The organism is Sulfuriferula nivalis (genome assembly GCF_009937995.1).
In the GTDB taxonomy this organism is placed as follows: domain Bacteria; phylum Pseudomonadota; class Gammaproteobacteria; order Burkholderiales; family Sulfuriferulaceae; genus Sulfuriferula; species Sulfuriferula nivalis.
On record NZ_AP021881.1, the window covers coordinates 2,239,062 to 2,469,747 of the forward strand.

The window sequence follows — 230,686 nt, forward strand, 5'->3', positions numbered from 1 at the left end:
AACACCACGCGCGAACGGGTTTGCATCAATCTTTTTCTGAATATTTTCAGGCTTGAATTCTTCCAGCGGGATTGGACCGATAATACCGTAATGGTTACGGGTCGGCGTAAGGAAGACGGGAATCGCACCCGTCATGATAATGGCGTGCAATACTGACTTGTGGCAGTTCCTGTCAACCACCACAATATCATCTGGTGCAACTGTAGAGTGCCAAACGATTTTATTAGAAGTCGATGTACCATTAGTGACGAAATACAAATGATCAGCACCAAAAATACGCGCCGCATTGCGCTCAGAAGCCGCAACAGGGCCGGTATGATCAAGCAATTGACCCAACTCTTCCACCGCATTACAGACGTCAGCACGCAGCATATTTTCACCAAAGAACTGATGGAACATCTGCCCTACAGGACTTTTCAAAAATGCCACACCACCCGAGTGCCCAGGGCAATGCCATGAATATGAGCCGTCTGAAGCATAATGCGTCAGCGCACGGAAAAATGGTGGCGCGAGTGAATCCAGATAGGTTTTAGTTTCACGCAATATATGTCGGGCAACAAACTCAGGTGTGTCTTCAAACATGTGAATAAAGCCATGCAACTCTTTCAACACATCGTTAGGAATGTGTCGTGAGGTACGCGTTTCGCCATAGAGGAAAATCGGAATTTCACTATTACGAAACCGAATTTCTTCAACAAACACACGTAACTGCGCAACAGCCTGGTCAGCTGCTGTAGGTGAAGAAAACTCTTCATCATCGATAGACAAAATAAAAGCGGAAGCGCGACTTTGCTGTTGTGCAAAGCTGGACAAATCACCATAGCTGGTTACGCCCAACACTTCTGTACCTTCACGCTCAAGCGCTTGCGCCAAGGCACGAATACCTAGACCACTGGCATTCTCAGAACGGAAATCTTCGTCAATAATTACGATGGGGAAACGAAATTTCATCACTACTCCCTAAAGCCACGTCAATAACGCAGCCAAGCTAAAAAATGAAACCGCCAAGATGGCATCTTGGCGGTTTGTTAAGATGCCGAGACATCATAGCACTCTATATTGTCGGCAATGTGACACCAGTCTGACCTTGATATTTACCACCGCGGTCACGGTATGAAGTTTCACAAACTTCATCACTTTCAAAGAACAATACCTGTGCCACACCTTCATTAGCATAAATACGCGCAGGCAAAGGGGTCGTATTGGAAAACTCCAAGGTCACGTAGCCTTCCCACTCTGGCTCAAACGGTGTGACATTCACAATAATGCCGCAACGCGCATAAGTAGATTTGCCCAGACATATCGTCAACACATTACGCGGAATGCGGAAATATTCGACCGTACGCGCCAGCGCGAATGAATTCGGCGGAATAATACACGAATCACCGACCACATCAACAAACGAATTTGGGTCAAAGTTTTTCGGATCAACGATGGTCGAGTTGATATTAGTAAACAACTTGAATTCATTGGCGCAACGAATATCGTAACCGTAACTCGATGTGCCATACGACACAATTTTATTACCATTAACTTCACGTACCTGGCCTGGCTCAAACGGTTCTATCATGCCGTGTTGCTCCGCCATCTTACGTATCCACTTATCTGCTTTAATAGACATGATCAGGTATTCTGAATAACAATTTTAGGGAACGCACTGCTATGGTCTTGTGCTTGTTCAGCAACCTTGACCGCAACACGGCGCGCAATTTGTTTATAAATTTCGGCAATACGGCTATTCGGTGCTGTCACCACAGTCGGCGCACCATTATCGGCTTCTTGACGTATGCGGATATCCAGTGGCAATGCGCCAAGGAATTCAATGTCATAATCACCCGACATTTTTTCGCCACCGCCTTCACCGAATATGTGTTCCTCATGACCACACTTGCTGCAAATATGGATGCTCATATTTTCAACCACACCAAAAATCGGAATTCCGACTTTTTCAAACATTTTCAGTCCTTTACGCGCATCTATCAGCGCAATGTCTTGTGGCGTGGTAACGATAACTGCACCTGTAACAGGTACACGTTGGGCCAAGGTCAATTGAATATCACCTGTACCTGGTGGTAAGTCCACCACCAGATAATCCAGATCTCGCCAGCGAGTATCGTTCAACAACTGCTCCAGCGCCTGCGTCACCATAGGACCACGCCACACCATAGGTGTTTCCGCATCTATCAAAAAACCTATCGACATGACTTGCAAGCCATGCGCTTCCATCGGCTCCAGACTTTTGCCATCGCGTGATTCAGGACGGCCTTGTATGCCTAACATGGTGGGTTGTGAAGGCCCATAAATATCCGCATCGAGCATACCCACCTTGGCACCTTCAGCAGCCAGGGCCAGCGCCAGATTCACTGCCGTAGTCGATTTACCCACACCACCCTTACCAGACGCCACAGCAATGATGTTTTTCACATTTGGTATCAGCTTCACACCACGCTGCACACTGTGGGTGACTATTTTAAAGCTCACATTAATTTCAATACGGCCTATACCTGTCACAGTCTGAAGTTTATCAACCACAATTTGACGTATCACATCCAACTGACTCTGCGCTGGATAAGCTAGTACCACATCAAGCACAACGTTATCGCCATCAATTTTGATATTGCGTATTGCTTTACTGGTAACAAAATCCTTACGTGTATTTGGATCAATTGCGGTTTTTAATGCGGTTTGTATTTGTAACTCTGAAATTGCCATATTTATCTAATAACCTTAAAAAATCTCAATCAAATACATGCGCCAACTCGCGCTGTATTGCAACATCCGCACCAGGGCCATATTGGCTGGCTTGCGGGTCAAAATCGTCAGTAAATGCATATTCAAATTTCACGTCTTGCAAACCCAATGTGCCGAACATGCGATTTTCAAATGAATAATCATTATCTTGTGCGGCCAATGTCGGCCAGCCTGACTCACCCATCGACAAGATAGGGCCGAAGAACACCATGCCCGGTTTATTTTTGCAGCGCAGTGCACAACTGCTCTCAGTACGTCCTGACATAGGCAGAAAATCAATAGTGCGTGAAAAACGATTTTCTCTGTCCAGCACCAGATCTATCGCACCTTTAATACGTTTTGCCTCATGACCATAAGCCATGGACTGTGCACCACTTGCAGAGCGCCAGACATCCACATCCTGCGCGCCAAAATAACTGGGATAAAAAATAAACTTGAGCGGCATTATCACATTGACTTCCGCCAATAACGCATCAGAAAACGATGGGGTATTAATTAAAATACCACCACCTTCTTTATCCGCTAAATAAAACACCGCAGGGCTCGTATTTTCTACATAGTAAACAGCACGATCAAATGACTCAAATATCAACTTCATCATTTGGATGCATCCACCAACAAGCCAACCTCACCGTGTGGTGTGTGGCGACGCTCATGATCCCTATCCAGATAATGCGCCAACTCTGACAACGCCGCGCGATACACATCACGTTTGAACTCAACTACTGTATCCATTGCCACCCAATAACTATTCCAACGCCAAGCATCAAACTCTGGATGTGTCGATGCGCGTAAACACACATCGCAATCACGCCCAGTCAAGCGCAACAAAAACCAGATCTGCTTTTGTCCACGATAATGCCCACGGCAATCACGCCGCGACCAATGCCGTGGCACATCATAGCGCAGCCAGTTCTGTGTACGCCCAAGAATACGTACATGCTCCGGCGCCAACCCCACTTCTTCCATCAGCTCCCTGTACATTGCCTGTTCAGGACTTTCACCGTGGTCAATACCGCCTTGTGGAAACTGCCAAGCATGTTGCCGTACTCGCTTACCCCAAAACACCTCATTTCTGGCGTTACAGAGAATGATGCCGACATTGGGTCTGTACCCATCCTTGTCGATCATATTCGCCACCTAAATTTAATCCGTTACAATATAGGTACATTTTTTCATAGTTCGTTCATATTGGAAAGCTAGGATTTCAAGAATGCCTCATTTAGAAAAACAATACAAAGCACTCCCCCTCGCAGAGCGACTCGATTTAGCGCTGAGCGACAGTCTACCAGAGGCTTACCGCCCTTTTATGGTCCGAGAACAATGGATGGTCATTAAATGCTATTTTGCACGCCGTGCCGACCTGAACATGGATGAAATCACCGCCCTTATCGCTGATCAGGATCACGTCATCCGCCTGTGTATAGCCAAACGCCCCGACCTTACCCCAGAAATGATAGACATGTGCGTCAATGACCGCGATCCTAATGTACGCCATGCCATCTGTCGCAATGCCAGTTTAACCACTGCGCAACGCCAACAATTACAGCAAGATGTAGATCCGCTGGTGGCGCGTGCAGCAACTAAGCCACCCAAAGAAACCCAGTATCGCCAGCGCCCGGGGCAAACACGAGTTATTAAATAATCTACACACTGTTGCAATTACGCTAGTATCAACTATCGCTTATCCTAGAAACGGCGGTTGAACACGTTGAAGTGTGCGCACATCGGGGTGCAGGGCAAGGCGCGACAATCCTGAATGGTCATTCCATTCAGGTGCGAAGCAACGCCGCCATGTGCCGTGAGGGGCGTGCAATTCAACGGGTAGCGTAGTCACCAAACAGGTGACAAGTAAATCACCAAAATAAGCGTTAAACATGATGATGATGTTAACTCAACAAACTAGCGGTCAACTGCCGTTTCTAGGATTATAATACCGCGCTCACAGGAGCTAGCCATGTCGCACAAAACCACCGCTATTTTGTTAATCAGCTGCCCAGATCAAAAAGGTCTGGTAGCTGCAATTGCTGATTTTTTATATCAGCACAACGCAAATATCCTGCATGCAGATCAACATCAAGATGCAGAGTTAGGTTTGTTCCTGATGCGGGTGGAGTGGGATTTACAAGGTTTTGATCTCGATCTTGTCGATTTCAACACTGCGTTTGCGCCGATTGCCACACGTTTTCAGATGCAATGGCGCTTGGCCAGTTCTGGCAGCAAGCCTCGACTGGCGATCTTTGTCTCTCGCTACGATCATTGTTTAGCTGATTTGCTTTACCGTTATCAGGCAGGAGAACTCAACTGCAACATCCCCATTATCATCAGTAACCATACTGACACAAAATGGCTAGCCGATGCCTACGGCATTCCGTTTCAACACGTCAGCATCGATAAAAACAACAAAGCGGATGCAGAAGCTACCCAACTCGCCATCCTGCGTCACCATCACATAGATTTCATCGTACTCGCGCGATACATGCAGGTATTATCATCCGATTTTATTCGCCATTATCCAAGTCGGATTATCAATATCCACCACTCATTTTTGCCTGCATTTCATGGTGCTAAGCCCTATCACCGCGCATTTGAACGTGGCGTTAAACTCATAGGCGCGACCAGCCATTACGTTACCGAAACACTGGACGACGGCCCCATCATTGAACAAGACGTCGCCCGCATTTCGCACCGAGACGATCTGGATGATTTAATACGTCGCGGTGCGGATTTAGAGAAAATAGTACTGTCCCGCGCTGTACGCTGGCATATCGAAAACCGCGTTTTACTCTACGCCAACAAAACAGTGGTATTTGATTAAAAACAGTATTTACGGGCGAATATAAGCGTAACCAGCCAGCTCTTTACGGGCAATTTCTACCACACCGGCTTTAACATAACCAATGCCAACCTGCATATCCTCTGGTTTTAATTGCATTCCGTGCATACTGTTTTCACATGCCACAATCTTAATCCCCGCGGCCAAAGCATCCTGCACTCTGCCACCTACTTCGGAATCAAATTTCAACATATTGATACCTGGCCCAAAAGCGACAATCTCAATGACACTACCATCTTTACCGAGTTCTTTTTGCACATTCATCGCATTATTTAAGCTCAGATTCCATTTTTTAGCGTCAGCATCACTCACCTGTATCACCATTTTCAATGGGGCGGCCTGTACAACCTCCGCAGGCGATGCGGCAAAACTCACTACTGGTACGGAACAACCCAACATGACACACAACAATAACTTGTTCATCTAATTCTCCTCGCTTTAACGTAACTGACCATCGCCCTGAAAAAACTCACGCAGCATGAAGTCTTCCAATCCCGCATTATCAACTGGCTTGGCTGACAAAGTAACAACACGATGCAACCGCTGCGAATCCCACTGAAAATCGCCTTTATAATAACGCCGAATCAAGTCTATCATTTTATGAATAATCGCACGTTCTATATCAGGACTATCTCCCTTCTCAACTTCTATTACTTCCCGCCGCGCATTACTGTAATCATTGGTCCAGCCTCGGAACGAAAACTCAGCGGTATAACTATCCATACGTATTATTCTAAATATCCCATTCGTCCCTCCCGATTTCAGATTACGTTTAATCACATCATCACGCGTTTGCTCAGCGCTAGGCGCAGACACGGCCTCAGCACCACCCGCCGCAATACGCTGCGCTGCAATATATGACTGCATATCTGGGAAATCGTTGGGATTTAACTTAGATGGCGTAGCTTGCACAACATCAGGCGGTGACTTCGGCACGACAAAAGTCGCATTAGCTTGATTCGTGGCTAAAACAGGTCTGGACAGATGCGCCTTCGTCCTTACTGGTGTAGCCTTGCTTGGTTTAACAGCAGGCTTGCTAGTTGGCACAGGAGGCTGTTGATGAGACGGTTTGTCTGGCGGAGCCAGCTGCACCGCCAACACCGAGTCCCCACCCTGCACACCACTTTCAGCAGATTGCGGTGGTAATTTTGGCACAAAAACCAAAACTGCCACATGTATCAATAATGACAATACCCCTGCGACCAGCACACTGCGTCGCACCCGCAATTCCAGATAGGCGCGACGTGGACGCTCGGATGCAAACATTGCAGTCGAGGAAAAGGGGTTAGTCATTCAATTTAACATTCAAATTTATCAACGAAAAATGGACACCATACGATGTCCATTAGTTCATATTAGGCGCTTATCCTGTTTAATGCCCATGCACCACAGTACCGGCTTTTAGTTTGAATGTCGTGCCGCAATACGGACACAATGCCTCACCTGTATCCACCACATCCAGAAATACACGTGGATGCGAATTCCAGGCTATCATCTCTGGCGTAGGGCAATGCAAAGGTAAATCTTCTGCACCGACTTCTATGAAACGTTCTGTATTATCGTGTTGTGCCATGTTCATTCTCAAATATAACTTAACCAGTCAGCATGCTTAGGCGCTTTGCCTGTCACACAATCAAAATACATTTTTTGCAGCTGGGTTGTAACAGGGCCACGCTCACCCGTACCTATCATACGATTATCCAGTTCGCGTATAGGCGTTACTTCAGCAGCGGTACCCGTAAAGAAAGCCTCATCCGCACTATAGACCTCATCACGTGTAATACGTTTCTCTACAACTTGCAGCCCTATTTCACCCGCCAATTGCACTATGGTGTCGCGGGTAATGCCTTCCAGCGCACTGGTCAGGTCAGGCGTATAAAGTTTGCCATTACGAACGATAAATACGTTCTCACCCGAACCTTCAGCCACAAAGCCATCCACATCCAGTAACAAAGCTTCCTGATAACCATCTTGTACCGCTTCCTGATGTGCCAGGATAGAGTTCATGTAGTTACCATTCGCCTTGGCTTTACACATGGTGATGTTGACGTGATGACGTGCAAAGGATGAAGTTTTAACGCGAATACCTTTTTCCAGTGCCTCAGCACCCATGTAAGCACCCCAAGTCCAGGCGGCAACGATCACATGCGTAGATAAATTCTTGGCAGAGATGCCCATCGCTTCCGAACCATAAAATGCCATCGGACGTAAGTAGGCAGATTCCAGATTATTTTCACGCACCGCTGCCAACTGCGCAGCTTTCAGCGTTTCCTTATCAAACGGCAATTTCATACCCAGAATATGCGCAGAACGGAACAGTCTGTCAGTATGTTCCTGCAAACGGAATATTGCCGTACCTTCAGCAGTCTTATACGCGCGCACGCCTTCAAACACGCCCATACCATAATGCAGAGTGTGAGTTAAGACATGGGTAGTGGCATCACGCCAGGCAACCATTTTGCCGTCATACCAAATTAAACCATCGCGGTCAGACATAGACATTGCATATACTCCAGAGACTTTAAGATAATTTTCAATTGTAACTTATTTTGCGGCGAATATATGCATCCACAACGCTTTAACCGCCTCCGCATGTGGTGCAATTTGCGCATATTCTACACGGGCGGCATCAACACCCTGCAAACGTAATACATGCTGCAGCTGCCTGAACTGGCGATAAGCCATACGCACAGACTCAGCCTGCGCTGTATTGATCAGATCCAGCTCTGCTGCTTTTTTAAGCAACGCCAGATTACCGATATTGCCAGTCAAATCACAGTGTGTAGCGCTGTAAGCCAATATCAGATATTGAACAATGAATTCAACATCCACAATGCCACCTGCATCATGTTTAATATCAAACAGTTCACTACGATTAGGATGCCCATCATGCATTTTCTGACGCATGACACTAATATCGTCTCGCAGCTTTTCCCTATCTCGCTGCTGTCGAAGAATTTTGCAACGGATAGGTTCAAACAACTCACCAACCCGCTTATCCCCAGCAACAAAACGTGCACGAGTCAGCGCCTGATGTTCCCAAGTCCAGGCGTGGTGTTGTTGATAATCGCTGAACGCTTCTATATTACTTACCAGTAAACCTGAAGCGCCATCAGGTCGCAAACGCAAATCCGTCTCATACAACATGCCCGCAGCAGTCGTACTCGACAACCATGTATTGATACGCTGTGCCAGGCGTGCATAATGCACGGCAGCATCAGGCGCGTCATCCTCATATAAAAACACCACATCCAGGTCAGAGGCATAACCCATCTCACGGCCACCCAGCTTGCCATAACCTATGATGGCAAATTTTGGATAAGGATAATGACGGTTTTGTACACCAGCCCACGCCAACGGTATGACTTCCTCCAGTATGAGCGCTGCCAGATCAGACAGATAATCCGACAACTGCTCCAATGGCAGCACCCCCGCAATATCCTGCGCCAGCAAATGCAATGTCACACGCTGACGGAAATGGCGCATTGCATCCATTTGACGTTCAGTATCACCATCCAGCTCCAGCATTTGCTCATGCAAGCTTTGTCGCAGCACACTTAAATCAGGTAGTGCATAAAGCACCCGCGCATCAATCAACTCGTCCAGCAGCATGGGATTATTCGACAAGTACTGCGCTGCCCAAGGACTGGCTGCACATAATTTCGCCAACTGACGCAAAGGTGCGGGATATTCAATAAGCAGCGCTAAGTAAGCAGACCGCCGTGCAACAGTTTCGAGCAAATCCAGCATCCGCGACAGCGTCGCGTCGCGTGGCGGCAAGGTTGCTGCTAATGCGATGATTTCAGGCACCAGCACATCAAGCCTATGCTTAGCTTTGTCGGGCAATTGCACATATCGTGTACCACGCCGCGTTAATTGCAAACGTTGATAAACACCAGCAGCATCGTCATATCCCAAATTTTCAAGTCGCTCAACAGCAGCCACTTCGCTCAAGGCACCCAGCCATAGGGCACTTAACGGATGCGTTGCACCATCGTCTTGCGGTACTGAAAAAACCTGATCAAAATGTCGAGTGACATTAGCACGATGCTTGTTCAGCTCAACCAAAAATTGGACATAATCAACAAAATCCATACTCGCTGCAATTCGTGCCTGATCCTCAGGTAGCTTGGGCAGTTTCTGTGTTTGTGCATCATCTATATATTGCAACCTGTGTTCCAGATTACGCAAAAAATAATAGGCTTCCAACAACTCACTCGCCGCTGCGGGGGGCAAACTGCCGATTACCGCTAGCATCGGCAACACTGCTCGAGTGGATTTGTTTTGCAACTTGCTTAACTGCCCGCCACGAATCAACTGGAATACCTGAGTAATAAACTCTATCTCGCGTATACCACCCGGACCCAGTTTAATATTATCGACCCTATCATGACGAACAACCTCACGACGGATCTGCGCATGCAAATCACGCATTGCCGAAAAAGCATTAAAATCCAGATATTTACGATACACAAATGGTCGGACTATCGCATTCAGTTCAGAAAGATGGCTACCTGATAACGCTCGACCTTTGATCCATGCATAACGCTCCCATTCCCGCCCATGTACTAGCAAATAGTCTTCAAATGCACCATAGCTCATCGCCAGCGGCCCTGCGTCTCCCCATGGCCGCAGACGAGTATCAACACGGAAAACAAAGCCGTCAGCGGTAATTTCAGAAATCGCCAGGCCTATTTTTTTAGCCAGCAAAACAAAAAATTGATGATAAGAGAGCGGCTTATCGCCAGTGGTTTCACCTTCATCGGCATAAAGGTAAATCAAGTCTATGTCCGACGACACATTCAGTTCGGCACCGCCGAGCTTGCCCATACCTATCACTGCCAACTGCATAGGCGTGCCATCGGCATTCATGGGCTTGCCGTGAACTTGTGCAAGCAACTCGGTATGAAATTTCAGTGCATGCCGCACGGTGACTTCAGCCAAGTCTGTGCACATCCGCATGACTTCATGCACATCCGCCAGCCCAGCCAAATCCCGCACTATCATCTGCGCCATCACAGCCTGGCGGAGTTTACGCAACACATGCTGCAAACTTGCCACATCAGTAATAGTTGCTGCATCTATCATGGCTTGCATCGCGGCAGCATGCCAAGGCGTTGCCAAACGTTCAGCTAACTGTGTCGCAAAGTCAGCGTCAGCTGCCAACAGCCGCGCTAAATAACGCGAATGCTGGCTGGCTGCTAGAATCTTGTCCATTAACACCTAGCGCATTACGCGCCGGCTTTTGCTGCTTGATAAACAGCCGAACCCACTCGTTCTTTCAAACGTGGATCAGTCAGTTTCGGCAAGATATACTCGCGACCAAATGACAGCTCGGTCAGGTTATATGCACGCAACACCTCATCTGGCACAGGTTCATGCGCCAATGCTGCAATCGCGTGTACCGCCGCCATTTTCATTTCATCGGTAATCGCCTTCGCGCGTGCATCAAGTGCCCCACGGAACAAATAAGGGAAGCACAACACGTTATTTACTTGGTTCGGATAATCCGAGCGCCCAGTCGCAATAATCACATCATCGCGTGTCGCCTTGGCCAGCTCAGGTGTAATTTCCGGATCAGGATTCGCCATCGCGAATACCACAGGATCAGCCGCCATACTGGCCAGCATCTCAGGTGTCAGCAAATTTGGAGCTGACGTACCAATAAACACATCAGCACCCACACACGCATCCGCCAAGGTACGCGCGTCTGTATCCGCCGCAAAAAACGCATGGTGCGGAGGCAAATCCGTCATCCCCGTATGCAACACGCCGACCCTGTCCACCACCAGCAATTTGGATTTATCTGCACCCAACGTCAACAACAGGCGCAACGATGCAGTTCCTGCTGCACCCGCACCCACCAGCACGATACGCACATCTGATAGTTTTTTACCTGAGATTTTGAGTGAATTAACCAGTCCTGCTGCAACAATAATCGCTGTGCCGTGTTGATCATCGTGGAATACAGGTATATCAAGCATGGCCTTAAGCCGATTTTCTATTTCAAAGCACGCTGGCGCGGCAATATCTTCCAGATTGATACCACCGAAGCTGACTGCAATATTGGCAACCGTACTAATCACCGTCTCAATGTCTTCACTCGACACTTCGATATCAATTGCATCAATATCTGCAAATTTCTTGAACAACAACGCCTTACCTTCCATCACAGGTTTGGAAGCCAGTGCGCCTAAATTCCCCAGACCCAGTATCGCCGTGCCATTGGAAATCACCGCCACCAGATTACCTTTCATAGTGTAACGATAGGCATTTTCAGGATCAGCCGCAATTTCACGAACAGGCTCGGCTACACCAGGACTGTATGCCAGCACTAAATCTCGTTGCGTTGCCGCTGGTTTGGATACTTCTATCGACAACTTTCCCGGGATAGGAAACTCGTGGTAGTACAAAGAGTCAGCGCGCAAATCGCCTGTATTTCCCGGATTTACTTCATTGGTCATATTCAATCCTGTTCATGGGCTACGCCCGCATAATCGGTTTCATCAAATACTGCTGTTAATTTCACACCCGCCTGGGCGATATTTTGCAAAGTGTCCGCTAAATGCAGACGTAATTCTGATAAATATTGATTATCAGGCACCAGCCCTAGCCACTCATGTGCTTGATAACTATCAAATTGGTAACTGGCATATGGTGCAATTTTGTCACCTATATCTGCAGTAACCACGGTCAGCCGATAACCATGGACGCCATCGACAAGTTGCTCAATTTCAACAAATTCTTCATCCAGTGTGGGCAGATATCCATGTATCTGCGCCAGTCGCGCAACCCAATAAGCATGATCTGGTTTGACCTGTAACGCAGCACGGTATTCATCTTCATCTATCAGCCACTGCGCGACAAGAATCTGCTGTTCATTTTCAACTGTGCCCGACAACAAACCTCGGACATTAATCTGGTCTGCGATGTTCACACAGAACATTTCGGGAGTGAGACCGCGTAAATTAAAACGCGCTAAATCTGCTGTTGGAAAAATCTGTACATAAGGTAATGCCGCTATAGCTGAACGTGCCGTACTCAAGCGCATCTGAAATGGCAAAATCAGAGTTTTACCCAGTATGCGTACGAGCACCTTATTCAACCTCGTTCGCATCCATATGTTCAGCCGCATCCAGCAAGGATTTCACTGCACGTTCAAACAACATTTCATCCTCGAGGAAGTGCACACGTCCATGATTATAAAGCCGCCTGAATGCCTTAACGCTCATCACCATAGGCAGTTTTGCATCATCCAGCGTTAACAATAAGTTGCCCGCATCTTCACTGACCCAACTCAACTTGGCTCGTGTTGGTCGAACACTCAATTTGATTTCAATATTGATACCATTATACAAACGCTCACTGACGCTTTCATCTTCATAAGCGTCAACAGCATCGGTACCAAAATCAACACCTTCTATATCATCCAGATTTAATTCAGCCAATAACTCATGTTCAGCGAACTGGTTAACTGTTGCTATGGCAGCATTTGGCACCAACGCAGCGGCATCGGTCAGCACCTTCTCAGCAGCGCGTAACTCGCTGGCTGTCGGTGGAACTGTTTTAACCACAGCATTGCTAACCAATGATTCAAAATTCGTATGCATGTTTGGCAAACTAGGCACCTGAAAGGTGTCCGTATCCACCGTAATCCGCAACGCCCTGCCATGCGCATCGAACAACCAATCTATCATTTCACGTTGCTTGTCAGCAGGCCAGGCTATCATAGACAAACCATCGCGCAACGTATTAATCATGATAGGCAAAATCGCAGCCAGCTCTTCACGGTCATACACATCAATTTTAGGCGCGATACTCCATACCAAGTCAGGCACTAACGCACGATAGCGTGTAGCGCGCGCCATATCGACAGTTTCGGCGCGCTCGATGACCTGCACCCAAGTATTGGAAAGAAACTCGTAGAAATACGTATCCAGCTTCACCCCAGACAGTATTTCTGCCATTTGTGCAGAAATATGGGCAAAACGTAACGTACGATTTTTAATATCCTCAATCGCAGCGACAGCCTGATTGACCTGCTCATCATTCTTACGTAACTCAGCCGCCACGAACACATCAAAATCATCCAGCATACGGGCAAAATAGGCAGAAAACTCAGTCGGGTTCTGTGTTGCGTTGTCCAGCAAGGATTCAACTATGTGGCAAATTTCATTGCTGACCCGTTCACTGCTGGGGTCGATTTTCTTCAAACCAACTGAGATACTACCAATACGGTTAATCAGCAAACGTACTGGGTGCCCTTTTTGCGTCAACAACGTCGGATCGCGCAACGCCATTTTCAACACCAGGAATTGCAAGCGACCCAATTGCGCCCGTACTTCAGCAGGGACGCGATGATCCTGCAGAATAAACTCAAACAGCATCGCTACTACGTCTATCGTCATTTGCTCATCGACGACTTCAGTTTGCTCAGTCAAAGCTGCACGTTGCTCCAGCAACAGGTTACGAATACGCCCCTCACTATTGGTCATATCCTCCGTGCTAGGGGTTTGTGTATGCAGCAAATCATCAACTGACTGCGCTAATTGCACAGTGACTATACGTGGACCGGCTCCCATCGAGTTTGCATGAGGATTACTTGTTCCCGATGTAAAGAATTGTTTTAATGCAGCGCCTACTTTTTGCACGCCGCCCATCCAGCCAGTTGCACCTGACGTAGACTGCGCAGCCGCAGCACCACCCGCATTATCAGACTGAAATGAAGCAGCAGCTCCCGCAGACGCGCCACTCCCTGCCTGCGCCGCCGATGCACCCATGACACCACCCGTAGCAAGGGCGCGCAGATTATCCATAATACGTGTCATCATCGCAGGCGGTTGTGTATTGGCAGCTGTCGCAGCTGAAGCAGTGGCCGCAGGAGAAGTTAAGGCGCCTGGGGTTGCCGTTTGCTGACTATACTGTTGCATCATCGCCAGCAACTTATCGATACGCGCCTCATCCGAAGCTTGCGTCACACCATTCGGTGCCTGACTAGCTGGCTCAGGTGAGCCATTAGATTGCTCGCCCACTACGTTTTGTGCCACAGCATCCGCCATTGCGCCTACGGCCTGTGTGCCCGCATTGGCCACCATGGATTGTATATTCTGCAAAAACTGGTCTATGCCTTGTGCCGCACCTGAACCTTGAGCAACTTGTCCTGACTGACGTGGCATATTCGCAAATTGAGGTGTTGTACCAGGTGCAGCCTGTGGTGGCACAGGACTCGACGTGGCAGTACCTTCATCTGCAAAACCAGCATCCTCATTCAAGGGTAATGGTGCAGTTGCATTCGGTGATTTTCTGATTTTAAGGGGCAATTCTGCCGCAACGCCATGCTGTGACATGAAGGCATTAACGCTGGCATAAATACCATCAACCTGCGTCGCCATTCCATCCGCCATCAATATTGTTAACCTGTGCCCAATATCGAGTGGCACAGCCAACATACCAGTTGCGTCGGCAAGCGAACGGGAAATCAAATAAGGCCTGAACGGATTTTCACGTTCTTTGATATCATCCTGACCAAATAGCAATGCTATACGGATATTCAGATCCCGTAGCTGCTCTTCAGCCTCTTTCCGAAATTGATCGGTAAACGCACCCAGCTGCAATTCATCTTCAAAATCAGCGGTATCAACCAGTGACAACGCATTGGTATTTTTTTGAAAAATCGGGCGATCATGGCTGTACGTTGTTTGCAAACTACGATTCAGCAAATGTGCCATTGCCGCCAATAAATTCTGCCGCAGGATGGTGTGGCGCTCCATCAATATGCCACGTGCGGTTAATAAATGATGTTGCTCAACTGAAGAATGAGTTGTGTCTGCCTGATGAAATGCATCTTCTATGCACTTAGGGCGGAATATATCAAAAGCTTCCAGATACACCCGCTCAAATTCAGCTCTGGTCGCCAGCAATAAGCTATTTCTATCTTTCATAGTTATCGTTCCCTAAATCCCCTACACTGATTGCATCGACATACCAAGCCTCAACTTTAGCGCGTGCCCAAGGTGTACGACGTAAAAACTTCAAGCTGGATTTAATACTGGGATCATGCGTAAAGCAGCGTATATTGATCTGCTGACCCATTTCCGCCCAACCATAGTGCGCGACCAACTGCGTCAGTATCATTTCTAACGTCACGCCATGCAAAGGATCTAGCGCAGCCACTTTCCGTTACCCTCTCAAACGCAAGCTCAATCCACGTAAAAAATATCGCAATAACTGATCGCCGCAATGACGATAATTTTTACTGTCAGTACTTCTGAATAATGCGCTCAGTTCTGGCTTGGACAACTCAAAACCTCCCAGCGCAATAATGTCATGCATATCATCTTCTTTTAATTCAAAAGCAATACGCAACTTTTTAAGAATCAGATTATTACTTAATTGTGCTGGCACAGCAGGCTTGTCACTGGGGCCACGGTTTTTAATAATGAGCCCATCCAGAAATCGCATCAATAATTCATCTTCACAGGGAACAAAGTCCGCGTCATCTTCCTTTTTCAGTAACCCTGCAATTTCAGCCACCGCCAACTCGCCGCCTGCAATTTTCACCATGTCAGCAATCGCCGCATCAGGCAAATCCATGGCGTAACGAATACTACGCAGCACATCATTGTTATTTGTATTCAAAGCAGCATTCCCATTGATATTAAGCTTACATCATACCACGGCGTTTATCACCGCTAACATCCCCGCCCCATAAGCTTCCAGCTTGCGCACACCGATACCCGAAATCTCACCGAGTTCAGCCAGTGTCGCGGGACGACGCTGCGCCACTTGCGCCAAGGTTGAATCATGAAAAATCACGTAAGCAGGTACATTATGCTCACGCGCAGCAGCCTGTCGCCACACTCGCAATTTTTCAAACAACGCATCATCGGCGGCATCCACAGGCGCGGCAATAGGCCGACTCGAACCACGTTTAACAGGTTTAATTGACGAGCTCTTACGCATCCACACTTGCGTCTCGCCCTTAAGCACGCTGCGACTGGCTTCCGTTAATACCAGTGCGCCAAACGCATCGTGGTCAACGCTCAAATAGCCATGCGCCATCAGCTGACGCAACACACCTTTCCAGGTTGTTTCGTCCACACCCTGACCAACACCAAACACACTCAGACTTTGATGCCCCCATTGCTGAACTTTCTCTGTACTCCGCCCTAACAACACATCAATTAAATGCCCTGAACCAAAACGCCCGCCGGTACGATATACCGTTGATAACGCCTTTTGCGCTGCAACCGTACCATCCCAGGTCGCGGGGGGTGACAAGCACACATCGCAGTTACCGCATGGTTCAGCCTCTTCACCAAAGTACGTCAGCAAATGCACACGCCGACAACGCACTGCCTCACACATGGTCAGCAACGCATCCAGTTTAGTTTGCGCAACACGCTTAAATTCCGCATGCGCTTCACCGCTCTCTATCATTCGTCGTTGCTGTACCACATCATTCAAACCATACGCCATCCAGGCATTGGCAGGTGCTCCATCACGCCCTGCCCGCCCTGTTTCCTGATAATAGCCTTCTATACTTTTCGGTAAATCCAGATGTGCAACAAAACGTACGTCGGGTTTATCAATACCCATGCCAAACGCGATAGTCGCCACCATTACCACGCCTTCATCACGCAGAAAAGTGTCCTGATGCTGCCGTCGCGTATCGACATCCATCCCTGCGTGATAAGCCAATGCACGGATGCCATGTTTTTCCAGCCACTCGGCCGTTTCCTCAACCTTGCGCCGCGACAAACAATAAACGATACCCGCATCACGCGGATGTTCATCCTGTATGAATGCCAACAATTGCTTGCGCGGGTCGTTTTTCTCAACGATTTGATAACGGATATTTGGACGATCAAAGCTGGATACAAACTGCTGCGCATCTTCCAGCTGCAAGCGACTGATAATTTCTGCCCGCGTTGCCGCATCTGCCGTTGCTGTCAGCGCTATACGCGGCACATCAGGAAATTGCTCATGCAACACCGACAGCCCTATATATTCAGGACGGAAATCATGCCCCCACTGTGATACGCAATGCGCTTCGTCGATGGCAAACAACGCCACTTGCGCCCGCGCCAACAACGCCATAAACCGCGCCGTAACCAATCTTTCAGGTGCAACATAGAGCATATCCAGCTGCCCCTGTATGAACTCACGCTCCACTGCATTTGCTTCTGTCGCTGACAATGCTGAGTTCAGATAAGCCGCGCGCACACCCACCTCACGCAGTGCCATGACCTGATCATGCATTAGCGCGATTAGCGGGGAGACCACAACACCCGTGCCCACTCGCAGCAATGCAGGTATCTGATAACACAGTGATTTACCACCCCCTGTCGGCATCAGCACCAACGCATCCCCACCACCCGCAACATGCGCGACTATCTCCGCCTGACGACCACGAAAGGCAGGATAACCAAAAACCCGATTTAAAATAGACAGCGCAGTAGTCATTAACTCAAAAATATTTGGACAGCAAACCCATTACTATACTTGATTTGCACGCCCTCTAAATCCCTCTTCACAGAAATTCGCCACTCACCTCAGCCAGCAGCGTCGGTTTACGGTAAAATTATGTTTTTATCACTCATTACTTCATAATTATGAGCCTGTCAGCCCTCACCGCACTCTCTCCACTCGACGGCCGCTATGCCGCCAAAGTCGAAGCTTTACGCGCCCATTTCAGTGAATTTGGCTTAATTCGTAATCGCGTTACCGTTGAAATCGAATGGCTCAAAGCACTTGCCGCCGAACCGAACATTACTGAAGTTCCTGCTTTCTCGGTTGAAACCATTGCTGAGCTTGATGAATTAGTTACGAACTTCTCAGAAGCCGATGCCGAAAACATCAAGGCAATAGAACGCACCACTAACCATGATGTCAAAGCAATAGAATATTTCCTGCGTGAGCATTTCTCCAGCAATCCTGAAATCGCCAAGGTAAATGAATTCATCCACTTTGCCTGCACTTCAGAAGACATCAACAACCTGTCTCACGCGCTCATGCTCAAAGCCGCACGCGAAAAGGTCATGTTACCTGCGCTCAACAGCGTCATCAGCCGTTTAACTGAACTTGCTCACGAACATGCAGCCGTACCCATGCTTTCACGCACCCACGGTCAGCCTGCTTCACCCACTACACTGGGCAAAGAAATGGCCAACGTTGTTTACCGTCTGCAACGCCAGTCCGATCAGATCAAGAGCGTGCCTATGCTAGGCAAAATCAATGGCGCTGTAGGCAACTACAATGCTCACTTATCCGCCTATCCTGATCTCGACTGGGAAAATTTTGCGCAACGTTTTGTCACTGGTTTAGGACTGACTTTCAATCCCTACACCATACAAATCGAACCACACGACTACATGGCAGAATTATTCGACGCCATCAGCCGTGTGAACACCGTGCTCATAGATTTGAATCGTGATATCTGGGGTTATATTTCAGTTGGTTACTTTAAACAGAAAGTTAAAGCGGGTGAAATCGGTTCCTCAACCATGCCACATAAAGTCAATCCTATAGACTTTGAAAACGCAGAAGGCAACCTTGGTATCGCCAACGCACTACTACGCCATCTTGCAGAAAAGTTGCCTATCTCACGCTGGCAGCGCGACCTGACCGACTCCACAGTACTCCGCAACATGGGTGTGGCACTCGGTTATGCACTACTGGGATTTGATTCATGCCTACGCGGATTGAACAAGCTCGAAGCCAATCCAGCACGTCTGGCTGATGATCTGGATCACAACTGGGAAGTATTGGCCGAGCCTATCCAGACCGTAATGCGCCGTTACAACGTGGCGAACGCTTATGAGCAACTAAAAGAACTCACTCGCGGCAAGTCAGGAATTAATCGTGAAAGCCTGCATCAGTTCATCAATGGCCTGGCGATTCCTGATGCCGACAAACAGCGTCTGCTGGCCATGACTCCAGGTAGTTATACGGGCAAAGCCGCAGAGCTGGCATTACGCATCGGTAAGTAATATTCCATATACGCCATACTACTCAGTATGGCGTTTTACTTTGTATCCGCCATTTCCGCAGCTTGCAGCGTATTTTCCAATAACATCGCCACCGTCATCGGCCCTACCCCGCCTGGCACAGGCGTAATCCATGAGGCTCGTTCTGCGGCAGGAGCGAACTCCACATCACCACACAAACGTCCGTCATCCAGACGATTGATACCCACGTCAATAACGGTTGCGCCTGATTTAACCCAGGCACCCTTAACCAGTTCTGGCTTACCAACCGCTACCACCAAGACATCAGCCTGAGCAACCATACCCGCCAAATCCTTGGTAAAACGATGACAAGTGGTCACCGTACAACCCGCTAGCAACAATTCCAGCCCCATGGGTCTTCCCACATGATTCGATGAACCAACTACCACCGCGTTCAAACCTTTCAAATCATCATGCGCCAACGCCAGCAAACGCATCACCCCATAAGGCGTACACGAGCGCAAAGTCGGCATACGCACCGCCAGACGGCCTATGTTGTAGGGATGAAAGCCATCCACATCCTTATTGGGATGGATACGCTCTATCACCAACTCAGGGTCTATCTGCGCTGGCAAAGGCATTTGCACCAATATTCCATGCACGGTTGCATCTGCATTCAGTTTATCAATCAATGCCAGCAATTCAGCCTGCGTAGTTGTTGCTGGCAAATCATAAGACAACGAACGCACACCCGCCTTCTCACAGGCATTCCGCTTATTCCGCACATAAATACTCGAAGCAGGATCAGCACCTACCAGTATCACCGCCAGCGCAGGAACAACCAATCCTGCTGCCGCCCGCGCATCCACCCGCGCACGAATTTTAGCGACAATATCTTCAGATAATTTTTTGCCATCGAGCAATTGAGCAGACATAGTTTTTTCAGCAATTCGAATCAAAGATGTAATCATCTCATCTTTACCTATCACTCTTCAACCTGAAATAACCACCCCAAAAACAAATCGTAAAGCCAGTAGTAATTCTTAAACAATAGTTGACATTTTAGTGCCACGCTCGTATAGTAGCGGTCTTCGGGGCGTAGCGTAGTCTGGTAGCGCGCCTGGTTTGGGACCAGGATGTCGGGAGTTCGAATCTCTCCGCCCCGACCAAGTTAAGGTCATACTTCAGGTCATTCGTGACTTCCCAATTTCGTCAGGCGGGTTATCATCATCGGGTTCATGAGCTGCCCGTAGCTCAACCGGATAGAGCACCAGCCTTCTAAGCTGGGGGTTACAGGTTCGATTCCTGTCGGGCAGGCCAATAAAGTTTCAACGGTGGATGTAGCTCAGTTGGTAGAGTCCCGGATTGTGATTCCGGTTGTCGTGGGTTCGAGCCCCATCATTCACCCCAAAATTAAAAGCACCTAGCGCTTAATTGCCTAGGTGCTTTTTAATTCTTAGCTTACAAAAAACATCAATCGCGCCGCAATATTGATTTCCTCACATACCTGCACCCCATACCCAAGACCTCCAAACTAAAAATTTCCCTACCTAACCCTTTTGCCAAGGCCACACACAAAAATGATCATAATTTCATAGTTTTCTTGATTAGCTTGAATTAACGGGTACGTAGGTGAATTTAAAGCTCAAGGCAAAACAGCCGTATTTGTGCTGATTGATGGCCAGTTGTTATGTCTGCAGCCTGATTCAGAAGCCATTCGCCTGGTAAATCTGCGCGAGTAATGTGGAGAAGGCCGATAGCCTTTCCGGTCTAGTCGGATTAAGCACACCTTGCTCTTGTAGCACAGCAATAAGTTTCGTTGGTGCAACGTGTTTGTCGCCAACGATCTCGACATGACCGGCATGCACCTCTACTCGCCGGGTGCGCACATCTGTTTTGTGTAAAGGACTCCGCTGCTCTGCCAACGAGAAAATGTCGTCGCTCTCTACGCAGCGCCCATCTTTTTCCCGTCGACAACTGCCACGCTCGTCAGTATCAATTTTAAGATAACTGCTGACTTGAGGGACAAGCACTCCCGGCTCAAGGATGAATCGCGACGAGTAGGTTATATCTTCCCACTTTGCTCCCGTTACCAGATAGCAGCTGGCTGGGAGCAGACCGAGCGTGAGCGGATATAGCCAGGTTTTGCCGCACGTGTTTGCCGATGCGATCCCGGAGAATGGACCAGAGATGGTTACTAAACGCAGATCAGGTCGGCGAACAGGTGGTGATGTGAGCGGCAGCTCGGTGAGCGATTTGCGTGCAATCAATGCGCCCTGGCTGTGGCCGATCACTGTGATTTTTGGAATATGCGTCTGATCAGCGAGCTGATTGATTGCATCGCGCAATTCGGTAGCGCTGCGCGTAAGTTTGTTGCGATCATCGTAGGTGAAACATGCCGCCTGCTGGCCATGAAAGGCCAGCACCTGAGCCAGACCACGAAACTCGCCTGACGAACCGAAACAACCATGTACCAGCACATTGACTGACTGACTGGAATCAAGATGCAGGCTCCGATCCGGGTTGTCGGTGCAAGGGCCGAGGCCGGGAATATTAAGCGTGATATCTGCCGGTGGCAGGCGACCCTGTTCGATAGTGAACAAGGCCGGGTCCAGTGGTTGATGAGTTGCACAACCACTGAGCAGGGTTGTGAGTGCTATGAGCGAGGCGATACGTTTCATGGCTAACCTTGTGTGCACGCATAAATGCATGGATTAAAGTTGGACGTCCATAGCAAATGCTACAGCAACAAAATCTGGTGCTTCAGGCACCGTCTTTGCGTTTCACACCGCGAATCAAATGTCCCAGCGTCAATCCCTGCACCAGTACTGAGAAAACCACTACCACATAAGTAACAGACAGAATCAAGTCACGATATGGCGATGGAGGAAGTGAAAGGGCTAAAGCAATCGAAATACCGCCACGCAGCCCACCCCAAGTGAGTATCCTGACAGCACCACGGGTGAAGGGGCGATACAAGCGCATTATTTGCATAGGTAGCGCCACGCTAACAAAGCGAGCAATTAATACAACTACAATCGCAATCAAGCCTGCTTCCATCATCTTCCAGTTCAGGGTAAGCGCCAATACCTCCAGCCCCATCAGAACAAACAGTACCGCATTAAGAATTTCGTCGATCAATTCCCAAAATGTATCGAGGTGCTCACGCGTTTTTTGCGACATGGCGAAGGCCCTGCCCTGATTACCGATGACCAACCCTGCGACCACGATTGCTATCGGTGCGGATACAGCAATAGCCTCGGCTAGCGTATAGCCCCCAGCAGCGAGGGCAAGGGTCAGCAAAACCTCCACCTGGTAGTTGTCTACAGATCGCAACAATCGAAATACCACCCATCCCAAAATCAGCCCGAGACCAACACCACCTACCGCCTCCTCCAGCAGGAACATGGCAACTTCAGACGCAGGCGGCTCATGGCCACTGACCAGAATAGCCAATATGGTCAAGAATACGACAACACCAATACCATCATTAAATAGAGACTCACCAGTAATCTTGATTTCCAGACTCTTAGGTGCGCCAGCGCTCTTGAGAATACCGAGCACCGCAATGGGATCAGTCGGTGAAATCAGCGCACCAAACAGCAACGCGTACATAAATGGCATTTCGAATCCCAGGCTATGCATGCCAAACCAGAACAGCCATCCTGTAACGAATGTTGCGATCACCACACCAACTGTTGACAGCACCGCTACGGGCAATTTCTGTGTCGCAAGCTCGGTCAAATCAACATGCAAGGCACCCGCGAACAATAAAAAAGCGAGCATGCCATGCAGCAGCGTTTCACTAAAATCAATAGAGCGGATAAAGCTGACTGAGTGCCTTAATTCCACCAATCCTAGCTTGCCAAGCACTACGAAGCCGAGGGACATGAGGAGAGCAATCACCATTAAGCCGATCGTTGACGGCAATCGTACGAAGCGATGATTCAGATAACTGGCAATAGCCGCCAGCGTGATGAGTACAGCAATAGTTTCAAATATGGTCACGGAAATCTGTCGCTTTTTTTGAAGACGGAGTCTACACGGTACTGAATTGTTCAGCGTTTAGCAATATGCGATAGAATAAGATGCTTCTACTTTAGCGGAAACGATCAGTCATGAGTCGTGAACACCTATTTTTACGCGAATTGCGTTCTTCTTTCGATTTGCGCGGCGATATGGATGATCCAGCTGATATCGAAGCCAGCATTCGTCAAGGTATAAAAACTCGCGGAACCAATATGTGGATTCTGATGTTTGCCATTTTAGTGGCATCCATCGGGCTGAATGTAAACTCGACCGCCGTGATTATTGGCGCCATGCTTATCTCCCCACTGATGGGACCCATCATGGGCATAGGATATGGAACCGGCGTACATAATTTTCAGCTAATCCGGCAATCGCTGCGCAGCCTGGGAATTTTCATTTTTCTTAGCCTGCTGACATCCACATTGTATTTTCTTCTTACTCCGCTAACGGAAGCGCAATCTGAACTGCTTGCCCGTACTGCGCCCAATCTATGGGATGTCTTGATAGCCACGTTTGGCGGCATGGCAGGGATCATCGGTGTTACACGCCGAGAAAAAAGCACGGTCATACCTGGTGTCGCCATTGCCACTGCATTAATGCCACCCTTATGCACGGCGGGATACGGTCTTGCTACTGGCCAGCTCATATTCTTTTTAGGTGCATTTTATTTATTCACTATTAACGCTGTTTACATCGCTTTATCGGCATTGCTGTTCGTCAAACTCATGCGCTTGCCGCAACATAGCTTTCTTTCTATTGAAAGCCAGAAACGGGCAAAGTTAATTATCGCCACCGCCATAATTATCACCATCGTCCCCAGCGTTTATCTGGCTTTCCAACTGGTAAGACACGAAGTATTCAAAACCGAGGTCAACCATTATCTTGAGTCAGTGACACGTACCGAAAAGAATTTGTTTATCCTGGAAAAGAAAATTGACCCCGTCAGTCAGGAGATAAACCTAACGATCGCAGGCAAAGCTTTAGACAAAAATACGATGGAACGTCTTAATGCCCAGCTTAAGGAATATCAACTCAATTCTGCGAAATTAATAGTACATACCTTTGAACAGAATAACGACGTCAATTTAAGTATGGTAAAAACCGAAATACAACAGGATCTGTACCGCAATAGCGTACATTTACTGGAAGCTAAAAACGCCAAAATTCAACAACTTGAGGCAACGATACAAAGTGAAATTAACAAACAGCAGAAACAGACTGAACAAATGGGAGAATACGATCAGGTCAGGGCTGAATTACAAGCACAGTACCCAGAATTAAAAACGGTAATGATTACCCATGGCAGAAGCCAGGCTGCAACAGCTCAGGATAATACCACCCAGCCTATCATGCCCGCTGATGACACACTGATCGTCTATCTGGAGGCTCGCAGACCAGTTTCAAAAACAACACAAACGCGCATACGTAATTGGCTGAAAACCCGTTTCAAATTGGAAAACGTGTATGTTGTTAGTAAGACCACCTGACCTGACTGTGTATAACCATGTAATTCCCAGCTAGCATGCGGATTACATGGACAAGACGAGTAGCGAAATTAATCTCCAGACCGGTAAAACAACACCCTGTTCCGACCAGCCTCTTTCGCCTTATACATGGCAACATCTGCGCGGCGCAGTACTTCATCCTGACCGCACTCATTATTAAAAAACAGCACGACGCCAACGCTTGCACTGCAATGATGTTCAACTATGGCATCGGCCTGACCATCATGGGTTGATCCCAGCAAATAGGGCTCGGCCAGACTTATGCGAATTTTCTCTGCAACGTTGCTCGCCTGCACTTCAGATTCCACTCTGTCCACATCTAATGCGGCAAGCATCACTACAAACTCATCACCACCAATACGGGCAACTGTATCAGTCTCACGCACGCATTTTTTAAGCCGGTTTGCCACTTCGATTAACAACATATCACCCATACCATGCCCATGAGTATCATTCAGTGGCTTGAAGTTATCCAAGTCGAGATACATCACAGCGCCATAATAGCCAGTACGTTTACTGCTAGACATAGCCTGTTGCAACCTGTCACTGAACAGACGGCGATTAGGCAGCTCGGTCAAGCTGTCATAGAAAGCAAACCACTTGATTTTCGCCTCGGACTCTTTACGCTGAGTAATATCACTTAATAGATGCAACGAGTAGCGCAACTCGTTATTTTCACCACGGACAACATAACCCGTAGAAAGAAAATGCTTCGTGCCGACCAAAAATTCGTCATGCACGCCATCATGCCCGAATTCCGCCATTTCTTTACAGCCTGGCAATGGCCCAGTACCGAGCGGAAAAACTTCCCAGTAAAATTTACCCAGCACATCTGCCTCAGCCATATCCGCTTCCTCACAGTAGGCACGATTAACCAGCAACAATCGATAATTCTGATCATGCAGAAAAATTGGCGCTTCGACAGCATCAAAAATATAGCGCCATATATCTGCAGTCATGGTCGCACTCCACTGTCGGGCCGCGTTTACCACAGCTGCATCATTTAGCTGATTTGTATTCATTTTCCCGTTTCCCTGAAGTGGCTACCGAACGGCTACCCATAACTAGTACTAATATACTAATCAATTCTACTATACACCTGCTTACCCGTCACCCCTGCAATCAACAACAGAATAGCACTGACGATAACCGTCATCACTAACAAATAACTTACAGGCAGCACCCCAAAATGAAACAACGAAGTCATGAAGGGTAGAAACAGCGCCATACCAAGCATTGCTAACGCACCCGCCACTACCCACCACAAAGCCAAATTAGGCAATGTAATAGCTGCACGCAATGGCAATGACCAAGAACGATTAATGAAAACCAGCCATATATCACCGATTATCATTGCACTGAAAGTCAACGCACGCGCCTGTCCAACTTCCAATCCTATCCACTGTGACAACAGATAAACAGCTAGTAGAATCATGAATAAAATCACGCCCTGCTGCAAACCCAGCATCAACAGTTTCCGATCAAATATCTTGGCATTATTAGCGCGTGGGGGTCTGCGCATCACATTAGCTTCTTCTGGCTCTGCTTCAAAAACGATAGAACAAGTCGGGTCTATCATCAACTCAAAAAAAACGATATGCACAGGAAGCAGTATCAACGGCCACCCCATCATCACTGGCAGCATAGACATACCCGCAATCGGAATATGTGCCGCGACAACAAACACGACAGCTTTACGAATGTTGTCAAAGATACGACGACCCGATCTGACCGCCGCCACAATGGAACTGAAATCGTCATCCAGCAACACCAGCGCAGCAGCCTCACGCGCCACATCAGTGCCACGACCGCCCATCGCAATACCAATATGCGCAGCCTTTAACGCTGGCGCATCATTAACGCCATCGCCAGTCATTGCGACGATTTCACCCGCACGCTTCAGCGCCATTACCAATCGCAATTTCTGTTCTGGCTGTACACGACAGAACACATTGATCTGATTCGATGTCTGCATTAATCGCTGCTGTAACTGCTCGTCATCCAGCTTTTCCAGATCCGCGCCGGTTATCACCCCACCTGGAGAATTCAACCCACTTTGCGCTGCGATACTTAGTGCGGTAGCAGGATAATCTCCCGTTATCATGATGACGCGGATACCAGCTGCATGACATTCCTCGATTGCTCCGCGTACTGTTGGCCGCAACGGGTCGGCGAGCGCAATCAAGCCAACAAATTTAAACTCAAAATCATGCTGAATAGCAGGCAATTCGGACTGTTGAAATGACGCCTTGGCGACAGCTAAAACCCTGAGTCCCTGCGTTGCCACCAAATCGACTTGTGCACTTATAAGCTGTGCTTGCGCACTATCCAGATGGCATAAATCCATAATCGCTTCTGGCGCACCTTTGGCAGCAATGACGAAATCAACCAAGTCAGGCGAGCGCCAGACACGCGACATCGCTAATAACTCAGGTGACAGTGGATACTCCTCCACCAGCGTCCAGCCGTTGTGTATATGCTCAGTGCCAGCAAGGGTTACAATACCAGCTTCCTGTATCGCTTTTTCCATGGGATCAAACGGATCGCGATGACTGGACAACATGGCAAATTCCAGCGTTTCATGAAAAATTTCTGGAAAATCTTCTGGCACAGCAGCCGTTTTGAATTCATGCACATCATCATCCACCACGATCTGCGCGACGGCCATACGATTTTGTGTCAGGGTGCCGGTCTTATCTACACATAACACAGTCGCTGCGCCCAGCGTTTCTATCGCCGAAATCTGCCGAGTCAGCACATGCTTCTTGGCAATACGCCAAGCGCCCAAACCAAGGAAAATAGTCAATATCAACGGGAATTCGGCTGGCAATATAGCCATCGCCAACGTCAGCCCTGCCAAAATCCCATTGAGCCAATCGCCCCTGCTGAGGCCATACCAGACTGCTAACAGGATAACGAGAACAATGCTGGACAAGGCAACTACTTTGACGGCATGCGCAGTCTCCTTCTGCACATGACTGGATTCCGACTCCAGTGTGTATAAAGCTTGACCTATCTGTCCAAGTGCCGTTTTTTCCCCTGTCGCCGCAACACGCGCACGCCCTGTTCCCTGCACCACCAACGAACCGGAATACACAAATGGTTGATCATCACCACCTGGTGGCGCGAGTACATCCGTAGTAACAGCACTTGCCAGTTTCCTTACGGGGACGGATTCACCGCTTAATAATGACTCATCAACGGTCATGTTCTGGCTAATAATCAGGATGGCATCGGCTGGTACACGGTCGCCTTCAGCCAGCAGGACAATATCTCCCACCACCACATCTCGACTGTGAATACGTTGTTGCTCGCTATCACGTAGCACCAACGCAGTTGGACTGGACAAGTCACGTAAAGCTTCAAGTGCACGCTCGCTTTTACGTTCCTGAGAAAAGCTCAACGCCATGATTACGACCACAGACCCAAGCAATATGAAAGCATCCTCCATACTGCCCAGCAACAAATAAATGCCACCACAGGACATCAACAGGATAAACATAGGTTCACGCAATATCGCCCAAGCTATCGCGAATAACGAACGCGGTTTGGCCGAAGGTAGCTCGTTCCATCCCGATGTGTTAAGCCGTTGTTGCGCCTCAGCGGTACTAAGGCCCTTCACCGCATCAGTGGTGTCCGACATGTTTTTCTCCTGAACAATCGAAACAGCACAGAATGACTCTGATTAATCCTGCCGGCTTAAATTAGCGATCTTTCCTGATGCAATAATGCAACTTACCATCGGCTTCGCTGGTAGACAGTATCGTTTTGCCTGTAGATGCACACCACGCAGGTACATCAACGCGTGTACCGACATCTGTTGCAATGAGTTCCAGAACTTCACCAATCGCCATTTCCTTCATGGTTTTGTTGGTTCTGAAAATAGGCATAGGGCAGCAAGTGCCACAAGTATCAAGGGTAGAAGTAATATGAATTTCACTCATTTTGAATTCCTTATAAATAGTTAGTAGATTGAAACTAATTTACCTCACCCCCAACAGCATCCCAACACTAAAATGGCTGGTCTGTGCATCATAATACCGCACTCTGTAGTAATACAACGCCCCATCATTACCCCTGACCAGCGTTGTCAATGACCATGCCGCTTGATGTGCTGTCACCAATCTGACTCCAGCGGATAACCATCTGCTTATTTAATGCGTAGAATTTATATGTGTAAATTGTGAAAAATGCTAGTATTAAAATACCTCTGCTGGTAAACAAAAAAAACAGATATCCCAGTATTTTTCAAAATCTGACAATACAAACATTTCAGCTAGAAACTTATATAGGAATTGCTCGTTATGGAAGATACATATAGTCATATTAGCAGCAGACGTCCGCAATTATTGATTGTAGATGACGAGTATGTGAACAGGAGCATCCTGAAAGCATTGCTTAACCTTAATCCAGATTATGAAGTATTTAGTGCAGAATCTGGCACAAGTGCACTGCAACTGATTGCTGAACATCCCGAAATTGATCTCGTACTTCTGGATATATTGATGCCCGGCATGAGTGGTTATGAGGTGTGTCAGGCACTGAAAAGCAACCCTGAAACCGCGCATATCCGAGTGATATTCGTAACCGCCATGTCCCATGATATTGACGAAGAGTATGGTCTTAAATTAGGCGCCGTTGACTACATCACCAAGCCATATTCCCCTACGATAGTGCTTGCGCGCGTACATACCCATCTCACGTTAGCGGCAATCGAAGATGCACTACGTCATCAAAATGAACTGCTCGAAGTAAGAGTACAAGAACGCACCCAGGAGCTGCAACGTACTCAAGACGCAACCATATTGTGCCTCGCATCATTGGCGGAAACCCGTGACAATGAGACAGGTGCACATATACTGCGAACACAAAACTACGTGCGAGCACTCGCGATTAAACTGCAGGATCATGATCACTTCCAGGCTCAATTACCGCAGCCTGTTATTGATTTACTATATAAATCGGCACCACTCCATGATATTGGCAAAGTGGGTGTACCTGATTACATCCTGCTTAAACAGGGCAAGTTAACGCCCGATGAATGGCAACTGATGCGCCAACACACAACCTATGGTTACAACTCATTATTGATGGCCACTGATTATTTAGGCTCCAGCTCTTTCCTCAAACTGGCAGCTGAAATTGCACTTACTCACCATGAAAAGTGGGACGGTTCAGGCTATCCACAAGGTTTGAAAGGTAACGATATCCCGCTTTCTGGCCGCTTGATGGCGCTGGCTGATGTTTATGATGCTTTAATCAGTCGTCGCTGTTATAAGGAACCATACCCACATGAAGAAGCCGTGCGCATGATAGTAGCAGGCAGTGGCACACATTTCGATCCAGATATTGTCAACGCTTTTCTTGAGCTCAAATCCAACTTCAATGACATTGCCTTAGCCTACACAGATGCAGCACATGGCACGCCTCCACACCCCACAGGTAAATTGCCTATGTAAGGCTAGTTACAAGACCGAATCAAATGTAATTAACATTGTCACTTCCCAGGATTAACTATGAAATTACATAATTTTACGATTATACAAAAAGCCCTGTTTATGAATGGGGTGCTATTGGTTTCTCTCTTGGGCTATCTGTTTTATCTGAATACCGCAATAAATCGAGTAAAAGTAAATGGTGAAATTTATCAGGAAATAGCACAAGGAAAAAATCTTATTGCCGACGTGTTACCGCCGCCAGAATACATCATTGAATCTCAATTAACTGTCTACCAAATACTTGATGCTGCCCAGCATGATGAACAAATTGAATTGCAGATACGAATAGCAAAACTGACTACTCTGGCTAAGGCCTATGAGAGTCGCCATCAATACTGGATGCACTCGCTCCCACCGGGCAAACTAAGAACACTACTACTATTTGACTCCTACCAACCTGCCACTTTGTATTATCAGGAATTATTCGAACGTTTTATTCCATTACTCGAAAGGGGCGACATTTCATCTGCCGAGTATCTGCTAAAAACGCGCATCATACCGCTCTACCGGGAACATCGTAGGCTGATTAATCAGGTAGTAAGCGTTGCGAATCAGGAAAATGCAGCGCGTGAAAAAAGAGCTGAGACAATAATCACCCAATCCAAGTTTGCGCTTCTAGGTATATGGTTACTTATCTTGCTTGGTTTGTTCTGGAGCATGAATCGAGTGCTAGTGCGTCCGGTTATCAAAGGCTTTAAGCGTATCAGTGAAATCATGAGTGAAATTGGCAAAGGTAATTACAACAATACGATAGCAGTCGGCCGCCACGATGAAATAGGTTTAGTGCTGAGCTCAGTAGAACAGATGCAAACACGACTGTGCGAACTGGTATCCCACCTGGAAGAAAATGCAGCCACCATGCAGTACCAGAGCGAGCAATTCCGACGCATACTCGAACTTAGCCCAATTGCGGTCGCCATAACCGATTTGTCTGGCAATGCTATACGTTTTACAAATCGCCAGTTTTCCGAATTGTTCCAGATGACACCAGACCAATCAAATGGATGCAACATGGGTGACATCGTGCCACTTACACCAGCGCAACAGAACAAAATCAATCTGGTCGGGAATACGCATAACAGCTTGTTAAATGAAGTGATTGCTATTTATGTCAATGGTAACCAACCCAAATGGCTCACACTATCGGTATTTGTGATTGATAACAATAATGAACCAGCACGATTATCGTGGTTTTATGACATCAGCGAAATCAAAATGGCACAAATCGAGCTAGAGCAGGAAAAACGTACACTACAAAACTATCTCGATGTCGCTGGTGTCATGCTGCTGGTACTTAATCCTGATCGAACCGTGGCAAGCATCAATAAAATGGGTTGTCACATCCTAGAGGGTGATGAGTCTGAAATATCCGGTCAGGACTGGTTTGAGAACTTCTTGCCAGAAGATGATCGCGCAAGCATGTTATCTCTCTTCAACGATATCCTGCAGGGCGACACCCCCCCACCCAACGATTTTGAACATGCCGTTCTGACCTGCAAGGGTAACAAACGTCTAATAGCTTGGCACACTGCGCTGTTGCGGGATGATGCTGGCGTGATTCAAGGCTTACTCAATTCAGGCGAGGACATTAGTGAACGCCGTCAAGCGGAAATCGCTTTGCAGAACCATAGGCAACAACTGGATACCACGCTCAATACTGTAATGGATGGAGTCATTTCCGCTAATGCAAACGGCACTATTCTTACGTTCAATCATGCAGCAGAAAAAATCTTTGGTTATCAGGCTCTGGAGCTTGTAGGGAAAAACCTTGCTGTACTGATGCCATCACCACATCGTGAACAACATGACCAATATATGCATAACTACTTAGTTACCCGTCAGCCTCACGTCATCGGCGTGAGGCGTGAAATGACCGGTATTGATCGACAAGGGCGCCACTTCCCCATGGAACTCACTATTGCCGAAATGGAACTCGATGGTGAAATAGCATTCACAGGCGTGGTACGCGACATCACTGAACGCAAAAAAGTTGAAGATGCATTACAAGTCAGCATGGGCAAATTCCGTGAGTATTTTGATCAACCACTCACGGGCATGGCGACTCTGACCCCGGATATGCATTGGCTGGAGGTCAACCAGAGGCTGGCAGACATGCTGGGTTATCCACGAGAAGAACTTGTCAAATTAAACTGGAGCGACCTGATACACCCGGACGACAAGGATGATATGGTGCATTTGTTACAGGACACACTTCAGGGCACTACTGCTGGCGAATCCGACCAGCGCATGATACGCAAAGACGGGCAGATACTATGGACCAGCCAGGTAATACGCAGCGTACGGCGAACTGATGATAGCGTACTGTACTTGATCGCGTTGATTAACGATATTAGTGAACGCAAGTTAATCGAGCAACAACTACGCACTGCCAGCAAACTAGCCAATGCTGCATCCCAGAGCAAGAGCGATTTTCTAGCCAATATGAGTCATGAAATTCGCACGCCTATGAATGGCATCATCGGTTTGACCCATTTGGCGCTACGCACACAATTGACCATGCAACAACAAGACTATCTGAATAAAATCATGCATTCCGCACAATCATTGCTGACTATCATCAATGACATTCTGGACTTTTCTAAAATCGAAGCTGGCAAGCTGGAACTCGAAGCCATTAATTTTGATTTGGATCAAACATTTTCAAATATCATCAATCTGGTCGGACAGCATGCCGCAGAAAAGGGTCTTGAACTGGTTATCCGTCATGCCACTACAGTACCAAACGAGTTGATTGGAGACCCACTCCGACTCGGTCAGATATTGCTTAACCTAACTTCCAATGCCGTCAAATTTACCGAACGAGGTAATATCATGATAGGTGTTGCTCCCGCTGAAACTCACATATCTGGCGTACCCGCATGGCGTTTCTATGTTACGGATACTGGCATAGGCATGACACCAAAACAGCTGGAAAATTTATTTGAAGCCTTCACTCAGGCGGACACCACCACTACGCGCCAGTACGGCGGAACTGGGCTTGGTCTGGTCATCTGCAAACGGCTGGTTGAAAAAATGGGCGGCAGCATCTCTGTTGAAAGTGCGCCTGGACTGGGCAGTACCTTCTTCTTCACCATACCATTACCTGTTTCAACACTATCCAAACCACCATTACGCTTATCCAATGAATACATATCCAGTATTCGCGCATTAGTAGCTGATGACAATCCTGTTGCCTTGCAGGCAATTGTTGAAATGTTGCATGCTTTCGGTATCGAAGCAACGGGCGTCAGCGATGGCTATGCCGCAGTTGAGGAGGCACAACGCTCAAATCAAGCCGGACAAGCATACAACCTCGTATTAGCCGACTGGAAAATGCCGGGGATGGATGGTTTTGAATTAATCGAGCAATTAAGATTGAAATATCCTGACCGCAGCATGTCGTTTATTATGGTTACCGGGCATGATCAGTCAGAAATCATGAACCGCCTACCTGAAGCCAGACCTGAAGGTTTTATCCAAAAACCGATTACCCCATCTATATTGCTGAATACCATCATGAACGCACTGAATCCCACTTCACCATCAGTGTCATCACTAAACAGCAATGCTCTCCCACAACTTTCCCCCACCCTGCAACATCTGAAAATACTGCTGGTCGAAGACAATTTGATTAATCAGCAGATTGCAACTGAGCTGGTTACCAGTATGGGCGCAGATGTTACCGTTGCCAGCAGTGGTCATGAAGCACTGACACAGCTATCCCAGCAAGAATTTGATCTGGTATTGATGGATATACAAATGCCAGGTATGGATGGCTACCAAACTACCCGTGCTATCCGAGAGAATCAACATTTACTTCATCTCCCCGTTATTGCCATGACAGCACATGCCTTGTCCGGAGACAGAGAAAAGTCACTGGCTGCGGGAATGAACGACCATATCGCCAAACCCATCAATCCAGAAGAACTGTTCACTGTAATCAGCCGCTGGATAAAACCAAATAACGTGATACAGGCGCCACCTACAACACCAGCACCCACCGATATCACACTATTGGCCGCTGCATTACCCTGTCTGGATCTACACGATGCGCTTACGCGGTTAGCGGGAAACAGCCAGCTGTTGTTGCATCTGTTAGGCGTATTTATTGCAGAAAACACACATACCTTCAGCGATATTAAAAACGCACTTATCAGTGGCGATCAAGTTCAAGCACAAGCACTGGTTCATCGTTTAAAGGGAACAGCAGGCAATCTGGGACTCACTCGTGTTTATAAGGCAGCGCTAACGTTGGAAGCGGATATGAAACAAGACCATCCTCTCGACTTAGACCACCAATCTTTACAGGAACTGGACACCGCGCTGACTTTGGCATTATCCGAACTGAGAAATAATGGGATTACAGCAAGCGCACAAACTTAAACTGCAAAACCACACTGCCTGAACTAATGGTGATTGCGCATTATTTCCGTCAAGACTTGTTTGGTCAAAATGCTACAGACTCTATTCATACCCATCACTCTGGAACATATAAATGAATGACCCTCACGTAATGGAAGCGTATCATGGTTACGAACAACACTAAGAACGTTTAATACTATCTTGGGTAACCAAGGGAGGTATATAAACGCCAGTCGAAAAATAACACATTACAATATTCACTATAGAGCGCCCAACATGTTCACTCGTTTATTGCAAATATTCACTGGCAAAAAGCCCACTCAGACTTCGTCAGAACAACAACCCACGGCACCCACAACGAGCAGCGCCGAATTCAACCAGCTCAATCAGCTGGCGCCCGTTTTAAATCAGGATATATCTTTACCAGACGAAGATGCAGCTAGCGTACCAGCCGTGCACTCATCTGTAGTCTGCCGCGAAGCCGTGTTAAATAAAGCACAAAAAGTAGCGGGGTATTCTTTCGCATTAAGTCGCAATGTCAATGAGCGTGTACGCTCGTCCTCCACACTGGTGCAGCGGTTATATGACGAAGTGTTGCTGCGGAATATATTGAACATGGATATACACCGCCTACTGGGTCACCGGTTGGCCTTTATCCCAATTTTACCGTCAACACTCACCCACCCCCTGCTCGCTCAACTCCCTCCGGCAGGAACAGTGTTGATTGTAAATTCACTAGAACAATTACTCATTGATGCTGAAACCACATTAAAACAGCTGGAGACACTCAAACAAGCAGGATTCCACATAGCCTTACAAGGCAATATCAATGCGGCAGGCATGCAACCTTTTTTAGAGTTAGCCGAATTTATTTTTATCGATATCGGTGGTAGTGATCTGCCAACAATTACCGGGCAGATCAATGAAATCAATAAAAGCACCTTCAATAAACAGTTTGTGGCTACCAACGTCAAAACGCTGGAGGAATATCATGTTTGTGCAAGCCTGCCATTTACCTACATACAAGGGACATTCGTCACCAGCCGAGAAGCCTGGACCAAGCCCAGCATGGATGCGGGGCGCATCAAGATACTGGAATTACTTAATCAGATACGACAAGACGCAGAAAATGCAGAACTAGTTCAAGCTTTAAAACTCGATCCTGCTTTATCTTTCAAAATATTGCGCTACATCAATAGCGCAGGGTCAGGCATTACCACTAAAATCAGTACCATTGATCAGGCATTACTGGTACTGGGTCGACAAAATCTTTATCGCTGGCTAACGCTGCTGCTGTTTACCAGTGGCACTGGTGACGATCTGGACTGGGCGCTGATGGAAAATGCACTGGTACGTGCCAGGTTAGCTGAATTAAGTGCAGGCGACACATTGCCAACCAAAGAACGCGACGAGCTATTTGTCACGGGCATATTCTCATTGCTGGATATTCTGCTGCATTTACCCATGGAACAGGTACTGGCACAAATCAGCTTGCCACCTGTCGCTGTCGAGGCACTACTGCACAAAACTGGCAAATACGCCCCCTACCTGGAACTCGCAATTGCCTGTGAGGCATTTGACCAGGAGCGCATTACAGAAATAGCAACCCAGATTGGCATAGACGTGGCACATGTAAATGCCCACCATGCGGACGCACTGATATGGGCGGAACAAGTTAGCAGCTAGCACTAAACGCAACAGAGATAACGACTTACCTGTCACATTACTCTAAGAGACCTCAACATGTTTAGTCGCTTATTTAATCTATTTACGCGTAAACAAAAAACGCCTGCTCGACCTAAACAGGCAATTCACCCCATCACAACTGATGACCATGCATACACCCAACTCAATCAGCTTGCGCCTGTTCTCAACCACGATGACATGCGATCATCACTCTCAAACAATGACGCAGATGTCATCAATGCCAACGCCACACATACTTCTGTCGTCTATCGTGAAGCCATCTTAAATAAAGCACAAAAGATTGCCGGCTACTCTTTTACCCTGAGCCGCAAGATTAATTTGCGCATGTTTGCTTCCTCCAATGACGTACAGCGTTTGTATTATGAAGTACTGCTCAAGAACATTATCTCCATGAACATACAGCGATTGCTGGGACATCGGCTCGCATTTATTCCAATTTTTCCGGCAACACTCACCCACCCATTATTAAAAAAATTGCCCGCTACGGGCACAGTACTTGTCGTCAACAATTTGGCGCAACTCACCACCGAGAACAAAACCACGCTCCCTCAAATACTCGCACTTAAACAAGCTGGTTTCCACATTGCATTACAAGGCGACATTCACACCCCAGGCATGCAACCTTTTTTAGAATTAGCAGAATATATTTTCATCGATATCGGCGGTAGCAACCTGCAAGCCATCACCAGTCAAATCAACGAAATAACCACACATCTATTTAATAAAAGACTGGTAGCCACCAATGTAAGAACGCTGGATGAATATCATGTTTGCGCAAATCTTCCCTTCCATTACATACAAGGGACGTTTGTTACCAGCCGTGCGGCATGGACTAAACCCAGCATGGATGCGGGTCGTATCAAAATACTGGAGCTACTCAATCGCATACGACAAGACGCAGAAAATTTAGAATTAGCACAGGCAATTAAACTGGATCCTGCTCTCTCTTTCAAACTGCTACGTTATATCAACAGTGCGGGAACCGGACTTACCACCAAAATTAGCGCCATAGATCAGGCACTCATGGTACTGGGACAGCAAAACATTTATCGCTGGCTAACCATGCAGTTATTCATCAGCGGAACTGGCAGCGCACTGGATTTAGCATTGATGGAAAATGCACTGGTACGTGCTCGACTGGCCGAACTATGTGCAACTGACGCGTTATCAATGAAGGAACGTGATGAGCTGTTTGTCACTGGCATTTTTTCACTGCTGGACATCCTGCTGCGCATCCCCATGGAACAAGCGCTGGCACAGATCAGCCTGCCGCCTATGGCTATCGAAGCACTTCTGCACAAAACGGGTAAATATGCACCTTATCTAGAATTGGCAACCGCCTGTGAAACTTTCAATCAAGAACATATTGCAGAAATATCCAGCCAGCTTGGCATCGACATAACCCAAGTTAATACTTACCATGCAGACGCGCTCATCTGGGCCTATGAAGTCAGCAATTAATCCGTAGTAACTAATGACCTGCGCGCCTTTATCAACGATAATCGCCACCTGACTCTATCTACTGAAAAGAAGCAATCTGCTAATGCAAAAAGAAACCCAAGAAAAACCCATGCGTGCAGTCGTAGCTGCCGTACAACTACCCAGCGTGACCGATCTGGAATTTGACGCGTCACTCACCGAGCTACGCGAGCTGGCAAAAACGCTGGGCTACGAAGTCGTACAGACATTCATACAAAAACGCACCAATTTCGACACCACAGCCTACTTAGGTATCGGCAAGCGCGAAGAAATTCAACAGTACATCAATTACGATGCTGAATCTGCCGAGACTGAAGCAGACCTCATTGCAGCTGTTTTAGTCGATCACGAAATATCTCCATCACAAGCCCGCAATCTGGAAAAAGATGTAGGCTGTGCCGTGATGGATCGCACCATGGTTATCCTGGAAATTTTCCATCGCAATGCCCGCTCACCTGCGGCACGCGCACAGGTGGAAATCGCACGCCTGGGTTACATGGCTCCCCGACTGCGCGAAATGGCCAAGCTTGCAGGTCCACAAGGCCGGCAACGTAGCGGCACGGGCGGCCGTGGTGCTGGTGAATCCCATACAGAGCTGGACAGACGCAAAATACGTGACCGTATTGCTGAATTGCAGATGGAAATCATCGCAATGGAAGCTGATCGCAAAATCCAGCGCTCACGCCGACAAGAACGCCGCAGCCAGGCTTCCGTTGCGCTCGTCGGCTACACCAACGCCGGTAAGTCCACATTGATGCGCGCACTCACCGGTAGCGAAGTACTGGTTGCCAATAAACTTTTTGCTACGCTGGACACCACCGTGCGGGTGCTTCAACCCGAAAGCGTACCGCGCGTGCTCGTCAGCGACACCGTTGGATTTATCAAAAACCTGCCTCACGGACTGGTCGCATCATTCAAATCCACACTGGACGAAGCGCTTGATGCCTCATTATTACTGCACGTCATCGACGCCAGCGACCCCGGATTTGAGCGCCAGCTCGAAGTCACCAACGATGTACTGGAAGAAATCAGCGCACAGGACGTCCCACGCATCCGCGTCTTTAACAAGATAGACCACGTCGGTGATGCCGAAGCACAAGCTGAATGTGAAGCTGCTCTCAAGGCAAAATACCCATCCTGCATCGTCATGAGCGCACGTCGTCCCGACGATGTCACCAGACTGCATCAGGCGATCATGACGTTCTTCCAGCAAGATCTCATTGAAGATGACTTATTCTTGCCCTGGTCAACGCAGCAACTACGTAGTGAAATTTACGAAAGCTGCAAAGTACTGGAGGAACGTGCGGATGCTGACGGCGCTTACTTCCGCGTCAGAGGTGATGCTGAAGTCCTGAAAAACCTGCACGAGAAATTTGATCAGGTGCAATAGACAAATAAAAAGCCTTGCATTGCTGCAAGGCTTTATTTTTTCTGGTGCCGGGAGGGGGACTCGAACCCCCACAGTGTCACCACCGGCGGATTTTGAGTCCGCTGCGTCTACCAATTCCGCCATCCCGGCTAGGACTGCGTTTGAAGCCGTGCATTATCCACAAAATGACCGTTAATTGCAATACATTCTTCATATTCAGAGTCATCGACCTATTTGCATTTTTGAAATATCGCTAGTAAACACAAGCAACTCTTTGTAAACTTGCGGGTTTATTGCGCACTTTACGTGCCTGACCCTACTACAGCTATGCGTACCGAAGATTTTAACTTTGATTTACCCGATGATTTGATTGCGCAGTTTCCACCCGCAGTGCGTACTGCCAGCCGCTTATTACGCATAGAAGGCAACAAGTTGACGGACAAATCATTCACCGACTTGCCCGAGTATTTACGCGCTGGTGATGTACTGGTATTCAATGACACCCGCGTCATCAAGGCGCGTTTATACGGGCAAAAAGCCAGCGGTGGTCAGGTAGAGCTATTGATCGAACGTGTTATAGACGAGCACGAAGCGCTGGCATTTATCCGTGCCAGCCATGCACCCAAAGCGGGTTCGCAAATTATTATTGGTAATATGGCACCGCTCACCATTATAACCCGCGAACATGACTTATACCGCGTGCGCTTTGACGCCTCCGCTACCGTGCTCGAAGTGCTGGAGCAATACGGCGCGCTGCCGTTACCTCCCTATATCACCCGCGCTGCGGATGGCGCTGATGATGCCCGTTATCAAACGGTGTACGCGCAACATCTGGGCGCTGTCGCCGCGCCCACGGCAGGGCTGCATTTTGATCAGGCCATGCTGGAAAAGCTGGATGCCATGGGTGTGGTGCGTGCGCATGTCACCCTGCACGTAGGCGCAGGGACATTCCAGCCTGTGCGCGTCGACAATATTGCAGATCATGTCATGCACAGCGAACGCTACACTATCCCGCAGGCGACTGTCGATGCAATACAACATGCACAGTTACATGGCCATCGCATCATTTCTGTAGGCACAACCAGCTTACGCGCACTGGAGTCCGCCGCGCAATCAGGACAGTTAGTCGCAGGCGAAAACGAAACCAGCATATTTATCACACCTGGCTATCAATTCAAGGTGGTTGAGCACTTACTAACGAATTTCCACCTGCCGAAATCCACATTACTCATGCTAGTATCTGCGTTTGGCGGTTATGAAGCCATGCGTCACGCATACGCTCATGCAGTTGAACAACACTATCGGTTTTTCAGTTATGGCGACACCATGCTGATTAGCCGCTCAGATTTAACCCAATAAGGTCACCCATGCAATTTCAACTTCATCAAACTGACGGACTCGCCCGACGCGGCACCGTCACACTGGCGCACGGCAAAGTCGAAACGCCTGCGTTTATGCCTGTGGGCACGTATGGCACAGTCAAGGCCATGTCGCCTGACGAGCTCAAAGAAATCAACGCCCACATCGTACTCGGCAACACCTTCCACCTCTGGCTGCGTCCCGGACTGGAAGCCATCGAAGCGCATGGTGGCCTGCATCAGTTCATGCACTGGGATCGGCCTATACTCACGGACTCAGGTGGTTTTCAAGTATTCAGCTTGGGCGCGCTACGTAAAATCACCGAGCAAGGGGTGAAATTTTCATCCCCTATCAACGGTGACAAAATGTTCCTCACCCCAGAAGAATCCATGCACATCCAGAAAGTGCTGAATTCCGACATCGTCATGATATTCGACGAATGTACGCCCTACCCTGCTGAACACGATGCGGCGGCTTATTCCATGCGCTTATCATTGCGCTGGGCGGAACGTTCCAAAACCGCACATGCAGGCAATCCCAATGCGTTATTTGGTATCGTTCAGGGCGGCATGTATGAAGACCTGCGTGATGAGTCTGTACGTGAATTAGGACAAATGGAATTTGATGGCTATGCCATTGGTGGCTTAAGCGTAGGCGAACCTAAGCCTGACATGCGCCGTATACTTGCGCACACCGCCCCGCAACTGCCTGCCAATAAGCCGCGTTACCTCATGGGCGTTGGCACACCTGAAGATATTGTCGCTTCAGTGCAAAATGGCGTGGACATGTTTGATTGTGTACTCCCCACGCGTAACGCGCGCCACGGCATACTATTTACCCAGTTTGGCGACATGCGCATTAAAAATTCACGCTTCCGCACCGACATCAGACCTGTAGATGAAACTTGCAGCTGTTATTGTTGCCAAAATTTCAGTCGTGCTTATCTTAATCATTTGATTCGTTGCGGCGAAATACTAGGCGCACGCTTAGCCACCATCCACAATCTGCATTACTATCAGCAGCTCATGGCAGGCTTGCGTACAGCGATAGAAAACCAGCAACTCGATGATTTCGTCGCCAAGTTTCATGAGCAGCGTGCGCTATCATGCTAAAATCTAGAAATTATTTACTGACCCACTTGGAGTAACTATGTTTATCAGCAACGCCTATGCCGCAGCAACAGGTACATCTAGCCCTACCGAAGCCCTGATGAGCTTTTTACCGCTAATCGTTATTTTCGTTTTATTCTGGTTCATGATTATTCGTCCGCAAATGAAACGCGCGAAGGATCAGGGAAAAATGCTGGAAGCGCTGCAAAAAGGTGATGAAGTCATCACCTCGGGTGGACAAGTAGGCCGCATCGTTAAAGTCAGCGAACAGTTTGTCAGCCTGGAAATCGCCGACAACGTGGTTACCAATGTGCAAAAAAGCACCATCACCACCATGTTGCCTAAAGGCACAATCAAATCCATCTAAACTTGTTACCTTCAACCGCCTCTGTGCGGTTGAACTTATTTAGGCAATAAAATGAATCGATTCCCGCTCTGGAAATACCTGCTCATAGGCGCAGCCTTACTCATTAGCACTATCTACACCCTGCCTAATTTTTATGGCGAAGTCCCCGCTGTGCAAGTATCCCCGACACGCTCAGTGATTAAAGCCGACATCACCATGCAGCAGCAGGTTGAGGATGAACTCAAAGCAGCTCACATTCCTTATACACTCGCATTTATCGATGGCGACAGCATCAAAGTCAAATTCAGCAATACCGATATTCAGCTCAAAGCCGAAGATGTATTGCAAGCACGTTTCCGTGATGGCTACAGCGTTGCGCTTAACCTTATTTCCGCCTCACCAGACTGGCTTACTGCCATCGGCGCCAAACCTATGAATCTGGGTCTGGATTTGCGTGGCGGTGTACACTTCCTGTTGCAGGTTGATATGCCAGCTGCACTGGACAAAGCCGCAGAGCGCTATACCGGCGATATCCGCAGCCAACTGCGTGATCAAAAAATACACTACTCATCAATTAATCGTGATCATCAAACAGTAATCGTCCATTTCAGCGATGCAGCGACTCGCGCTTTGGCAAGTGATTACATCGATAAAAATTTCTCGGATTTAGTCATGACCGAGGCTGATGCCAACAACGACTACACCATCGTTGCCAGCTTGCGTGCAGAAGTGCAGAAACGTACGCAGGATAATGCAATTCAGCAAAACATCACCACACTGCGCAACCGTATCAATGAGCTCGGTGTAGCTGAACCTGTAATCCAACAACAAGGTGAAGATCGTGTAGTAGTACAACTTCCGGGTGTGCAAGATACGGCTAAAGCCAAGGAAATTTTAGGTCGTACTGCAACGCTGGAAGTACGTCTGGTCGATGAATCTCACGACATTGCTGCTGCCGTGCAGGGACAAGTACCGTTTGATGACGAACTGTACACCGAGCGTGGTGGTTTACCTATTCTGGTGAAGAAAACTGTTTCGCTCACCGGTGATTACATCACGGATGCTTCACCCAGCTTTGACCAGCAATCAGGTCAATCTGCTGTCCATATTGACCTCGACTCACGCGGTGCACGTATATTCCGTGACGTCACCCGTGAAAACGTAGGTAAACGCATGGCGATCTTGCTGATAGAAAAAGGCAAAACTGAAGTCATTACGGCACCTGTTATCCGCGAAGAAATTGGCGGTGGTCGTGTACAAATTACAGGTATGGAATCCACTCAGGAAGCAACCGACGTAGCACTGCTGTTACGTGCAGGTGCATTGGCAGCCCCAATGAACATTGTTGAAGAACGCACCGTAGGCCCAAGCATGGGTGCTGACAACATTGCCAAAGGCTTCCATTCCAACTTGTGGGGTTTTGTTGCTGTTGTCATTTTCATGATGTTCTACTACCGTTACTTCGGCGTTTTCTCAAGCTTGGCACTCACCGCCAACGGTCTGTTTCTGGTGGCCTTGCTCTCCATGATGCATGCAACCTTGACCTTACCAGGCCTGGCAGGTATCGCGCTGACGCTGGGTATGGCGATTGATGCCAACGTACTGATTAACGAGCGTATCCGTGAAGAACTGCGTAATGGAAATTCGCCACAGGCCGCTATCCACGCCGGTTACGACCGCGCATGGAGCACGATACTTGACTCCAACATCACCACCTTTATCGCAGGTATCGCTTTATTCTGGCTGGGTTCTGGTCCTGTGCGCGGCTTTGCTGTTGTATTGTGCCTGGGCATCTTAACCTCGATGTTTAGCGCGGTGACTATCTCCCGCGCCTTGGTCAATCTCACATATGGTCGCCAGGCTCGCGTAGCTAAGCTGTCTATTTAAGCGAACTATTTAGGAATTATTATGGAATTTTTTCGGATTAAACAAGACATCCCCTTCATGCGTTATGGCAAGATCACTACTGCCATTTCCATGCTCACTTTTTTATTCGCAATCTGGGCATTGGCGTATAAACACCTGAATCTGGGTGTCGATTTCACCGGTGGTACAGTCATCGAAGTCGCTTATCAACAAGATGCGAATATTGAAAAAATCCGCTCAACATTGGCGCAAACTGGCTTCACCGAAGCCAGTGTTCAAACTTTCGGCACAACCAAAGACGTAACCATACGCCTGCAATTGCATAAAGACAGCACCAGCGCCAAAACCAGTGACATCGTCATGACTGCGCTCAAGGCTCAGGATGCGAACGTGGTCCTCAAGCGAGTTGATTTCGTCGGCCCACAAGTAGGTAAAGAGCTTTATGACAATGGTGCTCTGGCGCTGTTAGTTGTTGCATTAGGCATTCTGGCTTATCTGGCAATACGTTTTGAATGGCGCTTTGCGCTGGCTGCGATTATTGCAAACATCCATGACGTGGTCATTATTCTTGGCTGCTTTGCTTTTTTCCAGTGGGAATTCAGCCTCACCGTCTTAGCTGGTGTACTTGCTGTGCTCGGTTACTCGGTCAACGAATCTGTCGTCGTATTCGATCGTATCCGTGAAAACCTGCGCAAAATGCGTAAAGCTACTATCCCCGACATTATTGATAACGCGATCACCACCACCATGAGCCGCACCATCATTACCCACGGCATGACACAAATGATGGTACTGTCCATGCTGTTTTTTGGTGGCGAAGCATTGCACAACTTTGCACTCGCGCTCACCATCGGTATTATGTTCGGTATCTACTCATCAGTGCTTGTTGCCTCACCACTGTTGTTAATGTTTGGTGTAAAACGCGAACACTTCATTAAAGAAACCAAGCCTACTGAAGGCGTGACTGCCGACGGCGCGCAAGTCTAACCTAAGGAGTCGCCATGAGTAATGCAGACCAGCTAGAAATCGACAAATTCAGTGCGCTTGCGCATAAATGGTGGGATACCAATAGCGAATTCAAGCCACTGCATGAAATTAACCCGCTACGTCTGGATTACATCGATGACCATGCCCACATCGACGGCAAAACCGTGCTCGATGTTGGTTGTGGTGGTGGCATCTTGTCTGAATCCATGGCTAACCGTGGTGCACAAGTCACAGGCATAGACCTTGCGGAAAAATCACTCAAAGTAGCCAAACTGCATTTGCTGGAAACAGGCGCGCAGGTCAATTACCAGTGCATCGCCGTAGAGACATTAGCAGAACAACAGCCAGCCAGCTTTGATGTTGTCACCTGCATGGAAATGCTGGAACATGTTCCGGACCCTGCATCCATCATCCGTGCTTGTGCAACACTGGTAAAACCGGGGGGCTGGGTGTTTTTCTCCACATTAAACCGCAATCCTAAATCCTATTTATACGCTATCGTCGGTGCAGAATACGTGCTTAACATGCTCCCACGTGGCACCCATGATTATGCAAAATTCATCAAGCCTTCCGAATTGTCACGTCATGCTCGTGACGCTGGGCTGGCTATCAACGACATCATCGGCATGACTTACAATCCGGTTACCAAGATTTACAAACTCGAAGCCGATACCGACGTCAACTACATGATTGCCTGCCAACGCCATGGTTGATGCAGTTCTATTCGACCTTGATGGTACACTCGTCGATACAGCGCCCGATTTAGCGCTGGCACTTAATCAACAACGGCAGATGCATGGTTTGCCTGAAATGCCATTTGAACTCATCCGCCCCTACGCCTCACACGGCAGTGCCGGGCTGCTGCAAATTGGCTTCGCCATTACCCCAGACCACCCCGCATTTGAAGAACTGCGGCGTGAATACCTGCAAATCTTTGAAGATAATGGCAACCCCTACAGCGCACTCTTTGAAGGCATGCTTGAACTGCTTGATGAACTTGAAACTCGTGCTATACCGTGGGGTATCGTCACCAACAAACCCGCACGGTTCACCGATCCATTGTTAGAACAACTAGGTCTCAACTACCGCGCTGCCAGTGTCATCAGTGGCGACACTTGCGCCCACACCAAACCGCACCCGGAACCCATACTCACGGCTTGCCGCGAGATGCATGTACTGCCCAGCACCAGCGTCTACATCGGTGACGCCGAGCGTGACATCGCTGCCGCTCACGCCTGCGGTATGCCAGCAATACTCGCCGAATACGGCTACATCGGCCCGCACGACGCACCACAAGAATGGCAAGCCGATGCCTACATCAAATATCCCACCGCCCTACTTGATTTCCTCGGTTACTGACCCATATAAGTAGTGTTGATGTATAATCAATGATCGGATGAGAGCATGATCGAACTCATCCGCTGTAGTACCAGCATCGGGGGCGACATGGCTTCGACGTGGGTTGCAAAGCAGCGCAGGGCATACCGAGGACGGATTACCTCGTAAATACAACCCGAATCGTTTATAACTGCAAACGACGAAACTTACGCTCTAGCCGCTTAGTCGGTTAGACCCTACACCAGCTTGCATACGAGTTGGGCTGAGCAATCGGCAGTAGGGTAATCTCAGTATGCTCGCGGTAATCAGGGTTACTTTGATTACTGTTAAAACCAAGGTAACTCGCTTGTTTCCAGCCTGTTTGGTGGGCGTGAAACAGGTCAAAGCCAAATCACCAAACTAAGTATGTAGAACTGTCTGTGGAGGGCTTGCGGACGCGGGTTCGATCCCCGCCGTCTCCACCATTTCACCGTTTGAGAACATCCAACACGGTATATCTAACCCGCCTAAGTGCGGGTTTTTTATTGCTTTTTTGCCTTTTACGGGGTAATGTAGTCCAACAACAGCCAGATATTTATAGGGGTAACCTTACGGGGTAACCCTGAAACTGTAAAAGGACTTACCCCTAAATGCCACTAACCGACACCAGCGTTAAGAACGCCAAGCCTAAAGCCAAGCAATACAAGCTATTTGATGAACGCGGCTTATTTTTGATTGTTACCCCAAACGGGGGTAAGTGGTGGCGGTTTCGCTATAAACTCGATGACAAAGAAAAGCTATTATCCCTAGGGGTATATCCTGACGTGGGTTTGAAAGCCGCTAGAAAGCTACGTGATGATGCACGTGAGCTATTAGCGCAGGACATAGACCCAAGCATTAATCGCAAAGTACAAAAATCCGCCAAACAAGAAAGAGCCGCCAACAGCTTTGAAGTGATAGCGCGTGAGTGGTGCGCAAAGAACGTACATACATGGGCGGCAAGCACTGGCGACAAAACCATACGCAGATTTGAGCGCGATATATTCCCATTCATAGGCGGGCGACCCATTGCGGATATAACCTCAATGGAATTACTCGTAACCATGCAACGCATCGAGAAGCGCGGCGCAGTTGAGACAGCACACAGAGCATTAGCTAATTGTGGGCAGGTTTTCCGCCATGCAATCGCAACAGGACGGGCAACCTATGACCCTGTACCCCCTTTACGTGGCGCACTTACCCCTGCTATTGAGGGACACTTTCCAGCCGTAACAGAACCCAAGCAAGTAGCAGAACTATTACGCACGCTAGACGGCTATACAGGCACGTTTATAGTTAAGTGCGCCCTAAGCCTCGCCCCGCTGGTTTTTGTGCGTCCTAGCGAGTTACGCAAAGCCTTATGGGCAGATATTGACCTAGATAATGCTGAATGGCGTTACCACGTCACTAAAACTAAGTCAGATCACATTGTGCCATTAGCTACGCAAGCAGTAACCACATTACGAGAGCTACACGCATTAACTGGACAAGGTGCGTATGTGTTCCCTAGCGCAAGGGGTAACGCCCGCCCTATGAGTGATAACGCTATCCTTGGAGCGATGCGGCGCATGGGCATACCCAAAGATGAAATGACTGGGCACGGTTTTAGAGCAATGGCCAGGACGATATTAGATGAAGTGTTAGGGGTGCGCCCAGACTTGATTGAACACCAACTAGCCCACGCAGTACGCGACCCGCTAGGACGCGCCTACAATCGCACGTCACACCTACCAGAGCGCAGAAAGATGATGCAACAATGGGCGGACTATCTGGACAAGTTGAAAGCGGGTGCAGAAGTGATACCACTACATAGCAACCTAGCTTAATTATTCAGCCAATTACATAAATAACATATTTATTAGCATTTCATAGGTGGAAAAAATGAAGGAAATAAAGCTGTTTATATTAGCAATATTTACATTACTGACTGGTTGCGCAAATCAACCTAGCCAAAATTATTCAGATGCGATTCTTAATCGCCCCCTACCCGCAAATAATGACCAAAGAATGAAGGAATGCAATTGGATCAGAAGTGAAATCGCACGACAAGATGTTCTTGGAACTACTCTTGCCTCGCAGCAAACATCTCCTTTTATGGTTATGGCATTCAAAACAAGATCACAACAAAATATTGCCGCGTTAGAGTCAAGAGCGGCGAATATCCAATGCAATGCAGCATTTAGCAATGTAGTTATCGCGCCAACACAAACTACATTCGACCAATGCTTTTCAAAATGTCAGCAATATACAGATCGAAACAAAGACCAATGCTTTGACGCATGCAACAAATGAAATCACTTATGAATAGCCAAACTTAGTGCAGAACAAGCCGCACCTGCCTCGACGGAGGGAAAACAGGGTTACCCCGCCCTGCTGGTGCGGATATTGTGACGTTTAAGCGGGCTTAATGAAAAAATTTTTACAAAAAATGATGTTTTTTTTTGAAATCATTAAAAGCATATCAAAACTATATCAAAGTTGATTAAAACAAAACTAACATATTGGTTAGTCATAGTTAAGCATAGTTCGTCAAATCGAAATTATTCAAAAACTCACCATTTAATGCTTGCGGCACTGATGTATTGTTAATAGAATTGAATCAATTGAAGAACACTACAGCTAGTTTTGGAAGCATAGAAAATAACTAGATGTGGTTTATTTGATAGGTTCGGGAATCTTGTTTACTGGACATAAACAAGACCCCGATTTTTTGAAGCAGATTTGGAACAGATAAAAATTGCCTAGCAGCATTTTTAAAAGCGGATGTTATCGCAGGGATAACAATACAACAGATTGTTTAAATTTGGCAAGCTAAAGTTGACTAGCATTGCTATAGATATATCCCTGTTACAACGCAGCTAATCGCGTTGGGAAATGCCGCGTATTTGTTCCTGATTAACTTAATCAGGAGTTCACTGTATGCCGTTACAAATTCAAGAAACACCAAAGCAACTAATCAAACGTAAAAAAGTTGAATCACTAACCTCATTAAGCAGATCGAGCATTTACCGCCTGATGGCCGAGGATAGCTTCCCCCGCCCAGTCCGTCTTGGCAGCAAGTCGGTTTCGTGGGTACTAGCAGACGTTGAGGAATGGATTAACACCCATATTGCAGCAAGCAAGGGGGTGCAGCCATGAAAACAACAATTAACACACTACCAGAAACAGGCTTTATGCGCCTAACCCAAATTATCGGGAACAGCAAAACCAATACCCCCGCAATTATTCCAGTCTGTAAATCTACATGGTGGGCTGGCGTTAAATCAGGACGCTACCCCAAGCCTGTTAAATTGGGCGAACGCTGTACCGCATGGCGTGTTGAAGATATACGCAATCTCATAGCGGGGGCTTAATTATGGCAAAGATCCCACCACGCAGAAACGACGAAGCCAGGCGGCAACCTGGCGACGAAGGGAAAAAGAGCAAACTCAATCCAAATGATACCAGCACAGAGAATCAGCGTGCAATTATCCTTGCAGCTCTACAGATAGCACCACGAACTACTGTAGAGCTTCGGCATGACTTCGGAATCATGCAACCAGCGCCACGCATACATGAGCTTATCAATCGCTTTAATTATCGGATTGACAGTGTGCGGTTGACTGCTGTTACCCCTGACGGCATAAAGCACCCGCGAGTGGCTTTGTATGTATTGCAGCCTGGAGGTGCTGTATGAGTAGAGCCACCAAAAAGAAGCCCACAGAAGCCGCACAAGGCAGATACAGCGCAATTCCTCACAGCCTGCTTGATAGTGTTGCTTATCAGGGTTGCAGTTTCTCAGCCAAGTCATTACTGCTTGAGTTAGCTAGACAGCATACAGGCTCAAATAACGGACACCTGCACTGTGTTTACACCTGGCTAAATAAGCGTGGCTGGCAAAGTTCAGCTACTTCTGCCAAAGCGTTATCCGAGTTGATAGAGCGTAAGCTAATCATCAAAACCAGACAAGGCGGTTTTAATGCTGGCGCGTGTAAATACGCCCTAAGCTGGCTTGCGGTAACTAACTTTGTCGGGCTGGACATAACACAGCACACCTATCGACAAGGTGCATATTTGCTGATGGATGCGCTACCCAAAATTAAAGGGGTAAGTTCAGTTTCTGATAGAGCAAAGCCCATTATCAATTCAGATTCTGAACCGACGAGTAAAGCGACTCTATCAGCATCTGAACTGGTAGAGGGATGTTTTGGAGCATGGACTCCCCCAGAATCTGAACACAATGAATATCACCATATACATGCACCTGAAATTAATGCACCTGATGTCACGCCAAAACGCTATGAACCGTGGCCATGGGAGTTTGCAGAATTTACTGGACAAGGTTTCCAGTTAGCCAACGCACATTTTATCAAGTCGGCAACGATTGGAGGCATCACATGGCACTAACGACAATTAAGCATTAAACACATCATAGGCGAATGAATAACGCGGCTTGGGTGAATGTATGCCTAAGCCGTTTTAATTGATTAGTTGGCGTTATGGCAAAGAGTGGCTGTATAAAATGCGACAGTAAAACACTATGCAACGTGGACGCATGATGGACACACATAATCAAGTATGGCGCGGTTTATCGGTTCATTGTGGACAGAAAATGCTACAACAAAAAGCCACAGCAAAGTGAACGGATGGTGAACGCTAAAACGTAAGCATGGTGCGGGTTTCCGTCCCATGCTGAACGCAAAGTGAATGCAAATGAGACACTTTTACGAACAGTCCAACTATTAACGAATAATTGCGCGACAAAGCGAACACCGAAAGCCAGTGACGGCGCTGGTTTGGATGGTAAAGCGAATGAATAAGTTCGCACTTTTGAAAACATCTAACTATTATTGGAGTTTAATATCATGGCGAGAAATTGGACACCCGAAGCAAGAGCAAAACAATCTGAATTGATACGCACCTGGAAGCCTTGGAAACGATCTACAGGCGCGCGTACTCCACAAGGTAAGGCAATATCAGCACAGAACCGTGTTAAGTCACTGGCAGCGGCTAAACAGCGTATTGAAGATGCTAGAAAAGCCTTGCGTGAAGCAGAAGCCGAACACACCCGATTAACTGGGCGTGATACCGTTTCACCATTCGCACAATTGGCCACTGAAATGAATAGGCTGGCTAAAATTCGTCGGTAACTAAATTGCAGTAGTTCCGAATTGAATGGGCTTTTTACATCGATCGGAATGCACCATGAGCGGCCATTAAGGAATGACAATTACAGTGGCTATTACAACGTCAACGTAAAAGTAAGATGCAGCACGCTTTGGCACAACCACTCTCGAATGTGGAGTTGAACGAAGCCGCTATCGCGGAGAAATATTCCCGAACCATCAAATTACGCAGCATAATTTCGTCTCCCCCAGCAATGGAATTTTGATTACTGTACCACGAGGAGACGACATTGACAGCCCCCACACCCATCCCCGCGCACTTCGAGCACAATCACCAGCGACTGCTGAATTGCCTCAAGCTCAGAGGCATGCAGCCTAAAACCATCGCCTTGTATTCACACGGCGTACGGCGCGCAGCGGTGTATTTTAATGACCAGATAGACGCGCTCACCAAGCCACAATTAACCGACTATTTTGTTCGCATCCTGGATACCCATTCATGGAGTACGCTCAAACATGATCTGTATGGACTGAAGTTCTATTATGCCCATGTACTCAGCCAACCCTGGCCAGGTGCGGATCTGGTTAAACCACCCAAGTCATATAGCCTGCCCGACATCATTACCGTCGCCCAGGCACAACAAATCTTCATGGCCACCCGCGTATTGAGCTACCGCGTATTCTTCTTCACCCTCTACAGCCTGGGCTTACGATTAGGCGAAGGCTTACGCTTGCAGGTAGGGGATATCGATGCGGATCGGATGCGGGTGCAAGTACGCAACGCCAAAGGCAACCGTGATCGATTGGTGCCGTTATCAGAGAACACCTTGCAGGTATTGCGCCGTTTCTGGCTCACCCATCGCAACCCAAGCTTGCTCTTTCCTAATCGACACGGCGGTCTTGCCAAATCGCACTTGGCACGCACCCCGCTGGATCGTGGTGGTATCCAGACCACCTTGGGTCAAGTGACCCGTGACTGTGGCTTAAAAAAAGAATTACACCACACAGCCTGCGCCACAGCTATGCCACCCACCTGATAGAAGCTGGCATCGATTTACTCGAAATTCAGCAGATACTCGGACACCAGTCCATCCTCACCACCATCCGCTACACCCACCTCACCGAACAACGCCATCAGAGCGCACACACTCGCCTTAATCAATTAATGGAGAAATTCCACATTCATTGGGGCAAAGTCAAATGATCAGACTGGCGCACATCGTAGCAACCTACGCAGCTAAACTGCTTGCACAACACGGTCATCACCTATTGCCCAGCCAGCAAGCTGCCTTAACCGCCTTTCAAACCTGCCGTAGCCAGATGAGCCCGAGGATGCAACTTGCCTGTGATGATTGTCAAACACCCAGCTACCTGCCACATTCCTGCGGTCATCGGCATTGCCCGCATTGCCAGGCGCACGAATCACAGCGCTGGATAGACCAGCAATTACACAAATCCATCCCCGCCAACTACTTCATGCTCACCTTCACCGTGCCCGCCCAGTTGCGCACACTGGCCTGGCAACATCAGCGCGTCATGTATGACTTGATCACACGCTGCGCGTGGGAAACAGTCAACACCTTCAGCCAAAACGACAACAAGCTGCGCGGCAGCGCAGGGGCGGTGACTGTACTGCATACCCATAACCGCCGACTGGACTATCACCCCCATGTGCATCTCGTCATGCCCGCTGTCGCCTTTAACCCCAAACAGCGACGCATGCGTCATAAACACGGCAACTACCTGTTTAACCACAAAGCCCTGGCCAAAGTATTTCGTGCCAAATTACTGGCAGGCATCAGACAAGCAGGACTCACCCTGCCAAACGATTACCCGACCGATTGGGTGGTGGATTGCAAAGCCGTCGGCACTGGACAGCACGCTCTGATCTACCTTGGGCGCTATCTGTATCGGGGGGTGATACAGGAGAAAGACATCCTCTCCGACCGGCATGGTCAGGTCACCTTCCGTTACCGGAACAGCCAAACCAAACAAATGGAAACCCGTACCTTGAGTGGTGTAGCCTTCCTGCGACTGATACTGCAACACATTCTGCCCAAAGGCTACCGCCGCGCCCGCAACTTTGGCTACCTGCATCCCAATAGCAAACTACTCACCCAGCTACAGCTGACCCACCTATGGCGACGGAACAATCCGCCGCCAGCGCAACCCAGACCAGCGATACGTTGCCAATGTTGCGGTGGGGTGATGAAGATAGTGCGCACACGTATCAAAGCGATACCGCTAGCCACATCAGCCCCATCTATAAAACGGGAACACAGAGCAGATGACACAGGGTGGGAGACCATGCGCTAAACCAGCCCACACCGCCCACCTGCCAGACTAGGCAGGTATGGCCGTGCTCGCCCTGAAGAAGGCTGAAATTGGGTTAACATGCCCGAAAAGCCGACTAAAAACGGTGAGTTGAATAGAATAAGTTGCTGCAATGGCAACGTGAAGGTCGTGAAATGGCGGGTGGGATGCGTAACGCGTCCAGTTATGCCAGCATAGTCAAAAAGATATTTCCATAAGCGCTCAAGCAACACCCGCCCCAGCCATGCCGGGCTTGTCCAACAAACGGTTCAGATTGTGGCTCGCTTCGCGATCACAATCTAACCTTATTCGTTAGGCATGACAGACAAGGCCGGATATGCCAGCAATCAACAAACCGAACCAAGCCATTACCACAACGGCAAAAACCGCACGAACTGCGAAAGTTGCCGACAAAATGCTCCTGTTTTTTCGGTGTAAATACTGATGCATACCTAATTCGAGTTCAATTTGCTCGGCACGTTTGTAATAACGATTCCACCAGTCTGTTGATCGCTCCTCCATTACCCAGAAAGCCATGGAAATCAGAAGCCCAAAAAACGCAACGGCTAGTTTTTGACACGCAGACAAGCCAATATCCTTACTGAAATTAGCGGCAAGGAGACCACCCGTAACTGCGACAAAGAGTGTCAATTGAGCAAAGCGCATATTTCCATATTGGCGGAGATTTGCGCCAACTTCCTTGTACTCTTCAAGAAAGATGCTTATCTGGTGTGGCGGACTAGGACTCGTCATTGTGGTTAATACCTAACATTGTAATTTAAAGGTAAGGAGCACACTTTAGCGCATTCCGCATCGAACGATGCGTTAGGCATCTCAACGCTCCGAATCAATATTGAACCACGGTCGCCAAATTCCAACAAGCCTGTCTTCTTCGAAAAAGCGTTCAGCAATTGCGTTGTCTAAAAAATCAATGCGATATGAAAAACCAACCGATCACCGATCCACCAGAAGGCATACACTCCCGGCCCCTCTGGTAGAGCAGATGGCCGTGCTGCAGTTAACTGAGCGACGCTCTGTATGGACTCTCTGATGTGCATTTGAATTTCCTAACGTAAAATTAAGGGGCGCCGATAGGCGTCTCTATCAACAAGAAGCATGAAAACTACAGTTTAGAAAGGACTGATAGTTTCCGATAGTGTTTCCGTACAATTTCTAAACAATTTGTTCGCAGCTATATTCAAGCATGGCGCGGCATAGGCAATAATACTGCAATAGTTAGGTACGCAGTAATTAAACGATTTATGCGCAGGTTTCCGATACAAATAGATTTTGTCCTACGGTTAGCAAATAATGGTGCAACATTGCACCCTTACCAGATCAAGTGGACAGAGTTCCTCTTGATTCTGAGCGTTCCGCGCGCGCACGCGAGAGTATTGAGGTGTGGCCATACGATGTTACCGCACCTAAGGAACATTCCGGAGTAATAACATCGCTTATTTCTTGCCCGCGAATCTACTACACGCAAAGTCGACATCATAGCTCCCAACTGTCCCTGGGTAATCCCCCCAGCAAATAAGTGCATTTAAAAGTAGAATTTTCTTAATTAGGATTTGAGGATTTTTTACATGAAGACTACCCGATTTAGTGACAACCAGATTATGCAGATATTGAAGCTGGCGGAGGCAGGCACGCCAGTGCCTACACTATGCCGAGAGCACGGCATGAGTTCAGCGACATTTTACAAATGGCGCGCCAAATTTGGCGGCATGGATGCCTCCATGATGGCCAGGCTCAAAGAGCTGGAAGACGAGAACCGTCGGCTTAAAAAGATGTATGCTGAAGAACGCCTCAAAGCCGAAATCGTTTCAGAGGCGCTTGCAAAAAAGTGGTGAAGCCATCTCTGCGCCGCGAGATGGCTGTGTTGGTAGTGCAAACTAGGCAAATCAGCATCAGTACTGCCTGCGCTGCCTTTAATATCAGCGAAACCTGCTATCGCTATCAGGCTAAGCTGTCGTCAGAGAATGCCCTCATCGCCGACTGGCTGATACGTTTGACCACCAACCAACGCAACTGGGGGTTTGGCTTGTGTTATTTTTACCTGCGTAATACCAAACAGTTTCGTTGGAACCACAAGCGGGTTTACAGAATATATCGCGAGCTGGAATTGAACCTACGCATCAAACCCAGACGTCGTCTGGTACGGGAGAAACCAGAGGCGCTTGCCGTACCAACACAAATCAACGAAGTCTGGTCAATGGACTTCATGCACGACCAGTTAGCGGATGGCCGCTGTATCAGGCTATTCAACGTCATTGATGACTTTAATCGTGAAGGTTTGTGTATTGATGTGGATTTCTCGCTGCCGTCAGAACGTGTGATTCGGTCACTGGAACAAATCATCGAATGGCGTGGCGTACCCAAGGTGATTCGATGTGACAACGGCCCTGAGTACATCAGCAATATGACTAAGGAATGGGCTGAACAGCGGGGTATCAAACTTGACTTCATTCAGCCAGGCAACCCCCAGCAGAATGCTTATATCGAGCGCTATAACCGCACAGTGCGCTATGACTGGTTGGCGCATTACTTGTTCGATACCGTCGAGGAAGTGCAAAACTTTGCGACAGCTTGGTTATGGACTTACAATAACGAACGACCAAACACGGCGATTGGCGGTATCCCGCCTAAACACAAACTCGCTATGGCCGCTTAACCTCTACTTTTAACTGCGGTTATTAATGGGGGGATTACCCCTGGTATCGGGTACGAAAATAAGACGGCGGCATCTGGTGTCGTGGTGCTACCGAGGAACTCACCTTTCATATTTTCTTCGGTGTAGAAAGCGGTTTGCAACGTGGCCAGCTTTCCAGCCTTGCAGTCAATTGAGTCAAGTTCAGTAATGCTTTTGTAGAACGTTGTTCCGTACATCACTCCTGGACGTGCATATGGATATATCTCTGCTTTTGCCATGTTGTGGATGATCCAAACAAGAAGCTTTCCGTCGACATGCTTGGCGGAGGCTGTATCAAGCCAGTCGCCGTTGTCAGGTGTGATGGCGACCCAGTTCGGTTGCGCGGCAAGCGACAAGTCTGAGGTGAAGACTAGAACTACGAGTGCAAATAGAGATTTGAGCGTGTGCATGCGTATATCCTTGAGGTCTAAGGTGATGTAATAGTAAGGTAAATCAATGACGTTCGCCTGACTGGAATGGAACAGGAACATTCTGCGCACGCACAAGAAAACATAAATCCCGACATTCTCAGACCAGTACGCGCGCGCACGCGAGAGCATTACCAAAACGATAATATTTTGTGATTATAAAAACACCCCATGAAAGACCGTTTACGGGTTATTGAAACAACCCCATGAAAGAGTAAATTAGACCCATAGGAATAGAGTTTGATTTGCAAATAGTAGAAATTGAACTATTTTCACAAACAGGGGCAGCATCGTTTTTTTAGGGGTAACTTTACGGGGTAACTGCAAAACTAGAAAAGCATAGAACCAATATTTATAGGGCTTGTAGGCAATGATTCGGGTGACGCCGTCCCACCAATAACGAACCTCAACCGTTCTCGGTTGGGGTTTTTTTTGCCCGGAGCACCAGTTCCGGCAAGTTGGCGGCTGAGGTAAGTTGACAAAAATGGTTACGATCGTTTTGATAAACTTGGAACGTGTCAGTATCACATGAAGCAACGAATTCCCAACGGGATATACAACAAGAAATTTTAGAGCGCAGGCTGTGCAGCAAGTACCAAGTGCTTAAAGAAAATGTAGCAATCTAATAACAACAGTCCTTTGTGCCATATTTTCAGCTTTGCCCCATAAGTACTCTGACCATTTCCACCTTATCGCTACGTAGCTCCAACTCAGGTATATATCTTGCTTGTGAAATTGAGGTCACAATCAATCAGAACAACAATGAACTCATCCATCGAAAAATTGGAGCAATATTACCAACAGGTCACACGGATTATTCTTTCCAGGCAGAACCCGATTACTGGCCTGCTACCCGCCAGCACTGCCATTACCGCTCACGGCGACTACACTGATGCCTGGGTGCGCGACAATGTTTACAGCATATTGGCCGCATGGGGTTTAGGTCTTGCCTACCGCCGCCTCGACGAAAACGCGGGACGCACTGTGTTGCTTGAGCAGAGCGTGGTCAAGCTGATGCGTGGCCTGCTGATTGCCATGATGCGACAATCAGCCAAGGTGGAGCGTTTCAAACAGACTCAGGATCCGCTCGATGCTCTGCATGCTAAGTACGACACCAGCACTGGTGATCCAGTGGTGGGCGATGATGAATGGGGTCATCTGCAACTTGATGCCACCTCGCTGTTTCTGCTGATGCTGGCACAGATGACGGCTTCTGGTCTGCGTATTGTGTTCACCACTGACGAAGTCAATTTCGTGCAAAATCTTGTGCACTATATCGGCCGCGCCTATCGCACGCCAGACTATGGTATCTGGGAACGGGGCAATAAAATCAATCACGGTATCGCCGAGATCAACAGCAGTTCAGTGGGTATGGCCAAGGCAGCGCTGGAGGCAATGAACGGATTCAATCTGTTTGGCGCGGGTGGCGGACAGGCATCGGTGGTGCATGTCGTACCCGATGAAGTGGCACGCTGCCGTATTACACTGGAATCCAGTCTGCCCAGTGAATCTCTTTCCAAGGAAGTGGATGCGGCTACACTCAGCGTGGTTGGCTACCCGGCTTTTGCAGTAGAAGATACTGCACTGGTGGAAACGACTATTAACGAGGTGGTGACCAAGCTGGAAGGCCGTTATGGCTGCAAACGTTTCCTGCGTGACGGTCACCAGACGGTCATCGAAGACCACAACCGACTGCATTACGAGCCTGAGGAGATGTTGCAGTTTGAGCATATTGAATGTGAATGGCCGCTGTTTTTCACCTACCTGCTGCTTTATCATCTGTTCCGTGGCAACGACACCCAGGCCAGAATTTACCGCGACAAGCTGGAAAATCTGCTGGTAGCACACGATGGCAACATGCTGTTGCCTGAGCTGTACCGCGTACCAGCAGATCGCATTGATGCCGAACGCCGCAATCCCCATAGCCAGGAAAGGGAACCAAATGAAAACGTGCCGCTGGTCTGGGCACAGAGTCTCTACATCCTCGGTGCGCTAATTCAGGATGGCCTGCTCGATGCAGCCGACATTGACCCACTTGGCCGACGTTTGCGCATCGGGCGGCAGCGTGGTCGGCGGGTACAGTTTGCCCTGCTGGCAGACACACCCGATGTTCAGCAACGTCTTGAAGAACAAGGCATAAAGTCAGAAACCCGCAATGAAATTTTGCCTATCGAGGTACATGATGCGGCCTCTCTGGCGCAGGCTTACTGCCAGCTTGGCCGCAACCCGCGCCTGGGTCTCAGCGGTCGTCCGCTAAGGTTGTTGCGCGGACTGGCTACCAGCACTGTCTACACTTTTGAAGGCCGACGCATGCTGTTTCAGCCACAATTCATGAACCGGCATGATTTTTATCTGAGTCTGGATAATGGGATGCTGGTAGAGCGCCTGAAAATGGTGCTCGCCTATGTCAGCAAGCAGTGGGATGCGTTAGGCAGGCCGCTGGTGGTGCTGGTGGTTAATGAACACATGCTCAAGGACAAAGGCAGCACAGCCCTGCTCCAGTTCATGGACGAGTGCCGCGAGGGTCAGGTAGGCAGTACGCCTGTGCAGCTTGGCCGGGTTGCAAATTTCCTGCCAACAGCTGGGCGTGAACGTATCGACGTACTGCACGGCTACCGCTTCCCCGATGGCAGAGGCACTACCGAAGATCGCCCATGTGCTGCAATATTGCCAGGCACAGGCCATAGCTATATGCAAGCAGACGAGCCTGTGCAAACCGAAACACTGGACGATGCTGAACTGATAACACTGATGACCAGCAATGCTGACCTGCAAGTCCAGTTTGACAGTTTGCACCAGCTAACATTGCGACACAGTCTTGACTTTGACACTGGTCTGCACGATGCGACAGATCACCCCGTGCATGTCCGCGACCTGCTAGAGGAGGTTTACCTGCGCGCCTGTGAGGCTCGTAACTGGCGTCTGATCCGCCTCAGTGCAGCAATACTGGGCAAGCAGGAAATCAATCTGGAAGGCGCCGCCACTGAAATCATTGTGCACCAGATGGCGCTCAGCGTATCGCGTTCCTACAGCAGCCGCTCCACCTTCCGCCGACCTATGGGCGCCGAGGAACTCCTGCAAGCCATCCGCGAATTCAACCCTGACGATTTGCGTGCCCAGATTCTGACGCAGGAACTGATTTTCAATCTGGGGCTGTTGCTGCGCTCACATCCAGCCTATTTTGAGAACATGACCCTGATCCGTACTGGGCAACTGTTACAGCTGATAGCGGTACGATTACGCCCGGAATCGCGCCTGTCTATTAACCAGGGGCTGGATGAACTGATGGAAATGCCGCCGCATCAACTGGCCAGAACTGTGCGTGACGTACTCACTCACTATCAGGATGCCAAAGCTACGCTGCTGCAACAAGAACTCATGCATGTATCGTCTGATTCCAGCGGCATGGTGACGGTAAAATTCGACAGCAGCATGGATCCGGATCTGGCCAACATAACTGACTGGCATGAATGGCGTTATGCCCAGGGTAACCTTGGCCGTTATAGTGAAGGATTTTTTGAAGGCGTCTGGGATATTGTTAACCAGAGCGGTGGCCTGGTAATCGGAGACCAGTGGAATCCCAAACTCTGTCTCGATCATTTTCTTTGCGCCAACATGACGCGTGGCGAAAAGCAGTTCCGTGATCGCGTCACTCACATTCTTAACAAGGTACCCGCCCCCGACAGCCTGCAACTTTACAAAGAAGCGTTACAGGTGTTGATGATAGTGATGCGCAAGAGTTCCAACCTGAAAATTGCTGATACGCTATATCTTGATGTTATCATCGGCCACGCGGTACGATTGGCCTGGAGCCAGCGTCACCCGGAGAATGCCACCGAGGATTACGAACAGCATCGCGGCAATGCCTGGCGTGAATTCTACCTTGACCCACCATCCAAAGTAGCAAACCACATCATGGTAGCATTAACCTATCTGCTGTACAGCAACATATCGGGAACCATATGAACCATATACTCGCAGGAGACGTAGGTGGCACCAAGACGGTGCTGAGCCTGTATCAAATTGAACATGGCACGTCGGGTAACGTGTCGCTGACAGCAATCCACAAGGCGACCTTCGCCAGTGCCGATTACCCGGAGTTTGAACAACTCATCACCACCTTTATGGCTGACGCACCAGCAATCCAACCCGCAGCTGCCTGCCTTGGCATTGCCGGACCAATTGCGAACCAACGCTGCAATGCGACCAATCTGCCCTGGTTGATCGACGCTCAGGTGCTGTCCAGCCAATTTGGCATTGCCGATGTATACCTGATCAACGATCTTGAAGCCGCTGCTTACGGCATGGTGCATTTGTCCGCAAACGAGTTTATCGAGCTTAATCCGCAAGCTGTGCCACAATCCGGTCATGCCGCAGTCATAGCCGCAGGCACTGGCCTGGGACAAGCCATCATGGCCTGGGATGGACAGCGTCACATCGTACTCCCCAGCGAAGGCGGACATTGCGATTTTGCCCCCAACACTGCCGAGGAAGATGCCTTGCTCGTGTTCCTGCGTGCTCGCTTCAGTGGTCATGTCAGCGGCGAACGTATCCTCGCTGGTGCTGGCTTCGGCAATTTATACGATTTCCTGTGTGACTCTGGGTATGCCACCCCTAATCCAGTTATCGAGGCAGAAATGATGCAGACAGATCGCAATGCTGTCATCAGTAGCCACGGACTCACAAACGACGACCCGCTATGCGCTGAAGCGCTACGCCTGTTCGTGCGTATTTATGGTAGCGAGGCGGGTAATCTTGCCCTAAAGTGTCTGCCACGCGGTGGGCTTTACATAGGTGGTGGCATCGCTCCAAAAATCCGTCAGGCGCTGGAATCGGGTGTTTTCATGCAGGGCTTTCTCGACAAAGGGCGCATGTCCCGTGCTATCCAACACATTCCAGTGCGCCTGTCACTGAACCCCGAAGCACCGTTGCTCGGCGCAGCACACATGGCCGCTTTTCGTTTGCAGCAGGCTTGACGCGCCCGCAGCCAGCGCATCGCCAAGACTGCAAAATTAAGGGAACAAAGCCATCCCCCACATCGGGGTCAGGTCTAAAACAGATGCAAAAATGCTACAAAGCTAGACCCGACCCCGATACTTGTTAAATGAACACTGGTTTTCAATGTGAATTTATTTATGGGTACGATTAGCTTTGCATTCGTGAGGTAGTTTCTATATGCTGGACATGGCCTGATGTTCTTCCAACTGAAGCATACATAGATGTATTTTCTAAGTTAAAAAATGTCAAAACAACCACCAAACGCTCAATATATTTCTCCTCAACAATTATGTATTGGGCTATATATTCATCTTGATCTGGGCTGGATGGAGCATTCATTTGCTTCCAGCCATTTTAAAATCAAAAATCAGCAGCAAATTGACGATATCCGCAAACTCGGATTAAAGCGCATACGCTATGATCCAGCGGTGAGCGACGTAAAGCCCATACCAATTGAAGATAGTCCTCCACCTCCGGTGATAACTGAAACATGGAATGCGGAAGAAGAAGCCGTTTTAGCGGAAAAACAATCCAGAATTGAGCAGTTAAAGTCCATACAGAACAATATCGCCCGAGTCGAACACTCGTTTGTTCGATCCGTCGACACCGTCAGAAATATCACACGTGATATATATTCCAGACCTGCAGAAGCCTATGCGGAAACCAATACGCTAATTAACAAAATGTTAAGCTGCATGGTCGACCATAGCGACATACTCATACACGCTATGGGGAACCACCTGGGTAACAATATTTATTTTCACTCTATGAATGTGACCGTGCTGAGCCTGATGCTGGCGAAATCATTAGGTTTCAGTAACACGGATATGCAAGATCTGGGCATGGCAGCGATGCTGCACGATATTGGCAAACACGATATCCCACATAAAATACTGGCGAAAACCGAACCGCTCACTAAAGCAGAGCAAACGATAGTTGAACAGCATTCTGGACTTGGTGCGGCTGCCGCCAAAAAAATGGGGTTATCAAATGCTGCCTCACTAGCCATACTGCTACACCATGAATATGTTGATGGCAGTGGTTATCCTCGCCAGCTGACTGGGGATAAAATGACGCCGATTTCACGTGTCTTATCGCTAGTTAATGCTTATGACAACTTATGCAATCCAGCTAATGGTTCGCCCGGATTAACGCCCGCTGAAGCATTGTCTCGCATGTTTATTAAACAGCGCGCGAAGTTTGATGATGAGATGCTTAATGCCTTTATCAAAGGGTTGGGAGTATATCCACCTGGCAGTTTAGTGCGACTGTCTAATGACTTAGTGGGGCTGGTTCTATGTGTAAATTCGTCCAACCCAATGAAACCGGATGTATTGATTTATGATGCTGACACACCAAAAAATGAAGCGGTGATACTGCAACTTGCCAACGAACCGGAAATTAAAATCACCAAAAGTTTACGTGTGGCAGAATTGTCACACGAAACAGTTGAATATCTCAATCCACGTACGCATGTAACATACGGTATGGATACAAAAACCAAATCCAATTCGTATTAATCACCATCAAGGAATGTACACTAATTCGATAGCCCAACGCTGTCAGCTAATTGAACCGCAGTTATAGCCTGCCCATAGCCGACTATATCTGCGTTGTTACATCGCTGAAGAACAGCCTTCAAACCTCGCTCTGACGCCACACCAGATCCAACTCACGTGCCGCTTTTACATCATCCAACCGACGTACAGGCTGAGTATAGGGCGCACCTTTAACTAGATCGGGCGTTGCATAAGCTTCTGCCAAGATAGTTTTCATAGCAACGACGAAACCATCCAGCGTTTCCTTGGATTCGGTCTCGGTCGGCTCGATCAGCAAGCATTCTGGCACCAGCATAGGGAAATACGTAGTCGGTGCGTGGTAGCCGTAATCCAGCAGGCGCTTGGCGAAATCCATCGCGCTGACACCAGTTTCATCTTTGAGTTTTTTCAAGGTAATAATGAACTCATGACTGGCACGACGGGTGGGGAATGCAATATCAAAGCCCGCTTGCTGCAATTCTTTCAGCAGGTAGTTGGCATTCAGTGTGGCAAATTCAGACACGCGGTGCATGCCTTCTGCGCCCAGCATGCGTGCATAGATGTAAGCACGCAACAGCACGCCTGCATTGCCATGATTGGCGCTCATGCGACCGATGGTGGCGGGTATGTCACCTTCTACCAGCAAACGATACTGATCATTTTCTTTGGTCACCACAGGCACAGGCATGAACGGTAACAAACGGGTAGCGACACCCACCGGACCCGCACCTGGACCGCCACCGCCGTGCGGGGTTGAAAAGGTTTTGTGCAGATTCATGTGGATCACATCAAAACCCATATCACCTGGCTTAACTCGTCCTAGAATCGCATTCAGGTTTGCGCCATCGTAATACAGCAAACCGCCTGCATCGTGCACTATCTTCTGGATATCCTGGATCTGCTTTTCAAATACTCCCAGTGTAGATGGATTGGTGAGCATCAAGCCAGCCGTATGTGGCCCGACTGCCGCTTTCAACGCTTCCAGATCAACGTCGCCTTCTTTATCCGTAGGTATCTCACGCACGGTATAGCCGCACATCACGGCAGTTGCAGGGTTGGTACCATGCGCTGCATTGGGCACGATAATTTCACGACGTGCGGTGTCGCCACGCGAGTCGTGGTAAGCACGTATCATCGCCACACCAGCAAATTCACCCTGCGCACCCGCCATCGGTGCCAGCGAAACACCCGCCATACCAGTGACATCTTTGAGCATCTCCTGCAGCTCATACATAGATTCCAAATAACCTTGACCAGTTGCTGCTGGTGCGAACGGATGGCGCGCAAGAAAGCCTGGCAACATCGCCAGACTGTTACAGGCACGCGGGTTGTATTTCATGGTGCAGGAACCCAGCGGGTAGAACTGCGTATCTATGGAAAAATTCTTCTGACTCAGACGGGTGTAATGACGCACGACGTCCATTTCTGAGGCTTGTGGCAATAGCGGCACATCTGTACGTAACAAGTAGGCAGGCAGGTCGCTAGTATCAGCAGCATGTGCAGGCATTTGTGCGTGAGCAGCGCGATTAGGACGGGAATGTTCAAATATCAGCATGTTCGTATCTCTCTTATTTGCTCAGGGCTAGGCTTAATTGCTGCGCATAACGCTGCAAATCAGCAGCGGTCTTCGTTTCCGTGGCACAGATCAACAACGCATTACCCAGTTCAGGATAATCTGCGCTGAGATCGTGGCCGCCCAATATTCCCTGTGCTTGCAATACGGCCAACACAGGCGTAACCGGCCTATCCAGCTGCACTACCGCTTCATGGAAGCCGTAGCCAGTAAACGCCTGCGTTACGCCAGCTATGGCACATAGCTGCGCCAGCAGACTGCGGGTATTGGCATGCGATGCCGCTGCTACCCGCTTCAAGCCTTCAGGCCCCAGCAGACTCATGTAAATAGTAGAAGCTGTCACCACCAAGCCCTGATTGGTACAAATATTAGATGTCGCTTTAGAACGGCGGATATGCTGTTCACGCGCTTGCAGGGTAAGGGTAAAACCTTGCTTACCCTCTAAATCAACTGTGCGCCCCACGATACGCCCTGGCATTTGCCGCACCAGTGCCTGCTTGCAGGTCATGAAACCATAATATGGCCCACCATTGGACAACGGCGCACCTAATGGCTGACCATCGCCCACTGCGATATCAGCACCTGTTGTACCCCATTGACCCGGCGCCTTGAGCAAAGCCAGACTGGTTGGGTTGGTCAGCGCAATCACGCGGCCGCCGTTAGCATGCGCCCAATCAGTCAGGGCATCAACGTCTTCCAGCACGCCAAAGAAATTCGGCTGCGGGATGACCAATGCAGCAAAATCACCCATGTCCGTTGTGGGCACAAGTGTTATCCCACTAGCGGGATCGTAATCCAGCTCTACCAACTCGATATGCTGGTTCTTGACCATCGCACGTACCACAGCACGATACAGTGGCGACACAGTTTTTGGCATCAACACGCGCATTGCACCTTTGTGTGCACGCACGGCCATCAGCACCGCTTCAGCCAGTGCCGAACCACCGTCATACAACGAAGCATTAGACACATCCATACCCGTCAGGCTCGCCATCATGGTCTGGTATTCGTAGATCAATTGCAACGTACCTTGCGAAGCTTCTGCCTGATACGGGGTATAAGCCGAATAGAACTCACCACGTGTGGTGATTTGCCATACTGCGGCTGGAATATGATGTTCATAAGCACCCGCTCCAATGAAGTTAAGCTGACGCCCATCCATATCAGCGCGCTCATGCATAAGTCGGCTAATTTCCATTTCGGTCATCGCCTCAGGCACTTGCGTCAGCTTGCCGCTACGCAGCGCAGTTGGAATTTCATCAAACAATGCGTCTATAGATGGCGCGCCTATCGCGGCGAGCATCTGCGTCACATCTTCATCGGTATGCGGTATAAATGGCATGGTGAGTCCTGTGTTTGTTATCGGATATTAATGTGAGACCTTTGCACGATGTAGCGAGCGCAAGCATCGTGCGAGTAGGTATCAATGTGCTTCTGATTCAACCAACGCCTGATAAGCGGCGGCATCCATCAAGCCAGCCACATCAGCGCTGTCAGTTGGTTTAATTGTAAACATCCACGCTGCATAAGCGTCCTGGTTAATGGCCTCTGGTGCAGATTCCACTTCGCTGTTAGACGCAACGACTACACCTGCTATTGGTGCATACACATCGGAAGCCGCTTTCACTGACTCAACCACTGCGCATTCTTCGCCTGCGGCCAAAGTGCGACCCACGACCGGGTTTTCCACAAACACCATATCGCCCAATAAATCTTGCGCATGCGCGGTAATGCCAACGGTCACAGTGCCGTCTGCATTGGTTTTAATCCATTCGTGTGAAGCGGTATATTTCAAATCTGCTGGTATGCTCATATGTGACTCCTAAATTGAATGTCTAAATGTGTGTTTCGTTTATGCCCTGACGAGCGCAAATCTTAAATTGAGACCTTTGCACGATGTAGCGAGCGCAGTTCAGATGAGGCGGAAATCAGGGAAAAAGCGGAGTGTACAATTAGTACATGAGCATTTTGAGCTGATTTCCAACGAAATATGAACAAGCGCAGTAATCGTGCAGAGGTCTCAAATTAATGAATGTCCATTACGCGCGAAAGGATAGCTTACCACTTTCGCTTTAAGTTGTTTATCGCGCACGGTCACGGTGACTTCAGCACCAGGTGCAATGCCCAGCGGTATCCGTGCCAGCGCAATGGATTGCTGTAATGTAGGAGAAAAAGTGCCGCTGGTGATTTCGCCTGCGCCGTGTTTGGTATTGACCACTTGATGTGCACGCAACACACCTTTATCCAGCAATAACAGACCAACTAACTGCATATTGATATCACGTGACTGCAGTGCAGACTTGCCGATAAAATCACGCTCACTTTTCAGGTCTATCGTCCATGCCAAACCTGATTCCAGCGGGTTGGTGGTTTCATCCATGTCCTGACCATACAGGTTCATCCCCGCTTCCAGACGCAAGGTATCACGTGCGCCCAGACCTATAGGTTTAACGCCCAAACCTGCCAGCTTACACCACATGGCATCGGCTTCAGCAACCGGCAACATGACCTCGAAACCATCTTCACCGGTATAACCGGTACGGGCAATATAGTATTGCTGAAACTCCACTGCATTAAACGGCTTCATCGCTTCGGTCACTGACTGTGAACCCGGAATAGCTTCCCATACCTTGGCACGGGCATTCGGCCCTTGCACCGCAATCATCGCCAGATCACGACGTGGAGTAATGGTCAGCGCCCGACCAGCTGCTTGCTGCTGCATCCATGCGACGTCTTTTTTTGCGGTGCCCGCATTGACCACAATACGGAACCAGTCCTCAGTCATAAAATAGATAATCAAATCATCTATCACCCCACCTTCAGGATTGAGCATGCACGAATACAACGCCTTGCCGCTGACGGTGAGCTTGTCTACATTATTAGCAACCAATCCACGCAAGAAACCGCGTACATCGCCACCTTTCACATCAACAACCAGCATGTGGCACACGTCGAACATGCCGACATCGTTACGCACCTGATGATGTTCTTCGATCTGCGAGCCGTAATTAACCGGCATATCCCAGCCACCAAAATCGACCATCTTTGCACCCATGTCACGGTGCGCTGCGTTAAGTGGAGTCTGTTTTAACATGTATGTCCTGTCTATAAAATATCAGCGTGGAAATAGTTTAGCGTGATTGTTGTTGAATTTCTTCAGCGTAATAACTGCTGCGCACCAATGGCCCGGCCTTAACCCAGTCGAACCCCATGGCACGGGCGGCCTCTTCATATTCGGCAAATTCATCGGGATGAACGTAGCTGATGACGGGTAAGTGATCCAGTGACGGGCGCAGATATTGTCCCAGTGATACACGTGATACGCCTGCTACCCGCAAGTCGTGCAATACCGCCAGGACTTCGTCACGGGTTTCGCCTAAGCCCAGCATCAGTGCAGACTTGGCGGCTACGCCAGACTGCTGCGCTGCCAATGCCAGCAGGCTTAATGAACGCACATATTTGGATCCACGGCGTGCGGTCTGGTACAGGCGCGGCACGGTTTCGACATTGTGCCCCCACACCAGATCGTGGCGCACATTATCTGGCAGCTCGTTTAACATCGTCATCACGGTGCTGACGGCTGCGGCCTGATCCTGACGAAAATCCGGGGTAAGAAATTCCACACCTATCTGCCCATCACGCAAACGCAGCTGGCGCAAAGTTTCGGCAAATATGCCTGCGCCGCCATCAGCCAGATCATCACGGTTTACTGAGGTCAGCACGATATAACGCAATTGTAATTCCATCACCGCTGCGGCCACGCGATTAGGCTCATCTGCATCCAGCCAGTCGGGTTTGCCTGTTTTTACTGCACAGAATCCACAAGCGCGAGTACAAGTATCGCCGAGCAACATGAATGTCGCTGTACCGCGACTCCAGCATTCACCGCGATTGGGACAACGCGCTTCTTCGCAGACGGTATGCAGACGATGCTCATGGACGGCAGCATCAGTTTTGCCATAATGCACATCCTGCCCCAGATTCTGACGTATCCACACAGGCATACGCACAGCATTGGGCTGACGGGTAGGTTCGACATTGATAGGGATGATGGTCATAAGTTGGTCTATAGGTTAAGTGGTAACGATACGCAATCATCACCCCTCTGTCCTATTTACCTGAGAGATTACAGCGCGATGATCACGCTGTGTGCCCCTTCGGTGGACGCCTACGCGTCGCTCTCCAGAGATGCCCTGTATTTACGGTTCGGGGGCCTGAGCGATTCTGGGTGAATTACGCCTTCGGCGGCAATCGCGGGACGAACTCTTCAGCGCGATTACACTCTCCCGCAAACACTACGGACAAGCCAGCATTATACTCAAACTGACTGAAAAATACTTGCAGAATATCGTGAATTATCGATCTAAATGATATGCCCGCAGCAGCGCTTGTTTGAGTGAGGCATGTTCGGAAAAATCAGCAATACCCAATTCTTGCTGTGCAATTTTTTGCAGCTGACTGACTAAATTACCTTCGCTGTTCGCCGCCAGAAACCCAGCGAAATCAAATTCGGCATCCACTACAAACTCCGCAGCCAAACCGGTTGCATTGCTATAATACAGCGGACTATCAAGCAAAATTTCATATTGGTAGGAATAGCTGTCGATACGATTGGCCTTTGCCAGCAACACGGGAATCGCAGATATATCTTCCAGCGACTTGATATACACATCCAGATCCAGTGTCATGGTCGGTTTGAACGACGCGCCTTGATAATCAAACTCGGTATATACCTCTACAGTATTTTTCATTTTAATCTACCAACAAACCATCATCTAGGTGCAACACGCGCTGCATTTTACCGCCCAACTCCGGATCATGCGTCACGATTAAAAAACTGGTTTGATGCTGTTCATTCAATTTCAGCATCAGCTCATGTATGCCTGCCGCTGTATGTCTGTCCAGATTACCCGTAGGTTCATCCGCCAGCACACACGCCGGCTTGGTCACCAATGCCCGCGCAATGGCGGCACGCTGACGCTCACCACCTGACAACTCGCCTGGTGTATGCGTGAGCCGGTGACCCAAGCCCACTTCATTGAGTAAATCAGCGGCCTGTTCGCGCGCCAATTTAGGCGCAACCCGGCGGATCAGCAACGGCATCGCAACGTTATCAACAGCACTGAATTCAGCCAGCAGATGATGAAACTGGTACACGAACCCCAACGAACGATTGCGCAATTCACCCCGTGCGACCTCACTCATGGACTGGATATCCGTCCCCATGATATTCACCGAGCCATGAGTCGCATCATCCAGACCACCCAGTAAATGCAGCAAGGTTGACTTGCCTGATCCCGAAGCCCCCATAATTGCCACGCGCTCGCCTGCTGCAATGCTTAAATCTATACCTTTGAGCACAGTCACGGTCGTTTTGCCCTGCTGATAGATTTTTTGCAACCCCTGACAACTAATGACGATATTACTCATAGCGCAATGCCTCCGCAGGATTGGTTCTGGAAGCACGCCAGCTCGGATACAGCGTTGCCAACCAGGACAACACCAATGACACGCCAGCAATCACGCTCACATCATGCCAGTCTAATTTAGACGGCAATTCACTGATCTGATACACATCAGCCGACAAAAACTGTACGCCAAACGTGTGCTCAATAAACGGTACCACTACGCCGATATTCAACGCCAGTAAAATGCCCGCAATTAATCCCAACGCAGTCCCTACTATGCCTATCACGGCACCCTGCACCATGAAGATTTTCATGATACTCATGGGTGATGCACCCAGAGTACGTAGTATGGCAATATCGGCCTGCTTATCGGTCACCACCATCACCAGGGTAGATACAATATTAAACGCGGCCACCGCGACAATAAGCAGCAAAATCACAAACATTACGCGCTTTTCCATCTGTACTGCGCGGAAGAAATTACTATGCGATTGCGTCCAGTCACGTATGTAATAATCGCCAATCAAGCTTTTGCTCAATGTCACCGCCACTTGGGGCGCACGATATAAATCAGCAATTTTCAGACGCACACCCGAAACGCTATCACCCAGACGGAATAATTTTTGCGCATCCGGCATGGCGATCAGCGCTAAACCCGCATCATATTCATACATGCCGATTTGAAATATGCCAACCACGGTAAACTGTTTCAAACGCGGCACCATGCCAGCTGGTGTTACCTGCCCTTGGGGTGTAATCAGCGTAACTTTATCGCCCATCTGCACACCCAGATTACGTGCCAAATCCGCCCCCAGCACTATGCCCCATTCGCCCGCACGCAAGCTACTCAGCTTACCTAGTTTCATTTTGCGGCCGATGTCAGCCACGCTATCTTCAGCTTCAGGCACGATACCGCGCACCATGGTGCCTTGCACGGCTTCGCCATAAGCCAGCAAACCTTGCCCTGCGACGAACGGCGCAGTGGCTTGCACTTCTGGCACTTTTTTGCTTTGTGTCGCAACGCTTTGCCAATCCGCCAGCGTGTTATCAAACCCAGTAATCTCAATATGCGCCGCCACCCCTAAAATGCGGTTACGTAACTCATCCTGAAAGCCGTTCATCACTGACAGCACTGTAATCAACGCCGCCACCCCCAGCGCAATACCAAGCATGGATATCAGGGAAATAAAGGAAATAAAATGATTACGCCGTTTAGCGCGGGTATATCGCAACCCGATAAATAATTCGTAAGGTTTCACATTGATACTCTAGATAAATTCAGACTGCGGATACCCAAATAACTACATGCAGGCGCGTCAAACAGATTAACGTCCTGAGCGCCATATCGAGACAATAACCCATAGACTATTAAAGAATGCTAACAAGAACCCAATAAATCCCATAAACCGCCAGCCATCGACAGTCATCACGATGGATGAGCCTATCACCAGCGATGCCGTCAATATACCCATGGTGATCCGATTACTGGCACGATCTAATTGCTGGCCGAATTGATCCAGCCGTTTCAAATCCAGATCAATACGTAACCGCCCACGCCGCGCTTCGCGCATCAGTCTGGCTAAATCACGCGGCAGACCTGCAACTACCTCAAACGCTTCTTTTAAACTCTTGCGCCCACGTTTCATCAAAGCCGCAGGCTGATAACGTTCCGCAATTACATCACGCACAAACGGTGTAATGTGATCCACCATATGAAACTCAGGGTCTAATTGCTGCCCCAGACCTTCCAGCGTAATCAGTGCTTTAAACAGCAACGTCAGATCTGCAGGCAGAACCAGCGCATTATCACGAATCACAGTTGTTATTTCATTTAACATTGAGCCAAGATTCACATCCTTGAGCTCAAGGTTATCGTAACCAAACATCAGCTCCGACACATCGTAGCCCAGCTTGGCCTCATCGATCTCGCCGTCACCGGTCCAGTCCATCAACACCTGCAACATGGCGTCTTCATCTTTATGCGCGAGCGCGTCCAGCATATTAACCAATTGCTGGCGGCGATAATCTGTTAAACGACCTACCATACCAAAATCTATCATGCCGATACGATTATCAGGCAGGTAAATCACGTTACCTGGATGTGGGTCCGCATGGAAATAGCCATGTACCAGTATCATCCGTAACACCGCATCTGCACCACGCGCTGCTAGCAGTGGTAAATCAAGTCCAGCTTCTCGTACCAACGTCAAATTGGTGCCAGGCACGCCTATCAATTCCTCTTGCACGATCATCGTCGTACAGGTGTATTCCCAATAAACCTGAGGGATATGCACAGTTTCATCACCCGCAAAATTTGTCGTGAAGCGCTCCATATTGTGCGCTTCCATGAGCAAATCCAGCTCACGACGCAAGGAACGGCGGAAATACGACACCATCATCACTGGCTGATAACGTCGTGCTTCCGGCATGTCATGTTCTACTAAGCGCGCAAAATGCTGCAGGATGCGCAAATCAGCTTCTATTTTTTTGTCGATGCCGGGACGTCGCAGTTTTACTACCACTCGCGTGCCATCAAACAACTGCGCTCTATGCACTTGCGCCATGGACGCCGCTGCAAAGGGTTCACGGTCAAATTGCGCAAAAGCCTCATTTATAGGCTTGCCCAGCAACGCCACCACATCCGCTTCTATTACTTCAAAAGGTACTGGCGGCACATGCGATTGCAATTTTTCCAGTTCGACTATCCATGCAGGTGGCAGCAAATCCACACGTGTCGCCATCAACTGACCTAATTTGACAAAGGTAGGGCCGAGCTCTTCAAGCGCCAAACGTACACGTATCGCTGGATCCATATCTGCAATATCATTGTGCTTACTAGATGTATGTAATATACGTCCGGCACGTTCCAGCATAGTGCCTATCCCCAGCACCCGCACAAAATCACCCCAACCGTATTTAATCAAAATACTGGCGATTTCATGCAAACGTGATAAATCTCGCACTACACTAAAGGTTTCCCACAACATACGCTACACCCTCGATAAAGTCGGCTTATTTTAACCTGATACCTAACTTATCATCGAAATAAATCCAGTAAATCTTTGACCTAATTGAAAAACTCAATTAAATTGAAGCCTATGCGCATTTTTAAACACCTACTACTTGCTATTCTCATCTTTACCCAAACACCGAGTTGGGCGGATGATGACGCCGCTAATTCGACCCCTACCCGCACTGAACTGGCGATGTTTGCAATGGGTCTGGTGGGTGCGGTATATAAACCTGGTGGCGACAATCCGAGCACAGGCATGGACTGTAGTGGCTTTGTGAAATATGTCTTCAGTCAGGTAGCTGGCTTGAAATTGCCACACAATGCATTAGCAATGAGTAAAATCAGCACTGAAATCAGCAAAACCGAACTCAAGCCCGGCGATCTGGTTTTTTTCAAAACTATGAAAGCTACTTTTTCACATGTAGGTATTTACCTGGGCGAAAACCGCTTCATTCACGCCGCCAGCAGCAAAACCGGGGTAGTCATGATATCGCACCTGGACGATCCCTACTGGAGCAGCAATTTCAATGGCGCCCGCCGCCTGCTGAATCCTATTGCAGCACTCTCCAGCACAGCCAATGCGGCGAGCACACCCAACCTCCCAACCATTACCGAATAATCTGCCAGCATGAGGCAGGTCAACCTCAAACTCAGTTTAGTCACTTCCTTTGGCTTGATGCTGGCATTATTGCTTGCGTTAACCTTGATCGGGCTGTCAAAAATGCGTACGATCAATGCACAATTGGTCACCATCGTCAGCGTCAACAACTATAAAACCGAGCTGATTAACATCATGCGCGACGCACTGCGTGATCGCGCCCTGATCCTGCACTCACTCACGCTAAACACCCAGCCATTCGAGCAAAATAATGAGCTTTATGAATTTCAGGAAAGCAGCGTAAGATTTTCCGACGCGTTACAGGCATTAAAACTTTCAAAATTAAATAGCGACGAAAGATCACGCCTGGATAAAATCGGTACTTATGCCAATATTGCGCAACCACTAGGGCGACAAACAGTTTCCTTAGCACTCGACAACCGCAACAGCGAGGCATTGTACTTATTGCAAAACAGCACTATTCCCGCTCAAACCAATGTACTTACAGAGCTGAACAATTTGCTGCACTTACAACGTAGCGCCAATGCTGAGGCGGCTATTACCGCTTTTCGAACCTATGATGAAACACGCAATTTTGTCATCATTATGGGGATCGCAGCCGTTGGGCTAGGCTTAGTAATTGCTGGCTTTGTTACACGCCGTATCAGCCAACAAGCAGAAGAAATCGCCAAACAGAAACTCAAGTTCCAGACATTATTTGAAACTAATTATGATGCAATCGTGCTCATAGGCGAACAAGGTTTTACTGACTGCAACCCGGCCGCGCTAAAACTTTTTGGCATAGCCACAGTTGCCGAATTCACCCAAAAAAATGCTGCAATATTGGGTGCATCCATACAACCAGATGGGCGAACTGCCACTGAGGTTGCTAATGAAGCTATCGCCATCACCAAAGCTGCAGGACACTACACCTTTGAGTGGTTAGGATTACGTGCAGATGGCACCACTTTCCCATCAGAAATTGACATGTACACCTCACAGCTTAATGGCAAGCCAGTTATACAGGCTATCATGCGCGACATCACACAACGTCGACTAACTGAGCTAAACCTGCAACAAGCTCGTGATGCCGCTCTGGATGCTGCAAGAATAAAAGCTGAGTTCGTCGCCAATGTAAGTCATGAAATCCGCACACCAATGAACGCTATCATAGGCATGAGCAGCTTATTGCTTAAAACACCGCTTAACGCCGATCAACGAGATTATGCGCGTACTGTTGATAGTGCCGCAAAAATGTTGCTCAAACTCATTAATGACATACTTGATTTTTCTAAAATAGAAGCAGGCAAACTGGATATTGAATATATCGCCTTTGATCTGCACCAACACCTGCAGGACACCTACCAACTATTCCAGCTGCGCGCGGCAGAAAAGCAACTCAATTACCTGTTAGACATCAGCCCCAGCGTGCCACGCTATGTCACCGCGGACCCCTGGCGCATCCGCCAGGTACTCACCAATCTGATCGACAACGCAATTAAATTCACCGCTGCTGGATCAGTACGCATCGCTGTTGATTATGACCGAGCCCTGCTCAGCATACGTATAGAAGACAATGGCATCGGCATTAGCGATGAAGCCAAATCTCGTTTATTCCAGGCATTTTCTCAGGCTGATGGCTCAACGACGCGCAAATACGGTGGCACAGGTCTGGGACTGACCATTTGTAAACAATTAGTCGAACTTATGGGTGGCGAAATTGGGGTTAATGACCAACGCACACAAGGGAGTTGTTTCTGGTTTGTGTTACCAACAGCTATCGCTGACGCCAGCGAAATTGAGCCATTACAAGCGACCATGACTCCGATATACAACCAGCAATCCGTTTTAGTCGTTGATGACAATGCCGTCAACCGCAAAGTCATGCTGCATTTATTATCCGCTTTAGGTTTAGATGCCAGCACAGCGGCAAATGGTCTCGAAGCTATGCAGTTATGTCAGCAGCAACACTATGATTTAATTCTGATGGATTGCCAGATGCCTGAAATGGATGGCTATACCGCCACCACAAAAATACGCGCTACCGCACCAGACACCGGCGCCATTATCGCCATGACCGCTGACACCCAACCCGACACCCAAACTAATTGCCTGTTGGCCGGCATGCAAGACTATCTGAGCAAACCCGTGCTGGAAGCCGACTTGATCAATACACTCAATCGCTGGCTGTACCCAATAGATACGGGCAAGCTGCGCGTTACCTGCCGCCATGACAGCGCCCTGATCAAGAAGATGCTGCAACTCTTCATCGATTCCAGCATCCCCTTACTCTCCGAACTCAACGCAGCGCTTCAAGCTCAAAACCGCCAGACAGCAGCCCGACCAGTCCACGAACTAAAAGGTGCCGCAGGTTATATACACGCTCACCAAGTCGCGCACAGTTGTATGGAATTGGAAAAGCTAATACGGACTGAAAACTGGGCAGCTGCAAATTCACAATACTTGCAGCTGAGCATCGCATTTAATCAGGCAAAGAATTACATTATTGAAATAGCGCTCGCACAACCCTAGAAATGTGCTTATTGCGGAGGAATAAACTTCTGAGAAAGTGCGTGGTATAGCGGAACAGGTGAAATCAACTTGGAAGCCGCACTTGCCACTACCGATGCCGCCATCAGAGGTAACAACATGTGATGACTATCCGTCATCTCCATCATGATAATAAAAGCGGTTACTGGCGCCCGAGTAACACCTGAAAGATAGGCTGCCATCGTTAACAATACTATGGCACTGTGAGGTGCATAGGAAGTTGGTAACAATGCCGCCAGATTATCACCGATACCGGCCCCTACTGCCAACGATGGTGCAAACACGCCCCCTGCAATGCCACTCATGGATGACAACAAAGTCGCTAACAGTTTTGCTATACCAAAATACCATGGCAATGAACCACTTTCTTCCAGCATACTCCGCGTTGGTTGATAGCCTGTACCGAACACCAGATGATCAGTAGCTAAACCCAGCAGTGCCACACCCAAGCCACACAGCGCGGCAAATGCAAGGGGACGTCGTCCAATAAATTTTGCCAGTTTTGATGTCGTATCAAATGACACTGCAAGCAATATGCGACTAAAAACCCCACCTGCCATGCCACCGACTATGCCGCAAATTAATATGGTCGACATACCAGAATCCCATTCCAGATTCGTGCCTGATGATCCAAAGTATGTATAGTTACCCAACAGGGCAAGCGGAATCAGACCGGAAACAATCACCGTCACCAAAGAAGAGCTATTCGCATTAAACACATGGTGTTTACTCAATTCTTCAATCGCGAACATAATACCAGCCAGCGGCGTATTAAACGCCGCAGCAATACCCGCAGCACCTCCGGCCAATAGCAGTATGCGCCGTTGTTCGGTGCCCTGAAATGGGCCTCGCCCATAAAACATATGCATGATAGAAGCACCGACCTGCACAGTTGGTCCTTCTCGGCCGATAGATGCACCCACTGCCAGCCCACCGACGGTCAGCAGTATCTTGCCTATCATGATACGCAAAGACAGCAAATAACTGGTCTTGCTATCAGACACTTCGTTAATTGCAGCTATGGTTTGTGGAATACCGCTACCCTGTGTCCCGGCAAAATAGCGACGACTAACATAGGTCAGCAAGACAAATCCCAATGGCACAATCAGGATGGGTGCGAGAAAAAAAGTGTGAAATAACTTCGCATTGAGCTCATTGGCATAATCACTCGCCGTGGCAAGCACAACGGCAACCATACCTATCAGCAAAGGGCCTAATATCCAGGCTGAGCCGCGATGCCACATATCAACCGACTTAGCCTCAAAATCAGAAGCGACTGGTGCGCTATTTGTTACACTTGATTCTGGCGTTTGTACGGACATGGCTTGGTCACAAGGTAAATCATGGAAGGGAACTTGTTATTGAATATACACGAGTCGGCATTGACTGTCACATGCCTGAACTGTATGCATCACATTGGAATATCCGTGCAAAAACAACAAAAACACATTGCGTGTCTTGTTAGGCTCGCCCCAAAAACATCATAGCGAGTACTGCTATCACGACAATACCTAAAGCCACCATACTGACAATATGAAAAACGCGACGAATTGCTGGGCTAAAAATTTTCAACAACGGCTCCTTGGCATATGACGTCACCTCAATGGCAAATCACCAAATTTGGCGTAACGCTATATTTTGATATGGTCATTCTATCGAGTTATCCTGACTTTATACCAACAACACACGAACTAGCCCAATTAAAATCGATAAGTCTGTTTTCTAACTGACTACTATTCTTTGGTATTACGCCAAATAATCCTCAACCAACTTCCTCACCTGCCCCACTGCATCATCAGCTATGCAGTCCACAATTTGCACATCGGGGGTACTACGCAACCAGGTAATCTGACGCTTTGCTAATTGCCGCGTAGCAAAAATGCCACGGTCACGCATCTCATCGTAACTGTATTCCCCATCCTGATAACCCCATGCCTGACGGTAACCAACACAACGCATAGCAGGTATGTTCGCAGTCAATTGATAACGTTGACGTAAATCAGATAACTCTTGCAAAAACCCACTGGCTAACATCGCTTCAAAGCGCTGGGCAATGCGTTGATGCAACACACTACGGTCGGACGGCATAAGTGCGATAGGTAACACACGATAGGGTAATTCCTCACCACGTGATTGCGCAAAAGCTTCCGACATTGGTTTACCCGTAAGCGCAATGACTTCCAATGCCCGCTGTATACGCTGTGTATCAGTGGGTTGTAGCCGTGCAGCAGTAATCGGATCGCTCAAAGCCAAATCCTGATGCAATGCAGCCCAGCCCCGCACCGCCGCATCTGCTTCTATTGCATTACGTAATGATGCATCAGCCTGAGGCAAATCCGACAAACCTTCGCGCAATGCTTTGAAATACAGCATCGTGCCACCCACCAACAACGGAATCCGCCCACGCGCAGTAATATCTGCCATCAAGATCAATGCGTCACGACGAAACTGCGCGGCTGAATAAACTTCAGTAGGGTCTATCAAATCAATCAAATGATGCGGCGCTTCTGCCAGCGTCACTGCATCGGGTTTAGCCGTGCCTATATTCATGTCACGATAAACTAGCGCCGAATCAACACTGATAATTTCCACAGGAAAACACGCAGCCAATGCCACCGCAGCAGCAGTCTTACCCGATGCAGTCGGGCCCATCAAAAAAATAGCAGGAGGAAACATATAGATGTGTTATCGGATAAAGGAACATTGTAACCTGATGCTGCGATGTCGCAACCTGATTCCAGCGACCCATAGTGCAAGCAATACCTAATCCATCACCCTTACATAATCACGGTAGCAATATCGTATCAATCGCCACACCCAAGGTGTCAGGATAATCTCGACTAGTGTGCAGGCCGCGGCTTTCATGGCGCAACTGTGCGCAACGCACAATTAAATCCGCAGTTACAACCAGATTGCGCAATTCGATCAAGTCGTTGCTGACGCGGAAGTTCTGGTAATACTCGTCGATTTCATCCCGCAATAAGGTAATACGATGAGCAGCACGCGCCAGGCGCTTATCGGTGCGTACGATGCCGACATAATCCCACATGAACCGCCGCAGTTCGTCCCAGTTATGGGACAACACGATTTCCTCATCGGCATCAGTAACACGACTTTCATCCCATTCAGGTATATTTTCCGCCACACTAGGTGCGGTTGCCCTGATCGCCATTGCCGCGGCTCGACCGAATACCAGACACTCAAGCAATGAGTTGCTCGCCAGACGATTGGCACCATGCAGCCCCGTATGGGCGACTTCGCCGACAGCATATAAATTATCCAGATCTGTCTGTGCGGACAAGTCCGTGATGACGCCACCACAAGTATAGTGTGCAGCGGGGACAACAGGGATAGGCTCACGGGTGATGTCTATGCCCAAATCCAGACAGCGCTGATAAATATTAGGAAAATGGCTGGTGATAAATTCTGCAGACTGATGCGAAATATCCAGATACACACAATCCAGACCGCGTTTTTTCATCTCGCTATCTATTGCCCGGGCAACGATATCGCGCGGTGCTAATTCGGCGCGTTCGTCATAAGCAGGCATAAAACGCGTGCCATCCGGCAATTTCAACAAACCACCCTCGCCACGCATTGCTTCTGAAATCAAGAATGATTTGGCGCGTGGATGATATAAACAGGTTGGGTGAAACTGCATGAATTCCATGTTGGCAACACTGCAACCAGCACGCCATGCCATCGCCACACCATCACCAGTCGCCACATCAGGATTGGTGGTATAGAGATAAACTTTACCTGCACCGCCTGTCGCCAATACGGTATAACCTGCGGCTACGGTTTTTACTTTTGCTGTTTTGTTATCGAGTACATAGGCACCATAACAACGTTGATCATTCAGCCCCAGCTTCGCGCCCGTTATCAAATCGACAGCAATATGCTGTTCTAGCAAGGTAATATTTGGATGCTGTTTAATCTGCTGACACAGGGTTTGCTGTACGGCTCGCCCTGTGGCATCAGCTGCGTGAATAATACGCCGTGCGCTATGGCCACCTTCACGAGTAAGGTGAAAACCTGTTTCACTGGTTGCATCTGCAGTAAATGGTACACCCATTTCTACTAACCACTGCACGGCTTCCCGCCCATGTTCTACAACATATCGCACAGCGACTTCATCACACAAACCAGCGCCTGCAACTAATGTGTCATGAATATGCGCATCAATGGTGTCATCATTTGCCAGCACGGCTGCGATACCACCTTGCGCCCAGGCACTGGCTGAATCTTGCAGTGTTTTCTTAGTAATCACGGTTACTCGTTGAGTTTGCGCCAAGTTCAAAGCGGTGGTCAACGCGGCTAAACCGCTACCTATAATTAAAACATCGGTATTTATCATAGGCTGAAGAATACCACTCACCAGCCCATCTCGTCCAAGCATCCAATAAAAAACGGGCTGTCTAAACAGCCCGTTTTAAATTCAGATACACGTTAACTTAGTCTTTCAAACGGGTAATACCCATCGCCTTAAGCGTGTACTTCTCATAAATCGGCTCTGAATGACCGGTTTTCATTTTGTACAGGAAGTACTTTTCAAATGCAACTTTGGCCAAATGTACCCATTTACCCTTTTTCGCCCAGGTCACATTGCGTGGCGGAATCTGTGGCAAGGCTACGAATGCAGCGCCAGTATCACCCATATCCGCAAGACAGATCGTGTTCCATGTACCGGTAGTGGTTGCTGGTTTACCAGCCAGTTCGTCAGCGATGTTATGGACGATAGCTGTACCCATAGATTCAATCATGTAGCCAGTCTTAGGCGTACCTGTAGGCACAGGAGTTTGCTCAACAGGCGGTATCGCAATACAGACACCGAGTGAGAAAATATTTTTATAGGCCGGGCTACGTTGATGTTTGTCAACGATAACAAAACCACCTGGATTACATAAGTTAGGCACGCTGGCGACAACAGGTACACCGCGGAATGGCGGCAGCATCATGGAGAATTTAAATTCAACCACGTGATCTTTAATTTTTTCACCAAGGTCGTTGTATTCTTCTACATACATCTTACCTGGCTCAACCTTGACTGTTTTTGCGTTGCATATCCATTTGATATGACGATTACGCATTTCACCTTCGAGCAAACCTTTAGAGTCACCCACGCCACCCAAACCTAAGTGCCCAATGTAAGGCTCTGAGGTAATGTAAGTCATAGGTACTTGATCACGCATTTTGCGACGACGCAGGTCGGTTTCCAAACCCATGGCGTATTCGTATGCAGGACCGAAACAAGACGCACCTGGCAATGCGCCAATGACGACGTGGCCTGGATTTTTAAGGAATTCTTCGTAGTCAGCAAATGCTTTTTCAGCATGATCGACCGAGCAAACCGATTGTGTGTAACCACCTTCAGGACCTGAACCTTCAACCAGATCAAACGCCAAACGCGGACCAGTCGCAATGACCAGATAGTCATAATTAACGACTTCACCATCCAGCATGGTAACAGTATTGGCGACAGGATCAATTTTGTCCGCACGCTTGGCAATAAACTTAATTCCTTTTTTTTCCAGATAGGGACGAATTTCTATCGTGGTTTCTGGACGTTTACGCCAACCCAAAGCTATCCATGGGTTAGAAGGGACAAACTGAAAAGTTTCTGATGCGTTGATCAAGGTTACGCTGTGTTCTTTACCCAAAATTTCGCGCAGCTCGTAAGCTGCTGGGGTACCACCCGTTCCTGCGCCTAATACGACGATATGTGCCATGTTATTTCTTTCTAAGTATGGATTTTGTATGACGGGCTAATTACCCGCGCCATACAGAAATCTCAGTGATAAATTTAACCACCAAAGTTGGTACTGTCTTTCAGTACTTGCTGTCCACTGGTTGACCAAGCCTCAAAACCACCAGCGATGGATGCAATATTTGCGTAGCCTAAACGTTGTAGATTCAGTGTAGCCAAGGCTGCTCGGCCACCTGTTTTGCAGGTAATCAACAATTGAGCGTCTTTATTAGCTAGCGCTGGATGTTCGCCCGTTTTGAATTCCAGAACGCCACGCGGGATATTCACTGAATTTGGTAACCGACCAGCTTCAAATTCACTGGGTTCACGCACATCAATCACCACACCGCCAGCAGCAATTTGCGCAGCGGCAGTGGCAACATCGACTTCTTTAATTTGTGCTTTAGCTTCAGCAACTAATTGTTGAGGTGTCATACTCATAAATTCCAACTCCATAAAAAAATTAATGTTCCGCCTTATTGCGCATATGGTCACCCACTTTGGCAAACGCAGCGGATAACTCGCGACGCAGTAGCGCATCCTCCACCACTTCACCTAATGCCTGATCCATACACATCAACCATTGATCACGCTCGGATATGCCAATCGGAAATGGCAAATGCCGACGACGTAACATAGGATGTCCGTATTCTTGCACATAAAGTTGAGGACCACCCATCCAACCAGATAAAAACTTAAATAGCTTATCTTCTGAGCCTTGCAAGCTTTCCGCATGCAATTTTCGAATACCATAAGCTTCCGGAAGTTCGTCCATAATCTCATAAAAACGATGGACAAGTCTACGGATTTTATCTGTACCGCCAATGCGATCATAATGACTGGCAGGTAACAAACTATCCTGCATGTATAACATCCTTTCCACACTGTTGATTAGCGGGTACTGCCACACTGATTAACCTAGGCATGGGCAGATCCAATTGGTTCATAATTGCGACAAATTCATCTCGGCTTTTGCCAGAAAGGCGTGAGTTAGTTTCACGCTCCTGAGCTACACTGGATACATGTTTATGATGGTAATCATGTCCAGGATAGATCAGCGTCTCATCAGCTAGTGGCCAAATTTGACGGGAAATACTGTTATACAACGTACCTGCGTCACCGCCTTGAAAATCAGTACGGCCACAGCCACCGATCAACAAAGCATCGCCCGTAAACACACGGTCTCGCCACAAATACGAAACACAACCCGCTGTATGACCTGGGGTAGCCAAAACGTTAATTTGCTCATTTCCAAACGTTAATTTATCACCATCATGCAACTGCACGTCAGCACAGCTCGTACCTGCTTGTGCGCTAATTGCAGCCAACGCACCCGTAGCAGCACGTAAAGCAGATGCACCAGTGATATGATCGGCGTGCACATGAGTTTCCAGAATGTATTTCAAATTTAAATTCTGTTCATTTAACAATGACAAATACAAATCATTGTGCACTTGCACAGGGTCTATTAATACGGCTTCGCGGGATGCCATATCACCCAGCAAATAAGTGTAAGTAGAGCTAGCTTCATCAAATAACTGACGGAAGAACATACATCCTCCTTATACCGAGAAGTACGGTTTAGCGATCAGTAATAACCCCATCCCCATCAGCACCCAGGCACTAATGGGTCCAAACACCGCACGCCAGAAACGTGCATCAGGGTCGAAACCAATACCATGAACGAACCCTGCACTGACACCCCAGATCACCAAAGTAATCAGACCATGACTCAGACTGGCCAGCGCAGGGGGATAAAATGTTATCACCGCTGCCAGCGTTAATGCCAGCAGCAGGGAAAAGACTCGAGCAGGTGTCGAATACACGATTACGACTTATCCGACTGACGCGATTCTTCTTCACGCAATTCATGATTTTCACCATAAACCGCATTCACAATGGCCAGTAACACCGCCGCAGTCAAACCTAAAATCCATGCAAAATACCACATTTTATTCTCCTAGCTTAGTAAGCGGAATGATCGTTGTTCTTGATAAAATCAAGCGTAACCTTGCCTGACATCACCTTGTAAGCCCAAGAGGTGTACACAATAATCAGTGGCAAGAATATCAAGGTCGCGAAGAACATCAATTCCAGTGTCATGTGTGATGAGACACTATCCCACACTGTCAAACTGGAACGTGGATCTGTAGACGAAGGCATGACGAATGGGAACATGGATATACCAGCAGTACCAATAATTCCCAGCATACTCAACGAAGAACCAATAAACGCCATAGTTGGTTTATTAATCAACGCAAATACGATTGCCAAAGCACCACCCACAAATGCAGTAAGCGGGATTAATTTCGCCCAGCCATACACACTGTAGTTATGCATCCACGCACCCGCTTGCACCATCACTGTTTTATCCAGTGGGTTAGGTAAATCACCAGGTATATTACCGCTAGTAATCACATAACCAGAGATACCATTCATCACCCAGACACCCGCAGCAGCAAATGCAGCCAATGCCAGCACACCAAAGATAATTGCTGCAGTACGGCTACGACGGTAAACATCACCCTCGGTTCTGATCATCAGGTAATTAGCACCATGCGCCGTAATCATCGCAGTACTGACCACACCAGCCAACAACGCAAATGGGTTAAGTAGCTGCCAGAAAGTACCGGTGTAGTAAGAGCGTAATTCATCATCGAAATGGAATGGTACGCCTTGTAACAGGTTACCAAAAGCCACGCCGAAGATTAGCGGAGGTACTGCACCGCCGATGAACAAACCCCAGTCCCAGCTGTTACGCCAGGTTGGATTTGCAATTTTGGAGCGATAATCAAAACCTACCGGACGGAAAAACAACGCCCACAGCACAGCCAGCATGGCCCAGTAAAAACCTGAGAACGCGGTTGCATACACTAATGGCCAAGCAGCAAAAATTGCACCACCGCCAAGAATGAACCAGACCTGGTTACCTTCCCAGTGCGCGCCTACGGTATTCAATACCACACGACGTTCGTCATCAGTTTTGCCAACAAAGGGCAGTAATGTACCCACGCCCATATCATGACCATCCATGATGGCAAAGCCCAACAGCAGCACACCAACGAATAGCCACCAAATCACTTTGAGTGTTTCATAATCTAACATTATTTTCTCCTGAATATTTGCAAAGGCTACGTCGCAATGTCATCGCAACGTAGCGCATTTCCCATTAAGCCTTGTCAGCGGGTGCGTGTTTAGGAATCGCGCCACCTGCAGCATGAGCCTCACCGTGATACCGCCCCGTGTGCAAACTGCTAGGACCTTGTCGTGCAAATTTCACCATCAAATACATTTCCACTATCAGCAAGCCTGTATAGAAGAATACAAAACCAGCTATCGAACCATATACCGTACCAGGTGTCAGGGTTGAAGCCGACAAGTGCGTTGGCAATACGCCGAAGATAGTCCAGGGTTGGCGACCATATTCAGCCACAAACCAGCCCAATTCAGCAGCGATCCAGGGTGCAGGAATGAATAACAATGCCCAGCGCAACAGCCATTTCTGATTGCCGCATTTGTTGGTAACTGACATGTACAGCGCGGTTGCAAACAAGGCTAGCAAACCAGTTCCTATCGCCACCATCAGACGGAATGACCAGAACATCGGTGCAACATGAGGCACTGTGTCATCTACTGCTTTTTGTATCATTTCAGGTGTTGCCTGACTGACGTCTTCGGTATATTTCTTCAACAGCAAGCCATAACCCAGATCCGCTTTATACTTGTCGAACTCAGCTTTAAGCGCTTCATTCTTGGTATCTTTACGTAATGCAGCCAAGGCGGTTACCGCTTTTGCACCATTGATAATGTGCTCGCGGTTGTGCTCCTTGATTTCATGAATACCCGGAATTTGCTTGGTCAATGAACGTGTACCGATGATACCCATGACGTAAGGAATCTCGATAGACCAGTCATTTTTCTGTTCTTGCTCATTGATGCCAGCTATCAGATTGAACGATGCAGGTGCAGGTTCGGTCTCCCACATAGCTTCAATCGCAGCCATCTTGGTTTGCTGCGCTTCACCCACTGTGTAACCAGATTCATCACCCAGCACGATTACTGACATGGCTGAAGCAAAACCGAATGCAGCAGCAATACGGAATGAACGTTTAGCGAACTCTACGTCACGACCTTTGAGCAGATACCAGGACGAAATACCCAATACAAATGTCGATGCAGTCACATAACCCGCGCTAATGGTATGTACGAATTTCGCTTGCGCTTGTGGATTAAATACCACATCCCAGAAATCAACCATTTCCATACGCATGGTTATAAATGAGAACTCTGAACCCACTGGGTTATTCATCCAACCATTTGCTACTAATATCCACAATGCAGATAAATTGGAACCCACCGCCATCAGGATAGTGACCATTAAATGCTTATTCTTGGAAAGTTTATCCCAGCCGAAGAAAAATAAGCCGATGAATGTAGATTCAAGGAAGAATGCCATCAAACCTTCAATAGCCAATGGTGCGCCGAAAATGTCACCCACGTAATGTGAGTAATACGCCCAGTTGGTACCGAACTGGAACTCCATAGTAATACCAGTCGTCACACCCAGTGCAAAGTTGATACCAAACAACTTACCCCAAAATTTGACCATGTCTTTATAAATCGGCTTATTAGTAATGACATAAGTCGATTCCATAATCACCAGCATAAATGTCATACCCAGCGTTAGCGGCACGAAAAGGAAGTGATACAGCGCGACTATGGCAAACTGCAATCGCGATGCATCAACTAATTCTGTACTTATCATTTCAACGACTCCTTATCTTCGGAAGGTGGATTTACTATGGGTTTGACGCCACTCTGTTGCTGCTTGCCAAGTATAGACACACTCATTTGTGCTGCGTCCAATGGGTGATGCTCTCCTATCGGACGGAAAAAAAACCACCAAATTGCAAAAATTGCGATCAACTTGATAATCAGCACAACGATGATGTCTTTACCTAGCGGGGTATTCCAAAATTCACGCATCGTTCACTCCCAGAAAACTAACGATACAAAAATAACTGATATCACTATCAACACCATGCGACTTATCATCACACAACATCAAACCCATATTACGACTTCTACTTTGCAAAGCGCATGCCAAGTTATGACAGAAAAACAAATAAATTCTTACATAAAAAATATTGTTCAATAAAAACAAAATGTTAAATATTTAAGTGATTTAAATTACACACAAACACAAACAGATATTCGTGCATATAAGGATATTGATATATTTAATTAACACTAAACCACCTGCTATTTGTGTCAATTTTGACAAAACTTACACACCATTCCCATGTAAAATGTCATTTTTGTCAGCAGGCTTTCATCATGACTATACATACACAACTTGCCGAGCTGTTGTCCTATATCGATAGTCAGGCAGAACCAAGAATAGTGTTCGACAAAGATTACACTATCATCGCCGCCAATAAGGCCTATCGCGCCACCTATGGGGACAACCGTTCACTGGTCGGACGACACTGTTATGAAGTCTCACATCACTACACCCGCCCGTGCGATCAAGCCGGTGAAGCCTGCCCTCTCAAATCCGCCACCCAGACAGGGAATCCACAACGGGTACTCCATATACACCACACACCACGAGGGGAAGAACATATTGATGTCGAACTCAGCCCTATCCGCAATGCCAATGATGAAATCGTCTATTACGTAGAGATGATGCGCACTGTACGTCAAGCCAGCACTCGACCAGACAAGCGCGGGCTGGTTGGCCGTTCCAGCGAGTTTAATAAAATGCTGGGACTGATTGAACGTGTAGCAACATCGGACGCAGCAGTGGTATTACTGGGGGAGTCTGGCACTGGGAAAGAATTAGTCGCACAAGCAATACACGACAGCAGCCACCGTAAACTCGGACCGTTTGTGCCAGTTGACTGTTCAGGCGTCACTGACACTTTATTTGAAAGCGAATTATTCGGCTATGAAAAAGGCGCGTTCACGGGCGCAAATCAACGCAAACAGGGCTTAGTAGAATCGGCCAGTGGCGGCACATTGTTTCTGGATGAAATTGGCGATATCCCGCTCAGCTTACAAGTAAAACTATTACGCTTGCTCGAATCCGGTACTTATCGCCGGGTCGGTGGCATAGAACCGCTGCGTGCCGATTTCAGACTGGTATCAGCCACCCATCGCGATTTAAAAAGCATGGTCATGCAGGACACTTTCCGCAAAGACCTCTACTATCGCATCAGCACTTTCCCCATACACCTGCCCTCGCTAGTCGAGCGCCGCGAAGACATACCACTATTGGCCGAAACGCTGCTTGCACGTATACGTACCGACCGTCCATTCAAACTCAGTCAAGACAGCTTGAACTTGCTCGCCAGCTGTGACTTCCCCGGCAATATCCGTGAACTACGCAACATTTTAGAACGCGCCAGCTTACTTGCAGACGGCGACACCATACTGCCTGAACATTTAGATACGGAACTCGCAGCAAAAGCGGATTCGACTTCCGCTACCTTTATTGGTCAAGAAATTATTCCGCTGGATACATTAGAACAACATTACCTGCAATGGGCGCTGGCTCACTTTGGCACAGACAAAAAAACGCTGGCTTTGAAACTTGGCATTAGTGAACGAACCTTATACCGCAAGATTCAATCCTGAACAGATTCATGTCGCGAGCAAACCATCACTTATGTGATGGCATCTGGTATAAACACACTTGATTTCTGCCTTGTTCCTTAGCCTTATACATCGCTTTATCCGCACGAGTAAGGATATCATCTCGGCTCAACTCATCATCCAGAAATAGTGAGATGCCAATACTCGAAGTGCATTGATGCTCTATAATCCCACCCCCCTGCCCTGGCTCCACACAGCGAAGCTCATAGACGCGGGATAGGGCGATACGAATCTTTTCTGCGATAGCTACCACCTCTTCCACAGAAATGGCCGAGTCTGCCGTTAACTGACCAATGAGCACCACAAATTCATCACCACCAAATCGTGCCACGGTATCAATCGAACGGATACAGCTTGTGATGCGCCGAGCTGCTTCAATCAATAATAAATCACCACAAGCATGCCCATGAATATCATTCAGCGGCTTGAAATTATCCAGATCAATAAACATGATCGCGCCATAATTACCCGTACGATTACTCACTGATATCGCTTGCGCTAACCTGTCTTCCAGCATCCGACGGTTAGGTAACTGCGTCAGCGTGTCATAAAATGCCAATGACCGCAGCTGCATGGTGGCATCGTCTATACGCTGCTGCAAGATGGCGCGCTCATGCTGTAACTGCGACGCCATATCATTAATTCCTCGCGCTAAAGTAGCCAGCTCATTAATTTTAGTATCGATGCTTACCCGCATATCCAGATTGCCTGCCCCAATATCACGTACAGCGTCACTTAATACACCTATAGGTGTAGCAATACGCCGACTGCTTAAATACACCAAATAAAATACCACTATCAAAAAGATGATAGTTACCGCAACAGCCAACCACAGCAATTGCAATTTCAATCTATGTATATGGGCCCAACTCATTTCCACTATAACTGTACCTATCTGCTTAGGCTGGGGTTTATCATCCGCATCATCCAGCGTCACTTGCGTGGCATTAATTGATTCATAAATTTTCAGATACCTGTCACTTCCAGATAACGTCCCTAACTTACTGGAGACATTCCTGCCTGCTTTGTGTAGCACAACCAAAGTTTCATTATGTTCATTCAATATCGTTACTGCACTCACATCATCTTGTTGCAACACTCCCTGCGCTATATTTTCCAGAAAATCCTGATTATTTGCATAAACCCCATATTCACTGCTGGAAGCAAGTTGATGTGCTATCAAATGCCCCCTTACCGACAAGTCCTGATCCATACTCTGGAATCGATCATGTAAAAAGAAAAACGCCATGCTCACTGCCATCACCAGCAGCGGCACCAACGTCAGCCAGGCAACATAGTTGCGTATGTGATAGGTTCTTCGCATCACCGACCTCTTTCTTTTGTGCTATCCATCTGCAGCTTCACCATTTCAGCTGACTGTATGGGCACAGATAATGTACGTGCGACTTCGGGATTAACTGCAACAGTAAATAATGACGGATATTGTGGTTCAGGTAATTGATGGGTCTGAGCAAACGCTAAGGTCACTGTGCTTGCTTGTGCGGCTATTTGTTCAGGCGTAGAAAATACGGCGCTCAGCGCCCCGGCATTAACATAAGCTTGTGATAAACCAATTAGAGGGACGCCATGACGATAAGTGGTCAGTAGAATATTACGAATGTTGTAACTGCTATATATTTCGCTATCCGGAACAGCCAGCAACACATCACTACTATCCAGTAACGTATCCAGATTGACGAACAATCCATCTGGAGCTTTAAGTATTTGCGATTCAAGTTCCAGACCTCGATGCGACAAAGCCTTACTTAAACTGGCCATATCAAGATTAAGTGGCGCGCTGTAAAGCACACCGACCTTAGTTGCGCTGGGCAATACCACATGGATCAATTCGACCTGTCGCTCCCAGGGCTGATCCAGATAAATTGCCGAAATACCCTTGCTATGACGCAGCTTTAATAATGACTCCTCATAACTGCGCCTAGGCAACATGACTGCCAATATTGGGGATGCTGATTTGGCAGCAACCAATTCACTCGCTTTTACTCCGACAGAAATGACGAGATCATTTTTTTTGGAATTATCATAACTGCCTGCCTGCGGCTGCACTTCAACCTGCATGGTATTGGGCAGATTTTGTAAAAGTGCTCGAGCAAAGGCTTGGTAAGGTGCCGCATCACTACTGAGCACAACCAGTACACGCAGGCTTTCCGCCTTAGCCGTAGCAGGTAATAAACCTGCCAGGCACAAGCAGGCATACAAAAAGATAGGAAGCTTAAAAAGCCACTGAGGTCGTAACAAATGCACGGCGATTGAACTGATTTGCAACGGTATAATCAATGTAAGGGTCACCCGACAGATTCTGAACCACCAAAGCCACCTCTGCCTGATGCCCCGCCCTGTCGAACTTAAACTGCTTGGACACCCTGAAATCTATCCGTCGCGTAAACTGTTGCTGATCGGTAATACCTCGGTCAATAGACAGCATTCTGCCTTGCTGATAGTAACCCATACTGAACGCAACATGATTAGTCCACATTTTTGAATATAAAGCGCTGACCATATGCTTAGGCATAGTACCACTGTAATCGCTGGCATAAGGTAATTTCACATTGCTGCTCATCAGCTGAAATGTATAATTAAAGGTAAGCAGATTATGATCGCCCCAGTGATGCTTGGTCGTTACTTCAACCCCATGATGTTGGGCATCAAACAGATTACGGAAATCCTTGGGCGCAAGATCAGTTTCATAAATAATATCGTGCAATTGATCCTGGTAAATACGCACATCGACAGTCATCCCATACTGAGGGAATTCACCCAAGTAGCCAATCTCTTGTGACAACAACCTTTCTGGGCGCAGATGACCAGTCGCCAGATAGAATGTGTAATCAACGGGTGGCGGGAAATAGTAATCAGCACGTTCTTCATACACTGAAGGATTACGATAGGCCTCTGAAACACCGAATCGCAGCGTATGTCTCGGTGCCAATTTATAAATCAAGGCAACACGTGGCGACAGATTCATCTGCCCAAGGCCGCTATCTTCCAATAATGCACCGGTATTCAACAACCACTTAGGTGTCATGCGCCACTCATCACTTGCAAACAAAGTAGACGAGTTGACAGTTTGCTCGGTCAGGAATCTACTCGGCGCCCATGTCCAGTCACGACGCACCGAAGCCCCCCATACGAAACGGTTAGTGAGCGAGGTATGTATCGTATGCTGAAACTCCAGATCATCTCGTGTATTGGTATAGCTATCACTCAATGGCAATACAGGTTCCAGGGTATTAAATACATTCTGATAAATATGGTAGTACTGTAACTTGAACTCATCACCACCACCCAGACTGCGCAACCAGGTAATTTGCGCAAAATTCTCGGTATCGTGCTTATCATGAGGAAAATCCGGAGGATTATCGACGGAACCATCCCCCCGGGGACCTTCAGTGTAGCCCAATTGAAAATCAACACTATCTACGCCATTGGGATGATAATTGCCACGAAAATTAAATAAACGTGTTTTGTGACTGTCATAGTTATCGCCGTACTCATACTTATTTGCATCGTAACCAGTATCGCTGTGATAACCAAGACTGATACGATAATCTAAGGTATCACCGCGCTTACCCGCACGAATAGAAGCATCGCCAATTCCCCCATTCCCTTTGGTCGCACTGGCCTCAAATCCCTGCATATCCCCTGCATCACGAGTAACAATATTAATCACCCCCTGAGTAGAGTTACCACCATACGATGCAGCAGCGGGTCCACGTATCACCTCTATACGCTCTATGTCCCCAACCTGCAGTGGCAAATCGGCCCAATTAACAGCACCGATTGGCGGCATGAATATCGAACGACCATCTACCATCACTTGCATGCGTCTGGCCGAGTCATCTGTCGTACCATGATAAGAGACTATGGGCGCAGTACCTGAAAAATAACTGACATACATGCCAGGAACCAATCTGAATAGATCAGCCACATTACGAAAACCTGAAGCTTTAATCATCTCTCTGTCAATAACCGTCATGGCATTAGATGCTTCGGCCAAAGGTTGAGACATGCGCGACGCGGTCAATACCACAGGAAGATCCTGCAGGAAATCTGACTCGCTCGGCTCATCGGCCGCATAAGCATAACCGCTAGTCAGTAAGGTTAAAATGATGGCAATGTAGTGTCGCTGTCGATGATTTCGCATAGTTATTTCGGCATTTTCTAAAACACCATGTGATATTTATTATGCGATCAGTTTACAACGAGTTTTTTGATAGGTATGTAGGCAACAATAGCCCATTACCAAAAGACAGAATCCATAAAAATACTGCTGATAAAACCAACTCCTACTGCATCACTCAGCAGGAGTTTTCATTCTAATGCTTGAAAATCAAATCGAATGTCACGGGTACAGCTGCCGAAATCACAGGTAAATTAGCAGCTTCACGCAACTTCTCAATTCCAGCTGCCAGATCATACAAATCGGCATTGAGAATAATCGGCATCTTGGTCACCACTTGAATTTGATCATCGCTCAGTTTCACCATACTCAACATGGCTTTTGTATCTTGCACCTTACCATGCATAGTCAGCTTACCATTCACAGGCATATCCAGCGTCGCACCCACTTTCAGCGCAGCGACTTTGCTCATGTCAATTTGCCCATCAAATTCTGCCGTTGGAAATTGTGCAATCTCAAACAGCATAGACTTTAATCGCTCGTTGCGAATGTCAATTTGCGTCTCAACACTGGATAAATCGATGACCAAATGTATGTTGCCTGCATCACTGACCTCGCCCATCAGCTTTTTAAACTGATGCACTTCAGCAACACTGGTTTTTTTGATACTGATAAAGTTTAAATTTGAGTGCTCGTTGTCCAACTGCCACTGAGCATAAGCAGGGGTAACCAGCAACGTTGCTATCAGACCACTCAACAAGCCCAATTGATGAATTTTGTTCATATACATCTCCTTAAGTTAACCGACAAATCTTGCGCGACTAACACCTACACAATTATCGCCATTATTACTGACAAACATTAACTTAACAAGACAGTGCGCAGCATCCCTGCTGCGCACCAGAGATTAATCAGAACATCCAGCCCACACCCAAATCGAAGCGATCTTTTGCACTATCGGTCTTATAGCTTTGCCAATCCGTTTTAAACACAACTTCACGAGTCAAGTTGAAATTCGCACCCAGCGTTGTCACTGTTTCATCGTTCAGCGGATTTGCTGTGTATCCCGTATCCACACTAGCTTGCGTATTATATTTTTCATAGCGTACAAATGGCGTTAAGCGCATCTCATCCTTTTTCCATACAGGGTAGGCGGCTTGTCCATACCAGCCGTAAAACGCTTTAGGTGCAGCCTCATAGGGAGCAGTCCCAGTATAACTTGCAGAGGCTGCAGCATTAATTGCCTGCGTATCACCTAAAGCACCACGCGCATACAACGCCTGCAATGCCAGTTCACCAATATTGTATTGGGCGTGTACATCCCACAGGGTGAGTCTTGCATTCACCCCTTGCAATGCCGCACTTGGAGTTGCACCATTCCCGTCTTGACCTGTATTGCCTGTAAACAAACCACCGCCTAACAACCAGCCTGGCTGACGATAATTCAATCCTGCATACACCGCCAGATTATTTGCTGCAGCCTGACTGGCCTCTCCATGCATGTCTTTGATGCCATAAGCAGCACTTCCTGCATATTTACTCGCATCAAAACCACTGGAAATACCCACGTTATATTCCAGCGAGTTGTCTAAAACCTTACCTTGCAAGCCTATCCCTGCCTCACGCCAGGTCGATGGAATAATCCGTGTTTCTACTTCGTTACGGAACACACCATAGTAAGTCGGCGGCTCATGTTTTTCATTCAATATACCCAGCGGCATCAGCATCAAACCAGCGCGCAGATTAGCTTGCGGCAACAAGTTATACTCGATATACGCCTGTTCAATTTCCGCCTCACCTTTGTCATCAGCACTGGCAACGGCATGCTCAATTTCAAATTCTGAATACAGGCGTAACCTATCGTTAAACTTATGTCCAAAAAACAACACAAAACGATTCAAATCTATCTGATCCGGGTTAGTACTCTGTTTGTAGTTGCTATAGCTCAATTCACCATAACCGCCTATGCTGGTATCGCTTTCGCTCGCGGGTGGCACCGCATCTGCTACCGCGGCTTTTACTGCGGTATCAACCTGCTTCTCACGCGCCAGCTTTTCCTCTGCCAGCTGCTGCTTCAGCACTAACATTTCCTGTTGCAATTGTTCCAGTTTCTGTTCCAAGCTAGCTGTCGACGTTTCGGCATGCGCATTCAACGTAACAGCAACCAGGGCGGCAATAGCACTCAATTTGAATTTAGTTGATTTCAAAATCATTTCCTTTATTAAGTTGTTTTACACGGCTGGCTGGCGATGATTTGCACTGGCTGGCAAGTTAAAAATCAATTTGATACTGGATGAAATACCGTGACACGGCGACGGCCTCGCCAAATATGCAACACCAGCATTACTGGCAGCGCCAATCCAGCTATCCAATGCAGCAATGGCAGCCAGGCATCATTTTCATCACTGCTGAAGTAATACAGGGCATAGCCAGTCAAGCTTAACCATAGCAACATCAAGCTTAACCCCAGCCCGGCAAATCGATTCTTGCGTAAATGCCAGGCACGGCGTACGTGATTAGGCAGCGCCGAGCCTATTGCCACCAGCACGGCAAATGCCATCAACCCATGCAGTCGTAACCACCATATTTCCAGCGGATGCGCTGCCTCGCCGAACTCACCAGCGACACGCAAAAAATAATGGAAACCCAGCCACAGCGCACCAGACCCCCAAAGCAATACGAATACCGCATACAGAGCATACTTATGCAGCTTAGGGAAACGGATGGGTTGGGGCAGATGTGGAATATTCATGTGCTTAACCGTGTATGACCATGCTGGACATCATGGTTTTCAGTATCAAATAATTGACATGCACCCGTCGCAGCATCAGCTTCTATCATGATAGCGCGCGCATTAAATTGCTGTAGCACAGGCAACGCAGCAGCGGGATCCGCATTAACGACTTTGGTCAGCGCATCGGCTGTCATGCAATCGGCTGCCAGTACGGTTACGCTACGCCGCACACCCGCCGCTTGCCGCGTGTGTGGATTAATCAAAGGCGTGACCCAACGACCATGATAACGACGTTGGGCATAATAACCCGCAGATGTCGCCGCTGCACCAGTGGCAAGATCGACCAAAGGCAACAATTGCACAGGATCATCTGGGTGACGTGTATGGATAGTTTGGGTAACATCACCAAACACACGCAAATCACCGCCCGCATTGACCCGACCGCTCACCATTCCTGCGGATTGTAATGCCGCTATAGCGCAATCCACTGCGTAACCTTTCGCAATACCCGACACGTCTATGCGTAATTGCCGCGTAAGCCGAACCTGATTACCTGTCACTACAACATGCTGCCAATTGCCCTGTCCTGATATACGCGGCATCCCCTCGCGTTTGGGTAAAAATCCCAGTTTAGTCAACGTTGATGCGACACTGATATCAAACAAACCCGCGCTGGCTTTTGCAAATTGGTACGCTGCCGTTAATACTTCGGCCGTCTGCGCATTGACTGTGACTGCATATTTATATGCTTCACGATTAATCAGCGAAATATCAGAATCGTCGGCATGATAGCTCATCAGATGATGCACTTGTTCAACAGCCTCAAACGCCAGCGATATTGCACTTTGCACCGCATCGGCATGCGTTCCCGTTGCAGCAATTTCCACCAGCGTTCCCAATAATGGTCGCGCGCGTACGCACTCAACTGGCTGATTTACGATAACGCGAGCATTCATTTCAGGACTGCTGCATAAGTCGCCAGCAAGCGCTTCACGCCGTCAGTCATATGTTTACATGACAGAGTCGCGCCACTGATATTTTTGATGTCTTCATCGAGCTTGAGCGTATCACCCGCTTTTTTGCCGACAAATTGCGCACGCCATTTGGCATTATTTACCTCACTGCCATGCGTTTCACGATAATCCAGTATCTCCACACCTTTAACAGCGCCATCAGTACCTATTGCCACGGTATAAGTAATAAACTCATGCTTGCCATAGACCTCGTCGAGCAAAAACCAGCCTGCGGGTTTACCCGCCTGACTTACCATCCAGGCCTTCACTTCATCCACACGCACATGCACTCCCGAACTGGCCTCGATTGCCGCCTTTTGTTCTGCGCTCAAGGTAATGACTTTGGCCTCAAATTTATCTGCGCTGGGAAACAGCACCTTTTGCGCTTGCTCTACAGTCATATACTGCATCGCAAAAGCCGGGGCAGTCACCGCAGCAGGAATAATCAATGCAGGTACCATTAACCAACGGTCTAAATTTTTCATCAGCTATCCTTAGAAATTAAAGCCAACTTTCACCCGAAATTCTTGCTTGGTCTTTTCTATCAAATGCAAACTGGTGTCGATTTGACCCGGGTAGGTCTCGAAACCACCTCCCACCAACTGCGGCAACCAGGTTGCCGTCACCCACCAGTCTTTTGCACCATAATGCACACTTGGTCCAGCTTGCACTGACCAACGTTCACGCCCGACTTCTGTCTCATATTCAGAATCATACAAGGCTTCTGCACCCACGTACCAGTTCGCTGCAACGCGGTAAGACAAGCCCGTCCCGGCCAGAACACCAATTTCCATTTCTGGTGTAGTTGGCCACTGCTCTTGCGTCAGTGTCATTCCGTCTATCGGCAAACGCACAGCATAAGTCGACTCCAGCCCAACGTTCCCTACCCAAATCAACTGATCATCCAAAAAATTCTTTTGTGCCAACAGCCAGGTTTCTACCGTATATTTATCTTTCCGCTGCCCGGAATGCGGATCCCGTTGCGTATAAGCACCGGAAACATAGGCCGCCAAACCAAAACCATCTTTCACCGGACTGAGGAAATTATATTTAGCCGACAATTCCACTCCTGAGAACTGCAAGCCAGTATTGTTATCCGCCGGAATATAACCATCGATACTTAAGCCCTGCACATTCACTGACTGAGCCAAAATATAACCTGCCGCAGTAAATCTATCCGTCACACCATACTCAACTTCAGTTTTACTATCATAAGCGGTATAACTGCCCTCGCCCTTATCCCAGCGTCGAGTCAGGTGCTGCACTAATTCTGTTGCGCCTTTAGGTAACGTTTCCGCACCTTTTAAATATCCAAACAACGCTTCATCAGCTTGCGCGCTCACCACCCCCATACCACCAGCAATCACAGCCATCGCCCATACTTTTTTCATTACTCACTCCCTTACAAATCAGTCAAAATTTTGGCTGGCTTGCTCGGCAATGAGCTGGCTGGCTAGTTGTATTTACTTCGTCAAAATTAATTTTCCATTGCGTGTACGCCGTAAGCGATATTGTTCACCCTGATGCATGATCAATACCTCATCCCGCTTATCAAATAACATATCACTAGTGATCACAGATGGCACCAGCTTATGAGCATCCAGCCATCCGTGCCGAAGTTCAGGTTTAACACTGACTGAATTCATGACGTTTTGATTTTGCAATTGATAATGATTCGCATTATAAAGATAATTAATATTTTTGCAAGAAAAATTAAAATTACAAAACATGCGCGGATTAAATTAGATAGCGTTGAGAAACTACAGGACTACGAATGCAGCCTGTTTTATACGAATATCAATCGGTATCACAAGCAGTCGTACACCAACCTGGAGTTGATGAACCAAAACCTGTCTGTGAGCCGATTAATAATTAGAACATAATTAATTACTTGGTAACTTCGTGACCAATAACACCGCCAACGGCTGCACCACCTACCGTACCTACTGCGCTACCACCAGTCAGAACAGCCCCACCTACCGCACCAACACCGGCGCCGATTGCTGTGTTTTTATCCTGATTCGACATACCAGCACAACCAACTAAGCCCAGCATTACCGTAGCTAGTACACCCGTTACTGTTAATTTTTGAATAGCGTTCATTTTGAGTACCTCTATGTTAATTAATGTCAGGTAAATTCCTGAAATGAATATTATTGGCCGTATTTAATCTTGGCTGCACTGGAACAGTTATCTTTTGCGTCCCCAGCCAGAGCATCACATTTTTCTTTTGCTACAGCATAATCCGCATCACGTTTGTTTGACGCAGCATCCTGCCGGGCTTCGCTTCCAACTTCCTTTGCTTTCATTTGCGCCTCATTAGATTTGTCATTGGCGGTGGCATTAGCCTCTGAGGTAGTCAAATTTGCTTTAGCATTTGATTTTGCAGTGACAAGTGCTGCTTTTGCTTCCTTGACGCAGACATCTTTGACATTGCCAGACTTGTCATCACATCTTTCATCCGCTACGGCATAATCAGCTTTTGCCTGAGCAATTAACACTTCATAGCGCGTCTTTTTTGAGGGTTTATAATTCGCCTCGAGTTGCGCTATCGCTACACTTTTTTTGCCCTTTGCATCAACCATGCATATATCCTTGGCATTGCCTGCAGATGAACTGCAATTTAATTTAGCCGCCTTATATTCTGTCGAGATTTTTTGTTCTGCGGCTTTATATTCGGTCTTCGACATATTCTGAGCAGCCGCTGTACCCACGCTACAAACAAGACTGATTGCGAGCGCAATTACACTGATATTGATATTTTTCATAAATTCATTCCTTAAATTAAATGTTTTAAAACTTGCTCTCTCGAGCAGCAGTTAGTGTTTATTGAAGATGATCTTTTTGACTGGCTTGCCAGGCAGAAATCTGCTTTTCAGTCTCATCTTTGGTAATACCGTAGAGTTCCTGTATCTTGCCAGAAAGCCGCTCGCGCTTATCTGCAATCACGTCCAGATGACTGTCATCAAGCTGCCCCCACTGTTGTTGAACGAATAAGGTTAGATTGTGATCGCGAAGCGAGCCACAATCTGAACCGTTTGTTGGACAAGCCCGGCATGGCTGGGGCGGGTGTTGCTTGAGCGCTTATGGAAATATCTTTTTGACTATGCTGGCATAACTGGACGCGTTACGCATCCCACCCGCCATTTCACGACCTTCACGTTGCCATTGCAGCAACTTATTCTATTCAACTCACCGTTTTTAGTCGGCTTTTCGGGCATGTTAACCCAATTTCAGCCTTCTTCAGGGCGAGCACGGCCATACCTGCCTAGTCTGGCAGGTGGGCGGTGTGGGCTGGTTTAGCGCATGGTCTCCCACCCTGTGTCATCTGCTCTGTGTTCCCGTTTTATAGATGGGGCTGATGTGGCTAGCGGTATCGCTTTGATACGTGTGCGCACTATCTTCATCACCCCACCGCAACATTGGCAACGTATCGCTGGTCTGGGTTGCGCTGGCGGCGGATTGTTCCGTCGCCATAGGTGGGTCAGCTGTAGCTGGGTGAGTAGTTTGCTATTGGGATGCAGGTAGCCAAAGTTGCGGGCGCGGCGGTAGCCTTTGGGCAGAATGTGTTGCAGTATCAGTCGCAGGAAGGCTACACCACTCAAGGTACGGGTTTCCATTTGTTTGGTTTGGCTGTTCCGGTAACGGAAGGTGACCTGACCATGCCGGTCGGAGAGGATGTCTTTCTCCTGTATCACCCCCCGATACAGATAGCGCCCAAGGTAGATCAGAGCGTGCTGTCCAGTGCCGACGGCTTTGCAATCCACCACCCAATCGGTCGGGTAATCGTTTGGCAGGGTGAGTCCTGCTTGTCTGATGCCTGCCAGTAATTTGGCACGAAATACTTTGGCCAGGGCTTTGTGGTTAAACAGGTAGTTGCCGTGTTTATGACGCATGCGTCGCTGTTTGGGGTTAAAGGCGACAGCGGGCATGACGAGATGCACATGGGGGTGATAGTCCAGTCGGCGGTTATGGGTATGCAGTACAGTCACCGCCCCTGCGCTGCCGCGCAGCTTGTTGTCGTTTTGGCTGAAGGTGTTGACTGTTTCCCACGCGCAGCGTGTGATCAAGTCATACATGACGCGCTGATGTTGCCAGGCCAGTGTGCGCAACTGGGCGGGCACGGTGAAGGTGAGCATGAAGTAGTTGGCGGGGATGGATTTGTGTAATTGCTGGTCTATCCAGCGCTGTGATTCGTGCGCCTGGCAATGCGGGCAATGCCGATGACCGCAGGAATGTGGCAGGTAGCTGGGTGTTTGACAATCATCACAGGCAAGTTGCATCCTCGGGCTCATCTGGCTACGGCAGGTTTGAAAGGCGGTTAAGGCAGCTTGCTGGCTGGGCAATAGGTGATGACCGTGTTGTGCAAGCAGTTTAGCTGCGTAGGTTGCTACGATGTGCGCCAGTCTGATCATTTGACTTTGCCCCAATGAATGTGGAATTTCTCCATTAATTGATTAAGGCGAGTGTGTGCGCTCTGATGGCGTTGTTCGGTGAGGTGGGTGTAGCGGATGGTGGTGAGGATGGACTGGTGTCCGAGTATCTGCTGAATTTCGAGTAAATCGATGCCAGCTTCTATCAGGTGGGTGGCATAGCTGTGGCGCAGGCTGTGTGGTGTAATTCTTTTTTTAAGCCACAGTCACGGGTCACTTGACCCAAGGTGGTCTGGATACCACCACGATCCAGCGGGGTGCGTGCCAAGTGCGATTTGGCAAGACCGCCGTGTCGATTAGGAAAGAGCAAGCTTGGGTTGCGATGGGTGAGCCAGAAACGGCGCAATACCTGCAAGGTGTTCTCTGATAACGGCACCAATCGATCACGGTTGCCTTTGGCGTTGCGTACTTGCACCCGCATCCGATCCGCATCGATATCCCCTACCTGCAAGCGTAAGCCTTCGCCTAATCGTAAGCCCAGGCTGTAGAGGGTGAAGAAGAATACGCGGTAGCTCAATACGCGGGTGGCCATGAAGATTTGTTGTGCCTGGGCGACGGTAATGATGTCGGGCAGGCTATATGACTTGGGTGGTTTAACCAGATCCGCACCTGGCCAGGGTTGGCTGAGTACATGGGCATAATAGAACTTCAGTCCATACAGATCATGTTTGAGCGTACTCCATGAATGGGTATCCAGGATGCGAACAAAATAGTCGGTTAATTGTGGCTTGGTGAGCGCGTCTATCTGGTCATTAAAATACACCGCTGCGCGCCGTACGCCGTGTGAATACAAGGCGATGGTTTTAGGCTGCATGCCTCTGAGCTTGAGGCAATTCAGCAGTCGCTGGTGATTGTGCTCGAAGTGCGCGGGGATGGGTGTGGGGGCTGTCAATGTCGTCTCCTCGTGGTACAGTAATCAAAATTCCATTGCTGGGGGAGACGAAATTATGCTGCGTAATTTGATGGTTCGGGAATATTTCTCCGCGATAGCGGCTTCGTTCAACATTGCCTTTAAGTTGTTTCCAATTACCTTCAATACGATCCCAGTTCATATACGTCTCCTTCTCAAAATTAAGTATCGTGACTGCCTACCCTGTACGAACATACGATGGCACTGCAGCCGTCCAGTGCCAATCCGATGAAGTGTATGACAGCAGTTTTTATATGTCTGTACGCTACCGCACCAATAAAAAAACCCTGCCTAAGCAGGGTTTATATTCGGTATCAACTGATTTGTTCTGACATCCATATCAACAGCAATATGAAATATTAGTCACAAAGTAATAATCACATTTTAATGATCACGCCCTTGCTGCTTACCGTTGCCATGATGGTCACTATTACCATTATCACGATGATCGTCACGGCGCTCATCATGCCCATTGTCATGATGATTACGTTGCTGATTCTGGTAATAAGGTACGTAATCATGTCGATACCAGTTGTCTTTCACAAAGTAAACTCGTTCACCGCAAGCATTGTATTTGCGGCAGTGCTTTTCCCAATGTTTAGTTTGACTAGCTGGTACGCGCAGATAAATAGGCGGGCGATCCCTTGATACTTGCTGGACTACCATAGGTTGACGATAGATGACTTGTGGAGGTGGATAGCCACCTATATCAAGCCGACCATAGAAACCTGGCTGACCGATACTAACTGAGACCCCGACGTCGGCAGCAAACGTTGGCGTGGCTATAGCTGCGGTGACGAGAGTTGCTGCAATTAAAAAACGTTTCATATGTCCCTCCTGATGTGAGTGAAACTACTAGACAAAATCCAGACCAATCTTAATTGGAATATAAATCAAGACTTTGCCATGGCTAACGATGCGATACTTGTTCACGCTGTCTTGTTGTAGAAGCAACATTTACAATCTGTATGATAACTACGTTTACCCGAAGGTTCCGTTCGGTAGCACACACAACGACGATAAGGTGTATGTTGATCTCAATTTAGAACGAGTTATACCAGCCAGTAAGCCAACTTAGATAAATTGCAGAACAAGCAGAAATAAAAAAAGGCATATAACTAATCAAGTTATATGCCTTTTTAATTTGTTGGCGGAGCGGACGGGACTCGAACCCGCGACCCCCGGCGTGACAGGCCGGTATTCTAACCAACTGAACTACCACTCCTTTACTAACCCTTAGGCTAGAAATTAAACAGGTTGCATCACTGCAACCCATTAAGATTGGCGTCCCCAACGAGATTCGAACTCGTGTTATCGCCGTGAAAGGGCGGTGTCCTAGGCCTCTAGACGATGGGGACCGTGTTTACTACAGCCTTACATTGTATCAGAATCTTTTGCCTTTGAAAACTGTGTCATCGTGACACCAACTAACAAAGCCGCAAAACCTGCTGGAATTATTGCGATCCAGATACTGGGTTCGCCATACTTCACCAAATCAATAAAACCAAAAATCAAGCCAACTATGGTTGAAATCAAACCCAGCCAGACCATCATTACACCGATTTTATGCATTTGCTAATCCAATGTTTAGCTATCTTATGTGACACTAATAAAACCAGCGCCGCAACATGAGAAGCAGGATTATACCTGCTTCAAAACGACTGTCAAGGCTTATCACGTAGCCAACGCAAGTGGATACGTAAATGACGATAATCATCTGCATCCAAGCTATCAGTCAACAAGGTCAGGAAATATGACAGTCCTGAGTCATCTCTAAACTTTACCACGGTCAATGGCAATGCAATAAAGGCAGATACCAGCTCTACCGACTTCCATACACCACGATCATGCAAGCGATAGCCTGTCTCTGACACAGCAATTGCCGTAATCAACGGCGCCTTTAATCTAAGATCATATAAACCCGCACTGCCCATGAGCACCACTATAGCCAAACTCGCCCACCAGACGAAAAACCATGCCATGACAAATACGGCTACACCATGTGCCACCAATACTGCCACCCGCAACTGCAATGAAGGTTTAAGTGGGATATCCAGAGCAACTATGATTAGTCACCCCAGCGATATTGATGACAAAATTGTGGCAAACGCTCAAGCATTTCATGCCGATCAAAAAACCGATCAGCCCGGTTCAGGCGAGCCTGATCACGTTCATCATCCGACCCACCAAAACAGAATATAGCAACATTCAGCATTAATTCCATACGTATCTTACGTATTGCATCCTGTGGATCAAAGTCATCTGTGAGTGTATCCAGATCCAGAAAAATAAATCGATATAGCAAAATCTGCTCAAATCCACCCAGCGCATCCAGATCCAGCGTCGTCACCATTTCCCAGCCATCAGGAACGGCAGCCTGCATACTGGCTTGCAAGGCTGTATCATTTGTCATTAATATAAACTTACGTTGCAGCCTTGCTGCGATAGTTGGTTGCGTCATCTTGGTTACTCTTCAGCAAAATAAGCTGTCAATAAAATCTGTTGTGCCAATAAACGCGCATCTTCAGCAATAACAAACTGATTTAATATTTCAATTAAAGCATCCGTGCTAGGTATCACTTCAAGTAGCGCCTGTTCAGGCAAGGCCGGAGCAACTGAGCATGCTATACGTACTATCGTTTGGCCATAAGTTAATATACGCACCCAGGTACCATCGAATTCACGCTCGGTTAAATAACTGCGTGCATTGATTTTAATACCATAAGGAATAAGTTTAGCTTGACGATCATCTTCAGGAATCAACTCATCACGGTATGATTCACGTGCGCCACGCTCATCGTCACGCAGGCATGCCTGCTCCCAACGCCATTCAAATATACCAGCAGCTGCCCTGCGATAAATCAGAGACAGCCAAGGCAATTCAGGCACATCAGCATAATCCGACCAGGTCGTCAGTGAAGCTTGCAAAGCTTCATCGAGCCACGCACGGAAACCCGCAGAAGGTACCGCAATTAACTGTGTAAACTCAGAGACAGGAAACTTCAGCAAAAAACTGGTACCAACCAGCCCAGCTGCACCTATGGTGGCGGCGCCGGTACCTGCTAACTTTTTGCCGTTCAACCAGACGTCCTGCCCCACCAATTCAGCATGCCAACCCATTTCTGCATACACTTGCAACATAGGCGCTAACACATGGGCATACCATGCCTGAGTACGTGTAGGGAAAAAATCCCGGGGCGCCACCAGCACCAGGCAGACTTGATTTCTATCCAGCCAAACACCGCCGCCACCCAAAGGACGACGGATTACAGGAACGGCCACGTCAGCGATCAATTCAGCCGCCATCGATTGATGCTGACCTAAACAAAAATGCGCAGCAGGCTGCCCCCAGATAACAACAGGGTCATCCCCTGCACGCATAACTTCTGCCACCCCCGCGTAAGTGGCATGATAATCTTCTGGGCTACACTCGCCTAAATCTATCCAACGGGCCTTTAATTGCTGGATGGTGTTTCTCCTGCAGGTGCAGCCGCATCATCTTTAAAAAACTTACCAAAATAGAAATCACGACGATTAAGCGCTTCCAGTTCCTGCGCTCGAGCCGACATACCTGCACGCATAATTTCTGCCAAATATTGACCTTGCTCGGCATCCAGCACATGAATTTCGCTTACCAGATCTTCATCCACATCAACAAAATGCGCTGCAAAGCCTTCAGGCGGCTGAACAAAAAGCAGCCAAGACTGACAGGTTTCATCTTCAGCATCCAACGGGCTCATCACTATCTTACCCAACCAAGCTAAACGTGCAGCCTGATTAAAATAACGTATATCCAGTTTTTTGCCTTTTTTATACTTATTTAGCTCATTTTTTAATGAGCCCACATCGGTAACTTTAATAGATTTCATTTTTATTCCTTAACAATCAATTTAGCGGTGTAAAACCACTTCCAAAACAAAACGACTCCCCACATAGGCGAGTAACAGCATCACAAATCCGAACCATGTCCACCGTACCGCGAGCTTACCGCGCCAGCCACGTAAACGTCGGCCGCCTAACAGTACAGCATAGATGATCCAGGAAAGCACGGCGAATACTGTTTTATGGTTCAACTCAGCTGGTTTATGGAAAATCTCCTCCGAAAACACCACACCTGTTACCAAAGTCAGTGTCAATAATGCAAAGCCTAGCCCCAGCAAACGAAATAACAAACTTTCCAGCGTCAGCAATGGCGGTAAATTAACTGTGAATTTTGTGTCTTGCACATGATGTAAACGACGCTCCACTACAGACATAAGTGTCGCATGCAGCGCAGCGATCGTGAATAAACTATATGCAAGTATCGCAATCAACAAATGCATGCGAAATGCCAACAGCTCGGTATTCGCAAGCAAATGCGTGGAAGGCACCAGCAATGGCAACCACACCACCACAGCAGCTATCCCCGCCAGCGGTGCATTCAACGCCTCCATACGCGAGTGAAAACTGCTTAACCAGTAAATCAGGATAGTCAGCACTATCACCATAGAAACCACATTACCCATGCCTAACTGCATGCCATCTGGCATCACTGTAGACTCGGTTAGCAAAATTACATGCGGTATCAGCGGCAATAACAATACATAAGATTCCCACGTAGCAACATGACCAACACCACGCCAACGCGTGCGCCAAAAATGCCATCCCACAACGGCATAGAGCAAACTTACAAGTGGATAAAGCCAGTTGATACTCATCTGAGGTAAAATAGGCGAAATGTGAAAAGCAAAGTTTACATCATATCCTCAACATTTTGGCGAACTATGGAACATTACCCATGTTAGAAAACCTTACTACACGCCTAGCCTCAGTCATTAAAAACATACGTGGCCAAGCCCGTTTAACCGAAGACAATATTCAGGATGCACTGCGCGAAGTACGTATGGCATTGCTCGAAGCTGACGTTGCTCTCCCTGTAGTTAAAGACTTCATCAACGATGTAAAACAAAAAGCGCTAGGCGTCGAAGTATTACAAAGCCTCACACCAGGACAGGCATTCATCGGCGTCGTACACAATGAGCTGACAGCGCTCATGGGTACAACGCATGTGGGCATTAATCTGGCAACCACGCCACCAGCCATCATTTTAATGGCGGGCTTACAAGGCTCGGGTAAAACCACCAGCAGCGGCAAACTGGCAAAATTACTGACCGAACAAATGAAGAAAAAGGTGCTGTTGGTCAGTTGTGACGTTTACCGCCCCGCCGCGATAGAACAGCTAAAAACACTAGCTTCCCAACTCGGCGTAGATTTCTTCCCCTCTACCGGCGAACAGAAACCGCTAGATATCGCGCTCGCCGCACAGGATTATGCAAAGAAACATTATCATGACGTGCTCATCGTCGATACCGCGGGTCGCTTAGGTATAGACGAAGTCATGATGAACGAGATTAGTGAGCTGCATCGCTCACTCAATCCGGTTGAAACACTTTTTGTCGTTGACGCCATGCAAGGACAGGACGCCATTAACACTGCGCGCGCGTTTAACGACACCCTGCCCCTCACGGGTATCATCCTCACCAAACTGGATGGAGATTCACGCGGTGGTGCAGCATTATCTGTGCGTCACGTTACCGGCAAACCGATCAAATTTATTGGTGTGGGTGAAAAACTCACGGGTCTTGAAGCCTTCCACCCTGAACGCATGGCTTCACGCGTACTGGGTATGGGTGACGTACTCTCCCTCATCGAAGATGCACAACGCAACGTCGATCACGCTGAAGCAGCGCGCTTTGCCGACAAAATCAAAAAAGGCAAAGGCTTTGATCTGGAAGATTTCAAAGCGCAAATCCAGCAAATGCGCAAAATGGGCGGCATCTCCGCACTGATGGATAAACTGCCAGGCGCCGCTGGAGCAGCCATACCCGCAGGCGCTGATGAGAAAGCTGTCAACCGCATCGAAGGCATCATTAACGCAATGACGCCGCAAGAGCGTAGCAAACCAGAAATACTCAAAGCTTCACGTAAGCGTCGCATTGCAGCTGGCGCAGGCGTTTCCGTGCAAGAAGTCAACCGCCTGCTCAAGCAATTTGAACAAGCCCAAAAAATGATGAAAATGATGTCTAAAGGCGGTTTATCAAAAATGATGCGCGGTATGAAAGGCATGATGCCGGGAATGTGATGCTCAATTACTATATCTACTACCGCGTACTGACCGACGATCCAGACACCGAACGTCAAATACGCGGCATGCAAGCCAGATTAGGCTGTCGCACTGGCGTGCACGGCAGCCTGCTTAAACGGCAGGATGACACCTTAACCTGGATGGAAGTTTACCCCAGCATCAATGATCAAGCGGCATTTGATCTGGCGCTTAAACAGACGCTGAGCGAATTTGATATAGAAATATTCATCAACGGCAAACGTGTAACCGAATGCTTCATCGGAGAATCAGCACAGCCTGATCATTGTCGTGCATGACGCAAGTTAGATGGCAAACCACCCACACTAAAATTTGTACGCCAGGGATTAATATCCAGACCACCACGCCGAGTATAACGCGCGTAAACTGACAGTTTCAACGGATGGCAATGACGCATAATATCTACGAATATACGTTCCACGCACTGCTCATGAAATTCATTATGGTTGCGGAAACCTATTAAATAACGCAACAAACCCTCTGGCTCGATAGGTGCCCCTACATACTGTATCTGCACCGTTGCCCAATCCGGCTGCCCTGTCACCAGACAATTTGATTTTAATAAATGCGAGATATAAGTTTGCTCTACCGTTTCCGTATCGGTTCGCACCTGCAGCAATTCAGGATTAGGTTCATAACTATCGACCTCGATATCCAATCGATCTAACAACTCACCAACCAGTTCGCCCATGGCCATCTGCCCAAAATCCTCGGGCAAAGTTAGCCGTACTTGGACAGGCGCACCCACAACAGCCCCAATATCAGCACGTAAGCGTGCAACCAAGGCATCAGGGCTCTCTATTCGCGTCTGATTATATGAGTTCAAATACAACTTAAACGACTTAGATTCGACAATATTGGGCGTATCTGCCGGCACAATAAAAGTTGCAATCGCCACTTGCGGCTTACCCCGTGAATTCAGCCAGGATAGTTCGTAGGCATTCCAGATATCAGCCCCCATAAATGGCAAATCGCCCTGCACCCCAATTTCATCACGCTTCAGCTGCCGAGGAATGGCAAAAAGCAGACTAGGGTCATAATTCACTTGATAACAAGTGGGTTTACCAAGCGGCGCACCAATCAGGGAAGTATCGGTCATAAAATATAAGTGTTTATAGCGAGTAAGGTAAGTCTTGCAGGCTCAGCAATGCCCCATCCAAAGACTTCAAGTGCAGTGGTTGCGTTGCCACACTACTAATCTGCATCACCACCAGCGCATCCCAACCTCCTTCAGGTGCGGGTTGTGCATTGACCACCATACCCATCGCCTGCCCTTCCATATCAGGACTATAAATCTCATCCCCTTCAGCCATTACCTCATTACTATGCACTAAGTACATCCGGCGTTTGAGCTTACCCAAATACTGGGTTCGAGCAACGATTTCTTGTCCGGTGTAACAACCTTTCTGAAAGTTCACACTATTGGTCAAATCAAAGTTCACCATTTGTGGCACAAATTGCTCTTGTGTTGCCAAAGTGATAGTAGGTACACCAGCACGGATTTCCAGCCATTGCCAGTACCCCGCGTCTACCGAGACAGCATGTTGTTGCGACAACTGCGCCAACAAATTATCCCTATCGGCAACAGGTGCAATAATTTGATAACGTTCCGCGTTGAAACGAATGACCAGATTCGCCCCTGCCTCAGCAGTTTTCATATCAGCTTCTGGCATACAACCCGTAACGGCATTAACAATTTCTGCAGCACGATGGCCAGCTACCCCGATCCGTACCACCTCACCACATGCATCACGCGTTTTGACCTTAGCACGCAAAATGTACATAGATAAACGTTTTTGCAAAGAGGGTTGCAATTCGGCAGCCAACTGCAAATAAGTACTATCTGCTTGTTGCCACAACAAGAAACTACCTAACAAACGCCCCTTAGGTGAACAAAAGCCGCTGTATTGCGCTTGCTGCTGCGTTAACTGGCGCGCATCGTTGGTAAGCTGCCCTTGCAGAAAAGTGGTGGTATCGTCGCCTTGAAAGGCAATTAATCCAGCATTGGAAAGCTCGGCATAAACAGCCTGTGTTGCGAGTGCATCAGTATATGCGTGTGACATGTGAGTTTTTGTAGAATGAAATGAAGATAATGCATTCTACCTAAAAACAGCGCCCTAAAAAGTGCAGGCGATAAAAAAGCCGACCATCAGGCCGGCTTTTTTACAAATAAGAAGTTACTCTTATTTAGCAGCAGGTGCGGCAGCGTCAGCTGGAGCAGCAGCAGGTGCAGCAGCATCAGCTGGAGCAGCAGCTGGAGCAGCAGCATCAGCAGGTGCAGCTGGAGCAGCAGCGTCAGCAGCAGGTGCAGCTGGAGCAGCAGCTGGAGCTTCAGCAGCAGGAGCAGCATCAGCAGGTGCAGCAGCTTCTTCTTTTTTACCACAAGCAGTTAAAGTTAAAGCCATTAAAGCAGCGATCAGCAAGGAACGGGTCATTATATGAATCTCCAAAAATTTATAAATACAACAAAAAATCCAAATGCACACACCCTGTATAAAGCGTGAGCGTGGACAAACGAAGAATCTTATTCGTTCGTAGTAAAATTATACGCAATATTTTTTAATTGTGTACATCCGTTATTAAATAATTTCGCATATTAGCAACACTACACCATGTTAAAATGAAAAGAGTAGCTGTAATTAATAATTTTGACGATTTCTACAAGGATTTGCCATGTTTAGCCACAAAAACACAATAGCCGTTACCGACCCTGATTTATGGAAAGCCATGGAGGATGAGCGTGGTCGCCAGGAAGACCACATAGAACTGATTGCTTCAGAAAACTATACCAGCCCAGCGGTTATGGAAGCACAAGGCTCAGTGCTTACCAACAAGTATGCTGAAGGCTATCCTGGTAAGCGCTATTATGGTGGCTGTGAATTTGTAGACGTCGCTGAGCAATTAGCCATTGATCGGGTTAAAGCGTTATTCGGTGCAGAATACGCTAACGTTCAGCCACATTCAGGCTCACAGGCCAATGCAGCAGTTTATCTGGCCGTGCTCAAGCCAGGCGACACTATCCTGGGCATGTCTCTCGCACATGGCGGCCACTTGACCCACGGTGCATCAGTCAATTTCTCAGGCAAACTATTCAATGCTATTGCTTATGGCTTACACCCTGAAACTGAAGAAATTGATTACGACGAAGTTGCTCGCTTGGCTCTGGAACACAAACCGAAAATGATAGTTGCAGGCGCATCTGCTTATTCATTAGTCATAGACTGGCAGCGTTTCCGCGATATCGCAGATAGCGTAGGCGCGTATTTATTTGTCGATATGGCGCATTACGCAGGTTTGGTTGCTGCGGGTGTTTACCCTAGCCCTGTTGGCATTGCTGACTTTGTTACTTCCACAACACACAAAACCTTACGTGGCCCTCGTGGTGGTTTGATTTTATCGCGTGCCGAATTTGAAAAACAGCTCAATTCCAGCATTTTCCCTAGCACCCAGGGTGGCCCGTTAATGCACGTGATTGCTGCTAAAGCAATTGCATTCAGAGAGGCCATGGGTGACGACTTCAAAACTTATCAAACCCAAGTCATTGCCAATGCACGCATCATGGCGAATACCTTAATTAAGCGTGGATTACGCATTGTTTCAGGCCGCACTGATTCGCATTTATTCCTGCTGGATTTGCAATCCAAAAACATCACAGGCAAAGATGCAGAAGCTGCATTAGGTTTGGCACACATTACGGTAAACAAGAATGCCATTCCAAATGATCCACAAAAACCATTTGTAACTTCTGGAATACGTATCGGCACTGCCGCGATGACGACACGCGGGTTTGGTGCAGCCGAAGCAGAACAATTGGCGAATTTAATTGCTGACGTATTGGATGCACCTGCCGATCAAGCGGTGATTGCTCGTGTTGCCCAAGATGCTCAGGCCATGTGTAAGCGTTTTCCTGTTTACGGCTGATGAAATGCCCGTTTTGCTCATCGTTTGACACCCATGTCCTTGACTCACGCGTTACGGACACGGGTGATGCTGTGCGCAGACGGCGCCGTTGTGCTGCTTGTGACAAACGTTTTACTACCTATGAAACGGCAGAATTACGTTTGCCACAAATTGTAAAAACCAATGCCAGTCGCGAAGAGTTCTCACCCGAAAAGTTGCGTGAAGGTTTCCGTCGTGCACTGCATAAACGTCCTGTCCCCACTGAATATGTCGATCAGGAAATCAACCAAATCGTCCAACATGTACTTGCATTAGGTGAACGTGAGATTCCTGCGCGCCAGGTTGGTGAAATGGTGATGCATGCCCTCAAACGTCTGGACAAAATCGCTTATATACGCTTTGCTTCTGTTTATAAAAGCTTTCAGGACGTTGATGATTTCCGTGACGTACTAAGAGACTTAGACAAGACTGAAAAATAACCATGTGGACGAGTGCAGACTACAGCTACATGGCGCATGCCCTGCAACTCGCCGAGCGCGGCCTTAACACCACCTCACCCAATCCCCGCGTAGGCTGCGTCATCGTCAACCATGGGCGTATCGTAGGTGAAGGCTGGCACCAGCGCGCAGGCGAAGCTCACGCAGAGGTTCACGCCCTGCTTGCCGCAGGCGAACATGCGCGTGGTGCAACAGCTTATGTCACTTTAGAACCCTGCAGCCATTTTGGACGAACACCTCCCTGCGCGGATGCGCTGATACATGCAGGTGTAAGTCGCGTTATCGCCGCCATGCAGGATCCCAATCCGCAAGTCGCAGGCAATGGTCTGGCACGTTTACAAGCAGCAGGCATTGCTACCAGCAGCGGCTTGCTCGAGGCACAAGCACAGCAACTCAATCGCGGTTTTATCCAACGCATGACACTCAAACGACCTTGGATCACGCTTAAAACAGCTGCCAGTCTGGATGGCAAAACCGCACTGTCATCTGGCGAAAGCAAATGGATAACAGGTGGGCCAGCACGCTTGGATGTACACCGCTTACGTGCACGCTCGTGTGCTATCCTCACCGGCATAGGTACTGTACTGGCTGACGACCCCAGTTTAAATGTGCGTGACATAGCAACCACACGCCAACCACTTAAAATCATCGTCGATAGTCAATTACGCACGCCACTACACGCCACCATCTTAAAACAGCCAGGCACTATCATTGCGCACAATTGCACTGACATGAGCAGGCAAACCGCATTAATTGCAACCGGCGCGGAATTAATCCATGTCGTTGATGAAACACCTCAAATCAATTTACCCGCACTCATGGTTTTTCTTGCTCAGCGCGGTATCAACGAAATCATGACCGAAGCGGGTGCCATACTTAACGCCGCATTGATACAAGCTGATTTAGTTGACGAATGGGTGATGTACGTTGCACCAACACTACTCGGCAATGATGCTCGTGGCCTATTTGCCTTACCGCAGCCCGACAACATGGCCGCACGCCGCAAACTAAACCTCACCGACACCCGACTCATCGGCACTGATTTACGCATCACAGCACAATTCACAAGGGATTAACAACATGCTTTGGGTAGAACTATTAGGTTATTTAATCCTCATCCTCATCGCAGCTGAGGTTTTTGTGAACGCACTAGAACATTTAGGAGAGAAACTTAATATCTCTGAAGGTGTGACGGGTTCATTATTTGCCGCTATTGGTACTGCCTTACCTGAAACACTGGTTCCCTTGCTGGCAATATTCGCAGGCACAACTAACGCAGCGGTCAATCAAGAAATCGGGGTGGGTGCCATTCTGGGTGCACCACTGATGCTCTCGACACTATCACTCTCATTGCTCAGCTTTGCCGTGTTAGCTAAACGTGGTGTAACTGGAATCTATACGCCAGAACGCACGGGACTGACACGCGACCTGAATTTTTTCCTGATGGCGTTTAGTCTGGCCTGCGTCGCCATGTTTGTTCCCCACCACAACAGCGCAGTAAGAGCAACGCTCTCATTTGGCATGGTCTTCATATACTTTATCTATATTATGATGACCTTGCGCGCATCAGCTGAACTGGTCGAAGACGGCCATGGTACTGAAGCTGAAGGCGCTATGTTTTTGAACCGTATCGGCATCCCCACCAATATCATTACTATCATAGTGCAACTATTATTGGGATTAGGTTTACTAGTCTTAGGCGCAGAAGGATTTATCCACGGCATACAGCAAGCTGCACCTATCTTGGGTATCACAGCACTGATGTTGTCACTGATGATAGTACCGATTGCCACAGAGCTTCCTGAGAAAGTGAATAGTATCTTATGGATACGCCGAGATAAAGATACCTTGGCATTTGGCAACATCACTGGCGCGATGGTGTTTCAAGGCACGTTACTACCCGCAATTGGTATCAGCCTGACACCATGGACACCTCAACCCGCCGTATTCTTAGGTATCGTCATCACCTTGATTGCGGCAATATGGCTGCGTATCATGCTGGCACGCGGCGATCTGAAAGTGTGGCATTTGTGGGTAAATGGCTCGCTCTACGCGCTGTATCTAAGCCTGATGTTATTCTATATTTAATCGCTCTAAACGATACCGCAGTGCGCGAAAAGTAATACCTAACAATTTCGCCGCTGCAGTTTTATTGTAACGCGTCTGCACTAAAGCCTCTTCTATCGCCTCGCGTTCTACGCCATCCAGATAGTCCTGCAACGGCCACTTCGCGCCTGCCACACGCTCAGGCAACAACTCATCCACCACTGGTGTTAAGTGCAAATCAGTTGCAGCGATACTGTCACCAGAGGTCAGCGCCAACGCCCGTTCCAGTATATTTTCCAACTCTCGAACATTGCCTGGAAAATCATATTGTGCCAATGCGGTTAAAGCAGAAGCATTCAGCACAGGCACAGGCATACCTGCCTCCTGCGCCAATCGCGTTAACAGGGTTTGCGCCACACTGGCCACATCTTCACGCATATCGCGCAAAGCAGGCATTTTCAGGCTAATCACATTCAAGCGATAAAATAAATCCTGACGGAAACGACCCGCTTCCACACATTGCGCCAGATTTTGATGTGTAGCACTGATAATGCGTACATCGATAGGCTCTTCCACACTGCTACCCAACTTACGCACTTTCTTTTCCTGTATCACACGCAGCAGCTTCACTTGCATAGCCAACGGCAAATCTGCGACTTCATCCAGAAATATCGTGCCACCTTGCGCTGCCTGAAAGAAGCCATCACGCTCGCTATCGGCACCGGTAAATGCGCCCTTTTTATAGCCAAAAAATTCTGATTCCATCAAATTTTCTGGTATAGCACCGCAGTTCACTGGCACAAACGGCATAGCTGCACGATTACTTTGTTGATGTATCAAACGCGCTGCCAGCTCCTTACCACTACCCGACTCTCCGGTAATATAAACAGGCGCCTGAGTACGCGCCAATTTACCTATTAATTCACGTGCCTGCTGCATTGCAGGAGAATTGCCCACCAGCCCCTGCATCGCTAAAGTAGTGTTCTCAGGCATTTTCAGCGCTGATTTAACTAATGCCCGCAATTGCTCCAGCGTCACCGGTTTATTAATATAATCAAATGCACCCGCTTTCAAAGCCGTCACCGCATTATCGGTATTGCCGTGCGCGGTTAACACTGCCACAGGCAACGTAGGTTGTGCCTGTTGAATAAAACGTACAATTTCCAAACCATCACCATCAGGCAAACGCATGTCCGTCAGACATAGTGCAAATTTCTGCTGTTCTATGGCCGCTTGTGCTTGCGCAACCGTTTCAGCTTTAACCACGTCTAAACCCATACGAATTAAACTGATTTCTAGCAATTCCAAAATATCCGACTCATCATCGATAATGAGTACTGTACGATCTAACATCGCGCCTCCAAACAACTTATTCTAAAATGCCCACCATCACCTGACACGTAATCAAGATTGGCATGATTAGCCAGACATAACTCTTTCGAAATATACAAACCCAAACCTGTGCCACTGCTTTCGGTAGTAAAGAATGGTTCAAACAACCGTACCTGATTAGCCTCCGAAACACCGGAGCCATCGTCTTGCACGTGTATAGCCACACCATTTTTAACCTGCAGAATACTGATGCGCACACTGCCTGCCTGTTTCCGGGAATGGCGCACCGCATTCAATATCAAATTGGTCATAACTTGCCATAAATGCGCATGATCAAAACAAATTTCCGCATTTTCAATAAAATATAGATGAAACAACGCTGGCGACAACGCCTGATCATGCACGAACTCATCAACCAGTCTAGTCACAAAATCATTTAAGTTGATACGCTCAAGCTGAGCACGATCACGGCGGTTTAACGCCATCACATCAGTTACCAAATGATTGATGCGCTGAGAATTTTTCAAGACGATTTCCAACAAACGTTGCTGCGATTTATCCGCCTGCGAATCTTCTCGAAGTATCTCAGTCGCGTGACTGATTGCAGCCAAAGGATTACGTATTTCGTGAGCGATATTCGCAGTTAAACGTCCCAATGCGGCTAATTTAATTTGCTGGGCCTGCTCATTGGTACGCGTCATATCTTCTAACACCAGCACCGCACCCATCACCCGCTTATCCGTCACCGCAATAAAGCGCGGCAAATAATATCCACCTTCACTTCCGAGCTTTATCGGCGGGAACTCTGCCCAGGGATTCTTACGCCAGGCTTCAAGAAACTCAGCCAGCACAGGAATAGTCAGCAACACACCCGTCCCTGACCCCATACTGCCAGCATCTGCATGACGCAGAAGACTTAATGCACGATGGTTAGTTTGACGTATACGCCCTTCACTATCCAGCACCACCACACCATCCTGCATATCATCAATCACCAGTTGATTGATTTGCGCCATATTCTCTAAATCGACAGCGCGCGCTTTAGCTAACTCTTCACTCGCCAGTATGCGCTGAGACAAAACATTGGCAACAGCTGCTGTGGCAAAAAAAACTATCCCTAACAAACCTGCCTGCGCGTATTCACCCACTGACTGTTGTGCATTAAGCACATTCAACGTCTGTATAACAAGCACGCCAAAAGCCGCCAAAGCCGCATGAAACATCACGATACGCCCTTGCGCCACTAAGCCACTCGACGCAATCGACACAACCAATAACAATCCCAAACCACTACGGACACCACCACTGGCAGCCATCATCAGCAAAATAATAACAATATCAACCACAATTTGCAGATTCAGCTGTACATTAAACGCAGGTCGTCTCAACGTTATTATCACTGCAAACAATACTGCAAACGCGAGATAAACTCCCGAGTAAACCGTAAATACCAGCGTACTCGTTTGCCCGAACATAGGCTGTCCGCTATCCAATATACTGGATAACAGAAATACGCCCGCGACAATTAAACGATATAAATTAAGATAATGCAGAGATTTCCAGCTACGCGCTATACGATCATTTGCCGCTAACTGGGGAGAAAATGCTACTTGGCTCACAACGTAAACACTGAGTCTGAAGGATGCAAGGCTATATTTGAAACCAACATTTTGTGTGCCTTTTAACTAAGCAAGACATAAATTACTGAATGTTTTTTGCACAGATTCAAACTATCAATGCAGGACAAAATACCAACACTAATTTTTATTTTTCGCATGAAATTCACGTTCATGCTCTGCGCTACAAAACCAGGCCGCTCCACCACCACAAGCATCACTTTGCGGCAAATACACACCACACTGCTTGCAACGCACCATATTTTCAACTGGTCTGGATGGCTCATCAGTACGCGCATCCACCTGCTTACTGCGCCACCATTTGTATGCAATGACACCTACCAGTATCAATAATAAAAGCTTGGCCACTTCAATACGCCCTGTCCACAGAATATTCTGCCAGACGAATTAACTGCTGTTTATAAGGTGTATCAGGCAATACATTCAACGCATTGAGCGCCAGATTCACTTCAGTACGCGCCTGTTCTCGTGTGTAATCTAATGCACCGCTCGTCAGAACAGCAGACAACACTTCGTCAAACACTTCCAGACCGCCATTTTCAATGGCATGTCGAACCAGTTTAACCTGAGCATCGGTTCCATTTTTTAGCAAAAATAACAACGGTAATGTTGGCTTGCCTTCGGCCAAATCATCTCCTACATTTTTACCTATCGTTTCATGATCACCAGAGTAATCCAACACATCATCAATTAACTGAAATGCCGTACCCAGATGCATGCCATACACCGCCAAAGCCTGCTCGGTCGCGGCATCGGCACCACCCAGAATACCGCCCAGTCGCACCGCAGCTTCAAACAATTTTGCGGTCTTGTAACGGATCACACGTAAATAATCAGCCTCACTGATGTCGGCATCATTGCAATTCATCAACTGCAACACTTCGCCTTCAGCAATAATATTAGTTGCGTCGGACAGCACCTCCATCACCCGCATTTGCCCCACACCCACCATCATCTGGAACGCACGCGAATAAAGAAAATCACCTACCAGTACACTTGCCGCATTTCCAAACAACGCATTCGCAGTTTCCCGACCGCGGCGCAAGCTTGATTCATCTACCACATCATCATGCAACAGAGTCGCGGTATGAATAAACTCAACCACCGCAGCCAATTCATAATGGTGTTTCCCAACATACCCCATTGCGCCAGCAGACAACAGCACCAAAGCAGGACGCAAACGCTTACCACCACTATTGATGATATATTCTGATACTTGACTCACAAGCACCACCTCAGAATGTAAGCGCTCGCGTATCACAGCATCAACACGCTGCATATCTGCCGCTAAAAAAGCTTGAATTGCCTGCATTATCACTAACCGATTATTAAAATGAGTCAATAGTAGGCAGGGCAGGCAGCTTAGTCAAGCACACGATTTACCATGTTATCAACTAAGGTTTGACGTTTCCTCTTGATTTCTTTATAATTCTACGCTTCCCTCTAGTTATAGAAATTTGGAGTTCACTATGTATGCGGTCATAAAAACCGGTGGCAAGCAGTATCGCGTTGTCGCTGGCGAAAAAATTAAAGTAGAACAGATCACCGCGGACGTAGGCAGCGAAGTTGTGTTGGATCAAGTGTTTATGGTTGCCGATGGCGACGATATCAAGATCGGCGCACCGCTAGTCAACGGCGCTAAGGTTACTGCTACTGTGTTATCACACGGTCGTCACGACAAAGTTAAGATTTTTAAAATGCGTCGTCGTAAGCATTACCAAAAGCACCAAGGTCATCGTCAAAATTACACCGAAATCCAGATCAGCGGCATTTCAGCTTAATAGGAGCTAAAACATGGCACATAAAAAAGCAGGCGGTAGTTCGCGTAACGGTCGTGACTCCCACTCGAAACGCCTAGGCGTTAAACGTTACGGTGGCCAATTGGTATCAGCTGGCAACATCATTATTCGTCAACGTGGTACTGAATTCCACGCAGGCGAAAACGTAGGCATGGGCAAGGATCACACTTTGTTCGCTACGGTAGAAGGCACAGTACAATTTGCTATCAAAGGCGCAATGAAACGCAGAACAGTGAGCATCATTCCTGTAGCGGCTTAAAGCACTTAGTGGCACATTTTAGCCCTATCCCTAGGATAGGGCTTTTATATTTTTACAGCACACAAACACCCACACCATGAAATTTATAGACGAAGCAAAAATCGCAGTATTCGCTGGCACTGGCGGCAACGGATCGGCTTCGTTTCGCCGTGAAAAATTCGTTCCGCGTGGCGGACCTGATGGCGGCGATGGTGGACGTGGTGGCAGCGTCATCGCAGTTGCCGATCGCAACATCAACACACTTATCGATTTTCGCTATACCCGTGCCTATCGCGCGCGTAACGGTGAGAGCGGTCGTGGTGCTGACTGCAATGGTAAAGGTGCAGACGACATTATTTTACGCATGCCTGTTGGCACGGTAATTACCGACCTGAACACTGATGAAGTATTAGTAGACCTTGCGGTGGATGGTCAACGTACAGTCATCGCCAAAGGTGGCAAAGGCGGCCTGGGCAATTTGCATTTCAAATCCAGTACCAATCGAGCACCTCGCCAGACTGTACCCCCAGAACCAGGTGAAGAGCGTGAATTAAAATTAGAACTAAAAGTATTAGCTGATGTGGGCTTGCTAGGCATGCCCAATGCTGGTAAATCCACCCTGATACGCGCTGTGTCTGCTGCACGTCCTAAGGTAGCGGATTATCCATTTACGACACTCGCACCTAGTCTGGGCGTAGTTCGTGTGGATGTTAATAAAAGCTTCGTTATAGCTGACATCCCTGGCATTATCGAAGGTGCTGCTGAAGGTGCTGGCCTGGGCCATCGCTTCCTGCGCCACTTATCACGTACCCGACTACTGCTACACCTCGTTGACATCGCACCGTTTGACGACACCCACGACATTGTTCATGAAGCACGTGCAATCGTTGAAGAGTTACGTAAATACGACGAAACACTGTACGATAAACCGCGCTGGCTAGTGCTCAACAAAGTTGATCGTCTGGATGAGTCTGACCGTGCACAAGTCGTTGCTGATTTTGTTAAAGCATATGGCTGGACTGGCCCCGTGTTCACCATTTCAGCGTTAACTGGTCTTGGCTGCAAGGAACTCACTTACGCCATCATGGCGCATGTAGATGAATATCAGGCTGCAGAAATAATTACCACAGACACCACACCGCTAACTGAAGATTTACCACCAGCAGAAGAGTAACCATGAATTCGGTCTTGCAATCCGCTCGTCGCATCGTCATCAAAGTAGGCAGCGCCATCGTCACTAACGACGGACGCGGACTGGATCACACTGCATTAGCAAACTGGTCATATCAAATCGCCCAACTCATGGCGATGGGAAAAGAAGTCGTACTAGTTTCCAGCGGTGCTGTAGCCGAAGGTATGCAACGCCTGGGTTGGGAACAACGCCCTAGCAGCATACATGAGCTGCAAGCGGCTGCAGCCGTCGGCCAAATGGGGTTGGTACACGCCTATGAAACCAGCTTCCGTGCACACCAGATCGGCACAGCGCAAGTACTGCTCACACATGATGATTTAGCTGATCGTACACGCTACCTCAACGCATTATCAACATTGCGCACGCTGTTATCGCTGAAAATCGTTCCTATCATCAATGAAAACGACACTGTCGTCACTGACGAAATTCGGTTTGGCGATAATGATACGTTAGGCGCACTTGTCACCAATTTAATAGAAGCTGACGTGTTTGTCATTTTGACAGACCAGTCAGGTTTATATACCGCCGATCCTCGTGTCGACAAGACAGCAACCCTGGTCAGCGAAGCACAGGCTGGTGACATCAATCTGGAAAAAATGGCCGGTGGCGCGGGCACAGGCATAAGCCGTGGCGGTATGCTTACCAAAATCCTTGCGGCCAAACGTGCCGCACGCAGTGGCGCACATACCATCATCGCATCAGGTCGGGAAGCCAATGTACTACTTCGACTCGCCCAAGGCGAACGTATAGGTACACAGCTCATCACCACCAGCACACCATTGTCGGCACGCAAAACCTGGCTGGCAGATCATCTGCAAGTTCGTGGCAAACTCATCATAGACAATGGCGCTGCGCTAGCAATTAGCAATGAAGGCAAAAGTCTGCTACCGATTGGGGTTACTGCGATTGAGGGGGATTTTGCCCGCGGTGAAGTTGTTGCTTGCGTGACTACAGAAGGCAAGGTCATCGCTCGTGGGCTGGTTAATTATGCAGCCAATGAAGCCTGTAAAATTATCGGGTTAGCAACCAACCAAATCGAGACCACACTGGGTTATATAGATGATGTTGAACTGATACACCGAGACAATCTGGTCAGACTCAATTAATTACCAGCCACCTTCACCGTTTGCACAGTAGTGTGCTGACCCACCTGCTCTCCAGGTGTGTAGTCCCAATGTTTTTTCCATGCAGCCAATACCATATTTGGATACTCTGGCTTACCCAGACTACCGTTATAACGACCCAGAGCACGGTATAAATCACCATGCTCCATATCTATATAAAGCCGTAAAATATTACATCCATAACGCAAATTGGTACGCAAATGAAACAAATCATGTTCAGGCGAGCCTATGGTCTGCGTCCAGAACGGCATTACTTGCATATACCCCCGAGCGGCAACACTGGATACCGCATATTTTTTGAAGCCAGACTCGACCTCGATTAAACCCAGCACCAACTCGGGATCAAGTCCGGCACGCGTAGCTTCATAATAGACCGTCTTCAAAAAATCATTGCGCTGGTCTTCATCAGGAAGGCGCTTAGCAAGCCGCCTGGACATCTCGGCTAACCAGGCTTGCCCTGTACTATCATTCAACACACTGGACTGAGTGACAGGCGTATCAGAAACCGCTTTGCTTAACGCAGCACGAACGCTAGCTGACATCGGCTCATAGAGCTGCTGTCCCGCCTGCGCTGTTGTTACCAGCAGCGCCGCCATACTGATTAACAAAGTGGATATCTTCATTTTTGCAATATTTGCATAACATGTGTGTGGATGTCTAGCAATGATACGCTAGTTGCAGCAGTATCGGTACGTCCCTGATATTCCACCATACCGTCTTTTAATCCACGCTCACCTATCACAACACGATGCGGCATGCCTATCAGTTCCATATCTGCGAACATGACACCAGGACGCTCATTCCTGTCATCGAGCAACACATCAATGCCTGACGCAACCAGTTCTGCATAAAGCTTATCAGCGACCTCACGTACCTGCTCACTCTTCTGATAACCAACTGGCACAATAGCAATACTGAAAGGCGCGAGGGCAACAGGCAAGGTCATGCCTCGTGCATCAAAATTCTGCTCGATCGCCGCGGCAACGATGCGTGACACACCTATGCCATAGCAACCCATTTCTGCAACTTGTGTTTTACCCTGTTCATCCAGATACTGGCATGCCATAGGCGCTGAATAATTAGTGCGCAACTGAAAAATATGACCCACTTCTATACCACGGCACATGGCCAGCACACCTTTGCCATCAGGGCTTGCATCACCCGCAACAGCATTGCGGATATCAGCCACTTCAGGCAATGGTAAATCCCGACCGAAATTAACACCGGTAAAATGATAACCCGCTTCATTTGCGCCGCAAACGAAATCCGCCATAACTGCCACACTGCGATCAGCCACGACGCGCACAGTTAACCCCACAGGTCCGATAGATCCCGGCGCACAGCCCGTCACTTCACGCACCTCGGCATCACTGGCAAAACGAATCTCATCCACACCCAACAATTTTGCGGCTTTAATTTCATTCAACTGATGATCACCACGCACCAACAACGCGACTACGCCATCGCCTTGCTCAACCACCAGCGTTTTTACCAATTGGGTAACGGGTAAATTTAAAAATGCAGCAACTTCTTCTATACTGTGCTGATTCGGTGTTGCCACTTTATTTATGTCCTGTCCGGGTTCTGGCAAAGTCGCATCCGGCGCAACCGCTTCAGCCAGTTCCACGTTAGCGGCATAATCAGAATCTGGGCAATATGCAATTGCATCCTCACCTGAATCTGCCAGCACATGAAATTCATGCGAGCCTGACCCACCGATCGCGCCTGTATCTGCTGCGACAGCGCGGAACTCTAATCCAAGACGAGTAAAAATACGACTGTAAGCCGCATACATCACCTGATAAGTTTGTTGCAAACTGGCAAAATCCGTATGGAAAGAATAAGCGTCTTTCATCATGAATTCGCGTGCGCGCATCACTCCGAAACGAGGACGTATCTCATCACGGAACTTGGTTTGTATCTGATAAAAATTCAGTGGCAACTGGCGATAACTCTTGATTTCGCGCCGCGCCATATCAGTAATAACTTCTTCATGCGTAGGCCCAAAGCAGAACTCACGTTCATGGCGATCTTTGATTTTGAGCATTTGCGGACCAAACTTGTCCCAGCGTCCAGTCTCTTGCCATAACTCTGCAGGCTGCACTGCAGGCATCAGCAACTCCAATGCACCAGCACGATTCATTTCTTCACGTACTACCGCCTCAACTTTGCGCAGCACACGCAAGCCCAGCGGCATCCACGTGTACAACCCAGAACCCAGGCGTTTGATAAAACCCGCACGTAACATTAAACGATGACTTACCAGCTCTGCTTCGGCAGGTGCTTCTTTCAACGTAGAAAGAAAAAATTGTGAAACGCGCATGACAACACCCAATGACTATTCTAAACTAGCTATTTTAACCTGAATTGCTGATAACTCAGCCTAAAATTCATCTGTCACGCAATCTGCGTATTAAGGCGTTTTCGAACATCATGCGTTTCTTTAATCGCCGCATCCACAAGGCGGTATCCGAGCTTGATACCGTAGAAATCAGTGAACAGGATGGCGTACGTTACCTTCATTTAGGCAATGACACTGTACAGTCTGCTATGCGCATCGCCACCCCTAATTCGCTTGAATTAACTTATACACAAGCTATGTTGGGATTTTTACTACTTGCCCCCACTCCACCCAAACGTGCGCTATTGGTAGGATTGGGTGGCGGCTCATTAGTTAAATTCCTGCACCACCAATTTACCAATACTCAACTTACTGTTGCTGAAATTAATGCGAAAGTCATTACCGCAGCACACCAATTTTTTCAGGTTCCGCAATCCAGCGACCGACTCGAAATAGTTTTAGCTGACGCAACTGAATTTATTATCAATCAAACTGAGTACGACTGCATATTGCTCGATGGCTTTGATTCAGGATGCCAAGTATCCAGTCTTGCGACTGAAAGCTTTTATAGTGACTGTAAGAACGCATTGACCAGCGAAGGAGTACTTTCAGTTAATTTCTGGGCCAGTGATCCGAAATTTGATATTTATCGCCGTCGCCTTGCCGATGTATTTGATCAGCAGATTATCTACTTACCGGTAGAAAAGCGAGGCAATATTATCGCCTTCGCTTTCAGCAGCCCATTACGCTTTCAAACCTTGCGAACACTGCAACAACGAGCTCTACAATTAAGCACACAACTTGGTCTGCCTTATACAGATTTTCTGGAAGCCATGCGTCAACACCCCGACAATGCAAAACTTATCCCTTAATCCATGCCCCAAAAGTGGAAATTTCTGCTATATTCCGTTGATAATAAATTTCAGGGGATGACATGGAAAATTTGTTTTCAGAAGACTGGGCCAACCGCTTCACAAAAAAATGGAATAGCACGAATGAAATGGTTAGCCAGCTTGCTGCAGCCAATTTTGATTCTATAGTTGCGTTTGGTTATGCTGATGCCCCAACCCCAGAAGTATTTATACATATTAATCAAGGGCGCATCACCGAAGCAAAGCCCTATGCACTTGCACCTGAAACTACAGCTGATTGGGACTTACGCGCCAAACCAGAACAATGGTTAAAATGGCGTGGCAATGGCCCTGGCATCACAGGTCTGGGGGTTGCTGTTGCAAGTCGCCAATTACAATTCGTGACAGGTGATTACCGCCGCATGATACGCCAGCCATTACTTGCAGGTCCATTCCTCAAATTTTTTGCCTTTTTATAAAATCAGCATAAAAAATTACAGACAATAAAAAAGCCAGACTAAATCTGGCTTTTTTATTGTCTGCTAACTAAGCGAATTAAGCTTTTTTCTTAGCATCTATCATTTTTTCTATCATTGGTCCCAATATCAATTCCATTGCATAGCCCATTTTAGGACCTGGCACGACCAAGGTATTAGAACGTGACATAAATGAGTTTGGTATCATGTTCAACAGGTTAGGGAAATCAACGCCCTTACGTTCTTTAAAACGAATAATAATCAAACTTTCATCTGGCGTAGGAATATCACGTGAGATAAAAGGATTAGAAGTATCAACAGTAGGTACACGCTGGAAATTCACGTCGGTACGTGAAAACTGTGGAGTGATGTAATTCACATAGTCAGGCATACGACGCATGATAGTATCAACAATAACATCCGCAGCATAACCACGTTCTGCACCATCCCTGTGAATTTTTTGTATCCACTCCAGGTTAACAACAGGCACAACACCTACGCCTAAATCCACATACTTAGCCACATCAACCTTGCCATCTGCTGCCAAACCATGCAAACCTTCGTAGAACAGCAAATCGGTACCAGTTGGCACATCTTCCCAAGGCGTAAATTCGCCCGCAGATAATTTAGTACCTAAGCGCTTATTATGAAATAAAGCTTCTTCATCACTATGGATGTAATAACGCTTTTTACCTTTACCATCTTTACCATAGCTTTTGAACAGCGCTTCCAATTTATCAAAATGGTTAGCCTCTGGGCCAAAATGGCTGAAATGTTTGTTACCAGTTGCATCCGCTTTAGCCATTTCCACTTTGAATTCATTACGAGACAAACTATGGAAACTATCGCCTTCGATAACGACAGAGTTGATATTTTCACGACGGAAAATATGTTCGAACGCACGTTTAACTGTAGTTGTACCTGCGCCAGACGAACCTGTCACCGCAATCACCGGATGTTTTTTTGACATAAGAGCTCCATTTGAATTAAAAAATATAAGATTATCCGCATAGTATAACTTTTATACGCCCACCCTGTCCACGAACCAACGTGGAGCAGAGTATAATATGCCACTTTCGCATCAATTACACTGCATACAGATGGACGCTCACTACCAACCCCAACTTATCGAAACAGAAGCCCAGCAAACATGGGAAAATCAACGCACTTACAAAGCCGTTGAAACCACTGACAAACCCAAATATTACTGCCTGTCAATGTTCCCTTATCCATCGGGTAAGCTGCACATGGGACACGTGCGCAATTACACCATAGGTGACGTACTCGCTCGCTTCCACAAACTTAAAGGCTATAACGTCATGCAACCTATGGGTTGGGATGCTTTTGGTTTGCCTGCGGAAAATGCCGCTATTAAAAACCAGGTCGCACCTGCTGCATGGACCTACGACAATATTGCTCACATGCGCACCCAACTAAAACGCCTGGGCTTGGCAGTTGACTGGGACAGGGAAATCGCTACCTGCACACCTGAATACTACCGCTGGGAACAATGGCTATTTACTGAGCTATTCAAAAAAGACCTTATCTACAAGAAAACAGCTTCAGTCAATTGGGATCCAGTTGATAACACGGTACTGGCGAATGAACAGGTTATCGACGGGCGCGGCTGGCGTAGTGGCGCACTGGTTGAAAAGCGCGATATCCCTATGTACTTTATGCGCATCACCGCCTATGCCGATGAACTGCTCAGCGGACTAGATGAATTGCCGCAATGGCCAGAGCAGGTCAAAACCATGCAGCGCAACTGGATAGGAAAAAGCACAGGATGTGAAGTGCATTTTCCCTATGATGCAACGTCTATTGGCAACACCGGTGTACTCAAGGTTTACACCACTCGCCCCGACACACTCATGGGTGCGACTTATGTTGCAGTTGCCGCTGAACACCCATTAGCCACATTAGCGGCAACCAACAACACCACATTGGCCGAATTTATTGCTGAATGCAAACGTGGCAGCGTTGCTGAAGCTGATGTTGCGACTCAAGCCAAAAAAGGTATGGCAACCGGCTTATACGTTCATCACCCATTGACTCAGGAAAAACTGCCAGTATGGGTCGCCAATTACGTACTCATGGGTTACGGTGAAGGCGCAGTGATGGCCGTACCTGCACACGATGAACGTGATTTCGAGTTTGCACTGCAATACCAGCTACCTATGAAAACCGTCATTGCTGCCAGTCTCGACAATCAAGCTCCTGTCGGTTCTGAATGGCAAGATAGCTATGGTGAACATGGCATCTGTGTTAACTCGGGCAAATACGACGGCATGGATTTTACCTCAGCATCCGCCGCCATTGCCGCCGACTTAACCGCACTCAATCTCGGACACGGTCGCACTCAGTTCCGCTTGCGCGACTGGGGCATTTCACGCCAACGCTACTGGGGCTGCCCTATCCCTATCATTCATTGCCCAAGTTGCGGTGATGTACCAGTACCAGCAGACCAACTACCTGTGGTTTTACCCGAAGACGTCGTTGTCACGGGTGCGGGCTCACCTTTAGCCAAAATGCCTGCGTTTTATGAGTGCACCTGCCCGCAATGTGGCGGCGCGGCACGGCGCGAGACCGACACTATGGATACCTTTGTTGAGTCCTCATGGTATTACGCACGCTATGCAAGCTTTGACAGCCACAACGCCATGCTCGATGAACGCGCACAACACTGGCTGCCTGTAGACCAATACATAGGCGGCATAGAACATGCAATTTTACATCTGCTCTACGCGCGCTTCTTCCACAAACTCATGCGTGACCAGGGGCTGTTCACCAGCAATGAGCCATTTACACGCTTGCTCACACAAGGGATGGTCATTGCACCCACCTTCTATCGTGACCTGGGTGATGGCAAAAAAGACTGGTTTAACCCTGCGGAAGTTGAAGTACGCAACGACGAACGTGGCCGCCCATTAGATGCAGTGCTCAAAGCCGACGGATTACCTGTAGTCATAGGCGGCACTGAAAAAATGGCAAAATCCAAGAACAATGGTGTCGATCCACAAGCCTTGATAGATATTTACGGCGCAGATACAGCACGCCTGTTCATGATGTTTGCTGCACCACCGGACCAGAGCCTGGAGTGGTCGGATGCGGGGATAGAAGGTGCGCATCGTTTCTTACGCCGCTTGTGGAAAATTTGTGCCGAGCATGTAAACACAGGCGCCATCAACGCCTACAAAACGGGTGAACTCTCTGCCGAACTCAAAGGTTTACGCCTGCAACTACATAACGCCATCAACAAAATCACTGATGACTATGCCCGCCGCCAGACGTTTAATACTGCAATTGCGGCAGTCATGGAGTTACTCAACAGCATGGCGAAAATCGACACAGATAACGTGGTTGCCCGCAGCGTCATGCAAGAATGCCTGGAACATATCAGCATACTGCTTGCGCCTATCGTGCCCCACATTTGTGGTGCCATGTGGACTGAATTACGACCTGGTACAGACTTGGCAACACAAAACTGGCCACTGGCTGACGAATCTGCGTTAGTTCAGGATGAGGTGACCATGATGATACAAGTCAATGGCAAACTAAGGGGCGAAATGACGGTCAGCAAAACTGCCGATAAAGCGACGATAGAACAAATCGCCTTGACACATGAATTGGTATTAAAATTCACAGCAGGTGCCACGCCGAAGAAAATCGTCGTTGTGCCGAATCGATTAGTCAACATTGTTATCTAATTCACGGGAACGCATACTATGAAAACCACCTACAGACTTTGGTTAGTGTTACTTTTAGTAATCAGCAGCTTAATTGCTGGTTGTGGTTTTCAGTTGCGCGGACAATCTGATATTCCCTACAGCTCGCTTTATATTGATGGCAACACCGGCTCAGGCTTGGTGATTAACCTGAAACGCATCATCCGGGCAGGTGGTCATAAAGAACGCCTGGCTGCTTCCAGCAAAGAAGCCGAACGCACTATACAAATCATCTCCGAAGCCAATAACAAAATCATCCTTTCACTATCCGGCGCTGGACGAGTGCGTGAATACCAACTGCAATACCGGGTGAAATATCGTATGCTCACTGCCCAGGCAAAGGAAATTTTGCTACCCACCGAAATCGTGCTTTATCGTGATATGAGCTACAACGACACCGACATCCTGGCTAAAGGTGACGAAGAACAACAGCTCTACAAAGACATGCAAACCGACGCGGCTCAACAAATCTTACGACGCATCGCCTTACTGCACGGCGCATAATCAACCGTATGCGCATCAAGCCTGAACAACTCGCTGCACACCTTGCCAAGGAACTGCGGCCGTTGTACTGCATTTATGGTGATGAACCGTTACTCATATTAGAAGCCGCCGATCAAATCCGCCACGCTGCCCGTCAACAAGGCTATAGTGAGCGCGAAACCCATCAGGTAGAAGGTCGTTATAACTGGCAGAATTTACTCAGCAGCGGAGAAAATTTATCACTCTTTGGTGACCGTCGCTTTATCGATATTCGCATCCCCTCTGGCAAACCGGGAGTGGAAGGCAGCAAAGCTTTAATCAGTTACAGCGACGCTTTACCTAACGACAGTGTGAGCTTAATCACCCTTCCCAAACTTGATCGCCAGACCACCAATAGCAAATGGTTTAATGCACTGGATCAGGCGGGAGTCGTCATTACTGTCTACCCTATTACTTTGGATCAATTGCCTCGCTGGATAGGGGAGCGCCTGGCTCGCCAGCAACAACAGGCTGATCATGACACACTGCAATTTCTCACACAGAAAGTGGAAGGTAACCTGCTCGCTGCACAACAGGAAATCAACAAATTAGGTTTGTTATTCCCCCCGGGTCGCCTGGACTTCGCCAGCGTACGTGATGCGGTGCTGGATGTTGCCCGTTATGATGTATTCAAATTAGCCGACGCCATGCTCAACCGTGACGTTGCCCGCATTATCCGTATGCTGGAAGGTCTGCAACAAGAAGGTGAAGCACCGACACTAATATTATGGACCATCACCCGAGAGCTACGCATACTCACTCGCCTCAAGCAGGCGCAGGAGAATGGTATACAACCCGCCAGAATAATGCGTGAAGTCGGTGTCTGGGAAAGCCGCCAAGGACTAGTAGAACGGGCATTATCCAATGTCAAATCAGATACACTGACACGCGCCATGCATCAGGCTGCGAGCATAGACCGAATGATTAAAGGCTGGGAACAAGGCGATCCATGGGCAGCATTACGACAGCTGGCGCTGACAGTGGCTATGCCCAAAACTGAAATGTTGTCTTAACTGGCTATCACCATGAACCAAATAAAAACGACCAGCAATTACAGTAACAGGCCGCTAAACCCTAAGCATTTATTCGCCAATGCTCTCCAGATCCTGCTGCCACTAAGCTTGTTACTAGCAACAGCTAACATTCATGCAGCAGAACGAGATACATACGAAAGCAATGGCATCTCTTTCTCGATTTCAGTTCGCACGCCAGACCAAATCCGAGCATTTTATACTGGCAGAGGTTTTCCAGAAGCTGCTATAGCCGAACTCACATCTAAATGCCTGCTAACCATAGGTGTACGCAACCATCGCAAAGACATAGTCTGGATGGAACCTGCCAAATGGGAATTTACAACAATGCATGGCACTAAGGTGTTGCGCATTAGCCGTGATGCATGGGACAAACGCTGGGCAGAACAGAATATTCCCTTGGCAAACCGCGCCACATTTGGCTGGACCCAGTTACCGGAAAGCAGAGACCTTTATCCTGATGAAACAGCGGGCGGCAATATTGCTATCCAGCCACCCTCAGAGCCATTTACGGTAACAGCATCATTTGATACAAGCGAAGACAGAAGTGGCGCACCTGTTACATTTCAATCCGCTCCACTGACGTGTGGCACGCTATCAGGAACACAGCAATGAGAATAGTGCTGGCTTTGACCATATTGCTTATAAGCTGCTTGAACCCATTAACACTATGGGCGAAAGAAGATGCGAAACCACCAGCAGGTATCGTGACTCTGGATGGTCGCATTGCCCCCACATTGGCGCTTACCAATATGGATGGAGAGCTTACCAACATAAAAACTTACAAAGGCAAATGGATACTGGTGCATTTCTGGGCGACCTGGTGTGGACCGTGTCGACATGAAATGCCGACCTTGCAAGCGCTGCAACAAAGCATCACAAGATCAGATATTAAGCTGGTGCTGGTCAATACGGCAGAAACCGATGATGAGGTGTTTGCATTCCTGCCTACAGTCGCCCCTGAGCTGAACACACTAATGGATAAAGATGGCCTGACCACACAGCGTTGGCAACCACGAGGACTTCCGTCCACCTATATCATCGATCCAGATGGCCACCTGCGCTATCTTGCATTAGGCGGCCGTGACTGGACATCAGTAGAGTACCGCAGTTTCATCAATACGTTACCCAGCCAGCAAAAGTAAAGCCAATATCTGACTTCAAATTAGCGCTTACGCAAAAAAGGTAACATACGTGCCAGCACATCATCACGCTGAATAATCTGATGCTTGAGCGCAGCCGCCGTATGCAATGCAATTAGACCCAATAGTATATAAGCTACTGTTTCATGCAGACTTTCGGTTGTTTCGTGCAAACCATCATTTTTGACTACAAGATCAGGCAATGAAAACAGGCCAAAAAACGATACTGCATGACCACCTGCTGACGCCATCACCCAGCCAGTGAGAGGCACAATAAACATCAATGCATATAATCCTAAATGGATGAGACCTGTAAGTTTTTGTATTGCAACGGGCGTATTAGCTGGTGCTGCCGGTACACCACTGAATAGCCGATTAATTAAACGCAATGTCACCAACAACAAAATTGATATACCTATTGAGATATGTACCGCAAACCATGATAACTGGGCTGGACTATCATCTTTCATATCAACCATAATCCATGCGATAGGAAATGTAACCGCAATTAACAGCGCAATCAGCCAATGCAATACTATCGCAGTGGAATTATAAGAAATGGAATGCTTCATAGTTATTACTCCTCAAAAAACCATTCTAACCTGTTAATCGATTTCCAAACTTAATTTCAACTTAAACCGAGTTTTTAACATGCTGTCCTGTCGTACTTACCAATCCGAACAATGCTATCAGTGAGAATATGGCACCCACATAGAATGTCATTGCTGGCCCTACAAATGTCCATAATCCACCCGCAATAGCACTCGCGACCAATAACGCCACGCCACTTACAAGATTGAAAACGCCAAATGCTGTTCCACGTAAATCTGCAGGTGCTGCATCTGCAACCAGTGCCGAGAGCAAACCTTGCGTTGCCCCCATGTGTAAACCCCATACCACAGCACCTAAACATACCAGCCAAACATTACTGGCGTTTGCCAATACCAAATCCGCTACTATGAGCAGCACCACGCCTAACACCAGCAAATGACGACGGTTTCCTGTGTCGGAATATTTACCCAATGGGTAAGCACTTGCGGCGTATACGACATTCATCACGATAAGTATCATAGGGATCCAAGTCACAGCCAAGCCCACATTTTCGGCTCGCAACAATAAGAATGCTTCAGAAAATCGTGCCAGCGTTAACACAGCAGTAAAGCCCATCACTGCCCAAAAATGAACGGGTAAACGATACATATCAGCCGGATTTAAAGGCATACGCCGATTTGTGGCTGATGGCACAACTTCAGGCTCTTGCACGCCAAAAATAATTAACAATACACATATGATTGCGGGCCCAACCGCCACCCAAAATACCAGCTTAAAATTATCATGACTAACAGCCATCAATGCCATCGCCACTATTGGCCCTGCAAATGCACCCACGGTGTCCATAGACTGCCGTAAACCAAAAGCTGCACCACGTTGCTCAGGCGGTGTGATATCTGCAATTAACGCATCACGTGGCGCACCTCGTATACCTTTGCCGATACGATCAAGGAAACGGGCAGTCAAAATAGCAGTCATACCTGTCGCTAGCGGGAATAGTGGCTTGGTCAACGCCGCCATGCCATACCCCAACAAGACCAAAGGTTTACGTCGACCTATCCAGTCCGAAATCACCCCAGAAAACACTTTGGTAATTGAAGCTGTCGCTTCTGCCACACCCTCTATTAAACCTACTGACAATACCGATGCACCCAGCACAACCACCAGATACACAGGCAGCAAGCTATGTATCATTTCCGAAGAGAAATCCATAAACAAACTGACCAGTCCTAACGCAATAACACCTTTGGGTAACTTCACTTGTGCCAAGATATTGCCTCCTGTACTATTTTTAAATAATTTATCTAGCAGATTAACACAAGCCATGACCTACCTTGAACTCATCACAGCACTTGAAGCCCGTACAGGCTATCGCTTATTACCCACACCAGACGACACCTTCCTCACTGAAGTCACACAAATGATCTACAACTGGTGCGCACTGACCAGTCCACAAGCTAAGGTAGAGCGAGCCGCTGTAGTTAATAGTCTGGGACCACTTAGACGTGAATTTATGGCCGGTATGGGATCAGCCCATGACTTTCGTAAACTCAACCAACTTATCGAGGCCATTGATGCAGAATTTGATGATGCACATAATCGCCAGGCATAAAAAAAGCAGACCATAAAGATCTGCTTTTTTAATACCAACTGTAAATTAAACAGTTTTAACTTTACGTGCTGGCAACTTTTCTTTGATACGTGCAGATTTACCTGAACGATCACGCAAGTAGTACAGTTTAGCGCGACGAACATCACCACGACGCTTAACTTCTACAGTTGCGATAAGTGGTGAATAAGTTTGGAATGTACGTTCCACACCTTCACCAGCTGAAATCTTACGTACGGTGAATGCGGAGTTCAAGCCACGGTTACGCTTAGCGATAACCACACCTTCATAAGCCTGCAAACGCTCACGTGTACCTTCTTTAACTTTTACACTAACGATAACGGTATCGCCAGGTGCAAACTCAGGAATAACCTTTGCCAAACGGGCAATTTCTTCCTGTTCCAATTGTTGTATCAAATTCATCGCGTACTCCTAAAATTAAATTGAGGTCTTAGACCTTACTGCACGGAGCAAGCCGCCGCTTGACGTACAGGGTTTGTTGTTACCAGATTAAACTAATCTGGTGTATTTTCTTGCTGGCCTAACGCCAACAAGTCAATTTCTGCCTGGCTGATACCCCGCCTTGCTAATAAATCTGGGCGACTTTTTTGTGTCGCCAACAATGACTGCTGCAATCGCCAGCGCTGTATCTTGGCATGATTACCGCCGAGTAACACAGCTGGCACAGACACGCCTTTATACACTTCTGGTCGCGTATAATGCGGATAATCAAGCAATCCATTCACGAATGAATCTTGTATCGCAGAATCCGCATCACCTAATACACCAGGCAGTTGCCGCACTATCGCATCAATAACGACCATCGCAGCTAATTCACCACCCGACAGCACATAATCGCCGATGGAAATCGCCTCATCTACCCGGCTATCGAGTAAACGCTGATCTACACCTTCGTAACGCCCAGCCAGAAAAATCAGACCTGGACGTGCCGCTAATTCCATCACCAATGCATGGTCTAAGGTACGACCCTGCGGCGATAAATAAATCACATGTGGCTCAACACCACACTCACGCTGCCGAGCTTCTGCGGCATCCAGAGCAGCATCTAACGGCTCTGCCAACATCACCATACCTGGACCACCACCATATGGCCTGTCGTCCACTGTGCGATGATTATCACTGGTAAAATCTCGCGGATTCCACACTTGCAGATGAGCATGTTGCCGTGCAAATGCTCGGCTACTGATACCGAATTCACTAATCGCCGCAAACATTTGTGGGAATAAACTCACCACATCAATTTGCAAAGGCATTAGTAATCCAGCTCCCAATCCACAGTAATCAATTTCGTAGCCAAGTCTACTTGTTGCACAACTTTACCTACAAAAGGGATTAAATATTCACGCACGCCCTGCACAACCATCACATCATGCGCACCAGCTTCAAGCAACTGCACAACTTCTCCAAATGCCTCGCCACGTAAATTAACTACGGACAAACCAATCAAATCAGTCCAGTAATACTCATTTTCTGCTGGTTCAGGCAATGAATCAGCTGGAACAGCTATTTCACAGCCTTTTAAAGCTAGCGCCTGATCTCGATCACTAACACCTACCAATTCAGCAACTAGACTATTAGTATGCAATTTAGCATTGGCAACTTGATATAGCTGCCAGTCATTGCCTCGTTTAACATACCATTCAGCGTAATCAGCCAATGTATCTGCATTTTCGGTGAAAGTCTGAATTTTCATCCAGCCCTTAACACCATATGGGATCGCTACGCGCCCCATAATCACCAAGTTATCCAGCGACTTTTGCACTTTCAGTCTTAACTAATTTAGCAACTGCATCGCTAATTTGTGCGCCCTGAGAAACCCAATGAGCAACACGCTCCAAACTCAAACGCAAACCTTCTACACCTTCTTTAGCCAGCGGATTGTAAAAACCAACGCGCTCAATGAAGCGGCCATCACGACGATTGCGTGAATCAGCAACAACTACATTATAGAAAGGGCGGTTTTTCGCGCCACCACGTGCAAGACGAATAATAACCATCGTGAGTGCCTAACCAATTGAATTAAAAGAGCGCGATTATATGATAAAACGGCTTGCTTGACAAGTTAGCCATGAAGCTTATCCTCAAATGCAACATAATAAATATTTTTGACCATTACCGTCTCATCCCTTATCCTTAGACCTCTTATCTCTTTGTATTATTACCACCATGTCAGTTAGCATTAAATCCCCCGCAGATATTGAAAAAATGCGTGTTGCAGGTCGCCTTGGTTCAGAGGTGCTTGATTTTATTACACCCTATGTCGTTCCAGGTGTTACCACTGACCAGCTGGATAAGCTATGCCATGACTATATGGTAGACGTACAGCATACTATTCCTGCACCATTAAACTATGCGCCTGGTGGCCATACGCCTTATCCTAAATCGATTTGCACCTCTATCAATCAACAAATTTGCCACGGCGTGCCAGGTGACAAGCAGCTTAAAGATGGAGACATCGTCAATATTGACGTGACCGTGATTAAAGATGGCTGGCATGGTGATACCAGCCGTATGTTTTATGTAGGTGAACCAGTCGCCTATGCCAAACGTTTGTGTGAAATCACTTACCAAGCTATGTGGCACGGCATTGCAATGGTGCGGCCAGGAGCAACTTTAGGCGACATCGGTCAAACCATACAAAAATTTGCTGAAGGACAAGGATACAGCGTAGTACGTGAATTTTGTGGACATGGTATCGGTCAGAAATTTCATGAAGAACCACAAGTATTACATTATGGTCGTGCAGGCACAGGTCTGAAACTAGCACCAGGTATGATATTTACCATAGAACCTATGATTAACGCAGGCAAACGCGATATTCGCCAACTGAATGATGGCTGGACTATAGTCACTAAAGATCGCAGTCTGTCAGCGCAATGGGAACACACGGTTTTAGTCACAGAAACTGGTTATGAAGTATTGACCGTTTCTGCTGGCACACCACCCACACCCGATTTCGTCAAATAATCTATGCCCGCCACGATCACCACACTTGTTCCCAAGTGGCGGAAACGACTTATCGCTGGGCGCGACCACATCAAGCAACTGTTCTTCAAGGGCAAGCATACTCACGCAATATTAACACTCAATAAACAGCTCATAGATGTTCTGCTAATTGAAATCTGGCAAACACTGAATCTGCCTGAGAAAGCTGCACTCATCGCGGTTGGCGGATATGGTCGTGGTGAGCTATATCCTTACTCTGATGTCGATTTACTTATTTTATTAGATCATCCTGCGAAGCCCGCAGAAGAGCAAGCCCTGACACAACTTATTGGGATATTTTGGGATATTGGTCTGGAGGTAGGCACAAGCGTACGCACTCTGGATGAATGCATAGTCGCCGCAAAGGACGACATTACCATTCTGACCAATCTGCTTGAGTCTCGCTTCCTTGCTGGCAATCACGTCACCTTCACACACTTCAAACAACAGTATCAACAACTATTTGATCCACGCAGTTTCTTTGAAGGGAAATTGCTCGAGCAAAATCAGCGTCACGCACGCTACAATGACAGCGCCTATCAACTTGAACCCAATATCAAAGAAAGTCCCGGCGGCTTAAGGGATTTGCATAATTTACGCTGGTTAGCGATTGCCGCAGGAATTGGCAGCAAATGGACAGATTTGGTACATGCAGGTTTGCTCAGCCATACTGAACTACGTCAAATTCAAAATCTTGCCCGTTTTTTAGCCGAGTTGAGAGTACGCTTACATTATTTAGCAGGTCGACGTGAAGATCGACTCCTGTTTGATTTTCAGCATAGTTTAGCTGGGCAATACCAGATAGTCTCGACTAGCACCCGACGTGCCAGCGAATTGCTAATGCAGCGCTATTACCGCAATGTTAAAGCCTTGGCTCAACTGCGTGACATTTTATTGCCTAATTTACGCGCGTGCATCGTTGCCAGCCCACCCAACAGCACCCCACTGAATCCCCGCTTCAACAATAACAATCAACTACTTTGCGCAGTTGACCAATCCGTATTTGAACGTGACCCAAGCGCTATTTTCGAGTGCTTTTTGTTACTCGAACATCACCACGAACTCAGGGGAATGAGCGCGCCTACCTTGCGCAGCCTTTGGCGCGCAAGCAAGCATATTAATGATGCATTTCGTCGCAATCCAGTACATCAAGCGCAATTCATGGAGATACTGCGTTCCCCATCAGGCGTTACACGCGCCCTACGCAACATGAACCACTACGGCATACTGGGACGCTACATTCCGGCTTTCGGGCGCATTGTTGGTCAAATGCAGCACGACCTCTATCACATCTACACTGTAGACGAGCACACATTAGCCGTATTACGCAATTTACGCCGACTTACCATAGCCGAACTGGCTCATGAGCATCCACTGGCCAGCCGCCTTATGGCTACCTTTGAACGTCCTGAAGTACTTTACCTTAGCGCGTTATTTCACGACATTGCTAAAGGTCGGGGTGGTGATCACGCTATATTAGGCATGGTAGATGCGCGCAAATTTTGTCACTTGCACCAATTACCACCTGAAGATACAGAACTCATTGTATGGCTGGTAGGTGAGCATCTGAATTTATCGGCTACTGCGCAAAAACAGGATTTGTCAGATCCAGAGGTTATCGCACACTTTACCGCTCACATCCCGGATGAGCGGCATCTTGTCGCATTATATTTACTTACTAACTGCGACATACGTGGCACCAGCCCCAAGGTATGGAATGCATGGAAAGCCAAATTACTGGCTGATTTATTCTACGCCAGCCAGCGCCTGCTACGAGGCGACACCATTACAGGCAACCCTCTATCGAGCACACAACAACAAGCCGCCGATTTATTACGTTTATATGGCTTGCGCCCTCACATTGAAGATCCATTATGGTCACAACTCACCGACACATACTTTCTTCGCCACGATGCAAAAGAAGTTGCCTGGCACACTCGACAACTCTGGCACTGTGTAGACACTAAAACCGCCATAGTACGTGCGCGTTTAAGTCCTTTGGGCGAAGGCATACAGGTCATGATTTACGCGCCAGATGAAGACAGCTTATTTGCTCAAATTTGTGGTTTTTTTGAAGATGTGAACTACACCATTGTTGATGCTAAAATCCACACCGCACGTAATGGCTATGTGTTGGATAGTTTTGTCATCCTAGATAAACATCAGCGCAGCATGCCTTACCGTGACTTTCTCAGTTATATTGAACACGAACTGGCCAAGCGACTGAACGCCAAAACACCATTAAAGCAATCCACTCGTGGGCGCATTAGCCGCCATCTTAAGCACTTCCCCATCATGCCAGAAGTCAGTTTACGCGCTGATGAAAATAACAAATTTTTCCTGCTTAATCTAGTCGCAGGTGACAGACCTGGCCTGCTATTTGCCATTGCCCAAGTGCTATATCAACATCAAGTAAGTGTTTACACAGCTAAAATCAGCACCCTTGGTGAACGCGCCGAAGACACTTTCACCTTGCACAGCAATTCACTAAATCAGATACAGCAACGAATTCGACTGGAAACTGATTTAATGAAAGTTTTAAATATTTAACCAGGCTGCTCAACTCTGCAGCGCCCATCTAAATAAGCCTGGAATTCAACTGCAACTTCCGGATGTTTAAGGGCAAGCTCAACCGTAGCTTTCAGATAACCTAACTTACTGCCGCAGTCATAACGCACGCCTTCAAACGCATAAGCCAAGACCTGCTGCTCTTGCAATAATTGCGCAATCCCATCCGTTAACTGTAACTCGCCACCTGCACCAAAGGGAATGTTTTCCAGATGGTGGAAGATACGCGGTGTCAGAATATAACGACCAACGACGCCCAATGTAGATGGTGCTTCAGCAGGTTTAGGCTTTTCAACTATGGCATCTACCTTACTCAAATTACCAGTCACAGGCTTAGCATCAACAATCCCGTAAGAACTGGTTTCTTCCAGTGCCACTTGCTGCACACCCAAAATAGAACACTGATAATAACTATACAATTCAGTCATTTGCTTCATAGCAGGCACATTAGAATCGATCAAATCATCAGCCAATATCACCGCAAATGGTTCATTATTAACTACTGGTTTGGCACATAAGACGGCGTGACCTAAACCTAACGCCTCTTCTTGACGAATATAAATACAAGTCACACCAGGTGGAATAATGCCACGCACCAACTCCAACAGCTTCTTCTTGTTAGCCGCCTCTAATTTATCCTCTAACTCGTATGCCTTATCAAAATGATCTGGAATTGCCCGTTTACTACGGCCAGTAATAAAGATTAAATCTGTAATTCCCGCAGCAATAGCCTCCTCAACAGCATACTGTATCAATGGCTTATCTACGATAGGTAACATTTCTTTTGGCATCGCCTTAGTTGCAGGCAAGAATCGTGTACCCATACCTGCTACTGGAAACACTGCTTTGGTGACTTTATTCATGCTCATATTTTCCCAATATATTAATCAATTCAGCTTCATCGATGATGGTAACACCTAATTCTTGCGCTTTAATGAATTTACTGCCGGGGTCTGCACCTGCGACAACGTATGTCGTTTTTTTCGATACACTACCAGCTACCTTAGCTCCGATAGCCTCAATTTTTGCTTTTGCCTCGTCACGACTCAAATTAGGCAAAGTCCCTGTAACGACAAAAACACTACCACTTAATGGATTATCAACGACATCCTTGACAGACATAGTATCATGCCAATGTACACCCATGGCAAGTAGCAACTCAATCACAGTACGATTATGTGGTTCACTAAAAAACTGCAAAACAGAATTAGCCACCACTTTACCCACGTCTGGCACACGTATGAGCGTCTCCTCATCCGCAACCATTAATGCGTCCAAATTGCCAAAATAGCGGGCTAAATCTTTAGCCGTCTGCTCACCCACATGACGGATACCCAATGCATAAATAAAACGTGCCAGCGTTGTCTGTTTGCTTTTTTCTATTGCCGCCAATATATTCTGTGCAGATTTTTCCCCCATGCGCTCCAGATTCATCAGGCTTAACAAACCAAGCCGATATAAATCAGCAGGGTGATGCACGATATCTTCATCGACCATTTGGTCTATCAGTTTATCGCCCAGCCCATCAATATCCATCGCTCGACGACTGGAAAAATGCCATAGCGCCTGTTTACGCTGGGCTGGACAATACAGACCGCCAGTACAACGTGCAATCGCCTCATCAGCCAGACGCACAATATGAGAACCACACACGGGGCATGTTGTCGGCATAACAAATTCGCGGACATCGGCTGGGCGACGCGACAAAACCACAGAAACCACTTCAGGAATCACATCTCCCGCACGCCGCACATTAACACTGTCACCTATCCTGATATCTTTACGACGTATCTCATCTTCGTTATGCAATGTTGCATTAGTAACTATCACCCCACCCACCTGCACTGGGACTAAACGTGCAACTGGCGTGATAGCACCCGTCCGCCCCACTTGCACATCGATATCCAATACGACTGTAGTCGCCTCTTGTGCAGGAAATTTATGGGCTATCGCAAAGCGGGGGGCGCGAGCAACAAAGCCAATTTGAGATTGCAATGCCAGATCGTCTACCTTATACACCACGCCATCAATATCAAATGGCAATTGCTCACGCATTTCTCCTACCCGCTGATAATAACCCAGCAGCCCATCCACACCCTGAACCACATCAACCAGCTTAGCCACTGGCAAATGCCACTCAGCCAGTTGCCGCATCATCGCACTATGCGTTGCTGGCATAACATAGCCGGTACACTCACCCACGCCATAAGCAAAAAAATGCAGCCCACGTGTTGCGGTAATACGTGAATCCAACTGCCGTAATGAGCCTGCCGCCGCATTGCGCGGATTGGCAAACTCTTTTAAACCTTGATTACGTTGAGCTTGATTTAGCGTTTGAAAGTCGGCTTTTAACATCAATACTTCGCCACGTATTTCAATACGATCAGGAGGAGTCAATGTTGCCAGAGACATGGGAATTGCACGTATCGTACGCAGATTCAATGTCACATCTTCACCTACATAGCCATCGCCACGTGTAGCTCCCATAACGAACTGACCATGTTCATAGACCAGATTGATTGCCAAACCATCAAACTTAGGTTCGACTGCATAAATCATTTCCGTCACATGCACTGCCTCGCACACACGCCGGTCAAATGCGATGACATCATCATCACTAAACGCGTTGTTCAGTGATAACATCGGTGTGCTGTGGGTAGTATGAGAAAATTCGCTCAGCGCTGCGCCTCCCACACGTTGCGTGGGTGATGTGGCTGTAATAAATTGAGGATATTGCTGTTCTAGGTTTTGTAGTTCGCGGAATAAGCTATCGTACTCAGCATCGCTGACCTCAGGCGCATCAAGCACATAATAACGATAGTTATGATATTCGAGCTGTTTTCGTAATTGTTCTATATGGTCTTGAATTTCAGCGATGGTAGTCATGCCAGCAGCAACTAGTTAAATAAACGCAGAGCTCGCCGCCCACCTGCAGGTATCTCATTTGCTTCCATACGTTGATAGATGTGGACTAACTGCAATTGAATTTTTTCTATGCCTGCGGGTGACAATGGACGAATATTATCGTCAACCAGTTTACCACCCAAAGCCTGAGCTAATTGCTGACCAAATTGCGCTAATTCTGCAAAAGCAGCCAAGCCATTATCCACTCTAGGCACTTCAAACATCAAAGTCACACCATGTGTATGCAATGCTGGCATAGACTCAGCAGAGAAAGGCGTATCCTCATGATTGCACAACGCATAAACGATTTCACCGCGTTCGTTATGCCGTTGATATACACCGGCATTATTTAGAACCAGACCTGCATTCTGGGCTACTTGAGCGATTTGATCTCCGGAGAAACTTGCACCATCATCACTCACCACATTAAGACCGATGAGCACATCAACCTCAACACAAAACTGGTCTAATTTGTTTGCCTTAAGTAAAGCAGGTGCAATATCTTGCCAATTAGCTACTCCATTAAAACGACTCGCCAGCTGACGCGCAGTTTGCGTAATTCGATATAACTGTGATTCAGTCACAGGACCCGCACGATCTGCCAGTTGCACAGCGATTACCACATCAGTATAAGCAACATCTCGCCAGGGCGCGATTTCAACCCAGGCAGCAGATTGATCAACATAGCCTAACCAACGAACTGGCTTACCAGCAGCATCCTCGGCATCCATTAACGGAGCAAAAGCAGCACTCGGTATGGCATCAGCTGTTTGCACAGCGATTATGTACTCCAACTGAGTGTCAGTCGGTGCAGGCGGCAATTCCTGTGCCACATGCGCCGCCGCTACCTTTTCAACTGGGGCAGGAACATTGACTGCCACTTCATTGATGGCTGATATCTGCTCTGATATAACAGGCTCTATTCGCACCTCAGGAACATCGTCTACAACAGGCTGAAATAAAACATCTTCATGCTTGCTAAACATCTCCATCGACTGCTTGCGGTATTTACGCTCTTGAAACCAGTTATAAAACAGTATTGCAATGATGATGACTACAGCAAGTACGATGAGACTAATTTGCAATGAATTCATCTTGTCGTTCCGTGGCTAGTATCTGCGATGGGGGTATTAAGAATTGTCGAACTTGGCGGTGGTGGCGCATCCAGGATCTGATAAAAAATCTCGTTTTTGCGCACCATACCTAATTCATTACGGGCTCGCTCTTCAATTGCACCCAAGCCCTGTTTTAAATCACGCACTTCCGCATACATCGCGGCATTACGTGCGGTTAATTTAGCGTTAATCTGTTGCTGTTGTAACAGTTGTTGTTGCGTATCCCATACTTGCAACCAACTTCCTTTTCCCAGCCAAAGCGGATACTGCACCAGCAATAACAAGCCCAGTAATATGCCTGTCAACGTACGCATCACGCTTGGCCTTTAAAGAAAATTAGCCGATGGAGTAAAAAGCTGCGCGACCAGGGAAACGAGCCGAAGCACCCAGCTCTTCTTCTATACGCAGCAACTGGTTATATTTAGCCATACGGTCTGAACGTGATAGCGAACCTGTTTTGATTTGCAAGGCGTTGGTTGCTACTGCCAAATCAGCAATGGTTGTATCTTCAGTTTCACCAGAACGATGTGAAATAATCGAAGTATAGCCAGCACGTTTGGCTGTTTCTATCGCATCGAAGGTTTCAGACAAAGTACCAATTTGGTTCACTTTAATCAAAATTGAATTGCAAATCCCACGACTAATACCCTCAGTCAGGATTTTAGCGTTAGTTACAAACAAATCATCACCAACCAATTGGATAGATTGCTTCAAGCGTGCTGTCAACACTGCCCAACCAGCCCAGTCACCTTCTGCCATACCATCTTCAATACTGACGATAGGATATTTATCACACCAGGCAGCCAGATAATCAGTGAACTGTTCAGCACTCAACGCCAAACCTTCTGATTCAATCTGGTATTTACCATCACGGTAGAATTCGCTCGCAGCGCAATCTACACCAATGGCAATATCCTGACCCGGCACATAACCTGCTGCCTCTATCGCCTGAACGATAAGCTTTAAAGCGGCTTCATTAGATTCCAGATTAGGCGCGAAACCACCTTCATCACCGACAGTAGTAGTCATACCTAAGCCGTCTAATATCTTCTTCAAGGCGTGGAAAACCTCTGCGCCATAACGCAGCGCTTCACGGAAGCTAGGCGCACCCAATGGAATAATCATGAACTCTTGCATGTCGATATTATTATTCGCATGCGCGCCACCATTGATGATATTCATCATAGGCACTGGCAGATTCATCGGACCTGCGCCACCCAAATAACGATATAACGGCAAACCAGATTCCTCAGCCGCGGCACGTGCCACAGCCATAGACACGGCTAATATCGCATTTGCGCCCAGGCGTGACTTACTTTCTGTGCCGTCTAAATCAATCATAGTTTGATCAATAAATGACTGGTCTTCAGCATCCAGACCAATAATCGCTTCACAAATCTCGGTATTAACGAATTCAACCGCTTTCAACACACCTTTACCCAAATAACGGGATTTATCACCATCACGCAATTCGATCGCTTCGCGACTACCAGTAGAAGCGCCGGATGGTACGGCAGCACGTCCCAGTACACCTGACTCCAGCAAGACATCTGCTTCAACAGTTGGATTGCCACGTGAATCCAAAATTTCACGGGCGATAACATCAACGATTACACTCATTTCTTTCCCCTCAATAATTTACTGGCTAACCTATGGTTAGAGCGTATGTTCAATAAAACCACGTTGTTTAACCAACGCATCAATTTCTTTTAACGTATACAACAATTCTTTCATCCGTCCCAACGGCCAGGCATTGGGACCATCTGACAGTGCACATGCAGGATCTGGATGGGTTTCTGCAAACACACCCGCCACACCTGCTGACACTGCCGCACGCGCCAATACAGGCACAAACTCACGCTGACCACCCGAAACATTGCCCTGACCACCAGGCAACTGCACCGAATGCGTCGCATCAAACACGACCGGACAACCAGTTTCACGCATCACCATCAATGAACGCATGTCCGATACCAGATTGTTATAACCAAACGACACACCACGCTCACATACCATGATGTTATCTTGGCCACCATTTGCTGCTTTAGCTTTATCCACTACATTTTTCATATCCCAAGGTGCCAGAAACTGCCCCTTTTTGATATTTACAGGCTTGCCTGAACACGCTACCGCATGGATAAAATCGGTCTGGCGGCACAGGAACGCAGGCGTTTGCAACACATCAACCACAGCCGCGACTTCAGCAATTTCTTCTATGCTGTGCACGTCAGTTAAGATGGATACGCCGATTTCACGCTTTACGTCTGCCAGTATCTGCAAACCCGCATCACGACCAGGGCCGCGGTATGATGTGCCCGAACTACGATTCGCCTTGTCATACGACGATTTGTAGATAAAAGGTATATTCAATTCAGCACAAATTTCTTTCAGCTGTCCTGCTGTATCCATCGCCATTTGGCGGGATTCAACAACACAAGGACCAGCAATCAAAAACAGAGGCTGTTCTAAGCCAACTTCAAATCCACATAACTTCATACGTGCGCCCCTAAATGATCTACTGCTGCATTTACAAACGCCTTAAATAAAGGATGTCCATCACGCGGTGTAGAAGTGAACTCAGGATGGAATTGGCATGCCATAAACCAGGGATGGTCAGGCAACTCTATCATTTCGCACAAGCCATCTGTCGTAGAGTGCCCGCTTACCCGCAAGCCGGCTTGTTCCAGCTGTGGCAATAAAGCCCCGTTAACTTCATAACGATGACGATGACGCTCAACGATTTCACTCGCACCATAAACTTTACTTGCCAACGAGCCAGCCAATAAATCACAGGACTGACCACCCAGGCGCATTGTACCGCCCAGGTTAGACTCTTCTGACCGCGTTTCAACCTGACCCGCAGCGTCTTTCCATTCGGAAATCAGCGCCACAATCGGATGCGTGGTTGCTGGCTCAAACTCGGTACTATGTGCATCACTCATACCAGCCTTGTGCCGCGCAAACTCTATCACCGCCAACTGCATACCCAGACAGATACCCAAATAAGGAATTTTGTTTTCACGTGCATATTGGATAGCCAATATCTTACCTTCCACACCGCGCTTACCAAATCCACCAGGCACCAGTATCGCGTGCATACCCGCTAAGGCGCCTATGCCATCTGTTTCCAACAACTCGGAATCAATGTAGTGAATATTAATTTTGGTATGAGTATGTATACCCGCATGGATCAATGCTTCAGACAATGATTTATAAGATTCGGTCAGACCCACGTATTTGCCGACCATCGCAATATCAACTTCATGCTGTGGATGCTCAAGTGATTCAACTAGACCATTCCACATGCTCAAATCTGCGGGCTTAGGATCTATACCGAATTTACGGCAAACGATTTCATCCATGCCCTGTTCACGCAGCATTTCGGGGATTTTATAAATGCTATCAACGTCATGCACCGACACCACCGCATTTGCTTCCAAATTCGTAAACAGCGCGATTTTACGACGCTCTTCATCAGGCAACGGACGATCACCACGGCACAGCACCACATCAGGCTGTATACCGATTTCGCGCAGCTCCTTGACCGAATGTTGAGTAGGCTTGGTTTTAACCTCGCCCGCTTTACCCAAATAAGGCACAAGGGTGAGATGGATATAGCAGGTATTATTACGCCCCTCTTGCAAACCCATTTGACGGATAGCCTCAAGGAATGGCAAAGACTCAATATCACCTACCGTACCACCAACCTCGACAATAGCGATTTCCGCACCTGCCGCGCCTGCGCGTATATGCTGTTTAATTTCATCGGTGATATGCGGAATAACTTGCACAGTCCCACCCAGATATTCACCGCGACGCTCTTTTTTAATCACGGATTCATAAATCTGGCCAGTCGTAAAGTTATTACGTTTAGACATCTTGGCATGCGTAAATCGCTCATAATGCCCAAGATCAAGATCAGTTTCAGCGCCATCTTCGGTGACAAACACCTCACCATGCTGAAACGGACTCATCGTCCCGGGATCAACGTTGATATACGGATCCAGTTTCATCATAGTGACTTGCATGCCGCGAGATTCGAGGATAGCAGCGAGAGAAGCGGCGGCGATTCCCTTGCCTAGGGAAGACACCACACCACCAGTAACAAATATATAACGAGTCATGTTGAATTTACAGCGCAGGTAATGCTGAATTTTAGCCTAAAGCGCAAGCACAGACAATTAGCTAGCAGAGATAAATCCGCTCAATTCCTGCATTCCCCTACCAGTCTCAGGGTAAAACCTTTGTTTCACAATGAATTAACCGAAAACTGAACGAATTCACAAATCATTTCCAGATTAATTAAAGCACCGCGATCGAACTCGAATCTTGTACAGCTTTTCAGCCACTGATTAAATTACTCAAAGGCATCGGTTTTGAAACAACATACCCCTGAGCATAATCGACCCCCAAGTCTGACAAAATAGCTAAAATTTCGTCATTCTCGACATATTCTGCGATCGTCTGCATCCCCATCGCGTGAGCAATAGTATTGACTGATGCAACAATAGAACGGGATATAGCATCATCAACTATCTCTTTCACAAAACAACCATCTATTTTCAGATAATCAACAGGCAGCTTCCTCAGATATTTCAGTGAACACATACCACTACCAAAATCGTCCAACGAAAAGCGATATCCCTTATCACGCAATGTGGAAATAAACTTAATAGCATCACTCAGCTCACCCACAGCAGCCGATTCTGTCAATTCAAAACAGATATGCTTAGGGTCAATCGCAGCTGCGTCCAATGTATCTAATAAAAAATGCAGAAACTTGACATCAAGGAAAGATTTGCCCGACAAGTTAATCGAAAACTCCTGCTCCGGATGCAGTTGATGCAAGTGCGCTTTGACCCACTGCAAGGTATTAGTAATCACCCAACGATCCACAGCCGGCATTAAATCATAGCGCTCCGCCGCTGGAATAAATGCATCAGGAAAAATCAACCGATTATTCTGATCAAGCATACGCAGCAAGACCTCTCCATGATGTCGGGCACCAGTTCCTATCATCTGTATAGGCTGATAATAAAGCTGGAACGAATCACTACGCAACGCTTCTGGGATAGCAAGCACCCAGCGCATTTCATGTTTTTTTTCTATGGTATCCAGATCATCTGATTTATAAACATGCACTTGATTCCTGCCCTTGGCCTTAGCAGCAAAACAGGCACTATCAGCCTCGGCTAACAATTCCCCGCCACTCTTGCTATATGGAGTAATCAGGCTAATACCGATGCTGATACCGATCGTGAAAATCTGGCTGCGCCAATCAAAACGGTATTGCTGAACAGCCTCACGAATTTCATCGGCAACAATCAACGCACGATCCATTTCACAATTTGCCAGCAACACACCAAATTCATCACCACCCAGCCTTGCAACGGCATCATCTGGTTTAATTACAAAACCACTCATCACCTCCGCGATTTGCACTAACAACGCATCTCCGGCAGTGTGTCCAACGGTATCATTGAGTAACTTAAACTGATCCAGATCCATATACATCAGAATATGCTGATGACGATTATCCTTAGCATCCTGAAATAGGCACTCCAGGCGCGTATCAAACTCCCTGCGATTCCAAAGACCAGTCAACATGTCATGACGGGCAAAATAATCCATTTGCTGCTCACTACGAATGCGGGCGCGACGTTCTTCTGCTTGCCGCAATTCGCGTTCTATCGCTTGAGGCAGGCGGGCACTTTTATCTTTCATAATATAGTCGTTAGCGCCCGACCTCATTGCCTCAACTGCAATTTCCTCACCAACCGTACCCGACAATAAAAAAAATGGTATCGTTTGATCAAATTCACGTACTGTATGCAGCGCATCCATCCCATCAAACTGAGGCACTATTTTGTAATCAGAAATCACCACATCCCAACATACTGGGGGCATGAATGTCCTCAGCGCTTCCTCCGAACAAACACGTTCCAGCGATACATGATAGCCAGCACCCTTCAACTGACGACGCAACAACAGCTCATCGTCAACTGAGTCTTCTATCATTAGCACGCGCAACGGTTTTAATTCATGCTCAGCCATGTTGATCAGTTCACCTTATTTGTATAGTGCTCATTCAATTCCAACCAATACTCGGCCAGCCTTTCAACCACATGAACAAAACGTTTAAATTCAACAGGTTTAAGTATGTAACTGTTAGCACCGATGGCATATCCATCGCGCTTATCCGACACCTCATCCGAAGTTGACAATATCACTACTGGCAAATTACGTGTCTGCGGACTATTTCTGATCTGCTGCAACACTTCTAGCCCCCCTATGCCGGGCAGTCCGAGATCCAGCAACACAACATGCGGCAACTCACTACCCGACTTGCCATTCAAATAATTTAGCGCCTGCTCTCCATCAGCCATGACGACCATGTTCCCATCAACATTCGCTTTCTTTAACGCCCGTTCCGCTAGCAAGACCTGATCCGGGTTGTCCTCCACCAACAATATGGTTTTATTATTGTTATTCATGCTCATGCGCCTCTCATGTCATTTGATCAAGCGTAAAAAAGAATGCAGCACCGTTACCTGGCGTAGCTTCCGCTCGTATCCACCCACCATGCCGATTAATAATCCGTTGTACGGTAGCCAAACCCACACCGGTACCCTCAAACTCACTTTCCATGTGCAAACGTTGAAAAGGCTGGAACAACTTGTCAACGCGTTTCATATCAAACCCAGCACCATTATCACTGATACAAAAACAGGATTGACCATTCCAACTGCTCTTGAATACATTTATTTTCGCCGATGCCACTTTACCCGTATATTTCCAGGCATTAGATAATAAATTAGTTAACAAAACCTCCACCAAATACGGATCAGCCATTGCTCTCAAACCTGTTTCTATCTGTATATCAACAACTCTATCAGATTCGGCTTCACGAAATTCGTTAACAATTTGCTGCGCAAGCGCAGTCACATCAATCAACGACAATTGCATATCCAATCGTGACACACGTGAAAGTCCCAGCAAAGCATCTATCAACTGCCCCATCCGTTTGGCATTGGCACGTAAACGTTCCAAATAATTCCTGCCCTCCGCATCTAATTTATCTGCATAATCTTCCAGCAACGCCAAACTAAAGCCATCTATACTTCTCAACGGCGCACGCAAATCATGTGACACCGAATAAGAAAATGCTTCCAGCTCCTGATTAGCCACCTGCAATGCCAAAGTGCGCCCCTGTACCTTTGATTCCAGACTTGCTACCAGTGACTCTACCTCATCAAACAAGCGCGCATTTTCTATTGCAATACCTACCTGATTAGAAACCAGCTTCAACAGTTCCATATCCCGTACAGTAAAGCTTGCACCGTTGACTTTCCCCGTTCCGGACAACCCTCCTATGATGCGATCTCCAACCACCAGCGGCACCAGCAATGCAGAAATTTGTCCATATTCCCAAGTAGTTGCTTTTTGTTGAAAGGGCCATTGATCTGACTCACCATAAAGCAATGGACGCTGATTCTTGAGTACCCACCCGCACATACCCACATTGACCGAAAAACTCGTACCCACAATCAAATCTGCATCTTTACCACTTGCCGCAGCATAGGTGTAGTTTTCACAGACCTGATCCAGCATGGGGATCATTAACGTGTCGGCACTGATTAGGGTGCGCACTTTTTCGGCAACCAATTTCAACACCACATCCAGATGCAAGTTTGAGGTAATGGCATTACCCACTTCTTGCAAAACCTTAAGCTCATATTCGCGATCGCGAAGCTGTCGCAGGCAATCAGATTCGTTCATTCTAAACACTCCTGATTGAAAATATTCAAATCACAGCATTGTAATGACTTGCCATACTGTCTTTTACATATTGAGACACGCCTTTTACTTGAACATTTTTGCTGACGATCAAATCCGAAGTATCCAGCCCCAACGTATCTACACATATCTGACATATCGTAAACGACACACCCAAGTCTTCAGCCAGATAGATAAACTCTTCGAGTGTAGGAATGTTTTTGCGCCGAAGTAAAAAATTAAATATTTTTGGACCAATACCAAAAAAATTAATCTGTGATAATGGCAAATGATTTGCGCCACCGAGATTAACGGCTTCCACCATAGTTTGAACTATAGAATCAGATTCCTGGCGCCGGTATGGTGAGTTATCTTGCCTACGCTTGCCTAGCAGCGTATGTAAAATACCACGGCGACGTTTTAAACAATTTGCACCAAAAATAGTGAACCACATATTGGTCTTGATACCCATCGCCGCATATCCCGTCGCAATCAAAAAGGCCGACATCACTTTATCCATATCAGCGCTAATGACCATGATTGTGGCTTGTTGAGGATGCTCTACCATGTGCTAGTCTCCATTAACCATCCATATTTTTTGTATCAGTATTATTATTTTTTGCTATTTCTTATATTTGTATCTGTATTATTATCTTGCGACCCAGTTTTTCTGATTCAACAATTTTGTATCCAGCTATCTCGCACAAATCACGTACAGACTCCTCAAATATAGGGTCATCGCCTGTCACTTGCAAAATCTGTCCAGCATGCAGCTCCGCAACCGCCTTACGCACCGCAATCAAAGGCACAGGACAGCAGGTGCCACATACATCTATTTCCTTATTCGCTGCTTGCATAACCCACCCCGATTTCTCCGATTAAATAACCGCAAGCTGCAAGCCTACTATCGGCACCGCACTATGACAAAATCATAGTGCCAGATTATTCCTAATTAAAACAGAACGCAATATCACGTAGCATGGATTGCGCTAGCAAAAACAGTTCATCACCATCCCGCTTTAATATTCTGTAAAGCCTGCCCCTTACTCCATACGATAACCCCTTGCGGACAAAAATACTCATCCGCCAAAGCACGATGATAAGACAGCAATGAACGACCAGATATACCACGCCAATGGCTGTCTACCACAGGCACCCAGCTACCATCATCACGACCTGTAGCGTAAATTTTCTGTTCGCGTGTTTCACAACGTATACCTTCGAAACTGACATTTTTAGCCCCGCCCTGTGCCTTAATCACCAGCACATAGCGCACGACACCATCCTTACCCACATCCAATGTGGTTTTATCAATCGCATATTGATTACCTGCGATACCGCTGACATAAAATGGCACCAGATTTTCATCTTTAGGTGCTGCGGGCAATTTAGTCTGCGACTCTTCCCAGTCGGGTGCGTCTTCAACCTGATTATTTACTATCCCATTTTGATCACTCAGAAAATCGGCATGAACGGTCTGCAAACCAGCCATATTCAACATAACACACCATCCCAGCCAACGCATTAACTTCATAGTCTACACCCTGTCATTAAAATTAATACACTATACCGCTTTGCCAGCTTCTGTGACTAGCGTAGAATACACAGCGGCGGGTCTCCTCGCATTGCAAGGCGGTGAACCTGGTCAGGTCCGGAAGGAAGCAGCCACAGCTGTTTATTGCAAGTGCCGGGGGTTGGGCTCGCCACTTCATTTTCACCACATTCCACTTTATTTCTTAGCTTTAATCAATCCACGCCATGTCGTTATCGGTTATGATTTAGCTTCTTCATATTAAAGTCTGCGCTATGGATAACACCACTCACTTTGGTTATAAAACAGTTGCCGAATCCGATAAAGCGGGCAAGGTTGCCGAGGTTTTTCACTCTGTCGCTGCGCGCTACGATGTAATGAACGACCTCATGTCTATGGGTCTGCATCGCGTCTGGAAACAATTTACCATAGCCACATCAGGCGTACGTCCAGGCAATCGCGTGCTCGACGTCGCTGGCGGCACGGCAGATCTAACCCGTCTATTTCTTAAAAAAGTTGGACCTACAGGTCAAGTCTGGCTGACTGACATCAACAGCTCCATGCTCACCGTCGGGCGCGACCGCATGCTGGACGAGGGTCAAGCCATCCCTGTTGCACAATGCGATGGTGAAAAACTGCCATTTCCCGACAACTACTTTGATTGTATCAGCGTCGCTTTTGGTTTGCGCAACATGACCCACAAAGACGCAGCTTTACGAGATATGTATCGCGTATTACGCCCTGGTGGACGTTTACTGGTGCTAGAATTTTCCAAGGTATGGAAACCACTCGCACCGATATACGACGCTTACTCGTTTAAATTACTGCCTGTCATGGGTAAATTAATCGCTAAAGATGCGGAAAGTTACCAGTATCTTGCAGAATCTATCCGCATGCACCCAGATCAGGAAACCTTAAAAACCATGATGTCAGAAGCGGGCTTTGCCAAGGTTGATTACTTCAATCTCAGCGGCGGTGTCGTTGCCTTGCATAAGGGTTACAAATACTGATGCTGGACACGCTCAATGGGCGCATGCTCATCCCGCTGCTGAATCATTTGCTTGAATCTGCACCGAGTGCCCAGCATAAACTCGCCCAGCATGCTGGAAAGCGTGTCGCTATTACATTACCCCTGATTAGCTTCACTTTTGCGATGAATAGCGAAGGCCGCTTGCAAGCATCTGATGACGCCGAAAGCGACGCACAATTTCATCTCAATCCACTGATACTCGCGCGTATTGCACTAGGTGACAAAACCGCCACGCATCGCATCAACATTACGGGTGACACCCAACTCGCTGCAGACGTGGGTAACACCTTGATGGATCTGGACTGGGATGCCGAAGCCGATTTTGCACGTTTCATGGGTGACGCAAGTGCACATCAACTGGTCAAAATTGTACGCAACCTGATTAAGTGGAAGCGAGGCAACATCACCAACACCGCGTTAATGCTGGTTGAATATGCCCATGAAGAATCCGGCATGATTATCAAGCGCAAGCCTTTGCAGCAATTTATTACTGATGTTGATACCGTGCGTGATGACACTGCACGGCTAGCTAAACGCATAGATCTACTTACCAGCCAACTTCAATCCAAGCTATAACCACATGCGTATTTTTCGTCTCATCACTATTTTATGGGTCGCTGCTCGTTTCGGACTGGATGAGTTTTTTCTAGGCCATGAGCGCGTGCGCGGTTTACGCTGGCTGGTTAATGTCACCCTGTTTTGGCGTGACTTATCTGAACCACGCGCCGTGCGCTTACGTCGCGCACTGGAGGCTTTGGGACCTATATTTGTAAAATTCGGGCAAATGCTTTCTACCCGCCGCGATTTAATGCCGTTCGACATTGCAGAAGAGTTGGCACGACTGCAGGATCGCGTTCCACCTTTCCCTGGCAGTGAAGTGCGCATTAAACTGGAGGCCATTTATGGCAAATCGCTGGAAACAGTTTTTGCCCAGTTCGATGCAGAACCTGTCGCCAGCGCATCGATGGCCCAAGTCCATTTTGCCATTTTACGAGATGGCACAGAAGCGGCTGTCAAAGTCCTCCGTCCTGGCATAGGCGAAATTATCGAACACGATTTAGGCTTGCTCGAAGCCGCCGCCATCCTTGTTGAAAAACTATTTTCTGATGGCAAACGTCTGCATCCACGTGAAGTTGTAGGTGAATTCCGCAAGACCTTAACCGACGAACTGGATTTGATGCGAGAGGCTTCAAATTGCTCGCAATTACGCCGCAATTTTGAACAATCTGATTTACTCATCGTGCCCGAAGTTTATTGGGATTATTGCGAAGCTGGGGTAATGGTCATGGAACGCATGAAAGGCGTTCCCATCAGCCAGACAGCCAAACTGCGTGAAATGGGTATCAACATTCCCAAGCTCGCCCAGGATGGCGTAGAAATTTTCTTCACTCAGGTTTTTCGTGACGCTTTTTTTCACGCAGACATGCATCCTGGCAATATTCAGGTCAATCAACAGGGGCAATACATTGCGCTGGATTTCGGCATCATGGGCACACTGACAGAAGTCGACAAAAACTACCTCGCGCAGAACTTCCTTGCTTTCTTCCAGCGCGATTACCGCGCCGTTGCCCAGGCTCACGTTGATGCGGGCTGGACGCCAGCTGATACCCGTGTCGACGAATTTGAAGCCGCTATTCGTGCCGTCTGCGAACCTATATTTGACCGCCCGTTAAAGGAAATCTCGTTCGGTAAGGTCCTGCTACGCCTGTTCCAGACTTCACGCCGCTTCAATATGGAAATCCAGCCACAATTAGTATTGCTGCAAAAAACTTTGCTTAACATTGAAGGCCTGGGTCGTGACCTTGATCCTGATCTGGACTTGTGGAAAACGGGCAAACCTTTTCTCGAAAGCTGGATGAAAGAACAGTTTGGCTGGCAAGGTGCGCTGCGTAACATTAAACACGAAGCGCCACGCTGGGCAACACTGCTGCCGCAATTACCGCGTCTGGCGCATGCTTATCTGGCTCAAGATAACGCCAACGCCATGCGTGAACAAACAGCGCTTTTACTAGCACAACAGCGTAGCAATCAACGCTGGCTAATTCTGATTGCCATACTCCTGACCGCAGGCTTGGTACTGGCTGGCTACGCCTACTTGCATCCCCATTAAATTGGGTACTGGCGATTTGCACACCGAAGCGTCATCTCCACCTCCGCGCTTTGGTCTGGGTGTCATTCTTGCCATTCTGGCCGCGGTAGGTTTCTCTACCAAAGCCATATTTGTCAAACTCGCTTATCTGGTCGCACCTATAGATGCGATTACGCTATTGGCGTTACGTATGGCCTTTTCCTTGCCAGTATTTATTGCAGTCGCAATCTGGAGTTCACGCCAGCAACATGTAAATTCATTGCACCGCCATGATTATGGTCTAATTATCGCACTGGGATTTATCGGCTATTACATTTCCAGCCTGCTGGATTTTATGGGATTACAATATTTGAATGCTGGACTGGAACGGCTGATACTATTTCTCTATCCCACCATGACCGTACTGCTCTCTGCGGTGCTTTTTAAGCATCGCATTACTCGACGTCACATCATCGCGCTTATTATCAGCTATGTGGGTATAGGCTTAGTATTTGTACATGATTTAGGTCAACAAACCACCAACATGATACTAGGTGCCAGCCTCGTTTTTGCCAGCACCTTGAGTTACTCCATCTATCTGGTTGGCGCAGGGCACGCTGTTCATAAACTAGGCACAATACGTTTTACTGCACTCGCCATGATAGTCGCCAGTATATTTACCCTCGTACACTTCGGCCTCACGCATAACATCAACGCGTTGCAGCTTCCAGCCAAAATATATTGGCTCAGTGCAGCAATGGCCGTATTTTCAACAGTGCTACCCGTATTCATGCTCTCCGCCGCCATCCGCCTGATTAATCCAGGACGAACTGCGCTCATAGGCTCAGCAGGCCCCGTCGCTACTATTTTTATGGCGTATTTATTTCTGGGCGAAACCATAGTTGGCTTACAAGTTGTCGGCTCGATACTGGTATTAGGTGGGGTATTACTGATTAGCTGGCGGCGCTCTGCTTAAGCATTACGCCGCAGTATGAAAAATGCCGCCTGACCCTTAGTTTATCGTTATAAATAAGTCAGGACGGCATCAAGTGAAGCTAAAAACTGACGACCAATAAAAGCAACATCAGCATTAACTTCTGGCACTACCTTCATCTCCTCCACCCACCTTATTATTCATGTAGGTTAAATTCTGTATATGAAGTGCGAAAATATTAACACGTCATCATGAATAAATCAAATTAAAACAAGAATTCATCTTACACAGGCATACACGCGTTCTAACGCCTTCATAATTTCCGAACGAGGACTCGCCAGATTCAGCCGCATAAAACCACTTCCCGCCTGCCCAAAAGTGAAACCTGCATTCAGCCCTAGTCCACATTCCCGTACAAAGAAATCACGCAACGCCACATCGCTCATGCCTAATGCTCGGCAATCCAGCCACATTAAATAGGTGCCTTCTGGCTCAATTGGACGTATTTTCGGAATATGCTGGACTAAGTAGGAAATGACTGCATCACGAGTATCGCGCAGATAACACATCAGCGCATCACGCCACGCACTACCGTGTTGATAAGCCGCAGTATAAGCAGTCAGACTAAATGGATTTAAGACTTGGATATGTAACTGTGCAAACGCATCAACCATATGACGACGTATATTTGCATCAGGAATAACTAAGGCAGACAACCCCAATCCGGCAAGATTAAAGGTTTTACTTGGCGATACGGCAGTAATCACGAGATCACCCTCACTCGCCAATGTCGCCAACGGCGTATGTTTGTACCCAGGGTAAATCAAATCCGCATGGATTTCATCAGAAAAAACTATAAGCTGATAGCGACGCGCTACATCTAGCACTGCCGTAAGCTCATCAGGTCGCCAAACTCGCCCAACCGGATTATGTGGCGAGCATAGCAATAACAATTTAGCGCCCTGTTGCGCGCACTGTTCCAGCTGTTCTAGATCCAGCTGGTAACGGCCATTTTCTAACCGCAATGGATTTTCCAGCAATACTCGTCCATGCGCCCCTACTGCACTAAAAAATGGTGGATATACAGGAGGCTGCACGATGACGCCCTGATGCGATTGCGTCAAGGCCTGCACTGCTGCGTAAATTGACGGCACCACACCCGGCGTGAACACTATCCAGTCACGTTCAACTTGCCAGCCATGTTGCTGAAATAGCCAGTTGATTAAACTCTCATATACCACATCATCTGCCAGCGTATAGCCAAAAATTGGATGCTGAGCACGCGCCAGCAATGCTTCTGTGACGGCGGGTGGTACGGCAAAGTCCATATCAGCCACCCACAAGGGCGTGACATCTGCGCGTCCGAATGTCGCAAGCCGACCATCCCATTTCTCGCTCGCTGTACCTGAGCGTGAAATAATCTGGTCGAAATCGAACATTAGCTAATCCGCTCCCAGAGGGTTACTTCGGATAAAGTATGCTGAAATTTGCGTTGCGTTTCACGTATCACAAAAGGCACATCCTGTGGCGTCTGCATCAAACGGAAATGCTTACCCAACTGAGCTTTCAAACCATCCAGCGTAGTAAAGTTTTCTCCATCTTTCTTATAACCACCCACCCAGTCCTGACGTGGCGTATGCTCTTCCAGCCAGGTATAGGGAGAAGCAATCAGCAACACACCACCAACATTTAGTCGTTCATGTACCATGGATAAAAACTGTGCGGGGTCGTATAGGCGATCAATCAAATTTGCCGCGAGAATTAAATCAAACCCTGACAATATAGGCTTAAGATTGCACGCATCACCTTGTTCAAAATGAACTTTATCGTGGACAGCATCCAGCCCCAAGCTCGACAAATCACGGGTTTTGTAGGAAACCAGTTCACCCTCATCTACCAGGGTATAACGTATGCTGCCTGTTTGCGCCAACTGCACACCCAAATTAATAAACCGTGCAGAAAAGTCCACGCCAACAGCTGCATCAAATGCACGGGCAAGCTCAAAAGTTGCCCGTCCTGTAGCGCAGCCCAAGTCCAGCGCTTTAAGGCGTGGCTTACCTTCGGTTATCGCTATTGCGATTTCTGCTAATGCTTTGGGGAAATTCGCAACGCCATAATATTCCTCACCATAGTGGAATTCAGCATATTCTGATAATTGCTTATCGCTCTCGTAATACACATTCGGCGCAACCACTGCGGCATCACTCACCACATAACGAAAGCCGGCATGCTGGAAAAAGTGACGTCGGAACGCATACCGCGCATCACGACGCGACTCATTGCCACAAGCGATAAACGAACCACCTTTAATCAGATTATGACGCCCATCAAAAGTCGGCGTAGTAAAATCATCATAGATAGCATGCACCTCAAAACCTGCAAACGGGTATATCGGCGTTTCCGTCCACTGCCATACGTTACCCACCACATCAAACAAATCCCCATGCGCAAATTGAGTCACTGGGCAGGCGGATGCCCAGTGATCCAAGTGCAGGTTTGCCAGCGCAGCACTATTTGCTGGCACCTCAGCTATGCCACTTACATCATATAATCGGCACCATTCATCTTCGGTAGGTAGTCGCACCACCCAGCCTGTCTGCACCGACTTCCAGTTACAAAAAGCCTTGGCTTCGTGATAATTCACTTCCACCGGCCAGTCCCAAGGCATAGCAACCACCTCAGTCATCAAGCGTAATTGCCAGCTGGCATCAGTACGCAGCCAGAATGCAGGATGGATAGCGTGTGCGAACTGTCGCCAGCTACGGCCTTCTTCATCCCACCAGGCATCCTTCGTATAACCACCAGCATCAACAAATTCCAGAAACTCACGGTTAGTAACCAAATAGCGACTGGCCTGAAACTCAACCACATCAGCCACATGCTCACCATATTCGTTATCCCAGCCATAAGTGGTATCGGCACGATCTTTACCCAGCCTCACCGTCCCTGCAGCGATGTTCACCAACTCATTAACTGGCGGCTCTGCCGACAGCGTACATGCAACCCATTCAGGATGTGAACGCACCCAATCCAGACGTTGTTGACGGATAAGTACAGAAGATGTTTCCAGATGGATACGCTCATGCTCTATACCCATCACTATCGTCCACCAGGGATGGCTCCAGCCTATGGGTAAAGTCAGCGGTGCGTGTGCGATGACCTCATCAACCATAGCGCGTACCTGGTCACGGTATGCCTGTACCTCAGCTACTGTCGGCCAGGGATAATGTTTGTCGTTAAGATCGTCCCAACTCATTTCATCCACGCCGACTGCAAACATGGATTCAAAGTGCGGATTAATACGTTCGGTCACCAAGCCCGCCAATAGCAGCTTGTTGATAAAAAATGTCGCAGTGTGACCAAAATAAAATATCAGTGGATGCCGCAGACTGATCGCCTTCTCAAAGTACGCATCATCACAAGCCAAGGTCTCGAACAACTGCTCATAACGGCTAAACGTTGCATGAAAATAATCCCGCAACGTCGCACGCATCGCCTCCACATCAGTGCCCTGCAAATCAGGTGTACGCGGAAATAAAGTAGTATGGGTTAAATCCACAGGCAAGCTCACTTATAATTGATTAGTCGAAGATCTAGACTAAAGCTGACAGATTATTGAAGCGTTAATTCCCCAAAGGGATGACTTAATGTGTAACGCCATCTCGACGCAATACTTTAAATGCTGTGTTCAGTATTATTTTTATATCCAGCAACCAAGAAATGTTATTTAAATATTCAACATCCAGCGCCACTTTTTGCGGAATGGGCAGTTCATCACGCCCATTAATTTGAGCCCAACCTGTCAAACCTGGCACTAACTCATGCACGCCATTCTTGGTACGCAACGCAATTAAATCGTCCTGATTAAACAAGGCTGGGCGTGGCCCAACCAGACTCATATCACCTACCAGTATGCTCCATATTTGGGGTAACTCATCCAAACTGGATTTACGCAGAAACCCGCCTATCGGCGTTAAGTACTGTTCTGGACTACCTAATAAGTGAGTTGCAACAGCGGGGGTATCTATACGCATAGTGCGGAACTTTGGCATACGAAATATCTTATTATTTTGCCCCACGCGATCAGACCAATAAACAATATTGCCTGGCGATGTCAACCTCACCAGGATAGCCACAACCAGCATAGGTACAGATGCAAAAAACAACGTTAGCATAGCAACAGCCACATCCATGCTGCGTTTTGCTGGATAACCAACTATCGTTTTTGCCCTGCATTTAAACAAATTTCATCCTCTTAAATTATCTACTCACCGCTTTATGTGCAACATTAAAACACAATTAGAAAATTATGCCATTTAAATGCACGATGCAATTTTTAAGAATACTCTTACAAACAAGCTACCTGATGCCCCTGAGCAACTGCAACTCAAACCAATGCCGCTTTTGCCTCTTCACGCAAACGTTTGGATTCGCTCAGCAGATAACGTTGGTAATCATCCAGATCGCCGTCAAATGGTTCTACTTTTCCGCGGCCGACTAACCAGAATTCATCGCACACTGAACGCAACAGCGCCCGATCATGGCTGACTAGCATGAGCGTGCCCTCAAACTCGTTAAGCGCCATGGCAAGCGCTTCGCGGGTGACCAAGTCCAAGTGGTTAGTTGGCTCATCGAGCAGCAATAGATTCGGACGCTGCCATACCATCATCGCCAGCACCAGACGCGCTTTCTCGCCGCCGCTCATGGTACCGACAGCCTGTTTGACCATGTCACCACTGAAATTAAAGCCGCCCAAATAACCGCGTAATGCCTGTTCGCCAGTACGCTCCTTGGACTGGGTTTGTGCATCACGTGCTAACCGCACCATGTGCTCCAGCGGGTTATCTTCCGGGCGCAACACATCAAGTTCCTGCTGCGCAAAGTAGCCAATATTCAGCCCCTTGCCTTCAGTTATTGTGCCACCGAGTGCTGCCATATCACGCGCTATGGTTTTCACCAGCGTAGATTTACCTTGCCCGTTTGCCCCGAGTATGCCGATGCGTTGCCCTGCTTGTACTGATTTACTGATGTGAGTCAGAATAACCTTGGGTGGTAAGTCTTCACCATTTTCATCTTTAGCAATATAACCAAAACTGGCATCGGATATCGACAACATAGGGTTGGGAATATGGGTAGGCTCTTTGAATTCAAAGGTAAAATCAGCACTGACCAGCATAGGTGCAATTTTTTCCATGCGATCCAGCGCTTTCACCCGACTTTGTGCCTGCTTGGCTTTACTGGCAGAGGCTTTGAAACGATTGATAAATTTTTGCAGATGCTCGATTTTATCTTGCTGCTTCTCGAATGTCGCCTGTTGCAGCACCATTTGCTCGGAGCGCAGCGTTTCGAACAGACTGTAATTTCCACCGTAGCGGGTCAATTGTGCACAATCAATATGCACAGTGGTTGCAGTAACCGCATCCAGAAACTCTCTATCATGACTGATGACTATCATTGTGCCTGTATAACGTTTTAACCATGCTTCCAGCCATACCAACGCATCCAAATCCAAGTGGTTAGTCGGCTCATCAAGCAATAATAAATCCGACGGGCACATCAGCGCGCGCGCCAGTTGCAAACGCATACGCCAACCGCCAGAAAAACTGTTCACTGGGCTATCCAGCTCATGTAACTGAAAACCCAGACCCAGCACTAGCGCCTGCGCACGTGCATTAGCATCATGTTCACCTGCATCACCTAAATCAATATAGGCTTGAGCGATTAACATACCATCATCAGTTGCTTCAGCCACACTCAAGGCTTCACGTAACTCCGCCAGACGACTGTCGCCGCCGATTACGAAATCAGTAGCCGATTCTTCAGTCTCTGGCATATCCTGCGCAACTTGCGCCATACGCCATTGTTTCGGATAATAAAAATCGCCACTATCCTCATGCAGCGTACCATTGAGCAGGCCAAACAACGTCGACTTTCCTGCGCCATTGCGCCCAACCAGTCCAACTTTCTCACCTGGATTAATGGTTAACGAAGCATCATTTAGCAAGACTTTGGCACTACGCCGCAAGGTAATATTTTTTAGGGTAATCATTTAATTTAGGTAAGAATAGTGCCCATAGTGAATAACCCACTACTAAAAGGCTGAAATGTAAAAAAGGCTTGCATTGCTGCAAGCCTTTATTTACTGGTGGGTCTGGAGGGACTTGAACCCGCGACCAAAGGATTATGAGTTCGCCATTATAGCACCGTGCCTATATAAATCAAGCATTCACTACCGTAATCAAGAGAAGTTAAAAGCACTTACGCGACAGTAACTTAGCGTATTTTAGCAAAGCCACCCAAACATGATGACTGTACCGCAGATGTACCGCATAAGCCCCTCCTTCGCTAAACCGGCTGTGCTTTGTTACGCGACTGTCGGTTACAGAGCGCGGCAAAGTGGTGGCCAAGGTCGGCTACACCCACCTCACGTAGCACCTTGGATACGCGCACTGACCGCGCATCATTTTTGGGTAGCAGTATTGCTTTAGCTTTGCCATAGGGTTTCGGCATGTCGTGCAGAAGGTAGGTTGCCTTAAATGACTCCATGGCGTCGTGGAATCTATTGGATATCTCCGCTTCGTCGGAGATCGCGTATATGTCGAAGTCACGGCAAAGCATACCAACGGCAACGTCATTAATCGAGTAGGTACATAGCTTGCCTTTGAGCGGGACTTGTTGTGCGATGCGCGAAGCAATGTAGCGTGCTGCTGCGAAGTGATGTGAGCCACCGCCATTCATCAGAAACACCCTGCCGTCCCACTGGTAACGAGCAAAGTGGTCGGACGTGTCGCTGTTGTGGAGGATGCGGATTTCGCCGTGCGCAAGGTTCTTGCAAAGCATGGCCTTAGTGACTTCGTTGATCATCTCTGGCGAGTTTTTCGCCACCATATCGTCCAAGGTGGCGAACTTGTCGAGTTCTGATTTTGAGTGCAAAACGCCGTCGACATTCTGAATGTCGCAGGTCCATTGTTCGGTGGTCTCGCAGCAGCCGAAATCTGCCAATTCTGGCCGATACACCTCGAAGCTGCAGTAGTATCCACTTGAGTATTTCCAGCCCATGATCCGACCATCACTACGGCGTGGCCACTTGAATGGTGAGGATTCGCCCCATCTATGCCAGGAAACTACGCTATCAGCCGCAATCACACGGTTAGGCTCATTGATTTCAACTCTGATGTCCGAGCGCTCATTGAGCAGCTGTAGCAATTTTATGGGAGTTCCAAAACTTGTCTGGATGTTATCGCTTATTATAGAAAAGAGTTTCTTCATCTTCGCCAGCCTTTGATTATACTGATATCGTCATATCCACAACGATGTCATAGTCGCTGGTCTTAAACTTGCTATGGGTGTTCCCAATGCGTTCCAGCAACTCAGCGCGTTTTATAGCCCAGCTATTATTCGCATCTTCATTGGGCACCCATTTAGTTTTAGGATCGTCAGCTTCTACAATGGCCGCTTCGATCTCAGCACGAAACCATTTATCGTAAGCTGCGGCTTCATGCACATGCTTCATTTCAACTACCCCCATAAGAATGCGACAAGTGCAAGTTGTTACTCCTCATCAAGGAGCGCAAAGATATGCTTTTTGACAGCGTTTATATATAAGCGGCTCACTCAGCCTCTAAGGCTTTTTTAGTTTTGTCGTAATTGGCTATTAGACTGATAGCCAAAGTTAGAATCCATCTCATCCCTACAGAAACACCAATAACAAACCCGATTAACCAAAAAAAAGCGTAGTGCAGTCTATCCAACTTTGCGCTGTAAAATAAGCTCACAACCTCTGCAAAAAAAGCGCTGAAGAACATAAGCGAAAAGCCGGTAACCGCAACGAAAACAAAAATGTTTTCTATACGTGCCATTTTTAACAAATAGTCTATCCGACCATTATTGCGCTTCATTAACACCCCGCATGGCGAAATTCATTACACATTACCGCCGAACTTGCGGCTCGGCTTGTTGTTTCCTCGTCTTGTGCCAGTTTTTCCCTAATGATTGACATTACCTGTTTGTCGGCCGCAATGCTGTTTTGCTCGTTAATCAAACGATTCGCTAAATCATTCTTAGCGGCTGGATCTGTCGCCGTATCAATCTGACTCATCAAATTTGAAACATTTTGAATTCGCGCATTAGCCAACGCAAAAAAATTTGTCATGGCAGCTTTTGATGCAGCGCGTTGATCAAAAGCTGCATTTAATGTCGTATTTTGCGATGTCGGGAATTTGGCTCGTTCAGTAGCATAGGTACCTGATGATTTTATCGTTGCTAACGCACTATCCCAATCTGACGGGAGGTTAGACGAAGATGGCGCAACAGGTAGCGCACCCATGCCACGTGAACCAGATGCGATTGTTTGCATCGTTACGGCCTGTTGATACTGCGCGACCATTTGCTGATATTGCTGCGCCCAAGCAGCAACCTGTTGAATCGCCTGCGCAAGCTGAGACTGCTGGATAGTAACGCTTGTCACATCAATAACTGGTATGCCAGCATGCGCATTGATACTTGCAAACAAGCCCAAAACCAATAGGAATTTAATTAATGAATTTTTAATAATTTGCATTTATTGCACCCTAAATTCGTAAAAAGACCTGGTATTTTCGCCTAGGCGAAAATACCAGGTAGTTAACCACCTTTTCTGCTAACTGAGCCGCCTCCACCAGCAGCTTGTGGATTCTTCAAAGGCCGCCTTTCCAGTTGTTTCGCGTCAGCATGACTTTTCATTCCGCTTTCACGTATTACTGATGCGAGCCCTCCCAAACCACCTGCACCAGGAGCACTAATACCACCAGAGCTCAATGCCGATGCCAATGAACTAACTTGCTTCAACAGAAAAAGCAAAACCAGATTACCAATACCCGCCGTAAAAACCTGTGAAAATGGTATATCAACGAGACTTTGGCCGCCACCGTCTGACGCAATAAGCGCTGCAGATATACCCACACCAACCATAGACACAACAGCGATTAGTATTGGATTCAAAGCATAGCTAATTAACGAATTCAACCACGATGAAAAATATTGCCGAGTGGCGGGAAATAGAAGAAACGAGAAGAAAATAGGCGCAAGTGCGGCAATAATCATAGAGCCTACATTAGCGACGATAATTGCAAGCGTAGCGGCCACCAAGAACGGTACTAATGTGAACACAATAACTATCGTTTTTAATCCAACAAATATGTACCCTGCAATTTTATCTAACGCACCAAGATTACTAGCCGCAGCGAACCCATCATCAATTATCTTCAAATAAGCGAGTCCAAGCGTATCGAGAGAATTAGCACTTACAGTGCCACCAGAAACGGCATTTGCCAAATCACCACCAAGCCCAGTCACAATAGGTAAAATGGTGGATGAGTATGCTTCTGCATTTAGACCAAAACTAATTATAAGAGACCACTTAACAATCAAAGCAAGCAGATCCATCAATGGCTCTGGTGTTGCCCCTCTCATATAGTTGAACATGAGAAATATAATATACACACCAAAAACCGCACTAACCAATGGTGATATCGTTGTAATTAAATTTCCAGCTACTCCATCTAAAGCAGCGGAAACCAAGCTAGTGATCTGGTCAATAATGTATGTTATTGGTGCCGTCGGTGTAAATGCGGGAACTGTCATTTCAGTTTGTCAGTATAGAATTTTTCTAAGCACGCCTGGTCATTGCCGCAGTGACTAAACTCCCTCGCCGTGAACTTCATATTTTGCGCTTCAAAAGCATTTGCGCATATTGGAGTTGGGTTTAACTTGTTACCCTCGCCGTTATTTCTGCATTCTTTTGTGGTATCGCTTAACTGCTTTTCGTTGTGTAAAAATTCGAGTACCGTTGGCGGCTTTGCAGTGCATGCAGATAGAATTACAGCCATTAAAATTACCGTTTTTTGCATTATGTCCCCTCGTTGTTTTAGATGTATTGATATTATAATTATAGTATCAATACATAACGTTCTATGCAACCTTCGGTTGCTGGTAGGCGAAGAGGCTGCGCCCCTTTCGAAACCCTGCGGAGAATCAGCACCATGAAATCAATAAAACCCAAGACGACCAAGACAGTCAAGATAGGGAGATCCAAGGTGGTATTTTACCCGCCAGTGGACTTGTCCTATCTTTCGCCACCAATATTTGTAACTACGATAGAATCGTTAGCACTTTCGCTCAGAGAACCTCCGATCTCTGAAGACTTGAAACGTCTTCTTCAGCAGAAGAACGAAGCTTCTGAATCAGACAAGCCAGCGAAATGAGCAAGACCATTTCAGTCCGTGTTGCCCCCATGTCAGGACGGGCAAGCGGTGGTCAACGTGACCACGATTTACGCAATCCCAAGAAAACCCCAGACTATGTTGACCAGTCCAAAAAACACCTGAACAGCGTCATCATCAAAACCCCAAGACCCTCAACCATTCGCGACGAAATCGCCGCGAATCGGTTAGCGGCTGGTCAGCAAAAACTACGTGCAGATGCGAGCACTACGATAGCCGGAATAATAACATTCGGCACAGAGGCTCAAGCCACCATCCAAAACCTCCCAAAACACGCTCAGGACGATTTGTTTAAGAAAGTGGCGACCAGAGTAGCCAGAGAGTCTAAACGCGACCTTCTAGGGCTTGTGGTGCATCGTGACGAAAGCGCGATACATGCTCACTTCACTTTGAGAGGCTACAGGCTAGAAAACGGACGAGAACAAGCCCCAAGGCTAACACCAACCGATTTGAAGCGATTACAGGACGTTGTGGCTGAGGAGGTAAAGCATTTAGGCATCGAGAGAGGTACGCCTAAAGCCGAACGCCAGGCACGCGGTGACAGCCTGGACAAGATCATCCATCGGAGCGTAGCGGAGCTACACGCCGACTTACCCAAGGAACTCGCCGCGCTATCTGAGAAACGAGATTACTACGCGGTACTGCTGGCCAAAGCAGAAACCAAACTGCAAACTGAAACCGCCAAGGCGGAAGCCTTGGAGAAACGCATTAGCGTTTATGAGCACCGAATCAGCGACCTTAGCCAAACCATCGAGCAGAAAGAACTAAGACTGAAACAAATCGAAGCCAGCCAAGAAAAACGGGCAAGCGACTACCTGAAAAGCATCAAAGCCCCTCTAGAACCGATGAAAACGGTGCGTGTTGAGGTAATCGAATCCAAAGGTCTACTTACCACCAAAACGAATGAGTACAACGTTATATCGGTTGATGAAGCTAAACGATATGTGGCTCAAGTAGAAGCTAGAGAACAAGCCATGAGCCGTCAGCTAATTGAGGTTTTTGATGCTGGGAATGAGAAAGAGCGTGAGCTAAAAGCAAAAATTGAAGAAATTAAGGACGTGATTAAAAACGACCCAGAAATAATGCGAATTCTTGATCGTCAGAAACAAGAATTGGCTATTGAAACTGCCGCAAAACCTCGTGATATTGATTACGGACACGAGCGTTAAAAACCACAAGACGCACCCCTGCTTTTATGCAAGCCGCTTTTCAAATTCTCTAACCGAAACTACCCAAGGTGAAGCCGTCTTTGCACAGCCTGACCGTCTCGAAGTCGTTCTCGATGTTCTATGTGTGCGCACAGCGCACGCCTTATTGTTTTGCGTGCATGGCACGCGATGCCGCAAAGCGGCATAACATCGACCGAGACTCGCTTACAGTGGTTTATCTCGCGTCCGCTTGTGCACAGCTCAGTTGCACACAGGCTGATGCCCCCTCGCCTGTGCACAATCGGCACGCCGATTCCTGACCTGCACACAAGCTCCTCACGACAATTTAAAAAGCCTTTCTGACGAGCTGCGCTTGCCTCAGTTTTGAAATTAGAAACATACGAAAAAACGGCATAGTTAAAATCTAAGAAACCGTAAATTGAAGAATCAAAATCGACGAGATTAGCCACTGCGTGATTAAGAAAGATTAAAAAAAGATTAGGTCGTTTTTCGCCGAAGGCTGAAACCTAACACTGGTGAGACTTTGCGACCTCTTCGGGCGGTGGATAGCGGGGTTGCTGGAACGGTACGCTGGGGTTGCTAGAACGGCATACTGGGGTTGCTAGAACGGTATCAGACGTGAGGCTTCCAGGACTTAGCCGCCTTCTTGGTCAAGTGCCGCCGCTGTGATCCGCTGGCCCGCTTCTCAACGTGCACAAGGTTGCCGCGAATCTCGTAGCTGAACCCCTTACCATAGGTCGCGCTGACGTCCATCAAGGCGTTCAGCGCCTTGCGCAGCGTCTTGGCAAAGTCGCTCATCAAGATCGCCTCACTGCCACAGAGGCTGTGTAGCGTTTCGACTTTCAACGGGAACGGCTTGGCGTGGCTGGCGTAGAAGCCGTGCAACCACTGAGCCAGCGGCTGACCGTTCAACGCGTGACGCACCGCCCATTCGATCTGCGTGAACTGGTCGGCGGCAAACAGTGGCCACATCTTCGCGTCCAGCTCGATCACCCATTCCTGTGTTTTCTCGTCCTTGGCTGCCCTGGCGATCAAACCGCCGATGTAGCTGTAACGGCCTTGCTTGACCGTCAGGGCATTGGCCCGCAGCCGCTCGATGCGCCCCTGTAAGGTTGCCCGGTTCTTGCCAGTGTCGGTCTTACCAATGAGCTTCAGCAGGGCATAGGACGTTACACGGCATTGCCCGCCAAGCTCCTGAAGGCGTACCGTATGCAGCACGTTTGCCCACACATCGAGGTCGCCTTGGTCAAGGCGCTGGCCGGTGTAGCGGATCTCCACGCCATCGACTGCGGCCACCAATTCGGCCTTCATGTAGCGCCGTTTTCCCTTGCCGATCACACCGAACAATGCCGACCGTAGAAAGCCATTCGGCACGGCCCGGACAGGCTCTGGCCACAAGGGCAACTGAACACCCTTGCGCTGCAGCGGAGCACTCGACCCAGTAACTTTACTCACGCGCTCAGCCTGCACACGTTTTTGCACAGCCTCGAGATGGGCGACGGGATTAAGGTAGTTTGACGCTGTCAAAAACGACATCTCGTACGCTTAAATTAATTGCTCAAAACCTTGGCCACATCTGCAGTTCTAAAATACACACGCCGCCCAAGTTTAAGTCTTGCCGCATTGATTGCCTTTGACCAACCAGAATTAGAACGCAAGCTGATACGCAGCCCTTCTTCAGAGCGGTCAAGCACCTTTGCGAGATGAGCAATACTCATCAATGGGCCATACTGGTCTGTTAATACCTCTTCAATATGCATACTTTTGCCATCCTTCCTTTATTTATGCTTAACAAGGTTGAAGGATGCGCTTAGCACAGGTATGATTAAACCAATTAAGTTGTCAATTTACTTAACATGCCTAAAAAAATTTCAGAATGGCAAGAATCCGTTCAACGATTCGCCAAACCAGCTCCTGGATGCAGTCCACAAATTGCAATGGCAATCAAAACTTTTGTAGAAAAGTGGGGGCCATATTCAGTTGAATCGCGACGCTACTCAATTTTTCGACTGATGCACGATTTGATTGATCCCGCATGGGCCGATCTATGCAAAATTTTTTTTGTTGATTGTAAATTGCTAGATCATGCCTGGGAGCGCTATCAATGGCCTGAAAACTTTATGCCATATGGACGACTGGATGAACACGACAAGAACATTAAATATGCTGTCGAACAGAATAAGCGAGCATCAATTCCCTGTAGAGGGACAATCAACGGGCGTTACATCCTGAGCGATATTGCGCGCTATCACGGATTTGATGCGCTAGACAGATTTCTCCAAGAGCTTTATCGGGCATGCCATAATCAAGAAGGTTTCCTGAAACCAACATTAGGAGCAAGTATTGATAGCCTACGCAATCTTGCTATGTTATGCCGTGACAAAAGATCAAAAATGAAGAGTGCACAAAAAGGGGCAGTGAATTTTCAACGTGACCGTTTCTTCACTGTTTGTCGTCTTTGTGGCCAGGAAACCGAAATATCTTCATGCTTGAACGGTAATATTTCGTGTTCAAAAGATGATATTGCCCCTAAGGAACAAGACAGACTCAGCACGCAATATTGCAGCCTTCACCGACCAAAAGAGAGGTACGCCGAAAATGTGGTGCGCGCATCGTATAGGACTGCGAAGCGCAATCAGAAAAAATTTCAACAAGAACTTTCACGTTTGCACCACCAATGCTGGGGCTGGCTTACGCGAAAGCCCCAAGCGAATTCAGGTAATGTATATGTAGATGTATTTATTCATTTACTAATCAATTACCATAGGCTCGGCCTTGATGATGAACACGATGCAACAAATGATATTGATCAAAAGAGATTACGCGATGAAGCACGTAATCTTTTAGATCAGAAAATCTCAGATCGAAAGAAGGAGATTGTGGCGCTTTTAGCATTGGGAAATAACCAATCCTCAATCGCAAACCAACTTGGCATTACAAGATCAGCCGTTAACCAATTACTCCGATCCATACCAAAGGAATATCGCTTGGACATATTACTCTTAAGTCCCCCAGTTGAATCCGCAAACCATACCGGACGCTGACAACTGCCTAGAAAGCGATCATTCAAACCTACCAAACTATCAGGTTCCAATCATTTTGACTACACACTTTTAACCCGCTTCAAACGTCCATATTGGCCGATAGAGAATGCTTATTTACTGAATGAAGATTATTAATCGACGCTGCACACATTTCCCCAACCTACGTTGCAAAAGTAACAACAAAATGTATTAGTTCTATATAAAAATAAAGGTGTTTATTACCATCTAGTAAATACGACTTAAATACCATCCAACAAAGTTGTTAACCTACCTGCTACGTCTAAGTTGATATCCAAATATGATTGATAAGACATTCGAGCATTGGTAATGAGGCCCTTATAAGTTAATACTTTAAGATTGTAGGCATCCCACGATTTAGACTCACGATCATTAAGAGCAGGCGATGTCTCAACTAAAAAAAACACATCAATGGGAGGCAAACGATTCAGATGCCCTCCCGCATTTGGATTCTCTCGATACCACTGCTCTACAGCCACCACGTATTTACGACCCTGTGTTTCCAGCGTGGCAGCATCAACGTAAAGGCCTGGACGTTTAAGCTCAATAATCACGTGCCTGCCTACAGTAGTGCGATAAGCAATATCCAACCTAGCACCAGATATCGCATCTGGACAAGCTCGCTTAAGCTCTTTAGTTAACGTCACTTCCATCTGAGCACTACCTTGAACACGATCCCATGTAGGATCAAGTAGCCAGAGGTGATCAAACAAATAATTTTGCGCCACCTTTTCCTGCTTCCTGGCATCAACAATTTCCGTCTCAAATTTCTCAATCACCTCCAATCTGGCACGGACAATGTCAATATAATAGGTTGCTTCAATCTCATCCAACGACGCAAAAATAGCTTGGAACTCAGCACTTAACACATCAGTTGAACGAAGCCGCTATCGCGGAGAAATATTCCCGAACCATCAAATTACGCAGCATAATTTCGTCTCCCCCAGCAATGGAATTTTGATTACTGTACCACGAGGAGACGACATTGACAGCCCCCACACCCATCCCCGCGCACTTCGAGCACAATCACCAGCGACTGCTGAATTGCCTCAAGCTCAGAGGCATGCAGCCTAAAACCATCGCCTTGTATTCACACGGCGTACGGCGCGCAGCGGTGTATTTTAATGACCAGATAGACGCGCTCACCAAGCCACAATTAACCGACTATTTTGTTCGCATCCTGGATACCCATTCATGGAGTACGCTCAAACATGATCTGTATGGACTGAAGTTCTATTATGCCCATGTACTCAGCCAACCCTGGCCAGGTGCGGATCTGGTTAAACCACCCAAGTCATATAGCCTGCCCGACATCATTACCGTCGCCCAGGCACAACAAATCTTCATGGCCACCCGCGTATTGAGCTACCGCGTATTCTTCTTCACCCTCTACAGCCTGGGCTTACGATTAGGCGAAGGCTTACGCTTGCAGGTAGGGGATATCGATGCGGATCGGATGCGGGTGCAAGTACGCAACGCCAAAGGCAACCGTGATCGATTGGTGCCGTTATCAGAGAACACCTTGCAGGTATTGCGCCGTTTCTGGCTCACCCATCGCAACCCAAGCTTGCTCTTTCCTAATCGACACGGCGGTCTTGCCAAATCGCACTTGGCACGCACCCCGCTGGATCGTGGTGGTATCCAGACCACCTTGGGTCAAGTGACCCGTGACTGTGGCTTAAAAAAAGAATTACACCACACAGCCTGCGCCACAGCTATGCCACCCACCTGATAGAAGCTGGCATCGATTTACTCGAAATTCAGCAGATACTCGGACACCAGTCCATCCTCACCACCATCCGCTACACCCACCTCACCGAACAACGCCATCAGAGCGCACACACTCGCCTTAATCAATTAATGGAGAAATTCCACATTCATTGGGGCAAAGTCAAATGATCAGACTGGCGCACATCGTAGCAACCTACGCAGCTAAACTGCTTGCACAACACGGTCATCACCTATTGCCCAGCCAGCAAGCTGCCTTAACCGCCTTTCAAACCTGCCGTAGCCAGATGAGCCCGAGGATGCAACTTGCCTGTGATGATTGTCAAACACCCAGCTACCTGCCACATTCCTGCGGTCATCGGCATTGCCCGCATTGCCAGGCGCACGAATCACAGCGCTGGATAGACCAGCAATTACACAAATCCATCCCCGCCAACTACTTCATGCTCACCTTCACCGTGCCCGCCCAGTTGCGCACACTGGCCTGGCAACATCAGCGCGTCATGTATGACTTGATCACACGCTGCGCGTGGGAAACAGTCAACACCTTCAGCCAAAACGACAACAAGCTGCGCGGCAGCGCAGGGGCGGTGACTGTACTGCATACCCATAACCGCCGACTGGACTATCACCCCCATGTGCATCTCGTCATGCCCGCTGTCGCCTTTAACCCCAAACAGCGACGCATGCGTCATAAACACGGCAACTACCTGTTTAACCACAAAGCCCTGGCCAAAGTATTTCGTGCCAAATTACTGGCAGGCATCAGACAAGCAGGACTCACCCTGCCAAACGATTACCCGACCGATTGGGTGGTGGATTGCAAAGCCGTCGGCACTGGACAGCACGCTCTGATCTACCTTGGGCGCTATCTGTATCGGGGGGTGATACAGGAGAAAGACATCCTCTCCGACCGGCATGGTCAGGTCACCTTCCGTTACCGGAACAGCCAAACCAAACAAATGGAAACCCGTACCTTGAGTGGTGTAGCCTTCCTGCGACTGATACTGCAACACATTCTGCCCAAAGGCTACCGCCGCGCCCGCAACTTTGGCTACCTGCATCCCAATAGCAAACTACTCACCCAGCTACAGCTGACCCACCTATGGCGACGGAACAATCCGCCGCCAGCGCAACCCAGACCAGCGATACGTTGCCAATGTTGCGGTGGGGTGATGAAGATAGTGCGCACACGTATCAAAGCGATACCGCTAGCCACATCAGCCCCATCTATAAAACGGGAACACAGAGCAGATGACACAGGGTGGGAGACCATGCGCTAAACCAGCCCACACCGCCCACCTGCCAGACTAGGCAGGTATGGCCGTGCTCGCCCTGAAGAAGGCTGAAATTGGGTTAACATGCCCGAAAAGCCGACTAAAAACGGTGAGTTGAATAGAATAAGTTGCTGCAATGGCAACGTGAAGGTCGTGAAATGGCGGGTGGGATGCGTAACGCGTCCAGTTATGCCAGCATAGTCAAAAAGATATTTCCATAAGCGCTCAAGCAACACCCGCCCCAGCCATGCCGGGCTTGTCCAACAAACGGTTCAGATTGTGGCTCGCTTCGCGATCACAATCTAACCTTATTCGTTATATGTTCAAGTCTGGCCAATTCGTTACGTGCACGCAGCTTCTCAAATCCAACAACAGCGCTTTTATAAAGTAAGTTTTTTGATGCCGCATCCTTCGCTTCATCGTTGTTTAGATTAAGTTTCCCGATAGATGTCATAAGGCGATCTGCAGCCTTACGATCCCGCGGGTCTTTCATAGTGTTAAGCCATTCCACAATCTTGGGGTTTTTATCTGGAGTATTTTCATAGCCCTGCGCGGTACGCCAATCGTCCCATTGATCACGAATTGTCGTAAACACGGTGCGCAAATGGGTACGTAATGCTTGAAAACGTTCATCATCATGACGAATAGTTTCTCGGCTAGCAGTAGCTCGATCTACTGCATCATTGTCTAGAAAATCCGCATGAATTTCACCAACCAAATAGCTGTTAAAATATCGAGCATCCCCCAACTCAGGCAATACGTCTTCCTGAAACAGACGGCCATTGGCAAATACTGCCAAACGATTTAGGCTTTCATCACCATTACCAAGCTTTGAAGGCTTATCCACACTAGCAATAAACCCCCCCATACGTAAACAGGGTGGTTCACCAGCAAGCTCTTCATCAACCCCTTGCACGCATTTATGCACCTGCCCATCGGCATCTTTATAGCTTGCTAAGGCCGTGGCCAGGGGCTCAATCATCTTTCTTGTAGCTTCGTCAAAGTACCAAAGAAACTGCAAATCACCATAATAGCCAGCATCTACTCGAGTAATATCCCGCCCATTAACTTGAACGTGAAAACTATCTGAAAAGACACCAAAACGACGTGCGAGACGTGGCCGTAGAAAACCCTCCGTCTTATTTATACGCGTATTTAATCCGCGAAGTTCAATACGGGTACCATGTTCAAGTGTGAAATCGGATGGAACATCAACCACTTGAACCGGGTAATTAGCTCCATTAGTTGAAGCTTCAGCTTTTACCAACAAGTCTTTCACATTAATAGTAAATGCCACTGCATCGCTGTCCTTTGCACGAGTGACAATATTTATAGTATTCGCCAATGAAAACATAGCCAACTTACCTATACCCTTGCGACCCATAACACGTCGCTTACCGCTTTGACTCAAGTCTTGATTAGACTCACTCGTTCGACGACTATAGCCTACTGCGAGAAATTTATTTTGCACATGCTCCCGCGTCATGCCATGGCCATTATCTTCGACGATGATTCTGTCGTTATCAATATCCAAAGTGATTGACACTGTATTAGCATCAGCGTCCCATGCATTGGCGATAATTTCCGTTACTACTGATGGAGTGGAACTGTATAGCCCAATACCAAGGTGCTTAAGCACATTAAGTTCAATTTGAAATTTTAGTGGCTCAAGCATAATGTTTTTCCAAGTGTTTTAACAAAGTCTTCCCCACAGCAAAACCAAGTTTCGGTGGCACCGCGTTGCCAATCATTCGCGCTACGCTGTTGATTGAAATAGGTTCCCCTTCAGGAACAAAGCAATAACTGACAGGAAAGGATTGCAATATGGCAGCTTCTCGCAAAGATATCCCTCGGTCCTGTTCAGGATGACCGAAACGTCCAGTCCCAAAGCTACAACATTGAGTAGTTATAGTAGGTGCTGGTTTCCCCCAAACCATACGTGAGTAGACACTCTTATAAGAAGCACCACTCTCCGCCTTATGACATGGTGAAAGTAAGTGCTGCGGCCAATCATGCCAAGTGCCGCCAGGAAGCGAAGCACGTATACGTTCCAAATTAATTTCACTAAGCGCACGCGCCTTATGCATTGAATCATTTGGATCTGTTTCACCAGCAGCAAGTTTGGGCAGACTACCTATAGCTTCTCGTACCGTAGGTAACGGACCGGCCTCTGTGTGTAAGTAAATATCCCCTAGTCGTGATGCCACCAGTACAAAACGCCGACGATCTTGTGGAATACCCAAATCCGTACAGCGCAGACTACGCGCATCCACTTTGTAACCTAACTCCAGTAAAGTACTGATGAATTGCTGATAAGGTGCATGGTTCGTAACACGAGGGACATTTTCCATAGTTACCAGTTCTGGCTGTATTTCACGCACCAATCGTGCAAACTCCCCTAACATACCCCATTTTGTCTCGTCTCGTTTAATTGAGTTGTTAGCCATAGTTGAAAATGGCTGACATGGTGCACACCCCGCAAGTAGCCGCACAGCACCCGGTGTGAACCAAGGAGTGATATCGGCAGCTTTCAGATCCGTCACGCTCTTAAGTACAAAAGTGGCCGAATTATTGGCATTGTAAGGAAACTCGCAATCGGGATCAATATCGAACCCAGCGCGCACCCGCACTCCTGCGTCTTCCAAGCCACGAGTTAGACCACCGGCGCCACAGAATAAATCAACCGCTTCAATTGTTGCCATGAGCTCCCATTTCTTCATTTAATCAATGCAATTTTCTTTATTTGGCTTATCAGATTTAATTTAATAGTATTGTTTATGGCAATAAGCAATGACTAACAACCTCTCCATAAACCTGTAATTATTCCGCGCAATTAAAGTTGTAAATAGTTACTCCCATTTTACATGGGATTCCAACCAACCTTGCTCAAATTTGTTGATAATCAGAGCGCCAGAATGACATTTAACCTTTCCAACCGCGCGTTACAACTCGTCAACGAAATTCACCTTATGATTTCAATTTATCGAGTTTTGCGACCAAGTCCTCTGCTCTAAGATGCGTATAGCGCTTGAGCATCTGCATTGACTTATGGCCACTAATAGCAGATACCTCTTGATCACTAAAGCCCGCCTCTACTAAGCGACTAACAGCTTCATGCCGCAAATCATGGAAGTGAAAATCTTCACAACCGACTGAACGCTTAATGTCCATCCAGACCTTGTTAAAATTGTAGGGTCTACGCTTTCCATCTTTACCTGGCTCACCAAAAAAGATCAAATCAGTATCTATAGGACGAATCGGATGGTCCAACGCCTCCTTAAACAATGCCGTCGCTATCGTACTTAGTGGAACAGTACGCGGTTGAGTATTTTTCGTCTCAAGCAGGCGCACAATACGTCTCACCAGATCGATTTGATTTCGACGTAACGTAATAATTTCTGATGAACGCATACCAGTCTCGATTGCAATACGAGCAATCCAGCGAAGCATCGGATTAGAATGACTGTCCACCGCAGCAAACAATCGCATTTCCTCATCAGCATCAAGTCGGCGATTGCGACCTGGTCCTGGAGCGGGTCGACGCACATTCAATACAGGATTGTAGGCCAAACCCAAACCCCATTCTTTCACGGCCACTGTAAACAAATGACCTAGCAAGGCAAGCTCCAAACGTACTGTATTTGCCGCCCTTGGGATTGGATTGCCGTCTTTACTTTTCCGATCCTCTCCAGCAAGGCGCTGATCCCTGTATTGAGCAACCAGCTCTGTCGTAACAGCGTAAGCGTCCAGCCCAGCCACTCCAATCCCTTCACTACTTATGGTAGTTCATTTTTAAACGGCAGCAATTCATCAATCTGGCTATTAGGCCAGACCGGTAATTTTTCCAACGTATCTTTGAGCCATGCATAGGGTTCCAAGCCATTGAGCTTGGCGGTAGCCAACAAACTCTGAATCGCTGCAGCGCGTTTGCCTGCACGTTCTGAGCCTGCGAACAGCCAATTCTTTTTGCCGATGGCAATGGGTCGTATCGCATTTTCGACTGGGTTGTTATCAATAGGCAAGATGCCGCTGTCCGCATAGCGTATCAGTGCTGGCCAACGCTTGATGCTGTAATCCAACGCGCGGGCTGTGCCGCTGCCATCGGCCACTTTGACGCGAGTCTGGATTAACCAGTCATGCAGTTCGCCCAATAACGGTTTTGCCTGAGTCTGGCGCAACTGCAAACGACCTGCCGCATCCAGCTTGTCCGCAGCCTGCTCAATGGCATAGAGTGCCGCGATACGCTGCAGCGCAGCCGCTGCAATTGGACTTTGGTTGGCCGCATGCAAATCAAAGAACTTCCGACGTGCATGTGCGAAGCATGCCAGCTCAGTGATGCCTTGGGTAAATAACGCTTTATAACCAGCGTAATCGTCAACCATCAAGTGTCCTTGCCAACCTGCCAGAAAGTGCCGCGCATGCAATCCCTGTCGCCCTGGCTGATAGTCAAACACCACGATAGGCGGTGCGGATGAAGGGGATGCCAAATCACCCGTGCGGTAAGCCCACAGATAAGCTTTCTTGGTTTTGCCCGCCCCGGGGTCTAATTGTGGCACTGGCGTTTCATCCGCATGCAATACACTGCGTGCCAGCAGTAATTCAGTGAGCCTGTCGACCAACGGTTGCAACGCTACCCCCACACGTCCGACCCACTCCGCCAAGGTGGAACGCGCCAGGGTCACCTGGCTGCGCTGGGCAATGTGTTCTATACGGTAGAGCGGTAAATGATCAACGAATTTACTGATCATCACCCACGCCAGCAAACCTGATGTCGCCACGCCGCCGTCGATGACGGCAGCTGGAATGGGGGCGGCAGCAACGGTTTCGCAGTGGCGACAAGCATACTGTGGACGGATGTGTTGATGCACGGTGAACTGGGCAGGTTCGACATCCAGTTGTTCGCTGATGTCTTCACCGATTTTGATTAACGCACCACCACACGCACCGCACTGGCAAGATGCAGGCTCATGGCGATGAATGATGCGGGGCAGATGGTCAGGCAGTGGCTGACGACCTGCGCGTGGACGCGCAGGCTTGGGGATAGCGGTTGTCGCATCTTCGGTATTAGGTGTATCTGGCTGCCCGATTTGGGCTTCAATGGCCGTGATGTCGGCTGCCCAGCACTCATCAAACAACGCACGCTGCTCAGGCGAGAGCTGCTCGCTCTTGTTGGCGAAGCGGATGCGGCGGTAATAGGCAAGTTCCAGTACCAAAGCCTGGTTCTTGAGTTCGGCGTGCTGGATTTGCTTAGTCAGCGTGAGGATTTGTGCGGTGTTTTGCTGGAGTAATACTGTGTTTTGTTGAATGAGTTCAGCATCCTGTTTAACCTGCGCCAACAGCTTATCCACATACGCCGCCAAGGCGGGATCGGGGATAAATTGGGCAAGTTGTTGGGCTGAATCCATGCTTGAATTATACCATTTCACCCCGCCTGAAACCAGCAATAATGCGGGTTTCAGGCATGTTTTTACTGAATCATGAGTGGCTACACCTGCCAGTGGGCAGGGGCTGGGGCACTGAGTCTTTGCCAGTCGATACCTGTGATCAGCCAGTCCCACTGTGTGGGGGTTAAAGGATGGGTGATGGCAGCGATGTCTGGCCAGGTGAAGTGACCACGATGCAGTCGGCGTTGGCACAACCAGACCCCTGTGCCATCCCAGACCAGGAGCTTGACCCGCGTTTGGCGACGATTACGGAAGGCGTAGGCGGCGCCGTCGCAGGGACTGCGACCCAGGCGGTGCTGGATGCGCTGGGAAAGGCCATCTATGCCGATGCGCATGTCCACGGGTTCGATGACTAGCCAGACCTGGGTGGCGATGGGGCTGATGGGATGGGCAGATATCATGGCAGTTGCCGCAACAAGTCAATTAGCCAGGGCGTGCTAGCAATGGGAAGCTCTACCCGCCAGCCAGTGGGGCTGTGGAGCTGGAGCGTGCCCGTGACAGGCGCAGGTTGAACACTGACGGGGATGAGGGTTAGCGGTGGCTGGCGCGTGAGATTGGGCGCTGTTGTCAGCTGGCTGCGCCAGCGATAAAAGGTCTTGGCACATAAGCCGTGCTGGGTGCAATAAGCTGTGACGGTCAGTTTGGTTTGTTGCCAAGCGGTAAGGTGCGTTTGCCAAAAATCAGGCGTGTGTCGAGTAGCCATCTAGCGTGCCTTTCATAAAAAAGCAGCTAGATTGCATGAGTTTGGCGGGCAATGACAGGTGGATGGGCTGGACGCTTACGTAACAGCAGCCAAAGAGTATTTACCAAAAAAAGCAACCAACGGAAGTGCGCGCATTTTCTCACTCCGTTGTGTTAATGGACGCTTTGTCGGAGTTACTTCGGTCAGATAACGCTGCATAGCCTTCTCGAATGTAAGGCGTTCTGCTGGCGCTCGTTGAATAAATAACCCGCGCACCATTTCATCTTCTGTACGGCGCGACCAATCCTCGGCATCCTTCTTTAGCCGAAAAGTTTTAATGGTTGTCGGGAAGCCTTTCTTCCGAATTACAGCCTTCCATGTACCAGAAGGTGTCTTATTGATGGTAGCTATATTTGCCTCCGAAATCACAGCACTGTACCGACACTGTACCTTCCGATGAAACAAAAGACAAATGGGTTACGACTTATCATCGTAACCCATTGTTTTTACTGGTGGGTCTGCACGGACTTGAACCGTGGACCAAAGGATTATGAGTCCTCTGCTCTAACCAACTGAGCTACAGACCCGAAGAGGCAGGATTATAGCGGTTTTGCCATAACTTTGCCAGTAACTTATTGATTGCCGTTATCAATAAAGCTCTTGAGTCGATCCGAACGCGATGGATGACGCAATTTACGTAAAGCCTTGGCTTCAATCTGACGTATACGCTCACGTGTAACGTCAAACTGTTTACCCACTTCTTCCAGTGTATGGTCGGTGTTCATCTCAATACCAAATCGCATACGCAAGACTTTAGCTTCACGCTGAGTCAGACCATCGAGTATCTCTTTGGTAACATCTTGCAAGCTGTCGTAAATTGCTGCATCCATAGGCGCAAGCGTTGCCGTATCTTCGATAAAATCACCCAAGTGTGAATCTTCATCATCGCCAATTGGGGTTTCCATCGAAATAGGCTCTTTGGATATTTTGAGGATTTTACGTATCTTTTCCTCAGGCATTTCCATTTTCTCTGCCAATACAGATGGATCTGGCTCTTGTCCAGTTTCTTGCAGTATCTGACGAGCAATACGATTCATCTTGTTGATGGTTTCTATCATATGCACAGGTATACGGATGGTACGCGCCTGATCCGCAATAGAACGGGTAATCGCCTGACGTATCCACCATGTTGCATAAGTCGAAAACTTGTAACCACGACGATATTCAAACTTGTCCACGGCCTTCATCAGGCCGATGTTACCTTCCTGTATTAAATCCAGGAATTGCAAACCGCGGTTGGTGTATTTTTTCGCAATTGAAATCACCAGACGCAAATTTGCTTCTATCATTTCACGTTTAGCGCGCAAGGTACGTGACTCACCCGCGGTCATCTGGCGATTGATTTCTTTCAGATCCTGAATAGGAATGCCGATTTTCTCTTGCAGAGAAATCAAATTATTCTGACGCTCTAAAATTGTATATTGATGGCGAACCAGATGCTCAACATACGGTTTTTTCGCCGTAATTTGCTCATTCAACCAATCTAAATTGGTTTCATTACCGGGAAACACTTTAATAAAATGTTCACGCGGCATACCAGAACGACGGACGACAACGTCCATAATATCGCGCTCCTGTATACGCACGGTCTCTACCATTTCACGTATCAAATTGCACAAAGACTCGACTTGTTTAGCAGAAAAGCGAATTTCCAATAACACGTTGGATACATCGGTCTGTAATTCGTTGTATTGTTTGCTGGCATAGCCATGCTTTTTCTGAGCGGCTTGTAAACGTTTAACCAGTTTACGCAGCACGTCAAAACGCTCCATTGCATCCGCTTTGAGCTGTGCAAGGTTAGCAGCGGCCATGGCGCTACCGTCGTCTTCGTCCTCGTCATCAACCTCAATGTCATCTTCATTAATTTCTTCTTCGATGACAGGCAACGCTGCTGCAGCGGCCGCCGCAGCTTCTACCTCGGCTTCAGTAGCAACAATACCATCGACAAAATCATCAATCTTGATTTCGTCACGTTCAACCTTGTCTACCAATGACAAAATTTGATCGATAGTCACAGGGCAAGCAGAAATCGCCTGCACCATGTTACGCAAGCCTTCTTCGATACGCTTGGCAATAACGATTTCGCCTTCACGCGTAAGCAGCTCGACTGTACCCATCTCGCGCATATACATACGAACAGGATCAGTCGTACGACCAAACTCAGAGTCGACGGTAGATAGCGCAGCTTCAGCCTCAGCAACCGCATCTTCATCAGCAACTGCGGGCGCGGCGTCAGACATGAGCAAGGCTTCGGCATCTGGAGCTTCGTCATAGACCTGGATGCCCATGTCGTTAATCATGCCCACCACGCCCTCAATCTGCTCGGCATCCAACATATCATCTGGCAGATGGTCGTTGATTTCAGCGTAAGTCAGATAACCACGCTCTTTACCTAATATGATTAAGATTTTAAGGCGGGAACGGCGCAATTCTGCGTCGGTTTGTTTAACATCAATTTTGTCTTGATCGATCGCCATAATGAAGATTTCCAATATTGCTACTGAGTATGCAGCCTGAATCGGACAACATACCTACTAAAAAAGATAATTATACCAGCCAACACGCTATTTTTGATGCACAATAGTCGGTTACTTAGCGTAATTGCTGTAATTCCAGTTTTTCTGCCGCGCTTAAATCACGCAGCGATTTTTGTGCCAATGTTTGTAATCGTTGCTGTCGATATGTATTTTGCAACTGCGCCAAAGCCAGTTCAAAATCAGGCAATATATCCAAATCAGCATCCCAATCCATCATTTCGGCAGCACACTGTTCAACCACATCAGCATTTGGCAAATTTTTAGCTTGCTCTATCAATGAAGTCGTACTCAATTGGGGGTTGCTATGCATAATTTCAACCAACAATCGCAAAGTTTGCGTATCCGCGTCATTTTGTGACAGCAATTCATTTGTCAATTGCAACAATAATGCAGGCTGAAACAAGGCCATACGTAGCAACTTACGACTAATTGATGTGGGCGCAGGTCGTGATGCGCGCGCCAATGTAACAGCAGGTTTACGATAAGCCTTAAGCTGCCATATTGTCGCCAAATCAGCCATGTCAATTTGCGCCAGCTCGGCCGCACGTTTGCGTAACATCAACGCCAGATTTGGTGCCTGCACTTGCGCTATCAATGGCTGCAAGGCCTTTAAAAATGCACTTTTACCTTCGTCTACCGTTAAATCATATTGCTGCGCAATTTGCTTGAACAAATAAGCCGATAATGGCATCACCGCTTGCGTCAACAGCGCTTCAAATCCATCCTGTCCAAATTCCCTGATATAACTATCCGGGTCATGGCCATCGGGCAAAAACAGAAATCCTAAGCGACTGCTATCAGTCAGCATGCTCAAACTATGTTCCAGCGCCCGCCAGGCTGCACGCTGCCCTGCACTGTCCCCATCAAAACAGAACACCAGCTCTTCGGTATGACGTAACAGCTTTTGGATATGAATGCCTGTAGTAGCAGTACCCAATGTCGCCACAGCATAACCTACACCATGCTGCGCTAAAGCGACAACGTCCATGTAACCTTCTACAATAATAACTTTGCCTGCATCCCGAATTGCTCGACGAGCCTGAAACAGTCCGTATAATTCGCTGCCTTTTTGGAACAATGGCGTTTCAGGGGAATTCAAATACTTGGGCTCACCTTTATCCAGCACTCGCCCGCCAAAGCCAATGACATCACCCTTCTGGTTGACAATCGGAAACATAATGCGTTCACGAAAACGGTCATAACGCTGCCCCGCATCATTCACCACCACCAGACCTGCCTCATGCAATACAGGATCTGCATAATGAGGAAATACTACCTGTAAATTCTGCCAGCCATCTGGCGCATAGCCCAAGCCAAAGCGCGCGGCAATTTCGCCTGTGAGTCCTCGTCTTTTCAAATACGCAATTGCTTCAGGTGAGGCTTTTAACTGCTGCCGATAATACTGTTCAGCCTGACGCATGACATCAACCAGACTCGCAGTTTGCTGCGCACGTACAGGATTGACCACTGCCGATTCAGGCACTTGCATACCAGCCTGATCAGCCAACGCTTTAATCGCATCAACATAATTCAGACCCGCATACTCCATCATAAAACCTATGGCGGTACCATGCGCACCACAACCGAAACAATGATAAAACTGTTTAGTTGGAGAAACGGTAAATGAAGGAGATTTTTCGTTGTGAAATGGGCAACAGGCTTGATAGTTTGCGCCTGCTTTTTTGAGCGGAACCCGCTTATCAATGACATCTACTATGTCAACACGATTTAACAGGGTTTGAATAAAATCCTGCGGAATCATGGCTTGTCCTTAATCAGTGTGAGTACATTAACCCACGCAAGATTTAACCAGCTAATTGAGCCTTGATACGTGTAGAAACTTGCGCCATATCAGCGCGTCCAGCCAACTTAGGCTTGACTGCCGCCATGACCTTACCCATATCTTTAATACCAGCCGCACCTGTTTCCGCTACGGCCGCAACGATGACGCTATCAATTTCAGCATCATTCGCCGCTTCTGGCATATAAGTTTGCAATACGCTAATTTCAAAATGCTCAACATCTGCCAACTCTTGACGACCGGCAGCTTCGTACTGGCTAATCGAATCGCGACGCTGTTTAAGCATTTTATCGATAATAGCGATAATTTGCGCATCATCGAGTTCTATACGTTCATCGACCTCAATTTGCTTGATTGCAGCTAGCAACAAGCGTATCGCCCCCAAACGCGCCGTTTCTTTGGCACGCATGGCTGACTTCATATCTTCGGTGATGACAGCTTTCAAACTCATGACGGGTTTTTAGTACATTTTTGGTGGTAATGTTTGGCTGCGGATACGCTTGAAATGACGTTTAACCGCTGCTGCCAACTTACGTTTACGCTCTGCTGTAGGTTTTTCATAAAACTCACGAGCACGCAATTCGGTCAAAAGACCTGTTTTCTCAACAGTACGTTTAAAACGACGCATCGCGACTTCAAACGGCTCATTTTCCTTAACACGAACACTAGGCATGTAATCTAAACTCCAAAAGAGGGCAATAAAAACGAAGATTATAACCCTTATTTTGCTTTTTACCAATACAAAACATCAGCTTTACATTTACGCATTGTTATTTACAAGCTTCTGCTAAAATGTGCGTTATGGCATATCAAGTATTAGCGCGTAAATGGCGCCCCAAAACTTTTACCGAGCTGGCAGGTCAGGCGCATGTAGTACGAGCGTTAAGCAACGCCCTTACGCAAAATCGCCTGCACCATGCCTATCTGTTCACAGGCACCCGTGGTGTTGGCAAAACCACCGTTGCACGTATATTAGCCAAGGCACTTAACTGCGAAACTGGCATTACCGCGACGCCATGCGGTGTGTGCTCAGCCTGTACGCAAATTGATGCCGGGCGATTTGTCGATTTACTCGAGCTGGATGCCGCATCAAACACTGGCATAGACAATATGCGCGAAGTGCTCGACAACGCGCAATACGCACCAACAGTCGGTCGCTACAAGGTCTACATTATCGACGAAGTACACATGCTCTCCAAGGCAGCGTTTAACTCCATGCTTAAAACTCTGGAAGAACCGCCTGAGCACGTCAAATTCATACTAGCGACCACTGATCCACAAAAAATCCCGATTACCGTCCTTTCACGCTGCTTGCAATTTAATCTCAAACAAATGCCCCCCGAACTGGTAGGCGAACACCTGACCAAAGTACTTACCGCGGAGAATGTTGAATTCCAGCCTGCCGCGCTACCGCTGATCGCCCGTGCTGCACAAGGCAGTATGCGTGATGCGCTATCGTTGCTGGATCAGGCGATTGCCTATGGTAGCGGTGTCGTACTCGCTGAAACCGTGCAAAACATGCTCGGCACATTAGATCAGCGCTACCTGTTCGACATTTTGTATACCCTGATTAATCAGGATGGCGTTGAACTGCTCAAGCTTGCAGATAATATGGCGACACGCAGCATAGACTTTGATATTGCGCTGCAAGATTTAGCCGCACTATTACAGCAAATCGCGCTCATACAAGTCGTACCCAACGCGCTCAGTGAAGACACGCCCGATAAAGACACGCTTAGCGATTTAGCCAGCAAGATTCCAGCGCAAATGGTTCAGCTCTATTATCAGATCAGCTTGCATGGTCGACGTGATTTAGCCCTCGCACCCGATGAGTTCGCTGGTTTCAGCATGACGCTGCTCCGCATGCTGGCATTTTATCCGCAAACCGCCCCTGCGGTTACGCCCATAGCAACGCCCCGCCCAGTTATTAAACCATCCGCAGTGATAACACCGCCGACCATAACGCCAGCACCAGTTACAGCAGCGACCGAACCCGCAATAACACAAGCAGCACCTGTCAACCAGCCTGTGCCGAATATCAGCAGCGTAACAACCAGCACCACCGCTTTTGATGGCAACTGGAGCAATCTTGTCAGCCAGCTAAAATTAGGTGCATTGGCACGCATGCTTGCAGTGCAGTGCGAATTAACCTCTTATGACGATGACAGCCTGCAGCTTAGCGTTTCTGCCGAGCACAAACATCTGCTGGACAAGCCTTACCACGATAAATTACGTGAATCACTGGTCGCACATTTTAATCGCCCGATAAAGCTGAATATCAGTGTCGCCGAAACAGCTATCGCCAATTCACCAATACAGCAACAGAACGAAGCACGAGCGGAACGTCAGACTCAAGCAGACACCAGCATCAGCACGCATCCATTTACTATAGATGCAGTTAATTTACTCGACGCACGCGTCGCCAATACACAAGCTATCGATCAATCAACCAAGGAGTAATACTATGTTAAAAGGTGGTTTGGGCAACATGATGAAGCAAGCCCAGCAAATGCAGGAAAACATGAAAAAAATGCAAGATCAGTTAGCACTGGTTGAAATTGAGGGTGTTGCCGGCGCAGGCCTGGTTAAAGTACTGATGACCTGCCGCAACGATGTGCGTCGCGTCACCATAGACCCCAGCCTGATGAGCGACGACAAGGACATGCTTGAAGACCTCATCGCTGCAGCCATGAACGATGCAGTACGCAAAGCAGAAGCCCTCACCCAGGAAAAAATGAGCGGCTTCACCGCAGGCATGAACTTACCTGCAGGCTTCAAACTGCCATTCTAACTCACGCATGAAATCACCCACACGCCTCGCTGATTTGATCACAGCCCTGCGCACCTTACCGGGCATAGGTCCAAAATCAGCACAGCGTATGGCGTACCATCTGTTACAACGCGACCGTAAAGGTGCCGCCAAATTAGGTGCTGCCATAGATCGCGCACTCACCGAGCTCATGCATTGCGAATTATGCAATGACTTTAGCGAAACCCCCATCTGTCCTGTTTGCGCATCGAACGAACGGGATACCAGCCAGCTCGCCGTGGTGGAAATGCCCACCGACTTGCTGATGATGGAGCATACGCAAAACTATCATGGCCTGTATTTTGTGCTGATGGGACGACTGTCACCGTTAGATGGCATCGGTCCGCGAGAAATCCACCTTGACCGACTCATCCAGCGCGCCAGCAATGGTGTCGTGCAAGAAGTCATCCTGGCGACCAATTTCACCATGGAAGGCGAGGCCACAGCCCATGCGATTACCGAACTCCTGCATGCGCGCGGCATCGCTGTCAGCCGTATTGCGCGCGGCATACCCGTAGGTGGTGAATTAGAACATATCGATTCCGGCACCTTGGCACAGGCACTCACTGACAGGCGACGTTATGACTCAAAATAACTGTGATTTATGCCAGACGGCTGGCGGCGAAATACTCTGGCAAGATGCTTACTGTCGTGTGATATTGGTTGACGACCCAGCCTACCCCGGTTTCTGCCGCGTGATTTGGCGTGAGCACGTCAAAGAAATGAGCGACCTCACCCCCACCGAGCAAAACCGCCTGATGCGCACCGTATTCGCAGTTGAATCCGCCATCAGAGAAGCACTCAAACCTGACAAAATCAACCTTGCCAGTTTAGGCAACATGGTGCCGCATTTACACTGGCACGTGATCCCCAGATTCACGCACGACAGCCATTTTCCCAATCCGATCTGGGGGCAAGCGCTGCGTGAGAACACAGCACAACCCAATAGTAACCTGATCGCTAGCGTACTAAGGCTAACGCTGGCGCAGCAACTGTCTTAACCACTCGTGTTTTTGGGAAGCAGGCACGGAAACAGCTGCCATATCCAACTTTACTTTCGATAACTAAACGTGCCTGATGGCGAGTCAATACATGTTTGACAATAGCCAAGCCCAATCCTGTCCCACCCGTTTCCCGAGAACGACCTCGATCTACACGATAAAATCGCTCAGTCAAACGGGCAATATGCTGGGCTTCTATACCTTCACCACTATCCTTGACACTGAAACAGAGTTGATCACCCCGCCATTCCCAAATCAGTTCCACCGTTCCACCTGCAGGCGTGTAACGCACGGCATTACTCACCAGATTACCTAATGCACTAGTGAGTTCATCAGCATTACCCATCAGATTATCCGTGCTATTCATTGCCAGACTAATGGTATGACGTCCCGCACTCAGACTCTGTGCATCCTGATACAAATCCTGTATCAGCTCGGTCATATTAACTGGCGCATCCACCAGCTTATTTTGCGAGCTTTCCAGACGCGACAACGTCAGCAAGTCATCTACTAAACGACGCATGCGCTCAGTTTGCTGCTGCATTAAATCGCAATATTTATGGAAAGCAACGGGTTCAACGCTACCCATATCGAGAAATGTCTCTAAAAATCCACCCACAACGGTCAACGGGGTGCGTAGCTCATGCGACACATTGGCAACGAAATCGCGACGCATAGCATCAACCAGTTCCAATTGCGTAATATCACGCGAAATAAGCATTTTCTGTCTGTCCCCAAATGGCACCATTTGCACTGACAACGTAACCTCTTTGTCATTAGGAGACTTCATCACTAATGGTTCACTATAATTATCACTGGCGAGATATTCAGCAAATGCGATTTGTCGTATCAGATAACCGATAAATTGACCTCTGTCAGACTTATCATCCAGACCATAATGACGGCTTGCCGCAGGGTTAAACCAGTCTATCTGGTCATTACCGTTAAGCATCACAATACCATCAGGTATCGCCTGGGCGGCATGCTCAAACCGCTCCAACACCGCTGAAATTTTAGATGTATTGCGCTTTTGTCGGCGTAATATTCTATCCAGACCGTAGAAAATCTCATCCCACGCGCCACTGGCCGTGGGGATACGATTACGATCACCATGTGCCAGCCATGCCACCAGCACATCCATCTGCCGCAAGTTATAACCTATATACAGCAGCAAACCTGCCACCAACACCAGCAAAGCCACTGTTGCGCCCCAGAACAATGCTACTACCAACGCTGCAAACAGCAATGCCGATAAAGCCAATATAGGTCGCCACCAAAAATCCATCGTCTATTGTTCCCTATACTTGTGACGACAAGCGATAACCCGCGCCGCGCACTGTATCGATCAAGCTATCATGCCCTGTGACTTCCAGCGCCAAGCGCAAACGGCGTATATGCACATCCACAGTACGCTCCTCCACAAACACATGATCCCCCCACACATGATCCAGCAATTGTGCACGAGAATAAACCCGCTCAGGATGCGTCATCATAAAATGCAGCAAACGAAATTCAGTAGGTCCTAACTCCAAAGGTGAGCCATTACCAATAACACGATGACTCACAGGATCAAGACTCAAGCCACGCACTTCAACTTTATCTTCAGTCATTTGTGGTGCACGACGGCGCAATACGGCCTTAATCCGTGCCGTTAACTCACGCGGTGAAAATGGCTTGGTAATGTAATCATCCGCACCGGTTTCCAATCCCAATACTTTATCACGCTCATCACCACGCGCGGTCAACATAATAATCGGCACCGTTTTCAGTCGCGTATCAGCACGGAACAAACGAGCCAGCTCTATACCGCTCATACCCGGCAACATCCAGTCTAGCAACACCAGATCAGGCAACACATCGCGGACGATGGTCAATGCCTGCTCCGCCGAATCCGCACACAGGACGGCGTGCCCAGCCTGCGTCAGATTAAACTTAACTAATTCCTGTATACCCGCTTCATCTTCCACCAACAATATCGTTGCTGCCATCATGCGCTCCTTAGGACTTGGATTATAATACTGAGCGAAGCGCATCGCGCCCACGCCATCTTAACCATGTTATGACGAAGATGTGACAAAATAATGACAGCCGTACCCAAAAAACACTTAAATTGGAAATATATTAATGCTGGTATTAGGAATAGAGTCTTCTTGTGATGAAAGCGGTGTCGCTTTATTTGATACTGAATCAGGCTTACTTGGTCACGCACTTCATTCCCAGATTGCCATGCATGCAGAATATGGCGGCGTAGTCCCTGAGCTGGCTTCACGCGACCACATACGCCGCGTATTACCGCTGACCCGCCAGGTACTCACCACCGCACAATGCCAGTTAAGTGACATTGACGCCATCGCTTATACAGAAGGCCCTGGTCTGGCAGGCGCATTATTGGTCGGCACAGGTTTTGCGCATGGGCTCGGTGTTGCGCTAAACATTCCTGTACTCGGCATCCATCATCTGGAAGGACATTTGCTCTCGCCGTTATTATCCGCCGAACCACCCGAGTTCCCGTTTGTCGCCTTACTCGTATCCGGTGGCCACAGTCAGCTCATGCACGTCACTGGCGTAGGTGAATACACAACGCTGGGCGACACACTAGACGATGCCGCTGGCGAAGCTTTCGACAAAACGGCACAATTATTAGGACTGCCTTACCCAGGCGGCGCAGCACTATCAAAATTAGCCGAATCTGGCGATCCGCAACGATTCCGCCTGCCACGACCGATGCTGCACTCAGGCGATTTGAACTTCAGTTTTAGCGGTCTTAAAACTGCCGTACTCACCTTGAGCCAAAAACACCCGCAAACTGAAGACTACGCCGACATTGCCGCTGCTTTTCAATTAGCAATGACCGACGTCCTCAGCAGCAAATCACTTGCCGCACTCAAAGCCACTCGCAGCAAACGCCTTGTCGTCGCGGGTGGTGTGGGTGCAAATAAACAACTCCGACTGGCGCTGAATAACGCAGTGAAAAAAATCGGCGCAAAGGTCTATTTTCCAGAAATGGAATTCTGCACCGACAACGGTGCGATGATCGCTTTTGCAGGGGCGATGCGCCTAAAACACGGCGGTAAAACTGCAGGCGCATTTACAGTGCGCCCACGCTGGGATTTAGCAACTGTCGCTGCGCCGCAGTAATTTCTAGAAACGAATATGCGGGAACATATCCTGTATGACTTTCATCAACTCTGGGCCACCCGGCACATGCGCCAGCACACCGGGAAATGCCACCAAGCCCATCAATAGCCCCAGCACCATGATTAACACCACATGGGAAAACACGCTATCAGGTCGCAACACACCCCAATAACGCATCGCCAGGAACATCACATCCTTACGATGTTCTTTCATCCGTCGCCAGCGCAACAACACACGCACCAGCAAATAGACGACATAACCCCCAGTCAATGCGGTCAACACCACACGAAACACGGCAAACAAATCCATCTCGCCGCGCGCCAAGTTCTGATAAAACCACGACACCACACCTACCGATACTGATGCCAGTACCGCAATCAGCACATTCAATAACAGTCGCCGCCGCTCACGCGCTAAATCCTGCTGACGCTGCACGAAAAAACTATCCACCTCAGCTTTGAAATACTCGACTTTTTCCTGCACTAGCGACGAAATTTCCTCCTTGGCGTTGGCGACACGCTCATCCAGTACGACAGATAATTTGTCCGCCGCATAATCTACCAGTTCACGCACATCATCCTTAGTGAATTGGCGCTGACTATGCAACTCAGCCGAAATCTTGTCGAGCTTAACGTCAATTTCCTGACTCGTCGTTTGCACCACTTCGCGCAATTCCGCACCAACTTCTGCTGCACCTTGCTTCACTACTTCACCGAGCTTATCACCCGCTAATGCTATCGAATCACGCGACACCTCAGTCAACTGCGCGCGTGCATAGTCCATTTCCTTTTCAAACCAAGCCATACTCAACCTCCGCCAGATTTGTTCAACTACGAGGACTTCTTCTTGAATCCACCTTCTTGACCTGCCAACAAGCGCACAATATTAGCGCGATGCCGCCAGAATATCAGTACCGTCAAAACTGCCAACGCAGCCACTGCCGCATTATCCATCATGAAATAGGCAAATACGGGAGCAACCAGAGATGCGACCAAGGCTGCCAGTGAAGAAATCCGCGTCACCGCAAATACCGTCGCCCACGTCAACACACATACCAGCCCCAGCATAGGTGACAAGGCAAACAACACGCCAACCGCCGTGGCCACGCCCTTGCCACCCTTGAAACCAAAAAACACGGGGTACAAATGCCCTAAAAACACGGCCAGTGCAGCACCATAGACTAGCTCATGCGGCAAACCAAATCGCGTCACGGCATAAGCCGCCAACCACACTGCCACCCAGCCCTTGGCCATGTCACCGAGCAAGGTCATCACCGCCGCTGATTTACGCCCGGTGCGCAACATATTGGTTGCACCAGGATTTCCTGATCCGTGACTGCGTGGATCAGGCAAACCCATCACCCGACTCACCAGTACGGCAAATGACAAAGAACCCAATAAATAAGCCAATACCAATACAGCTACTATCATGCAAACTTCCACAAACATAAAACTAGATTGTAAACCATCTCACCCACAAATCCCGAATAGTCACCGAGACCTTTGCACGATTACTGCACTTGTTCAAATTTTGTTGGAAATCAGCTCATAATGCTCATGTACTATTTGTACACTCCGCTTTTTCGCTGATTTCCGCCTCATCTGAACTGCGCTCGCTACACCATACAAAGATCTCTCACTGTCACACGCCCGTCACTTTACTTTGTTACAAAGAAGGAACATTTAACCAAATGAGCTAACCAGATGAATATTCTAATGATATCAGACGTGTATTTTCCCCGAGTCAATGGTGTGTCCACCTCCATCATGACCTTGCGTCGTGAACTTAAAGCGCTGGGGCACACTGTCATTCTGGTCGCCCCGGCTTACGGACAAGGCGAGGCCGAAGAAGCTGATATCATACGTATCAAAGGCAGCCCGGTATTAATGGATCCGGAAGACCGTCTGATGTCACGACGTGAACTCAAAGCCTTGCCGCAAACTTTGGCACATTTCACCTTTGATCTCATCCATATCCACACCCCGTTCCTCGCACACTACACCGGTATTGCGCTAGCCAAGGCATTCAACATCCCTTGTGTGGAAACCTACCACACATTTTTTGAAGAATACCTGTACCACTATGTACCTTTCCTGCCTAAAGCGGTAATGCGCTATACCGCTCGTCATTTTTCCCGCCAGCAATGTTCACAAGTCGATGGGCTAATCCTGCCCTCCATCGCCATGGATGAAGCGTTGACGCGTTATGGTGTGCATGCTTATAGCCACATTATTCCAACCGGCATAGAACTGTCTGACTTCGACCAGTGTGACCCGGAAGGTTTCCGTCAGCGCCACAACATCGCGTCTGACCGCCCTGTGGCTGTCTATGTAGGCCGTGTCGCATTTGAGAAAAACATAGAATTTCTGCTGCTCATGCTCTCGCAGTTACGCCACAGCCTGCCTGATGTGTTGTTGATCATCGCTGGCGAAGGTCCGGCAGAAACAAAGCTGAAAAAGACTGTCGCTGGCTTGAACCTGACCGACAATGTACTGTTTGTCGGCTATCTGGAACGTTCAACCGAGTTGCCTTCCTGCTATTGCGCAGGTAACGCATTCGTCTTTTCCTCACGTACTGAAACGCAAGGACTGGTACTACTGGAAGCCATGGCACTGGGCGTACCTGTCGTTTCCACCGCCATCATGGGAACGCGCGATATACTCGCTGCCGGAAAAGGTTGCCGCGTCGCTGAAGATAACCCTGTCGCTTTCGCCGCCACCTTGCATGAAGTATTGATTAACCCTGCACTGCAAATGCAATTAAGTGCAGAAGCCAAACAACACGCGCTGGACTGGAGCGCCCCACAAATGGCGCATAAAATGCTGGCCTTCTATGCTGACGTCAGCAGCAAACATGTTCCAGCTTTTTTAAAAAATGATCAGTACAGCACGTCCTGAAGCTATTTCAGCATTTCCAGCAGCACTTGAAATTTGACGTAACACCATGATATTAATAGCACTATCCTCTTTGCAGGAGCTTGCTGTCATGTACCAAATTCGTCAACCCGCTGTTGCTGGCACGTTTTACCCTGATGCGCCTGTGCAGCTTGCTCATGATGTAGCAAGCCTGCTCGCAGACGCGCAAGTGACCCCATCAGAAAAATACCCCAAAGCGATCATCGTACCCCATGCAGGCTACATTTATTCCGGGGCTGTTGCTGCCTCCGTTTTGCCAGGCTGGCAGCGGGTCGCAACCAGATTACGCGTGTCGTATTGCTGGGACCCGTGCACCGCGTGGCAGTGCGAGGATTAGCGCTGCCCGGCGTTGACAGCTTTGCTACCCCGCTGGGCAATATCCCCGTCGACCAGGCCGCAGTCGCATTACTCGGCACTATGCGACAAATAGTCATCAGCGCTGCCGCTCACACCTGGGAACATTCGCTGGAAGTGCAATTACCCTTCCTGCAAACGGTATTAGATGATTTTAGCCTGATTCCTCTGGCGGTAGGCGATGCCACACCGGAAGAAGTTGCCGAGGTGCTGGAATTGCTATGGGGTGGTCCTGAAACCCCTGATCGTCATCAGTTCCGATCTATCGCATTTCCTGCCTTATCCAGCCGCACAAGCCACTGATAGACAGACATCACAACGCATACTTGAGCTGCGTAGTTCACTGACTCACGAACAAGCCTGTGGCGGCACACCTGTCAATGGCTTGCTGCTGGCCGCCAGACACCACCACTTGCAACCCATACTGCTGGATTTGCGCAACTCAGGTGACACCGCAGGCGATAAAGATCGCGTCGTCGGTTATGCATCGTTTGCCTTTATGGAGGATGCCACTCATGCAAAATAATCATGGCCTGACGCTATTACAAATTGCCCGCGCAGCTATTTTGCAAAAATTCGGCCTGATAATGCTGACAGATGAGCACGCCGACTGGCTACAGGAGCAAGGCGCCTGCTTTGTCACCCTCACGCAACATGGCGAACTACGTGGCTGCATCGGCACTCTGGAAGCGCATCGCTCGTTGCTGGCTGATGTCAAAGCCAATGCACAGGCTGCCGCATTCCACGATCCGCGATTTAACCCTTTAGCCCAGACTGAACTGGACTCCATTGAAATCGAGGTATCGTTGTTATCTGCCATGCAAGCCATGCAATTCAGCAGCGAAGCCGATGCGCTGGCACAATTACAGCCGGGAATAGATGGCGTAGTGTTTGAATTTGGCAACTATCGCAGCACTTTTTTGCCGCAGGTATGGGAACAACTCCCTGAACCCGTCGAATTCATGGCACACCTGAAACATAAAGCGGGACTTAATCCAAAATTCTGGGATAAAAACGTCAAGCTGTATCGCTACACAGTCAGCAAGTGGAGCGAAGCGGGGTTAATCAAGTGAATCCACATCATCCTGGAAAATACTGGCATGCTATAGCCGATGGTCGTATTCAGTGCGACCTGTGCCCACGCGACTGCAAACTCAATGACGGCCAGCGTGGCGCCTGCTTTGTACGCATGCGCGAGGGCAATCAAATCGTACTGACTACTTACGGGCGCTCATCCGGATTCTGTATCGACCCGATAGAAAAGAAACCACTCAACCACTTTTATCCCGGCAGCAGTGTACTGTCATTCGGCACAGCGGGTTGTAACCTGGCATGCAAATTCTGCCAGAACTGGGACATCAGTAAATCCAAAGATATGGATCAGCTGATGGATCAGGCATCACCGGTAACCATCGCCATCGCCGCCGAACAAAACGGCTGCAAGAGTGTGGCGTTTACTTATAACGACCCGGTGATTTTTGCCGAATACGCGATGGACACTGCCGATGCCTGCCATGCTCGCGACATTAAAACTGTGGCAGTAACTGCCGGCTACATCCACGAAGCAGCACGCCGCGACTTTTTCAGCAAGATGGATGCCGCCAATGTTGATCTCAAAGCGTTTACCGAAGACTTCTATTTCAAACTCACTGGCTCACAACTGCAACCCGTACTGGACACGCTGGTTTATCTCAAGCACGAAACCGATGTCTGGTTCGAAATCACCACCCTGCTCATCCCGGGTAAAAACGATAGTGATGAAGAGATTACCGCCATGTGCCAGTGGATCATGCAGCAACTGGGACCAGATGTACCGCTGCATTTTTCCGCGTTCCATCCTGATTACAAAATGCCAGACATCCCACAAACACCAGCCACTACACTGGTGCGGGCGCGCGACATTGCTTTGCACGCTGGACTGCATTACGTCTACACCGGCAATGTGCATCACATTGAGGGCGACACCACGTTTTGCCCCGACTGCCATGCGCCGCTGATCGTGCGTGACTGGTATCACATTAACGAATATCGGCTAACCCCAGATGGACATTGCCCTGATTGCAACAGCCTGATAGCAGGTCGATTTGATAGCACACAAGGACACTTCGGCAGACAGCGTATTCCGATTGCGATTAACCGCGTGCGCGCTTGAGATCAGCTGTTTTATCCGCCTTGAACAGGCGTTTGAACAACTTGTAGCGATGCTCAGCGAATTCAGCGAACTGCCGCTCAAACAACTGACGCAGCCTGTCCTCACGTTTGCGCATCTTACTCATACGCACATACACCGCCGTCAGCGCGTACACAGGGATATTTGCGCCAGCCTGCTGTTTGAAATCAGTTAAATAAGCTTGTTGTACCTGTAAATCCTGATACTCACCCAACAAATCTTGCAATGATTTTAATGCCTTGAGCGCTTTGTTCATTTTTTTCTCTGGATACAGGCTTTGAAAAAACGCCATCAGATAACGCAGCTTTTTACAGGATTTACGCAGTTCGTGCAGCACTTGCGCTAGACTATCCGCCTGAATTGCGCCGCCCTGTTTCAGCACCCTGCGCACCATGCGCCAGATACGTTTGTTGGCAAAATCTGCGAGAGGATACTGGGCATACAGCAGCCTGCTGTGCACCGGTAGCGGCGCTTCAAGATAAGCGGCCCAGAATGCCATTAATTGCGTATAACGTGGCGACGCCAGATCCGCCACCAATTGTTGATGGGCAAGCTGCTGTTGATGCTGATAAAACTCACGCAAAGGAACCAGATCACGTTTGCCGGCGGCCAGCGTAAGCAAATAAACATCCAAATCCCGCTGCGCGGTGGTGATTTTACCCAGCCACAGAAATCCTTTACGTAAGCGTATCAAGGTGCGCTGCGGGATAACCCCATGCATCTGCCCCAGCAAAACCCGATGACTACGCACGGCGATGCGAAAGTCATGCAAAAATTCCGCATCCTGACCTGCAATTACACCTGCTTCATGAGTCCGCATAGATTCCAGCAGGTGGCGCATAATCACATGCACGGCCTCGTCTACCCGCATATCCTGCCCCAGATTAAAATCTGATTCAGCATCTGCTACGCTCGACACATCCTGTACGACCATCATCAGCTCACTTTACGAAATTCAGAACGCAGCAACGTCATCTCTGACTAACACATACATTCACTGATACCACACATTCCTCGCTGTGACTCAGTCATCCCCATGGATGAACGCACGACACCCTGAGTCGCATCAAACAGCACATCAAAACGGGATGACTGCCGCCACGCGTTGCAGTAGCGCCACTCCCACGCTAATTCATCACGACTGGCGTAATATACGGTCCACGCTGGCACTGATGGTCCGAGTATGCGTAGCACCTGCTCTTTAGTCATCCCCGGCTGTATCTGTGAAAAATGCTGTTCATCCAGTACATTCTCTATACTTTTAAGCTTGCCATCAGCCGCTACCACTGCCATATAAGTGTGCATAGAACCGCGAGGATAAATCAGCTGACGAGTACCATCAGCGTTCTGCCAGTGCATAGTGGGCTGCCCCATCACCCGTATCACATCATCATAACCAGCCACATCAGGCTGCAAACCACGTCCGCTATATGAAGCACATGCGCTCAATAGCAGCACCAACAAAATACCTGACAAAATTTTCATACATCCCTCTACAAATCCATGCGATTCAATTCTGGTCTAGCGACTCTATTTTTAAACTAAGACTAAAGATATCACTATATACCTCGCGCTACGGAAGACCAACTGTACGCAATATCACTGCTGGCACAATATGCTAGGGGCAGTATAATTCCTCTATACCATACTCATAAAAATTCGTAGCCTATGCCTAACCTGCTCGATTTTCCTGCTGCGCCGTTGACGACTACCCAAGATGAGGGAGAGTTGCTGCATCAGCACGTGGTGGCACATCTGTTAGATGGGAAAATACAGCATGGTCAGCTGGAAGCAATCAATCGAGTGCAAGGCGTCATACATCTGAACCTTGATGACACAAAACAAGGAATCGATATCCCCTACGCATCACTGCGTTATATGGTTTTTTCCACCCCGTTACCTCCTGCCACCACTTCCCATCCGCTTGCAGTAGCCAACTTGAGTATCACGCTGCCGGACTCCTTGCAGACATTTACGCTGTCATTTATAGATGGCAAACAGGTGACGGGCAAAACGCGTGGCTTTCTGATGAGCAATGATGGAATTCATCTTTTCCCTGTTGTTGCTCATGATCAGTGTGTACGCATGTTTGTACCGCGCCGCTCAGTCAAAAATCATCAGTTAGGTGCTTCCATGCCTGAAGCCTTGTTGCAGTCTGGCGCCACGACACCAGATCAGCTCGACGCAGGCATTAAATCGCATGAGGAATTGCAGGCTAAACGCATCGGCGCCTACTTACTGGAAACCCAGCCAGTCTCCCAAGAAATGCTCATCACAGCACTTGAGCAGCCGCCCCCTAAAGCACCTGAAAAAATCGGTACTACCCTACTGAATCAAGGTTTGATTACCCAGCAGCAGCTTAATCTCGCGCTACACAATCAAACCGTCAATCGTGCTAAAAATCTGGGTGATGTACTGGTTCAAATGGGCGCCATCTCACCCGAAACATACCAATCCGTCCTCGCCCACAATCTCGGCCTGCCCTTCGTTAAATTGCAAGGAATGAAGCCAGACACCCGTGCGCTGGCACTGGTTGAAGCAGAATGGGTGGCACACCACCGTATCGTACCCATCATGATGCATGACGACCGACTGGTAGTAGCGATGGAAGACCCTACCGATTATGAATCCGTAGAGCTGTTGCGCTTTATCACAGGCCACAATATTGAAATAACCGTTGCCACTAGCGCAGATATAGCATGGGCTGTAAGCAATGCCACCAGCAATAGCAACGCAACGGCAACACTTGCGCAAATGGATATCCAGCCACTTACTATCGAGCAACCACAACTTGATGCTGAGCAACTGGCTAATGAAAAACCGCTGGTACGCCTGGTTCAGGAATTATTACTCGAAGCCATACGCCGTCACGCATCCGACATCCACATCCGACCCGGTGAAGACCACTTCGATGTCCTGTTTCGGATAGACGGCGAACTGACCGATATCAAGCATCTGCCAAAAACCCTATTGCCCGCGCTGATCAGTCGCTTAAAAATCCTGTCGAATATGGACATCTCAGAAAAACGCCTGCCGCAAGACGGGCAGATGCGCGCCGTATTCAAAGACAACATTGTCGACATGCGTGTTTCAGCCATGCCCACGGTCAATGGCGAAAGCATGGTGATACGTGTACTCGACACAAAATCCGGACTCAAGCCCATCTCTGCGCTGGGTTTCTCGCCGCACGACGAGGCTAAGATCATCGCCATGCTTAATCGCAGTGCCGGCCTGATACTGGTCACAGGGCCCACAGGATCGGGGAAATCCACCACGCTTTACGCCGCACTCAATGAAGTCCGTAAACGTAACCTCAACATCATCACCGTAGAAAATCCCGTCGAGTATCATATAGACGGCATCATGCAGATTCAGGTCAAAGCCGATATAGGCTATACCTTCGCTGAAGCCCTGCGCCATATTTTGCGGCACGATCCCGACGTCATACTCATAGGTGAAATCCGCGATCAGGAAACTGCGCACATTGCGTTAAAAAGCGCGTTGACGGGTCACCTGGTACTCAGCACCCTGCACACCAACGACGCCGCTTCCACCATTTCACGATTAAGGAATATGGAAGTAGAGTCATACCTGCTGGGATCAACCCTGGTGGGCATACTGGCACAGCGACTGATACGCAAGAATTGCGAACACTGCAAAACAGAAGAGGTAGTCGAGAGCACAATTCGCACCACATTGAACGTCTCACCCGAAGAAGTCTTTTATCGTGGCGCGGGGTGTGAACATTGCAACGGAACAGGTTACAGCGGACGCATGGCCGTCTATGAATTGCTGGAAGTTACCCCCGCCATACAAAAAATGATCACCGACGAAGCATCAACTGAACAGATACAGGCACAAGCACTTCTGGACGGCATGGTGCCACTCACCGCAAATGCCCTGGCATACGCCCGCCAGCGCAACACCTCACTGGCAGAAGTGTACCGAGTGCGTCTGGAATAGCCTGTCTATTGCTGATTATTAAAGCCGCAGACTAATCCGCTTGCAGCAACTTGCCGGCAGTCAGAAGTGTATCAATGGCAAAAGTATGTGGCAGTGAGAGTGCCCCATCAGTCACTCAAAAGTTTGTCCGTATTGCTTGCATGGAAGGCCGGGGGCAGCCCGGCGGCTGGTATCTTTCTTTTGCTTGCCCAAAAGAAAGGTACCAAAGAAAAAGGCACCCCATTCCACCGCCCCTACGGGGTACCCTGCGTTGCTCGTCAAGCCGGGCGGCTGCGGAACTCGGCCTGCGGCCTCAAATAGTCCTCTCCGACTACCCCCGGCTAGCCTCCGCTACTCGGCGGTGGAAGAGGGGATAAGATCAAAAGCGAAAATTCAAAAACAAATTCAAAAATTACCCACCGACTCTACCCTTGTCTGGGCATAGCCCAGACAAGCAAAATCAAATAAAGCCATCACGCGCTTGCGCGTAACTTCGCGCTGTTAACACTTCTCTCCCCTTCTGCGTCGCTTCGGCTGGGGCGTTTAGGCGGGAGATATAGGCGAGCACTGTTTGAGCTCCGCAGCAGCTTGCGGGGTGTGCAAGCTGCCAGGGCGAGTTGCGCAGCCCCCGGCTGAACGGTTCAGACGAAGGAACCCCGCAGGGGCGAGGCGGTAGGGTGCCGTTCTCTTTGGTTACTTTCTCTTGGGCAAGCAAGAGAAAGTGACTTGCCGCCGGGCAATCCCCGGCCTGACATGGCTAGCGATATGCTACATAGCTAGACCTGACACCGTTGTTTCTACCTAGAAAAATCAATTAAATAGCCTCATAGGAATATTATCTAAATCATAGAATGGCGCATCAGGATCATTTTTATATTCATACCTATTTCTCTGAGCAATTTCTAACGCGGAGTACAAACCATCTGAGTCAATTAATTCAATCGCAATTCCCCGAGACTCTGCGGCTGCACTGACCCGCCCCGCCCCAGACTGATATTTTGATGTGGTCACAAACATTCCCTTTGTGTACCCACCAATCAACAAAGCACCAGCTAGCGATCTAATTTGCTCCACCTGAATGGAGTTTTTATAACGCTTCACTTGTACGCCAATAGTTTGATTGTTAATCCCTTCCAAAATGACATCAATCCCACCATCGTTTGTATAGGCAGTAACCCTCGAAATATAACCAAGATCTTCAAACACACTAGCAACCGTTTGTTCAAATAGCCGTGGATGTAACTCAAAACGTTTTTCATATCGCCCAACTAGGTAAGCTCTAACATCTTCTATTGGCAAATCAATATCAACAAGATCAAGCTCCTTTAAGCTTCCATACGCACCCCATAATCGATTTTTCCTGTAGGAACCGTCTATCCAAAACTCCTCTGGATCTGGTTCAAAATATCCAGTTCCGTTGATTTCCTCTTCGATTCTCAGAATTTTCCACCACCCACATATAGGGCATACAGCAACATGGGTAGATTCATCAATGTTATCGTCTACATGTTCTACAGTTCTCTGTTGTAATTCATGCATATTTGAATTACAAAAAACACAACAGGGTTCTGAAATTACTTTTCCACTAATATTTGCGGGGCAGTCTGAATAGTTCCAAATTGTCATTCTATTATCCGATTGTTGATCGCTTAACGTTTAAATACAGGTCGCCCCTAAGCATCTAATAAATCGAGGGCAAGTCCTACATTAAAACCCCACCCAAACAAAAAAAGGCGCATTTTCATGCGCCTTTTTCTCACCTCAATCATCAATCCCAACTCAACGCCCCACCCGTCTGATACTCAGTCACCCGAGTCTCAAAGAAATTTTTCTCTTTCTTCAAATCTATCATCTCGGACATCCACGGGAATGGATTCGGTGCATTCTCGAACAACTCATCGAGGCCAATCTGCTGGCAACGACGGTTGGCGATGAAGCGCAGGTATTCCTTGAACATGCTGGAATTCAGCCCCAGCACGCCGCGTGGCATGGTGTCTTCGGCGTAGCGGTATTCCAGCTCTACACCTTTGAGGAACAAGGCTTTGATTTCAGCGCGGAATTCAGGCGTCCATAACTGCGGGTTTTCCAGCTTGATGGTGTTGATCAAGTCGATGCCGAAGTTGCAGTGCATGGATTCGTCGCGCAGGATGTACTGGTATTGCTCTGCGGCGCCGGTCATTTTGTTTTGACGACCGAGTGCGAGGATTTGCACAAAGCCGACGTAGAAGAACAGGCCTTCCATGATGCAGGCGAAGACGATCAATGACTTCAACAGCTTCTGGTCATTTTCCAGCGTGCCGGTTTTGAATTCAGGGTTGGTGAGCGTCTCGATGAACGGAATCAGGAAGTTGTCCTTATCGCGTATGCTTTCGACTTCGTGATACGCGTTGAACACTTCAGCTTCATCCAGACCCAGACTTTCAACGATGTATTGATAAGCGTGGGTATGAATTGCCTCTTCAAACGCCTGACGCAGCAAGTACTGGCGGCATTCTGGCGCGGTGATGTGGCGGTAGGTGCCGAGTACGATGTTGTTTGCAGCCAGACTATCTGCAGTCACAAAGAAGCCCAGATTACGCTTTACCAGACGGCGCTCGTCTTCGGTCAACGCGGTAGGGTCTTTCCACTGCGCGATGTCGCGGCTCATGTTGATTTCTTGCGGCATCCAGTGGTTTGCGCAACCTGACAGGTATTTATCCCACGCCCATTTGTATTTGAATGGAACGAGCTGGTTAACGTCGGCAGTACCGTTGATGATGCGCTTATCTTCCGCACGTACACGCAAAGCTACGCCGCTAGGAATCGCGCCATCATTGGTGGAACCTGCATTCATCGCACCTAATGGCGCCACGGGTTTGATGGTTGCTGTAAAAGTGTCTTCAAAATTTAGCATATTTATCCTCTGTTATTTTTAGCTTATTGGCAAGATTCGCAAGTTGGGTCATCTATTGCGCAGAATTTCACCTCGGTTGCAGGTGCGCTGTCTGCGCTCACTGCGGCACTCGGTGCATGTGCGCTCACTGCATTCAACTCGCCACCCTTACCGGTGGATTTTTCTGCACTGGTTGCGCCCAAAGTACGCAGGTAGTAAGTCGTTTTCAGACCACGTATCCATGCCAGTTTGTAGGTTTCATCCAGTTTCTTACCTGATGCACCTGCCATGTAGATATTCAGGCTCTGCGCTTGATCTATCCACTTCTGGCGACGTGATGCACATTCCACCATCCAGTGCGTATCGATCTCAAATGCTGTCGCATACAGGGTACGCACTTCCGCAGGGATGCGGTCAATCTTGGCGAGTGAACCATCGAAGTACTTAATATCTCCGACCATGACTTCGTCCCAGAGTTTCAACGCTTTCAATTCACGTACGAGGTAAGAGTTAGTCATGGTGAATTCACCTGACAAATTCGATTTAACGTAGATGTTTTGATAAGCTGGCTCGATACACGCTGACACACCAACGATATTAGAAATCGTTGCAGTTGGCGCAATTGCCACACAGTTGGAGTTACGCATACCGTGCAGTTTGATCTGCGCACGCAATGCATCCCAATCCAGCGTGCTGGAGTCATCCACTTCCAGATAGCCACCGCGTTCCTGCGCCAGCAATTTCAGACTGTCTTGTGGCAGGATGCCGCGATCCCACAATGAACCTGCAAAGCTGGAATAACGACCACGCTCAGCTGCCAGTTCTGTTGATGCCCAGTAAGCGTAGTAGCAAACCGCTTCCATTGAACGATCAGCAAACTCAACCGCTGCTTCAGACGCATAAGGTACGCGCATGGTATGCAGACAATCCTGGAAGCCCATGATACCCAGGCCAACAGGGCGATGCTTAAGGTTGGAGTTGCGTGCTTTACCAACTGCGTAGAAGTTCACGTCAACAACGTTATCCAGCATGCGCATCGCGATCTTGATAGTGCGCTGCATTTTTTCCAGATTCAGCTTTTTGCCACCCTTGCCGTCATCTTCCAGATGCGCAACCAGGTTGACTGAGCCCAGATTACATACGGCGATTTCGGTATCGGAGGTGTTCAGGGTGATTTCTGTACACAAGTTAGAGCTATGCACCACGCCTACGTGTTGTTGTGGGCTGCGGATGTTGCATGGGTCTTTGAAGGTAATCCAAGGATGACCTGTTTCGAACAGCATGCTTAACATTTTGCGCCATAGCTGGGTTGCAGGGATGCGTTTGTAGAACTTGATATCGCCCGCATCGGCTTTAGCTTCATATTTGGTGTAAGCCGCTTCAAATGCTTTACCGTACAAATCATGTAAATCAGGCACATCAGATGGGCTGAACAAGGTCCATTCTGCATTTTCCATCACACGCTTCATGAACAGATCCGGGATCCAGTTCGATGTGTTCATGTCATGGGTACGGCGACGATCGTCACCTGTGTTTTTACGCAATTCCAGGAATTCTTCAATATCCAGATGCCAGCTTTCCAGATAGGCACACACCGCGCCCTTGCGCTTGCCGCCCTGGTTAACTGCTACAGCAGTATCGTTCACCACTTTCAGGAACGGTACCACGCCTTGTGATTTACCATTGGTGCCCTTGATACGCGCACCTAATGCACGCACTGGCGTCCAGTCATTGCCCAGACCACCTGCATATTTTTGCAGCATGGCATTTTCTTTAATCGCTTGATAGATGCCATCCAGATCATCCGACACGGTGGTCAAATAGCATGATGACAACTGGCTATGACGCGTACCCGCATTGAACAGGGTTGGTGTAGAGCTCATGAAATCGAAGCTCGACAATACATTGTAGAACTCAATCGCACGCGCTTCACGGTCGATTTCGTTCAACGCCAGGCCCATCGCCACACGCATGAAGAAAGACTGTGGCAATTCGATACGGCGTTCTTCTATGTGCAAGAAATAACGGTCATACAGAGTTTGTAAACCCAAGTATTCGAAATTGTCATCACGGCTGGCAACCAGCGCCTGACCCAGCTTCGCCAAGTCAAATTGACCTAAACGCGCATCTAATAATTCAGCTTCTATACCTTTTTTGATATAAGCAGTGAAGTACTCTGGATACAAACCAGCCATTTCAGATGGCAAGATGCTGCGTCCCAACACTTCATGACGAATAGAATTCAACAACAAACGTGCCGTAACAAAAGCATAATCAGGGTCTTGCTCTATCCCTGCACGTGCAGCCAATACCAAAGCTTTTTCAACTTCAGCCATAGGTACGCCGTCATACAAATCACGTGTCACTGCATGTAGTATCGCATCCACGCTGACATCACTGTGCAAACCCTCACACGCAGTCGCCACCAGAATACGCAAAATAGCCATGTCCAGCGGTTTACGTTCGCCATTTTCCAACACATGCAATACAGGTGCAGCTGTAGTCGCGTCATGCGCAGCACGCTCTTGGTTACGTTTTTCACGGTAAAGCACATAAGCACGCGCAGTATCATGCTCACCTGAACGCATCAACGCCAATTCAACCTGATCTTGTATATCTTCGATATGACAAGTTCCACCATGCGGCTGGCGGCGCATCAATGCCTGCACCACACCCGCCGTCAACTGTTCAACCAGCTCACGCACTCGCGCAGAAGCAGCCGCCTGGCCACCATGCACAGCAATAAATGCCTTAGTTAAGGCAATGGCAATTTTAGATGGCTCAAACCCAACAACAGTGCCGTTACGTCGAATGATTTTGTAATCACTGAGTACAGCAGCTTCGTTAGAATAAGTATGTGTCATCAATTGAGGTGGCACGGTTGATTCAGGGATGGCAGATGATACGGTTTGCATAGATGGTCTCCTAGACGCTATTAATGTGGGGTGACACCACTTTTATTCACAACTTATGAACAGGTTACCCACCGACATACACACAACATCTAGTGATAGCGAGCTCATAAATAACTAATTGTAGTAACTAGCTGCCAGTACCGCAAGTACTAAATGATGAGTTTTTGAATATACTTTACGAATCACTTACAAATCAATTTGATAGTCGAAGCATCTTAAGTAATCTCTATTGGAACCTTATAGAAATCACTAATTTCCAGATTTGAGAGTGGGTAAATTTCGACAATTGCTGGATACTGATACTGGATGATATGTGTGCTGATGCTTAGGTCTTGTCTACGGTGTCAATTGCCCATTTAGCCCAGTAGAAGTCGGCGAGGTCAATGCTAGCCTGAGATGTAGTCGCCCTCGCCCGCTCCGTCTTAGAGCATGGAGTTGAGGATGTCGTTGCTGCTCATGTCCTGCAGAAAGGCAACATTGCCTTCCTGTACTACCCAACCTTGTACAGCATCAATGAGATGCTGCTGGCTTAGGGGCAATTACAGCCGACTTTGCTTTGTGTTTTACCTTGGCACGTTTTGCAGCTTCCGCTTGTTCGACTTCTTCCATGCAGGCAGGCACGTCTGCGACGTTATAACATGGCCCTGGATGCTCAGGTTCGATGTACTTCTCGGGCTTTGCCGGGCCGCGCCAAGGGCCTTTGTTTTCTTCCAGTTTGCCGTCGCGGTAGACGAACTGCATGCGCTTAGGCGAGTAAATACCGAAGTACATAACCCCGGACTCGAAGCGAACAAAGTTATTGTCACCCCATTGAAAATCTAGCCCTGTATCGAGGATATTTGACATGTGAACAGTTTTACCAGTGGCATCGGTAATGATAATGTGCTGAGTGAATGACTGACTTGAAGAAAGTCCATCAGGATAAACACTTATAAATAATCCTGGATTTTTTCCAGACGTTATTGCAAGTGTTTCACTCTGGATGGCTAATGGTTTGCCATCGTATAGCATGATTACTTCGATATCTTTTCCATTGACGGAAATGCTACCTTTATTGGTATTGATCACTCCTGCGGGAGTAGGAGTATCGTAAGCGTCCAGCCCATCCACCTGTCATTGCCCGCCAAACTCATGCAATCTAGCTGCTTTTTTATGAAAGGCACGCTAGATGGCTACTCGACACACGCCTGATTTTTGGCAAACGCACCTTACCGCTTGGCAACAAACCAAACTGACCGTCACAGCTTATTGCACCCAGCACGGCTTATGTGCCAAGACCTTTTATCGCTGGCGCAGCCAGCTGACAACAGCGCCCAATCTCACGCGCCAGCCACCGCTAACCCTCATCCCCGTCAGTGTTCAACCTGCGCCTGTCACGGGCACGCTCCAGCTCCACAGCCCCACTGGCTGGCGGGTAGAGCTTCCCATTGCTAGCACGCCCTGGCTAATTGACTTGTTGCGGCAACTGCCATGATATCTGCCCATCCCATCAGCCCCATCGCCACCCAGGTCTGGCTAGTCATCGAACCCGTGGACATGCGCATCGGCATAGATGGCCTTTCCCAGCGCATCCAGCACCGCCTGGGTCGCAGTCCCTGCGACGGCGCCGCCTACGCCTTCCGTAATCGTCGCCAAACGCGGGTCAAGCTCCTGGTCTGGGATGGCACAGGGGTCTGGTTGTGCCAACGCCGACTGCATCGTGGTCACTTCACCTGGCCAGACATCGCTGCCATCACCCATCCTTTAACCCCCACACAGTGGGACTGGCTGATCACAGGTATCGACTGGCAAAGACTCAGTGCCCCAGCCCCTGCCCACTGGCAGGTGTAGCCACTCATGATTCAGTAAAAACATGCCTGAAACCCGCATTATTGCTGGTTTCAGGCGGGGTGAAATGGTATAATTCAAGCATGGATTCAGCCCAACAACTTGCCCAATTTATCCCCGATCCCGCCTTGGCGGCGTATGTGGATAAGCTGTTGGCGCAGGTTAAACAGGATGCTGAACTCATTCAACAAAACACAGTATTACTCCAGCAAAACACCGCACAAATCCTCACGCTGACTAAGCAAATCCAGCACGCCGAACTCAAGAACCAGGCTTTGGTACTGGAACTTGCCTATTACCGCCGCATCCGCTTCGCCAACAAGAGCGAGCAGCTCTCGCCTGAGCAGCGTGCGTTGTTTGATGAGTGCTGGGCAGCCGACATCACGGCCATTGAAGCCCAAATCGGGCAGCCAGATACACCTAATACCGAAGATGCGACAACCGCTATCCCCAAGCCTGCGCGTCCACGCGCAGGTCGTCAGCCACTGCCTGACCATCTGCCCCGCATCATTCATCGCCATGAGCCTGCATCTTGCCAGTGCGGTGCGTGTGGTGGTGCGTTAATCAAAATCGGTGAAGACATCAGCGAACAACTGGATGTCGAACCTGCCCAGTTCACCGTGCATCAACACATCCGTCCACAGTATGCTTGTCGCCACTGCGAAACCGTTGCTGCCGCCCCCATTCCAGCTGCCGTCATCGACGGCGGCGTGGCGACATCAGGTTTGCTGGCGTGGGTGATGATCAGTAAATTCGTTGATCATTTACCGCTCTACCGTATAGAACACATTGCCCAGCGCAGCCAGGTGACCCTGGCGCGTTCCACCTTGGCGGAGTGGGTCGGACGTGTGGGGGTAGCGTTGCAACCGTTGGTCGACAGGCTCACTGAATTACTGCTGGCACGCAGTGTATTGCATGCGGATGAAACGCCAGTGCCACAATTAGACCCCGGGGCGGGCAAAACCAAGAAAGCTTATCTGTGGGCTTACCGCACGGGTGATTTGGCATCCCCTTCATCCGCACCGCCTATCGTGGTGTTTGACTATCAGCCAGGGCGACAGGGATTGCATGCGCGGCACTTTCTGGCAGGTTGGCAAGGACACTTGATGGTTGACGATTACGCTGGTTATAAAGCGTTATTTACCCAAGGCATCACTGAGCTGGCATGCTTCGCACATGCACGTCGGAAGTTCTTTGATTTGCATGCGGCCAACCAAAGTCCAATTGCAGCGGCTGCGCTGCAGCGTATCGCGGCACTCTATGCCATTGAGCAGGCTGCGGACAAGCTGGATGCGGCAGGTCGTTTGCAGTTGCGCCAGACTCAGGCAAAACCGTTATTGGGCGAACTGCATGACTGGTTAATCCAGACTCGCGTCAAAGTGGCCGATGGCAGCGGCACAGCCCGCGCGTTGGATTACAGCATCAAGCGTTGGCCAGCACTGATACGCTATGCGGACAGCGGCATCTTGCCTATTGATAACAACCCAGTCGAAAATGCGATACGACCCATTGCCATCGGCAAAAAGAATTGGCTGTTCGCAGGCTCAGAACGTGCAGGCAAACGCGCTGCAGCGATTCAGAGTTTGTTGGCTACCGCCAAGCTCAATGGCTTGGAACCCTATGCATGGCTCAAAGATACGTTGGAAAAATTACCGGTCTGGCCTAATAGCCAGATTGATGAATTGCTGCCGTTTAAAAATGAACTACCATAAGTAGTGAAGGGATTGGAGTGGCTGGGCTGGACGCTTACGGAGTATCCGCGAATGCGGTCAATGCTATGAAAAACAAGATAAATAACAAAAGCAAACGATTCATTTTTTCAGTTTCTCCGTGATCTTGAGCAGTGGTGATCGTATTTCTTCTACTTGATGTAGGTGTTGTTTTCCACCAGCGCATGCAAAGGCGCTCGGTGTAATGGTACGATTCATAAAATCTTGTAACCACACCCTATGCCCCATCACCCAACTCCCATCATTCGGGGTTACATACTTTTTAAGCGCCACTGCTTTCCCAACCTGCCCCGTCAGCAATCGCTCAGCCCCATTCTGCTTAATGACCTTTTTGCCTTTCTTGTTAGTCACAACAACATCCTCTTCCGGGATGGTGTTCTGAATGAAATGCACCGCGTCAGCCAAGCCGAGGTGGTGACAGAGGTACATGATGCGAGCTTTTTCGGTGTCGTTGAGGTCGTCGATGGCATAGTCTTTGCTACGCAGTCCGTTCAGATTGGCCTTGGCGTAATCCATCGCGGTCATGATAGCAAATTCGGGTTCATAGCGCAGATCCAAGAGTTTTTGCAGGTTCTTGTCCGAAGCTGACCTTGCGCCAGCAAGCAGCTTCTTGAGATTGCGTTCCAGACCAGGGCCGGTGACATACGTGCCGTCCGCCTTCTTGAAACGCCATGCGTCCTTGTCGTCCTGACTTAACCAGCCTACCTGTTTGCACTTGTCGTTGAGGTATGTCCCGCTGCTCACGGCTACACCGATCCAGGATCCATCTAGAAACTGTGTCATTCCTGTCGCAGAACTTTTCGGTGATTTCGAGTCGGCTTTCCACTTGCCGCTTTTTTCCTTCGATGCTTCGGCGTTCATCACCGCCGCCACGGCCTGCGGCACCACGCCGGCACGCTTTGCCGCCTGCTTTACCCAGTCGCAAAGAGAAGATTGCTATTGAGATGCCACTGGTTTGGGAGCGCTTATAGACGGTTTGGCATTGTGCTTTTGCTTGGCACGTTTTGCGGCTTCCGCTTGCTCAACTTCTTCTATGCAGGCGGGCACGTCTGCGACGTTATAGCACGGCCCCGGATGTTCAGGTTCGATGTACTTCTCAGGTTTTGCTGGGCCACGCCAAGAGCCTTTCTTTTCTTCCAGCTTGCCGTCGCGATAGACAAACTGCATACGCTTGGGTGAGTAGATGCCGAAGTACATTGCGCCGTGATCAAACAGAACGTAATTGTTGTCACCCCATTCAAAGTTGAGGCCAGTGTCCACCACATTTGAACGGTGAAATGTTTTACCTGTCGCGTCGAGGACGATGATATGTTGGGCCAGCATTGAGCTTGACGGAAGACCATCAGAATAGATGCTCAAATACAAGCCGGGGTTCTTGCCTGCACTGGCAAGAATGTGCTCACTACGAAGAGGTAGCTGCGTCCCATCGTATTGCAAAGTAACGGAAGGCCTTTGGCCATTAACCCAAATGCGGCCATTATTTTTTATTTCGACTTTGTCAGCGGTTACCTCTTGGACAGTAGATGTTTCTTTAACAGTGGACGTTACTTCAGCAAATGATGCTTTAACAAAGACGAAAGCAGCAACCGCAGAGGCAGTCAAAACAATTTGCAAAATCAGTCGTTTCATTTTTTCAACTTCTCCGTAATATCGGTAAGTGCACCCTTAGTTTCCTCGTTTCCAAGTTGAGTCTTTTTCCCGCCAAGGCACGCGAAAGCACTCGGCGTAATAGCGCGGTTCATAAAATCTTCCAACCATGCCCTATGTCCCTCTACCCAACTTCCATCATTAGGATTGACGAACTCTTTAAATGCCTTTTCCTTCGCTATCTGCCCCGTCAGCAACTTCTCCGCCCCATTCTGCTTGACGATTTTTTTGCCTTTCTTGTTAGTAACAACAACATCCTCTTCCGGAATGGTGTTCTGAATGAAATGCACCGCGTCAGCCAAGCCGAGATGGTGACATAAGTACATGATGCGGGCTTTTTCGGTGTCGTTGAGGTTGTCGATAGCATAGCCTCTGGTGTGCAGTCCGGTCAGATTGGCCTTGGCATAATCCATCGCGGTCATAATAGCAAACTCGGGCTCATAGCGCAGATCCAGGAGTTTTTGCAGGTTCTTGTCTGAAGCTGTCCTTCTGCCAGTGAGCAGCTTTTTGAGATTGCGTTCCAGACCAGGTCCAGTAACATAGGTGCCGTCCGCTTTCTTGAAATGCCATGCACCCTTGTCATGTTGACCAGGTTGCAGAACACCAAGCAGTACTACTTAGGGATACTAATCTCAAGTGGTTTGAAGTCATCAACAACCAGTTTGCGAAGCCTCAACAAGTTATACCTTTTCTTGCCAATGGTTGCTGTTGCACGTGTCACTTGAATACGGGTTGGTTGATCGAAACACACATTAGAGTCTTCCAAAAACACTTCCTGGTATCGTCCTGCTTCAGAATCATCAAGTGACGTCCTAATTTCGCCCTGATAAAGTTCGTGTCCATTAGTGTCAATGAACTTCAATTTCAGACTAACTTCTCCTGCATCGCCATCTCCCATCGCTGTGCCAAGACCAAAACGTAGTGAACAGATTCCTTGATTCGCATATGCAGTGGAAATATGGCGAATAGACACGATTGGGATGTTGCTTTGAGAAAATGCTGGTTGTGTCAAGATTGTACTAATACATACTGCGAAGATTAGCCGCCGAGAGAGTTCATTAATTTTCATTTCATTCCATTTTCAGATGTATTGAGGCTGATCATTTCCATATCCGCTTACCCCATTCCTTGTCATTGAGATGTCGAGGATGTAGGGGCTCTTACAGCCGACTTTGCTTTGTGTTTTACCTTGGCACGTTTTGCAGCCTCCGCTTGCTCAACCTCTTCTAGGCAGGCAGGTTCGTCTGCGACGTTGTAGCACGGCCCTGGATGTTCAGGTTCGATGTACTTCTCAGGCTTTGCTGGACCGCGCCAGGGGCCTTTGTTTTCTTCCAGCTTGCCGTCACGATAAACAAACTGCATGCGCTTGGGCGAGTAAATGCCGAAGTACATTGCACCGTGATCAAACAGAACATAATTGTTGTCACCCCAGTCGAATTCGATACCGGTGTCTAACACGTTCGAGCGGCGAATCTCTTTGCCAGTGGCATCGATGATGATAATGTACTCGGTGCGAGATTGCTGGCTTGGATCCGCCTTATCCCGATAAATACTCAAGAACAGGCCAGGATTTTTGCCAGAAATTTCAAAAAATATCTCATTGTGAAGTACCCTCCGCTTTCCATCATATTGACGAATCACATAGAGTTCTTCGCCATTGACCACGATAGAGCCATTATCAACATTGACTATCCCCGCAGGCGTTTGAATGACGGCGAATGCGCCCGTTGTGGTGATAAAAAGTGCTATGAGTAAAAGTAGTCGTTTCATTTTTTCAGTTTTCCCGTGATTTTGAGAAGAGTTCCATCCTCTTCTTCATCGCCAAGTTGGTCTTGCTTATTACCAGGACAGGCGAAGGCACTCGGTATGATGGTGCGGTTCATAAAGTCTTCCAGCCACAAGCGATGCGCGTTGATCCAATCATTGGACGCCTTCTTGAGCCACTGTTTCGTTCCTTCCTTTCCTATCTGCGCCGTCAGCAACTTCTCCGCCCCATTCTGCTTGACGACCTTTTTGCCTTTCTTGTTGGTCACAACAACATCCTCTTCCGGAATGGTGTTCTGGATGAAATGCACGGCGTCAGCCAAGCCGAGGTGGTGACATAGGTACATAATGCGGGCTTTCTCGGTGTCGTTGAGGCCGTCGATAGCATAGCCTTTGGTGCGCAGTCCGTTCAAATTAGCCTTGGCGTAATCCATCGCAGTCATGATAGCAAACTCGGGTTCATAGCGCAGATCCAAGAGTTTTTGCAGGTTCTTGTCTGAAGCTGTCCTTGCGCCAGTGAGCAGCTTCTTGAGATTACGTTCCAGACCCGAGCCAGTGACATATGTTCCGTCCGCCTTCTTGAACCGCCACGCGCCCTTGTCGTCCTGACTTAACCAGCCTACCTGTTTGCACTTGTCATTGAGATATGTTCCGCTGCTTACGGCTACACCGATCCAGGATCCATCCAGAAACTGCGTCATTCCTGTCGCAGAGCTTTTCTTTGACTTCGAGTCGGCTTTCCACTTGCCGCTTTTTTCCTTCGATGCTTCGGCGTTCATTACCGCCGCCACGGCCTGCGGTACTACGCCAGTACGCTTTGCTGCCTGCTTTACCCAGTCCCGATATGGATTGTTCGAACCCAACTTGAGGTCATCCGTGTTAGGGCATTCACAACCGACCGAACAGGTAATCGGGTTGCCTGCCGTCGTCCGGGTTTCAAGTTTTTCGTGGGAGATTGTCGGTTTCAGTACACGTGGCGGCCTTTCTGGGGTGCCTTTATGCGTACGCAGTTTCGTCGTTGCTACGTGCATACCACTTTGCACACGGACTATCTGTTTGCCAGCCGAAGGCGCATAGGTCGCCACCTGTTTCTCTCCACCGCCGCGCGTGACATGCTTTTGCACATGGATGGCGATGGTTGCATCAGCAGCTTTGCAGCGCACTAACGGTGCACAACCGCTCGCATCGGTCGTACCGCCAACTTCGGTGTCGCCAGCGACCAATCGCACCACCAGCCCAGCTATTGGCCGTTCGATGCTATCGACGAAGCGCAGGATTGTTTCCGACCAGTTGTCGCTGTTTTCCTGCTCGGCTTGCGTTGTCTCTGGCTTCGGCATTTTTAGAATCTGACCAACGGCAATCTTATTAGTATCCGTTAGCTGATTGGTATGCGCGATTTCATCGACGCTGAAGCCATAATGATTGGCAATAGCGGATAACGTATCGCCCTTTTGGGCCGTATAGGTTTCAGGAATCATATTCCTACCTCCTGCAAATCGTCATCGTTGTCATACAACTGGTCGTCCAACGGAACTGGTGTGTTCTCATCTACAGATTCGGCGAGAACAGACCAACCAGACTCACCGAACCAGACCTCGACGGGTTGGTGGAAGCTTTCATCGGTATGCCGCTGGGTTTGACCGGACGCGTCCGTTTGCCCTTGCGCAAACACTTGACCATCGCTGACGATCTGATAAGGCACATTGCCTTGCAATTGGCCATCTAGACCAGAATGCAATTGCCATTGCAAGCTGCGTAACGCAGGCTCTACCTGCGGCAACTCCAAATCACCGTTCGGGAAACTCATACTGTTCGCATTGGCACTCCCCGCCCCCGCCAACTCCGTCAAACTCCCCTTAAACGCCATCACCCCAGGCCCGTGCACTTCGATGTTGCCGCCTTCAAGCTTAATATAGCCACCGCCTGTGGTGAGTAATACATGCTGTGGTGCGGCGATGGTGATGGTTTGCTCGGTGCTGGCAATGTAGACGTCTTTGCTGGCGTTGATATGGGTGTTGCCTGACTGGCTCTGGCTGCTGAGTTTGCCTTGGGCGGCGTGGAGCTTGATGCCGGTTTCCTGGTTGGGTTTGGTGCTGTCGGTGGCTGTGCCTTGTGTAAATAGCCGGATGCCGTCTTTGACTGCATGGTGCTGCTGTGCCTGGCTGCTGACGCTGATGTCTTGCTCTGCGGTCAGGTTGCTGGTGTTGCCGGCTGTTACGATTGCATTAGTAGCGGTGGCTGCAATGATGCCTGCGGGGCTGGAGAGTTGCAGGTGCGGTTCGCTGTAAGTGCTGATGTTGTTGCTGCCGTTATCCTGATTCTGCCTCTGGCTGGTCTGCTGGCTGATGACTTGCTGGCTATGATCCAGTTGTTTGATGGCGGTGAGTTTGTCGGCCGTTGGGTCATTGGCGCCTTTGGCCTGATGGGTATCGGCAGACTGGGCGAGTGCGGTGTTGAGTTCATGCTGGCGGATGATGATGGCTTGTGCGGGTCGGCTGTCCATTTGCATGCCGTTAACAGGTTGTTGGTCACTGCTGATGAGCAGGCCGCTGCCGGCTCTCACTGCGGCGCTGTGGCGGGTTTTGAGTTCTAGGCCAAAGCCTGTGGGGTTGAGGCGCTGGTTGTCGCTTTGGTGGGTGAGCTGGCCGAGGTTGAGTTCGGAGTCGCCTGTGTGCTGGGCTTCGTGTTGTTGCAGGCTGATGCGGCTCTGGTTGGCGGTGTCGTCAAATACGAGCTGGTTGTAGCCGCCGGTGCCGTCCTGGCTGTTGGCGAGTTGTTGGGTTTTGATACCAGACAGGGTGGCAGCGTGGTTGTGGCCTGCCTCGCTGCCGGTAAACCAGCTGGTTGCATTGGCTGTGGCAACACGGCTTCTGGCTGGGCCAAACTTAATAATCAAACTCCCGACATCCAATATATGAATGTTGATTATCTTGCGCGCCCCTAACAAATATCAAATTTGGAAAGGGATTATTTAAAGTAGGCTTTTCTGTTAAAACCACAGCGAGATAATTGAGTTCTGGGAAATATTTTGGAAGCGCCCCTGCTCCCAGACTTTTAATAACCACATCAGGCGGAGAATTCACGCGCACAAAAAACTCACTTCCACTATCACCCCAATATTGAATTTGGGAAACAGACATGCCCAACACCCCAACATGATGTTTAATCTCCCATTTCGCATCAGGCAACTCCTGTGGATGAGTATCAACATTGACTCCAAGACTCTTTATTTTTCTTAAAAAATGGGGGGTTTGCACACTTTCGAACCAAAATGTCTTATGGCAAAGTGCGCTGGCTTCTGTCCACTGTTCAAAACTTTGCCAATTCTGAACAGTAATTTTTCTGTCCGCAGGCAAAGATTGAAGATGTGCTGGCACAATGATGTAGCTAGCAATAAACACCTGCGCCTTAAAAGGCAAATACTCCTGAAACCAAATGACCACCACCATTAATGCAGCAACAAAAGCGCATGCTACAACTAAGAGATATTTTTTCATCACGCACAAACACTCATCATAGTAATCATTTCGGCGACTTGTGCTGCCTAGCTGCGGCTTCCATCAGACTTTTTTTGATGTACTGCTTGACGCTCTTATACGTTTTCAAAGCTGTCATGGATTCACGTTCATTATATTTATCCATGTCGTGCCCGCCGAGTTCAATATCGTCTATTTTCCATTGCCCATTTTCTTTAATCACAGTGAAAACTGTGAAATTGCCATACTCCTTGTAAGTAGCTACAGGAAGGTCGTATGTGGTGCGGATGGTAGCTTTATTACCTGCAATTTTGGGCTGCTCAATTTTTAGGTTAGTGAAGTCAGCTTGGGGTGGCCCATTATTTGGTGCCATTTGGCTGTCATTTTGACCTGTTCTAGGATCAAAAATAATCCCATCCCAATGAGTGTATGCTGGAGTGTTTTTACATACTTCCCCATAATAATTCATAAAATCAGTGGATAAATATCGTTCTGAAACCACGATCAACTTTCTATCTTGACTATCTTCACGATCTCGACACAGCAGCTCACCAACATCAGTTCTATACAAGCGCTGAATAACTTCCTTTACCGCTTGCTGATCATCTGCAAATGCCTGGAATCCGATAAACATAGTTAAAAATAAAATCAAACGTAGTGAATTTTTATCCCAGCTCATTATGCATATTCCTTAGTATAAAGATCGAATGTCTGTTTAAGTGCATCCATTGTGATTTGCTGCTGTTTGCCACCACCGGGAAGGAAGGCAAATAAATTCCAGAGCTTAGTTTCATTTATCGCCTGCTCCGGCTTACCTTCCATGATATAACCCAGTGCTGTTCTCCGTGGATATGAAGTACTGCTACTTTTACTCTGTAATAAGTAAATAGCTGCACGATCCTGATCTATTGGGGTAAAGTAACCTGACCAACCTGTTTCATCCTTTGCTTGAGTAAAAGTACCCCACTTAATTTGATAAGCTCCTGCTGGCTTATTTTCAACCCTATTAGAAGGATGCATCGACATATCAGAAAAACAAATATGCTGGTTATTTTCCCACTTCAGCGCTTTGTATGGATCAGCAAACCCTTTTGCTTCATGTTCACGAATAATCCTGAGAAACGCCTTCACCCTCGCCTCCGCCAAGGTGTCGGAATATTTACGATAGACGCCAATGACAGTATATTTCTGCACATCTGGGAAGCCATTTCGGGCAGGCCACACAAAGTCACTTATAAAGCCATGATAGGTTCGCACATCAATATGCCCTGCCTCATTTGGAGCTGCTGTTTTCTTATAGACGATCACATCTCCCGGTAGTACAAAGGTAATATCTGGCTGTTCGATAATCTGCTGACCTGCATGGATTTTCACCTTGGGCAAAGCCACTTCCTTAAAACCCGCTTTGATGAGTTCTGGCCCCATTTGTCTTGCAAGCTGTACACCGCTACCTATAGACTGGGTTGCTGGACCATAACCCGCATACCAAAGGCCAACCTTCACGTATTTTGCACACCATTTTGTAAACTGCTGGGGCTTTTTACCAACTGGCTCCACAAATGTCTTTTTACGCATCTTAACGATGATTTCATCACTGGTTATCGGAGCTAATACCCGATAATCCAGCGTGGCCTGATGCTCCATGAACGCAACCAGCGTGTTGAGTTTGGTCAAGGCATCCTGGGCTGGATGGGCTGCTTTGTCATTATGCATATTGTACCAGTTCGCTGCCCCGTCTATGACTGCGGCGACGGGGTGACCATCATCGTTACGGCTCTGCTGTATCGTGGGCTTGGTATCAGAATTTCCCGTTATGCTTGGCGTGTCGGCAGGTTGTTGATTGTGACTTTTGATCACCTTCTTTTTATGCTCGGCAGCACTGCCTGATTCGCCATTGTGGGCATAAGTAGTAAATTCAAAACGGGTTTTAGGGCTGGTTAGACAGGCATAGTTGTCTTCGCTTTCAATTTTGCCGATGGCGGCCAATTTGTAATTACCTATATCGTTTTGCACGTGTATCTCAAATACACTGCCCAACTTCAGATTTTCTATGGTCTTGATTCTGCCTTTTGCATCTGTTTTTCCGACAAAGACAACCACTTTTTTAATGATGACCTGAAAACGCAAACCAGATATTGGGTCACCATGCGGATCATTAATGATCAAATCCAGCGTACCCACACATGGCGCGGGAGTTGCGGGCTCAACGCTTGCCTCTTGGTCAGTTTGCTGATCCATTTCAGCGGGCATCGGCGTTGGCTGAGTATCTGCAACAGCGGGAGCACTTTCACCTTGATTGCCAATCTCGCTTGATGGCGAGTTGTCTGTGTTTACTGGGGCATCAATAGCGTCGGCAAAGTCCATATCGTTATCATTCATCTGCGTTTTACCTCAAAGGTCGTGCTTGCCATCCATGGCAAGCTTCCAATCACCAGTACCTACATACAGTACAATCTGCTCCTGCTTTTCTGTCATCACTCTCTGCGTGTCACCACTTTCATTCGTATGACCTTGTTGCAGGATGCATCCGTTCGCATCTCTAAATTCATAGGGTAATGAATCGACGGCTTGTCCACTTTCAGGGTGCATGCCAATAAAGTCGCTTAAATCCACTTGTTGGCTAAAAGCTTGTGCCATATTGAGAATGCCCGCTACCGGCATTGCGGGTATTCTTGGACTCCCACTCCCCGCCCCCGCCAACTCCGTCAAACTCCCCTGGTAATCCCCCCATTAATAACCGCAGTTAAAAGTAGAGGTTAAGCGGCCATAGCGAGTTTGTGTTTAGGCGGGATACCGCCAATCGCCGTGTTTGGTCGTTCGTTATTGTAAGTCCATAACCAAGCTGTCGCAAAGTTTTGCACTTCCTCGACGGTATCGAACAAGTAATGCGCCAACCAGTCATAGCGCACTGTGCGGTTATAGCGCTCGATATAAGCATTCTGCTGGGGGTTGCCTGGCTGAATGAAGTCAAGTTTGATACCCCGCTGTTCAGCCCATTCCTTAGTCATATTGCTGATGTACTCAGGGCCGTTGTCACATCGAATCACCTTGGGTACGCCACGCCATTCGATGATTTGTTCCAGTGACCGAATCACACGTTCTGACGGCAGCGAGAAATCCACATCAATACACAAACCTTCACGATTAAAGTCATCAATGACGTTGAATAGCCTGATACAGCGGCCATCCGCTAACTGGTCGTGCATGAAGTCCATTGACCAGACTTCGTTGATTTGTGTTGGTACGGCAAGCGCCTCTGGTTTCTCCCGTACCAGACGACGTCTGGGTTTGATGCGTAGGTTCAATTCCAGCTCGCGATATATTCTGTAAACCCGCTTGTGGTTCCAACGAAACTGTTTGGTATTACGCAGGTAAAAATAACACAAGCCAAACCCCCAGTTGCGTTGGTTGGTGGTCAAACGTATCAGCCAGTCGGCGATGAGGGCATTCTCTGACGACAGCTTAGCCTGATAGCGATAGCAGGTTTCGCTGATATTAAAGGCAGCGCAGGCAGTACTGATGCTGATTTGCCTAGTTTGCACTACCAACACAGCCATCTCGCGGCGCAGAGATGGCTTCACCACTTTTTTGCAAGCGCCTCTGAAACGATTTCGGCTTTGAGGCGTTCTTCAGCATACATCTTTTTAAGCCGACGGTTCTCGTCTTCCAGCTCTTTGAGCCTGGCCATCATGGAGGCATCCATGCCGCCAAATTTGGCGCGCCATTTGTAAAATGTCGCTGAACTCATGCCGTGCTCTCGGCATAGTGTAGGCACTGGCGTGCCTGCCTCCGCCAGCTTCAATATCTGCATAATCTGGTTGTCACTAAATCGGGTAGTCTTCATGTAAAAAATCCTCAAATCCTAATTAAGAAAATTCTACTTTTAAATGCACTTATTTGCTGGGGGGATTACCAATGCACTTATTTGCTGGGGGGATTACCCCCTTAAACGCCATCACCCCAGGCCCATGCACTTCAATATTGCCACCCTCAAGCTTGATGTAGCCACCGCCTGAGGTGAGTAATACATGCTGTGGTGCGGCGATGGTGATGGTTTGTTCGGTGCTGGCAATGTAGACGTCTTTGCTGGCGTTGATGTGTGTGTTGCCCGACTGGCTCTGGCTGCTGAGTTTGCCTTGCGCGGCATGTATGCTGATGCCTGTTTCCTGGTTGGGTTTGGCGCTGTCTGTTGCTGTTCCCTGGGTGAAGAGTCTGATGCCGTCTTTGACTGCATGGTGCTGCTGTGCCTGACTGCTGACGCTAATGTCTTGCTCTGCTGTTAAGTTGCTGGTGTTGCCTGCGGTCACGACTGCGTTGGTTGCAGTGGCAGCCAGGATGCCTGCGGGGCTGGAGAGTTGCAGGTGCGGTTCGCTGTAGGTGGCGATGTCGTTGCTGGTGCCTGTCGGTGTCTGCTGGCTGATGACTTGCTGGCTATGATCCAGTTGTTTGATGGCGGTGAGTTTGTCGGCCGTTGGGTCATTGGTACCTTTGGCCTGATGGGTGTCGGCAGACTGGGCGAGTGCGGTGTTGAGTTCATGCTGGCGGCTGATGATGGCTTGGGCGGGGCGGCTGTCCATTTGCATGCCGTTGACGGGTTGCTTGTCGCTGCTGATGAGTAGGCCGCTGCCGGCTCTGACTGCGGCGCTGTGGCGGGTTTTAAGTTCTATGCCGTAGCCGAGCGGGTTGAGGCGCTGGTTGTCGCTTTGGTGGGTGAGCTGGCCGAGGTTAAGTTCGGAGTCGCCTGTGTGCTGGGCTTCGTGTTGTTGCAGGCTAATGCGGCTCTGCTTGGCGGTGTCGTCAAATACGAGCTGGTTGTAACCGCCGGTGCCATCCTGGCTGTTTGCGAGTTGTTGGGTTTTGATACCAGACAGGGTGGCGGCGTGGTTGTGGCCGTCTTCGCTGCCGGTAAACCAGCTGGTTGCATTGGCTGTGGCGGTGGGGGCGGTGCCTGCGATCTGGTTGTGGGCGGCGTTGTCTTGCCCCTGGCCGTTGTAGAGGCTGGCGATGACGATGGGGCGGTCGATGTCGCCGTCTATAAAGTCTACTAGCACTTCCTGACCGACTCTGGGCAAATGTACGCTGCCCCAGTTGTCTCCCGCGGTGGGTGCGAGGCTGCTGCTGACGCGTACCCAGGTGCCGGTGGTGGCATCTCCCGGGGCGGTGGTGTGGTCGTCAGGGTAAGGGTGGCTCAAGCGGCTGTGGCTCTGGTCGCCGCGTTGCCAGTGGTACTGGATTTTGATGCGGTGGTCGCGGTCGGTGTGGATGGGGTCCGCCAAGTCACCATTTCCCTTGGCGCCGACGACGATAAATGAGGGCAAAGGTTACTTGGTTTTAGTCTAAAATTTTGTACTTACTAGGAGCAAGCGCAGGAACTGTTTCAATATCACAACCTGCATCCTTATCCCAAACGCGCGTACATTTCACGCCACTTTCGGTTGTGTCCGAAATCTTATAGTCGTAATACACCGAAAAATACTTTCCATTTTCTAATGTTTGATAATTGCGCCAAAGGAATTTATACAGCCCGTTGGTGAAAGTTTGGGTTGGTTCTTTACCGCCGCTTCTTCCTTCACCTTGTAGCAAAACCACTAAACGCTTAGACTGTTTATCGAAGCTGTAATAATAAAAAAGATTATCTTGCCCACCACGCCGTGCAACTGATGTACATTCTTCATAAAATAAAGTGAAATCTGGTGTATTTTTTAAAACTTCAATTGAATTATCAATATCACAGACCCCGCTTACCAAAAACATTGCCACATCATTCTGAATACCAATTTTTATAGCCACGCCATCCTTCTGGTGACCAATTACCCTGACTTTATGAGTACCTATACGATAACCAGTCGCCTTTTCGACTAACACATCCTCCCCCAACCCTGCCACGAGTACGCGTTGATGATCAGGCACTTTCTCTTGAGCTTTTGTCCATTGGATCAGATCAAGCGCTCGCTGACAGTCCATCTGGTCATAATTCTGACTATCCGTACACTCCACGGGTTCTTTGACTTTAGGAATTGCTGTCGTAGTGTCTGCAAAGGCAGGGAAGCTCATACCTAATATTAGGCCGATGATCAATGAGTAATAACTGTTTTTATACATAGATCGTTTTATCATTAGCAAATCTGTCCTGCCCCCTAGTAAATTCAGTATCAGTCCACAACTTTGTACTTACCAGGAATCAGTGGCGCTATATAATTAATAGTACAGCCTGCATCCTCATCTGAATAACGTATACATTTTAAATCCTGCTCCCGAGGCCCTGTAATTATGTAGTCGTTATATATTGAAAATTTAGCGCTACCGTTGTTGTAATTATTCCAAAGAAATTTATACAATCCTTTAGAGTAAGTTTGCGTGGGTTCTTTGGGTTGTCGATCCATATTTTGGAGTAGAACATCTAAGCGTTTATATCGTTTGTCGAAATTGTAATAGTAAAAAGAATTATCTCTCCCCCCACTCCGATTAGTAGCCTCACACTCCTCATTAAATAACATAAAATCCGGGGTGTTTTTTACCACTTCAAGAGAGTTGCCAATATCGCATACACCACTGATTGCAAAAATCTGCGACTTACCTGGAATGCCAATTTCAACGGCTACCGATGGTTTCTTACGCTCTCCATTAATTATTTTATGCAAACCAATGCGAAACCCTGTCGCTTTTTCAACCAAAAGATCTTGTCCCAATACAGCATACAAAGGTCGCTTATTATCAGGAAGTTTTTCATCATTCATAATCAGCTGAATTCGTTCAATTGCTCGCTGGCAGTCAGTTTGATCATAATTTTGATTATCCGTACATTCCACAGGTTCTTTGACATTAGCGGTTGGATGACTTGTGTCTGCGTACGCGGTAAGGCTCATACCTAACAATGAGCTAATGACCAACGACAAATAGCTTTTTTTAAACATAATTCTCTCAATTCTAGTTAAGGCGATTGATAAAAGGTTTCGGATCTATACGGCCTGCAAGATGACGTTCTGGAGGATCTTTTGGGCCGGCCTGAGCAGGGTATCTGTCTAAACGAACCTCGAAATGCAAGTGCGCCCCTTTGTTGATTGTCGTCATCTCCTCCGCATTTCCTGTATGCCCTGTAGTACCAATTACAGTGCCTTGATCAATATAAGTAGCATCTCTTACATCGTCATGCGTCACACTCATATCCGTCAAGTGCGCATAAAAAAAGTACACTTCTTTTACATTAGGTTTCTTTGCTAACACTGACTCACGTTGACGTTGCGGTAAATCTTGAATATCTACCATCAATGTAATGGTTTTCCCATAGCTCTTTTTGTTATCTATCGTATTAATTGCCACCACTTTGCAATTCGCCACCGCGTAAATTGGCGTACCAGGATCAGCTTTTAAATCTATTCCTTGGTGCGCATGAGGTTTGCCATATTTATCTTTCCGTACAATGCCAAATGTTGCACCTTTTGGGCTGGCAAGCACGGCTGTGCGTAAGCTGCAACTATCCAATGGATCATGCCAGCCCACTGCTGCACCTGCCTCGGAAGGGACGAGAGGAGCTGTTTGAACAGCTTTGACAGCAGGTTTAGTCGTCGCAGCCGCACCCAAAGCACTGGCAATATCAGCAGTCTTTTTAGGCTGTAAACCGTCAGACTTCACCATGAAATGCGCAACATTAATTTTTGTATCGATAAGGGTGTAGTAAAGCCAATAGGTGTATGCTGAGACGGGTTTATCGTTAAAACGAGCTATAAGTGCTTTAGCAGATTTATATCCAATTTGCGAACGCAAGTTGGTTTTAGCTGTTTTTTCCTCCAAGCCTCCCTCAATCACCGCCACAGCCCCACCAGCCCCCTCATGGTGTGCCATATACATCATCTTGGCGAGGTCTTCAGGTGCTAGCGCGGCTATATTCAAACCTTTTTTGGCGAGTTTTTCCAGATTTATTCTGCCGTAAAGCGCTGCGGTGTCTATCGAATACTCGGGATTAAATCGCCATTTCAATAGTTCGCTTTCTACGCTATCACTAATCTTTTGTTTGCTTTTGTCTTTGCCATCGCCTTTGATCTCATAAAGATAATATACACGGGAGTCCACAACGCCAATAAGTTTACCCAGTTTATTTTCCTGTTTGATGCGCTGATTCATCAACGAGCGCGGTTCAGCCACCATTTCCAGCCAGGTGCCGCGCACGAATTGGGTTAGTCCTGTGGCTTTCGTTTCCTTGTTAATGGATTTCTCATCCCAGGAACCATTGATTTTATTAGCTTCGGCATCGATCAGTGCAGCCAGTGCATGCGGAGCGAGATCATAGCGTTTTGCGCTGGCGAGTATGAGTTTACGATATTTCTCATTTGCAGGCGACAGAAGTAAGTTAGCCTCGGTAAATATCGGCGCGACGAAATGTGCGGGTATACCGCCTTCAATTCGGGTTTCCTTTATCATCGGCTTGGGCGCATCAACAGGCTTAGCGACTGGTTTAGGTGTTGCGCCTTGCGGCTGAATGTGAACGTTGGTATTGGCGCGCTTCACTTCGTTTTTGAGATCAACCTTGCTCTGCCGCTGTGCGCCCGGTTTGGCGTAATACGTGCCTTTTATCACCATCTGACGTGAGGTGACTGTCAGTGTTTTATGCCCTAGCGGCAGGGTTTTGTGATCTGCTATGGTAACCCACTGGCTATCTATTCCCTTGAATTCAATTTTAAAACCATGACTATGATCGTATATCAGTACATCTTTGACTGTGCCGTTTGAGTCAGCCTTGACTTCGTGGGTTTGATTGTCATAAGTCAGTTTCAGCGGAGCATTTTTGATGGGTTCAAAGTTGATGTTCTTGATATTAATGGTTAACACAGTGTCATGCTGCACAGTACTGGCAGGCAGCGCAATCACTTGACCGATATGCAATGTATGTAACGTTTTACCATGCAGATGATTTAATTTCGCCAAGGTGTTGATATCAACACCTGATTGATGACTAATACCCCATAAGGTATCACCACTTTTTACAGTATAGCTGGTTTGCTGTGTCATATTGCCGTCCCTCCAACGAGCTGTTCTTCTTCTCGACCGTTTTCCGAACTTTCACCTGGATCCTCTTCAAGATCACCGTCGTCAGCGGTCGCGGACTCGTTATCAGCAAAAACAGACGACCATTCAATACGTCCTGCAATACCAGCATATTGCGTGGCATTATCCAATTCATGCAGAGGGGCTACGCCCGAGCTATCCGTTGTGGCCTGATATAACCCCGTTTTATCCATTCGCGTAACCAAGGTGATGGCCATGCTATCCAACGCAGTCCCCTCCATCGACATCACAACTATCTGTTTCGCATGCTGATAATCTTGCGTCTTTGGTAACTCTGGCAACACGGGATTGGCACTCCCCGCCCCCGCCAACTCCGTCAAACTCCCCTTAAACGCCATCACCCCCGGCCCGTGTACTTCAATGTTGCCGCCTTCGAGTTTGATGTAGCCACCACCTGAGGTGAGTAATACATGCTGTGGTGCGGCGATGGTGATGGTTTGTTCGGTGCTGGCAATGTAGACGTCTTTGCTGGCGTTGATGTGTGTGTTGCCCGACTGGCTCTGGCTGCTGAGTTTGCCTTGCGCGGCATGTATGCTGATGCCTGTTTCCTGGTTGGGTTTGGCGCTGTCTGTTGCTGTTCCCTGGGTGAAGAGTCTGATGCCGTCTTTGACTGCATGGTGCTGCTGTGCCTGACTGCTGACGCTAATGTCTTGCTCTGCTGTTAAGTTGCTGGTGTTGCCTGCGGTCACGACTGCGTTGGTTGCAGTGGCAGCCAGGATGCCTGCGGGGCTGGAGAGTTGCAGGTGCGGTTCGCTGTAGGTGGCGATGTCGTTGCTGGTGCCTGTCGGTGTCTGCTGGCTGATGACTTGCTGGCTATGATCCAGTTGTTTGATGGCGGTGAGTTTGTCGGCCGTTGGGTCATTGGTACCTTTGGCCTGATGGGTATCGGCAGACTGGGCGAGTGCGGTGTTGAGTTCATGCTGGCGGCTGATGATGGCTTGGGCGGGGCGGCTGTCCATTTGCATACCGTTAACAGGTTGTTGGTCACTGCTGATGAGCAGGCCGCTGCCGGCTCTGACTGCTGCGCTGTGGCGGGTTTTGAGTTCTAGGCCAAAGCCTGTGGGGTTGAGGCGCTGGTTGTCACTTTGGTGGGTGAGCTGGCCGAGGTTGAGTTCGGAGTCGCCTGTGTGCTGGGCTTCGTGTTGTTGCAGGCTGAGGCGGCTCTGCTTGGCGGTGTCGTCAAATACGAGCTGGTTGTAACCGCCGGTGCCATCCTGGCTGTTTGCGAGTTGTTGGGTTTTGATACCAGACAGGGTGGCGGCGTGGTTGTGGCCGTCTTCGCTGCCGGTAAACCAGCTGGTTGCATTGGCTGTGGCGGTGGGGGCGGTGCCTGCGATCTGGTTGTGGGCGGCGTTGTCTTGCCCCTGGCCGTTGTAGAGGCTGGCGATGACGATGGGGCGGTCGATGTCGCCGTCTATAAAGTCTACTAGCACTTCCTGACCGACTCTGGGCAAATGTACGCTGCCCCAGTTGTCTCCCGCGGTGGGTGCGAGGCTGCTGCTGACGCGTACCCAGGTGCCGGTGGTGGCGTCTCCCGGGGCGGCGGTGTGGTCGTCAGCATAGGGGTGGCTCAAGCGGCTATGGCTGAGGTCGCCGCGTTGCCAGTGGTACTGGATTTTGATGCGGTGGTCGCGGTCGGTGTGGATGGGGTCGTCATTACCGACGACGATGGCGGTTTGCTGGCCGCTCACTGTCGGTTTGGGGTGCAGGCGTTTGCCATGACCGTCTTCGGTCTGGGGACGATAGGTGGTCGTGTCAGGGATGAGGGTCAGGGTGTTACGGTAGCGTGTTTGTTCGCTGTTGTTGCCGCTGTCATGCCGTTGGTGGGCGATGAGGTTGTTGTGCGCCTGATGGGTGACACGCGTAATGAGGAAGGTGGTGGTGGCCTCATGGTCGTTGGTGTCGATGTTGGCATAGGCCGGATGGTCTGTCAGGGTAATGGTGCTGCCGGGTGTGGCGGTGCGGACTGTGCCTGCGGCGGTAATGTCGTGACGACGGGTGTGGATGGCGTCCATGGCAATACGGGCATAGCGTTCGCCTTCAGCGCTGTCGTGATAGGCGTATTGGCCGGGGCTATCCTGTTGGGTGAGGGTGTAGCCCAGGTGTTGCTGGTTGCTGTTGGCGCTGGGACTGTTGTCCTGATATTGGCTCTGGTGGATCTGGTTGGCGCGGTAGTCCCAGGTGACGGTCTCGACCCGATGGGGTGCTGCGCGATAGTGTTCGTGCCAGCTGTCTATGCTGTCCTCTGGCAAGACAGTACCTGATTGGGTGTAACGTACGCTGGCTTGGGGATTCTCGGTAAAGGCGCTGTTGTGGTCAGCGATGACCAGGGTGTGGCTGCCCAGCTGCGGGCTGCTGGTATCGCCCTCATGGGTGAACCAGTAATACAGACCTTCTTTGCTCATCAGGCGGTTGATAAAGTCGAGGTCGGTCTCGTTGTATTGGGTGGTAAGCGAGCGCTTGGTATAAATACTGGGGTCTATCAGGTCGAATTTCCAGGCTGGGATATAAGCGCCCTCGCCCGCGCCGTCTTTAAGTACGGCGTTGATGATGTCGATGACGCTCATGTCCTGATAGATAGTGCTGTCACGGCGGTGACGCAACAGGCTTAACCAGGGTTCTATGGTGAGTTTGTAACGCGTCAGACCGCCATCACTGGCGATGCGTTCGAAACGGGTGATATAGCCATGAAATGGGCGCAGCTCGGTACGCGACTGGGCGGTTAGCAACTCCAGTAATACGGGCTGGCCGAGTGCTGGTGTCAGTGGAATATCGGACTGATAACTCAGTGCGGTGATTTCCAGACGATAGCCTGTGATAGCTACTTGCGCACTGTCAGCCTGCGTGCCTAGCACTTCGCTACCTATCAAGGTTTCAGGGATGAGCGTATCAGGACCATAATGCGCGTCCAGTGGGGTGTGCAAGCGGAGCAAGCGGTCGGTTTGTCTGCCTGAAACCAATTCAGCGACAAGGCTGGCAAGCTCAGGCAGGCTTTGCGTGGCAAGCGCTAGCGCATCCATGTTCAAACCCCACTCATTTGATATTTGAATTGTCCTGATTTGAGGCTGCTGACTTTGATGCGGTCTATCTGCTTACCTTCAGCCATGTGCGTGAGTAAATGCTGCGCCAATTCGGGCAACAGGCTGCCGTTGAGTATGCTATCCACATTGCGCGCACCTGAATCAACTTCGGTGCAGCGGTTAAGCACGGTGTCGATCACACTTTCGCTGTAATCCAGCCTGATCTGATGCTGAGTGGCGATGCGATCAACCACACGTTGCAGCTTGAGGCGGATGATTTCAGCCAGATCAATGTCATCAATAGGGTAGAACGGTATCACCTGCAAACGTCCGAGAAATGCAGGTTTGAACACTTTTACCAGTTGCGGACGTATAAGATTATCCAGCTCATCCACTGAGGGCAACTCTTTGGCTGTTTTATTGAGACAGGCTTGCATCAGGCTGGATGCACCCACATTACTGGTAAGGATGATGAAAGTATTACGGAAGTCGATTTCACGACCTTCGGCATCTTCCATGCGACCTTTGTCAAACACCTGGAAGAACAGTTCCAGTACATCGGGATGGGCTTTTTCTGC

Annotated in this window: 220 protein-coding genes, 7 tRNA genes, 2 other RNA genes, 4 pseudogenes and 2 riboswitches (2 of these 235 only partly in view); of the genes and pseudogenes, 79 read left to right on the forward strand and 154 right to left on the reverse strand. The window is 48.2% G+C overall.

Annotated elements, in window-relative coordinates:
• The 5 genes from SFSGTM_RS10975 to SFSGTM_RS10995 form a co-directional block, all read right to left on the reverse strand.
• On the reverse strand, window positions 1-951 hold the beginning of the coding sequence (locus SFSGTM_RS10975; protein ID WP_162085205.1) for an arginine/lysine/ornithine decarboxylase. The gene continues 1,290 nt to the left of window position 1, outside the view; only the first 951 of its 2,241 coding nucleotides appear in the window; the start codon lies at window positions 949-951; the stop codon falls past the left edge of the window.
• A 103-nt stretch (window positions 952-1,054) separates the two neighbouring features.
• Window positions 1,055-1,621: a dCTP deaminase gene (gene dcd, locus SFSGTM_RS10980; RefSeq protein ID WP_162085206.1), complete on the reverse strand. Its 567-nt coding sequence runs from the start codon at window positions 1,619-1,621 to the stop codon at window positions 1,055-1,057.
• A gap of 2 nt (window positions 1,622-1,623) precedes the next feature.
• On the reverse strand, window positions 1,624-2,712 hold the full coding sequence (gene apbC, locus SFSGTM_RS10985; protein ID WP_162085207.1) for an iron-sulfur cluster carrier protein ApbC: 1,089 nt from the start codon (window positions 2,710-2,712) through the stop codon (window positions 1,624-1,626).
• 25 nt (window positions 2,713-2,737) lie between these two features.
• Window positions 2,738-3,352, reverse strand: a complete 615-nt coding sequence (locus SFSGTM_RS10990) for a hypothetical protein (RefSeq protein ID WP_162085208.1) — start codon at window positions 3,350-3,352, stop codon at window positions 2,738-2,740.
• Window positions 3,349-3,882 carry an RNA pyrophosphohydrolase gene (locus SFSGTM_RS10995; RefSeq protein WP_162085209.1) on the reverse strand — a complete coding sequence of 178 codons (534 nt, stop codon included), beginning with the start codon at window positions 3,880-3,882 and terminating at the stop codon, window positions 3,349-3,351. Before SFSGTM_RS10995 ends, SFSGTM_RS10990 begins: the two co-directional genes overlap by 4 nt.
• A gap of 82 nt (window positions 3,883-3,964) precedes the next feature.
• On the opposite strand from SFSGTM_RS10995, the gene SFSGTM_RS11000 reads away from it, so the two are divergent.
• Window positions 3,965-4,396, forward strand: coding sequence for a hypothetical protein (locus SFSGTM_RS11000; RefSeq protein WP_162085210.1), 432 nt, complete (start codon window positions 3,965-3,967; stop codon window positions 4,394-4,396).
• Window positions 4,397-4,435: 39 nt separating this feature from the next.
• Here the strand turns inward: SFSGTM_RS11000 and SFSGTM_RS11005 are convergent, their stop codons facing one another.
• Window positions 4,436-4,630, reverse strand: coding sequence for a hypothetical protein (locus SFSGTM_RS11005; protein ID WP_162085211.1), 195 nt, complete (start codon window positions 4,628-4,630; stop codon window positions 4,436-4,438).
• 78 nt (window positions 4,631-4,708) lie between these two features.
• On the opposite strand from SFSGTM_RS11005, the gene purU reads away from it, so the two are divergent.
• A complete protein-coding gene (gene purU / locus SFSGTM_RS11010) occupies window positions 4,709-5,569 on the forward strand; it encodes a formyltetrahydrofolate deformylase (protein ID WP_162085212.1) in 861 nt (286 codons plus the stop codon).
• Window positions 5,570-5,578: 9 nt separating this feature from the next.
• On the opposite strand, the gene SFSGTM_RS11015 is transcribed toward purU, so the two are convergent.
• The 11 genes from SFSGTM_RS11015 to recQ all read right to left on the reverse strand — a co-directional run bounded on the left by SFSGTM_RS11015 (window position 5,579) and on the right by recQ (window position 18,052).
• Window positions 5,579-6,010 (reverse strand): DsrE family protein, encoded by a 432-nt coding sequence (locus tag SFSGTM_RS11015; protein WP_162085213.1) that lies wholly within the window; start codon window positions 6,008-6,010, stop codon window positions 5,579-5,581.
• A gap of 15 nt (window positions 6,011-6,025) precedes the next feature.
• A complete protein-coding gene (locus SFSGTM_RS11020) occupies window positions 6,026-6,880 on the reverse strand; it encodes a hypothetical protein (RefSeq protein ID WP_162085214.1) in 855 nt (284 codons plus the stop codon).
• A 79-nt stretch (window positions 6,881-6,959) separates the two neighbouring features.
• Window positions 6,960-7,160: a zinc-finger domain-containing protein gene (locus SFSGTM_RS11025; RefSeq protein ID WP_162085215.1), complete on the reverse strand. Its 201-nt coding sequence runs from the start codon at window positions 7,158-7,160 to the stop codon at window positions 6,960-6,962.
• A gap of 8 nt (window positions 7,161-7,168) precedes the next feature.
• A complete protein-coding gene (locus SFSGTM_RS11030; protein WP_174237413.1) occupies window positions 7,169-8,089 on the reverse strand; it encodes a branched-chain amino acid transaminase in 921 nt (306 codons plus the stop codon).
• 42 nt (window positions 8,090-8,131) lie between these two features.
• Window positions 8,132-10,804, reverse strand: coding sequence for a bifunctional [glutamate--ammonia ligase]-adenylyl-L-tyrosine phosphorylase/[glutamate--ammonia-ligase] adenylyltransferase (gene glnE, locus SFSGTM_RS11035; protein ID WP_162085216.1), 2,673 nt, complete (start codon window positions 10,802-10,804; stop codon window positions 8,132-8,134).
• A 14-nt stretch (window positions 10,805-10,818) separates the two neighbouring features.
• A complete protein-coding gene (locus tag SFSGTM_RS11040) occupies window positions 10,819-12,051 on the reverse strand; it encodes a malic enzyme-like NAD(P)-binding protein (RefSeq protein ID WP_162085217.1) in 1,233 nt (410 codons plus the stop codon).
• A gap of 2 nt (window positions 12,052-12,053) precedes the next feature.
• A complete protein-coding gene (locus tag SFSGTM_RS11045; protein ID WP_162085218.1) occupies window positions 12,054-12,692 on the reverse strand; it encodes a hypothetical protein in 639 nt (212 codons plus the stop codon).
• Window positions 12,685-15,528, reverse strand: a complete 2,844-nt coding sequence (locus SFSGTM_RS11050) for a DUF1631 family protein (protein ID WP_162085219.1) — start codon at window positions 15,526-15,528, stop codon at window positions 12,685-12,687. Before SFSGTM_RS11050 ends, SFSGTM_RS11045 begins: the two co-directional genes overlap by 8 nt.
• Window positions 15,518-15,760: a VF530 family protein gene (locus SFSGTM_RS11055; RefSeq protein ID WP_269780050.1), complete on the reverse strand. Its 243-nt coding sequence runs from the start codon at window positions 15,758-15,760 to the stop codon at window positions 15,518-15,520. Before SFSGTM_RS11055 ends, SFSGTM_RS11050 begins: the two co-directional genes overlap by 11 nt.
• Window positions 15,761-15,766: 6 nt before the next feature.
• Complete coding sequence (locus tag SFSGTM_RS11060; RefSeq protein ID WP_198420549.1) at window positions 15,767-16,225, reverse strand: YehS family protein; 459 nt, start codon at window positions 16,223-16,225, stop codon at window positions 15,767-15,769.
• A 30-nt stretch (window positions 16,226-16,255) separates the two neighbouring features.
• Window positions 16,256-18,052, reverse strand: a complete 1,797-nt coding sequence (gene recQ, locus SFSGTM_RS11065; RefSeq protein WP_162085220.1) for a DNA helicase RecQ — start codon at window positions 18,050-18,052, stop codon at window positions 16,256-16,258.
• A 149-nt stretch (window positions 18,053-18,201) separates the two neighbouring features.
• On the opposite strand from recQ, the gene purB reads away from it, so the two are divergent.
• Complete coding sequence (purB, locus tag SFSGTM_RS11070) at window positions 18,202-19,578, forward strand: adenylosuccinate lyase (protein ID WP_162085221.1); 1,377 nt, start codon at window positions 18,202-18,204, stop codon at window positions 19,576-19,578.
• Between the two features lie 35 nt (window positions 19,579-19,613).
• On the opposite strand, the gene folD is transcribed toward purB, so the two are convergent.
• On the reverse strand, window positions 19,614-20,471 hold the full coding sequence (folD, locus tag SFSGTM_RS11075; RefSeq protein WP_162086301.1) for a bifunctional methylenetetrahydrofolate dehydrogenase/methenyltetrahydrofolate cyclohydrolase FolD: 858 nt from the start codon (window positions 20,469-20,471) through the stop codon (window positions 19,614-19,616).
• A 157-nt stretch (window positions 20,472-20,628) separates the two neighbouring features.
• On the opposite strand from folD, the gene SFSGTM_RS11080 reads away from it, so the two are divergent.
• The 3 genes from SFSGTM_RS11080 (at window position 20,629) to SFSGTM_RS11090 (ending at window position 20,946) form a co-directional block, all read left to right on the forward strand.
• Window positions 20,629-20,705, forward strand: a tRNA-Pro gene (locus SFSGTM_RS11080).
• A gap of 74 nt (window positions 20,706-20,779) precedes the next feature.
• Window positions 20,780-20,856 (forward strand) — tRNA-Arg (locus SFSGTM_RS11085).
• Between the two features lie 14 nt (window positions 20,857-20,870).
• A tRNA-His gene (locus SFSGTM_RS11090) sits at window positions 20,871-20,946 on the forward strand.
• Between the two features lie 296 nt (window positions 20,947-21,242).
• Here SFSGTM_RS11090 and SFSGTM_RS11095 read toward each other — a convergent pair.
• Both SFSGTM_RS11095 and SFSGTM_RS11100 read right to left on the reverse strand, forming a co-directional pair.
• A complete protein-coding gene (locus tag SFSGTM_RS11095; protein ID WP_232525969.1) occupies window positions 21,243-22,235 on the reverse strand; it encodes an esterase/lipase family protein in 993 nt (330 codons plus the stop codon).
• 64 nt (window positions 22,236-22,299) lie between these two features.
• The gene (locus tag SFSGTM_RS11100; protein ID WP_162085222.1) at window positions 22,300-23,544 is read right to left on the reverse strand and encodes a cation:proton antiporter; all 1,245 of its coding nucleotides are present in this window, start codon (window positions 23,542-23,544) and stop codon (window positions 22,300-22,302) included.
• 110 nt (window positions 23,545-23,654) lie between these two features.
• On the opposite strand from SFSGTM_RS11100, the gene SFSGTM_RS11105 reads away from it, so the two are divergent.
• Window positions 23,655-25,052 (forward strand): DUF389 domain-containing protein, encoded by a 1,398-nt coding sequence (locus tag SFSGTM_RS11105; protein ID WP_162085223.1) that lies wholly within the window; start codon window positions 23,655-23,657, stop codon window positions 25,050-25,052.
• A 68-nt stretch (window positions 25,053-25,120) separates the two neighbouring features.
• Here SFSGTM_RS11105 and SFSGTM_RS11110 read toward each other — a convergent pair whose 3' ends face one another.
• The 3 genes from SFSGTM_RS11110 to SFSGTM_RS11120 form a co-directional block, all read right to left on the reverse strand.
• Complete coding sequence (locus SFSGTM_RS11110; protein ID WP_162085224.1) at window positions 25,121-26,029, reverse strand: sensor domain-containing diguanylate cyclase; 909 nt, start codon at window positions 26,027-26,029, stop codon at window positions 25,121-25,123.
• Between the two features lie 119 nt (window positions 26,030-26,148).
• Window positions 26,149-28,713: a cation-translocating P-type ATPase gene (locus SFSGTM_RS11115; protein ID WP_162085225.1), complete on the reverse strand. Its 2,565-nt coding sequence runs from the start codon at window positions 28,711-28,713 to the stop codon at window positions 26,149-26,151.
• 61 nt (window positions 28,714-28,774) lie between these two features.
• Window positions 28,775-29,014 carry a sulfurtransferase TusA family protein gene (locus tag SFSGTM_RS11120; RefSeq protein WP_162085226.1) on the reverse strand — a complete coding sequence of 80 codons (240 nt, stop codon included), beginning with the start codon at window positions 29,012-29,014 and terminating at the stop codon, window positions 28,775-28,777.
• A 360-nt stretch (window positions 29,015-29,374) separates the two neighbouring features.
• Here SFSGTM_RS11120 and SFSGTM_RS11125 point away from each other — a divergent pair, with 360 nt between their 5' ends.
• The 5 genes from SFSGTM_RS11125 to hflX all read left to right on the forward strand — a co-directional run bounded on the left by SFSGTM_RS11125 (window position 29,375) and on the right by hflX (window position 39,506).
• A complete protein-coding gene (locus SFSGTM_RS11125; RefSeq protein ID WP_162085227.1) occupies window positions 29,375-30,529 on the forward strand; it encodes a response regulator in 1,155 nt (384 codons plus the stop codon).
• Between the two features lie 57 nt (window positions 30,530-30,586).
• Complete coding sequence (locus SFSGTM_RS11130) at window positions 30,587-34,951, forward strand: PAS domain S-box protein (protein WP_162085228.1); 4,365 nt, start codon at window positions 30,587-30,589, stop codon at window positions 34,949-34,951.
• A gap of 255 nt (window positions 34,952-35,206) precedes the next feature.
• The gene (locus SFSGTM_RS11135) at window positions 35,207-36,616 is read left to right on the forward strand and encodes an EAL and HDOD domain-containing protein (protein ID WP_162085229.1); all 1,410 of its coding nucleotides are present in this window, start codon (window positions 35,207-35,209) and stop codon (window positions 36,614-36,616) included.
• Between the two features lie 57 nt (window positions 36,617-36,673).
• The gene (locus SFSGTM_RS11140; protein ID WP_162085230.1) at window positions 36,674-38,098 is read left to right on the forward strand and encodes an EAL and HDOD domain-containing protein; all 1,425 of its coding nucleotides are present in this window, start codon (window positions 36,674-36,676) and stop codon (window positions 38,096-38,098) included.
• Between the two features lie 82 nt (window positions 38,099-38,180).
• The gene (gene hflX / locus SFSGTM_RS11145; protein WP_162085231.1) at window positions 38,181-39,506 is read left to right on the forward strand and encodes a GTPase HflX; all 1,326 of its coding nucleotides are present in this window, start codon (window positions 38,181-38,183) and stop codon (window positions 39,504-39,506) included.
• Between the two features lie 42 nt (window positions 39,507-39,548).
• On the opposite strand, the gene SFSGTM_RS11150 is transcribed toward hflX, so the two are convergent.
• Window positions 39,549-39,635, reverse strand: a tRNA-Leu gene (locus SFSGTM_RS11150).
• Window positions 39,636-39,812: 177 nt separating this feature from the next.
• Here SFSGTM_RS11150 and queA point away from each other — a divergent pair.
• From queA to SFSGTM_RS11240, 17 genes and pseudogenes are all read left to right on the forward strand, one after another.
• Window positions 39,813-40,844, forward strand: a complete 1,032-nt coding sequence (queA, locus tag SFSGTM_RS11155; RefSeq protein ID WP_162086303.1) for a tRNA preQ1(34) S-adenosylmethionine ribosyltransferase-isomerase QueA — start codon at window positions 39,813-39,815, stop codon at window positions 40,842-40,844.
• An 8-nt stretch (window positions 40,845-40,852) separates the two neighbouring features.
• Window positions 40,853-41,956 (forward strand): tRNA guanosine(34) transglycosylase Tgt, encoded by a 1,104-nt coding sequence (tgt, locus tag SFSGTM_RS11160; protein WP_162085232.1) that lies wholly within the window; start codon window positions 40,853-40,855, stop codon window positions 41,954-41,956.
• Window positions 41,957-41,993: 37 nt separating this feature from the next.
• A complete protein-coding gene (gene yajC / locus SFSGTM_RS11165) occupies window positions 41,994-42,320 on the forward strand; it encodes a preprotein translocase subunit YajC (RefSeq protein ID WP_162085233.1) in 327 nt (108 codons plus the stop codon).
• Window positions 42,321-42,371: 51 nt separating this feature from the next.
• Complete coding sequence (secD, locus tag SFSGTM_RS11170; RefSeq protein WP_162085234.1) at window positions 42,372-44,186, forward strand: protein translocase subunit SecD; 1,815 nt, start codon at window positions 42,372-42,374, stop codon at window positions 44,184-44,186.
• A 21-nt stretch (window positions 44,187-44,207) separates the two neighbouring features.
• Entirely contained in the window at window positions 44,208-45,152 is a 945-nt protein-coding gene (gene secF, locus SFSGTM_RS11175; protein ID WP_174237414.1) for a protein translocase subunit SecF, read from the forward strand.
• A 14-nt stretch (window positions 45,153-45,166) separates the two neighbouring features.
• Entirely contained in the window at window positions 45,167-45,865 is a 699-nt protein-coding gene (ubiG, locus tag SFSGTM_RS11180) for a bifunctional 2-polyprenyl-6-hydroxyphenol methylase/3-demethylubiquinol 3-O-methyltransferase UbiG (RefSeq protein WP_162085235.1), read from the forward strand.
• On the forward strand, window positions 45,858-46,511 hold the full coding sequence (locus tag SFSGTM_RS11185) for an HAD family hydrolase (RefSeq protein ID WP_162085236.1): 654 nt from the start codon (window positions 45,858-45,860) through the stop codon (window positions 46,509-46,511). Before ubiG ends, SFSGTM_RS11185 begins: the two co-directional genes overlap by 8 nt.
• A gap of 78 nt (window positions 46,512-46,589) precedes the next feature.
• Window positions 46,590-46,954, forward strand: a transfer-messenger RNA (tmRNA) gene (gene ssrA / locus SFSGTM_RS11190).
• A gap of 165 nt (window positions 46,955-47,119) precedes the next feature.
• Window positions 47,120-48,334, forward strand: coding sequence for a tyrosine-type recombinase/integrase (locus SFSGTM_RS11195; RefSeq protein ID WP_162085237.1), 1,215 nt, complete (start codon window positions 47,120-47,122; stop codon window positions 48,332-48,334).
• Between the two features lie 55 nt (window positions 48,335-48,389).
• Entirely contained in the window at window positions 48,390-48,800 is a 411-nt protein-coding gene (locus SFSGTM_RS11200; RefSeq protein ID WP_162085238.1) for a hypothetical protein, read from the forward strand.
• Window positions 48,801-49,427: 627 nt separating this feature from the next.
• Window positions 49,428-49,646, forward strand: coding sequence for a helix-turn-helix transcriptional regulator (locus SFSGTM_RS11205; protein ID WP_162085239.1), 219 nt, complete (start codon window positions 49,428-49,430; stop codon window positions 49,644-49,646).
• Window positions 49,643-49,861, forward strand: coding sequence for a helix-turn-helix transcriptional regulator (locus SFSGTM_RS11210; RefSeq protein ID WP_162085240.1), 219 nt, complete (start codon window positions 49,643-49,645; stop codon window positions 49,859-49,861). Before SFSGTM_RS11205 ends, SFSGTM_RS11210 begins: the two co-directional genes overlap by 4 nt.
• A gap of 2 nt (window positions 49,862-49,863) precedes the next feature.
• Window positions 49,864-50,184, forward strand: a complete 321-nt coding sequence (locus SFSGTM_RS11215) for a helix-turn-helix domain-containing protein (protein WP_162085241.1) — start codon at window positions 49,864-49,866, stop codon at window positions 50,182-50,184.
• Window positions 50,181-50,894, forward strand: coding sequence for a hypothetical protein (locus SFSGTM_RS11220; RefSeq protein WP_162085242.1), 714 nt, complete (start codon window positions 50,181-50,183; stop codon window positions 50,892-50,894). The genes SFSGTM_RS11215 and SFSGTM_RS11220 overlap by 4 nt, the downstream gene beginning before the upstream one ends.
• Window positions 50,895-51,352: 458 nt before the next feature.
• The gene (locus SFSGTM_RS11225) at window positions 51,353-51,637 is read left to right on the forward strand and encodes a hypothetical protein (RefSeq protein ID WP_162085243.1); all 285 of its coding nucleotides are present in this window, start codon (window positions 51,353-51,355) and stop codon (window positions 51,635-51,637) included.
• Window positions 51,638-51,903: 266 nt separating this feature from the next.
• Window positions 51,904-52,817, forward strand: a pseudogene (locus SFSGTM_RS11230) (tyrosine-type recombinase/integrase).
• Window positions 52,814-53,929 (forward strand): IS91 family transposase, encoded by a 1,116-nt coding sequence (locus SFSGTM_RS11240; RefSeq protein WP_162083488.1) that lies wholly within the window; start codon window positions 52,814-52,816, stop codon window positions 53,927-53,929. The pseudogene SFSGTM_RS11230 and the gene SFSGTM_RS11240 overlap by 4 nt, the downstream one beginning before the upstream one ends.
• Window positions 53,930-54,238: 309 nt before the next feature.
• On the opposite strand, the gene SFSGTM_RS11245 is transcribed toward SFSGTM_RS11240, so the two are convergent.
• A complete protein-coding gene (locus SFSGTM_RS11245) occupies window positions 54,239-54,679 on the reverse strand; it encodes a hypothetical protein (protein ID WP_162085244.1) in 441 nt (146 codons plus the stop codon).
• Between the two features lie 833 nt (window positions 54,680-55,512).
• On the opposite strand from SFSGTM_RS11245, the gene SFSGTM_RS11250 reads away from it, so the two are divergent.
• A protein-coding gene (locus tag SFSGTM_RS11250) for an IS3 family transposase (RefSeq protein WP_162083368.1) occupies window positions 55,513-56,600 on the forward strand; the annotation gives its coding sequence in 2 pieces (ribosomal slippage) (window positions 55,513-55,765 and window positions 55,765-56,600; 1,089 coding nt in all).
• On the opposite strand, the gene SFSGTM_RS11255 is transcribed toward SFSGTM_RS11250, so the two are convergent.
• The gene (locus SFSGTM_RS11255) at window positions 56,597-57,028 is read right to left on the reverse strand and encodes a surface-adhesin E family protein (protein WP_162085245.1); all 432 of its coding nucleotides are present in this window, start codon (window positions 57,026-57,028) and stop codon (window positions 56,597-56,599) included. The genes SFSGTM_RS11250 and SFSGTM_RS11255 overlap by 4 nt on opposite strands.
• A 780-nt stretch (window positions 57,029-57,808) precedes the next feature.
• Between SFSGTM_RS11255 and SFSGTM_RS11260 the strand changes: the two genes are divergently transcribed.
• The 3 genes from SFSGTM_RS11260 (at window position 57,809) to SFSGTM_RS11270 (ending at window position 63,564) form a co-directional block, all read left to right on the forward strand.
• Window positions 57,809-61,012 carry a phosphorylase b kinase regulatory subunit alpha/beta gene (locus tag SFSGTM_RS11260; RefSeq protein ID WP_162085246.1) on the forward strand — a complete coding sequence of 1,068 codons (3,204 nt, stop codon included), beginning with the start codon at window positions 57,809-57,811 and terminating at the stop codon, window positions 61,010-61,012.
• A complete protein-coding gene (gene glk / locus SFSGTM_RS11265) occupies window positions 61,009-62,022 on the forward strand; it encodes a glucokinase (RefSeq protein ID WP_162085247.1) in 1,014 nt (337 codons plus the stop codon). The genes SFSGTM_RS11260 and glk overlap by 4 nt, the downstream gene beginning before the upstream one ends.
• 264 nt (window positions 62,023-62,286) lie before the next feature.
• Entirely contained in the window at window positions 62,287-63,564 is a 1,278-nt protein-coding gene (locus SFSGTM_RS11270) for a cyclic di-GMP phosphodiesterase (protein ID WP_162085248.1), read from the forward strand.
• A gap of 118 nt (window positions 63,565-63,682) precedes the next feature.
• Here SFSGTM_RS11270 and gcvPB read toward each other — a convergent pair whose 3' ends face one another.
• The 9 genes from gcvPB to SFSGTM_RS11315 form a co-directional block, all read right to left on the reverse strand.
• On the reverse strand, window positions 63,683-65,137 hold the full coding sequence (gene gcvPB, locus SFSGTM_RS11275) for an aminomethyl-transferring glycine dehydrogenase subunit GcvPB (protein WP_162085249.1): 1,455 nt from the start codon (window positions 65,135-65,137) through the stop codon (window positions 63,683-63,685).
• Between the two features lie 13 nt (window positions 65,138-65,150).
• Window positions 65,151-66,497, reverse strand: coding sequence for an aminomethyl-transferring glycine dehydrogenase subunit GcvPA (gene gcvPA / locus SFSGTM_RS11280; RefSeq protein ID WP_162085250.1), 1,347 nt, complete (start codon window positions 66,495-66,497; stop codon window positions 65,151-65,153).
• An 81-nt stretch (window positions 66,498-66,578) separates the two neighbouring features.
• Complete coding sequence (gene gcvH, locus SFSGTM_RS11285) at window positions 66,579-66,968, reverse strand: glycine cleavage system protein GcvH (RefSeq protein WP_162085251.1); 390 nt, start codon at window positions 66,966-66,968, stop codon at window positions 66,579-66,581.
• Between the two features lie 207 nt (window positions 66,969-67,175).
• Window positions 67,176-68,249 (reverse strand): glycine cleavage system aminomethyltransferase GcvT, encoded by a 1,074-nt coding sequence (gcvT, locus tag SFSGTM_RS11290; protein WP_162085252.1) that lies wholly within the window; start codon window positions 68,247-68,249, stop codon window positions 67,176-67,178.
• A gap of 37 nt (window positions 68,250-68,286) precedes the next feature.
• On the reverse strand, window positions 68,287-69,213 hold the full coding sequence (lipA, locus tag SFSGTM_RS11295) for a lipoyl synthase (protein ID WP_162085253.1): 927 nt from the start codon (window positions 69,211-69,213) through the stop codon (window positions 68,287-68,289).
• A 37-nt stretch (window positions 69,214-69,250) separates the two neighbouring features.
• A riboswitch (glycine riboswitch) is annotated at window positions 69,251-69,347 on the reverse strand.
• Window positions 69,348-69,454: riboswitch (glycine riboswitch) on the reverse strand. It abuts the riboswitch before it with no gap.
• A 56-nt stretch (window positions 69,455-69,510) separates the two neighbouring features.
• Window positions 69,511-69,906, reverse strand: a complete 396-nt coding sequence (locus SFSGTM_RS11300; RefSeq protein ID WP_162085254.1) for a hypothetical protein — start codon at window positions 69,904-69,906, stop codon at window positions 69,511-69,513.
• Window position 69,907: 1 nt separating this feature from the next.
• On the reverse strand, window positions 69,908-70,585 hold the full coding sequence (gene lolD, locus SFSGTM_RS11305) for a lipoprotein-releasing ABC transporter ATP-binding protein LolD (RefSeq protein ID WP_162085255.1): 678 nt from the start codon (window positions 70,583-70,585) through the stop codon (window positions 69,908-69,910).
• Window positions 70,578-71,822, reverse strand: coding sequence for a lipoprotein-releasing ABC transporter permease subunit (locus SFSGTM_RS11310; protein WP_162085256.1), 1,245 nt, complete (start codon window positions 71,820-71,822; stop codon window positions 70,578-70,580). The genes lolD and SFSGTM_RS11310 overlap by 8 nt, the downstream gene beginning before the upstream one ends.
• A 66-nt stretch (window positions 71,823-71,888) precedes the next feature.
• Complete coding sequence (locus tag SFSGTM_RS11315) at window positions 71,889-73,550, reverse strand: ABC1 kinase family protein (protein WP_162085257.1); 1,662 nt, start codon at window positions 73,548-73,550, stop codon at window positions 71,889-71,891.
• Window positions 73,551-73,661: 111 nt separating this feature from the next.
• On the opposite strand from SFSGTM_RS11315, the gene SFSGTM_RS11320 reads away from it, so the two are divergent.
• Window positions 73,662-74,195, forward strand: a complete 534-nt coding sequence (locus tag SFSGTM_RS11320; RefSeq protein ID WP_162085258.1) for a C40 family peptidase — start codon at window positions 73,662-73,664, stop codon at window positions 74,193-74,195.
• A 9-nt stretch (window positions 74,196-74,204) separates the two neighbouring features.
• Window positions 74,205-76,706, forward strand: coding sequence for an ATP-binding protein (locus SFSGTM_RS11325; RefSeq protein WP_162085259.1), 2,502 nt, complete (start codon window positions 74,205-74,207; stop codon window positions 76,704-76,706).
• An 8-nt stretch (window positions 76,707-76,714) separates the two neighbouring features.
• Here SFSGTM_RS11325 and SFSGTM_RS11330 read toward each other — a convergent pair whose 3' ends face one another.
• The 12 genes from SFSGTM_RS11330 to cydP all read right to left on the reverse strand — a co-directional run bounded on the left by SFSGTM_RS11330 (window position 76,715) and on the right by cydP (window position 87,456).
• Entirely contained in the window at window positions 76,715-78,046 is a 1,332-nt protein-coding gene (locus tag SFSGTM_RS11330) for a chloride channel protein (protein ID WP_162085260.1), read from the reverse strand.
• A 424-nt stretch (window positions 78,047-78,470) separates the two neighbouring features.
• Complete coding sequence (miaA, locus tag SFSGTM_RS11335; protein WP_162085261.1) at window positions 78,471-79,400, reverse strand: tRNA (adenosine(37)-N6)-dimethylallyltransferase MiaA; 930 nt, start codon at window positions 79,398-79,400, stop codon at window positions 78,471-78,473.
• Between the two features lie 109 nt (window positions 79,401-79,509).
• Entirely contained in the window at window positions 79,510-81,081 is a 1,572-nt protein-coding gene (gene nadB / locus SFSGTM_RS11340; RefSeq protein ID WP_162086305.1) for an L-aspartate oxidase, read from the reverse strand.
• Between the two features lie 97 nt (window positions 81,082-81,178).
• A complete protein-coding gene (locus SFSGTM_RS11345; RefSeq protein WP_162085262.1) occupies window positions 81,179-82,453 on the reverse strand; it encodes an NAD(P)/FAD-dependent oxidoreductase in 1,275 nt (424 codons plus the stop codon).
• 74 nt (window positions 82,454-82,527) lie between these two features.
• The gene (locus tag SFSGTM_RS11350) at window positions 82,528-82,911 is read right to left on the reverse strand and encodes a rhodanese-like domain-containing protein (protein WP_162085263.1); all 384 of its coding nucleotides are present in this window, start codon (window positions 82,909-82,911) and stop codon (window positions 82,528-82,530) included.
• Window positions 82,912-82,933: 22 nt separating this feature from the next.
• Entirely contained in the window at window positions 82,934-83,335 is a 402-nt protein-coding gene (locus SFSGTM_RS11355) for a group II truncated hemoglobin (RefSeq protein ID WP_162085264.1), read from the reverse strand.
• Window positions 83,325-84,023, reverse strand: coding sequence for an MBL fold metallo-hydrolase (locus tag SFSGTM_RS11360; RefSeq protein ID WP_162085265.1), 699 nt, complete (start codon window positions 84,021-84,023; stop codon window positions 83,325-83,327). The genes SFSGTM_RS11355 and SFSGTM_RS11360 overlap by 11 nt, the downstream gene beginning before the upstream one ends.
• A gap of 9 nt (window positions 84,024-84,032) precedes the next feature.
• Window positions 84,033-84,296: a cyd operon YbgE family protein gene (locus tag SFSGTM_RS11365; protein WP_232525970.1), complete on the reverse strand. Its 264-nt coding sequence runs from the start codon at window positions 84,294-84,296 to the stop codon at window positions 84,033-84,035.
• 2 nt (window positions 84,297-84,298) lie between these two features.
• Window positions 84,299-84,421, reverse strand: a complete 123-nt coding sequence (gene cydX / locus SFSGTM_RS11370; protein WP_162085266.1) for a cytochrome bd-I oxidase subunit CydX — start codon at window positions 84,419-84,421, stop codon at window positions 84,299-84,301.
• 14 nt (window positions 84,422-84,435) lie between these two features.
• Window positions 84,436-85,575 carry a cytochrome d ubiquinol oxidase subunit II gene (gene cydB / locus SFSGTM_RS11375; protein WP_174237415.1) on the reverse strand — a complete coding sequence of 380 codons (1,140 nt, stop codon included), beginning with the start codon at window positions 85,573-85,575 and terminating at the stop codon, window positions 84,436-84,438.
• A gap of 64 nt (window positions 85,576-85,639) precedes the next feature.
• On the reverse strand, window positions 85,640-87,235 hold the full coding sequence (locus tag SFSGTM_RS11380) for a cytochrome ubiquinol oxidase subunit I (protein ID WP_162085267.1): 1,596 nt from the start codon (window positions 87,233-87,235) through the stop codon (window positions 85,640-85,642).
• Window positions 87,232-87,456: a cytochrome oxidase putative small subunit CydP gene (gene cydP / locus SFSGTM_RS11385; protein WP_162085268.1), complete on the reverse strand. Its 225-nt coding sequence runs from the start codon at window positions 87,454-87,456 to the stop codon at window positions 87,232-87,234. The genes SFSGTM_RS11380 and cydP overlap by 4 nt, the downstream gene beginning before the upstream one ends.
• A gap of 351 nt (window positions 87,457-87,807) precedes the next feature.
• Between cydP and SFSGTM_RS11390 the strand changes: the two genes are divergently transcribed.
• Window positions 87,808-89,109: a sigma-54 interaction domain-containing protein gene (locus tag SFSGTM_RS11390; protein WP_162085269.1), complete on the forward strand. Its 1,302-nt coding sequence runs from the start codon at window positions 87,808-87,810 to the stop codon at window positions 89,107-89,109.
• 25 nt (window positions 89,110-89,134) lie between these two features.
• Here SFSGTM_RS11390 and SFSGTM_RS11395 read toward each other — a convergent pair whose 3' ends face one another.
• The 25 genes and pseudogenes from SFSGTM_RS11395 to SFSGTM_RS11520 all read right to left on the reverse strand — a co-directional run bounded on the left by SFSGTM_RS11395 (window position 89,135) and on the right by SFSGTM_RS11520 (window position 107,055).
• Complete coding sequence (locus SFSGTM_RS11395; RefSeq protein ID WP_162085270.1) at window positions 89,135-90,451, reverse strand: diguanylate cyclase domain-containing protein; 1,317 nt, start codon at window positions 90,449-90,451, stop codon at window positions 89,135-89,137.
• A complete protein-coding gene (locus tag SFSGTM_RS11400) occupies window positions 90,451-91,335 on the reverse strand; it encodes an ABC transporter substrate-binding protein (protein ID WP_162085271.1) in 885 nt (294 codons plus the stop codon). Before SFSGTM_RS11400 ends, SFSGTM_RS11395 begins: the two co-directional genes overlap by 1 nt.
• Window positions 91,336-91,360: 25 nt before the next feature.
• Entirely contained in the window at window positions 91,361-93,292 is a 1,932-nt protein-coding gene (locus SFSGTM_RS11405; RefSeq protein ID WP_162085272.1) for a TonB-dependent receptor plug domain-containing protein, read from the reverse strand.
• Window positions 93,293-93,464: 172 nt separating this feature from the next.
• Entirely contained in the window at window positions 93,465-94,052 is a 588-nt protein-coding gene (locus SFSGTM_RS11410) for a YceI family protein (RefSeq protein ID WP_162085273.1), read from the reverse strand.
• A gap of 127 nt (window positions 94,053-94,179) precedes the next feature.
• Window positions 94,180-95,475, reverse strand: coding sequence for a porin family protein (locus SFSGTM_RS11415; RefSeq protein WP_162085274.1), 1,296 nt, complete (start codon window positions 95,473-95,475; stop codon window positions 94,180-94,182).
• A 71-nt stretch (window positions 95,476-95,546) separates the two neighbouring features.
• Entirely contained in the window at window positions 95,547-96,020 is a 474-nt protein-coding gene (locus tag SFSGTM_RS11420) for a hypothetical protein (protein ID WP_162085275.1), read from the reverse strand.
• The gene (locus SFSGTM_RS11425; protein ID WP_162085276.1) at window positions 96,017-96,958 is read right to left on the reverse strand and encodes an FAD:protein FMN transferase; all 942 of its coding nucleotides are present in this window, start codon (window positions 96,956-96,958) and stop codon (window positions 96,017-96,019) included. The genes SFSGTM_RS11420 and SFSGTM_RS11425 overlap by 4 nt, the downstream gene beginning before the upstream one ends.
• Window positions 96,955-97,500 (reverse strand): FMN-binding protein, encoded by a 546-nt coding sequence (locus tag SFSGTM_RS11430; RefSeq protein ID WP_162085277.1) that lies wholly within the window; start codon window positions 97,498-97,500, stop codon window positions 96,955-96,957. The genes SFSGTM_RS11425 and SFSGTM_RS11430 overlap by 4 nt, the downstream gene beginning before the upstream one ends.
• A gap of 9 nt (window positions 97,501-97,509) precedes the next feature.
• Window positions 97,510-98,406 (reverse strand): DUF6662 family protein, encoded by an 897-nt coding sequence (locus tag SFSGTM_RS11435; RefSeq protein ID WP_162085278.1) that lies wholly within the window; start codon window positions 98,404-98,406, stop codon window positions 97,510-97,512.
• A gap of 72 nt (window positions 98,407-98,478) precedes the next feature.
• Window positions 98,479-98,661 carry a hemin uptake protein HemP gene (gene hemP / locus SFSGTM_RS11440; RefSeq protein ID WP_162085279.1) on the reverse strand — a complete coding sequence of 61 codons (183 nt, stop codon included), beginning with the start codon at window positions 98,659-98,661 and terminating at the stop codon, window positions 98,479-98,481.
• 241 nt (window positions 98,662-98,902) lie between these two features.
• Window positions 98,903-99,118, reverse strand: a complete 216-nt coding sequence (locus SFSGTM_RS11445) for a YMGG-like glycine zipper-containing protein (RefSeq protein WP_162085280.1) — start codon at window positions 99,116-99,118, stop codon at window positions 98,903-98,905.
• Window positions 99,119-99,168: 50 nt separating this feature from the next.
• On the reverse strand, window positions 99,169-99,783 hold the full coding sequence (locus SFSGTM_RS11450; protein WP_162085281.1) for a hypothetical protein: 615 nt from the start codon (window positions 99,781-99,783) through the stop codon (window positions 99,169-99,171).
• 58 nt (window positions 99,784-99,841) lie between these two features.
• Entirely contained in the window at window positions 99,842-99,964 is a 123-nt protein-coding gene (locus tag SFSGTM_RS11455) for a CsbD family protein (RefSeq protein WP_332836244.1), read from the reverse strand.
• 350 nt (window positions 99,965-100,314) lie between these two features.
• Complete coding sequence (locus SFSGTM_RS11460) at window positions 100,315-101,430, reverse strand: IS91 family transposase (protein WP_162083488.1); 1,116 nt, start codon at window positions 101,428-101,430, stop codon at window positions 100,315-100,317.
• A pseudogene (locus SFSGTM_RS11470) lies at window positions 101,427-102,262 on the reverse strand (tyrosine-type recombinase/integrase). The gene SFSGTM_RS11460 and the pseudogene SFSGTM_RS11470 overlap by 4 nt, the downstream one beginning before the upstream one ends.
• Window positions 102,252-102,500: a CsbD family protein gene (locus SFSGTM_RS11475; protein ID WP_162085282.1), complete on the reverse strand. Its 249-nt coding sequence runs from the start codon at window positions 102,498-102,500 to the stop codon at window positions 102,252-102,254. Before SFSGTM_RS11475 ends, SFSGTM_RS11470 begins: the two are co-directional and overlap by 11 nt.
• 242 nt (window positions 102,501-102,742) lie before the next feature.
• Window positions 102,743-103,186 carry a hypothetical protein gene (locus SFSGTM_RS11480; protein ID WP_162085283.1) on the reverse strand — a complete coding sequence of 148 codons (444 nt, stop codon included), beginning with the start codon at window positions 103,184-103,186 and terminating at the stop codon, window positions 102,743-102,745.
• Between the two features lie 320 nt (window positions 103,187-103,506).
• A tRNA-Asp gene (locus SFSGTM_RS11485) sits at window positions 103,507-103,583 on the reverse strand.
• Between the two features lie 57 nt (window positions 103,584-103,640).
• Window positions 103,641-103,716: transfer RNA gene (locus SFSGTM_RS11490), tRNA-Glu, on the reverse strand.
• Between the two features lie 16 nt (window positions 103,717-103,732).
• The gene (locus tag SFSGTM_RS11495; protein ID WP_162085284.1) at window positions 103,733-103,930 is read right to left on the reverse strand and encodes a hypothetical protein; all 198 of its coding nucleotides are present in this window, start codon (window positions 103,928-103,930) and stop codon (window positions 103,733-103,735) included.
• Window positions 103,931-104,022: 92 nt separating this feature from the next.
• Complete coding sequence (locus SFSGTM_RS11500) at window positions 104,023-104,427, reverse strand: protein YgfX (protein WP_332836256.1); 405 nt, start codon at window positions 104,425-104,427, stop codon at window positions 104,023-104,025.
• On the reverse strand, window positions 104,427-104,771 hold the full coding sequence (locus SFSGTM_RS11505) for a hypothetical protein (protein ID WP_198420550.1): 345 nt from the start codon (window positions 104,769-104,771) through the stop codon (window positions 104,427-104,429). The genes SFSGTM_RS11500 and SFSGTM_RS11505 overlap by 1 nt, the downstream gene beginning before the upstream one ends.
• 53 nt (window positions 104,772-104,824) lie before the next feature.
• A complete protein-coding gene (locus SFSGTM_RS11510) occupies window positions 104,825-105,739 on the reverse strand; it encodes a lipoate--protein ligase family protein (protein ID WP_162085287.1) in 915 nt (304 codons plus the stop codon).
• Between the two features lie 74 nt (window positions 105,740-105,813).
• Complete coding sequence (locus tag SFSGTM_RS11515) at window positions 105,814-106,227, reverse strand: hypothetical protein (protein WP_162085288.1); 414 nt, start codon at window positions 106,225-106,227, stop codon at window positions 105,814-105,816.
• Between the two features lie 21 nt (window positions 106,228-106,248).
• Entirely contained in the window at window positions 106,249-107,055 is an 807-nt protein-coding gene (locus tag SFSGTM_RS11520) for a cytochrome C assembly family protein (RefSeq protein ID WP_162085289.1), read from the reverse strand.
• 80 nt (window positions 107,056-107,135) lie between these two features.
• Here SFSGTM_RS11520 and ffh point away from each other — a divergent pair, with 80 nt between their 5' ends.
• Together ffh and SFSGTM_RS11530 are read left to right on the forward strand one after the other, a co-directional pair.
• Window positions 107,136-108,479 (forward strand): signal recognition particle protein, encoded by a 1,344-nt coding sequence (ffh, locus tag SFSGTM_RS11525; RefSeq protein WP_162085290.1) that lies wholly within the window; start codon window positions 107,136-107,138, stop codon window positions 108,477-108,479.
• Window positions 108,479-108,778 (forward strand): DUF4936 family protein, encoded by a 300-nt coding sequence (locus tag SFSGTM_RS11530; RefSeq protein ID WP_162085291.1) that lies wholly within the window; start codon window positions 108,479-108,481, stop codon window positions 108,776-108,778. Before ffh ends, SFSGTM_RS11530 begins: the two co-directional genes overlap by 1 nt.
• Here the strand turns inward: SFSGTM_RS11530 and queF are convergent.
• From queF to SFSGTM_RS11545, 3 genes are all read right to left on the reverse strand, one after another.
• Window positions 108,763-109,599, reverse strand: coding sequence for an NADPH-dependent 7-cyano-7-deazaguanine reductase QueF (gene queF, locus SFSGTM_RS11535; protein ID WP_162085292.1), 837 nt, complete (start codon window positions 109,597-109,599; stop codon window positions 108,763-108,765). The genes SFSGTM_RS11530 and queF overlap by 16 nt on opposite strands.
• 13 nt (window positions 109,600-109,612) lie before the next feature.
• Window positions 109,613-110,563, reverse strand: a complete 951-nt coding sequence (gene ygfZ / locus SFSGTM_RS11540) for a CAF17-like 4Fe-4S cluster assembly/insertion protein YgfZ (protein WP_162085293.1) — start codon at window positions 110,561-110,563, stop codon at window positions 109,613-109,615.
• 86 nt (window positions 110,564-110,649) lie between these two features.
• Window positions 110,650-110,883 (reverse strand): hypothetical protein, encoded by a 234-nt coding sequence (locus SFSGTM_RS11545; protein ID WP_179954404.1) that lies wholly within the window; start codon window positions 110,881-110,883, stop codon window positions 110,650-110,652.
• Window positions 110,884-111,173: 290 nt separating this feature from the next.
• Between SFSGTM_RS11545 and glyA the strand changes: the two genes are divergently transcribed.
• From glyA to SFSGTM_RS11565, 4 genes are read left to right on the forward strand one after another with little or no spacing between them, the layout of a single operon-like run.
• A complete protein-coding gene (gene glyA / locus SFSGTM_RS11550) occupies window positions 111,174-112,421 on the forward strand; it encodes a serine hydroxymethyltransferase (protein WP_162085295.1) in 1,248 nt (415 codons plus the stop codon).
• The gene (gene nrdR / locus SFSGTM_RS11555) at window positions 112,421-112,879 is read left to right on the forward strand and encodes a transcriptional regulator NrdR (protein ID WP_162085296.1); all 459 of its coding nucleotides are present in this window, start codon (window positions 112,421-112,423) and stop codon (window positions 112,877-112,879) included. The genes glyA and nrdR overlap by 1 nt, the downstream gene beginning before the upstream one ends.
• A 2-nt stretch (window positions 112,880-112,881) precedes the next feature.
• A complete protein-coding gene (ribD, locus tag SFSGTM_RS11560) occupies window positions 112,882-113,973 on the forward strand; it encodes a bifunctional diaminohydroxyphosphoribosylaminopyrimidine deaminase/5-amino-6-(5-phosphoribosylamino)uracil reductase RibD (protein ID WP_162085297.1) in 1,092 nt (363 codons plus the stop codon).
• 4 nt (window positions 113,974-113,977) lie between these two features.
• A complete protein-coding gene (locus SFSGTM_RS11565; protein ID WP_162085298.1) occupies window positions 113,978-114,985 on the forward strand; it encodes a sodium:calcium antiporter in 1,008 nt (335 codons plus the stop codon).
• On the opposite strand, the gene SFSGTM_RS11570 is transcribed toward SFSGTM_RS11565, so the two are convergent.
• From SFSGTM_RS11570 to ispB, 4 genes are all read right to left on the reverse strand, one after another.
• On the reverse strand, window positions 114,971-116,296 hold the full coding sequence (locus tag SFSGTM_RS11570; RefSeq protein WP_162085299.1) for a sigma-54-dependent transcriptional regulator: 1,326 nt from the start codon (window positions 116,294-116,296) through the stop codon (window positions 114,971-114,973). The two genes, SFSGTM_RS11565 and SFSGTM_RS11570, sit on opposite strands and share 15 nt — an antisense overlap.
• Window positions 116,290-117,894, reverse strand: a complete 1,605-nt coding sequence (locus tag SFSGTM_RS11575) for a sensor histidine kinase (protein WP_162085300.1) — start codon at window positions 117,892-117,894, stop codon at window positions 116,290-116,292. The genes SFSGTM_RS11570 and SFSGTM_RS11575 overlap by 7 nt, the downstream gene beginning before the upstream one ends.
• Before the next feature lie 138 nt (window positions 117,895-118,032).
• A complete protein-coding gene (locus tag SFSGTM_RS11580; protein ID WP_162085301.1) occupies window positions 118,033-118,260 on the reverse strand; it encodes a PP0621 family protein in 228 nt (75 codons plus the stop codon).
• Window position 118,261: 1 nt separating this feature from the next.
• Window positions 118,262-119,230 carry an octaprenyl diphosphate synthase gene (gene ispB / locus SFSGTM_RS11585; RefSeq protein ID WP_198420551.1) on the reverse strand — a complete coding sequence of 323 codons (969 nt, stop codon included), beginning with the start codon at window positions 119,228-119,230 and terminating at the stop codon, window positions 118,262-118,264.
• A 151-nt stretch (window positions 119,231-119,381) separates the two neighbouring features.
• On the opposite strand from ispB, the gene rplU reads away from it, so the two are divergent.
• The 4 genes from rplU (at window position 119,382) to proB (ending at window position 122,247) form a co-directional block, all read left to right on the forward strand.
• Window positions 119,382-119,693 (forward strand): 50S ribosomal protein L21, encoded by a 312-nt coding sequence (gene rplU, locus SFSGTM_RS11590; RefSeq protein WP_162085303.1) that lies wholly within the window; start codon window positions 119,382-119,384, stop codon window positions 119,691-119,693.
• Between the two features lie 13 nt (window positions 119,694-119,706).
• On the forward strand, window positions 119,707-119,970 hold the full coding sequence (gene rpmA, locus SFSGTM_RS11595) for a 50S ribosomal protein L27 (RefSeq protein ID WP_162085304.1): 264 nt from the start codon (window positions 119,707-119,709) through the stop codon (window positions 119,968-119,970).
• A gap of 76 nt (window positions 119,971-120,046) precedes the next feature.
• The gene (gene cgtA, locus SFSGTM_RS11600) at window positions 120,047-121,123 is read left to right on the forward strand and encodes an Obg family GTPase CgtA (protein ID WP_162085305.1); all 1,077 of its coding nucleotides are present in this window, start codon (window positions 120,047-120,049) and stop codon (window positions 121,121-121,123) included.
• A 2-nt stretch (window positions 121,124-121,125) separates the two neighbouring features.
• Window positions 121,126-122,247 (forward strand): glutamate 5-kinase, encoded by a 1,122-nt coding sequence (gene proB / locus SFSGTM_RS11605; RefSeq protein WP_162085306.1) that lies wholly within the window; start codon window positions 121,126-121,128, stop codon window positions 122,245-122,247.
• Here proB and SFSGTM_RS11610 read toward each other — a convergent pair.
• Together SFSGTM_RS11610 and SFSGTM_RS11615 are read right to left on the reverse strand one after the other, a co-directional pair.
• On the reverse strand, window positions 122,244-122,888 hold the full coding sequence (locus SFSGTM_RS11610) for a lytic transglycosylase domain-containing protein (RefSeq protein ID WP_162085307.1): 645 nt from the start codon (window positions 122,886-122,888) through the stop codon (window positions 122,244-122,246). The two genes, proB and SFSGTM_RS11610, sit on opposite strands and share 4 nt — an antisense overlap.
• Complete coding sequence (locus tag SFSGTM_RS11615; RefSeq protein ID WP_162085308.1) at window positions 122,885-124,588, reverse strand: proline--tRNA ligase; 1,704 nt, start codon at window positions 124,586-124,588, stop codon at window positions 122,885-122,887. The genes SFSGTM_RS11610 and SFSGTM_RS11615 overlap by 4 nt, the downstream gene beginning before the upstream one ends.
• Window positions 124,589-124,698: 110 nt before the next feature.
• Between SFSGTM_RS11615 and SFSGTM_RS11620 the strand changes: the two genes are divergently transcribed.
• A complete protein-coding gene (locus SFSGTM_RS11620) occupies window positions 124,699-125,478 on the forward strand; it encodes a spermine/spermidine synthase domain-containing protein (protein ID WP_162085309.1) in 780 nt (259 codons plus the stop codon).
• Window positions 125,479-125,540: 62 nt separating this feature from the next.
• A complete protein-coding gene (locus SFSGTM_RS11625; RefSeq protein ID WP_162085310.1) occupies window positions 125,541-125,936 on the forward strand; it encodes an SCP-2 sterol transfer family protein in 396 nt (131 codons plus the stop codon).
• Between the two features lie 76 nt (window positions 125,937-126,012).
• Here the strand turns inward: SFSGTM_RS11625 and SFSGTM_RS11630 are convergent, their stop codons facing one another.
• The gene (locus tag SFSGTM_RS11630; RefSeq protein WP_162085311.1) at window positions 126,013-126,903 is read right to left on the reverse strand and encodes a phosphoribulokinase; all 891 of its coding nucleotides are present in this window, start codon (window positions 126,901-126,903) and stop codon (window positions 126,013-126,015) included.
• Between the two features lie 130 nt (window positions 126,904-127,033).
• On the opposite strand from SFSGTM_RS11630, the gene leuS reads away from it, so the two are divergent.
• The 5 genes from leuS to SFSGTM_RS11655 are packed head-to-tail and all read left to right on the forward strand — an operon-like array spanning window position 127,034 to window position 132,356.
• Window positions 127,034-129,640: a leucine--tRNA ligase gene (gene leuS, locus SFSGTM_RS11635; RefSeq protein ID WP_162086308.1), complete on the forward strand. Its 2,607-nt coding sequence runs from the start codon at window positions 127,034-127,036 to the stop codon at window positions 129,638-129,640.
• An 18-nt stretch (window positions 129,641-129,658) separates the two neighbouring features.
• Entirely contained in the window at window positions 129,659-130,162 is a 504-nt protein-coding gene (locus tag SFSGTM_RS11640; RefSeq protein WP_162085312.1) for an LPS-assembly lipoprotein LptE, read from the forward strand.
• A gap of 8 nt (window positions 130,163-130,170) precedes the next feature.
• The gene (gene holA / locus SFSGTM_RS11645; protein ID WP_162085313.1) at window positions 130,171-131,193 is read left to right on the forward strand and encodes a DNA polymerase III subunit delta; all 1,023 of its coding nucleotides are present in this window, start codon (window positions 130,171-130,173) and stop codon (window positions 131,191-131,193) included.
• 12 nt (window positions 131,194-131,205) lie between these two features.
• Window positions 131,206-131,826 carry a hypothetical protein gene (locus tag SFSGTM_RS11650; RefSeq protein WP_162085314.1) on the forward strand — a complete coding sequence of 207 codons (621 nt, stop codon included), beginning with the start codon at window positions 131,206-131,208 and terminating at the stop codon, window positions 131,824-131,826.
• Complete coding sequence (locus tag SFSGTM_RS11655; RefSeq protein WP_162085315.1) at window positions 131,823-132,356, forward strand: TlpA family protein disulfide reductase; 534 nt, start codon at window positions 131,823-131,825, stop codon at window positions 132,354-132,356. Before SFSGTM_RS11650 ends, SFSGTM_RS11655 begins: the two co-directional genes overlap by 4 nt.
• Window positions 132,357-132,376: 20 nt before the next feature.
• Here SFSGTM_RS11655 and SFSGTM_RS11660 read toward each other — a convergent pair whose 3' ends face one another.
• Both SFSGTM_RS11660 and SFSGTM_RS11665 read right to left on the reverse strand, forming a co-directional pair.
• Window positions 132,377-132,925 carry a cytochrome b gene (locus tag SFSGTM_RS11660; RefSeq protein WP_162085316.1) on the reverse strand — a complete coding sequence of 183 codons (549 nt, stop codon included), beginning with the start codon at window positions 132,923-132,925 and terminating at the stop codon, window positions 132,377-132,379.
• Window positions 132,926-132,986: 61 nt separating this feature from the next.
• Window positions 132,987-134,165 carry an MFS transporter gene (locus tag SFSGTM_RS11665; RefSeq protein WP_232526091.1) on the reverse strand — a complete coding sequence of 393 codons (1,179 nt, stop codon included), beginning with the start codon at window positions 134,163-134,165 and terminating at the stop codon, window positions 132,987-132,989.
• Between the two features lie 64 nt (window positions 134,166-134,229).
• On the opposite strand from SFSGTM_RS11665, the gene SFSGTM_RS11670 reads away from it, so the two are divergent.
• The gene (locus SFSGTM_RS11670; RefSeq protein ID WP_162085318.1) at window positions 134,230-134,517 is read left to right on the forward strand and encodes a hypothetical protein; all 288 of its coding nucleotides are present in this window, start codon (window positions 134,230-134,232) and stop codon (window positions 134,515-134,517) included.
• A gap of 45 nt (window positions 134,518-134,562) precedes the next feature.
• Here the strand turns inward: SFSGTM_RS11670 and rplS are convergent, their stop codons facing one another.
• From rplS to rpsP, 4 genes are all read right to left on the reverse strand, one after another.
• Window positions 134,563-134,937, reverse strand: a complete 375-nt coding sequence (rplS, locus tag SFSGTM_RS11675) for a 50S ribosomal protein L19 (protein WP_162085319.1) — start codon at window positions 134,935-134,937, stop codon at window positions 134,563-134,565.
• A 92-nt stretch (window positions 134,938-135,029) separates the two neighbouring features.
• Complete coding sequence (gene trmD, locus SFSGTM_RS11680; RefSeq protein ID WP_198420552.1) at window positions 135,030-135,788, reverse strand: tRNA (guanosine(37)-N1)-methyltransferase TrmD; 759 nt, start codon at window positions 135,786-135,788, stop codon at window positions 135,030-135,032.
• On the reverse strand, window positions 135,788-136,297 hold the full coding sequence (rimM, locus tag SFSGTM_RS11685; protein WP_232525971.1) for a ribosome maturation factor RimM: 510 nt from the start codon (window positions 136,295-136,297) through the stop codon (window positions 135,788-135,790). Before rimM ends, trmD begins: the two co-directional genes overlap by 1 nt.
• The gene (gene rpsP, locus SFSGTM_RS11690; protein ID WP_162085320.1) at window positions 136,278-136,532 is read right to left on the reverse strand and encodes a 30S ribosomal protein S16; all 255 of its coding nucleotides are present in this window, start codon (window positions 136,530-136,532) and stop codon (window positions 136,278-136,280) included. The genes rimM and rpsP overlap by 20 nt, the downstream gene beginning before the upstream one ends.
• Before the next feature lie 169 nt (window positions 136,533-136,701).
• Here rpsP and map point away from each other — a divergent pair, with 169 nt between their 5' ends.
• Both map and SFSGTM_RS11700 read left to right on the forward strand, forming a co-directional pair.
• On the forward strand, window positions 136,702-137,502 hold the full coding sequence (gene map / locus SFSGTM_RS11695) for a type I methionyl aminopeptidase (RefSeq protein ID WP_162085321.1): 801 nt from the start codon (window positions 136,702-136,704) through the stop codon (window positions 137,500-137,502).
• Between the two features lie 3 nt (window positions 137,503-137,505).
• Window positions 137,506-140,070, forward strand: coding sequence for a [protein-PII] uridylyltransferase (locus tag SFSGTM_RS11700; protein ID WP_162085322.1), 2,565 nt, complete (start codon window positions 137,506-137,508; stop codon window positions 140,068-140,070).
• Here the strand turns inward: SFSGTM_RS11700 and galU are convergent.
• From galU to SFSGTM_RS11765, 13 genes are all read right to left on the reverse strand, one after another.
• Window positions 140,067-140,951: a UTP--glucose-1-phosphate uridylyltransferase GalU gene (galU, locus tag SFSGTM_RS11705; protein ID WP_162085323.1), complete on the reverse strand. Its 885-nt coding sequence runs from the start codon at window positions 140,949-140,951 to the stop codon at window positions 140,067-140,069. The genes SFSGTM_RS11700 and galU overlap by 4 nt on opposite strands.
• Window positions 140,944-142,974, reverse strand: a complete 2,031-nt coding sequence (gene ligA, locus SFSGTM_RS11710; RefSeq protein WP_162085324.1) for an NAD-dependent DNA ligase LigA — start codon at window positions 142,972-142,974, stop codon at window positions 140,944-140,946. The genes galU and ligA overlap by 8 nt, the downstream gene beginning before the upstream one ends.
• A gap of 11 nt (window positions 142,975-142,985) precedes the next feature.
• Window positions 142,986-144,086 (reverse strand): cell division protein ZipA, encoded by a 1,101-nt coding sequence (locus tag SFSGTM_RS11715; protein WP_162085325.1) that lies wholly within the window; start codon window positions 144,084-144,086, stop codon window positions 142,986-142,988.
• A complete protein-coding gene (gene ftsB, locus SFSGTM_RS11720) occupies window positions 144,083-144,421 on the reverse strand; it encodes a cell division protein FtsB (RefSeq protein ID WP_162085326.1) in 339 nt (112 codons plus the stop codon). Before ftsB ends, SFSGTM_RS11715 begins: the two co-directional genes overlap by 4 nt.
• A gap of 22 nt (window positions 144,422-144,443) precedes the next feature.
• Window positions 144,444-145,727: a phosphopyruvate hydratase gene (gene eno / locus SFSGTM_RS11725; RefSeq protein WP_162085327.1), complete on the reverse strand. Its 1,284-nt coding sequence runs from the start codon at window positions 145,725-145,727 to the stop codon at window positions 144,444-144,446.
• A 36-nt stretch (window positions 145,728-145,763) separates the two neighbouring features.
• On the reverse strand, window positions 145,764-146,603 hold the full coding sequence (gene kdsA, locus SFSGTM_RS11730; protein ID WP_162085328.1) for a 3-deoxy-8-phosphooctulonate synthase: 840 nt from the start codon (window positions 146,601-146,603) through the stop codon (window positions 145,764-145,766).
• On the reverse strand, window positions 146,600-148,231 hold the full coding sequence (gene pyrG / locus SFSGTM_RS11735) for a CTP synthase (RefSeq protein ID WP_162085329.1): 1,632 nt from the start codon (window positions 148,229-148,231) through the stop codon (window positions 146,600-146,602). The genes kdsA and pyrG overlap by 4 nt, the downstream gene beginning before the upstream one ends.
• A 217-nt stretch (window positions 148,232-148,448) precedes the next feature.
• A complete protein-coding gene (locus SFSGTM_RS11740; RefSeq protein ID WP_162085330.1) occupies window positions 148,449-150,161 on the reverse strand; it encodes an EAL domain-containing protein in 1,713 nt (570 codons plus the stop codon).
• Between the two features lie 5 nt (window positions 150,162-150,166).
• Window positions 150,167-150,601 (reverse strand): response regulator, encoded by a 435-nt coding sequence (locus SFSGTM_RS11745; protein WP_162085331.1) that lies wholly within the window; start codon window positions 150,599-150,601, stop codon window positions 150,167-150,169.
• A 13-nt stretch (window positions 150,602-150,614) separates the two neighbouring features.
• Entirely contained in the window at window positions 150,615-151,886 is a 1,272-nt protein-coding gene (locus SFSGTM_RS11750; protein ID WP_162085332.1) for a sensor histidine kinase, read from the reverse strand.
• Between the two features lie 25 nt (window positions 151,887-151,911).
• Window positions 151,912-152,451 (reverse strand): DsrE/DsrF/DrsH-like family protein, encoded by a 540-nt coding sequence (locus tag SFSGTM_RS11755; protein ID WP_162085333.1) that lies wholly within the window; start codon window positions 152,449-152,451, stop codon window positions 151,912-151,914.
• A 61-nt stretch (window positions 152,452-152,512) separates the two neighbouring features.
• Window positions 152,513-152,740: a sulfurtransferase TusA family protein gene (locus SFSGTM_RS11760; RefSeq protein ID WP_162085334.1), complete on the reverse strand. Its 228-nt coding sequence runs from the start codon at window positions 152,738-152,740 to the stop codon at window positions 152,513-152,515.
• Window positions 152,741-152,889: 149 nt separating this feature from the next.
• Window positions 152,890-153,417 (reverse strand): CNP1-like family protein, encoded by a 528-nt coding sequence (locus SFSGTM_RS11765; RefSeq protein ID WP_162085335.1) that lies wholly within the window; start codon window positions 153,415-153,417, stop codon window positions 152,890-152,892.
• 75 nt (window positions 153,418-153,492) lie between these two features.
• Here SFSGTM_RS11765 and ffs point away from each other — a divergent pair.
• From ffs to SFSGTM_RS11790, 5 genes are all read left to right on the forward strand, one after another.
• Window positions 153,493-153,591, forward strand: an RNA gene (gene ffs, locus SFSGTM_RS11770) — signal recognition particle sRNA small type.
• Between the two features lie 98 nt (window positions 153,592-153,689).
• Window positions 153,690-154,424 (forward strand): bifunctional demethylmenaquinone methyltransferase/2-methoxy-6-polyprenyl-1,4-benzoquinol methylase UbiE, encoded by a 735-nt coding sequence (gene ubiE, locus SFSGTM_RS11775; RefSeq protein ID WP_162085336.1) that lies wholly within the window; start codon window positions 153,690-153,692, stop codon window positions 154,422-154,424.
• Window positions 154,424-155,020: a ubiquinone biosynthesis accessory factor UbiJ gene (locus SFSGTM_RS11780; protein WP_162085337.1), complete on the forward strand. Its 597-nt coding sequence runs from the start codon at window positions 154,424-154,426 to the stop codon at window positions 155,018-155,020. The genes ubiE and SFSGTM_RS11780 overlap by 1 nt, the downstream gene beginning before the upstream one ends.
• Before the next feature lie 4 nt (window positions 155,021-155,024).
• Entirely contained in the window at window positions 155,025-156,554 is a 1,530-nt protein-coding gene (gene ubiB / locus SFSGTM_RS11785; protein WP_162085338.1) for a ubiquinone biosynthesis regulatory protein kinase UbiB, read from the forward strand.
• A gap of 1 nt (window position 156,555) precedes the next feature.
• On the forward strand, window positions 156,556-157,488 hold the full coding sequence (locus tag SFSGTM_RS11790) for a DMT family transporter (protein WP_232525972.1): 933 nt from the start codon (window positions 156,556-156,558) through the stop codon (window positions 157,486-157,488).
• Window positions 157,489-157,724: 236 nt separating this feature from the next.
• Here SFSGTM_RS11790 and SFSGTM_RS11795 read toward each other — a convergent pair whose 3' ends face one another.
• From SFSGTM_RS11795 to SFSGTM_RS11840, 10 genes are all read right to left on the reverse strand, one after another.
• Window positions 157,725-158,885: a MalY/PatB family protein gene (locus SFSGTM_RS11795; RefSeq protein WP_162085339.1), complete on the reverse strand. Its 1,161-nt coding sequence runs from the start codon at window positions 158,883-158,885 to the stop codon at window positions 157,725-157,727.
• Entirely contained in the window at window positions 158,885-161,005 is a 2,121-nt protein-coding gene (ovoA, locus tag SFSGTM_RS11800; RefSeq protein ID WP_269780052.1) for a 5-histidylcysteine sulfoxide synthase, read from the reverse strand. Before ovoA ends, SFSGTM_RS11795 begins: the two co-directional genes overlap by 1 nt.
• Before the next feature lie 85 nt (window positions 161,006-161,090).
• Complete coding sequence (locus SFSGTM_RS11805) at window positions 161,091-161,639, reverse strand: sugar transferase (RefSeq protein ID WP_162085340.1); 549 nt, start codon at window positions 161,637-161,639, stop codon at window positions 161,091-161,093.
• Window positions 161,640-161,833: 194 nt separating this feature from the next.
• Complete coding sequence (locus SFSGTM_RS11810) at window positions 161,834-163,495, reverse strand: ABC-F family ATP-binding cassette domain-containing protein (RefSeq protein ID WP_198420553.1); 1,662 nt, start codon at window positions 163,493-163,495, stop codon at window positions 161,834-161,836.
• 296 nt (window positions 163,496-163,791) lie between these two features.
• Entirely contained in the window at window positions 163,792-164,715 is a 924-nt protein-coding gene (locus tag SFSGTM_RS11815) for a DUF6685 family protein (protein ID WP_162085341.1), read from the reverse strand.
• 16 nt (window positions 164,716-164,731) lie between these two features.
• Window positions 164,732-164,959 (reverse strand): hypothetical protein, encoded by a 228-nt coding sequence (locus SFSGTM_RS11820; RefSeq protein ID WP_162083357.1) that lies wholly within the window; start codon window positions 164,957-164,959, stop codon window positions 164,732-164,734.
• A 97-nt stretch (window positions 164,960-165,056) separates the two neighbouring features.
• Complete coding sequence (locus SFSGTM_RS11825; protein ID WP_162085342.1) at window positions 165,057-165,344, reverse strand: hypothetical protein; 288 nt, start codon at window positions 165,342-165,344, stop codon at window positions 165,057-165,059.
• Window positions 165,344-166,006 carry a type IV secretion system protein gene (locus tag SFSGTM_RS11830; protein WP_162085343.1) on the reverse strand — a complete coding sequence of 221 codons (663 nt, stop codon included), beginning with the start codon at window positions 166,004-166,006 and terminating at the stop codon, window positions 165,344-165,346. The genes SFSGTM_RS11825 and SFSGTM_RS11830 overlap by 1 nt, the downstream gene beginning before the upstream one ends.
• Window positions 166,007-166,068: 62 nt before the next feature.
• Window positions 166,069-167,067 carry a TrbL/VirB6 family protein gene (locus SFSGTM_RS11835; RefSeq protein ID WP_162085344.1) on the reverse strand — a complete coding sequence of 333 codons (999 nt, stop codon included), beginning with the start codon at window positions 167,065-167,067 and terminating at the stop codon, window positions 166,069-166,071.
• The gene (locus tag SFSGTM_RS11840; RefSeq protein ID WP_162085345.1) at window positions 167,064-167,333 is read right to left on the reverse strand and encodes an EexN family lipoprotein; all 270 of its coding nucleotides are present in this window, start codon (window positions 167,331-167,333) and stop codon (window positions 167,064-167,066) included. The genes SFSGTM_RS11835 and SFSGTM_RS11840 overlap by 4 nt, the downstream gene beginning before the upstream one ends.
• A gap of 350 nt (window positions 167,334-167,683) precedes the next feature.
• Between SFSGTM_RS11840 and SFSGTM_RS11845 the strand changes: the two genes are divergently transcribed.
• Window positions 167,684-168,874, forward strand: coding sequence for a plasmid recombination protein (locus SFSGTM_RS11845; RefSeq protein WP_162085346.1), 1,191 nt, complete (start codon window positions 167,684-167,686; stop codon window positions 168,872-168,874).
• Window positions 168,875-169,486: 612 nt separating this feature from the next.
• Here SFSGTM_RS11845 and trfA read toward each other — a convergent pair.
• The gene (gene trfA / locus SFSGTM_RS11850) at window positions 169,487-170,410 is read right to left on the reverse strand and encodes a plasmid replication initiator TrfA (RefSeq protein ID WP_162085347.1); all 924 of its coding nucleotides are present in this window, start codon (window positions 170,408-170,410) and stop codon (window positions 169,487-169,489) included.
• Window positions 170,411-170,424: 14 nt separating this feature from the next.
• Window positions 170,425-170,634, reverse strand: coding sequence for a DNA-binding protein (locus SFSGTM_RS11855; protein ID WP_162085348.1), 210 nt, complete (start codon window positions 170,632-170,634; stop codon window positions 170,425-170,427).
• A gap of 96 nt (window positions 170,635-170,730) precedes the next feature.
• On the opposite strand from SFSGTM_RS11855, the gene SFSGTM_RS11860 reads away from it, so the two are divergent.
• Window positions 170,731-171,918 carry a helix-turn-helix transcriptional regulator gene (locus tag SFSGTM_RS11860; protein ID WP_162085349.1) on the forward strand — a complete coding sequence of 396 codons (1,188 nt, stop codon included), beginning with the start codon at window positions 170,731-170,733 and terminating at the stop codon, window positions 171,916-171,918.
• A gap of 239 nt (window positions 171,919-172,157) precedes the next feature.
• Here SFSGTM_RS11860 and SFSGTM_RS11865 read toward each other — a convergent pair whose 3' ends face one another.
• Window positions 172,158-172,769, reverse strand: a complete 612-nt coding sequence (locus SFSGTM_RS11865) for a hypothetical protein (protein WP_162085350.1) — start codon at window positions 172,767-172,769, stop codon at window positions 172,158-172,160.
• Between the two features lie 152 nt (window positions 172,770-172,921).
• On the opposite strand from SFSGTM_RS11865, the pseudogene SFSGTM_RS11870 reads away from it, so the two are divergent.
• Both SFSGTM_RS11870 and SFSGTM_RS11880 read left to right on the forward strand, forming a co-directional pair.
• Window positions 172,922-173,835: pseudogene (locus SFSGTM_RS11870) on the forward strand (tyrosine-type recombinase/integrase).
• Entirely contained in the window at window positions 173,832-174,947 is a 1,116-nt protein-coding gene (locus tag SFSGTM_RS11880) for an IS91 family transposase (protein ID WP_162083488.1), read from the forward strand. The pseudogene SFSGTM_RS11870 and the gene SFSGTM_RS11880 overlap by 4 nt, the downstream one beginning before the upstream one ends.
• Before the next feature lie 289 nt (window positions 174,948-175,236).
• Here SFSGTM_RS11880 and SFSGTM_RS11885 read toward each other — a convergent pair whose 3' ends face one another.
• The 12 genes from SFSGTM_RS11885 to rpsU all read right to left on the reverse strand — a co-directional run bounded on the left by SFSGTM_RS11885 (window position 175,237) and on the right by rpsU (window position 186,138).
• The gene (locus SFSGTM_RS11885) at window positions 175,237-176,616 is read right to left on the reverse strand and encodes an ATP-binding protein (RefSeq protein WP_162085351.1); all 1,380 of its coding nucleotides are present in this window, start codon (window positions 176,614-176,616) and stop codon (window positions 175,237-175,239) included.
• Window positions 176,609-177,643 (reverse strand): DNA cytosine methyltransferase, encoded by a 1,035-nt coding sequence (locus SFSGTM_RS11890; protein WP_162085352.1) that lies wholly within the window; start codon window positions 177,641-177,643, stop codon window positions 176,609-176,611. The genes SFSGTM_RS11885 and SFSGTM_RS11890 overlap by 8 nt, the downstream gene beginning before the upstream one ends.
• A 265-nt stretch (window positions 177,644-177,908) precedes the next feature.
• The gene (locus SFSGTM_RS11895; protein ID WP_198420554.1) at window positions 177,909-178,700 is read right to left on the reverse strand and encodes a site-specific integrase; all 792 of its coding nucleotides are present in this window, start codon (window positions 178,698-178,700) and stop codon (window positions 177,909-177,911) included.
• Window positions 178,701-178,717: 17 nt separating this feature from the next.
• Window positions 178,718-180,346 (reverse strand): IS66 family transposase, encoded by a 1,629-nt coding sequence (gene tnpC, locus SFSGTM_RS11900; protein ID WP_162084465.1) that lies wholly within the window; start codon window positions 180,344-180,346, stop codon window positions 178,718-178,720.
• A gap of 80 nt (window positions 180,347-180,426) precedes the next feature.
• Window positions 180,427-180,786 carry an IS66 family insertion sequence element accessory protein TnpB gene (gene tnpB / locus SFSGTM_RS11905; RefSeq protein WP_162083704.1) on the reverse strand — a complete coding sequence of 120 codons (360 nt, stop codon included), beginning with the start codon at window positions 180,784-180,786 and terminating at the stop codon, window positions 180,427-180,429.
• Window positions 180,783-181,088, reverse strand: a complete 306-nt coding sequence (tnpA, locus tag SFSGTM_RS11910; protein ID WP_162083703.1) for an IS66 family insertion sequence element accessory protein TnpA — start codon at window positions 181,086-181,088, stop codon at window positions 180,783-180,785. Before tnpA (SFSGTM_RS11910) ends, tnpB (SFSGTM_RS11905) begins: the two co-directional genes overlap by 4 nt.
• A 75-nt stretch (window positions 181,089-181,163) precedes the next feature.
• Entirely contained in the window at window positions 181,164-181,496 is a 333-nt protein-coding gene (locus SFSGTM_RS11915) for an integrase (RefSeq protein ID WP_198420555.1), read from the reverse strand.
• Between the two features lie 81 nt (window positions 181,497-181,577).
• A tRNA-Ile gene (locus SFSGTM_RS11920) sits at window positions 181,578-181,654 on the reverse strand.
• Between the two features lie 45 nt (window positions 181,655-181,699).
• On the reverse strand, window positions 181,700-183,604 hold the full coding sequence (rpoD, locus tag SFSGTM_RS11925) for an RNA polymerase sigma factor RpoD (RefSeq protein WP_162085353.1): 1,905 nt from the start codon (window positions 183,602-183,604) through the stop codon (window positions 181,700-181,702).
• A 115-nt stretch (window positions 183,605-183,719) separates the two neighbouring features.
• Complete coding sequence (gene dnaG, locus SFSGTM_RS11930) at window positions 183,720-185,426, reverse strand: DNA primase (RefSeq protein ID WP_162085354.1); 1,707 nt, start codon at window positions 185,424-185,426, stop codon at window positions 183,720-183,722.
• A gap of 43 nt (window positions 185,427-185,469) precedes the next feature.
• Window positions 185,470-185,916: a GatB/YqeY domain-containing protein gene (locus SFSGTM_RS11935; protein WP_162085355.1), complete on the reverse strand. Its 447-nt coding sequence runs from the start codon at window positions 185,914-185,916 to the stop codon at window positions 185,470-185,472.
• 9 nt (window positions 185,917-185,925) lie between these two features.
• Window positions 185,926-186,138 (reverse strand): 30S ribosomal protein S21, encoded by a 213-nt coding sequence (gene rpsU, locus SFSGTM_RS11940; RefSeq protein WP_162085356.1) that lies wholly within the window; start codon window positions 186,136-186,138, stop codon window positions 185,926-185,928.
• A gap of 128 nt (window positions 186,139-186,266) precedes the next feature.
• Here rpsU and dnaX point away from each other — a divergent pair, with 128 nt between their 5' ends.
• Genes dnaX through SFSGTM_RS11960 form a run of 4 tightly spaced genes read left to right on the forward strand, consistent with a single transcriptional unit; the run spans window position 186,267 to window position 189,275 of the window.
• Window positions 186,267-187,925 (forward strand): DNA polymerase III subunit gamma/tau, encoded by a 1,659-nt coding sequence (gene dnaX / locus SFSGTM_RS11945; protein WP_162086314.1) that lies wholly within the window; start codon window positions 186,267-186,269, stop codon window positions 187,923-187,925.
• A 4-nt stretch (window positions 187,926-187,929) separates the two neighbouring features.
• Entirely contained in the window at window positions 187,930-188,256 is a 327-nt protein-coding gene (locus tag SFSGTM_RS11950; protein WP_162085357.1) for a YbaB/EbfC family nucleoid-associated protein, read from the forward strand.
• Between the two features lie 7 nt (window positions 188,257-188,263).
• Window positions 188,264-188,869, forward strand: a complete 606-nt coding sequence (recR, locus tag SFSGTM_RS11955; protein ID WP_162085358.1) for a recombination mediator RecR — start codon at window positions 188,264-188,266, stop codon at window positions 188,867-188,869.
• Complete coding sequence (locus tag SFSGTM_RS11960; protein ID WP_162085359.1) at window positions 188,856-189,275, forward strand: HIT family protein; 420 nt, start codon at window positions 188,856-188,858, stop codon at window positions 189,273-189,275. The genes recR and SFSGTM_RS11960 overlap by 14 nt, the downstream gene beginning before the upstream one ends.
• Here SFSGTM_RS11960 and phoR read toward each other — a convergent pair.
• Complete coding sequence (gene phoR / locus SFSGTM_RS11965; RefSeq protein WP_162085360.1) at window positions 189,235-190,560, reverse strand: phosphate regulon sensor histidine kinase PhoR; 1,326 nt, start codon at window positions 190,558-190,560, stop codon at window positions 189,235-189,237. The two genes, SFSGTM_RS11960 and phoR, sit on opposite strands and share 41 nt — an antisense overlap.
• A 13-nt stretch (window positions 190,561-190,573) precedes the next feature.
• A complete protein-coding gene (gene phoB / locus SFSGTM_RS11970; protein ID WP_162086315.1) occupies window positions 190,574-191,263 on the reverse strand; it encodes a phosphate regulon transcriptional regulator PhoB in 690 nt (229 codons plus the stop codon).
• Between the two features lie 136 nt (window positions 191,264-191,399).
• Here phoB and tsaD point away from each other — a divergent pair, with 136 nt between their 5' ends.
• On the forward strand, window positions 191,400-192,413 hold the full coding sequence (gene tsaD, locus SFSGTM_RS11975) for a tRNA (adenosine(37)-N6)-threonylcarbamoyltransferase complex transferase subunit TsaD (RefSeq protein ID WP_162085361.1): 1,014 nt from the start codon (window positions 191,400-191,402) through the stop codon (window positions 192,411-192,413).
• Window positions 192,414-192,416: 3 nt separating this feature from the next.
• Here the strand turns inward: tsaD and SFSGTM_RS11980 are convergent, their stop codons facing one another.
• Both SFSGTM_RS11980 and plsY read right to left on the reverse strand, forming a co-directional pair.
• On the reverse strand, window positions 192,417-193,217 hold the full coding sequence (locus tag SFSGTM_RS11980; RefSeq protein ID WP_162085362.1) for an apolipoprotein A1/A4/E family protein: 801 nt from the start codon (window positions 193,215-193,217) through the stop codon (window positions 192,417-192,419).
• A 26-nt stretch (window positions 193,218-193,243) separates the two neighbouring features.
• The gene (gene plsY, locus SFSGTM_RS11985; protein ID WP_162085363.1) at window positions 193,244-193,843 is read right to left on the reverse strand and encodes a glycerol-3-phosphate 1-O-acyltransferase PlsY; all 600 of its coding nucleotides are present in this window, start codon (window positions 193,841-193,843) and stop codon (window positions 193,244-193,246) included.
• Between the two features lie 273 nt (window positions 193,844-194,116).
• Here plsY and SFSGTM_RS11990 point away from each other — a divergent pair, with 273 nt between their 5' ends.
• The 5 genes and pseudogenes from SFSGTM_RS11990 (at window position 194,117) to amrS (ending at window position 197,834) form a co-directional block, all read left to right on the forward strand.
• Window positions 194,117-195,310, forward strand: a complete 1,194-nt coding sequence (locus SFSGTM_RS11990; RefSeq protein ID WP_162085364.1) for a glycosyltransferase — start codon at window positions 194,117-194,119, stop codon at window positions 195,308-195,310.
• An 88-nt stretch (window positions 195,311-195,398) separates the two neighbouring features.
• Window positions 195,399-195,985, forward strand: a pseudogene (amrB, locus tag SFSGTM_RS11995) (AmmeMemoRadiSam system protein B).
• On the forward strand, window positions 195,909-196,208 hold the full coding sequence (amrB, locus tag SFSGTM_RS17225) for an AmmeMemoRadiSam system protein B (protein WP_269780053.1): 300 nt from the start codon (window positions 195,909-195,911) through the stop codon (window positions 196,206-196,208). Before amrB (SFSGTM_RS11995) ends, amrB (SFSGTM_RS17225) begins: the two are co-directional and overlap by 77 nt.
• Window positions 196,198-196,755 (forward strand): AmmeMemoRadiSam system protein A, encoded by a 558-nt coding sequence (gene amrA, locus SFSGTM_RS12000; RefSeq protein WP_174237416.1) that lies wholly within the window; start codon window positions 196,198-196,200, stop codon window positions 196,753-196,755. Before amrB (SFSGTM_RS17225) ends, amrA begins: the two co-directional genes overlap by 11 nt.
• A complete protein-coding gene (amrS, locus tag SFSGTM_RS12005) occupies window positions 196,752-197,834 on the forward strand; it encodes an AmmeMemoRadiSam system radical SAM enzyme (RefSeq protein ID WP_162085366.1) in 1,083 nt (360 codons plus the stop codon). The genes amrA and amrS overlap by 4 nt, the downstream gene beginning before the upstream one ends.
• On the opposite strand, the gene SFSGTM_RS12010 is transcribed toward amrS, so the two are convergent.
• Together SFSGTM_RS12010 and bamE are read right to left on the reverse strand one after the other, a co-directional pair.
• Entirely contained in the window at window positions 197,815-198,789 is a 975-nt protein-coding gene (locus SFSGTM_RS12010) for a CHAD domain-containing protein (protein WP_162085367.1), read from the reverse strand. The two genes, amrS and SFSGTM_RS12010, sit on opposite strands and share 20 nt — an antisense overlap.
• Before the next feature lie 44 nt (window positions 198,790-198,833).
• Window positions 198,834-199,337, reverse strand: a complete 504-nt coding sequence (gene bamE, locus SFSGTM_RS12015) for an outer membrane protein assembly factor BamE domain-containing protein (RefSeq protein ID WP_162085368.1) — start codon at window positions 199,335-199,337, stop codon at window positions 198,834-198,836.
• 183 nt (window positions 199,338-199,520) lie between these two features.
• On the opposite strand from bamE, the gene SFSGTM_RS12020 reads away from it, so the two are divergent.
• Complete coding sequence (locus tag SFSGTM_RS12020; protein WP_162085369.1) at window positions 199,521-201,815, forward strand: GspE/PulE family protein; 2,295 nt, start codon at window positions 199,521-199,523, stop codon at window positions 201,813-201,815.
• Window positions 201,816-202,604: 789 nt separating this feature from the next.
• Here SFSGTM_RS12020 and SFSGTM_RS12025 read toward each other — a convergent pair.
• The 4 genes from SFSGTM_RS12025 to SFSGTM_RS12040 all read right to left on the reverse strand — a co-directional run bounded on the left by SFSGTM_RS12025 (window position 202,605) and on the right by SFSGTM_RS12040 (window position 208,691).
• Window positions 202,605-203,333 (reverse strand): restriction endonuclease, encoded by a 729-nt coding sequence (locus SFSGTM_RS12025; RefSeq protein WP_162085370.1) that lies wholly within the window; start codon window positions 203,331-203,333, stop codon window positions 202,605-202,607.
• Window positions 203,334-203,562: 229 nt separating this feature from the next.
• The gene (locus tag SFSGTM_RS12030; protein WP_232526092.1) at window positions 203,563-204,627 is read right to left on the reverse strand and encodes a ribonucleotide-diphosphate reductase subunit beta; all 1,065 of its coding nucleotides are present in this window, start codon (window positions 204,625-204,627) and stop codon (window positions 203,563-203,565) included.
• 83 nt (window positions 204,628-204,710) lie between these two features.
• Complete coding sequence (locus SFSGTM_RS12035; RefSeq protein WP_232526093.1) at window positions 204,711-207,530, reverse strand: ribonucleoside-diphosphate reductase subunit alpha; 2,820 nt, start codon at window positions 207,528-207,530, stop codon at window positions 204,711-204,713.
• A 561-nt stretch (window positions 207,531-208,091) separates the two neighbouring features.
• A complete protein-coding gene (locus tag SFSGTM_RS12040) occupies window positions 208,092-208,691 on the reverse strand; it encodes a hypothetical protein (protein ID WP_162085373.1) in 600 nt (199 codons plus the stop codon).
• A 58-nt stretch (window positions 208,692-208,749) separates the two neighbouring features.
• Between SFSGTM_RS12040 and tnpA (SFSGTM_RS12045) the strand changes: the two genes are divergently transcribed.
• The 3 genes from tnpA (SFSGTM_RS12045) (at window position 208,750) to tnpC (SFSGTM_RS12055) (ending at window position 211,120) form a co-directional block, all read left to right on the forward strand.
• Window positions 208,750-209,055, forward strand: coding sequence for an IS66 family insertion sequence element accessory protein TnpA (tnpA, locus tag SFSGTM_RS12045; RefSeq protein WP_162083703.1), 306 nt, complete (start codon window positions 208,750-208,752; stop codon window positions 209,053-209,055).
• Window positions 209,056-209,117: 62 nt separating this feature from the next.
• Window positions 209,118-209,411 (forward strand): IS66 family insertion sequence element accessory protein TnpB, encoded by a 294-nt coding sequence (tnpB, locus tag SFSGTM_RS12050; protein ID WP_232526076.1) that lies wholly within the window; start codon window positions 209,118-209,120, stop codon window positions 209,409-209,411.
• Between the two features lie 80 nt (window positions 209,412-209,491).
• Window positions 209,492-211,120 carry an IS66 family transposase gene (gene tnpC, locus SFSGTM_RS12055; protein WP_162084465.1) on the forward strand — a complete coding sequence of 543 codons (1,629 nt, stop codon included), beginning with the start codon at window positions 209,492-209,494 and terminating at the stop codon, window positions 211,118-211,120.
• A 99-nt stretch (window positions 211,121-211,219) separates the two neighbouring features.
• On the opposite strand, the gene SFSGTM_RS12060 is transcribed toward tnpC (SFSGTM_RS12055), so the two are convergent.
• The 18 genes from SFSGTM_RS12060 to tssH form a co-directional block, all read right to left on the reverse strand.
• On the reverse strand, window positions 211,220-212,026 hold the full coding sequence (locus tag SFSGTM_RS12060; RefSeq protein ID WP_162085374.1) for a hypothetical protein: 807 nt from the start codon (window positions 212,024-212,026) through the stop codon (window positions 211,220-211,222).
• A 48-nt stretch (window positions 212,027-212,074) separates the two neighbouring features.
• On the reverse strand, window positions 212,075-212,767 hold the full coding sequence (locus tag SFSGTM_RS12065; RefSeq protein ID WP_162085375.1) for a hypothetical protein: 693 nt from the start codon (window positions 212,765-212,767) through the stop codon (window positions 212,075-212,077).
• The gene (locus tag SFSGTM_RS12070; protein ID WP_162085376.1) at window positions 212,764-213,207 is read right to left on the reverse strand and encodes a hypothetical protein; all 444 of its coding nucleotides are present in this window, start codon (window positions 213,205-213,207) and stop codon (window positions 212,764-212,766) included. Before SFSGTM_RS12070 ends, SFSGTM_RS12065 begins: the two co-directional genes overlap by 4 nt.
• A 191-nt stretch (window positions 213,208-213,398) precedes the next feature.
• Window positions 213,399-213,854, reverse strand: coding sequence for an IrmA family protein (locus SFSGTM_RS12075; RefSeq protein WP_162085377.1), 456 nt, complete (start codon window positions 213,852-213,854; stop codon window positions 213,399-213,401).
• Window positions 213,855-213,916: 62 nt separating this feature from the next.
• Window positions 213,917-214,555 (reverse strand): hypothetical protein, encoded by a 639-nt coding sequence (locus SFSGTM_RS12080; protein ID WP_162085378.1) that lies wholly within the window; start codon window positions 214,553-214,555, stop codon window positions 213,917-213,919.
• Window positions 214,552-216,027, reverse strand: coding sequence for a LysM peptidoglycan-binding domain-containing protein (locus SFSGTM_RS12085; RefSeq protein ID WP_162085379.1), 1,476 nt, complete (start codon window positions 216,025-216,027; stop codon window positions 214,552-214,554). The genes SFSGTM_RS12080 and SFSGTM_RS12085 overlap by 4 nt, the downstream gene beginning before the upstream one ends.
• Window positions 216,024-217,445 (reverse strand): type VI secretion system Vgr family protein, encoded by a 1,422-nt coding sequence (locus SFSGTM_RS12090; protein ID WP_162085380.1) that lies wholly within the window; start codon window positions 217,443-217,445, stop codon window positions 216,024-216,026. The genes SFSGTM_RS12085 and SFSGTM_RS12090 overlap by 4 nt, the downstream gene beginning before the upstream one ends.
• Complete coding sequence (locus SFSGTM_RS12095; RefSeq protein ID WP_162085381.1) at window positions 217,435-218,049, reverse strand: hypothetical protein; 615 nt, start codon at window positions 218,047-218,049, stop codon at window positions 217,435-217,437. The genes SFSGTM_RS12090 and SFSGTM_RS12095 overlap by 11 nt, the downstream gene beginning before the upstream one ends.
• 22 nt (window positions 218,050-218,071) lie before the next feature.
• Window positions 218,072-218,704, reverse strand: a complete 633-nt coding sequence (locus tag SFSGTM_RS12100) for a hypothetical protein (RefSeq protein WP_162085382.1) — start codon at window positions 218,702-218,704, stop codon at window positions 218,072-218,074.
• Window positions 218,704-220,404, reverse strand: coding sequence for a lysozyme family protein (locus SFSGTM_RS12105; protein ID WP_162085383.1), 1,701 nt, complete (start codon window positions 220,402-220,404; stop codon window positions 218,704-218,706). Before SFSGTM_RS12105 ends, SFSGTM_RS12100 begins: the two co-directional genes overlap by 1 nt.
• Window positions 220,405-220,416: 12 nt before the next feature.
• Window positions 220,417-220,686, reverse strand: coding sequence for a hypothetical protein (locus SFSGTM_RS12110; protein WP_162085384.1), 270 nt, complete (start codon window positions 220,684-220,686; stop codon window positions 220,417-220,419).
• A 95-nt stretch (window positions 220,687-220,781) separates the two neighbouring features.
• A protein-coding gene (locus SFSGTM_RS12115) for an IS3 family transposase (protein WP_162083368.1) occupies window positions 220,782-221,869 on the reverse strand; the annotation gives its coding sequence in 2 pieces (ribosomal slippage) (window positions 220,782-221,617 and window positions 221,617-221,869; 1,089 coding nt in all).
• A 49-nt stretch (window positions 221,870-221,918) separates the two neighbouring features.
• The gene (locus SFSGTM_RS12120; RefSeq protein ID WP_162085385.1) at window positions 221,919-223,301 is read right to left on the reverse strand and encodes a type VI secretion system Vgr family protein; all 1,383 of its coding nucleotides are present in this window, start codon (window positions 223,299-223,301) and stop codon (window positions 221,919-221,921) included.
• A gap of 55 nt (window positions 223,302-223,356) precedes the next feature.
• Window positions 223,357-224,142 carry a hypothetical protein gene (locus SFSGTM_RS12125; protein WP_162085386.1) on the reverse strand — a complete coding sequence of 262 codons (786 nt, stop codon included), beginning with the start codon at window positions 224,140-224,142 and terminating at the stop codon, window positions 223,357-223,359.
• A 35-nt stretch (window positions 224,143-224,177) separates the two neighbouring features.
• A complete protein-coding gene (locus tag SFSGTM_RS12130) occupies window positions 224,178-224,939 on the reverse strand; it encodes a hypothetical protein (protein ID WP_162085387.1) in 762 nt (253 codons plus the stop codon).
• A 13-nt stretch (window positions 224,940-224,952) separates the two neighbouring features.
• A complete protein-coding gene (locus tag SFSGTM_RS12135; protein ID WP_162085388.1) occupies window positions 224,953-227,031 on the reverse strand; it encodes a LysM peptidoglycan-binding domain-containing M23 family metallopeptidase in 2,079 nt (692 codons plus the stop codon).
• Window positions 227,028-230,108 carry a type VI secretion system Vgr family protein gene (locus tag SFSGTM_RS12140; RefSeq protein ID WP_162085389.1) on the reverse strand — a complete coding sequence of 1,027 codons (3,081 nt, stop codon included), beginning with the start codon at window positions 230,106-230,108 and terminating at the stop codon, window positions 227,028-227,030. The genes SFSGTM_RS12135 and SFSGTM_RS12140 overlap by 4 nt, the downstream gene beginning before the upstream one ends.
• 2 nt (window positions 230,109-230,110) lie before the next feature.
• Window positions 230,111-230,686, reverse strand: the end of a protein-coding gene (gene tssH, locus SFSGTM_RS12145) for a type VI secretion system ATPase TssH (protein ID WP_162085390.1). The gene runs 2,061 nt beyond the window's last position; the window shows 576 of its 2,637 coding nt (coding positions 2,062-2,637); its start codon lies beyond the right edge, outside the window; it ends in the stop codon at window positions 230,111-230,113.

What these genes read in the sequence shown, in the direction of transcription:
- trfA (WP_162085347.1), bottom strand. Translation starts at nt 170,410, where the DNA reads ATGTCGTTTTTGACAGCGTCAAACTACCTTAATCCCGTCGCCCATCTC.
- SFSGTM_RS11140 (WP_162085230.1), top strand. Translation starts at nt 36,674, where the DNA reads ATGTTTAGTCGCTTATTTAATCTATTTACGCGTAAACAAAAAACGCCT.
- bamE (WP_162085368.1), bottom strand. Translation starts at nt 199,337, where the DNA reads ATGAAAATTTTGTCAGGTATTTTGTTGGTGCTGCTATTGAGCGCATGT.
- SFSGTM_RS11885 (WP_162085351.1), bottom strand. Translation starts at nt 176,616, where the DNA reads ATGCTTGAGCCACTAAAATTTCAAATTGAACTTAATGTGCTTAAGCAC.
- SFSGTM_RS11260 (WP_162085246.1), top strand. Translation starts at nt 57,809, where the DNA reads ATGAACTCATCCATCGAAAAATTGGAGCAATATTACCAACAGGTCACA.
- SFSGTM_RS11640 (WP_162085312.1), top strand. Translation starts at nt 129,659, where the DNA reads ATGAAAACCACCTACAGACTTTGGTTAGTGTTACTTTTAGTAATCAGC.
- SFSGTM_RS11815 (WP_162085341.1), bottom strand. Translation starts at nt 164,715, where the DNA reads ATGAAGAAACTCTTTTCTATAATAAGCGATAACATCCAGACAAGTTTT.
- purU (WP_162085212.1), top strand. Translation starts at nt 4,709, where the DNA reads ATGTCGCACAAAACCACCGCTATTTTGTTAATCAGCTGCCCAGATCAA.
- queA (WP_162086303.1), top strand. Translation starts at nt 39,813, where the DNA reads ATGCGTACCGAAGATTTTAACTTTGATTTACCCGATGATTTGATTGCG.
- SFSGTM_RS11320 (WP_162085258.1), top strand. Translation starts at nt 73,662, where the DNA reads ATGCGCATTTTTAAACACCTACTACTTGCTATTCTCATCTTTACCCAA.
- SFSGTM_RS11270 (WP_162085248.1), top strand. Translation starts at nt 62,287, where the DNA reads ATGTCAAAACAACCACCAAACGCTCAATATATTTCTCCTCAACAATTA.
- glyA (WP_162085295.1), top strand. Translation starts at nt 111,174, where the DNA reads ATGTTTAGCCACAAAAACACAATAGCCGTTACCGACCCTGATTTATGG.
- SFSGTM_RS12110 (WP_162085384.1), bottom strand. Translation starts at nt 220,686, where the DNA reads ATGCCGGTAGCGGGCATTCTCAATATGGCACAAGCTTTTAGCCAACAA.
- SFSGTM_RS11495 (WP_162085284.1), bottom strand. Translation starts at nt 103,930, where the DNA reads ATGCATAAAATCGGTGTAATGATGGTCTGGCTGGGTTTGATTTCAACC.
- SFSGTM_RS11030 (WP_174237413.1), bottom strand. Translation starts at nt 8,089, where the DNA reads ATGTCTATGTCTGACCGCGATGGTTTAATTTGGTATGACGGCAAAATG.
- SFSGTM_RS11345 (WP_162085262.1), bottom strand. Translation starts at nt 82,453, where the DNA reads ATGGCACATATCGTCGTATTAGGCGCAGGAACGGGTGGTACCCCAGCA.
- tnpC (WP_162084465.1), top strand. Translation starts at nt 209,492, where the DNA reads ATGGATTCAGCCCAACAACTTGCCCAATTTATCCCCGATCCCGCCTTG.
- SFSGTM_RS11515 (WP_162085288.1), bottom strand. Translation starts at nt 106,227, where the DNA reads ATGAAATCTATTAAAGTTACCGATGTGGGCTCATTAAAAAATGAGCTA.
- SFSGTM_RS11040 (WP_162085217.1), bottom strand. Translation starts at nt 12,051, where the DNA reads ATGACCAATGAAGTAAATCCGGGAAATACAGGCGATTTGCGCGCTGAC.
- SFSGTM_RS11325 (WP_162085259.1), top strand. Translation starts at nt 74,205, where the DNA reads ATGAGGCAGGTCAACCTCAAACTCAGTTTAGTCACTTCCTTTGGCTTG.
- SFSGTM_RS11240 (WP_162083488.1), top strand. Translation starts at nt 52,814, where the DNA reads ATGATCAGACTGGCGCACATCGTAGCAACCTACGCAGCTAAACTGCTT.
- trmD (WP_198420552.1), bottom strand. Translation starts at nt 135,788, where the DNA reads ATGCCTTTGCAAATTGATGTGGTGAGTTTATTCCCACAAATGTTTGCG.
- SFSGTM_RS12035 (WP_232526093.1), bottom strand. Translation starts at nt 207,530, where the DNA reads ATGACACATACTTATTCTAACGAAGCTGCTGTACTCAGTGATTACAAA.
- SFSGTM_RS12030 (WP_232526092.1), bottom strand. Translation starts at nt 204,627, where the DNA reads ATGAATGCAGGTTCCACCAATGATGGCGCGATTCCTAGCGGCGTAGCT.
- SFSGTM_RS11745 (WP_162085331.1), bottom strand. Translation starts at nt 150,601, where the DNA reads ATGAATAACAATAATAAAACCATATTGTTGGTGGAGGACAACCCGGAT.
- SFSGTM_RS11660 (WP_162085316.1), bottom strand. Translation starts at nt 132,925, where the DNA reads ATGAAGCATTCCATTTCTTATAATTCCACTGCGATAGTATTGCATTGG.
- SFSGTM_RS11765 (WP_162085335.1), bottom strand. Translation starts at nt 153,417, where the DNA reads ATGAAGTTAATGCGTTGGCTGGGATGGTGTGTTATGTTGAATATGGCT.
- SFSGTM_RS11000 (WP_162085210.1), top strand. Translation starts at nt 3,965, where the DNA reads ATGCCTCATTTAGAAAAACAATACAAAGCACTCCCCCTCGCAGAGCGA.
- SFSGTM_RS11780 (WP_162085337.1), top strand. Translation starts at nt 154,424, where the DNA reads ATGCTGGACACGCTCAATGGGCGCATGCTCATCCCGCTGCTGAATCAT.
- cydB (WP_174237415.1), bottom strand. Translation starts at nt 85,575, where the DNA reads ATGTTAGATTATGAAACACTCAAAGTGATTTGGTGGCTATTCGTTGGT.
- SFSGTM_RS11215 (WP_162085241.1), top strand. Translation starts at nt 49,864, where the DNA reads ATGGCAAAGATCCCACCACGCAGAAACGACGAAGCCAGGCGGCAACCT.
- tnpB (WP_232526076.1), top strand. Translation starts at nt 209,118, where the DNA reads ATGCGCATCGGCATAGATGGCCTTTCCCAGCGCATCCAGCACCGCCTG.
- SFSGTM_RS11130 (WP_162085228.1), top strand. Translation starts at nt 30,587, where the DNA reads ATGAAATTACATAATTTTACGATTATACAAAAAGCCCTGTTTATGAAT.
- rpoD (WP_162085353.1), bottom strand. Translation starts at nt 183,604, where the DNA reads ATGGCGATCGATCAAGACAAAATTGATGTTAAACAAACCGACGCAGAA.
- SFSGTM_RS12085 (WP_162085379.1), bottom strand. Translation starts at nt 216,027, where the DNA reads ATGATTCCTGAAACCTATACGGCCCAAAAGGGCGATACGTTATCCGCT.
- SFSGTM_RS11430 (WP_162085277.1), bottom strand. Translation starts at nt 97,500, where the DNA reads ATGAAAAATTTAGACCGTTGGTTAATGGTACCTGCATTGATTATTCCT.
- SFSGTM_RS11330 (WP_162085260.1), bottom strand. Translation starts at nt 78,046, where the DNA reads ATGTCCGTACAAACGCCAGAATCAAGTGTAACAAATAGCGCACCAGTC.
- SFSGTM_RS11715 (WP_162085325.1), bottom strand. Translation starts at nt 144,086, where the DNA reads ATGAATTCATTGCAAATTAGTCTCATCGTACTTGCTGTAGTCATCATC.
- SFSGTM_RS11990 (WP_162085364.1), top strand. Translation starts at nt 194,117, where the DNA reads ATGAATATTCTAATGATATCAGACGTGTATTTTCCCCGAGTCAATGGT.
- SFSGTM_RS11015 (WP_162085213.1), bottom strand. Translation starts at nt 6,010, where the DNA reads ATGAACAAGTTATTGTTGTGTGTCATGTTGGGTTGTTCCGTACCAGTA.
- tnpB (WP_162083704.1), bottom strand. Translation starts at nt 180,786, where the DNA reads ATGATATCTGCCCATCCCATCAGCCCCATCGCCACCCAGGTCTGGCTA.
- SFSGTM_RS11750 (WP_162085332.1), bottom strand. Translation starts at nt 151,886, where the DNA reads ATGAACGAATCTGATTGCCTGCGACAGCTTCGCGATCGCGAATATGAG.
- SFSGTM_RS11355 (WP_162085264.1), bottom strand. Translation starts at nt 83,335, where the DNA reads ATGCAGGATAGTTTGTTACCTGCCAGTCATTATGATCGCATTGGCGGT.
- SFSGTM_RS11610 (WP_162085307.1), bottom strand. Translation starts at nt 122,888, where the DNA reads ATGAAGATATCCACTTTGTTAATCAGTATGGCGGCGCTGCTGGTAACA.
- cgtA (WP_162085305.1), top strand. Translation starts at nt 120,047, where the DNA reads ATGAAATTTATAGACGAAGCAAAAATCGCAGTATTCGCTGGCACTGGC.
- SFSGTM_RS11300 (WP_162085254.1), bottom strand. Translation starts at nt 69,906, where the DNA reads ATGAAAAATACTGTAGAGGTATATACCGAGTTTGATTATCAAGGCGCG.
- SFSGTM_RS11395 (WP_162085270.1), bottom strand. Translation starts at nt 90,451, where the DNA reads ATGCGAAGAACCTATCACATACGCAACTATGTTGCCTGGCTGACGTTG.
- dnaX (WP_162086314.1), top strand. Translation starts at nt 186,267, where the DNA reads ATGGCATATCAAGTATTAGCGCGTAAATGGCGCCCCAAAACTTTTACC.
- SFSGTM_RS11890 (WP_162085352.1), bottom strand. Translation starts at nt 177,643, where the DNA reads ATGGCAACAATTGAAGCGGTTGATTTATTCTGTGGCGCCGGTGGTCTA.
- ubiG (WP_162085235.1), top strand. Translation starts at nt 45,167, where the DNA reads ATGAGTAATGCAGACCAGCTAGAAATCGACAAATTCAGTGCGCTTGCG.
- SFSGTM_RS12100 (WP_162085382.1), bottom strand. Translation starts at nt 218,704, where the DNA reads ATGAGCTGGGATAAAAATTCACTACGTTTGATTTTATTTTTAACTATG.
- SFSGTM_RS11810 (WP_198420553.1), bottom strand. Translation starts at nt 163,495, where the DNA reads ATGATTACCCTAAAAAATATTACCTTGCGGCGTAGTGCCAAAGTCTTG.
- SFSGTM_RS11950 (WP_162085357.1), top strand. Translation starts at nt 187,930, where the DNA reads ATGTTAAAAGGTGGTTTGGGCAACATGATGAAGCAAGCCCAGCAAATG.
- SFSGTM_RS11125 (WP_162085227.1), top strand. Translation starts at nt 29,375, where the DNA reads ATGGAAGATACATATAGTCATATTAGCAGCAGACGTCCGCAATTATTG.
- amrA (WP_174237416.1), top strand. Translation starts at nt 196,198, where the DNA reads ATGCAAAATAATCATGGCCTGACGCTATTACAAATTGCCCGCGCAGCT.
- gcvT (WP_162085252.1), bottom strand. Translation starts at nt 68,249, where the DNA reads ATGTTAAAACAGACTCCACTTAACGCAGCGCACCGTGACATGGGTGCA.
- glk (WP_162085247.1), top strand. Translation starts at nt 61,009, where the DNA reads ATGAACCATATACTCGCAGGAGACGTAGGTGGCACCAAGACGGTGCTG.
- SFSGTM_RS12020 (WP_162085369.1), top strand. Translation starts at nt 199,521, where the DNA reads ATGCCTAACCTGCTCGATTTTCCTGCTGCGCCGTTGACGACTACCCAA.
- secF (WP_174237414.1), top strand. Translation starts at nt 44,208, where the DNA reads ATGGAATTTTTTCGGATTAAACAAGACATCCCCTTCATGCGTTATGGC.
- SFSGTM_RS11120 (WP_162085226.1), bottom strand. Translation starts at nt 29,014, where the DNA reads ATGAGTGAAATTCATATTACTTCTACCCTTGATACTTGTGGCACTTGC.
- SFSGTM_RS11480 (WP_162085283.1), bottom strand. Translation starts at nt 103,186, where the DNA reads ATGAAACGTTTTTTAATTGCAGCAACTCTCGTCACCGCAGCTATAGCC.
- cydP (WP_162085268.1), bottom strand. Translation starts at nt 87,456, where the DNA reads ATGCGTGAATTTTGGAATACCCCGCTAGGTAAAGACATCATCGTTGTG.
- ligA (WP_162085324.1), bottom strand. Translation starts at nt 142,974, where the DNA reads ATGACTACCATCGCTGAAATTCAAGACCATATAGAACAATTACGAAAA.
- SFSGTM_RS11845 (WP_162085346.1), top strand. Translation starts at nt 167,684, where the DNA reads ATGAGCAAGACCATTTCAGTCCGTGTTGCCCCCATGTCAGGACGGGCA.
- rpmA (WP_162085304.1), top strand. Translation starts at nt 119,707, where the DNA reads ATGGCACATAAAAAAGCAGGCGGTAGTTCGCGTAACGGTCGTGACTCC.
- map (WP_162085321.1), top strand. Translation starts at nt 136,702, where the DNA reads ATGTCAGTTAGCATTAAATCCCCCGCAGATATTGAAAAAATGCGTGTT.
- ffh (WP_162085290.1), top strand. Translation starts at nt 107,136, where the DNA reads ATGTTAGAAAACCTTACTACACGCCTAGCCTCAGTCATTAAAAACATA.
- SFSGTM_RS11425 (WP_162085276.1), bottom strand. Translation starts at nt 96,958, where the DNA reads ATGAATGCTCGCGTTATCGTAAATCAGCCAGTTGAGTGCGTACGCGCG.
- SFSGTM_RS12010 (WP_162085367.1), bottom strand. Translation starts at nt 198,789, where the DNA reads ATGATGGTCGTACAGGATGTGTCGAGCGTAGCAGATGCTGAATCAGAT.
- dcd (WP_162085206.1), bottom strand. Translation starts at nt 1,621, where the DNA reads ATGTCTATTAAAGCAGATAAGTGGATACGTAAGATGGCGGAGCAACAC.
- SFSGTM_RS12105 (WP_162085383.1), bottom strand. Translation starts at nt 220,404, where the DNA reads ATGAATGATAACGATATGGACTTTGCCGACGCTATTGATGCCCCAGTA.
- glnE (WP_162085216.1), bottom strand. Translation starts at nt 10,804, where the DNA reads ATGGACAAGATTCTAGCAGCCAGCCAGCATTCGCGTTATTTAGCGCGG.
- SFSGTM_RS11530 (WP_162085291.1), top strand. Translation starts at nt 108,479, where the DNA reads ATGCTCAATTACTATATCTACTACCGCGTACTGACCGACGATCCAGAC.
- SFSGTM_RS11980 (WP_162085362.1), bottom strand. Translation starts at nt 193,217, where the DNA reads ATGGCTTGGTTTGAAAAGGAAATGGACTATGCACGCGCGCAGTTGACT.
- tgt (WP_162085232.1), top strand. Translation starts at nt 40,853, where the DNA reads ATGCAATTTCAACTTCATCAAACTGACGGACTCGCCCGACGCGGCACC.
- SFSGTM_RS11755 (WP_162085333.1), bottom strand. Translation starts at nt 152,451, where the DNA reads ATGGTAGAGCATCCTCAACAAGCCACAATCATGGTCATTAGCGCTGAT.
- SFSGTM_RS11450 (WP_162085281.1), bottom strand. Translation starts at nt 99,783, where the DNA reads ATGAAAAATATCAATATCAGTGTAATTGCGCTCGCAATCAGTCTTGTT.
- SFSGTM_RS11380 (WP_162085267.1), bottom strand. Translation starts at nt 87,235, where the DNA reads ATGATAAGTACAGAATTAGTTGATGCATCGCGATTGCAGTTTGCCATA.
- SFSGTM_RS11220 (WP_162085242.1), top strand. Translation starts at nt 50,181, where the DNA reads ATGAGTAGAGCCACCAAAAAGAAGCCCACAGAAGCCGCACAAGGCAGA.
- rpsP (WP_162085320.1), bottom strand. Translation starts at nt 136,532, where the DNA reads ATGGTTATTATTCGTCTTGCACGTGGTGGCGCGAAAAACCGCCCTTTC.
- SFSGTM_RS11445 (WP_162085280.1), bottom strand. Translation starts at nt 99,118, where the DNA reads ATGAACGCTATTCAAAAATTAACAGTAACGGGTGTACTAGCTACGGTA.
- SFSGTM_RS11505 (WP_198420550.1), bottom strand. Translation starts at nt 104,771, where the DNA reads ATGACAAATGATACAGCCTTGCAAGCCAGTATGCAGGCTGCCGTTCCT.
- SFSGTM_RS12135 (WP_162085388.1), bottom strand. Translation starts at nt 227,031, where the DNA reads ATGACACAGCAAACCAGCTATACTGTAAAAAGTGGTGATACCTTATGG.
- SFSGTM_RS11630 (WP_162085311.1), bottom strand. Translation starts at nt 126,903, where the DNA reads ATGTCAAAAAAACATCCGGTGATTGCGGTGACAGGTTCGTCTGGCGCA.
- ygfZ (WP_162085293.1), bottom strand. Translation starts at nt 110,563, where the DNA reads ATGTCACACGCATATACTGATGCACTCGCAACACAGGCTGTTTATGCC.
- queF (WP_162085292.1), bottom strand. Translation starts at nt 109,599, where the DNA reads ATGACCGATACTTCCCTGATTGGTGCGCCGCTTGGTAAACCCACTTGT.
- SFSGTM_RS11700 (WP_162085322.1), top strand. Translation starts at nt 137,506, where the DNA reads ATGCCCGCCACGATCACCACACTTGTTCCCAAGTGGCGGAAACGACTT.
- ubiB (WP_162085338.1), top strand. Translation starts at nt 155,025, where the DNA reads ATGCGTATTTTTCGTCTCATCACTATTTTATGGGTCGCTGCTCGTTTC.
- dnaG (WP_162085354.1), bottom strand. Translation starts at nt 185,426, where the DNA reads ATGATTCCGCAGGATTTTATTCAAACCCTGTTAAATCGTGTTGACATA.
- eno (WP_162085327.1), bottom strand. Translation starts at nt 145,727, where the DNA reads ATGAGTGTAATCGTTGATGTTATCGCCCGTGAAATTTTGGATTCACGT.
- SFSGTM_RS12130 (WP_162085387.1), bottom strand. Translation starts at nt 224,939, where the DNA reads ATGTTTAAAAAAAGCTATTTGTCGTTGGTCATTAGCTCATTGTTAGGT.
- tnpA (WP_162083703.1), bottom strand. Translation starts at nt 181,088, where the DNA reads ATGGCTACTCGACACACGCCTGATTTTTGGCAAACGCACCTTACCGCT.
- SFSGTM_RS11520 (WP_162085289.1), bottom strand. Translation starts at nt 107,055, where the DNA reads ATGAGTATCAACTGGCTTTATCCACTTGTAAGTTTGCTCTATGCCGTT.
- SFSGTM_RS12125 (WP_162085386.1), bottom strand. Translation starts at nt 224,142, where the DNA reads ATGATAAAACGATCTATGTATAAAAACAGTTATTACTCATTGATCATC.
- SFSGTM_RS11650 (WP_162085314.1), top strand. Translation starts at nt 131,206, where the DNA reads ATGAACCAAATAAAAACGACCAGCAATTACAGTAACAGGCCGCTAAAC.
- SFSGTM_RS11615 (WP_162085308.1), bottom strand. Translation starts at nt 124,588, where the DNA reads ATGCGCGTTTCACAATTTTTTCTTTCTACGTTGAAAGAAGCACCTGCC.
- ftsB (WP_162085326.1), bottom strand. Translation starts at nt 144,421, where the DNA reads ATGCGTACGTTGACAGGCATATTACTGGGCTTGTTATTGCTGGTGCAG.
- SFSGTM_RS11795 (WP_162085339.1), bottom strand. Translation starts at nt 158,885, where the DNA reads ATGTTCGATTTCGACCAGATTATTTCACGCTCAGGTACAGCGAGCGAG.
- gcvPA (WP_162085250.1), bottom strand. Translation starts at nt 66,497, where the DNA reads ATGCCATTTATACCGCATACCGATGAAGATGTGACGCAGATGCTCGCC.
- SFSGTM_RS11410 (WP_162085273.1), bottom strand. Translation starts at nt 94,052, where the DNA reads ATGAACAAAATTCATCAATTGGGCTTGTTGAGTGGTCTGATAGCAACG.
- holA (WP_162085313.1), top strand. Translation starts at nt 130,171, where the DNA reads ATGCGCATCAAGCCTGAACAACTCGCTGCACACCTTGCCAAGGAACTG.
- SFSGTM_RS11670 (WP_162085318.1), top strand. Translation starts at nt 134,230, where the DNA reads ATGACCTACCTTGAACTCATCACAGCACTTGAAGCCCGTACAGGCTAT.
- ribD (WP_162085297.1), top strand. Translation starts at nt 112,882, where the DNA reads ATGTGGACGAGTGCAGACTACAGCTACATGGCGCATGCCCTGCAACTC.
- SFSGTM_RS11420 (WP_162085275.1), bottom strand. Translation starts at nt 96,020, where the DNA reads ATGAATATTCCACATCTGCCCCAACCCATCCGTTTCCCTAAGCTGCAT.
- SFSGTM_RS11935 (WP_162085355.1), bottom strand. Translation starts at nt 185,916, where the DNA reads ATGAGTTTGAAAGCTGTCATCACCGAAGATATGAAGTCAGCCATGCGT.
- secD (WP_162085234.1), top strand. Translation starts at nt 42,372, where the DNA reads ATGAATCGATTCCCGCTCTGGAAATACCTGCTCATAGGCGCAGCCTTA.
- phoR (WP_162085360.1), bottom strand. Translation starts at nt 190,560, where the DNA reads ATGGATTTTTGGTGGCGACCTATATTGGCTTTATCGGCATTGCTGTTT.
- nrdR (WP_162085296.1), top strand. Translation starts at nt 112,421, where the DNA reads ATGAAATGCCCGTTTTGCTCATCGTTTGACACCCATGTCCTTGACTCA.
- phoB (WP_162086315.1), bottom strand. Translation starts at nt 191,263, where the DNA reads ATGGCAGCAACGATATTGTTGGTGGAAGATGAAGCGGGTATACAGGAA.
- SFSGTM_RS12065 (WP_162085375.1), bottom strand. Translation starts at nt 212,767, where the DNA reads ATGAAACGACTGATTTTGCAAATTGTTTTGACTGCCTCTGCGGTTGCT.
- recQ (WP_162085220.1), bottom strand. Translation starts at nt 18,052, where the DNA reads ATGACTACTGCGCTGTCTATTTTAAATCGGGTTTTTGGTTATCCTGCC.
- SFSGTM_RS11625 (WP_162085310.1), top strand. Translation starts at nt 125,541, where the DNA reads ATGGAAAATTTGTTTTCAGAAGACTGGGCCAACCGCTTCACAAAAAAA.
- SFSGTM_RS11570 (WP_162085299.1), bottom strand. Translation starts at nt 116,296, where the DNA reads ATGTTAGATCGTACAGTACTCATTATCGATGATGAGTCGGATATTTTG.
- apbC (WP_162085207.1), bottom strand. Translation starts at nt 2,712, where the DNA reads ATGGCAATTTCAGAGTTACAAATACAAACCGCATTAAAAACCGCAATT.
- SFSGTM_RS11510 (WP_162085287.1), bottom strand. Translation starts at nt 105,739, where the DNA reads ATGCGTGCAGGGGATGACCCTGTTGTTATCTGGGGGCAGCCTGCTGCG.
- SFSGTM_RS11805 (WP_162085340.1), bottom strand. Translation starts at nt 161,639, where the DNA reads ATGGATGTGGCTGTTGCTATGCTAACGTTGTTTTTTGCATCTGTACCT.
- SFSGTM_RS11960 (WP_162085359.1), top strand. Translation starts at nt 188,856, where the DNA reads ATGACTCAAAATAACTGTGATTTATGCCAGACGGCTGGCGGCGAAATA.
- SFSGTM_RS11185 (WP_162085236.1), top strand. Translation starts at nt 45,858, where the DNA reads ATGGTTGATGCAGTTCTATTCGACCTTGATGGTACACTCGTCGATACA.
- plsY (WP_162085363.1), bottom strand. Translation starts at nt 193,843, where the DNA reads ATGATAGTAGCTGTATTGGTATTGGCTTATTTATTGGGTTCTTTGTCA.
- SFSGTM_RS11210 (WP_162085240.1), top strand. Translation starts at nt 49,643, where the DNA reads ATGAAAACAACAATTAACACACTACCAGAAACAGGCTTTATGCGCCTA.
- SFSGTM_RS11315 (WP_162085257.1), bottom strand. Translation starts at nt 73,550, where the DNA reads ATGTTGTGGGAAACCTTTAGTGTAGTGCGAGATTTATCACGTTTGCAT.
- SFSGTM_RS11740 (WP_162085330.1), bottom strand. Translation starts at nt 150,161, where the DNA reads ATGGCTGAGCATGAATTAAAACCGTTGCGCGTGCTAATGATAGAAGAC.
- SFSGTM_RS12070 (WP_162085376.1), bottom strand. Translation starts at nt 213,207, where the DNA reads ATGACCGCGATGGATTATGCCAAGGCCAATCTGACCGGACTGCACACC.
- kdsA (WP_162085328.1), bottom strand. Translation starts at nt 146,603, where the DNA reads ATGAAGTTATGTGGATTTGAAGTTGGCTTAGAACAGCCTCTGTTTTTG.
- folD (WP_162086301.1), bottom strand. Translation starts at nt 20,471, where the DNA reads ATGTCTGCTCAATTGCTCGATGGCAAAAAATTATCTGAAGATATTGTC.
- SFSGTM_RS11200 (WP_162085238.1), top strand. Translation starts at nt 48,390, where the DNA reads ATGAAGGAAATAAAGCTGTTTATATTAGCAATATTTACATTACTGACT.
- SFSGTM_RS12140 (WP_162085389.1), bottom strand. Translation starts at nt 230,108, where the DNA reads ATGGATGCGCTAGCGCTTGCCACGCAAAGCCTGCCTGAGCTTGCCAGC.
- SFSGTM_RS12075 (WP_162085377.1), bottom strand. Translation starts at nt 213,854, where the DNA reads ATGAAAATTAATGAACTCTCTCGGCGGCTAATCTTCGCAGTATGTATT.
- SFSGTM_RS11655 (WP_162085315.1), top strand. Translation starts at nt 131,823, where the DNA reads ATGAGAATAGTGCTGGCTTTGACCATATTGCTTATAAGCTGCTTGAAC.
- SFSGTM_RS11025 (WP_162085215.1), bottom strand. Translation starts at nt 7,160, where the DNA reads ATGGCACAACACGATAATACAGAACGTTTCATAGAAGTCGGTGCAGAA.
- miaA (WP_162085261.1), bottom strand. Translation starts at nt 79,400, where the DNA reads ATGTTTCCTCCTGCTATTTTTTTGATGGGCCCGACTGCATCGGGTAAG.
- SFSGTM_RS11825 (WP_162085342.1), bottom strand. Translation starts at nt 165,344, where the DNA reads ATGAAGCGCAATAATGGTCGGATAGACTATTTGTTAAAAATGGCACGT.
- gcvH (WP_162085251.1), bottom strand. Translation starts at nt 66,968, where the DNA reads ATGAGCATACCAGCAGATTTGAAATATACCGCTTCACACGAATGGATT.
- rpsU (WP_162085356.1), bottom strand. Translation starts at nt 186,138, where the DNA reads ATGCCTAGTGTTCGTGTTAAGGAAAATGAGCCGTTTGAAGTCGCGATG.
- lipA (WP_162085253.1), bottom strand. Translation starts at nt 69,213, where the DNA reads ATGACCATCATCCCTATCAATGTCGAACCTACCCGTCAGCCCAATGCT.
- tnpC (WP_162084465.1), bottom strand. Translation starts at nt 180,346, where the DNA reads ATGGATTCAGCCCAACAACTTGCCCAATTTATCCCCGATCCCGCCTTG.
- recR (WP_162085358.1), top strand. Translation starts at nt 188,264, where the DNA reads ATGAAATCACCCACACGCCTCGCTGATTTGATCACAGCCCTGCGCACC.
- SFSGTM_RS11620 (WP_162085309.1), top strand. Translation starts at nt 124,699, where the DNA reads ATGCGTTTCTTTAATCGCCGCATCCACAAGGCGGTATCCGAGCTTGAT.
- tsaD (WP_162085361.1), top strand. Translation starts at nt 191,400, where the DNA reads ATGCTGGTATTAGGAATAGAGTCTTCTTGTGATGAAAGCGGTGTCGCT.
- tnpA (WP_162083703.1), top strand. Translation starts at nt 208,750, where the DNA reads ATGGCTACTCGACACACGCCTGATTTTTGGCAAACGCACCTTACCGCT.
- SFSGTM_RS11110 (WP_162085224.1), bottom strand. Translation starts at nt 26,029, where the DNA reads ATGACTGCAGATATATGGCGCTATATTTTTGATGCTGTCGAAGCGCCA.
- SFSGTM_RS11105 (WP_162085223.1), top strand. Translation starts at nt 23,655, where the DNA reads ATGAGTCGTGAACACCTATTTTTACGCGAATTGCGTTCTTCTTTCGAT.
- pyrG (WP_162085329.1), bottom strand. Translation starts at nt 148,231, where the DNA reads ATGACTCGTTATATATTTGTTACTGGTGGTGTGGTGTCTTCCCTAGGC.
- SFSGTM_RS11475 (WP_162085282.1), bottom strand. Translation starts at nt 102,500, where the DNA reads ATGAACTGGGATCGTATTGAAGGTAATTGGAAACAACTTAAAGGCAAT.
- SFSGTM_RS11565 (WP_162085298.1), top strand. Translation starts at nt 113,978, where the DNA reads ATGCTTTGGGTAGAACTATTAGGTTATTTAATCCTCATCCTCATCGCA.
- SFSGTM_RS11760 (WP_162085334.1), bottom strand. Translation starts at nt 152,740, where the DNA reads ATGCAAGCAGCGAATAAGGAAATAGATGTATGTGGCACCTGCTGTCCT.
- ubiE (WP_162085336.1), top strand. Translation starts at nt 153,690, where the DNA reads ATGGATAACACCACTCACTTTGGTTATAAAACAGTTGCCGAATCCGAT.
- hflX (WP_162085231.1), top strand. Translation starts at nt 38,181, where the DNA reads ATGCAAAAAGAAACCCAAGAAAAACCCATGCGTGCAGTCGTAGCTGCC.
- purB (WP_162085221.1), top strand. Translation starts at nt 18,202, where the DNA reads ATGAGCCTGTCAGCCCTCACCGCACTCTCTCCACTCGACGGCCGCTAT.
- SFSGTM_RS11820 (WP_162083357.1), bottom strand. Translation starts at nt 164,959, where the DNA reads ATGAAGCATGTGCATGAAGCCGCAGCTTACGATAAATGGTTTCGTGCT.
- SFSGTM_RS11115 (WP_162085225.1), bottom strand. Translation starts at nt 28,713, where the DNA reads ATGTCGGACACCACTGATGCGGTGAAGGGCCTTAGTACCGCTGAGGCG.
- hemP (WP_162085279.1), bottom strand. Translation starts at nt 98,661, where the DNA reads ATGAATTCAGTCAGTGTTAAACCTGAACTTCGGCACGGATGGCTGGAT.
- SFSGTM_RS11205 (WP_162085239.1), top strand. Translation starts at nt 49,428, where the DNA reads ATGCCGTTACAAATTCAAGAAACACCAAAGCAACTAATCAAACGTAAA.
- leuS (WP_162086308.1), top strand. Translation starts at nt 127,034, where the DNA reads ATGGACGCTCACTACCAACCCCAACTTATCGAAACAGAAGCCCAGCAA.
- SFSGTM_RS12025 (WP_162085370.1), bottom strand. Translation starts at nt 203,333, where the DNA reads ATGCATGAATTACAACAGAGAACTGTAGAACATGTAGACGATAACATT.
- SFSGTM_RS10995 (WP_162085209.1), bottom strand. Translation starts at nt 3,882, where the DNA reads ATGATCGACAAGGATGGGTACAGACCCAATGTCGGCATCATTCTCTGT.
- SFSGTM_RS11350 (WP_162085263.1), bottom strand. Translation starts at nt 82,911, where the DNA reads ATGAGTATGACACCTCAACAATTAGTTGCTGAAGCTAAAGCACAAATT.
- SFSGTM_RS11435 (WP_162085278.1), bottom strand. Translation starts at nt 98,406, where the DNA reads ATGAAAAAAGTATGGGCGATGGCTGTGATTGCTGGTGGTATGGGGGTG.
- SFSGTM_RS11135 (WP_162085229.1), top strand. Translation starts at nt 35,207, where the DNA reads ATGTTCACTCGTTTATTGCAAATATTCACTGGCAAAAAGCCCACTCAG.
- SFSGTM_RS11405 (WP_162085272.1), bottom strand. Translation starts at nt 93,292, where the DNA reads ATGCGAAATCATCGACAGCGACACTACATTGCCATCATTTTAACCTTA.
- SFSGTM_RS11245 (WP_162085244.1), bottom strand. Translation starts at nt 54,679, where the DNA reads ATGACGAGTCCTAGTCCGCCACACCAGATAAGCATCTTTCTTGAAGAG.
- SFSGTM_RS11830 (WP_162085343.1), bottom strand. Translation starts at nt 166,006, where the DNA reads ATGCAAATTATTAAAAATTCATTAATTAAATTCCTATTGGTTTTGGGC.
- SFSGTM_RS11840 (WP_162085345.1), bottom strand. Translation starts at nt 167,333, where the DNA reads ATGCAAAAAACGGTAATTTTAATGGCTGTAATTCTATCTGCATGCACT.
- SFSGTM_RS11880 (WP_162083488.1), top strand. Translation starts at nt 173,832, where the DNA reads ATGATCAGACTGGCGCACATCGTAGCAACCTACGCAGCTAAACTGCTT.
- SFSGTM_RS11835 (WP_162085344.1), bottom strand. Translation starts at nt 167,067, where the DNA reads ATGACAGTTCCCGCATTTACACCGACGGCACCAATAACATACATTATT.
- lolD (WP_162085255.1), bottom strand. Translation starts at nt 70,585, where the DNA reads ATGAGTAATATCGTCATTAGTTGTCAGGGGTTGCAAAAAATCTATCAG.
- SFSGTM_RS11860 (WP_162085349.1), top strand. Translation starts at nt 170,731, where the DNA reads ATGCCTAAAAAAATTTCAGAATGGCAAGAATCCGTTCAACGATTCGCC.
- SFSGTM_RS11225 (WP_162085243.1), top strand. Translation starts at nt 51,353, where the DNA reads ATGGCGAGAAATTGGACACCCGAAGCAAGAGCAAAACAATCTGAATTG.
- yajC (WP_162085233.1), top strand. Translation starts at nt 41,994, where the DNA reads ATGTTTATCAGCAACGCCTATGCCGCAGCAACAGGTACATCTAGCCCT.
- SFSGTM_RS11050 (WP_162085219.1), bottom strand. Translation starts at nt 15,528, where the DNA reads ATGAAAGATAGAAATAGCTTATTGCTGGCGACCAGAGCTGAATTTGAG.
- rplS (WP_162085319.1), bottom strand. Translation starts at nt 134,937, where the DNA reads ATGAATTTGATACAACAATTGGAACAGGAAGAAATTGCCCGTTTGGCA.
- rplU (WP_162085303.1), top strand. Translation starts at nt 119,382, where the DNA reads ATGTATGCGGTCATAAAAACCGGTGGCAAGCAGTATCGCGTTGTCGCT.
- SFSGTM_RS11855 (WP_162085348.1), bottom strand. Translation starts at nt 170,634, where the DNA reads ATGCATATTGAAGAGGTATTAACAGACCAGTATGGCCCATTGATGAGT.
- cydX (WP_162085266.1), bottom strand. Translation starts at nt 84,421, where the DNA reads ATGTGGTATTTTGCATGGATTTTAGGTTTGACTGCGGCGGTGTTACTG.
- SFSGTM_RS11005 (WP_162085211.1), bottom strand. Translation starts at nt 4,630, where the DNA reads ATGTTTAACGCTTATTTTGGTGATTTACTTGTCACCTGTTTGGTGACT.
- SFSGTM_RS11390 (WP_162085269.1), top strand. Translation starts at nt 87,808, where the DNA reads ATGACTATACATACACAACTTGCCGAGCTGTTGTCCTATATCGATAGT.
- SFSGTM_RS11195 (WP_162085237.1), top strand. Translation starts at nt 47,120, where the DNA reads ATGCCACTAACCGACACCAGCGTTAAGAACGCCAAGCCTAAAGCCAAG.
- SFSGTM_RS10990 (WP_162085208.1), bottom strand. Translation starts at nt 3,352, where the DNA reads ATGATGAAGTTGATATTTGAGTCATTTGATCGTGCTGTTTACTATGTA.
- proB (WP_162085306.1), top strand. Translation starts at nt 121,126, where the DNA reads ATGAATTCGGTCTTGCAATCCGCTCGTCGCATCGTCATCAAAGTAGGC.
- SFSGTM_RS11460 (WP_162083488.1), bottom strand. Translation starts at nt 101,430, where the DNA reads ATGATCAGACTGGCGCACATCGTAGCAACCTACGCAGCTAAACTGCTT.
- SFSGTM_RS12080 (WP_162085378.1), bottom strand. Translation starts at nt 214,555, where the DNA reads ATGAAACGACTACTTTTACTCATAGCACTTTTTATCACCACAACGGGC.
- galU (WP_162085323.1), bottom strand. Translation starts at nt 140,951, where the DNA reads ATGAATAAAGTCACCAAAGCAGTGTTTCCAGTAGCAGGTATGGGTACA.
- SFSGTM_RS11020 (WP_162085214.1), bottom strand. Translation starts at nt 6,880, where the DNA reads ATGACTAACCCCTTTTCCTCGACTGCAATGTTTGCATCCGAGCGTCCA.
- nadB (WP_162086305.1), bottom strand. Translation starts at nt 81,081, where the DNA reads ATGATAAATACCGATGTTTTAATTATAGGTAGCGGTTTAGCCGCGTTG.
- gcvPB (WP_162085249.1), bottom strand. Translation starts at nt 65,137, where the DNA reads ATGCTGATATTTGAACATTCCCGTCCTAATCGCGCTGCTCACGCACAA.
- SFSGTM_RS11360 (WP_162085265.1), bottom strand. Translation starts at nt 84,023, where the DNA reads ATGTTCTTCCGTCAGTTATTTGATGAAGCTAGCTCTACTTACACTTAT.
- SFSGTM_RS11255 (WP_162085245.1), bottom strand. Translation starts at nt 57,028, where the DNA reads ATGCACACGCTCAAATCTCTATTTGCACTCGTAGTTCTAGTCTTCACC.